This window comes from Pantoea alfalfae (genome assembly GCF_019880205.1).
In the GTDB taxonomy this organism is placed as follows: Bacteria; Pseudomonadota; Gammaproteobacteria; order Enterobacterales; family Enterobacteriaceae; genus Pantoea; species Pantoea alfalfae.
Genome location: NZ_CP082292.1, coordinates 1,320,611 through 1,551,296 on the forward strand (window position 1 = coordinate 1,320,611; position 230,686 = coordinate 1,551,296).

A 230,686-nucleotide genomic window follows, 5' to 3' on the forward strand; every position below is an offset into this window, starting at 1 on the left:
GATGAACAGCATGCGCTGTCAGATGCCTATCGTTTCGGCTTGTTTGATTCGATGACTACCGTGGCGGAAGATACGCTGCAGGCCTACCTTGAAGTCAAACGCTATCAGGCGCTGTCTGAAACGGCGCACACCAATATCGCCTCGCTGCAGCGGGTTCGGGATATTGCAAAACTGCGCGCCGATGCCGGACTCAACTCGCAGTCAGATGTTTTGCAGGCGGAAACCCGCATCGCCGCAATGCAGGCCACGCTTGAGCAATATCGTGCCCAGCACCGTTCCGCCACCGCGCAGCTGACTGTGCTGACCGGCGTGGTTCCCGCCACGCTGCCGGAACTGCCACAGGCGCTGCTTAAGCAGCAGATCACCCTCGACAAAATCGCCTATGAAAGCAGCGCGGCGGTGCGCAGCGCGCAGTCGAAACAGGAAGCCGCCCGTGAACGGGTGCGCCAGGCAGAGTCCGGTCACTGGCCGACGATTAAAGTGCAGGCGGGCCGGACCCGCTATGAAAACGATCGTGCGTCTTACTGGGATGATGAAGTGCAGCTGCAGGTGGAAGCGCCGCTTTATCAGGGCGGCATGGTCAATGCCAGAACCGCGTCAGCGGAGGGCGATCGTGAAGCGGCGCAGGCCGCAGTTCAGCAGGCCAAACTCGCCATTAATCAGAATGCCTCCACCGCCTATGCCGACATGATTGGCGCGCAGCAACGGCAGGCTGCCGGGGAAGTGCAGCTGGCCAGCGCCGACCATACCCGAAATGTCTACGCCGATGAATATCGCCTGAGCAAGCGCAGCCTGAACGATCTGCTGAGCGTGGAACAGGATGTGTTTCAGGCTGACAGCTCACGTATCACCGCGCTTTATGACGGCTGGGATGCCACCGTGCGCTATGCCGCCGCGGTAGACAATCTGCTCGATATCATGGGTATCGATCGCCAGCAAAGCAGCGGCGATCTCCTTCCTTCGCTGCAATAGCGATAAGGCATTAATAATGAGTACATCAACCCTGAATACCGATAACTGGATTGCCGCCATGCTGCGCGTCGCCGCGCGATTCGGTAAACCTGCCGATGGCAAAACCCTGCGTCAGCAGATGCGCTGGTTTGAACATCTGCCGGTGTCCCAGCAGCTGGAGCGGCTCTCCGGGCTGCTGGGATTGCATCTGACCATGGTGCCGCAGAACAAACTGCGCTGGCGTCAGGAGATCACTCCGGTAGTGCTGGTGCTGGAAAATGCCAGCGTGGCGGTGCTGGAGAGCATTGATGCCGACGGCAGCGCGCGCTACTGGCTCAGTGAAGGCGGCGATGTGGTGCGTGAAAGCGCCTTATCGGAACTGCTGGCACGTGCTCAGGGCGATGTCGGGGTGATAGGCGTAGCGGCGCGTGGCCGGGATGCGCGTATCGACGAATTCGTTCAGCCCTATGAGCCGCACTGGTTCTGGAAAAACTTTCGCGGCATGGGGCGCCGTATTACCGAGATCTCGCTGGCCTCAGTGATCAGCAACGTGCTGGCGCTGGCCGGTATTCTTTTTTCGATGCAGGTCTACGATCGGGTGATTCCGGCGCAGTCGCAATCCACGCTGTGGGTGCTGTTTGTCGGGGTGCTGATCGCCGCGGCCATTGAGTATGTGATCCGGCTGATGCGCACCCAGGTATCAGACCTGATGGGTAAACGCATCGACCTCAAAGTCTCGGCCATGCTGTTTGCCCGGGCGATGAGTATCCGAAATGAGGCGCGGCCAAAATCGACCGGCTCCTTTATCTCGCAGCTGCGTGAGATCGACCAGGTGCGCGAGTTGCTAACCTCAACCACGGTGGGTGCAGCAGCCGATCTGCCGTTTGTCATCCTGTTCCTGTTTATCATGTCATTTGTGGGGGGCTGGCTGGTGCTAATCCCGCTGGCGGCGATCCCGCTGATCGTCATTCCCGGCCTGCTGGTGCAGATTCCGATGGCGAAGCTGGCCAAAGAGGGGCTGCGCGAGGGCGCGCTGCGCAATGCGGTGCTGGTGGAGACCATCGAGGGGATTGAGGATATCAAGGCGCTACAGGCGGAACCCTATTTTCAGCGTCAATGGGAACAAACCCACGAAGTCAGCGCTTCAATCAGCAATCAGCAGCGGTTATGGGGCGCGCGTCTTACCGGCTGGGCGTCAACCGTGCAGCAGCTCACCTATGCCGGAATGCTGGTGTTTGGTGTCTATCTGGTGCTCGATTCTCAAATCACCACCGGTACGCTGGTCGCCTGTAGCCTGCTCTCATCCCGTACCATCGCCCCGTTAATGCAGCTGACGATGGTTTTCTCACGCTGGCAGCACGCCAAAATGGCGATGAAAGGGCTGGATGAGCTGCTGAAAAAGCCGCTCGACCAGCCTGAAGCCGCTACGCTGGCGCACTGTCCGACGCTTACCGGCCAGTACGATCTGCGCAATGTCCATTACAGCTATGACGAAGAGAATGAAAAGAATGTGCTCAACGTGCAGCAGCTGCAGATCAAGCCCGGCGAGAAGATTGCCATTCTGGGTAAAGTCGGGGCAGGGAAGTCGACGCTGCTGAAGATCCTGGCCGGTCAGGCGCAGGCCACTCAGGGCAAGGTGATTGTCGATGGCGTCGATATTGAGCGTATCGATCCTGTCGATTTACGCCGTCAACTCGGCTGGCTGTCGCATGACTCCCGTCTCTTCTTTGGCACGCTGCGGCAGAACCTGATGCTGGGTAATCCCCACGCCAGCGAACAGGAGATGCTGCAGGCGCTGCGCATCAGCGGCGCACTGTCGCTGGTCCAGCAGGATGCCGCCAGTCTGGATCGCATTATTAATGAAGGCGGACGCGGACTGTCAGGCGGGCAGCGTCAGATGGTGATGCTGAGTCGTATGATCCTGCGGCAGCCGCAGGTCGTCCTGCTGGATGAGCCGACTGCGGCCATGGATGAACAGCTGGAGGAGCATGTGATCCGTCAGCTACAGGGCTGGATCAGTGGCCGGACGCTGGTGCTGGTGACGCACCGGCCGGCGCTGCTGAAGATGGTCGACCGTATTGTGGTGATGGATAACGGCCGGATTGTGGCCGATGGTCCGCGTGACGAGATCCTGCGCCGTGCGACGACGCCAGCGACGCCAGGGAAAGGAGATGCTGCATGAGTCTGGTTATTGTTGATAAAGATCTTGCCCGTCATGAGCGCCGGACATCGGCGATTATCTGGCTCTGCACCGCCGCACTGGCAATTTTTCTCATCTGGGCGCACTTCGCCATTCTGGATGAGGTGACCGTCGGCATCGGCAAGGTAACACCTTCCAGCCGCGCGCAGGTGATCGACAGCCTGGACGGCGGCATCGTCAAACAGCTGAATGTGCATGAGGGCGATATTGTTGAGAAAGGGCAGGTGCTGGCCACGCTCGATCCGACGCGCTTCCAGTCCAACTTCGGCGAAGCACAGGCCAAAGTGCGCACGCTGCGTGCCTCATCCGAAAGGCTTGAGGCGGAGTTGTCAGGCACGCCGCTTACGTTCAGCGCCGAAACCCTGAAGGAGCCGAACCTGGTCACGCGCGAACGGCAGCTCTACGAGTCGCGTCGTCGTAATCTCACCGAAACCATCAGTAACCTGCAGCAGTCGCTGAGACTGGTACAGGATGAACTGCGGCTGACGGAACCGCTGGTGGCTAAGGGTGCGGCAGGGCAGGTCGAGGTGATTCGTTTGCGCCGTCAGGTCAGCGATCTGCGCGGTAAAATTGATGAGGCGCGTAACGACTATCTGGTGCGCGCCCATGAAGAGCAGGTGAAAAACAATGCCGAACTGGATGCACAACTGCAGGTTGCTGCGGGCAAAGAAGATCAGCTGACGCGTGCCACGCTCTACTCGCCGGTACGCGGCATCGTCAAAGATATTCAGGTCACCACGGTCGGAGGCGTACTGGAGCCGGGCGGTAAACTGATGGAGATCGTGCCGCTGGAGGATCAGCTGCTGATTGAGACGCGTATCAATCCACGTGATATCGCGTACATCCGCCCCGGCCTGGCCGCCACCGTAAAAGTGACCGCCTATGACTCTTCTATCTATGGTGATCTGCCCGGCGAAGTTGAAACGGTATCGCCCGATACCCTGCAGGATGAGGTAAAACGCGATCAATATTACTATCGTGTTTACGTTCGTACTCAGAAAGCAGAGCTGACCAACCGTGCCGGACGAAAATTTCCGATTGTGCCGGGTATGGTGGCTAACGTGGAGATTAAAACCGGTCAGAAATCGGTCATGGACTATCTGATTAAGCCGCTGAATAAAGTCAAAGAATCGCTGCGCGAGCGATGAAAATCAGCACCATAACCACTCTCCGCCTGCTTAATTACGGTGATAAATTAACATGGCGGATATTTCATCATTCAGGGCGCAAAGCGTGCGAAATTTAGCACTCTGTGCGGAACTGGGGCAGAGTTAATTTAATCAGCTTAAGAAAGTTTACGCAGATATAACGGAACGGCAAATTTCAGGCAAAAAAATGCCGGACAACGTGTCCGGCGGGAAATAATAAGTTGTACATCTCATTCGGGGAGAATGAAGGTAATAATGGAATAAATGATGATAGCGGGGACTATTCTATTACCAGATGCCGTAAAAGTTTTATCATTCAGTGCTTCATAAAGCTCTGATGCAACCTGTTGATAACAAACAATACGAATTGAGATTAACGATTCGTGCGCTGATTTTTATCGATCTGTGCTGGTTATTAGTTCCCCGATATTTACATTAAGAAATAACTGTTTCGATCTATGAAACAGTTTTGGAAATTTAGTAGCATTTTCCTGGTGGATTATTGCCCGTTATATAACAACAATGGCCTGCCGGCTGAATTTTTAATCATTCAGTTCGCAGTGGCAAATAATAAAGGCACATAACAGAGGGTAATAAAATGAAACGTCGCGTTCTCTCCCTGGTGATCCATGCATTGCTGGTTGCAGCAGGATCAGCAAACGCAGCTGAAATCTATAACAAAGACGGCAACAAATTAGACCTCTTCGGTAAAGTTGACGGTCTGCACTACTTCTCTGACAACGACAGCTCTGACGGCGACCAATCCTACGTGCGCTTCGGCTTCAAAGGCGAAACCGAAATCAGCGATCAACTGACCGGTTACGGTCAGTGGGAATATCAGGCTGCGCTGAACAACGCCGAGTCTGAAGGCACTGCTGATAGTTTCACGCGTGTCGGCTTTGCCGGGGTAAAATTTGGGGATGCGGGCTCGTTCGACTACGGTCGTAACTACGGCGTAGCTTACGATATCGGCGCATGGACCGACGTGCTGCCCGAGTTTGGTGGCGATACCTATGGCGCAGATAACTTTATGTATCAGCGTGGCAACGGCATGGCGACCTACCGCAATAATAACTTCTTTGGTCTGGTGGATGGCTGGAACTTCGCCGTGCAGTATCAGGGCAAGAATGGCAACAACACCGAATCTGCAAATGGCCGTGACGTACTGGGTCAGAATGGCGACGGCTGGGGTCTGAGCACCACGTATGATCTGGGTCAGGGCTTTGGCATTGGTGCCGCGGCTTTCCAGTCTGACCGTACCAACGATCAGAACAGCGCGACATCAGGTATTCTTGGCCGCGGCGATAAAGCGGAAGTGTACACGGGCGGTCTGAAATATGACGCAAACAATGTCTATCTGGCCGCGATGTACTCGCGTGCTTACAATGCGACCCGCTTTGGTGACAGCAGTGACGCCTCTTCAGCTTACGGCTATGCGGATAAAGCGGATAACTGGGAACTGGTTGCACAGTATCAGTTCGACTTCGGCCTGCGTCCATCCCTGGCCTATGTCACCTCACGCGGCACCGATGTTCAGAACTGGGGCAAACAGAATCTGAAAAAATATATCGATGTTGGCGCGACCTACTACTTCAACAAAAACATGTCTACCTATGTTGATTACCAGATCAACCTGCTGGACGACAACGCGTTCACCGACGCAGCCGGTATCAATACCGACGACGTGGTGGCACTGGGTCTGGTTTACCAGTTCTAAACGTTCTGAGTTGTCAGGGAGCGCAGTTACCGCTGCGCTCCTGCATCGCCTTCCGGGCTGAGCGCTTCAGCCTTTTGCCACTTCGTGGGTTCCGGTGCTGTCGTTACCGACGACACAACACTGCCGAATCGCGCACCTTCAAATGCGACACCTGCCAGCGTAAAGGCTGAAAAGCTCAGCCAGTGATGCCATGCCGACGGCCACTTCTGTGAATTTTTCATTCTGCACCTCTCAGAGATAAACACTGTTTCAACAGTGCAGAATTCATGCCAGCTTTACCGCTCTCACAGCCACAGATGGCGCGCCCGTTTTGATACACTTGCCGCACGCATCAGAGAGGCATTGCCCCAATCAGGTGCAGTCAGGCTTGTTAATGGCGCGGCCGTGAAGGTGTCATATGACGATGACGACGCTGTTCGACCACTTTATAACTTCCGTAAATAAACAGGCCCAGGGCCATAACGAGAATCGCATAAATCATCTGTAGCTCCTTACTTTGAAATAATGTTTATCGCCTGTCGGGAGGCGGGGTCAGGATAGATGACCAGTGAATGTTCTCGTGATTCAGAAAAATATTCAACGCTATTTAAGCTAATTTACCCGAAGTTTATGCTTTGTAGCAGAGACTAATAAAGTGTTACATGCGAGGAAGGATGCGTTCTCAGATTAATCTGCTGTTTATAGTGACGTTAGTACTGATGTTAGCAGCCTGCGATAAGCCAGCAGCAACAACCGCACTGGTACTGGAAGGAAAAACGATGGGAACCGTCTGGCGTGTGAGCCTGGCGGGTGTGGAGATCGAACGTAAAGCGGAGCTGCAGCAGCGCATCCAGCGGCAGCTGGATGCGGACGATGCTGAACTCTCAACCTGGAAAGCCGATTCCGTGTTATCACGCTTCAATCAGAGCCGGGATCTGTCACCGTGGGCAGTAAGTGAAAACATGGCGGATATTGTCACCACCTCACTGCGAATTGGCCGTAAAACCGGCGGGGCGATGGATATTACTGTCGGGCCACTGGTTAACTTATGGGGTTTTGGCCCGACCAGACAGCCAGCTCATACGCCGGATGCTGCACAGATCGCCACCGCCCGGGCGCAGACCGGGTTGCAGCATCTGCGGGTGGTGCAGGGTGCAGACGCGCAGTGGCTGCAGAAAGATCTGCCTGACCTTTATGTCGATCTCTCAACAGTGGGCGAGGGCTTCGCAACCGATCATCTGGCGCGCCTGATGGAGCAACTCGGCATCAACAACTATCTGGTGTCGGTCGGGGGCGCGGTGCTGAGTCGTGGTCTGAATGCGCAGCAGCAGCCGTGGCGCGTAGCGATTCAGAAACCGACCGATCGCGAAAATGCGGTTCAGGCGCGCGTTGATCTGCAGGGACACGGTATCAGCACATCCGGCAGCTATCGCAACTATTATGAACTGGATGGCAAGCGCATTTCTCATGTGATCGATCCCGTTACCGGACGGCCCATTGAGCATAAACTGGTTTCCGCCACGGTGATCGCCACTACGGCACTGGAAGCCGACGGCTGGGATACCGGATTGATGGTACTCGGTACCGAAAAAGCCAAAGCGCTGGCGATAAAAGAGCATCTGGCGGTCTATCTGATCAGTAAGCAGGGCGATAAATTTGTCAGCTGGATGTCGCCGCAGTTTGCTGCTTTCCTGATCCCCGAAAAATCCGGAGAACCCTGATGTTAGATCTTTTTAGTGAAGAGCACCCCTGGCAGGAGCCGCTGGCTGAAGGTGCCATGATCCTGCGGCGTCGCGCGCGCGAAGATGCAGAAGCGCTTTATCAACAGATCCTGACAATTGCGGAACAGAACCCGTTTGCCCATCGCATTACGCCCGGCGGTCATCGCATGTCGGTGGCGATGACCAATTGCGGCGATTTTGGCTGGTCGGTGGATTCACGTGGCTACAATTATCAGCAGCAGGACAACCTCAACGGACGTAAATGGCCACCAATGCCGCCGCTGTTTCGTACTCTGGCACAGCAGGCAGCATCAGAGGCAGGATTTGCTGATTTTAATCCGGATGCCTGCCTGCTTAATCGCTATGAACCGGGCGCGAAGCTGACACTGCATCAGGATAAAGATGAGAAAGATTTGCGCCAGCCTATCGTTTCGGTGTCGCTGGGCTTGCCTGCGGTTTTCCAGTTTGGTGGCTTCGAGCGTGGTGACACAACTCAGCGTGTGCTGCTGGAACACGGTGATATTGTGGTATGGGGCGGGCCGTCGCGCCTGCGCTACCACGGCATTCTGCCGCTGAAGCCAGGCGTTCATCCGCTGGCCGGTCCCTGGCGTTATAACCTGACGTTTCGCCGCGCCTTTTGACCCGTTACGCCGGTTACGGCGTGGTGAGAATAACTATTGCTATCATTTGGCATCCCATTACACTGCAGGCTATTTTTAGCTGATGGATTGCCTGCATGACGTTGTTAAGCGTTGTTTTTCGCCAGTTCCGCTGGCCTTTTATCGGGGTGATTGCGCTGACGTTGTTAAGCGCCGTGCTGGGTATCGGCATGATCGCCTTTATCAACCGCGAAATGATTGTCGCCATTAACACCTCTTTTGCGGTGTTGCCGCAGTTTCTGTTGCAGCTGGTGGTGCTGATGGCGGTGACGCTGGCCTCGCAGCTGGCGCTGACGATGCTCGGCCATCAGTTTGTCTGGCGACTGCGCGGCGAATTTATTAAGCGTATCCTCGATTCCCGGGTTGAACGTATCGAGCAACTTGGCAGCGCGCAGTTGCTGGCAGGACTGACCAGCGATGTGCGGGCGATTACGCTGGCCTTTGTGCGCCTGCCGGAGCTGTTTCAGGGCGTCATCATTACGCTTGGCTCGGCACTTTATCTCGCCTGGCTGTCCCCGAAAATGTTGCTGGTGACCAGTCTCTGGCTGGGTGTCACGCTGGTGGGCGGCTGGATGCTGGTTTCACGCGTCTACCAGCACATGGCAAAGCTGCGGGAAATCGAAGACAACCTTTATCGCGATTACCAGACGGTGATTGAAGGGCGCAAAGAGCTGCAGCTTAACCGCTCCCGTGCACAGCAGGTCTATGACACCGTGTATCAGGAGGATGCCCGTGCCTGGCGTCACCATATTGTACGCGCAGATACATACCATCTCAGTGCGGTTAACTGGTCGAATATCATGACGTTAGGCGCTATCGGCATGGTCTTTTTTATGGCCAACAGCCTGGGCTGGGCTAATACCGCCGTCGCCGCTACCTTTTCCCTGACGCTGCTGTTCTTACGCACGCCGCTGCTCTCGGCGGTGGGTGCGTTACCGACGTTGCTCAGTGCCCAGGTCGCATTCCGTAAGCTCAACGCCTTTGACCTCGCCCCCTATCAGCCCGGGTTTCACGCGCCATCTCCCGTCTCTGACTGGCAGACACTGGAGTTGCGCGACGTCTCTTTCCATTATGGTGATAACGGTTTTCAGGTCGGGCCGATTAACCTGACGTTGCGCCGGGGGGAACTGGTGTTCCTGATTGGCGGCAACGGCAGCGGTAAATCGACGCTGGCGATGTTGCTGACCGGGCTGTATCAGCCGCAGTCCGGCACGCTGCTGCTGGATGGTAAAGCGATCACGGCAGAGGAGCTGGATGTGTGGCGCAGTCAGTTTTCGGCGGTCTTCACCGACCTGCATCTGTTTGACCGGTTGATCGGGCGGGAAGGCGTGGCAGCCAATCCGGCGCTGGTGCAGCAGTGGCTGGAGCGGCTGAAGATGCAGGACAAACTGAAGATTGAAGGCAACAAAGTGCTGAACCTGCGGCTATCTAAAGGGCAGAGTAAACGACTGGCACTGCTGCTGGCGGTGGCGGAAGAGCGCGATGTGCTGTTACTGGATGAATGGGCGGCAGATCAGGATCCCCATTTTCGCCGCATCTTTTATCGTGAGCTGCTGCCGTGGTTGCAGCAGGCGGGTAAAACGGTGTTTGCCATCAGTCATGACGATCACTACTTCATTCATGCCGATCGGCTGCTGGAGATGCGCGAAGGTCAGTTAACGGAGCTGACCGGTAATGAGCGCGATCTCGCCACACTCGACTCGGTAAAGCGCACCGACACCGGACTTTGACGGCAACTGGCAAAACTTAGCAGAAAAGCGCACTGGCGTGCTGCGCGTCAGACAGGCTACTTTAGCAATCATCAGAAACGTCAGTTTCTGCCATCCTGAAACGTCTTCTTTCGTCTGTGTTTACCCCGGCTAAATACCCTTGTTTAGCCGGTTTTTTTAAAGCCGATGCGAGACCAGGGTGATCACCTGATTTTCCTGCCACATAAAGTCCGCTTCCAGTAACGTACCCCTCACAAAACGCTCGCCGAAGTGCTGAGTCAGGCGCAGCGTGGCACTTTGCTGCGCGAAATCTACGGACACCAGTGCCGCATCCAGAAAGTCCATCGGCTGATGCAGTTGTGGCCATAGTGCTTTATATACGCTCTCTTTGAGTGAGAAGAGCAGGGTAGCGGCCGCACTGAAGGAGACGGGCAGTGTCTGCAACAGCTGCTGTTCCTGCTCATTCATCAGCAGACTGGCCGTTTCCTGCGCGGTGGTCACCGACATGAGCTGCTCGACGTCGACCCCGATAGCGCAGGGCTGACGCGTAGCCGCCACCACGACGACACCACTACTGTGAGACAGTGAGGCCTGAATGCCAGCGGGCCAGCAGGGAGATCGGTCAGGCGCGTTGGTCAGAATGAAATCATCAATGCCCAGTTCTGCCATTACTGACCGGGCAAGTAATCGGCTGGCGAGATATTCCGCACGTCTTTTATTGACCGCCTGCTGCAGTCGGGCAGGCAGCGGAATACGCCATTCGACAGCCAGCGCGTCATGATATTTTTGTGGGTCAAAGTGACTCACCGCCAGCAAAGGATCGCTGTGGTTAAGATGACAGGAAAGGATAAAGCCGCCTGCAACAGGCGGCAGCGGCAGGTCGGGATAGCGCATGCGAAACCATCATCAGAACCTAAAAAGGCATTTAATCAGGCGCGATGGTCCAGGGCAAGCAGCCCGCCGCAATCAGTCGTTGGGAGGAATGGCAAAACTCTTGAGAGAAACAACGAAATGGTGGTGACCCCTGCTGATGCGTGCACCCCGGTCGCACCAGTGGCTCGCCAGACGAAAGAAATCGTCGCTGCCAATGTCATACGCCAGTTCCACTTTGCTAATGCCTGAATGAAGTAACGCTTCTGCATCTTTCAGGCTTTTCGCTTTGATCGCCATAAAAATTATCCGTCAATTTCTGGGAAGTTCAGGGTAGTTATTTTCTGTGACATTTTTGTTTCAGTTTGATGAAAAAGCGCAGCGGGCGACTACTTTTGTGAAGCGGGTCAGGCTTTTTTGCAAGCGATAACCTGATGATTTCATGAAGAATGCTAACCCCGTTCGGGATTAATCTGAATGTTAAGCCATGGGAAGTCGTGACAGAGAAAGGCCGCGTCAGACGCGGCCTCGTGGGTTACTTTTCGTCTGGCGGAGAAGGTTGCTTATCGCCAGACTCGGGTGCTTCTGTTGGATCGTCTTTTTCGATGAATGTCATGAACTCTCCTCTTGTTACCCACATGCTTTTAAGTATAGATCGGATTGCGGAAGGTGCGAGGAAAGTGAAGGTCTGATGACAGAAACGCAAAAAGCAGCCTTTTGGGCTGCTTTTCGGGGAATTTGGTCGGCACGAGAGGATTTGAACCTCCGACCCCGGACACCCCATGACCGTGCGCTACCAGGCTGCGCTACGTGCCGAACTCTGGAGGATTAGTCTACTGGTTATCACCATTAATGCAAGATACCTGCAAACTATTTGCCTGATAATTAATCAGTTAGCGATAAACCGCTTCTCCTCGGTGAGTACCTGCAACAGCAGCGCCAGTTCTGGCTTGTGATCTTTCAGCGCGTTGCCCTGCGCATCATAAGCGCGATAGCTGCCGTTGTTGTTGAGTACCAGCGTCACCTGCGGCGTGGTAATGACCAGTTTATTCTCTTCACTGCTGGCGACCCAGTCATGGCGACGACGCGCTGCAAACAGATCTTCACCCTGCGAGTAATTCACCGGATTGGTGCGCACATGCAGCAGGCGCTGCATCAGCGTCGCCATCACATCCTGATGATCAGAAAGGCGATCAACAGTCTGCGCGGGGGTATCAGGCCAGTGAATCACTAACGGCACCTGCAATGTCTGGCGGTTTCCGGCACTGTCAGGATTGCCGTCCAGCGCCAGACCACGCTGCGCGGTGATCACCACGACGGTGTTCTTCAGTAAATCACGCGCCTGCAGGCTGTTAAGTACCGCCTGAATCTGTTCATCAACAGCCGGAGCCTGACGCAGGTAGCTGCGCTGACGGGCTTTAGCACTGTCGCCGGTCACATCAGGGCCGTTCAGGGCAATCCATGAGAACCAGGGTGCCTGTGAACCGTTCTGTTTCTCCAGCCAGTTCTGCCATTGCGCCACCGTGCTGGCGTTGGGCTGACTGTTGGTCGCAGGCAGTGAATAATCGGTCAGTAGTGCCTGCCGGTAGAGCGGCGGATTAAAGCCTTCGGAGGAGAACAGGCCAAACTGATAACCCTGGGTACTCAATGCACCCAGCAGCGCAGACGGCGTCCGGGAGGCCAGAATTCCGTTCATATAGCTGGAGGAGATACCGTAGAACAGGCCAAATAAGCCTTTCTCCGGCGTATCACCCGCGCTGTAGTGCTGCGTGAAACGCACGTTTTCGCTGGCGAACTGATTGAGTTGCGGTAGCGCTTTGGCCAGCGTAGCGTTGTTCAGACCATCAACCGTCAGCACCAGCAGATTGTTACGCGTGCCGGCATCACGGAACGTAATATCGCTCAGCGGATACTCCACCGCCACCGCTTCCGGGTCGCCTTGCTGAATCAGCCGACGCTGATACTCCTGCGCATCGAGCAAGCCGTGACGTTCCAGGAAGCGGCGGGCGGTCATCGGATAGGAGAGGGGCAGATTGGCACGCTGCATGGTAATCGGGCGATAGAAGTTGGCATCAGCCCAGATATACATCAGGTGGCTGGCAAAGAAGGCGCTGATAAACAGGGCGGCGACAGGCTTGCCAAATGAACGGCGATTCAGGCTGCGTAGCTTTTGCCAGCTCCAGGTCGCAAACAGCATCTCGACCAGGAAAATCAGCGGCACGCTGATAAACATCAGCTGCCAGTCGCGCGCCATCTCGCTCTGATCGGGGTTAATGACCAGCTCCCACACCACCGGATTCAGGTGCAGGTGGAAACGGCTGAATACCGCACTGTCGACCATCACCAGCGTCAGCCCGGCGGTAGCGACCACCGCGGACAACACCCGCATCAGCCGTTGCGACATCACTACAAAGGTCAGCGGGAAGATAATCAGCAGATAGGCGGCAAACACGACAAAACTGAAATGACCAACCCAGCTGGTATAGGCGTAGATACGCCCCGCCAGTGAAGAAGGCCAGTCGGCGACCAACAGGTAGCGACTGCCTAAAATCAGCGCGAATAAGATATTAAACAGAGCAAACCAGTGCCCCCAACTGATCATCTGGGAGACTTTTTCGCGGTAGCGCTGCCGGTTGGTTACCATATTATGAAGTCAAATCAGCCAATTAATGGGCGTTGTCGTCGCGCACAGATGCCTGAAGGGCATCGGCGAAAGATCGTGCCAGTGAACGACGTTGCGCCGGAGCGACATCGCTGTTAATTAAGTTGGTCACCATATTTCCCAGTACCATCAGGGAGAGATCGGTGGGGGCTTTGTCCTTGTGCAGGATTTGGGCCATTTCCGCGAGGAGTTGTTCCACGCGTTCGTCACTGTAGCGTGATGATTGTGCCATATCGTCGTCTAAGCTCATTTCAAAAGGCGATATATTACCGGAAGAGCGCACTTTTTACCGCAATTTTATCGAAAGCACCGCGTTCGCTTTCAGCATGGAGTTGAAAGCCGATGCTGGCGGTGTTTGAATACGCGCCTGTGCTAAAAGGAGAGTCTACCATGAGTCTGGATATCGACCAGATTGCCCTGCATCAGTTAATTAAACGCGATGAAAACCAGCTTGAACTGGCGCTGCGCGATTCGCTGCTGCCTGCCACCAACACGGTCAACGCGATGGTGGAGGAGTTACACCGGGTTTATAGCGCAAAAAGCAAAGCCTATGGCCTGTTCAACACTGAGAGTGAACTGGCAGAAGCGCTGCGTAATTGCCGTAAGGGCAACGATGATTTTCTCGCTTTTAGCCGTGCCGCGACCGGTCGTCTGCGCGACGAGCTGGCAAAATATCCGTTTGCGGAAGGCGGCGTGGTGCTGTTTATTCACTATCGCTATCTGGCGGTGGAGTACCTGCTGATTGCGGTGCTGAACAGCCAGTCCAGCATGCGCGTCAATGAGCAGCTGGATATCAGCAGCACGCATTATCTCGATATTAATCATGCGGACATCGTGGCGCGTATCGACTTAACCGAATGGGAAACCAACCCGGAATCGACCCGTTACCTGACTTTCCTGCGCGGCCGCGTTGGTCGTAAGGTCGCTGACTTCTTTATGGACTTCCTCGGTGCCGAAGTGGGATTAGACACTAAGGCGCAGAACCGCGGTCTGTTGCAGGCGGTCGATGACTACTGCAATGAATCGGAACTGGATAAGCAGGAGCGGCAGAACTATCGCCAGCAGGTCTACAGCTACTGCAATGAGCAGTTACAGGCGGGCGAGGAGATTGCGCTGGAAGATCTGTCGAGCGAACTGCCTCCGCTGGGCGAAAAAACCTTCCAGGCCTTTACCCAGGAGCAGGGCTATGAGCTGGAAGAGAGTTTTCCTGCGGATCGCAGCACGCTGCGCCAGCTGACAAAGTTTGCCGGAAGCGGCGGGGGACTGACCCTGAATTTCGATGCGATGTTGCTGGGCGAACGCATTTTCTGGGATCCGGCCACGGACACCCTGACGATTAAGGGCACACCGCCTAATCTGCGCGATCAGCTTCAGCGCCGTACCAGCAGCAAATAAAAAAGCCGGGCTTAGCCCGGCTTTCATTTCCTGCCCGCAACGATAATCTTCACCTGGCAGCGACAAAATAAAAGGGCCGGTTTTTCAACCGGCCCTTCTACTTTTCAACATAATTCGCGATTAAGCGCGAACGAAGTCGATGTGGAACAGTTTTGGCTTGAACGGGTGACGCTGAACAGCCTGAACTTTCACTTTAGTTTCTTTGCCGTCAACTGACAGGGTCAGCACTTCGTCGTAGAAACCTGGCTTAGCTTGCAGGTTCATTACGGAGTCGTGATCCAGGTCGATGGCAACAGCCGCTTCAGAACCACCGTAGATGATGGCCGGGAAACGGTTTGCTGTACGCAGGCGGCGGCTCGCACCCTTACCCTGCTCTTTACGTTCTACTGCATTGATAGTGAGCATTAATATCTCTCTTTATTTAATCCTGCTACAGGCGACCCAGTAACAGGCAGGTTATTCAATCCCGCTGATGCACATGCAAAAGCGGGCGGCAGTATAGCCGTTATGCCGGGTGGTAGCAAACGATATACCCGCCCGCCGGGTTCCGGATTGCCTGTGTCGTCCATTAACGCAGCTCATTGGCGCGGCGATAACGACCCTGATAATCGAACATTTTCTCGCGGATTTGCCAGAACTGGCCTTTGGCGCGCGCCACGACAAAGTCAGGATGACGCAGCAATGGCTGCAACGCCAGCACGTCAGCGGCGGTCTGCCAGCCCAGCGGTACGCCGGGCGCGCGCTGATGCGGGCGCATAAAGAGCTGTTCAAACGCCTTACGCTGGGCGGGTGTCTGCAGACGAAACCGTTCGCTGACGCTGGTACCTTCCTCATCAAAATAGGTTGCCTTCAGCCATTCACCTTTGGCGTCGCGGCCCTGTTCCAGCGTCATGCCGCCACAGCGCAGCACCAGCGCATCCTTCAGTTTCAGGGCAGCTTTAAGCATATCGTCCGGGTCGACCAGAATTTTGTCGCACTGATGACAGCGCCGGGCGGCAATATCATTCTCTGCGCCGCAGTCGGGGCAACTTTTAAAGCGGAAGCGGAAATCACACTGTTCGCGCTCGCCCTCATCATCTTCCAGCACGCCCTGACAGCGTCGGCCAAAATGCTCAATCACCATGCCATCAGCGGTCGCCTTGCCCCAGAAGGTATTGGCGAAACCGCAGGCGGGACAGAAAACCTGAACCGGCTGATTGTCGCTGGCCCCTTTAGGCGCGCCGACTTCGGGCGTAAAGAGGTCATGCGGATTACCGGCGTAATCGAGGATCAGACAGTCGGTTTTACCGGGCGAGAGCCGCAGCCCGCGGCCGACGATCTGCTGATAGAGGCTGACCGACTCTGTCGGGCGCAGGATCGCAATCAGATCCACGTGCGGGGCATCAAACCCGGTGGTCAGCACCGCCACGTTCACCAGGAATTTCAGCTGCTGCGCTTTAAACGCCAGAATCAGGGCATCACGCTCTCGGGGGGGCGTCTCAGCGGAGACCAGCGCGCTGTTTTCAGGCAGCAGCTGCAGAATTTCACGCGCATGTTCCACCGTTGAGGCGAAAATCATCACCCCTAGCCGATCTTGGGCGAACGCCTCAATCTGACGGATGATATGAGGCGTCACGCGCTGCTGCTGTTTCAGTTCGCGATTCAGATCGGCTTCGCTGAACAGGCCATTAGACTGTGCTGTCAGGCGGCTGAAATCATACTGCACTACTGGCATATCCAGCCGCTCCGGCGGCACCAGAAACTGATGCTTGATCATATAGCGCAGCGGCAGTTCATAGATACAGTCGCGGAACAGCGACTTTTCGTCGCCACGCACCAAGCCGTGATAGTGGAACTGATAAATCCAGCCTTTACCCAGACGGAAGGGCGTGGCGGTCAGGCCGAGTAAACGGAGCTGAGGATTGTGCTGACGCAGATGATTGAAGATCTGCTGATACTGGCTCTCTTTGTCATCGCCGATGCGGTGACACTCGTCGACGATCACCAGCGAGAAGGCGCTGTCGAACAGGTCGAGGTTGCGCGCCACCGACTGTACGCTGCCAAACACCACTTTGCGCTGGCTCTCTTTGCGCTGCAGTCCGGCGGCAAAGATATCCGCCTCCAGCCCGTAGGCCTGATATTTACTGTGGTTCTGCGCCACCAGCTCTTTGACGTGCGCCAGCACCAGCACCCGGCCACGCGCCAGCCGTGCCAGCTCGGCAATCACCAGACTTTTTCCGGCACCGGTTGGCAGCACAATGACGGCAGGCTCCTGATGGCGACGGAAATGCGCCACGGTGGCATTCACCGCATCCTGTTGATAGGGACGTAAGGTAAAAGACATGTTGCTCACTTTTATAAAACTGGTGGTAATTATGCCATGAAAGGGCGGTAAACGCGCTGTCAGGCTGGCGCGGATCACGTTATACTTCCCGCACATTTTCAACGGTTAACCAGGCCGTTTCAGATTCCCTCCGCAGTAACAGGCAAAACGAATTCATGCGACTCGACAAATTCATCTCTCAGCAACTGGAAATCAGCCGCGCTATCGCTCATCGCGAGATCCGTGGCCAGCGTGTCACCGTCAACGGTGAAGTGGTGCGCGATACCGCGTTTAAACTGCTGCCCGATCACGAAGTCGCCTACGACGGCAACGTGCTGCAGATGCTCACCGGCCCACGCTACTTTATGCTGAACAAACCGCAGGGCTACGTCTGCTCAACCGACGATCCCGATCATCCGACTATCCTCTATTTCATCGAAGAGCCAATGTCATTCAAACTGCACGCGGCAGGGCGTCTTGATATTGACACCACCGGGCTGGTGCTGCTGACAGATGATGGCCAGTGGTCACACCGCATTACTTCGCCACGTCATCACTGCGAGAAAACCTATCGCGTCACCCTGGAATCGCCGCTCGGTGACGACACGGCCGCGCAGTTTACCGCGGGCGTGCAGCTCCACAATGAGAAGAGCCTGACGAAACCGGCACAGCTGGAGGTGATTACCCCCACAGACGTGCGGCTGACCCTGAGCGAAGGCCGTTATCACCAGGTGAAACGGATGTTTGCCGCCGTCGGTAACCGGGTCATTGAGCTGCATCGCGAACGTATCGGTGACATTGCGCTGGACGACGATCTGGAGCCGGGCGAATACCGGGCGCTGACGGAAGACGAGATCGCCAGCATCGGTCTGCCAAAAGAGCTGAAGGCAAAATAACCGGGCGGGCCAGGCGGCTCGTACCTGATTCATTCGTGCAGGAGAGGGTGTGCGTAAGGAAAAGAATTCACCAACAGGACTGGTGGTTATCCTTGGTTTGTTAGCCATGCTGATGCCATTGTCGATCGACATGTATCTGCCTGCGATGCCCCAGATAGCAAGAGAATTTGGCGTTTCAGCCGGTAGCGTGCAGATGTCGCTCAACCTCTATATTCTTGGCTTCGCGATTGGCCAGCTTATTTATGGGCCACTGGCAGACAGCTATGGGCGCAAGCCAGTGATTGCACTCGGGACTCTGATCTTTGCCTGTGCCGCCGCGGCCTGTGCGCTGTCGCAGAGTATCGACCAGCTGATTCTGATGCGCTTCCTTCACGGGCTGTCGGCTGCCGCAGCCAGTGTGGTGATCAATGCCTTGATGCGTGACAGTTACTCGAAAGAGGACTTCTCCCGCATGATGTCCTTTGTGATGCTGATTACCACCATTGCGCCGCTGCTGGCTCCGATCATCGGCGGCTGGCTGCTGGTGCTCTGGAGCTGGCACGCTATCTTTTGGGCGCTCGCGGGTGCGGCACTGGTGACGACCGTGTTGGTGACCACGCAGATCCGCGAAACCCTGAAGCCGGAGCAGCGACAGCGGTTTCACCTGCGCACTACGCTGGGTAATTTCGTGACGCTGTTCCGCCACAAGCGGGCGTTCAGTTACATGCTGGCGAGCGGCTTCTCCTTTGCCGGACTCTTTACCTTTCTCAATGCCGGTCCCTTTGTCTACATCGAGCTTAATCACGTCTCACCGCAAAACTTTGGCTACTATTTTGGCCTCAACGTGGTGTTTCTGTTTCTGCTGACGCTGATTAACAGCCGCGCCGTACGCCGCTTTGGTCCGGTGGCGATGTTCCGTCTGGGCCTGCTGATACAATTCTGCATGGGGATCTGGCTGCTGATTGTCAGCGCCTTCAGCCTCGGCTTCCTGCCGCTGGTGATGGGGATCGCGCTGTTTATCGGTTGCGTGTCGATGGTCTCATCGAATGCGATGGCGGTGATTCTGGATGAGTTTCCCCACATGGCGGGTACGGCCTCGTCCCTGGCGGGTACGCTGCGTTTTGGCGTTGGTGCTTTTGTGGGGGCGTTGCTGTCGCTGGTAAGTTTTAACAGCGCCTGGCCGATGGTCGGTACTATCGCGCTCTGCGCAACAATCTCTCTGCTGCTCTTTTTCTACGCTTCACGTTCCCGCCCTGCGGCCCGTTAATCGGGCGCAGTGGTTTTCCCGCCTTTATCCGCAGTGATGCACATCTCGCCGGTTTTGTTTCTTTATTGTGAAAACTTTTAGTTAAAAAAGTAACCACAATGCAGCTAAAATGATTGTTAACGTCGTGTGAACGCGGTACATATAGGCTGAAGTGCGATGTAAGTCGCAAAAATGCGCTTCTGCAATCCGCCTAGACGGGCCTGCCATCCCTGTCCTGACTCTGCGGGGATCAACCCGTTTTCAGCCGGGAAGGTCGGTGTTGCGACATAAACTCATCCGGGAGAGTAACCTATGCTGCAACTTTCAATTGTGCATCGTCTGCCACAGCGTTTTCGCTGGGCCAGCGATCACCATAGTGCCATTGAATCCGATGACACGACGCTGGATGAGCAGGAGTTCGTGGCGCTGCGACTGATCAGCCATGACGGCATTCCGGCATGGGAGATTCTGCAGCAGCTGAAAGAGGTGCTGGCGGATATTCAGGTCGACTGCAAAGTGGCCGAATGTGAAGGGCAGCCCTGCCTGTTTATTCAGCGTCGCGACGAAAGCGCCACTAACTGCTGCCTGAAAAATCAGGGCGTGGCGATTGCGGAAACCTTTATCGCAGGCTGAGTTGCGCCGACTGCAGCAGCTCGCGAGTATAAACAGTTGTCGGTGACGCAAACAACGTTTCACACTCTCCCTGTTCAACCACCTCCCCCTGACGCAGCACGATAAGCTGATGACACAGGGCGCGAACCACATCCAGGTCGTGACTGATAAACAGATAGCTGAGCTGACGCTGCTGCTGTAAGCGGCGTAATAGTGTCAGAATCTGCTTCTGCACCGTGCGATCCAGCGATGAGGTGGGTTCATCCAGTATCAGCAGCTCTGGCTCCAGAATCAGTGCCCGCGCGATAGCAATCCGCTGTCGCTGACCGCCAGAGAATTCGGCCGGATAACGATGGCGACTTTCTGCTTCAAGCCCGACTTCCTCCATCACCGCAATCACGCGCTGCGCCTGCTGCGCACTGTTGAGTTCAGGCTGATGCACCGCCAGACCTTCAGCAATAATCTGCTGCACCGTCATACGCGGATTGAGAGAAGAATTCGGGTCCTGAAACACTACCTGAATGCGCTGACGCAGTGGCAGAAGTTGCCGGCGCGACAGCTGATGCAGCGGCTGGCCGTCAAACCAGATTTCGCCACGTGAGGCAATCAGCCGCAACAGCGCCAGGCCGGTGGTGCTTTTACCCGACCCGGACTCGCCCACCAGACCCAGACTTTCGCCACGCCGCAGGCTGAAACTTAGTCCGGACAGTACCTGCTTTTCACTGGCCTGCCGCCGGAACAGTCCGCGCCGCTGCGCAAAACTGACCTGAAGCTGCCCGACCCGAAGAATGACAGGCGCATCTGCAGGGAGCGGTAGCGCTTTTCCTTCCGGCTCGGCAGCCAGCAACTGCTGGCTGTAAGGATGTTGCGGCTGGTTCAGCAGAATCTGGCAGCGATTCTGTTCCACGATGTGACCCTGACGCATCACGCTGACGTTATCCGCCAGCTGACGCACGATATTCAGGTTATGGGTGATAAACAGCATGCCCATATTCAGCTCCCGCTGCAGTTCACGCAGCAGCGCCAGAATCTGCGCCTGCACCGTCACATCCAGTGCAGTGGTCGGCTCATCGGCAATCAGCAACTGCGGCTCGGTCAGCAGCGCCATAGCGATCATCACTCGCTGGCGTTCCCCGCCGGAAAGCTGGTGGGGGAAATCGTTGAGCCGGGCGGCAGGCTGACGGATACCGACCCGATCGAGCACGCTGATAATCTCACCGCGTGCTGCCTGACGACGCAGCCCGCGATGCAGCGACAGCACTTCATACAGCTGCTTCTCTACGGTGTGTAGCGGATTCAACGATACCATCGGCTCCTGAAAAATCATCGCAATCTGGTTGCCACGAATAGCACGCAGACGCTGTTCGCGGGCACGCAGCAGATCTTCACCGTTAAACAGAATCTCTCCGCGGGGATAAACCACCGCTGCCTCATGCAGCAGTCGCATTACCGACAGCGCCGTGACGCTTTTGCCGGAACCCGACTCGCCCACCAGCGCCAGCGTTTCGCCCGCGTCGATGTGCAGTGAAACGTCATCCACGACCTGACGAAGCTGCTCGCCCTGACGAAAGGCGACCGAGAGATGATTGATGGCAAGCAGTGGCGTCGTCATTCAGGCTCCTTTGCCCGGATCAAAGGCGTCGCGCACCGCTTCGCCAATAAAAATCAACAGCGAAAGCAGGATCGCCAGGGTGAAAAAGCCCGCCAGGCCCAGCCAGGGTGCCTGCAGATTATTTTTGCCCTGCAGCAGCAACTCACCCAGCGAGGGTGAACCCAGCGGCAGACCGAAACCGAGAAAGTCGAGGGAGGTGAGCGTGGTGATCGAACCGCACAAAATAAATGGCAGAAAGGTCAGGGTAGCCACCATCGCGTTAGGCAGCATGTGACGCAGCATGATCCGGGCATCGCTGACCCCCAGCGCCTGTGCTGCGCGGATGTAGTCAAAGTTTCGGGTACGCAAAAACTCGGCCCGGACCACGCTTACCAGGCTCATCCAGCCGAATGCGACGGTGACCAGCAGCAGCCACCAGAAACCGGGCTGAATGACGCTGGAAAGGAGGATCAGCAGAAACAACGACGGCATACCAGACCAGACTTCAATCATCCGCTGCCCAATCAGATCAATTCTGCCGCCGAAATAACCCTGCACCGCGCCAACCACAATTCCGATGACGCTGGAGATAAGTGTCAGCAGCACGCCGAACAGCAGGGAGATGCGCGTGCCATAGAGCAGCCGTGCCAGTACGTCGCCACCGTTGGCGTCTGTGCCGAGCCAGTTCTGCGCCGAGGGCGGAGAGGGGAACGGCACCTCGGTGGCAAAATTGATGGTGCTGTCGCTGAAGTGAAACGGAGCCCATAAGGCCCAGCCGTTCTGTGCGATGCGCTGCCGCAGCCAGGGATCCTGATAATCCGCCGCTGTCGCCAGTACGCCGCCATAGTCGGTTTCGCTGTAGTCAAACAGCAGCGGCACCATCCAGCGCTGCTGATAATGCACCAGCAGTGGCTTGTCATTGGCGATCAGTTCGGCACAGAGTGACAGCAGAAAAATAACCAGAAAGATCCACAGCGACCAGTAGCCGCGCCGGTTATGGCGAAAGCGCTGCCAGCGCTGTTGATTGAGTGGAGAGCGCGTCATGAGCGGCTCCCGAAATCGATGCGCGGATCGACCAGCGTATAAGTCAGATCGCTGAGAATATTCATCAGCAAACCGATCAGCGTGAAAATATAGAGCGTGCCAAACATCACCGGATAGTCACGTTGCAGCGTCGCGTCATAGCCGAGCAGGCCGAGTCCGTTGAGCGAGAACATCACTTCGATCAGCACCGAACTGGTAAAAAACATGCTGATAAACGTAGCGGGGAAGCTGGCGATGACCAGCAGCATCGCATTGCGAAACACATGGTGATAAAGAATTCGGCGTTCCGGCACCCCTTTGGCGCGCGCGGTGACGACATAGAGCTTGCGGATCTCATCCAGAAAGGTGTTTTTCGTCAGCATGGTCAGTGTGGCAAAGCCGCCAATCACCGTTGCCAGTACCGGCAGGGCGATATGCCAGAAGTAATCCAGTACTTTGCCATACCAGGGCAGCGTGTCGTGCTGCGCCGAGGTGAGCCCGCGCAGCGGGAACCAGTCAAGGTAGCTGCCACCGGCAAACAGTACGATCAGCATGATGCCGAACAGAAAAGCCGGAATGGAGTAGCCAATGATAATAAACGCGCTGCTCCAGACATCAAAGGCGCTGCCGTTGCGCACCGCTTTGCGGATCCCCAGTGGGATCGACACCAGATAGATGATCAGCGTGCTCCATAATCCCAGACTGATCGAGACCGGCAGGCTCTCCTTAATCAACCCGATTACCGAGGCGCTACGAAACAGGCTGTCTCCAAAGTCAAAACGCAGGTAGTTCCACAGCATCTCGCCGTAGCGCTGCCATAGCGGTTTATCGAAGCCGTAACGCTTTTTAATCTCCGCAATCACTTCGGGATCCAGCCCGCGCGCGCCACGGTACTGATTATCAGCAGGATTAATATGACTGATGCTGGCGCGTGAACTGGCGCTCTCCGCGCCGCTGCCGGGCAGGCCAGTTGTCTGACCAAACTCAATATTTGCCAGCGCCTGGTCGACAGGTCCGCCGGGCGCGATTTGCACAATAAAGAAGTTGAGCGTGATGATCGCCCATAAGGTCGGGATAATCAGCAGCAATCTGCGCAGAAAGTATGCGGCCAACGGTCATCTCCTTAGCGTTTGCTGGCCGGCAGGCGTCCGGCTTTGTTAGTGTCGTACCACCAGTTTTCCAGCCCGGTGCTGTAGGCAGGCTTGCGGACAGGGTGAGAAAACTTATCCCAGTACGCCAGCCGCTGTTCAGCGTTGTACCACATCGGGATCATATACGCATTCCACAGCAGTACCCGATCCAGCGCCTGTGCCAGCGGCCGCAACGCGGCAGGGTCGCCCTGATGCGCGACAATCTGTTTCACAAAGTGATCGACGATAGGATCGTTGACCCGTGCGGTATTCCACGACGAGGTGATGTAGTCGGACTGCCAGAGGATCTGCAGACTGGAGGTCGGGATCGGCATCGCCCCGTAAACGGTGGCAATCATGTCATAGTCGCCTTCACGCCAGCGCCGCAGGTACTGTGAGCTGTCGATCTGCCGCAGGTTCAGCGTAATGCCAAGCCGCGCAAGGTTGTGCTGCAACGGTAATGCCCATTCGGTACTGGTGCCACCGCGCAGCAGCAGTTCGACCGTAAACGGCTGACCGGTTTTATTGTTAACCAGTCGGCGATTTTTGATCTGCCAGCCCGCCTGTTTCAGGAGCTCAAACGCGTTTAACAGACTGGCGCGATCATAGCCGCTGCCATCGGTTTTGTGTGGCAGGTAAGGCTGGCTGAACAGCGCAGGAGGCAGCTGCGCGCGCCAGGGTTCGAGCAGCGCCCGTTGCTGTGCATCCGGCACCCCGTGGGCAGCATACTCTGTATTCTGGAAATAGCTGCTGGCACGCAGCCAGGCACCGTAATAGAGCGCTTTATTCATCCACTCGAAATCGAACATTAGTGATAACGCCTGGCGCACCCGGCGATCGTGGAACAGCGGTTTTTCGTTGTTGAATGCCAGCCAGCGGGTATCGATAGCGGCTTCATTGGGCGTGGTTTCTTTTACAATGCTGCCATCGTCGAAATTGCGGCCACGATACTGGGTCGCCCATTTCTTCGCCGATGTCTCTTCACGCAGATCGTAGCCACCCGCTTTAAAGGCTTCGAACGCAACATTGTCATCCAGATAGTAGTCATAGCGCATGCGATCAAAATTAAAGCGTCCACGATTCACCGGCAGATCGGCAGCCCAGTAATCTTTTACCCGGCTGAACTCAATAAACTGGCCCAGCTTCCAGCGCGTGATGCGATAAGGCCCACTGGAAAGCGGCGGTGCGCTTAACGGCTCGTTAAACTTCTTATCGCGCCAGAACGACTCGGGGATAACCGGTAGCGTCAGTAATCCAAGCAGCAGATCTTTATCCGGTTTCTGTGCCTCCATGCGGACCGTGATATCGTCCAGCGTCCTGACGGTCACGCCACGATAGGCGACGCGGAACTGAGGCACGCCCTCGGTCATAAACTTCTGAAAGGTGAACGCTACGTCGCGGGCGGTGACTGGCGTGCCGTCATGAAACCGGGCGCGGGGATTCAGGCGGATCTCAATCCAGGTAAAATCGCTGGCGTAGCGTGCTGATTCAGCAATCAGCGGATAATAACTGCCCGGTTCATCGTCTGAGCTGGTGTAAAGCCCGTCATAAAGCGTGCCGGTGTTAATGCCCGGATTGCCGCGCGAGGCGTAACGGTTAAAGTTGTCATAAGTGCCCACTACCGCCATAGTGATGCTACCGCCTTTAGGCGCGCGGGGATCGGCGTAATCGTAATGGCTGAAGCCGGGCGGATATTTCGCTTCGCCCGCCTGGGTGAAGGCGAACGTTTGCAGGACCGTGGCCGCCAGCAGTGGGGCGCTGAACAGGCCGCACAGCAGCAGAAATCCTAAGCGAAAAAGCATGCTCTCTCCTGTTAAATATCCGGCGCGATTTGGGCCAGAGAGTCTCAGGCGTTATGACGCCGGAAATAGTCTATCAGTGTTTCTGGTCGCAGCGGACGGCTGAAGATATAACCCTGCAGATGGGTTACACCTCGATGGATCAGCCAGGCGGCCTGTTCGCCGGTTTCTACCCCTTCCGCCACACTTTTCAGATTCAGCTTCTTCGCCAGTTGCAGCACGGTGTCCAGCACCGGCGAGGTCAGGGTTTCTGTGCCGATGCGCTGGACAAAGCCACGATCGATTTTCAGGTAATCAAACGCATAACGTTCCAGATAGATCAGCGCACTGTGGCCGGTACCAAAATCATCAATAGCAATGTTGATATGCTGCTGATGCAGCCAGTCAAACAGTTCTCCGACGTTTTCATCTCGCACCATGGCGCGCTCGGTAATCTCAAACACGTAATTAAAGTGAGCCGCAGGCATGGTATCAAGCCAGCGCAGCACATCCTGCCGGAAACCGCTGTCAGCCAGATGCAACGCAGAGATGTTAAGGCTGAGGCAGGCATGACGGGGAATGGTATGACACAGTTGGTGAGCATCACGTGAAACCAGCTGAAACAGATGCCGGGTCAGAGGAATAATAAGGTTCTGCGACTCGGCATACTGAATAAACACATCGGGCGGGATCGGGCCTTCGGTCGGATGGGTCCAGCGCAGTAACGCTTCCATACCATAAGGCTGACCATCATGGGAAGTAACCAGCGGCTGATATTCAACATGAAACTCGCCGCGCTTCATGCCCCGAATCAGCTCTTTCCCCGGACGCTGATAAACAGATAACAGCAGCCAGCAGCCGCCGGAAACCAGCAGTGACAGCAGCAGGCTGCACAGCAGGATATTCTGATAATCACTGAACGCCAGAACCGAACCGAACAACACAAACTCCAGCGGATAGCCTGTCAGCGCCTGCTGATACAGCGGCGGCGGCAGACTTTTATTTTTCATCACGCCAGGCTGCCAGCTGGTTAAGGCACTCTTTTGCGCCATCAGCGCCATACCAGTAATTTCCGGATGCCCGGAGATCTGCAGCTGGTAGGGAGCCAGGCTGATATTCAGCGTCGCGAAGACACCTGACTGCTGACGGCCAGGATTTTTAATCCACAATCCCAGCGCCGGTTTATTTGGCTGAAGCGGCGTGCCTGACATGAGCTGCAGATCAATATCGCGTGAGGTATCACTATTGGGTGCGATAACATTAAGCGGCAGACTAAAACTGCCGGTGGCCGACGAGCAAAAGGCATTGCCATTGTTAACCAGCAGGATGGCGCGGAGATTACCGGCAAACGCGGCGCGCGAGGTCAGTTCACGATTAATGGTATGACAGGCAGTGTGGGTGAACGGAAGCAGAGGACTGAGGGTGCTGATGAGCAGACTGGAGAGTGTTTGCTGTAGTGCTGTTCGGCTGTTCTCCAGCAGTTGCTGGTGCTGTCGTTCGCGCTTCTGCCAGGTCTGGTGAAATGACAGGGCGGCAAACAGAAGAAAGAATACGCCACCGACCATCGCGCTACTCCATGCGATTCGGCGAGGATAGGTGGCATGGCGCCTTAGCGCCCCCGACAGTGGCATGAGGAACTTCCCCTGATCAAATTATTATTATGTTATTGCACACGACTGCTTCGGTTTAAGCGACCGAGAATATAACGAGAGTGTCCGAAATGTCTCGTTATTAATCTGAAATACAATGCTTTTATCTTATATAGCGGCTGGTGCTAAGAATAAGGCACGAAAAAAAACGCTGCGTAAGCAGCGTTTCACGTTCTCTGGCTGAGAGAAGATCGAAAGTGATAATCAGGTCGGGTTACGACTTAATACACGGCGTCCTTCACGGTAACGCTTTTTCCAGTAGTCATCATTGAGGCTGGAGATCATGACGCCACTGCTGGTGGAGGCATGAACAAAATTGTCGTTACCCAGATAAATACCCACATGACGGCCTGTTGAGCCGGCACGGAACATTACCAGATCGCCAGGACGCAGTTTACTGCGGGTAATCTCTTTACCGGTGTCCTGCTGCTCAGAGGTCGAGCGCGGTAATTCTAAGCCAAACTGATCGCGGAAGGTGCGTTGTACAAAGGCGGAACAATCGATTCCGCGTTTGGTATCGCCACCGAGGCGATAGCGCACACCTTTCCAGACGGCGTATTGTTCCATGATGCGCGACTTAACGTCGACGTTACGCACCATTTCTTCAAACTCATCCTGAGACGCCTGAAGTAAAAAACCATTGTGGTTGTTAACTTCATGATTCTCGTTATTCGCGTTTTGACTGCTATGGGTACTGCTACAAGCTGAGAGGAGTGTGGCCAGCGCCAGTGCGGGCACGATCCGCAAAATATATCTCAGTATTGGTTGAGACTTGACCATTATTCGGGTTTTCCTTCGATTTCCTTACGACAAAATTGTCGCCAGCCAGATGACAAAACAGGGAGATTAATAAGCGAAACAGCCTAAGACAAATCCTTAATTACTAAAATGTGTTAATGGACACATTTTTACGGTAAAAAATCCGAATTTTCTGCCGCTGTAGCCTCACTGCGACTGAGGTTAACTGATTACAGACGCCGTGGCGAGTGCTTTTAATCAATTTTATATAGGTTTTTTTGATGTGAAATCAAACCGTAACACCCTGACTACTTTAGCAACAATTGTGGTGAAATGATGATGAGAACAGGCAGCGAAAGGGGCGTCAATTCAGGGCATAGCTTCTGTTTTTAGCGTTTTCTTTATTGACAGAGAATATTGGTGACTGTTTAACCAGTCAGCAGGGTCATAACCTTTTCTTTTCGTCAATTTAATTAGCAGGCTAATAGTGGTGGGCTGTTTTTTATAAGCGCGGACGGTCAGGACCATGCCGATTAAATCGTCCGCGCTTAACATTTACGTCACGGGCTTATATTTCCCCGGTAATTTGCGATAAAACCAGTTTACCAGCACGTCACTGGCTGGCGTTAATAGCCACCAGCTCAGACCCACTAATATCACTGACATTGAACCGACGGCAATATCGGTAAACCAGTGTGCACCCGCCATGACGCGCGGCAGTGAAAATATCACCACAATAGCCGTGGCAATTAAGAAGCGGCTAAAACCAAAATAACGCCAGATAAAGCAGGCGAAAATAATCAGCATCATACCGTGGTCGCCAGGGAAGCTGTCTTTCGAGGCATCTTTAGCGGGAATACCGGTGAGTTCGCTGACGCGATGCACATTCTCGAAGAACAGCGTCGGACTGGAGTGCTTCACCGGCAACAGGTGGCCCAGCTGATTAAGTACTACAGCGGTAAGCAGCATAGTGATACCGATAGCCAGCATCCGCCGCCGCGCGTGTGGCGTTTCACGTCGCCAGATCGACAGATAAAGCAGGCCCATTGCCAGCAATGACACCGCATCAAATCCACGAAAATTGGTGATAGCGACGATCAGTGCGAACAGCGGATGGCTCACCATCTGATTGTTGAAGCCATAGAATATAGATTTATCGACGCCGAACCAGAAGCCATGTTCTGGCGGCAGATACCATGACAGAAATAGCATCACGCCCAGTGCATTAAGCAGCAGGATAGTAATAAGGCGAGTTACGCGCATAGTTAAACTCATTATTATTAAAAATAACCGCCGACAATACCTCTGTCAGCGTAAACGGCACTTCAACAATGCCGATTGTAGTCGATTCCAGTCAGCCTGTTGAAAATGAATGATCTCAATGCGGCTATCGGATGGCGGTGAGGGGAGTGTTTCACTCTGCAGCTCATTTGCCTGACGATTGATACGCAGAGTGCCTTCTTTCGTGCGCATCACACCTTTAATGCGATCAACCGGTGCCTGGCGTACCCATTCCAGCAGCGCACTGCTGTCAAACCGCGTATCAGCATCAAAAATCCAGCCGCAGGCGCTGTAACCCTGACCGTGGTTCAGCGCCCGACGCCAGCGCGCTTCGCCGTCCAGTCGTAACGCCGCGAGGCCGCTGGTCGGGTTAGACGGATGATGATGATGCGGCAGGGGAAGATCGCGTGGCTGATAAGGCGTATCAAGCAGGGAAAGGGGGATCTGACCAAATTCTGTCTGTATTAATGGACGCTGAGGCTGCATCTGCTGCTGCCAGTCAGCCAGGCGCTGACGGTCCTCCTCACCCCAGCAATCGCGCTTGTTGGCGATAATCATATCGGCAGCAGCGAGCTGATCGCGGAAGTTTTCATTGGCAAGGATGCGAGGATCGGACAGCTGACGGGCATCCAGCAGCGTCAGGGTCGCATTAAGTTGCAGCCACGCCTGATAAACCGGCGCACTTAACATCTGCAACACCTGACGCGGATGACCCAGGCCGGTTGGCTCAATCAGCAGCCGATCCGGTTTGCTCTTCAGCAAAATATTCAGCCCGACCTGCATCGGCAGGCCATTAACGCAACAGAGACAGCCGCCGGGGATCTCTTTCAGGGTGGCACCGCGATCGGCCAGCAGTGCACCGTCGATCCCAATCTCGCCAAACTCATTGACCAGCACCGCCCACTTCTCTTCGGGCGGTCTGGCTGCCAGCAGATGGCAGAGCAGCGTAGTTTTGCCGCTGCCCAGAAAACCGGTAATCAGATTAACGCGCGTCATGGGGCCTGCTCCTGCCTGAGAATAGCGTGGTAATGTAATACTATAACACTATCACGACTGGCAGCAGTTGAGTGGTTAGTCTGCACGGCCCATGTAGCGGCGTTCAGCAATATGAATGCGGATGCGATCACCGTTGCTGAGGTATTCCGGCACCTGGATAGAGAGGCCCGTGCTCATACCGGCCGGTTTCGTTCGGGCGCTGGCGGAAGCGCCTTTAATGCCGGGTGAGGTATCCACGATTTCCATGTCTACGGTTTGTGGCAGTTCCAGCGCCAGCACCTGACCTTCCATCGTCAGTACGTGAATGCCTGGGATGCCGCCTTCAGGGATAAACAGGAGCTCTTCTTCAATCTGCTCCTGTTTAAAGGAGTAAGGGGTGTAATCCTCATCATCCATAAAGATGTATTCGTCACCATCTATATAAGAGAAGGTCACGCTGCGGCGGCTGAGCGAAATCGCATCAATAATCTCGTCGCCCTTGAAGCGCTCTTCGACTTTTAAACCGGTGCGGACATCGGTAAAGCGCATTTTATACAGGGTGGCGGCACCGCGTGCGCTGGGGCTCTGGACATCAATATCCTTAACCAGCAGCAGTTTACCGTTGTGCGTGACGGCCATCCCTTTTTTAATTTCGTTGGCTTTTGGCATTGCTGTTCTCGCTATCTTGAGAGTGAAGTGCGCGCAACGTTACTCGCGCCGGTGAAAACTGGCAATATCGTGGATGCGAAATTTTGTGTCAGACCGCGGCTTTCATGGCAATTAGTGTGGTGGACTGCTATTGTCGCCGCGACTTTCTCTGCCGGAGCACAGCATGCAATGCCGTAGCCAGTGCGGTGCCTGTTGCACAGCACCTTCGATCTCCTCGCCGATTCCTGGCATGCCTGACGGCAAGCCCGCCAACACGCCCTGTGTTCAGCTTGATGACACACTTCGCTGCAAACTGTTTGGCTCACCACTGCGTCCAGCCGTCTGCGCAGGTCTGCAACCTGCACACAGCATGTGCGGCGATTCGCGCCATCAGGCGATGACCTATCTGCTGCAACTCGAAGCAGATACCGCGCCCTGAGGCGCTGACGCTGCTGAACTTTCTGGTCCACTCATCTCTGGTTTACAGCATCTGCGTCAGCCTGTTCACTTTTTATTCCCCTTAACCACCCCGAAATGTGCGTAACGTCAAAAATCTGTTACGCCATTTGCGCATTTTCTTGCCTCGGGAAAGTTGCTGTACCACAATCCCTGAAACGTTTCAGCGGTGACTGCGCCACCTGTTTTCAACAGCATGGCGTAAAAAAATCCCCACTGGCTGAAACGATTCAATCTCAGCAAGCGAGGAGAATTATGTTCCAGCTCGAATTGCAGGCCATCCATACCGGAGCCAGCGCCCAGAACAAAGAAGAGGCCATTCGTCAGGTTGCTGCCGCGTTAACCGCGGCTGGCAATGTGACGGAAGGCTACGTCAACGGCATGCTGGCGCGCGAACAGCAGACCTCCACCTTCCTTGGCAACGGCATCGCTATCCCGCATGGCACCACCGATACCCGCGATCTGGTGCTGAAAACCGGTGTTCAGGTGTTCCAGTTCCCGCAGGGCATTGCCTGGGGCGACGATCAGACCGCCTATGTCGCTATCGGTATTGCTGCTAAGTCAGATGAACATCTGGCGCTGCTGCGTCAGCTGACGCACGTTCTGAGCGATGACTCCATTGCCGAACAGCTTAAAACTGCCTCTGCTGAAGACCTTCGTGCGTTGCTGATGGGCGAGAAACAAGCCGCTGAATTCAGCTTCGACACTTCATTAATTACGCTCAACGTCGCCGCCAGCGATCTGATCACCCTCCAGGCGATGAACGCCGGTCGGCTGCAGTCCGCGGGCGTAGTGGATGCCAGCTACGTCGCAGACGTGGTCTCAACGACGCCGCTGAACCTGGGACAGGGCATCTGGCTCAGCGACAGCAGCCTCGGCAACCTGCGCAGTGGCGTGGCCATCAGCCGCGCTGAACATGCCTTCGAGCATCAGGGCGAACAGGCTGCGCTGCTAATCAGCGTGTCGGCAACCGATGAGCGTCCTCTGGAAGTGCTGGGTTACCTCAGCGCATTACTACAGCAGGGCAAAGCCGATCGTCTGCTGAAAGCCGATGCGGCAGGCGTCTACGCGCTGCTGACCAGCGAAGTCGATGAGCAGGCTGAGGTACTGACCGCCGAATACACCATCCGTAACGAACATGGCCTGCATGCCCGTCCGGGTACCGCACTGGTTAGCGTAATCAAGCAGTTCAACAGCGACATCACTGTGACCAACCTCGACGGCAGCGGTAAACCTGCCAATGGCCGCAGCCTGATGAAAGTGGTTGCGCTGGGCGTGAAAAAAGGCCATCGCCTGCGCTTCACCGCCAGCGGTGACGATGCACAGCAGGCGCTGAACGCGATTGAAGAAGCGATCACCAGCGGTCTGGGTGAGGGGGCATCATGAGCAGACGCGTCGCCACCATCACGCTGAATCCGGCATATGATCTGGTGGGATATACCCCTGAAATTGAACGCGGCGAAGTCAACCTGGTGAAAACCACCGGGCTGCATGCTGCGGGCAAGGGCATCAACGTTGCGAAGGTCCTGAAAGATCTGGGTATCGATGTCACCGTGGGTGGCTTCCTGGGTAAAGAGAATCAGGATGGCTTCCAGCAACTGTTCAGCGAGCTGGGCATTGCTAACCGTTTCCAGGTGGTGCCAGGCCGTACCCGTATCAACGTTAAACTCACTGAACAGACCGGCGACGTGACCGATCTGAATTTCTCCGGTTTTCAGGTCACCGCTCAGGACTGGGATCGTTTTACGAGCGACTCGCTGACCTGGCTGGGCCAGTTCGATATGGTCTGCGTCAGCGGCAGCCTGCCGGAAGGTGTCGATCACGATGCCTTTACCCGCTGGATGACCGAACTGCGCACCCACTGCCCATGCATCATCTTTGACAGCAGCCGCGAGGCGCTGGTGGCAGGCCTGAAAGCCGCACCGTGGCTGGTTAAACCTAACCGTCGTGAGCTGGAAATCTGGGCTGGTCGCAAACTGCCAACGCTGCAGGATGTGATTGGTGCGGCGCACGAACTGCGCGAGCAGGGCATCGCCCATGTGGTGATTTCGCTGGGCGCAGAAGGTGCGCTGTGGGTCAACGCCTCTGGTGAATGGATTGCTAAACCGCCGGTGTGTGAAGTCGTCAGCACCGTGGGTGCAGGTGATTCCATGGTTGGCGGCCTGATTTATGGCCTGCTGATGCGCGAATCCAGCGAACACACGCTGCGTCTTGCGACGGCCGTGGCGGCGATGGCCGTCAGCCAGAGCAATGTTGGCGTTTCCGATCGTACTCAGTTGGCCGCAATGATGGCGCGCGTCGACTTACAACCCGTTAACTGACAGCAGGAGAGCGATAATGAAAACGCTGCTGATTAAAGACCCTGTACTGGGACTGGCTTCCGCTTATATGGCGCAACAACGTCTGGCTGCTGCCGCACCTGCTGCGGGCCTGACTCTGACTGATAACCCTGCCGACGCGGAACTGGCGATCGTGCTGGGCAAAAACGTGCCGGACGATGCGGCGCTGAACGGCAAAGCGGTCTGGCTGGGCGATATCCAGCTGGCAGTTGGCGAGCCGGAAACTTTCCTGAACCGGGCGAAAGCCGAAGCCAAAACCTGGCAGGCAACCGCTGCGGTGGCCACACCGGCTGGCGTATCGGCTGCGGCACCGGCTCAGAATGGCGCGCCGAAACGCGTGGTTGCCGTTACCGCCTGTCCGACCGGCGTGGCACACACCTTTATGGCTGCCGAAGCCATTCAGGCTGAAGCGACCCGTCGCGGCTGGTGGGTGAAAGTTGAAACGCGCGGTTCCGTGGGTGCCGGTAATGCGATTACCCCGGAAGAAGTGGCAGCTGCCGATCTGGTGATCGTCGCTGCTGATATCGAAGTCGATCTGGCGAAATTTGCTGGTAAGCCAATGTACCGCACCTCAACCGGTCTGGCGCTGAAGAAAACCGCGCAGGAACTGGATAAAGCAGTAGCAGAAGCGAAGCCGTACAAAGCGGCAGCGGCCGGGCAGAGCAATAGCAGTGAAGAAGAGAAGAAAGGCGGCGCAGGGGCTTATCGTCACCTGCTGACCGGTGTTTCTTACATGCTGCCGATGGTGGTCGCGGGTGGTCTGAGCATCGCCCTGTCGTTCGCTTTTGGTATCACAGCCTTTAAAGAGCAGGGCACCCTGGCCGCTGCACTGATGCAAATCGGTGGTGGCAGCGCCTTCGCCCTGATGGTTCCGGTGCTGGCCGGCTTTATCGCCTTCTCCATCGCTGACCGTCCGGGTCTGACGCCTGGTCTGATTGGCGGTATGATCGCCACCAGCATCAATGCGGGCTTCTTAGGCGGTATCATCGCGGGCTTCATTGCAGGTTATGCGGCGAAGCTGATCAGCGGCAAAGTTAAACTGCCGCAGAGTATGGAAGCGCTGAAACCGATACTGATTATTCCGCTGTTCGCCAGCCTGATCACCGGCCTGCTGATGATCTACGTAGTGGGCAAACCGGTTGCGGGCATCATGAATGGCCTGACGCACTGGCTGGCCAACATGGGTACGGCGAATGCAGTCCTGCTGGGTGCCATTCTGGGCGGCATGATGTGTACCGATATGGGTGGGCCGGTGAACAAGGTGGCTTACGCATTTGGTGTCGGCTTACTGAGTTCGCAGACGTATGCACCGATGGCCGCCATCATGGCCGCCGGTATGGTGCCACCGCTGGCGATGGGTCTGGCTACGCTGGTTGCCCGTCGTAAATTCAACAAAGGTCAGCAGGAAGGCGGTAAAGCGGCACTGGTTCTGGGTCTCTGCTTTATCTCTGAAGGTGCGATTCCGTTCGCTGCCCGTGACCCGATGCGCGTACTGCCTTGCTGCATCGTCGGCGGCGCGGTTACCGGCGCGATCTCCATGGCGATTGGCGCAAAACTGATGGCACCGCACGGTGGACTGTTCGTCCTGCTGATCCCTGGCGCAATTACGCCGGTTATCGGTTATCTGATGGCGATTATCATCGGCACCGCGATTGCAGGTCTGAGCTATGCGGTTCTGAAACGTCCGGAAGAGCAGCTGGCGAAAGCCTGATGTGCTGAAGTGCATAATCTGCTGAAGTAAAAACAAACAGGGAGCCGGATGGCTCCCTGTTTGTTTTTACAGACGGTTCCCGAAATTAAAGCGACGGGAGCATACGACTGGAGTAAAGCATCGCGGGCCAGGGAGCCAGCTGGCTTCCTCAGACTACTCACAAATTCTTATCAGGGTGCATCTGGCAGCGATGAATTAGCTAAAACTCAGGGAACACGGTCAGAGGAGGAAAGCGTCCCGCCGCCCGGATAAAAACGCCGGGAGCGTTTTTGAACAACGCAACGCGTTGGCCCGGCAACGGGCGCACCTCAGGGATGAGGTGCGTAATCGCGCGGGCCGAGCGTGTCATGGATGACGGATTTTGCGTCTTTCCGGTCTGACCGTGTTCCCTGTGCAAGCTCAGTCTTACAGCAACCAGGCCAGACTTTGTCAAAAATCTCAGGGAGCCAGCTGGCTCCCTTTTTCTATCCCTGCTGTTCGGCTTTCAGCCAGGCAATCTCATCTTTCCAGATATCAGGATTAATAGTTTCAAGAATCAACGGGATACCATCAAACCGCGGATCTTTCATCAGCCAGCTAAACGCCGTTTTACCGATATTCCCTTCACCCAGACTGTGATGGCGGTCAACGCGACTGTCAAAGGCGCTTTTGGCATCGTTCAGGTGCATGCCGCGCAGATAGTTAAAGCCGACAATACGCTCAAACTCTGCAAAGGTCGCTTCGCAGTCCGCTTCGGTGCGCAGGTCATAACCGCCGGCAAACGCATGGCAGGTATCAATGCAGACGCCAACGCGCGACTTATCTTCGACATGCTCAATAATGGTGGCGAGATGCTCGAAGCGGAACCCCAGGTTACTGCCCTGACCCGCGGTATTTTCAATGACGGCAGTCACGTTCTGCGTCTGATTGAGCGCGATGTTGATCGACTCCGCAATCCGCTTCAGGCACGCTTCTTCATCAATCTGATGCAGATGGCTGCCGGGATGGAAGTTCAGCAGTGTCAGGCCGAGCTGGTCACAACGTTGCAGTTCATCAATAAAGGCCGCGCGGGATTTCTCCAGCGCCTCTTCGACCGGGTGACCGAGGTTAATCAGAAAACTGTCGTGCGGCAGGATTTGCTGCGAACTGAATTTGTACGTCTCGCAGGCGGCGCGAAAAGCATCAATCACCTCTGTGGAGAGCGGGGCGGCCTTCCACTGACGCTGATTTTTAGTAAAGAGGGCGAAGGCGGTGGCTTCTATTTCATGGGCGCGGATCACGGCCTGATCCACACCACCTGCCGCACTCACGTGTGCGCCAATATATTTCATGCCTTTCTCCTGGGGCTATGCACGGGTGAAACGGCATGATACCCGATGCCGCTAGCCCATGAAATGTTGCACCAGCAGATTGATGGTGCCGCCGCCCGCAATCAACCAGACAAACACCAGCGCGCCCAGCAACAGCGGTTTAACGCCCGCCTCACGCAATGCCCCGAAACGGGTGGTTAAGCCCAGCGCGGCCATCGCCATCGCCAGCAGCAGACCCGCCAGCTCATTCAGCGTGGCCACCAACGCCGCAGGCAACAGTTGCAGCGAGTTAAACAGCGCGACCGCGATAAACAGCAGGGCGAACCAGGGAAAGGTCACCGGCTGACGCGCCTGGCTCGCGTTGCGTTTGCCGCGGATTACCGCGCTCAGGCAGAGCAGGAACGGCGCCAGCATCATTACCCGCAGCATTTTGGCAATCACGGCGCTGTTCTCAGCCTCCGGGCTGATGCTGTGCCCGGCGGCCACGACCTGCGCCACTTCATGGATGGTTGAGCCGGTGAAGACCCCAAACTGCGCGGCACTCAGCCCCGGAAACAGGTGATGCGCCAGCGGCCACATCAGCGGATAGATAAAGATGGCCAGGGTGCCGAACAGCACCACGGTCGCGATAGCCACGGCAACTTTTGACGACGCGGCTTTTACCACCGGCTCGGTCGCCAGTACGGCCGCAGCCCCACAGATACTGCTGCCTGCGCCAATCAGCCAGACGGTATCGCGATCCAGCTTCAGCAGCCGGATGCCCAGCAGGCAGGTAACAAAGAAGGTGCTGCTCAGCGTCAGCGCATCAATCAGGATGCCGCTTAAACCGACCTCAGCAATCTGTTGTAAGGTAATGCGGAAGCCAAACAGGATGATCCCCAGTCGCAGCAGCTTCTGTTTAGCCAGCACCACGCCACTGTCGCAGCGCGACGCCAGCGGTGTATAGACGCTGTTGCCAACCAGAATCCCCAGCATAATCGCCAGGGTCAGTGAACCCAGCCCTGCTGCTGCAATCGCCGGTTGCTGCGCCAGCCAGCTGGCTGCCCCGGCAATCGCAGCCGTCAGCAGCAGACCAGGGAACCAGAGCGTAACGGGATGATGCGTTTTAGGGATGCTCAGTTCGGTCATGATGGTCACTCCTCGTCGTTGAGTCATGATCATGAGGGCGACTGGCTTAAAAGTGAAATTGATAATATATTTATAATTGACCAGAATAAACGATAAGGCAGTGATCATGATAGTTTCGCGTCTGCGCCGCTGGGCGACGCTGATCAAAAGAGATGTGTTCGTGCTGTGGTTTGCCTTTCGCGATCCGCGCACACCCTGGTGGAACAAGCTGGGCATGCTGGGACTGGTTGCTTATGGGGTCAGCCCGATCGATCTCATCCCGGATGTGATCCCGTTTGTTGGTCTGCTGGATGACGCGGTGATTATTCCCACGGGCATCATGATTCTGTTGCGGCTGCTGCCACAAGAGGTGCGCATCAGCAGCAGCGAACGCGCACAGTCTCAGCGTTCGCGCGGCAAAAAGATTGCAGGCTGGCTGGTCGTGGTTGGGCTGATCTGGCTGGCGTTAATTATTTACCTTGTCAGGCATTCACTGAGTTAAGAGGCGACGATGCACATTACGCTGCGGCAAATCGAAGTGTTTACCGAAGTGCTGAAAAGCGGTTCCACTACTCAGGCGTCGCAACTGCTGGCGCTGTCACAGTCGGCGGTCAGCGCGGCGCTGGCCGATCTGGAAAGTCAGCTCGGGGTGCAGTTGTTTGATCGGGTCGGCAAACGGCTGGTGCTGAATGAGCATGGGCGACTGCTCTATCCGCGTGCGGTCGGTCTGCTGGAGCAGGCGGGCGAAATTGAGCAGCTATTCAAAGAGGATAACGGCGCGATCCGCATCTTCGCCAGCAGCACTATTGGTAACTATCTGCTGCCGGGCATGATGGCGGCCTATCGTCGTGACTTTCCTGGTCTGCCGCTGGAGCTGAGCGTCGGTAACAGTCAGGATGTGATTCAGGCGGTTTCCGATTTCCGCGTGGATGTCGGCCTGATTGAAGGGCCGTGCCATATGACCGAACTGGTCAGCGAACCCTGGCTGGAAGATGAGCTAGTGGTATTTGCCGCGCCCGATGCCGCGATTCTGCAACAGTCGGTGACGCTGAAAACCCTGGCAGAAGCGCCGTGGATTCTGCGTGAACGTGGCTCCGGCACCCGGGAAATCGTCGATTATCTGCTGCTGTCACACCTGCCGAGTTTTCAGCTGGGTATGGAGCTCGGCAACTCAGAAGCGATCAAGCATGCAGTGCGGCACGGCATGGGGATCAGCTGCCTGTCGCGCCGGGTAATTGCCGATCTGCTGGAGGCGGGCACGCTGACAGAACTGACGATTCCGTTGCCGCGTCTGACCCGGACGCTCTATCGCATCCATCACCGGCAGAAGCATATTTCAAAGGCACTGACGCGCTTTTTGTCCTATTGCCGTGAGTGATTGCTAATAATTCGGGCGCGATCATGAACTTAACTTATAACAGCATGGCATCAGCTATACAGAGGCGGTCTGGCTGCTACAATCGCGCCTCATTTTTACCCAGCGTAGCGTTAACACATGCATAATGACTCAAAAACAACACAACAACCTGCATTACGACGTGCGTTAAAAGCCCGTCATCTGACGATGATCGCCATCGGCGGCTCCATCGGTACCGGCCTGTTTGTCGCTTCCGGCGCAACGATTGCTCAGGCTGGTCCTGGCGGGGCACTGCTCTCCTACATGCTGATCGGCCTGATGGTCTACTTCCTGATGACCAGTCTCGGTGAGCTGGCAGCCTTCATGCCCGTATCCGGTTCTTTCGCCACCTACGGCGCAAAATATGTCGAGGAGGGCTTTGGTTTCGCACTCGGCTGGAACTACTGGTACAACTGGGCGGTGACCATCGCGGTTGACCTGGTGGCGTCGCAGCTGGTGATGACCTACTGGTTCCCCGACACGCCGGGCTGGATCTGGAGCGCGCTGTTCCTGGGACTGATATTCCTGCTCAACTACATCTCAGTAAAAGGCTTTGGCGAGGCGGAGTACTGGTTCTCGCTGATCAAAGTGGCCACCGTCATTATCTTTATCATCGTGGGTGTGCTGATGATCACGGGCATCATGCGCGGTGCAGAGCATGCGGGCTGGCAGAACTGGCAGGTGGGCGATGCGCCGTTTGCGGGCGGCTTTGCGGCGATGATCGGCGTGGCGATGATTGTGGGATTCTCCTTCCAGGGCACCGAGCTGATCGGTATCGCGGCGGGCGAATCTGAAGACCCGGCAAAAAATATCCCGCGCGCCGTGCGGCAGATTTTCTGGCGTATCCTGCTGTTCTATGTGTTCGCCATTCTCATTATCAGTCTGATCCTGCCGTACACCGATCCGCAATTACTGCATAACGACATTGATGATATCAGCGTCAGCCCGTTCACCCTGGTGTTCCGCAACGCCGGTCTGCTCTCTGCGGCAGCAGTGATGAATGCGGTTATCCTGACGGCGGTGCTGTCAGCCGGTAACTCCGGTATGTATGCCTCAACGCGCATGCTGTATAACCTGGCCTCCGAAGGCAAGGCACCGCGCATTTTCGCGAAGCTCTCTAAGGGCGGCGTGCCGCGCAATGCCTTATGGGCGACGACCGTCGTGGCCGGGCTGTGCTTCCTGACCTCAAAATTTGGCAACCAGGAGGTTTATCTGTGGCTGCTGAACACCTCAGGCATGACCGGTTTTATCGCCTGGCTAGGTATTGCCATCAGTCACTATCGCTTCCGTCGCGGCTATGTCGCCCAGGGACGTGATCTGAACGATCTGCCATACCGTTCCGGCTTCTTCCCGCTGGGACCGATTTTTGCTTTCGTGCTCTGCCTGATCATTACGCTGGGTCAGAACTATCAGGCCTTCCTCAACGACAGCATCGACTGGTATGGCGTAGCGGCAACCTATATTGGTCTTCCGCTGTTCCTGATTATCTGGTTCGGCTACAAACTGACGCGCGGCAGCCGTTTCGTGAAGTACAGCGAGATGGAGTTCCCGGTTCATAAAGATTAGTTCTGTGCGCTTGCTCTGTTGAGTCAGGTGCCTGACACAGCGCGTTGAGGCTGCAGATGGGGCACATGCTCAGGGAGCATACGTCTTTCGCAAAGACGCAAAAACGCCATCCCTGGCAAGCTCAGCGCGGGCCATCCCTGGCCCGCGATGCTTTGCTCCAGACGTATGCTCCCATCGCTTTAAGTCCGGGAACAGCCTCAACGCGCTGTGTCTGCCGGTATCCTGCCCATAACAACACCGTTTTTTACCCTTTTTTCACGTCTCGCTTATCTTCACGAATTGATAATTATTATCACCTGCACTATTGTGGCTGCGTTTTCTGACGTGATAGCCACACAGGGTTCAAACATGACTACTGAAACTTCGCTGCTGGCGGGGGAAGAGACGCTTCACCACACCATGCAAAACTACCATCAGGTGCTGCGCCGCCGCCTGATCTGGATTGGCGTATTACTGGTGGCTATTGTCGCCTCGCTGATCCTCGACTTCACGCTGGGTCCGGCCGGACTCTCACTTGATACGCTGTGGAATACGCTGCTCAGCCCCGACAGCGTCGATGCCGGCACCCGCGTGATTGTCTGGGACATTCGTCTGCCCTATGCGCTGATGGCGCTGGTGGTAGGGCTGTCGCTGGGTCTGGCAGGTGCAGAGATGCAGACCATCCTGAATAACCCGCTGGCCAGCCCGTTTACACTCGGTGTCTCCTCGGCGGCAGCGTTTGGTGCCGCGCTGGCGATCATTCTCGGCATCGGTATTCCCGGCATTCCTGATCAGTGGTTAATCTCTGCCAATGCCTTTGTCTTTGCGCTGTTTGCCGCGCTGATGCTGGATGCCGTGACCCGCTGGACGCAGGTTTCGTCGGCGGGCGTGGTGCTGTTCGGTATTGCACTGGTCTTCACCTTTAACGCGTTAGTTTCAATGATGCAGTTCATCGCCAGTGAAGACACCCTGCAGGGTCTGGTGTTCTGGACCATGGGCAGCCTGGCGCGTGCTTCCTGGGAAAAGCTGGGTGTACTGACCGTAGCGCTGGCCATTCTGGTGCCGTTCTCAATGATGAGCAGCTGGAAGCTGACGGCGCTGCGTCTGGGTGAAGATCGCGCGGTGAGCTTTGGTATTGATGTACGTCGTCTGCGCCTGACCACCCTGCTGCGTATCAGTATTCTCTCGGCGCTGGCGGTGGCGTTTGTTGGCCCGATCGGCTTCATCGGGCTGGTCGCGCCGCATATTGCCCGCATGATGTTTGGTGAAGATCACCGCTTCTATCTGCCCGCCAGTGCGCTGGTTGGCGCGCTGGTGCTGTCGCTGGCATCAGTCGCCTCGAAAAACCTGCTCCCCGGCGTGATCATCCCTGTCGGCATCGTCACCTCACTGATTGGCGTGCCGTTCTTCCTGAGTATTATTCTGCGTCATCGGGGGACGGTATGATGGAACAGGGTCTGACGTTACGCGGCTTCAGTGCCGGTTATCCCAAACATAAAGTCATTGAAAATCTCAACGTGGCACCGCTGCCACGCGGTGAGATCACCGTGCTGCTCGGGCCGAATGGCTGTGGTAAATCGACGCTGCTGCGTGCACTGGCCGGGCTGAATAAAGGTCAGGGTGAGATGTGGCTCAACGGTGAAGATCTGATGACTCAGCCGTTTGCCCGCCGCGCGAAGAACGTGGTCTATCTGCCGCAGTCGTTGCCTGCGGGCGTGCATCTGCACGTGCTGGAGTCGATCATTGTGGCGCAGCGTGCCTCTGGTGGACTGCACAGCGCCAGCAGCGAAGCCGAAATCATGCATCTGCTTGAACAACTGGGGATAGCGCATCTCGCGATGCGTTACCTCGATCAGCTCTCCGGCGGTCAGAAGCAGCTGGTCGGGCTGGCGCAGTCCCTGATCCGTCGCCCTAAGCTGCTGCTGCTGGATGAACCGCTGAGCGCGCTCGATCTCAACTATCAGTTCCACGTGATGGATCTGGTACGCCGCGAAACAGCCCAGCGCAACATCGTGACGGTGGTGGTGGTGCATGACATCAATATCGCGCTGCGTCATGCGCAACACGCGCTGATGCTGAAGCAGGGCGCACTGGTAGCGGAAGGGCAACCGGATAAGGTGATTACGCCGACTACGCTGGCAAAAGTGTATGGCGTGAATGGCCGTATCGAACACTGCTCACGCGGCATTCCGCAGGTAATGATCGACGGGCTGACCGGACCGGCACTGGTCTGAAAGTCGGGCAGGCCTGGCCTTGAGCCAGCGTTTGCGGCAGTAGCAGTACAGGATGCAGAAAAGTTCAGGGCCGCAATTGCGGCCCTGATGTTTTACGTTAGCAGATGTTGTGCATGGAAGCGCAGATGATCTTCCACAAAGCTGGCTATAAAGAAGTAGCTATGGTCATAACCCGGCTGAATACGCAGCGTCAGCGGGAAACCGACTGCTTTAGCAATCTCTTCTAACCGCTCCGGTTGCAGCTGATCGGCCAGGAACTGATCGCTGTCGCCCTGATCGATCAGGACTGGCAGACGATGCGACACCTCTGCCATCAGCTGGCAGCTGTCATATTCCCGCCACGCCGCCTGGTCGTCGCCCAGATAGGCCTTAAACGCTTTCTGGCCCCACGGCACCTGCATAGGGTTTACAATCGGCGCAAACGCAGACGCTGAGGCAAAGCGGTTACCCAGACGCAGCGCCAGCATCAGCGCGCCGTGTCCGCCCATGGAGTGACCCATAATCGACTGACGTTCACTGACTTTGAAGTTATCCGCAATCAGGGCGGGCAGCTCGCTGCTCAGATAGTCGAACATGCGGAAATGAGTGGCCCAGGGGTGCTGAGTGGCATTGAGATAAAATCCCGCGCCCTGACCCAGATCGTAGCCCTCATCGTTGGCAACGCCTTCACCGCGCGGGCTGGTATCCGGCATAATCATTACCAGACCCAGTTCCGCCGCCACGCGCTGCGCGCCCGCTTTGGTGGTGAAGTTCTCATCGTTGCAGGTCAGCCCGGCCAGAAACCAGACCACTGGCGGCGGCGCATCACCGTGCGGTTCAGGCAGGTAGATGCTGAAGGTCATCGGGCAGTTCAGCACGGCCGACTGATGACGCCAGCGCTGCTGCCAGCCGCCAAAAATGCGGTGTTCTTCCAGTAGCTCCAGAGTGGATGCCATAACGCCTCCTGATTACTTGTTAAAGTGCACGACCGAGCGAATCGATTTTCCTTCGTGCATCAAATCAAAGGCGTCGTTGATCTCTTCCAGCGGCATGGTGTGGGTGATGAAGTCGTTCAGGGCAAACTTACCATCAAGGTAATCCTGCACAATGCCCGGCAGCTGTGAGCGGCCTTTCACGCCACCAAAGGCGGAACCGCGCCAGACGCGACCAGTTACCAGCTGGAACGGACGGGTAGAGATCTCTTCACCGGCACCGGCGACGCCGATAATCACAGACTCACCCCAGCCTTTGTGGCAGCACTCCAGCGCGGAACGCATCACGTTGACGTTACCGATACACTCAAATGAGAAGTCCACGCCGCCGTCGGTCAGCTCGACAATCACATCCTGAATCGGCTTATCGTAATCTTTCGGATTAATCAGATCGGTGGCACCCAGTTTGCGCGCCAGATCGAATTTGCTGGTGTTGAGGTCGATTGCGATGATGCGGCCAGCCTTCGCCATTTTTGCGCCGATAACCGCAGAAAGACCGATGCCGCCGAGACCGAAAATCGCGACGGTGTCGCCTTCTTTTACTTTAGCGGTGTTCATTACCGCGCCCATGCCGGTAGTCACGCCACAACCCAGCAGACAAACTTCTTCCAGCGGCGCTTCTTTACTGATTTTCGCCAGCGAGATTTCCGGGATCACGGTGTATTCAGAGAAGGTCGACGTGCCCATATAGTGGAAAATCGGTTTGCCATCTTTAAAGAAGCGCGTGGTGCCGTCCGGCATCAGGCCTTTGCCCTGAGTGGCACGGATCGCCTGGCAGAGGTTAGTTTTGCCCGACAGGCAGAACTTACATTTGCCACACTCCGGAGTGTAAAGCGGAATGACATGGTCACCTACTTCCACACTGGTCACGCCTTCGCCCACGGCTTCTACGATTCCGCCGCCTTCATGGCCGAGAATCGCCGGGAAAACGCCTTCCGGATCGGTGCCGGAGAGGGTGTAGGCGTCGGTATGACAGACGCCAGTCGCGACGATGCGCACCAGCACTTCGCCTTTCTGCGGTGGCATCAAATCCACTTCTTCGATTTTCAGCGGTTCGCCAGCGGCCCAGGCAACAGCGGCACGGGTTTTGATCATGTTCATGCAATCCCTCTTCCAGTCAGATTGTGACGCACGATGGCGTCGTGTGGTTATGGTTTAAACATAGCGTGGAACGCTTATTGCGCCGCCTGTAATGGATAGATCAACTCATCGTTGAGCGGACGATCGTCAAACTGTTCAATAATCAGATACTTCAGCGCTTCAACATTCGGAGTAAAAGCATCGCGTCGCCACATTAGCCAGGTGGCGGTATCGCGATAAGCCGCAGGTAAGGTATGCGCCTGCACCCGCGACCGATCCGCCATCTGCTTCAGCACCGAAGCCGGGATCATCGCGACACCCGCACCGCCCGCCACGCAGGCCAGCATGGCGTGATAGGACTGAATCTCCATCACATTGTCGGGCGCGGTCTGGCTGTCGCGATACCAGCTCTCCAGCTTCACCCGGTAAGAGCAGCTATTGCGGAAGGCAAACAGGGTGTCGTCCTGCACATCGCGCGCTGTGGTGATAGGCGCGTGATCCAGCCCGGTGATCAGCACCATCTCCTCACGAAAGGCGATGCAGCCATTCAGATCGTCATGGGAAACCGGGCCATCCACCAGCGCGGCGGCCAGAGTGCCTTCGCGAACCCGATCGATGATTTCGCCCGAGGTGCCGGTAATCAGCGACAGCGCCACTTTAGGGAAGCGCTGGTGATAGGCGGCGAGCAGACCAGGCAGGCGGGTCGCTGCGGTACTCTCCATTGAGCCCAGCGCAAAGTTGCCTGCCGGTTCACCAGTGCGGGTCATGCTCATCGCTTCTTCACTTAATGCCAGAATACGCTGCGCATAATTCAGGAAATTATGGCCCATCGGTGACAGGCGAATGCGCTGCTTCTCACGAATAAAGAGATCCACACCTAATTCTTCTTCCAGCTGACGCAGCCGCGTGGTGAGATTAGAGGGAACGCGATGCAGCTGTTCGGCTGCGCGCGTCAGGGAACCCGTTTCGGCAACGGAACAGAACATACGCAGCTGAACTAAATCCATATCTTCTTTTCCCGTAAACAAGTTGGTTAATATTATTCACTTTCCGTGAGTTTAATCATCCTGCATGCTGTTAGCAAGTCAGAAGAGATCGCAAGGTAGAACAACAGGAGTTCAGCAATGGCGTTACGCGTCGCGCTCAGCGCGTTTTTAACCTTATTTGTGGCGATGGGCATTGGGCGATTCGCCTTTACGCCGCAGGTGCCGCTGATGATTCAGGCGCACCAGCTGACGCTCACCAGTGCCAGCCTGGTCGCTGCGCTCAACTATCTTGGCTATCTGTGTGGCTCATTCGATGCCATGCGCGCGCACCGGCGGGTGGAGCTGCGTTTGCAGGCGGGCGTATGGGGTGCAGTGATCCTGACGCTGCTCTCTGCACTGGCAACCGGACCGTGGCTGCACGGTGCGATCCGCTTTCTGATTGGCTGGGCCAGTGGATGGGCGATGGTGCTGGTGGCGGCCTGGAGCAACGAACAACTGCATCGCCACGGCCGGGCAGGGCTGTCGGCGGCCGTGTTTGCCGGGCCGGGCTGCGGTATTTTTGTCAGCGGTCTGCTGGGGGTGGCGCTGCATACTCTACAGGTCTCTGCCGGTCTGGCCTGGGCCGCTTACGGTACGCTGGCACTGCTGCTGATTGCGCTGATTACCCGTAATCTGCCGCGTCGGGGCGAACTGCATCGCCCGGATCAGGCACCTGAGCCGCTGGTGCTGGATCGCAACCTGAAACGTCTGGTGCTGAGTTACAGTCTGGCGGGCTTTGGTTATATCCTGCCCGCCACCTTTTTATCGCAGATGGCCGCTACGCGTTTTCCTGACGGCATCTTCGCGCAGTTTGTCTGGCCGATATTTGGCGGTGCGGCGATGGTCGGCATCCTGCTGGGCATCCTGACGCGGCGCTGGGGGCATAGTCACGTCCGCCTGGCGGTAGTGCTCTGGGCTCAGGCGCTGGGCGTTTTTGCTGCGGCACTGCTGCCCGGCTTTAGTGGCCTGCTGGCCGGGGCGCTGCTGGTGGGCGGCGGCTTCCTCAGCGTGGTACAGCTGTCGCTGCTTTGCGCCCGTGAACTGGCACCCCATCATCTGCGTTACATGGCCGGCCTCCTGACCACCGGCTATGCGGTCGGACAGCTGGTTGGTCCGCTGCTCTCTTTTCTCTCAACGGCTCTGTTACATCGGCTGGAGCCTGCCCTGTGGGTGGCCGGGATCAGCCTGGTGTGGGCGGGCCTGCTGGTCTGGCGAAAAATTGAATGAAAAGCTTTCATCACCAATCTGATTGATTGCTGGATTCCCCGCAAAGAAAGTTTCACAATACGCGCCTGATTACAGGGCCTGCAGGCAAAAGCTTGCGGGCGCAACACCAGCCGGAGAAGAGTAAATGAGCACCCTAAGTCAGGAAGCTGCCCTGGTTCACGAAGCGCTGCTGGCGCGTGGACTGGAAACGCCGTTACGTGCACCGACGCGCGACATTGATGACGAAACGCGTAAGAGCCTGATTGCCGGGCACATGACCGAGATTATGCAGCTGCTGAATCTGGATCTTGAAGATGACAGCCTGATGGAAACGCCGCATCGCATCGCCAAAATGTATGTGGATGAGGTCTTTTCCGGTCTCGATTATGCCAACTTCCCGAAAATCACCGTCATTGAGAATAAAATGAAGGTCGATGAGATGGTGACCGTGCGTGATATCACCCTGACCAGCACCTGTGAACATCACTTTGTGATCATTGATGGCAAAGCCACGGTTGCCTATATTCCCAAGGAAAAGGTGATTGGCCTGTCGAAAATCAACCGCATCGTGCAGTTCTTCGCCCAGCGCCCGCAGGTGCAGGAGCGCCTGACACAGCAGGTTCTGGTGGCCTTGCAGACGCTGCTGGGCACCAACAACGTTGCTGTCTCGATTGATGCGGTACATTACTGTGTGAAAGCGCGTGGCGTCAAAGATGCGACCAGCGCCACCACCACGACCTCTCTGGGCGGCCTGTTCAAGTCCAGTCAGAATACCCGCCAGGAATTCTTGCGCGCGGTACGCCATAGTTGAGTTAACGGCGGGCGCATAATGCTGCCCGCCTCAATGGGGCAGGGTGCCGCATGCAACGCTATCACGTGCTGGATTTCATTCGAGGCTGTGCCATTCTCGGCATCCTGCTGCTCAATATTGTGGGCTTCGGCCTGCCTTCTGCTGCTTACCTGAATCCGGCCTGGCAGGGCAGTGTCAGTCTCTCCGACGTCTGGACCTGGGCACTCTCTGACGCCTTTGCTCAGCTCAAATTCCTCACCCTGTTTGCACTGCTGTTTGGCGCAGGTCTGCAAATGCAGCTGCCGCGCGGCAGTCGCTGGCTGACTGCCCGGCTTTCCATTCTGGTACTCATCGGTTTTCTGCATGGTGTCTTTCTCTGGGAAGGCGATATCCTGCTGGATTACGGCATCATCGGGCTGGTGGTCTGGCGGGTGCTGCGTGACGTCCCGTCAACCCGCAGCCTGATGAATACCGGCATTCTGCTTTATCTGGTGGGCTGCGGCGTGCTGCTGGTGTTTGGGTCGATCTCCGATCCCGAACCGACGCGATCCTGGCTGCCGGGTGCTGCCGATCTGCAATATGAGCAGTACTGGAAACTGAGCGGCGGCTGGGAAGCGATACAGAACCGGCTGGATCATCTCTCATCAGGGCTGATGGCGCTGGCGGCTCAATATGGCTGGCAGCTGGCGGGCTTAATGATGATGGGTGGCGCAATGCTGCGCAGCGGCTGGCTGACTGGAGAATTTTCCCTCCGCCACTATCGTCAGGCGGCGGCCCTGCTGCTGACAATGGGCTTCTCCATTGCGGTAGCCGGTGTAGCCGCGCAATGGCTGTTACATTGGGAATTCCGCTGGGCGGCTTTTTACCTGCAGGCCCCGCGCGATCTTGCCAGCCCGCTGATTAGCCTGGGCTATGCCGCGCTCTGTCTGGCCTACTGGCCACAAATTTCTCACTGGCATATCAGCCACGCCATCCAGTGCGTGGGCCGTATGGCGCTGACCAACTACCTGCTGCAAACGCTCATCTGCACCACGCTGTTCTATCGCTTTGGCTTCTACATGCATTTCACCCGGCTGGAACTGGTGCTGATGGTGCCTGCGATATGGCTCATCAATATCCTGTTTTCACTCATCTGGTTACATTTCTTCGCACAGGGTCCGCTGGAATGGCTGTGGCGGCGGTTTACGCTGCTCTCAGCCGGCAAATCACGCATTACCGACAACGCCAGATAATGACCGCCATCACAAAGGTTACAGAATTGTATGTAACCGTTTTCATTGATGTGACGCAATTCACGCTGCACGCCTCCCGCCCCTGACAGAATAGCGCCGGTGTATAACCCGGCGTGAAGCCCTATTTTTCCCTTCTGGAACTGCTGCATGATAACTATTCGTGATGTTGCCCGTCAGGCTGGCGTGTCAGTGGCGACCGTGTCGCGTGTTCTCAATCAGAGCAACGCCGTGACCTCTGACACCCGCGACGCCGTGTTACAGGCGGTTGAAGCGCTGGGGTATCGCCCTAACGCCAACGCCCAGGCGCTGGCGACGCAGGTCAGCGATACGATCGGGGTAGTGGTGATGGATGTCTCTGATCCCTTCTTCGGGGCGCTGGTTAAAGCAGTGGATACCGTGGCGCAGCGCGTGCACAAGCATGTGTTAATCAGCAACTCCTGGCATCAGGAAGAGAAAGAGCGTCATGCTATCGAGGTGCTGATCAGGCAGCGCTGCAGCGCCCTGGTGGTCCACGCAAAAACGCTGCCGGACGCGGAGCTGGCGGACTTTATGCAGCACGTGCCCGGCATGGTAGTGATTAACCGCATCGTCCCTGGATTCGAACACCGCAGCGTCAGTCTGGATAACGTCACGGGTGCACTGATGGCCTCAAGAACCCTGCTGCAACAGGGGCATAGCCGCATTGGCTATCTTTGCTCCAGTCATCCCATTGAGGATGTGGCGCAGCGCCGTGAAGGGTGGATGCAGGCGATGGCCGAACAGGGCATCCGGCCGCAGGAGAGCTGGATCGCCAGCGCAGAGCCAGATATGCAGGGGGGCGAAGCGGCGATGGTGGAGCTGCTGGGGCGCAATCTCAACCTTACAGCAGTGTTTGCTTATAACGACGGCATGGCGGCTGGCGCACTTACTGCGCTGAAAGACAACGGCATTCAGGTGCCACAGCATTTTTCTGTCATTGGCTTTGATGATATCCCGATTTCCCGTTATACCGATCCGCAGTTGACCACTGTGCGCTATCCCATTGTATCTATGGCAAAAATTGCCACTGAGCTGGCACTGCAGGGCGCAGCCGGACTGCTTGATGACACGGCAACGCATATCTTTATGCCAACCCTGGTGCGGCGTCATTCTGTGGCGCAGCGGCAAAATGTGGAGTCCGTCACTAATTCAGGCGATTCAGGCATGTAACCGTTTTCAATCTGTGATTGTATTCACAGTTAATTAACATTGCCCTCACTATGATGGCAGCGTCTTACCGGACTGAAACATTATGTAACGCCAGTGTAACGGCATCAGTTGTGGTCTCAGTAGCCGGTTAAAGGGTTCATACCCTCTTCATGGAAGCGTTCTGGCACAGGGAAGTCAGGTTTTAGACGGCGTCTGATGGCTTAACAGCCTCATTACGTTAACCAACGCGCCGATCTGTTTTACCAATTGCTCTTCCGCACATTTTGCGGCAGCGCTAAAAAGACCCTGCATAATAAAACCGGAGATACCATGAATAAGAAGGTTTTCACGCTTACAGCACTGGTTGCCAGCATGATGTTTGGTGCAACCGCTCACGCAGCTGACACCCGTATCGGCGTGACCATTTACAAATATGATGACAACTTCATGTCAATGGTGCGCAAAGACATCGAGAAAGAAGCGAAAACGATCGGTGGCGTACAGCTGCTGATGAATGACTCGCAGAACGACCAGTCCAAACAGAACGATCAGGTGGACGTGCTGATGGCAAAAGGCGTGAAAGCGCTGGCGATTAACCTGGTTGACCCGGCTGCCGCTGCCGTCATCGTAGACAAAGCACGTGCCAACGACGTGCCGGTTGTCTTCTTTAACAAAGAACCGAACGCTAAAGTCCTGGCCGGCTATGACAAAGCTTACTATGTGGGTACCGACTCCAAAGAGTCCGGCATCATCCAGGGTCAGCTGATTGAGAAGCACTGGAAAGCGACCCCAGCCTGGGATCTGAACAAAGATGGCACCATTCAGTTCGTCCTGCTGAAAGGCGAGCCAGGCCATCCAGATGCTGAAGCCCGTACTAAATATGTTATCGACACCCTGAACAAAGATGGTCTGAAGACGCAGCAGTTAGCGATGGATACGGCGATGTGGGACACCGCACAGGCCAAAGATAAGATGGATGCGTGGCTGTCAGGCCCGAACGCGAAGAAAATTGAAGTTGTGATTGCCAATAACGATGCGATGGCGATGGGTGCCGTTGAAGCGCTGAAAGCGCACAACATGACTTCTATCCCGGTCTTCGGCGTCGATGCCCTGCCAGAAGCGATGGCACTGGTGAAATCCGGTGCGCTGGCCGGTACTGTGCTGAACGATGCGGAAAACCAGGCGAAAGCGACGCTGGATATTGCCAACAACCTGGCGAACGGCAAAGCGGCAACCGATGGAACAAACTTCAAGATGGTCGATAAGATCGTCCGTGTTCCTTACGTTCCGGTTGATAAAGAAAATCTGTCTCAGTTCTCGAAATAAGATTGATTACGGGCGCGACAGCTGTCGCGCCTTTTTTATGTCACCACCGTTTTTTAGCCAGGTAAAATATGGCCAGTGATAACACGACCGCGCAGCGAGAATATTTGCTGGAAATGACGAATGTTTCAAAATCATTTCCCGGCGTTAAAGCGTTAGATAATGTGAATTTGAAAGTGCGGCCTCACTCTGTTCATGCATTAATGGGCGAGAACGGTGCCGGGAAATCCACCTTATTAAAATGCCTGTTTGGTATTTATAAAAAAGATACCGGCAGTATCCTGTTTCAGGGTAAAGAGATCGACTATAAAAGCTCCAAAGAAGCGCTGGAAAATGGCGTGTCGATGGTGCATCAGGAATTAAACCTGGTTCTTCAGCGTACCGTGATGGATAACATGTGGCTGGGGCGTTATCCGCGCAAAGGCTTCTTTGTCGATCAGGATAAGATGTACCAGGACACTAAGGCGATTTTTGACGAGCTGGATATCGATATCGATCCACGCGACAAAGTTGCCAATCTTTCTGTGTCACAGATGCAGATGATTGAAATTGCTAAAGCGTTCTCCTACGACGCGAAAATAGTGATTATGGATGAGCCGACTTCCTCGTTAACCGAGAAAGAGGTGAATCACCTGTTCACGATTATTCGTAAGCTGAAAGATCGCGGCTGTGGCATTGTTTATATTTCGCACAAGATGGAAGAGATTTTCCAGTTGTGTGATGAGATCACGATTCTGCGTGATGGTCAGTGGATCACCTCTCAGCCGCTGGACGGGCTGGATATGGATAAGATCATCGCCATGATGGTCGGCCGTTCACTGAACCAGCGTTTCCCTGACCGTACCAACGTGCCAGGCGAGACAATTCTTGAAGTTCGCAACCTGACGTCACTGCGTCAGCCGTCTATTCGCGATATCTCATTTGATTTGCGTAAAGGGGAGATACTCGGCATTGCCGGGCTGGTGGGCGCCAAACGTACCGATATCGTCGAAACGCTGTTTGGCATTCGCGAAAAATCGGGCGGCACCATTAAACTGCATGGCAAACCGATTAATAATCACAGCGCCAATGAAGCCATTAACCACGGTTTCGCGCTGGTGACTGAAGAGCGTCGTTCGACTGGTATTTATGCTTACCTGGATATTGGTTTTAACTCGCTTATTTCCAATATTAAAAAATATAAAAACAGTATGGGACTGCTGGATAATAAACGCATGAAGAGTGATACCCAATGGGTTATCGATTCAATGCGTGTTAAAACCCCAGGGCATCATACACAAATTGGTTCGCTTTCGGGCGGTAACCAGCAAAAAGTGATTATTGGCCGCTGGTTATTGACCCAGCCTGAAATCCTGATGCTTGATGAACCAACACGCGGTATTGATGTTGGTGCGAAATTCGAAATTTACCAGCTGATTGCTGAACTGGCGAAAAGAGAAAAGGGCATCATTATTATCTCATCCGAAATGCCGGAGCTGTTAGGCATTACCGATCGTATTCTGGTAATGAGTAATGGTCTGGTAGCAGGCATAGTTGATACCAAAACGACCACGCAGAACGAAATATTGCGTTTAGCGTCATTACACCTTTAATGAAGCAAGGGCTGTTAACATGAAAGCGACTACAAAAAAGAATGCGCTAACCTGGTTAAAAGAGGGCGGCATTTATGTCGTTCTGCTGGTATTGCTGGCTATTATTATTTTCCAGGATCCGACATTTTTAAGTTTGATGAACCTGAGTAATATTCTGACCCAATCTTCGGTGCGCATTATTATTGCACTGGGTGTGGCGGGTCTGATTGTGACCCAGGGTACTGACCTGTCAGCCGGACGTCAGGTTGGCTTAGCGGCGGTCGTTGCCGCAACGCTGTTGCAGGCGATGGATAACGCGAACAAAGTCTTCCCGACGCTGGATACCGTGCCGATTCCACTGGTTATCCTGACGGTGTGCATCATTGGCGGTGTAATTGGTCTGGTGAATGGTGTGATTATTGCTTACCTGAAGGTAACGCCATTTATCACCACGCTGGGCACCATGATTATCGTTTACGGTATCAACTCACTCTATTACGACTTTGTGGGTGCCTCACCGATTGCTGGCTTTGACGCAGGGTTCTCGAAATTTGCTCAGGGTTTCTTACGCTTTGGTGATTTTAAACTCTCGTTCATCACGTTCTACGCTGTGATTGCCATTATTTTCGTCTGGATTCTGTGGAACAAAACCCGCTTCGGCAAAAACATTTTTGCTATCGGCGGTAACCCGGAAGCGGCGAAAGTGTCAGGCGTGAACGTGCCTTTGAACCTGATCATGATTTATGCTCTGTCAGGTGTGTTCTACGCCTTTGGCGGGATGCTGGAGGCGGGTCGTATCGGTTCTGCCACCAACAACCTTGGCTTTATGTATGAGCTGGATGCGATTGCGGCCTGTGTGGTCGGCGGCGTTTCCTTCGCCGGTGGTGTGGGTAGTGTGGCGGGTGTCGTCACCGGTGTGCTGATCTTCACCGTTATCAACTACGGTCTGACCTATATCGGCGTGAACCCTTACTGGCAGTACATCATTAAGGGCGGCATCATTATCTTCGCCGTGGCGCTGGATTCCCTGAAATATTCTCGTAAGAAGTAAGTCTTATTCAACGCTAAAAAAGCGACCTTCGGGTCGCTTTTTTATTATGGGAGCGCAGGCATTGTTGCTGGAGTACGGGCATTGTCGCTGGAGTGCAGGCATTGTGGGTGGAGTGCAGGCATTGTCGCTGTGAGATCGAGTCTGCGAAGGGAACACGGTCAGATCGGAAAGACGCTAAGGCCAGTAAATGATCTGCCCGTGTCATTCCTCCGCAGAACGCTTTTTATAGGGGAGAGTGCTGGGGTCGTTGCTGTGAGATCGAGTATGCGTAGGGAACACGGTCAGATCGGAAAGTCGCAAAAGCCGTCATCCATGACATGCTCGGCCCACGCCATCCCTGGCGTGGGACGCTTTCCTCTTCTGACCGTGTTCCCTGCGCGTTGAGCTTATTCATTGTTATAAGATTCACCCTCTTCAGATTTCTCAGCAGTCTAAGTCGGCTTTCAGAGGGGAAGTAGCACTGAATTATCTACCGTAGTCATGTAATTAATCAGCTTAATGATCGCTGCATAGTAACAGATGGCGACTAAACGTATGCTCCCTGAGCCAGCATATTACCGTCAGCTCCCTGAGCCCTGCACGTTACTGCCAGACCTCGGCACAGCAATAACCAGCATAAAGAAGTCGCAGCGCGTGAGCTATTTCCGCAGTTTCTGTTCCAGCTCCAGCAGCTGCTCCGGCGTCACCGCCGGATAACTCTGCGCGTCTTCAGGAACATCGTGTACGGCAGGAATCGGCACCAGCGGGCCTAAGAAACGGGGTTCACGCTTAAGCAGGAAGAGGTCCGCCAGTGCACCCAGCCGGGCACCGACCTCACGGAAGCGCACGCTCAGCATGTTTTTCGGTGAGGGCACCGCATAGCACTGGGCCTGAATGCCCAGCTGCAGGGCGATAAACAGCGCGCGCTCACAGTGGAAGCGCTGCGTGATAATAATGAAATCATTGGTATCAAACACTTTGCGGGTGCGCACAATCGAATCCAGCGTCCGGAACCCGGCATAATCGAGCACGATATCAGCCGGATCGACACCGGCTTTGATAAGATCGCGGCGCATCGTCATCGGCTCATTATAGCTTTGCAGCGCGTTGTCACCGCTCAGCAGCAGATAATTCACTTTGCCACTGTTATAGGCATTAAGTGCGCCCTGCATACGATAGAGGTAATACTGATTGATCACGCCTGTACGATAATATTTCGCTGTCCCCAGGACCACACCTACCTGACGATGCGGCAATGAAGCGACATTTTCGTATATAAAAGGCGCAGTTTTCCAGCTGATCCAGCGATCAAGGCCGAGCGCCGTTGCCACCATCAGTAAGATGATGAAAAGCAGACCAATGAGAACGCGTTTCAGCATGCGCCTGGAGACTCGATGTCAAAATAGTGAGATGGGACAAGGCTACTTGAGCAGCCGCAGCGAAGCAAGTGACTGCCGGCTGGCTGTACGTTTTTTGAACACTGCCGGACCAGAGGCGATCCGGCAGTGGGAAGGTTAAATCGAGGTACGACGATAGTGACGATACTGCGGCAGCCAGAAGTTGTTGGCGATAGCCTGTGACAACACATCTTCAGAGGTCACCACGGCGACACCCGCCAGTTGAGCAGCTTTACCCACTTCCATCGCTATGATTTTCGACACGCCCTGGATATCTTTAATCTCAGGCAGTACCGGGCCTTCACCTTCATTCACCAGCGGAGAACAGTCAGCGAGCGCGCGGCTGGCGGTCATCAGCATGGTATCGGTAACGCGGCTGGCACCCGAAGCAATCACACCCAGACCAATGCCCGGGAAGATGTAGGAGTTGTTGCACTGCGCAATCGGATAGGTTTTACCGTTCCAGCTCACCGGCGAGAACGGGCTGCCGGTTGCGACCAGCGCGGCACCGTCAGTCCAGGCGATGATATCGGCTGGCGTCGCTTCCACGCGTGATGTCGGGTTCGACAGTGGCATCACAATAGGGCGCTTACAGTGCTTGTGCATCTCGCGGATGATCTCTTCGGTGAACAGGCCCGGCTGGCCAGAGACACCAATCAGAATATCGGGCTGCGCATTGCGCACCACGTCCAGCAGCGAGATGGAATCATTGGTGACATCCCACTGCTGCAGGTTTTCGCTCTTCTGCACCAGCTTGCTCTGGAAATCGAGCAGGTTAGGCAGCTTGTCCGTCAGCAGACCAAAGCGATCGACCATCATCACCCGGCCACGTGCTTCCTCGTCGCTCAGGCCTTCTGATTTCATCTGCGCGATGATCTGTTCAGCGATACCACAACCCGCGGAACCGGCACCCAGGAACACCACTTTCTGCTCGCACAGGCGGCTACCGGCTGCGCGGCTGGCGGCAATCAACGTACCTACCGTAACGGCTGCAGTGCCCTGAATATCGTCGTTAAAGCAGCAGACCTCATCGCGATAGCGGTTCAGCAGCGGCATGGCGTTCTTCTGGGCGAAATCTTCAAACTGCAGCAGAACTTTCGGCCAGCGGCGTTTAACGGCCTGGATAAATTCATTGACGAACTCGTCGTACTCTTCGCCGGTAATGCGCGGATGACGCCAGCCCATATAGAGCGGATCGTTCAGCAACTGCTGGTTATTGGTGCCGACATCCAGTACCACCGGCAAGGTGTAAGCCGGACTGATGCCACCACAGGCGGTATAGAGTGAAAGCTTACCAATCGGGATACCCATGCCGCCGATGCCCTGATCGCCGAGGCCCAGGATGCGCTCGCCATCGGTCACTACAATCACCTTCACATTCTGCTTGGTGGCGTTTTGCAGCATATCTTCGATGCGGTCACGGTTAGGGTAGGAGATGAACACGCCACGCGCACGACGGTAGATCTCAGAGAAGTGTTCGCAGGCTGCGCCCACAGTCGGGGTGTAGATAATCGGCATCATCTCTTCAAGATGATTATCCAGCAGGCGATAGAACAGCGTTTCGTTGGTGTCCTGGATATTACGCAGGTAGACATGCTTATCGTTATTATTTTTGAAGTCCTGGAACTGACGCCAGGCACGCTGCGCCTGCTCTTCAATCGATTCCACTGCTTCTGGCAGCAAACCGTTGAGGTTGAATTCATTACGTTCTTCGATGCTAAAGGCGCTGCCTTTATTCAGCAGGGGAAATTCCAGCAAAATCGGGCCAGCATAAGGGATATACAGCGGGCGTTTACTTTCGTAGTCGAGTTCCATGCGGTAATGCTCCGGTTGCAGTGTTGTCTGGCGTCACGCCGGAAAGGTAGCGCCAGTTTTCTCACCCGTTATAGCTCAGACTGCAGGTCAGGCAGCGGCAGGGTAACCGCTGCGGAAACATTCACGACCGTGCTGCTATCCTGCAACCTGAATTATTCAGAGTAATTTGTAATTGCGTGAATTCTGGCGCCAGATCCTATGAAATTTCCCGCAGAAGTACAGCGTTTGTTCACAAAAGCTCACAAAACTGTGGCTTCTCTGACAGCGGGTTATGCTTTGTACAGCGTTACCTGCAGCAGCTCACCGCAACCAAATGTCTCAAGCGTCGCCTGCGTGGCGGCAAACTGGCTTAACGTGGCATTTTCCACTTCGGCCAGTACCGCTTTTTTTATCTGACGAACATCGCCGCCCTGCATGTTCAGCAAGACCAGTGCCGCCTGAAGCGGCGGGAAGCTCGGGTTAAACGCGGCATTTTCGGCATAGCGACCGGCGACAATCGCGCCATCCGTGGTCAGCAGCGCAACACCCGCGTGGGACTGGCTGTAAGGCGCGTGGCTGGCATTGGCAGCGGCAACCGCAGCCTGCACCAGTTCATCGCCTTCGGCCACATAGCCGTGGTCCACCTCGTCCATCAGGAAGGTCGTAATGTCCAGATCGCGCGGGCCAAAGGCATCCGGCAGATAATCGGCCAGGGTGCTGATTGCGCGTTGTGGCAGGCTGATGCGAATGTTGGTGCCGCTGTTCAGCTCGTTCATGAACTGACGGCAGTGACCGCACGGCGTGTAGTTAACGGTGATGGTCTCAAGCTGGCGCTCGCCGCGCAGCCACGCATGGGTAATAGCGCTCTGCTCAGCATGGACGGTCTGCTGCATGGGCGTGCCGACAAATTCCATGTTAGCCCCGAAGTACCAGTTGCCGCTGACGCCGCGGGCTATCGCCCCAACGTTAAAATGCGACACGGTAGCAACGGCACAGGAGGCCGCGAGGGGCAGCAGCGCCAGCGCCAGCGCATCGGCCTCCATTTGTGTCTGTTGTTGCAGTGAGGTGACCTGGTCGGCGCTGATCACCGCATGAAAGTCAGGATCGTTCAACAGGGGAGCAAGTGCAGTTTGCAGCGTTGACGGCAATGCCTCAAAAGCAGAGAGGAAACGGGAATGCATGTGAGCCTCATTAAATTCAGCAGGGCGATGTGCCAGTCACCGGTTTATATGTGATCCACATCGCTCTGACAATGTAACATGTGTTGCATGTTTCAACTTTGCGAGATCTCTCGCAAACTTTCAGCCAAACCAGTGCATCAGCAGCGGAAAAATAAACGGTGCCAGCAGAGAGGTGATGATGCCGCAGATCACCAGCGCCAGTGAGCTGAATGCTCCTTCCTGATAGTCCAGTTCCGCGGCACGCGCCGTGCCCAGCGCATGCGATGCATTGCCAATTGCCAGTCCGCGCGCCGCTTTCGATTTTACGCCCAGCAGATTCAGCAGCGTGTGTCCGAATACCGCACCCAGTACTCCGGCAATCAGCACGCAGATGGCGCTGATGGCGGGAATGCCGTGCAGCGAACCGGAGACGGCCATCGCGATGGGCGTGGTCACGGATTTAGGTACGATGGTGGCGGCAATTTCAGGTGTGGCACCCATCCACAGGGCAATAGCGGTGCCTGAGATCATGGCGGTCAGGCTGCCGATAAAGCAGACGCCAATAATCGATTTCCAGCGGGCACGAATCTGATGCATCTGCTCATACAGCGGCAGTGCCAGCGCGACCACAGCCGGTTGCAGCAGCTGATTAAGAATCTGGCTGCCGGCGAAATAGCGCGAGTAAGGAAGCTGCAACAGCAGCAGTATCGGGATAATCATCCCCATGGCGACCAGTAGCGGATTAAGCAGCGAGATTTTCAGTCGTATCGCCAGCTTGCGCGCCAGAAAAAAGGCTGCCAGCGTCAGTGGCAGTGACCACCACATGTCACTCATCGGCTGACTCTCCGGCAGGACGGCGGCTGTGAAGCCGGTGGGCGCTGACGCCGACAATGGAGAGTACCAGGAAGGTACTGACAACACAGGAAACAACAATCGGGCCAAACTGGGCGGTGAGTATATCGGTGTAACTCATCACTCCGACGCTGATTGGCACAAACAGCAGCGCCATGTAGCGAATCAGCAGATGGCAGCCCGGTTTTACCCAGCTGACCGGCAGGATCTGCGACGCCAGCAGGCCGAACAGAATTAACATTCCCAGGATGCTGCCTGGCAGTTTAATGGGCAGCAGCGAAGCGATGCCGATGCCAGCGTATAAGCAGAGATAAATGATGATAAAGGCGCGAAGATAACGTCCGCAGACAGACAGCACGGTGAGCATGGCAGGCTCCTGTTTTCACTGAGCTTCATCATACGCATTAACCGCTTAGCGTGCTAGCGATCACATTTATGCCGCAGAGTAGCAGCAACGGGCAAAGCGTTTCAGCAGAAGGAAGCGGGGTAGTAGCGGTGAGAATGCAAAGGGGGAAAAATAACCCTTCGCGCCAGTGATACGGCGCGAAGGGTTGAGGACGGCACTTCGCTTAACCTGTTAAGCGTCGGCAGGCGATTACTTAACCGGCATACCCGGCACAGCACCGCTGTCGACGGAGAGCACGAACAGATCTTTGCCGCCCGGGCCCGCTGACAACACCATGCCTTCAGAGATACCAAAACGCATTTTACGCGGGGCGAGGTTAGCCACAATAATGGTCATTTTACCGACCAGCACGGCGGGATCAGGATAGGCGGCACGAATACCTGAGAAGATCTGACGCTTCTCACCGCCCAGGTCGAGTTGCAGACGCAGCAGCTTGTCCGAACCTTCCACCAGTTCCGCCTGCTCAATCAGCGCGACGCGCATATCCACTTTGGCGAAATCATCAATGGTAATGGTTTCACCGATCGGTGCATCGGCCAGCGGGCCCGTGGCGGGCGATGCACTGGCCGCAGCGGCATCCTCTTTCGAAGCCTCAATCAGTCCTTCGACTTTCGCCATTTCAATGCGGCTGTAGAGCGCTTTGAACGGTGCGACCTGATGATCCAGCAGCGGCTGCGCGATGGCATCCCAGCTCAGTTCACAGTTCAGGAAGCCTTCTGCGCGGGCGCTCAGTGACGGCAGTACCGGCTTCAGCCAGGTCATCAGAATGCGGAACAGGTTAATGCCCATGGAGCAGATTGCCTGCAGATCGGCATCACGGCCTTCCTGCTTCGCCACCACCCACGGAGCCTGCTCATCGACATAACGGTTCGCCAGGTCAGCCAGCGCCATGATTTCACGGATAGCACGGCTGTATTCACGACCCGCCCAGGCGTCACCAATCTTCTCTGACGCATCCACGAAGGTCTGATAGAGCGCCGGATCGGCCAGGTCTGCCGCCAGTTTGCCGTCAAAGCGTTTGGTAATGAAGCCCGCGTTACGTGACGCCAGGTTAACCACTTTGTTAACGATGTCAGCATTCACGCGCTGGACGAAATCTTCCAGATTCAGGTCGATATCGTCAATGCGTGAAGAGAGTTTCGCCGCGTAGTAGTAACGAAGGCTGTCGGCATCCAGATGCTGCAGCCAGGTGCTGGCTTTAATAAATGTGCCGCGCGACTTCGACATCTTGGCACCGTTGACGGTGACATAGCCGTGTACAAACAGGTTGTTTGGCTTGCGGAAGTGACTGCCTTCCAGCATCGCTGGCCAGAACAGGCTGTGGAAGTAGACGATATCTTTACCGATGAAGTGATACAGCTCGGTCGTCGAGTCTTTACGCCAGAATTCGTCGAAGTCGATGTCGCCACGCTTGTCGCACAGGTTCTTGAACGAGCCCATGTAACCGATAGGCGCATCCAGCCAGACGTAGAAATATTTGCCTGGCGCGTCCGGGATTTCAAAGCCGAAATAAGGCGCATCGCGGGAGATATCCCACTGCTGCAGGCCCGATTCAAACCACTCCTGCATTTTGTTCGCCACCTGATCCTGCAGCGCACCGGAGCGGGTCCAGGCCTGCAGCATGGCGCTGAAGGACGGCAGATCAAAGAAGAAGTGCTCGGAGTCGCGCAGGACTGGCGTCGCACCGGATACCACCGATTTCGGATCGATCAGCTCGGTCGGGCTGTAGGTCGCGCTGCAGACTTCACAGTTGTCGCCATACTGATCAGGTGATTTACATTTCGGGCAGGTGCCTTTCACAAAACGGTCCGGCAGGAACATCCCTTTTTCCGGATCGTAGAGCTGGGAGATGGTGCGGTTTTTAATAAAACCGTTCTCTTTCAGACGGCCGTAAATCAGCGCTGAAAGCTCACGGTTCTCGTCGCCGTGGGTCGAATGATAGTTGTCATAGCTGACATTAAAACCGGCAAAGTCGGCTTCATGCTCGCTTTTCATCTCTGCAATCATCTGCTCCGGTGCAATGCCCAACTGCTGAGCTTTCAGCATGATCGGCGTGCCGTGCGCATCATCGGCGCAGATGAAATAAACCTGATTGCCACGCATTCGCTGATAACGCACCCAAATGTCTGCCTGGATATGCTCGAGCATGTGGCCGAGATGGATTGATCCGTTCGCGTAAGGCAGTGCGCACGTTACCAGAATTTTTTTAGCGACTTGAGTCATAGTTTGCGTAGCTTTCTGTTGATTGAAAAAACGGGCTTAGATGGTAACTGAAGGCTTCACCTGCGTAAACACAAGGGATTCACCCTGCCAGTCGCCGCAGATCCACGAGCATCTGATATCATTGACAATACATCGCTGAAACACAGCGTAAGCACAGCAGAAATAAGGAGCAGGGGATGACAGTACAATCCCGGGAACCGCATACGCCAGAAGGCCTGCGCGCCATCGTGGCAGGCGTATTGAGAAGCTTTGAGCATCCGACCCTTAAGCAGAATCTCACCGCCCTGAAGGCATTGCACCATGTGGCGCAGCTGGATGGAACGCTGCATGTGGAACTGGTGATGCCGTTTGCCTGGGCCAGCGGATTCGACGACCTGAAAGAGCAGGTCAGCGCCGAACTGCTGCGCCAGACCGGCGCACGCGCCATCGACTGGCGGCTCAGCCATGATATTGCCACCCTGAAGCGGGTAAAAAACCAGCCGGGCGTTAACGGCGTCAAAAACATTATTGCGGTCAGCTCCGGCAAAGGCGGCGTGGGAAAATCCAGCACCGCCGTAAACATGGCGCTTGCGCTGGCAGCAGAAGGCGCGCGGGTCGGGATTCTGGACGCCGATATCTACGGCCCGTCTGTGCCGAACATGCTCGGCACTCAGGATCAACGGCCAACCTCGCCGGATGGCACCCATATGGCACCGATCATGGCGCACGGGCTGGCCACCAACTCCATTGGTTATCTGGTCACGGATGACAATGCGATGGTGTGGCGCGGGCCGATGGCCAGCAAAGCGCTGATGCAACTGCTCAACGAAACGCTGTGGCCGGAGCTGGATTATCTGGTGCTGGATATGCCGCCCGGCACCGGCGACATTCAGCTGACGCTGGCGCAGAACGTGCCGGTCACCGGTGCGCTGGTGGTGACGACACCGCAGGACATCGCCCTGATTGATGCCCGCAAAGGGCTGGTGATGTTTGAAAAGGTCAATGTGCCGGTGCTCGGCGTGGTGGAAAACATGAGCCTGCATATCTGCAGTCAGTGTGGCTTCCACGAGCCCATCTTTGGCACCGGCGGCGCGCAGAAACTGGTGGAGGATTACCAGACACAGCTGCTGGCCCAGCTGCCGCTGCACATTGACCTGCGCGAAGATCTTGATGAAGGTGAACCGACGGTGATTCGTCGTCCCGACAGCGAATTTACCGCGCTCTATCGCCAGCTGGCCGGACGCGTTGCGGCTCAGCTTTACTGGCAGGGCGAAGTCATCCCCGGCGACATCGCCTTCCGCGCGCTTTAAGCCCGACCCGACCCGCTGGCATAGTGTGAGGCCAGCGGGTAATGCATCAACACGTAGCCGCCGTGCTCACCTTCGCCCTGTGAAATCATTTTCCAGCCGTGTTTCAGGTAAAACGCCTGTGCCGCTTTGTTCTTCTGCAGGCACTTCAGCGCGCCGGTTGAGGTAAAGCGCGCTTCGACTGCTTCCAGTAAAGCGCTGCCCACGCCGCGTCCCTGCCAGTCAGGATCGACATAAAGACTGTGCAGGAAGTTGTCGTTCTCCAGCAGCCCGGCAAATCCGACACGCTGCCCCTCTGCTTCCGCGACCAGCACGGTTTCGCCCAGAATCACGCCATCAAAATCTTCCAGCTGCCACTCGCTGCCGTCAAGCCAGCGCCAGTTGTGTCGTCGCGCCGCCAGAAACAGCGTGCGCAGGAAAGGACGATCGGCTTCCGTAAACGGACGAATCTCCACAGGTCAGCTCCCTTATAATCCGGTCTTACAAAGCTAGCAGTGATTCGCGAAGACAGGCGAAAAGATAAAGCGGGTTAAATGTCACGAAAATCGCTGTACACTGCCTGCCGGGCCAGAGAGCATCAGGCTTTCAGCGTTTGATAGCTTTCGTTTATCAGATTGATAACGACCGCGTATTAGATGTTGGCCCGAAAATTATGTAACCTGCATCACATATTTTAACGGAGGCCACAGATGTCTATTATCAATACCAAAATCAAGCCGTTCAAAAACGCAGCATTCAAAAACGGCGAATTCATCGACGTAACCGAGAAAGACGTTGAAGGTAAATGGAGTGTGTTCTTCTTCTATCCAGCTGACTTCACCTTCGTCTGCCCGACCGAACTGGGCGACGTGGCTGACCACTACGAAGAATTCCAGAAACTGGGCGTAGATATCTACTCCGTTTCTACCGACACCCACTTTACCCACAAAGCCTGGCACGGTTCTTCAGACACCATCGCGAAAATTCAGTACGCGATGATTGGTGACCCGACTGGCGCGCTGACCCGTAACTTCGAAATCATGCGTGAAGACGAAGGTCTGGCTGACCGCGGTACGTTCATCGTTGACCCGGAAGGCGTTATCCAGGCCATCGAAATCACTGCTGAAGGCATTGGCCGTGACGCCTCTGACCTGCTGCGCAAAGTGAAAGCGGCTCAGTACGTGGCTTCTCACCCAGGTGAAGTGTGCCCGGCTAAATGGAAAGAAGGTGATGCAACTCTGGCTCCGTCTCTGGACCTGGTTGGCAAAATCTAATTCCGCTTCGCCCTTTCGACCATTCTCCAATCGGGTGCTGCGGCACCCGATTTTTTGACCAGGATATCACTATGCTCGACACAAATTTGAAGACGCAGCTCAAGGCTTACCTTGAGAAATTAACCAAACCTGTTGAGTTGATCGCCACCCTGGATGAGGGTGCAAAATCAACCGAGATTCGTGAACTGTTGGTTGATATCGCCGGCCTGTCTGACAAAGTCAGCTTCCGCGAAGAGAACGATCGTCAGGTGCGTAAGCCCTCATTTCTGATCACTAACCCAGGTTCGAACAGCGGCCCGCGTTTTGCCGGTTCCCCACTGGGTCACGAATTTACCTCACTGGTGCTGGCGCTGTTACAGACCGGTGGGCATCCGTCGAAAGAAGCACAGAGCCTGCTGGATCAGATCGCGGCGCTGGACAGTGACTTCCATTTCGAAACTTACTATTCACTCTCATGCCATAACTGCCCTGACGTCGTACAGGCGCTGAACCTTATGGCGGTGATTAATCCGCGCATCAGCCACACCGCTATCGACGGTGGCCTGTTCCAGAACGAGATTCAGGAACGTAACGTGATGGGCGTGCCAGCGGTTTACCTCAATGGTAAAGAGTTTGGTCAGGGTCGCATGAGCCTGGCGGAAATCGTCAGCAAAGTGGATACCAATGCGGATAAACGTGCGGCAGAAGAGCTGAACAAGCGTGACGCGTATGAAGTCCTGATTATCGGCAGTGGTCCGGCGGGCGCAGCGGCAGCCATCTACTCAGCACGTAAAGGCATCCGTACCGGCCTGCTGGGTGAGCGTTTTGGCGGCCAGGTGCTTGACACGGTCGATATCGAAAACTATATCTCCGTACCGAAAACCGAAGGGGCAAAACTGGCCGGTTCACTGCGCGCACACGTGGATGATTACAACGTGGACGTCATTGAAAGCCAGAGCGCCATCAAACTGATCCCGGCAGCGAAAGAGGGCGGAATGCACGCCATCGAAACCGCCTCCGGCGCAGTATTGAAATCCCGCAGCATCATCCTGGCGACCGGCGCACGCTGGCGTAACATGGGCGTGCCGGGTGAAGAAGAGTATCGCACCAAAGGCGTGACCTACTGCCCACACTGCGATGGTCCGCTGTTCAAAGGCAAACGCACAGCGGTGATCGGCGGCGGTAACTCCGGCGTGGAAGCGGCCATCGATCTGGCCGGTATCGTTGAACACGTTACGCTGCTGGAGTTTGCCGGTGAGATGCGCGCCGATCAGGTGCTGCAGGATAAGCTGCGCAGCCTGAAGAACGTTGATGTGATCCTGAACGCGCAGACCACTGAAGTGAAAGGCGACGGCACCAAAGTGACCGGCCTGCACTATATCGACCGTACGACGCAGACCACCCACGAGCTGCCGCTCTCCGGTATCTTCGTTCAGATCGGTCTGCTGCCGAACACCCCGTGGCTGGAAGGCGCGGTTGAGCGCAACAAAATGGGTGAGATCATCATCGATGGTAAATGCGAAACCAGCCTGAAGGGCGTGTTTGCTGCGGGCGACTGCACCACCGTGCCGTACAAACAGATCATCATCGCCAGTGGTGAAGGTGCTAAAGCCTCACTGAGCGCGTTTGACTATCTGATTCGTACCAAATCGGCTGAATAACATTTAGTTAACCAGACAATAGCCCTTCAGCACGCCTGCTGAGGGGCTTTTTTTTAGCCTGTTAATAGCCCGCCAGTGTCATCAGCATCATCCATATCGGCGTCGTCACCGCCGCAAATACCGTTGAAAACAGCATACTCGCCGCCGCCGGGCCGGTAATGACATTGAACTTCTGCGACATCAGATAGACGTTAACCCCGACTGCCATCGATCCCAGCAGTACCACCACTTTACTCTCCAGCGGTGGCAAATCGGTCAGCCACGCGATAGCCCATACCGTCATCGGCTGCAGCACCAGCTTCAGCAGGCAGAGGGTATAGCTCTCTTTAAGTCCTTCCCGCACCCGATAATGCGCCAGGCTCATGCCCAGCGTCACCAGCGACAGGGGCGCGGCCAGTGAAGCCAGCATCTTTAACGGTTCTGCGGCCAGCATCGGCAAAGGACGCTGCAGAAAACTCCAGGCCGTCCCGCTGAGAATGCCGATGATGAGTGGATTCTTTACTACCCCAATCAGGGTGCGCCACACGCCTTCCAGCGAGAAGCTGCCCTGTTTCGCCCATTCGACCGAAACGGTGAGTAAGGTCCAGAGGATCAGGCTGTTAAATACCAGAACCAGCGCCACCGGGGGCAGGGCTTCTGGCCCCAGCAGTACTGTGGCCACCGGGATCCCCAGCATCACGTTATTGGAAAAGATGCCGCCCAGCGCAAAAACCGACGCCGCTACGCCATCCAGATTGAACAGCCTTGTTGCCAGCAGTCGCCCCACGATAAACACCAGCAGGCAACTGCCGAAGAAGGCCAGCAACAGGCGCGCATCCACCGGCGGACTTTGCGAGAAGGTGCTCATCACCCGAAACAGCATGCAGGGCAGTGCGACGTTAAATACAAAGCGGTTCATCCCTTCGCTGATGCTGGCGGGCCATTTTCCGAGGCGCGTCAGACAGTATCCCAGCAGGATCAGGATAAACAGCGGGGCTGACAGATAAATTTGATGGCTTAAGCTTTCAAACAGCAGTGGCATAGAGAGAGTCTGGTCAGGCGATCATTAGTTACCAGACTAACAAATTACTAACTAACTGTTAACTTGAACTGTGTCTGGAATGACCGTTGCCCGGACACTAACCTAACCAGCGGCGTGCCTGTCTGTCACTGATATCCCGATAATAGACCCGGTGAATAATTTCGCCACAGCCTGTGCAGCGGGCGGAAAGATAGGTGGAGAGGTACTGTCTGCCATTGGGTGCCACGGCACCCTTGCGTTCAATATTAATCTCCTGCCATCGATGACGGTGTGGAATAAGCGCTAAAAATCGCATCATACGTCCTGAATAGTATGAAGTTCCGCTTCAGAAGTTTTTTAACTCCATGAAATAACGTGTTTTTTACGATAATGCTGCGAGCAGGTTAGTTATTATGGGGTCACCAGATTCACTGCGGGAAATATTACTCATCAGGGTAATAAACACTTCTACTTATAAAGAGGTATTCCGATAGCCCGCAGCATTAAGCCTTTTTTTGTACTGCTGAGAGTTGATCGGGATCATGTGAATTGTTTCAGTTCCGATTATTTTCCAGGCTTGCTTTAACAGTACGGCTTGCCTATGCTGCAAGCCGTAACACGACTCGGGGTGCCCTTCTTAAATGAAGGCTGAGAAATACCCGTATTACCTGATCTGGATAATGCCAGCGTAGGGAAGTCTGATGCCTGACCGCATTCGCCTTCTTGTTCGCCGGTTGGGAGCTACGATGACACATCAATCTCAACACCTTTCTGCTGCGCACTTCGCGCCCGTTCTGCACACTTTCCGCCGTCAGTCACCGCTGGTGCACTGCATGACCAATGACGTGGTCCAGAACTTCACTGCCAATGTGTTACTCGCGCTCAATGCCTCACCGGCAATGGTGATCGATGCTGACGAAGCGGCACAGTTCGGCCGCTTTGCCGATGCGTTGCTGATTAACGTGGGCACGTTAACCCGCGAGCGCCAGCAGGCGATGCAGGCTGCCGTTATCGCGGCTAATCAGGCGGGCACCCCCTGGACACTCGATCCGGTTGCCGTCGGCGCGCTGACGCTGCGCAGCGACTTCTGTCAGCAACTGCTCAGCCAGCAACCGGCGGTGATTCGGGGAAATGCGTCAGAGATTCTGGCGCTGGCACAACAGGCCGGCGGCGGGCGCGGTGTCGACACGCTGCATCAGGCGGATGCAGCACTCAATGCGGCCCAACAGCTCGCGGAAACCTGGAGCACGCTTGTGGTCGTCACCGGTGAAGTGGACTACGCCACCGACGGCCGGCGACTCCTTGCCATAACCGGTGGAAGCCCGTTAATGACGCGCGTGGTCGGAACCGGCTGCGCACTTTCTGCTGTAGTGGCGGGATTCACTGCTCTGCCAGGCGATCGGCTGATGAACGTGGCGGCGGCCTGTCAGATAATGGCCCTGTCGGGTGAAAAGGCAGCGGCGCAGGCAGCCGGACCCGGCAGCTTTGTCACGGCGTTTATTGATGCACTCTGGACGCTGGAGGTAGAGCATGAAGCGCATTAATGCTCTGACGATTGCCGGTACCGATCCCAGTGGCGGCGCGGGCATCCAGGCCGATCTGAAAACCTTCTCAGCTCTGGGTGCCTACGGCACCAGTGTGATTACCGCGCTGGTGGCACAAAACACCCAGGGCGTGCAGTCGGTTTATCGCATTGCGCCTGACTTTGTTGCCGCCCAGCTCGATTCGGTACTGGATGATGTGCGTATCGACAGCGCAAAAATCGGCATGCTGTCTGAAACGGCCATTGTGGAACAGGTTGCAGCCCGGCTGAGGCGTGCTGAGATCCCGTTTGTCGTGCTGGATACGGTCATGGTCGCGAAAAGTGGTGATGCGCTGCTTTCGCCAGACGCCGTGGCCAGCGTACGGGAGCAGTTATTACCGCAGGTGTCGCTGATCACGCCAAATCTGCCGGAAGCGGCGGCGTTGCTGGATTGCGCTATCGCCACCAATGAGGCAGAGATGCGCGAGCAGGGGCGGGCCTTGCTGGCACTCGGCTGTCAGGCCGTGCTGATGAAGGGCGGTCATCTGGCGGCGTCGGAGAGTCCGGACTGGCTGATTACTCACTCAGCGGAACAGCGATTCAGCACGCCACGCGTGCATACCCGTCATACCCATGGCACCGGCTGCACGCTGTCGGCCGCCTTAGCCGCGTTACGTCCGCGCCATACTGACTGGGCAGAGACGATTGAGGAAGCGAAAAACTGGTTGCAGCAGGCGCTGTTACAGGCGGATTCGCTGGAGGTCGGGAACGGCATCGGACCGGTGCACCATTTTCATCAGTGGTGGTGACGGCGAAGGTCCGCATCGACCTGGTAATCAGGCGGTGCGGGCAGTTTCCGTTTCAGGGCGCTTCAAACCAGGCGCTGTTACGCTCGGCAATCGGGGTGATTGAGAAGATCATCTCCTGCAGGTGACGACGCATCGCCGCTTCGGCGGCATCGGCGTCATGGCGCTTCAGCGCGGCAAAAATCTCTTCATGCTGCTCAATCAGCCTCTCCGGTGGTGAGACTTCACTCAGCGTCAGAAACCGCACCCTGTCCATAGCCGCTTTTATGTTTTCCACCGTCTCCCAGGCGAGCTTGCAGTCAATGCTTTCAGCGATCAGGCGATGAAACTCATCGTCCAGAGTGAGGAAAGCCTGGCTGTCATGCCGCTCAGCGGCCATGCGCTGCAGCTGCAGATTATGTTCCAGTGCCATCAGGGCGGGATCGTCAATCTCCACCGCTGCCCGCCGCACTACCGACACTTCCACCGCCTCACGGATAAACCGGCCATCCGCGACACGTTTAGCGGAGATTTTGCGCACGAAGGTGCCGCGCTGCGGCAATACCTGTACCAGTCCGGCTTCAGCCAGCTTTATGAACGCTTCACGCACCGGCTGGCGTGAGACGTTGAAGCGTGCTGAGACCTCTTTTTCAGAGAGCAGCGAACCTGGCTGAATTGCGCAGGTAACAATATCTTTGCGCAGATAACGGTAAATCTGCTGATTTACCGGTTCGCTGGTAGTAATGGTATAGGCGATCGACATGCAGCAATATCCATATTACGGCTGGCCGGGGCCAGCGCGATGGGAAAGTGTCAGTCTAATCAGCGCACTGCGTCTGCGCCAGCGCTTTTAGCCGCGGTTGAGACACTGATGCACTGTGGCACGCGCGCCCTGGGTGGTGAGTTGCTGATACCAGACAGTCAGTCGGGCAACCACGTCGCTATTCTGCGCCAGATCCTCGCCGAATACTTCGCGGATGGCGAGCAATGCCCGCACGCGAGACTCACCTTCTTCACTGGTGGCAACGCACTCTGCGAGCTGCGCTTCCAGCGGATCGCGGATGTCGATCGGCTGACCCTGTTCATCGACGCCGCCGACATAGCGCATCCAGCCCGCTACGCCCAGCAGCAGCAGGTCGCAGTCACTACCGCGCTGCAGGTGCCAGCGCAGGCTATCGAGCATACGCTGTGGCAGTTTCTGTGTGCCGTCAGTGGCAATCTGTCCGGTGCGATGTTTAATGGCGCGATTTTCATAACGCGCAATCAGTGAATCGGCATAGGCGTTGAGATCCACGCCCTGAGTGCGCAAAGTAGGAGCCTGCTCATCGATCATCAGTGAACGGGCGGCGGCGCGGAAATGGTGATCGGCCATGCAGTCGCTGATGTATTCATAACCGGCAAGGAAGCCGAGATAGGCCAGGAAAGAGTGGCTGCCATTCAGCATGCGCAGTTTCATCTCTTCATAGGGCAGAACGTCACTGACCAGTTCTGCGCCCGCGTTTTCCCACGCCGGACGACCATTGACGAAGTTATCTTCAATCACCCACTGGAAGAAGGGTTCCGCTTCAACCGCAACCGGGTCGCTGGAACCCAGGCGCGCGCTCAGGGCCGCAAACGCCGCATCGGTCATCGCCGGAACGATGCGATCGACCATGGTTGAGGGGAAGGTAATGTGCTGCTGAATGTACTCTGCCAGCGCCGGATCCTGCTGCCGCGCCAGTTGCACAATCACGTTGCGGGTGACATGACCATTTTCCGGCATGTTGTCACAGGACATCACGCTGAAGGCAGGTAGCCCCTGGTCACGGCGGCGGCGGATCGCGGCCAGAATCAGACCTGGCAGCGAGCGCGGCGCATCCGGATGCTGCAGGTCATGGACGATATCGGGATGATCGGGATTTAAATTGCCACTGGCGGGCTGATGACAGTAGCCTTTTTCAGTGACGGTCATGGAGACAATCGCCACTTCAGGCTGACTCATGGCGTTAATCACCGCCTCAATACCGTCACTTTTACCGTGCAGCGCCTGGGTAATAACGCCAATTACCCGGGTATGCAGGGAATCATCAGCCATCTCGGTGAGGGTATAGAGCAGATGCTGCTCACGCAGAGCCTGAATCAGCGCGCCGCTGTTGAGGTTCACTTCGCAGTATCCCCAGTCGCTACCCTGTTCAGCCAGCCTGTCGCTGCAAAGTGCCTGATGAGCGCGATGAAAAGCACCAAAACCGATATGCACCATGCGGGTTTTTAACTGGCTGCGGTCATAAGCGGGGCGCCGGACCTCAGCGGGGAGGCAATCAATCTGTAACATAGTCCGTCCTTATGGCAAACGGGGCGCAAAGCGCCCCAAAACATCGTTCTGTTAGCGGAACAACACTCAGACCGAAACCGGTTTATCCTCAGGTTTCGGACTGCGAATCACAAACAGCACCAGGAAAGCCCCCAGCGCGGCGACACAACCCGCCAGCACAAAGGCGCTATCGAATTTACCGGTATGCTGAACAATAAAGCCGGTGACGATCGGCCCGATGATGCCGGAAAGGCTCCCCACCAGATGGATAAAGCCGCTGATGCTGCCGATACGACTTTTGTGCACCACATCCTGAATAATCGCCCAGTAGATCGCGCCGGTGATGTAGAGGAAGAAAATCGACACAGACATCATAATTACCGCAGGCACCACATCTTTTATCGTACCCGCCAGCGCCACACAAATTGCGGCGGCCAGCAGTGAGACCACCAGCACAATTTTGCGGGACAACAACAGCTTGCCGGTGATGTTAAAGATCTTATCGGAGATCCACCCACCCAGTGCCAGGCCAACGAAACCGACGATCCACGGGATCATGGTGGTGATGCTCATTGATTTGATATCCAGGCCGTGCGCCTGCACAAGGTAGGCCGGGAACCAGCTCAGGAAGAAGAACAGGATGTAGTTATAGCAGAAGAAGGCAAATGCCGTGACCAGGATAATCGGCTGGCGCAGGTAGTAGCCAAACGGATGTGACGTTTCTGACAGGTCAACCTCATCATTCGGGCTGGTGGCTTTCAGGCGATCGATCAGCTGACGCTCTTTTTCGGTGACCAGTTTGCTCTTCGCCGGATTATCAGCGGCAAAGAAGAGCCAGAACGCCATCCATACCAGACCGATACAGCAGACGATCACAAAGGCCGGACGCCAGCCATAGGCCAGGGCCAGATAACCAATGATCGGGCCGGCGACTGCGCCACCTAAAGGTGACCCGGCACTGAGTAAACCCATCGCCGTGGCGGCCTGTTTCTTCGGGAACCAGCCATTAATTGCTTTGTTAGCCGAAGAGCAGATCGGGCCTTCAGCCATGCCGAACAGCACACGCAGGATCAGCAGAGACCAGAAGCCAGTGGCCAGCGCGGTCATGCCGCAGAAAATGGACCAGGCACCCACTGCCACGGCCAGTACGATTTTTGGACCATAGCGGTCAGTGGCAAGCCCGCCAAGGAAGTTAAACAGGGCATAGCCAAAGAAAAAGCTGCCGAAGATCATGCCAAACTGCTCAGCATTAATCGCCAGATCTTTCTCTACCAGCGGTACGGTCAGCGACAGGGCGACACGATCGAGGTAGTTAATCATGTAAACCAGGAACAGCAGCAAAACGAGGGTCCAGCGCAGATTCTTGAACATACAAACTCCGTGATCTGTTTTATCTTTATAGTCATGCCGGCGGGTACGCACCGGCTGAGGAGACCTGGTGTTCAGCGGATAATTAACCCATCTGAAGTATGACTTTGCAGCAGGTGCGCGGATCTTTTTCGAACAGGGTCATCGCGCGTTCAATTTCATGCAGCGGAAAGTAGTGAGTGACCAGCTTCTCTGGCTGGATTAACCCTTTTTCCATCCATTCGATCACCTGTGGGAAACGATTGCTGTTAAGACGTGAGGTAAACAGCGACAGCTCCTTACTGGTCAGGCTCTGCTGAGTAATGCTGCACGGCTCGCCGGAGAAGCCCAGCAGACCGATGCGCGCGGCGGGTGAGGCGAGGGCAGCTGCTTCAGCCAGAATGGTGGGATGGCACGCCGCGTCGATAATCAGCGTAGGCTGCACGCCCTCAAGTTGTGCCGCCAGCGGGATTTCGCTGTTATCGAACAGTTGATCGGCACCGCTCTGTTCTGCAAGTGCCAGCCTTTCCGGCAGGCGATCCACCACCATCACCTTTTTAACCTTATAGACGCCCTTCAGCACCTGAATCGCAGTAAGCCCCATCGGACCGGCGCCGTAAATCAGCGCCACATCGTCTGGCTGTGGCTTGAGAAACGCGGTGATATTGGCGGCAATAGTGAAAGGCTCAATCAGACTGGCGAGCCGATCGGGGATGCTGTCCGGCAGGGAAAAGGCATTTTTCGCCGGAGCCAGCGCAAACTCGCTGAAGCCGCCATCACGGTGCACGCCAATCACCTGCAGTGTGGTGCAGACATTGGGACGGCCTACCGAGCAGGGATAACAGCTGCCGCAGCTCACCACCGGATCCACCGCCACGCGGTCGCCCAGCCGGGCCGGATCAACACCGTCGCCCACCGCGTCAATCACGCCAAAAAACTCGTGACCAATCACTCGCGGATATTTGGCGAACGGGTTATGACCGTGCCAGATATGCACGTCCGATCCGCAGATGCTGGCATAGGCCACTTTAATACGGACTTCGCCCGCCGCGGGTTGTGGCCGTGGACGTTCAGCCACCACCAGTTCACCCGGCTGTTCAATAACAACGCTTTTCATCAGCTTCTCCTCACCAGTTCCACAGGGTGCCATCTTCAAGACGGGCAACCGGGAGATAGGCAGGTTCATAGGGATATTTCGACGCCAGTTTCTCGTTGAATTCAATGCCGAGACCGGGTTTGTCGCCTGGATGCATGTAGCCCTGGTCAAAGGTCCAGTTAGCCTCAAACAGCTCCATCATCTGTTCGGAGAAGCCCATGTACTCCTGCACACCGAAGTTCGGCACCCAGAGGTCAAAGTGCAGTGCAGCCGCCATGCAGATAGGGGAGAGATCAGAAGGACCGTGCGAGCCGGTGCGTACCTGATAGAGCGAGGCAAAATCAGCGATACGCCGCATACCGGTAATGCCGCCCGCATGCGTAATGGTGGTGCGGATGTAGTCGATCAGCTGTTCTTCAATCAGCTGCTTACAATCCCAGATGCTGTTGAACACTTCCCCCACGGCAATCGGCGTGACGGTATGCTGGCGGATCAGGCGGAAGCACTCCTGATTCTCAGCAGGCGTCGGATCTTCCATCCAGAACAGGCGATAATCTTCCACGCTCTTGCCAAAACGCGCCGCTTCGATTGGCGTCAGGCGATGATGCATGTCATGCAGCAAGTGCTCATCGAAACCAAACTTGTCACGGATGGCGGCGAACAGTTTCGGGGTGAAATCGAGGTATTTCTCGGTTGACCAGAGCTGCTCTTCGGGCCAGTTACCTTTAGTTGCAGGCTCATAGGCCAGACCTTTGCCTTTCGCCATGCCGTAGGTGGTTTTCATGCCCGGGACGCCGCACTGCGCGCGGATCGCTTTAAAGCCCAGCTCTTTGTGCTTCGCGTAGTCATCCATCACTTCATCAATGGAGTGGCCGGTGGTGTGGCAATAGACCATCACGCCGGTGCGTGATGCGCCACCCAGCAACTGATACACCGGCATATTGGCGGCTTTGCCTTTGATATCCCACAGTGCCATATCGACGGCCGAGATAGCGGACATGGTGACCGGGCCACGACGCCAGTAAGCGCCCTTGTAGAAATATTGCCAGATGTCTTCGATCTGATGCGCATCGCGGCCAATCAGCTGCGGGCAGACATGATCTTTCAGGTAGGAGGCGACCGGCAGCTCGCGGCCATTCAGCGTGGCATCACCCACGCCGGTCAGACCCTCATCGGTGGTGATTTTGAGCGTGACAAAGTTTCTGCCTGCGCAGGTTACAAATACTTCCGCCTTAACAATTTTCATCCTGGTTGCCTTTCAGTCAGCGTTCAATGACGAAAAAGTACGCGCTTTAATACTACCATACAAGTTAGTCTGGCAGAGTTGTGAAGCCAGTCACAGACTGTTTTCTGGGACGAAATGGGGTAATGAACTGGCGTATTATTTGGCGACAAAAAGGGCGGCGTGGTAGTAAAACGACGGGCGGCCAGCGTGAAAAAGGGGCTTTCGCCCTCTTAAGGTTATTGACAGCGTCTGCCCCTGCTGGCTGTAAGACCCAGCCGACGAAGGGAACACAGTCAGATCGGAAAGTCGCAAAAGCCGCCATCCCTGGCATGCTCGTCCCGCGTCGTCCCTGACGCGGGACGCTTTCCTCCTCTGCCCGTGTTCCCTACGCTTTAAGCTAATGCGTTGCTGCTAAATTCGTACAGCTGTGAGTTTGTCAGTAATCTGAAGGGGCTTTCGCCCCCTGACCCATGCTCAGGAAAGGAGTTCACACTGTGGTGGCAGGCGACAGCTCAGCGCGCCCGCCATCACCTGAATCACGAATTCGCGCCCGGAGAGCGGTTCGCCATCAAGGTTAAAGGTCATCTCGTGCGGAGAGCGAATCGTAAGCGACTCCAGCTGCGTGGTGACGATGCCGGGATTGTCATCGTCGCCGGTCAGGGAGTGCAGCAGCGTCGGCAGCAGCTCCTGCGCGGTGACAACACTGACGTCCAGTCGGCCATCATTGATCAGGGCAGAAGGGCATAACCGCTGACCGCCGCCCGCCTGACGACCATTACCAATACCGATCACCAGCGCATCACCCTGCCAGGCGAAATCGGGGCCGCTGATCTCGCAGGTATCGGGTTTCAGGGTATCCATGCGCATCAGGCCGTGAATAAAGTAGGAGACGCCACCCAGCGCCGACTTCAGCTTTTCCGGCGTTTCAGTCGTGATACGGGTGCCAAACCCGCCGGTCGCCATATTGATGAAGTAGTGGCTCTGATTTACCCTGGCCAGATCGATGGCACTAGCTTTGCCCTGAATTGCCAGTCGCAGTGCCGGTTCCATCTCTTCCGGGATGCCGACGCTGGTGGCAAAATCGTTGGCGGTACCCAGCGGCAGGATGCCCAGCACCGGGCGATGATCCGCTTCAGAAGAAGCCAGCGCTGTCGCAATTTCATTGATGGTGCCATCGCCACCACCGGCCACCACGGTCGCGGCCTGCAGCGCAATGGCCTCTTTAACGTACCTGTCGCCGTCACCTTTTTCAAACGTGACACGCACCGCAATGTCGAAGCCTTCTTCACGCAGAGTCGTAATAGCTTCGCGCAGATCATCATTACCCGCGCCTTTCCCATTCAGGATGAGCAGCGTAAGCGGTTTATTATCCATTTTGCGTTCCTTGAAGATCTACAGAGTAAGAAGGGATTTATAACACAGCTGCCAGCAGTAAATTATTGGCGAAAGAGAGAAAAAAGAAAACCCGCACGGGGGAGCCGGGCGGGTAAATGAGGTGGTTCCTGGTAAATCTGCCGTTTGTTGTTACTCGTTAGCAGCAGGCGGGACTATAAAGCAGCGCTGCGCAGGGGTCTGTGATCCTGTTCTGATTTCCTCAAAATGTTTCCGTTGGTAAACGATTATGAGGGTCCCGGGTATCTTCACCGTGATCAAAATTGCGCAGCAGCAGTGCAAAACGCAGATCCACCTCCTCGGGCACCCGCAGCCAGACGCGATGGCCATCGCCCGGCGCAACTTCAGTGGGTTCGCCGCGTGCATTCTGCAGCGCGTCCAGCTGGCAATTCAGATTCCCTTGAGGCGTCATGATCTCCACGCTGTCGTGCAGCATAAACTTATTCTTCACCGCTACTTCAGCCCATTCGCCCCGGCGTTCGCCGGTGAATTCGCCGACAAACTGCTGGCGGTCGGACACCGAAAAGCCCTGCTGATAATTCTGGTAACTGTCGTGAGTGTGGCGGCGCAGGAAACCTTCGGTGTAGCCACGATGGGCCAGGCCTTCCAGCGTTAACAGCAGTGAGGGATCAAACGGCTTACCGGCCGCGGCATCATCAATCGCCCGGCGATAAACCTGGGCAGTGCGGGCGCAGTAGTAGTAGGACTTGGTGCGTCCCTCAATCTTCAGTGAATGTACGCCCATCTCGCTGAGCCGCTCCACGTGCGCCACTGCGCGCAGATCCCGCGAGTTCATGATGTAGGTGCCGTGTTCATCTTCGAACGCACTCATCACCTCGCCGGGCTTCATCTTCTCTTCCAGCAGAAATACCTTGTCGGTGGGCTGACCGATGCCCAGCGTGGGCGTCACATCCTGTACCGGAATAGGCTCATGACTACCGACGATATTCCCCACTTCATCCTGCTGGCCTTCCGCCACTTTATACTCCCAGCGGCAGGCGTTGGTGCAGGTGCCCTGATTCGGATCGCGTTTGTTCATATAGCCCGACAGCAGACAGCGACCGGAATAGGCCATACAGAGCGCACCATGAACAAAGACTTCCAGCTCCATCTCCGGCACCTGCTGGCGGATCTCAGCGATCTCCTCCAGTGACAGCTCGCGTGACAGAATCACCCGGCTCAGCCCCATCTGCTGCCAGAATTTTACCGTGGCCCAGTTGACCGCATTGGCCTGCACCGACAGGTGAATCGGCATCGTCGGGAAAGCCTCACGTACCAGCATGATCAGGCCGGGATCGGACATGATCAGCGCGTCGGGCTGCATCGCCACCACCGGCGTTAAGTCACGAATAAAGGTTTTCAGCTTGGCGTTGTGGGGCGCAATGTTCACCACCACGTAGAATTTTTTACCCAGCGCGTGCGCTTCATTAATGCCCAGTGCGAGATTCTCGTGGGTAAATTCGTTGTTGCGCACGCGCAGGCTGTAGCGTGGCTGGCCGGCATAGACGGCATCGGCACCATAAGCAAAGGCGTAACGCATGTTCTTCAGCGTGCCGGCGGGGGAAAGCAGTTCGGGTTTCATGATGTTCTCACTGATGTCAGGTCAGTATGCCGCCTTAAGCGGCAGAAGCAGAGCCGTTAAGCCCTGCAAAAGGTGCGGAATTGTAGGCAGTGAGAAAAGGGAAGTAAATTGATCGGGATCAAACTAGATCAAATGACAGGCATCGGCTTCCCAGCGATAGCCCATGCCGTAAACGGCACGGATAAAGGGTTGCTCGCTGTCGAGATTCTCCAGCTTGCGCCGCAGATTCTTGATATGGCTGTCGATGGTGCGATCCGTGACCACGCGATAGTCATCATAGAGATGGTTGAGCAGCTGTTCGCGTGAAAAGACCTTGCCCGGCTCCAGCGACAGGGTTTTCAGCAGCCGGAACTCCGCCGGGGTAAGATCCAGCGGCTTTTCACGCCAGCTGGCGAAGAATCGGCTCTCATCAACCCGCAGTAACGAGGCGCTCTGCGGCTCCTCCGTCGACCGTTTTATCCGGCGCAGGATTGTTTTGACCCGCGCCACCACTTCACGCGGGCTGAAGGGTTTACAGATGTAGTCATCCGCGCCCAGCTCCAGCCCCAGCAGCCGATCAATCTCCTCGGTGCGGGCGGTGACCATAATAATCGGCAGCTCGGAATGGCGACGGATTTCACGGCACAGCGTTAAACCGTCGGTGCCTGGCAGCATTAAATCCAGCAGCATCAGGTCGGGTGGCGTCTGGCGCACGTAATCCAGTACCGCGTTGCCGTCGGCGATGTGATGGGTACGGTAGTTCGAAGCGTGCAGATAATCGATCATCAGCTGCGCCAGTTTCGGCTCATCTTCGACCACCAGAATCAGCGGGTCATGGTTTTCCTGGCTCATAAGCGTTTACACAGGGGGAACATAGCGCAAGTGTAGCGCGATTTTCAGTCCACCTAAATCAGAGTGCGTCGCATGAATATCGCCGCCGTGGGCGTCTGCGATATTTTTACAGATGGCCAGGCCCAGGCCCGAACCGCCGCTGGCGCGATTGCGCGAGCCTTCGGTGCGGAAAAAGCGCTCAAAAATCTGCACCTGATGTTCTCTGTCAACGCCGGGTGCGCTGTCATCAAACTCAATATGCCAGTGAGGGGCTTCATACTTCAGCGTCACTTCAACCCGGCCACCGCTGTCAGTGTAGCGCAGGCTGTTCTCCAGCAGATTCGTGAACAACTGCATCAGGCGGTCGGGATCGCCAAAGAAGGGAGCGTTGTCGGGTAAATTCAGCTTCAGCGTCAGGCCATGCGCGCGGTAGCGCTCGGCAAAGCTGCCCGCCGTTACTTCCAGCAGTTGCACCAGATCGGTCGCCTGCTTGCGGTAGGCGAGGGCACCCACGTCCGACAGCGACAGCTGATGCAGGTCTTCGACCAGCTTGGTCAGCACCACCACTTCACTCTGGAGTGAGGCGATCGCGTCTGGCGTCAGTTTGCGTACGCCATCCTGCATCGCTTCCAGTTCACCGCGCAGGATTGCCAGGGGCGTGCGCAGCTCGTGGGAGATATCGGCCATAAAGGCGCGGCGCATGCTTTCGTTTTTCTCCAGCGAACTGGCCAGCAGGTTAAAGTCACCGGCCAGCTGGCCAAGCTCATCCCGGCTGCTGACCTCAACGCGGGTGGCAAAATTACCAGCCGCCAGATGATGCGTGCCATCGACCAGCCGCTTGACCGGCGCCAGCAGGCCACGCGCCATCAGCCAGGTCGCCAGCGCCGCCAGCAGCGTTGACAGCCCCACGATAATCCAGCTGGTGCGCCGCTGCTGTTGATCAAAATTAATGTCGGTACTGCGCGTCAGCCGCTCCGGCGGCGAGCCGATGACCCAGCCGACTACTTTGCCGGTGCTGGTGGTAATGTTGCGGCGCGTCCCCTCCGGCGGCACCGGCGCACGCGGCCCGACCATCACTTTATATTGTTGATCGAGGATCCAGAACTGGGTGCGCCAGCCGTGTGGCGGCAGCTGGCTGTTGCTGTCGGGATTCTGCTCCAGTGAGCGCAGCATGGTGAAGACCAGCCGATCGTTGTGGCGTAAAAAATCCCAGTTCCCATGCTGCTCATACTGATCGGCCAGCGCATCGCTGAGCAGATTTAACCGCTGCTCATTGCCGCGCTTAATGTAGTCGACAAAGCCGTGTTCGAAACTGAGGCGAACGCCCCAGTGCATAGTGATCAGCACCAGCATGCAGGTGGCGAAAATCGCCATAAACAGTTTGGCCCCGATTCCCAGGCGCAGGTTAACACTCATTTTTTTCTCCGGCGTCGCAGATCAACGTTGGTACTCACCTGTGGCGGAACGCGCCAGAACACCAGCGCGGGCAGGATGATAATCAGCGACATGCAAAGGTAGGTATAAATAAACATCTGGTGTTCCGCTGGGCTGTTTGCCGTACTCTGCTGGGCAAACGCGCCCAGCAGCAGCCCGGCCACGGTGACGCCAATACTCATCGACAGCTGCATAATCATCGACAGCAGGCTGTTACCGCTGGAGGCCAGCTCATCGGGCAACTCCTTCAGCGTCAGGGTATTCATCGAAGAGAAGCGGATGGCGTTGACCATACCCTGCAGAAACAGCACCAGCGGCAGCAGCCAGACCCAACCCATGAGCGCCACCAGCGGGAACAACAGGACCACCAGCGCCAGCGCTACGGTCGACATCACCAGCACATTACGGTAGCCATAGAGATTGACGATGCGCACCACAATGCGCTTCATCCCCATATTCCCCAGCACCATCGGAATCATCATCAGACCGGCGTGAAACGGGCTGTAGCCCATGCCGAGCTGCAGAAAAATGGGCGTCATAAAGGGCAGCATGCCGCTGCCGATGCGGCCGGTAAAACTGCCGAGCAGGCCAATAGAGTAAACGCGATGATCAAACAACTTCAGGCTGAACAGGGCGTTATCATTTCCGCGCGCATGCATCAGGTAAAACAGCAGAGAGAAAATGCCAGTGAGGATCATGGCCCCCAGCAGCAACGGCGAACCGCCGCTGCTGCGCTGACCATCCAGCGCCAGTGTCAGGGTAGCCATACCGGCGGCCAGCAGAATAAAACCACCGAAATCAAAGCGGCGCGTCTGCATGCTGTAGTTGGGCATCAGCATCAGGGTGGCGATAGCGCCTGCGATACCGACCGGAATATTAATCAGAAAGATCCAGTGCCAGCTGGCGTACTCGACCAGCACACCGCCCAACGCCGGACCCAGCAGCGGACCAATCTGGCCAGGCAGGGTCACAAAGGTCATGGCGGACATATACTGTTCTCGCGGCACGATTTTCATCACCGTCAGGCGACCCACCGGCACCATCATGGCCCCGCCAATCCCCTGAACCACGCGCGACAGCACCAGCTGATCCAGCGTGCCGGACAGGGCGCACAGTAGCGAACCCAGGCTGAACAGCACAATCGCGCAGAAGAAGATGTTGCGCACGCCAAAGCGATCCGCCAGCCAGCCGCTGACCGGCAGCATCACGGCCACCGTCAGCACGTAATAGACGATCACCGAGTGCATGTGCAGCGGGCTGACGCCCAGGTCGTGTGCCATCGACGGGATCGCGGTATTGACGATGGTGGTATCCAGCGTCTGCATAAAGAAACCGATGGCAACAATCCACAGTTGCCAGCGGACGTTAGTGCTTTGCGTAGTCATCAATCCCCCCGATTAAGGCGTCACATTCCCCGTCTGTCGCCGCCAGACCCATTACGGCTGCTGCGCAGCGGCCAGCGGGCGTTTTCTGCGCCGCAGCTTATCCATCATTAAATAGACGACCGGCGTCGTGAAGAGCGTCAGCAGCTGACTCATCACCAGTCCGCCCGCGATGGTAATCCCCAGCGGCTGGCGCAGTTCAGCACCGTCGCCGCTGCTCAGCACCAGCGGTAGCGCGCCAAACAGCGCCGCCAGCGTGGTCATCAAAATGGGCCGGAAGCGTAACAGGCAGGCTTGGAATATCGCCTCGCGCGCGCTGAGCTGGCCGTTTCGCTCTGCCTCCAGTGCAAAGTCGACCATCATGATGGCGTTCTTTTTCACAATGCCGATGAGCAGCAGAATCCCGATCAGCGCAATCAGGCTGAAGGGCGTATCAAACAGTTCCAGTGCCAGCAGCGCGCCGACACCCGCCGAAGGCAGGGTAGAGAGGATCGTCAGCGGATGGACATAGCTCTCATAGAGGATCCCCAGCACGATATAGACCGCCGCTATCGCCGCCAGCATCAGCCAGAGCTGGCTGCTCTGCGACTGCTGAAACACCTGCGCGGTTCCGGCAAAGCTGCCGCGCACGCTGGAGGGCACGCCAATCGCGGTCATGGTGCGTTCAATTGCCTCCGATGCCTGCGACAGCGACACACCTTCCGGCAGGTTGAATGAGATGGTCGAGGCGGCAGACAGCCCTTCATGATTGACCGAGAGTGGCGCATTCGCGGGCTGCCAGTGGGCGAACCACGACAGCGGAATCGCTTTACCTTCGCTGTTTATCACGAACATCTGCGACAGGGCGCTGATATCCTGGGTGTAGCGTGGATCGACCTCCATCACCACTTTGTACTGGTTAAGCGGCTGGTAGATGGTGGAGATCTGACGCTGACCAAAGGCGTTATTCAGCAGGGCATTGGCCTGAGAGACATCGATGCCGAGCCGCGCCATGCTTTCCCGGTCATAGGTCAGCGCCATCTCGCTGCCTTTATCCTGCTGATCGGAGTTCACATCCGCCAGCTGCGGCAGGGCAGAGAACGCCTCGCGAATTTTCGGCTCCCACGTCCGCAGCGCGGCGAGATCGTCCGATAGCAGCGAATACTGATAACCGGCATTCGACTCCCGGCCACCTGCGCGCAGATCCTGCACCGCATTCAGGTAGAGGCTGGCGCCCGGCTCTTTCGCCAGCTTTGTACGCAACCGGGCGATGATCTCCACGGCACTCTCTTTGCGCTCTGACAGCGGCTTCAGTGAGATAAACATGGAGCCACTGTTGGTGCGCATGCCACCGGTAAAGCCCACCACGCTGTCTACAGCGGGATCGGCACCGACGATCTCCATAAAATCCTGCAGTTTACTGCGCATCGCCTGAAACGAAATGCTCTGGTCAGCAGAGATAAAGCCGGAGAGTCGCCCGGTATCCTGTTCCGGCATAAAGGTTTTCGGGATATGAACAAACAGCCAGCCGGTCAGGAAAATGGTGGCGAAAAACAGCAGCATGACCCAGCGTGCATGGTTCAATACCACGTTAAGCGAGCGACCATAACCCTGCTGAAGCGCCATCAGCAGCCGGCCTGCGCTGCGGCGACGGGGCTGGCTGCGCGGCCCGTGGGGCTTCAGCAGATACGCGCACATCATCGGTGTCAGGGTGATGGAGATAAACAGCGAGATGATGATAGACACCGACAGCGTAATGGCAAACTCAGAGAAGAAACGGCCAATCAGGCCGCCGATCATCAGCAGCGGCAGGAACACGGCAACCAGCGATAGGCTCATCGACAGCACGGTAAAGCCGACTTCCCGTACCCCTTTCAGCGCGGCGGCCAGCGGTTTCATGCCCGCTTCGACATGGCGGGCAATGTTCTCCAGCACTACGATTGCATCATCCACCACAAAGCCGGTGGCGATAGTGAGCGCCATCAGCGACAGGTTATTCAGGCTGAAGCCGCACAGGTACATCGCGGCAAAGGTGCCGATCAGCGAAACCGGCACGGCGACGGCGGGGATCAGCGTGGCACGCCCCGAGCGCAGGAAAACAAACACCACCAGGATCACCAGCGCCACGGCGATTAACAGAGACTGCTCCACTTCATGCAGCGAGGCGCGAATGGTGGGCGAGCGATCCTGAGCAATCTGCAGATCGATGGCGGCCGGGATCACCTCATGCAGCAGCGGCATTTCGGCACGGATCCGGTCAACCGTATCGATGACGTTGGCTTCAGGCGTTTTGCGGATCAGCAGCAGCACCGCGGGTTTACCGCGCGACATCCCGGCGTTACGCACGTCCTGCACCGAATCCTCGACGGTCGCCACATCGGACAGCTTCACCGCTGCACCGTTTTTGTAATGCACCACCAGCGGCTGATACTCACGGGCGGTCTGCAGCGCGTCATTGGTACGCAACTGCCAGCGCTGCTGCGCGTCATCCAGTGCGCCCTGCGGCCGACGCTGGTTGGCGTTCGAGATCGCGGTGCGCACCGCATCCAGCGACACGCCCTGATTAAACAGCGCCTGCGGATTGAGCGCCACACGCACCGCAGGCAACGAACTGCCGCCCACGGTGACGTCGCCCACGCCCTCGATCTGCGACAGCTTTTGTGCCAGCTGGGTCGAGGCGTAATCATAGAGCTGACCAGGATTGTAGGTATCCGAGGTCAGCGTCATGATCATAATTGGCGCATCAGAAGGGTTTACTTTGCGATAGGTGGGACGCGTCGGCATGCCTGTGGGCAGCAGGCTCTGCGCCGCATTGATCGCGGCCTGCACATCGCGCGCCGCGCCATTGATATCGCGATCAAAATCGAACACCAGAATGATGCGGGTGCTGCCCAGCGAACTGGTGGAGGTCATTTCACTGACGCCCGCGATGCGTCCCAGCGAGCGCTCCAGCGGCGTGGCCACCGACGACGCCATAATCTCCGGTGAGGCACCCGGCAGTGATGCCGAGATGACAATCACCGGGAAATCGACCTGCGGCAGCGGTGCTACCGGTAGCAGCCGGAAACCCAGCATGCCCGCCAGGGCGATGGCCAGCGTCAGCAGGGTCGTCGCGACGGGCCGGTTGATGAACAGGGCAAAGAACTTCACTCTGCGGCCTCCGTGCTGCCAAAGCGGCGACGGGTAGCGTGCGCCAGACGATCAAACAGCAGGTAGATCACCGGCGTAGTGAACAGCGTCAGCACCTGGCTCAGAATCAGCCCGCCGACCATGGCAATGCCCAGCGGATGGCGCAGCTCAGCACCGACGCCGGTGCTGAGCATCAGCGGCAGCGCGCCGAGCAGGGCGGCCAGCGTGGTCATCAGAATCGGGCGAAAGCGCAGCAGGCAGGCCTGATAGATGGCATCAACAGGCTTCATACCCTGTTCACGCTCCGCCGCCAGCGCAAAGTCGATCATCATGATGGCGTTCTTTTTCACGATGCCGATTAGCAGGATGATGCCGATAATCGCCACAATATCCAGTTCATTGCCGCTGAGCATCAGCGCCAGCAGCGCGCCAACACCCGCGGTAGGCAGCGTCGAGAGAATGGTGATCGGGTGAATAAAGCTCTCATAAAGCACGCCCAGCACGATGTACATCGCCACAATGGCCGCCACCATCAGCCAGACCGTGCTGCCGAGCGCCGCCTCAAAGGCCAGCGTGCTGCCCTGGAACTGGGTCATCAGTTCGGCAGGCATGCCAAGCTGCGCTTCTGCCTGTGAGACGGCTTTTACCGCATCTTCCAGCGAATAGCCGTCAGCCACGTTGAACGAGAAGGTCGCCGACGGGAACTGGTCGAGATGGTTAATACTCAGCGGCGTGTGGCGCTGCTCGATACGGGCAATGGCACTTAGCGGCACGCTGCCGCCGTCGCTGCTGTTCAGGCGAATAGCATCCAGACTCGCCAGCCCTGGCGTGGCGTTATTATCCTGCTCCAGCACTACACGATACTGATTCGCCTGCGTATAGATGGTTGAGATGAGCCGCTGCCCAAAGGCGTTATAGAGCGCGTTATCGACGTCCGCCATGCTGATGCCAAGCCGGCTGGCACTGTCGCGGTCCACGTTGACATAGGCTTCCAGCCCCTGATCCTGCCAGTCACTGCTGACATCGCGCAGCTGTGGCAGGGTGCTGAGCCGGGTCAGCAGGGCCGGAACCCAGGTGCTGAGCGACGATAGTGAACCCGATTGCAGCGTGAACTGATAAGGCGTGCGGCTCGCCTGGGTATCAATGGTGAGATCCTGCACCGCCTGCAGCCACAGCTGCACGCCCGGTACCTCACTGACCTGCTGTTGCAGGCGCTGCTGAATGGCAGGAATGCGGTCGTCGCGTTGATCCAGCGGTTTGAGGTTGATCTGCAGCCGCGCGCTGTTCAGCGAGGCATTGGTGCCATCTACGCCGACAAACGAGGTCATGCTCTCAACCGCCGGATCTTTCATGATAATGGAGGCAACATCGCGGGTGCGCTGCGCCATACTGGCGTAGGAGACCGACTGCGGAGCCTGGAGCGTACCCTGAATAATGCTGTTGTCCTGCTGCGGGAAGAAGCCTTTCGGGATCACCATCCACAGCAGCAACGTCAGGACCAGCATGCCCAGCGCCACCGACAGCGTCAGCCAGGGGTGATTCAGCACCCGGCTCAGGCCACGACCGTAGGTGGCGACGATACGATCAAACATCGCTTCACTGGCCCGCGAAAAGCGGTTCTGTTTGCGCAGCGACTCCGCGCTCAGCATCCTGGCGCACATCATCGGCGTCAGGGTCAGTGACACCACCGCTGAAATCAGAATCGCCACCGCCAGCGTGACGGCAAATTCACGGAACAGGCGGCCAATTACGTCGCCCATAAACAGCAGCGGAATCAGCACCGCAATCAGTGAGAAGGTGAGGGAGATAATGGTAAAGCCAATTTCCCCGGCCCCTTTCAGTGCGGCGGTCAGCGGTTTTTCCCCTTTCTCGATATAGCGTGAGATGTTCTCAATCACCACGATGGCATCATCGACCACAAAGCCGGTGGCGATGGTCAGCGCCATCAGCGTCAGGTTGTTAATGGAAAAGCCAAGGAAATACATCGCTGCAAAGGTACCGATCAGCGAAAGCGGTACGGCCACCGCCGGGATCAGCGTGGCGGGTACGTTGCGCAGAAACAGATAAATGATCATCACGACCAGCGCCATCGCCAGCATCAGCTCAAACTGTGTGTCGTTGACCGAAGCGCGAATATTGGTGGTGCGGTCGGTGAGCAGTTTAACGTCTACCGACTTTGGCAGGGCGGCGGTCAGGGCGGGCAACATGGCACGGATATTATCTGCCGTGGCGATGATATTGGCACCAGGCTGACGCTGAACGTTGAGCACAATCGCCGCATCGCGGTTGGCCCAGGCACCGAGCCAGCTGTTTTCTGCTCCCTGCTCAATGGTTGCCACATCCCCCAGTCGTACCGGCGCACCATTTTTATAGCTGATGATAAGCTGGCGATAGTCTTCCGCCGACTTCATCTGGTCATTGGCTGACAGAGTGACGGAGCGGGTCGGGCCATCCAGGCTCCCTTTAGCCGAATTGACGTTGGCATTGCTGATCGCGGTCCGCACCGTTTCGCTGGTCAGACCCAGCGCCGCCAGCGCCTGCGCATTCATCTTCACCCGCACCGCCGGACGCTGACCGCCCGACAGCGTCACCAGTCCGACGCCGCTGACCTGAGAGATTTTCTGTGCGACGCGCGTTTCCACCATGTCCTGCACCTGCGTCAGCGGCATGCTGCGGGTGGTAACGGCCAGCGTCATGATCGGCGGATCGGCAGGGTTCACTTTGCTGTAGACCGGCGGATTAGGCAGATCGTTGGGCAGCAGATTGGTAGCTGAGTTAATGGCTGCCTGCACCTCCTGTTCTGCCACATCCAGCGGCAGCGTCAGCTGGAACTGCAGTGTCACTACCGAGGCACCGCCGGAGCTTTGCGACGCCATCTGTTTCAGGCCAGACATCTGACCAAACTGACGCTCAAGCGGGGCAGTAATCGATGAGGTGACCACATCCGGGCTGGCACCCGGATAGAGCGTGACGACCTGGATGGTCGGATAGTCGACTTCGGGCAGCGCCGAGACCGGCAGGAAGCGGTAGCCCAGTATCCCGGCCAGCAAAATCGCAATCATCAACAGCGTGGTGGCAACCGGGCGCAGAATAAACTGGCGTGACGGCCCGCCACTGTGATCGGGAGGCATGACCTGCATTACTCACGCTCTCCTTTTGACGGCAGGGTCGCGCGGGTGGCGCGCGGAGCATTGCTCTGCGGCGCGACCACCTCAACTTTCGCGCCTTCGGTCAGGCGATCCAGCCCGTCTGTCACTACGCGTTCACCCGCCTCCAGACCGGCGCTGATCACCACTTTCTCACTGTCCTGCAGACCAGCAATTACGCTTTTTTTGCTGACCTTATTGTCACTGTTCACCACCCAGACAAAGTGGCCTTCGTTGCCCATCTGCAATGCGGCAGGCGGAATGACCACTGCATCCTGCAGGGTGTTGACCTTCAGCCGCACATTGACGAACTGGTTAGGGAACAGCGTATCGTCCTGATTATCAAAACGCGCTTTGATTTTGATGGTGCCGGTGGTGACATCAATCTGGTTATCCAGGCTCAGCAGTTTGCCGCTGGCGATCAGATTCTGATTACTGCGATCCCAGGCCTCAACCAATAGCGGCAGGCCGCTTTTCTGCGCCTGCAGAATGGAACTGATGCTGTTTTCTGCCAGGGTAAAAACCACATCAATCGGGTGCGTCTGGGTGATCACCACGATACCGGAGGTGTCGCCGCTGGTGACATAGTTGCCAACATCCACCTGTTTCAGCCCGACCCGGCCAGCAATCGGCGCGGTGATCCGGCTGTAGGTCAGGTTGAGCTGCGCAATGGCAACGCCGCCCTCATCCGCTTTCAGGGTGCCGAGTGTTTCACTCACCAGTGAGCGCTGAGTGTCCAGCTCCTGTTGTGACACCAGCGAGGTTTTTGCCAGCTTCTCGAAGCGCGCCAGGTCACGACGGGCATTCGCCAGCGTCGCCTGATCTTTCGCCAGCTGGCCCTGAGCCTGGGTTAACGCCACCTGATAAGGCCGCGGGTCGACTTCTGCCAGGAGATCGCCTGCGTTCACCTGCTGGCCTTCGGTGAAGTGGATCGCCAGCAGGTCGCCATTGACCCGACTGCGCACCGTGGCGGTGTTAGCGGCGGTCACCGTTCCCAGTCCGCTGAGAAATTGCGGCACGCTCTGGCGAGTGGCGGTTGCGGCCTGAACCGGTGCGAGGGGACGACGCGCGCCATCACCGCCGCCTTTACCGCCACGTGGCGCTGGCGAATCCGTCTGGCTGCTGCTCTGCGGCTGGGCATTGCGTTGCCAGGCATAGTAGCCGCCAGCGGCCACGGCGATCAGGGCCAGCACGATCAGGGTTTTTTTCATAACAGGATGTCGGGTGCTCATGATTGTTGATGCTCTCCAGCAGTGACGTAGTCCCAGGCGCAGGCATGAAAGGGGTAGCCTGCAAACGACAGAGTGTAGTCGCCTCTGACGGGCAAAAGTTGAAGGAAATAAGGATATCTGTCAGGGCGGGGTAATTATGCCTGTTCCTTCATTAATCGCAGCACAATCGTCATAAAGGCGTGAAATGACTTTGCTATGCTGAAAAACAGACCGTTTGCAGGCAAATCAGGAGCAGATAATGAGTCAGAATCAAACCCGGCAGTTGGGTGACAGTGGTATTACGGTGCCGTTACTGACGTTTGGCGGCAATGTGTTTGGCTGGACGGTGGATCAATCCACCTCCTTTTCTCTGCTGGATGCGCTGGTGGATCGAGGGCTGTGGTTTATCGACACCGCGGATGTCTATTCCCGCTGGGCGCCGGGCAATAAAGGCGGTGAATCGGAAACCATTATTGGTGAGTGGCTGAAAAAAAGCGGCAAGCGCGATCGGGTCGTGCTGGCAACCAAAGTCGGTATGGAGCTGTCCCCGGAGAAAACCGGGCTGAAGCCGCAATATATCCGTCAGGCGGTCGAAGATTCACTGCGCCGGTTGCAGACCGACTACATCGACCTCTATCAGGCGCACCGTGACGATCAGGACACGCCACTGGCAGACACGCTGAGCACCTTTGACAGTCTGATCCGCGAGGGGAAAGTGCGGGCGATTGGTGCCTCGAATTACAGCGCGGCGCGGCTTGAGGAAGCATTAAAGATCAGTGAAACGGAGGGGCTGGCGCGTTACGAAACCCTGCAACCGGAATACAACCTTTATGACCGCCAGCCCTATGAGTCGGCGCTGGAGCCGGTGGTCAGGGCGCACGGTTTAGGTGTGATCAACTACTACTCACTCGCCAGCGGTTTTCTCAGTGGTAAATACCGTGATGCAGCGGATGCCAGTAAAAGCGCGCGGGGGCAGGGCGTGGTAGACAAATACCTCAACCCGCGCGGTTTGCGGATCCTGGACGCGCTGGATGCGATCAGCGATGCGCATCAGGTGACACCGGCGCAGGTGGCGCTGGCCTGGCAGATTGCCCGGCCCGGTATTACCGCACCGATTGTCAGTGCTACCTCACTTAAACAGCTCGACGATCTGACTGGCGCCATGCAGCTGACGCTGACCCCGGCACAGATTGATCAACTGGATCAGGCCAGCCAGTAAACACAAGGGGCGATAGCGCCCCTTTTTACGCTGTATCTGTCAAAAAATACGCACCTCGCTCAGAGAATAACCAATCAGAGATCCCGATCACAAATGCGTTAATAAACGGATGTTACGGGTAATTATGCGCACGTATTTACAAAAAACAGAGGTTATCCAGCACTATCCTCTGCGCGTCATTTTCCGTAACTTACATAAGAATAAGCAAGATGAAAAACAGAAAAGCAGAGCAGCGTTTCCCGCTGCGCCGTGTGGCAACCGGCACCCTGATCCTGGCCATGTTTTCCGCGCAGGCGTTGGCCGCTGATGCTTTCAGCCCGGACTCCGAATGGATGTTTGGTGACTGGGGCGGGTACCGAACGCAGCTGCAGGACGACGGCATTAAGTTTGACGTTAACTACACCATGGAAAGCGCCGCGAATTTAGGCGGCGGAGCCGATACCAATACCACCATGCGCTACAGCGACCAGTGGACGTTCGGCACCAATTTCGATCTGCAGAAGCTGCTGGACTGGCAGGATGCCGAGTTTCAGATGACCGTCACCAGTCGTAACGGGCAGAATCTTTCCGATCAGGTCGCGGATCAACGCACCGGTATGCTCTCCTCAGTCCAGGAAGTTTATGGTCGCGGTCAGACCTGGCGTCTGACGCAGTTCTGGTTGCGCAAAGGGCTGTTCAACGATGTGGTTGATATTAAAGCCGGACGGGTAACGGTAGGTGAAGATTTCGATAATTTCGATGGCAATTTGTTCCAGAATCTGGCGCTGGGCAGCGGGCAGGCGGGTAACTGGCGTGGCGATCGCTGGTTCAACTGGCCGGTGTCGCAGTGGGGCGGCCGGGTTAAGTTCAATATCACGCCGGATGTCTTCTTCCAGGTCGGTTTCTATAATCAGAACCGTGCTAACTACGATCGCGGCGATGGCTTCCGTCTGGATACCAGCAATTCAGAAGGCAATCTGGTGCCGGTCGAACTGGGCTGGAAACCGACCTTCGGGCCGGAGAAATTACCGGGTAACTACCGCATCGGTTATTACTATTCGTCAGTGGATGGCGATGTCTATGGCAGCTGGCGCAACGGTGGTTATCAGGATCAGGCGCATTCCTACGGCGGCTATCTGTTATTGCAGCAACAGCTGACCGCGCAGGATGGCGATGTGAATCGCGGTCTGGGCGTGCGGGTTCAGGCGGTGATGAACGATCACAAGACCTCGAAGACCGATAACTACCAGTCTATCGCCTTTACCTGGACTGGACCGTTCGATGCCCGTCCGCAGGATGAGATCGGTGTGGGCGCATCGCGTATTCACGTGAACAGCGACTATACCCGCTCATTGCGTCAACAAAATCAGGCCAATGGCGAGAGCCGCTTTGACAGCCCGACTTATCTGCCGATTCAGGAAGGTTCAGAGTACAACTATGAGGTTTACTACAACGCCAAAGTGACGAACTGGATGTCACTGCGACCTAACCTGCAGTATGTGGTGGCACCAGGCGGGGTGAGCGAAGTGAAGGATGCGTTTATCGGCGGTATCAGCGCCAATATTGCATTCTGATTTACAATAAAAACGGCACCTAAACAGACGACTCCCAGACTTAAAGCGATGGGTGTATACGCCAGTAGCAAAGCATAGCGGGCCTGGGATGGCCCGCGCTGAGCCCGCCAGGGATGGCGGGTTTTGCGTCTTTGCGAAAGGCGTATGCTCCCTGAGCCTGCTCTCAGTGATCCGCAAACAAAAACAGCACCTTCAGGTGCCGTTTTTTTATTGCAGCGCAGCGTAGAGCAGAATTAACGGAACATCACTTCCGCCCAGCGGGCCAGCCCTGCGGTGACGGAGGCGAAATCATCGCCTCCCGCAATCGGCGTGTCCGGCAGCGTCTTCTGCAGCGCTGCGCGCAGCAACGGTGAGCGCGCACTGCCGCCGGTCAGATAAATCACATCGGGCTTAATCTGGCTGGTGGCCAGCGCGAGCTGCACCTGCTCCAGAATTTTCTCCAGCGGCTGACTGATGGCATCCTGCAGCTGATCCACGCCAATCTCTGTCTCTAATGCCGCGGCAATAAAGTCGAGAGAGGCGGTCTGCGCCGGGCTGGATGACAGCGCAATCTTGCTCTCTTCCGCGGCGCGCACCAGGCGATAACTGAGCTTCTGCTGCCACACTTTCAGCAGACGAGCCACAACATCACCCTGTTCCGCATCACGTACTAAATCCCGCAGCCACTTGCCGCAGGCGGGGCTATAAAAGTCGCTTTGCGCCGGAACATCATTAATCGCGATGGCGTTCCACCACGGCAGGGCAGGCAACGCGGTGCCTTTCAGGGTGTTACCGCCCAGGCCCAGTAACGGCATCAGAGTCTTAAACGTCAGCATAATATCCAGATCGTTACCGCCCACGCGGCAACCGCTGTGGCCCAGCAGGCTTTCCCGCCGGTCCGCCTTATCACGCCATTCTGGTCCCATCAGCAACATCGAGCAGTCGGTCGTACCGCCGCCGATATCCACCACCAGAACCGTCTTCTCCTGCTTCAGCGTCGCTTCGAAATCGAGCCCGGCGGCGACCGGCTCAAACTGAAACTCCACGTCGCGGAAACCGGCGCGGTGGGCGGCGCGCAGCAGAATGCCTTCCGCCTGCTGGTTAGACTCTTTGCTGCCTAAGCCCTGGAAGTTGACCGGCCGCCCGATCACCGCCTGATCGATGGGCTGATCAAGCTGGCTTTCACCCTGCTGGCGGATGTGCAGCATCATGGCGCAGACCAGATCTTCAAACAGGGCGATCTGCTGCGGCTTCAGGCCACTGGCACCGAGGAACGATTTGGGTGATTTAACGAACCAGACATCTTCGGGGTCGACCATGTAATGCTGCAGCGCGGTGAGGCCGAACTGCACGCTGTTGGGCTGGACCTCGATATCCTCTTCGCGGTTATAACGCATCGCACGCTGCAGCAGCGCCGTGGTTTCGCTGTCTGGTGTCGCCACCTGATGATGACGATAGAGCCATTCGCTGATCGACTCGCGGGTCGGCGCACAGATCATTGACGGCAGTAGGCGCTGATCATTTTCCAGCGTTAACAGACGTGGCGTGCCATTTTCGCTGACTGCAATGGCGCAGTTAGCCGTGCCGTAATCGAATCCTATGAACATTTTCGCCCCCATGCCGGAAAAAAGGGGGCGACTTTAGCGCAGCTTCAGCAGGGTGGCAAGCAGGCAGCGCGGGAATTAACGGATAGCGAAGATGCGATCTTCAGCCAGAGAACGCAACGGCTGACGCTCGGCTACGGCACTGCCCCAGACGCCATCCACATCAAGGGTCGCCAGCGTGCTGAGTACGGCGGGTACTGAAATTGGCCCGGCCAGGACCGAGATATTGCGCTGTTTTGCCTGGCCCTGAATGATGGTCAGCAGCATCTCATCCATCAGATTATTATGAACGTTAGCAACCAGTTCAGGCGCCAGCACCAGATAATCAACTACTTCGTCGCTCAGCAGATTGAAGGCATCCAGATTACGGCCAAAATGCTGCAACACGACACGACAGCCACACTGCCGCAGTTGCATTAGTGCGGCATAGAGCTGATCGCCTTTGCTGAGCACACTGGCTGCAGGGAAAGCGAAACCACAGCGGCTGTCGGAGAGACCCTCGGCAACAAAGCGCTGACAGAGTTGCTGCACACAGGCGGCATCGCTCAGAACCTGTGCATTGAGTGGCAGGATCACCGGAATGCCTTTGTTATTCAGCCTCTGCACATCGTGACGGAAAAAAGCATCCAGAATAGTGTTATCCAGCTGCCGCCGCAGCGTATCGTCAGACAGGTTATTGCGCAGCAACGTTTCATCCACCAGCAGCCCGTCAGCCGTTAACAGCTGAACCTCAAGCAGCCAGATAAAGGCTGCCTGCGGTGTTTTGGGCGGCGCAACGGCCCAGGCAGGCAGTTCGATCTGCAGCGCATCAATCATTGCTGCATCCATGCCCTGATGATTACCTGGCAGCGGTAACCGATGCTGTTCATAGATGACCAGCCGTCCGCGCCCGCTGCGTTTGGCGTTGTAACAGGCGATATCCGCCTGCGAAAGCACGTCGCCGCTCTGGCAGTTATCCGCTGAAATCTGCGTAACGCCCGCGCTGGCACCCACATGATAAAGGCGGCCCAGCCACTGAAACCGGTAATGATTGACCGCGGCGACGATGCGCTGCACCACGTCATGCGCCTGAGCGACTTCGCAATCTGGCATCAGCAGCGCAAACTCGTCACCGCCCAGCCGGGCCAGGAAATCGCTGCTTCGCAGATGTTGCTGCATTAAATCAGAGAGCTCACGCAATAACGCATCGCCTGCGGCGTGTCCGGCGCTGTCATTGACCGCTTTAAACTTATCCAGGTCGATAAACACCAGCACATGCTGATGCTGATGTTCAGCGGCATCAAACAGCAGACGTTTAAGCTGAAGCTCGAAACTGGCACGATTCGGCAGGCGGGTCAGGGTGTCATGCAGCGCGCTATAGCTCAGCCGCTTCATCAGTTTGCGGGATTCGCTGACATCCTGAATAACCATGACGGCACCCTGTTCCAGGCCCGCTTCGGAGCGCAGCGGTGTGATGCTGTAGTGAATATCGATATGGCCGCCTTCGGGCGTATGCAGCACCAGATCTTCCGCGAGCCCAGGGGTGATTTTTTCCGCCGGCAGCTGGCATAACAGCAGATTTTCGACTTCCGGGCCGTTACGCCCCTGAGTGATATGCAGCAGTTCACTCAGCGGCTGACCGGCTGCCTGTTCCTGCGAGAGGCCACTCATCTTTTCTGCTACCGGGTTCATAAAGGCGACGCGCATCTCTTTATCGGTGCTGATCACCGCTTCGCCGATGGAATCCAGGGTGATCGCCATGCGCTCTTTCTCCTGAAACAGTGCTTCATTCAGGTTGCGGAGTGGCGTGATGTCCTGGCAGATACCCAGCATGCGCTCAATGCGCCCCTCTTTGCTCAGTTGCCGGTTAGCCTGGGTACGTACCCAGCGCTGTCCTTCAGCATTGACTACGCGATACTCCATGTGGAACGCGCTGCGCAGTTCAATTGCCTGCTGTACCGTCATCGCGGCATATTCCCGATCGGCGGTGTGCAGCAGATGGATCCAGAGGTCATAGCTGGGCGACTCATGCGGCGCAAGGCCAAACAGGGCGTACATGCGCTTATCCCACAACATCTCGCCGGTCAGCAGGTTCCACTCCCACACGCCGATGCCGCCCGCCTCGTTGGCCAGCGTAATACGCTCCATCAGCCGGCGGTTCACCTGCTCACTCTGCTTCAGCTCTGAGATATCGATAATCTGCGCAATAAAGTAGAGCGGGGCATGACTGCTGTCGCGCACCAGCGAGACCGTCAGCCGCGCCCAGACAATTTCGCCATCCTTACGGAAATAGCGCTTTTCGAAGGTATAAGTATCAATCTCGCCTTCCAGCAGCCGGCTCACATGCTGCAAATCGAGTGAGAGATCGTCGGGATGGGTAATCTGCTGAAAGGTCAGACGCTTCAGCTCTTCTGCCGGATAACCCAGAGTCTGACACAGAGATCGATTCACCTGCAGCCAGTTGCCCTCAGGTGCGACGAGCGCCATACCGATGGCGGAGTACTCCATAGCATGCCGGAAGCGGGTTTCGCTGTCAGTAATATGAAGTTTTTCACGCCGGGACGCATCCATCACCAGCGACATAATATGGCTGGGGATTAACACCAGCAGAAATGGCAGCCAGCTGGAGACCGGGCCAAGGGCGCTGTTGTTATTGACCACGTTGACCAAATCAAAAGCCAGCAGCATTGAGATAAAACTGGCGTTCAGGAAGAACAGGACAAACGCCTGCAGCTTGGGCAGGCGAACTGCACACCAGAACAGGATTACCACAATAAAGGTAAAGGGCCACGGCAGGAAACGCAGTGCCAGATAACTGGCCCCGAGGGTAAGCAGCAGCGTCAGCAGCGATTCGGCCAGGCGCAGATCGCTGAACTGCGCGCGCCGCAGCGGCCAGGGCAGCAGAAGCAGCATCGGGCCTAACACCAGCATGCCGATGATCTCGGAGATTACCCAGGTATAGAAGAAGGGAAACGAGGCATGACCGCTGACCTGTAGCGTCCAGATCGCGAGCAGGCCGCCAAGTACCGGCGTCACGATGCCGACTGACAACACCATCCTGGCCCAGTCGTTGAGCGAATTCAGCGGCGCGCGCCGATTTAGCAGGGCGCGCAGCAGCATGCCACCTATGCCGGCCTGAATAAGATTAAGCAGCGCGAATTTAATATTAGAGAGAGCAGGTCCGATGATGATGGCATTAGCCCCCGCGGTGCCCAGCACACAAGCGGTCAACAGCAGCGGCAACTGTCGTGACGGGCAGCGGAAAACCACGACGGTCATTAAGGTGGTCGGGAACCAGAGCGGGGAAATCTTCCCACTGACAACAATCAGTTCAAGACAGAACAGGGTCAGGACAAACACCACGCAGCCAAGCACCAGGGCCGAGAGCCAGCGGTTTGGCATGTTATTTTGCGGGGACAGGATCTCTATCGTCATGCGGACTTCCGGCAGGGTGCAGGGCTCCGCAACGGCGAATCAGGCACCAGTCATTCTCTGACTGCATGCTAGCACATTCGGCAAAGAAAAAAGGGGTGAAATCAATATTGCCCGTTATTCGGCGAATTGACGGGCACGGTATAATTGATTGCCAGCGTGTTGATTACTGGCGGAAAAGATCGGCGCGGGTATAGGGTTTTTCCAGGCCCGCGAGGCTGGCAGAGAAGCGCTCCAGAAACTGCTGCGTCGTCGCGACGCGACCGTGACCCATCAATACAAACGGCACTAACAGCGCGGCACCCACCTGCGGCCAGCTGAAGCCTTTTAATGAGGTACGGCGCTGCGAAATCAGAAACGCGGTGCTCAGCGTAAAGCCCAGCAGCAGACCGGTAGCGACCTCACTTTTAGAGTGGGCGTGGATCACCAGGCGGGAGAAACCGACCATCAGGGGGATCAGGTAACCGACGCCTATCGCCGTAATGCGCCACAGGGCTTTCCAGCGCCCGGAAATCAGCCATAACATGACCGGCCACAGCGTGGCGGACATGGCGCTGTGACCGCTGAAACCAGTGAAATTAAAGCGGGCGCTGCCAATGCCAAATCCCAGAAACAGGATTTTCGAGAGGCTGACAGTCAGCCCAGCCAGGCCAAAGGCCACAATCCAGTAAAAGACCGTAAGACGATTGTCACTCTTCCACGGCAAAATCAGCGCAATAATCACCGCTGTCGGAATCAACAGCATGCTGTCGCCAAAATAGGTCAAAGTCTTCCAGTGCATACCACTCCTGATGCATCATTCGGTCGGAACGTTTGCGACACGCGTCGTCAGAACAGCGTGCCGCACAGGCCATTTTATTTATAGTATGGTGTGACGTTAGTTTATCGGTGAAATGAGTGGCGTCCAAAGGAGAAAGTCTGAAAAGTCGCCGACGCCATTTTTGTGGCATCAAAAGGCCGAAATCCCTATACTTAGCGCGAACACACCCTCTCCATTTCGGCCCGTCCACTGCCCGCGTAATGTGTGACCAGTGGCAGGCTCCAGTTATCAGGTCTCAAAAAAGTATGACTGACAAGTCTCATCAGTGCGTGATTGTAGGCATTGCCGGCGCTTCCGCATCCGGTAAAAGTTTAATTGCCAGCACGCTCTATCGTGAAATCCGTGATCAGGTAGGTGACGAGCACATCGGGGTTATCCCGGAAGATGCTTATTACAAAGATCAAAGTCACCTCACCATGGAAGAGAGGGTTAAAACCAATTATGACCATCCGAGTGCGATGGATCATGATTTGCTGTTGCAGCATCTGCAGGCGGTGAAAGCCGGTCAGGATATTGAGCTGCCGGTTTACAGCTATGTTGAACACACCCGCACCCAGCAAACGCAACACCTGAAGGCCAAAAAGGTCATTATCCTTGAAGGTATTCTGCTGTTAACCGATGCCCGTCTGCGCCAGGAACTCAACTTCTCTATCTTCGTGGACACACCGCTCGACATCTGTCTGATGCGCCGCATGAAACGTGACGTCAATGAGCGTGGCCGTTCAATGGATTCGGTAATGAGTCAGTATCAGAAGACCGTGCGTCCGATGTTCCTGCAGTTTATCGAGCCATCAAAACAGTACGCCGATATTATTGTGCCGCGCGGCGGAAAAAACCGTATCGCCATCGATATCCTCAAGGCGAAAATCAACCAGTTTTTTGAATAACGCACGTCCGTCCGGACGTGGTGCAGACCGGCGGCAGCCACGCATGCCGGTTTGCTACACTTATGTCATGGAGTTACCGCAATGAGATTATGCGATCGCGATATCGAAGCCTGGCTGGACAATGGAAAACTGGCCATTGAGCCGCGCCCGCCGGTCGAGCGCATTAATGGTGCCACGGTCGATGTGCGTCTGGGTAACCAGTTCCGTACCTTCAGCGGTCATACCGCGGCCTTTATCGATCTGAGCGGCCCGAAACAGGAAGTGAGCGCGGCACTGGACCGGGTAATGAGCGATGAGATCGTGCTGCCTGATGGCGAAGCCTTTTTCCTTCATCCGGGTGAACTGGCGCTGGCGGTGACGCTGGAGTCCGTGACGCTGCCCGACGATCTGGTCGGCTGGCTGGATGGCCGCTCTTCGCTGGCGCGTCTTGGACTGATGGTTCATGTGACGGCTCACCGCATTGATCCAGGCTGGCAGGGCCGTATCGTGCTGGAGTTCTACAATTCAGGTAAACTGCCGCTGGCGCTGCGTCCCGGTATGTTAATTGGCGCGCTAAGTTTTGAACCGCTTTCAGGCCCGGCTGCGCGTCCCTACAACCGACGTGAAGATGCGAAATATCGCGGTCAGCAGGGCGCTGATGCCAGCCGTATCGATAAAGACTGATTTGAGGATGTAATGAAAAGAGTGATAACCACGCTGGCCATCCTGTTAGTGGTGGTCGTAACGGGAATGAGCGCGCTGGTGCTGCTGGTCAATCCCAACGACTTTCGTGCCTATATGGTGCAACAGGTCGAACAACGCAGTGGTTATCGCCTTGAAGTCAGCAGCGATCTGCGCTGGCACGTCTGGCCTCAGCTCAGTATCCTGGCAGGCCGGATGAGTCTCACCGCGCCGGGTGCCAGCCAGCCGCTGGTTTCGGCAGAAAACATGCGGCTTGATGTCGATCTCTGGCCACTCTTATCCCATCAGCTCAGCGTCAGTCAGGTACTGCTGAAAAATGCGATCGTGCGGGTCACGCCAGAGAGCAGTGCGCAGCGTGCTAAAAATGCGCCGCAGGGGCCGCGCGATGCGGAGCCAGCCGCGGCGTCCAGCGGCTGGTCATTTGATATTGCTAAGCTGCAGGTAGCCGACAGTCTGCTTATCTGGCAGCAGCCGGGCGGCGACGAATATAATTTTCGCGACCTCAATATTAATATGGAACAGGACGCGAATAAGCTGGCGACCCTGTCGCTGAGCACCAGTCTGATGCGCAATCAGCGCAACGCGACCCTGAATCTCAAAGGTCAGCTTGATGCCGCACAATATCCCCATCGTCTCAGCGGCCAGTTGCAGCAGCTTGATTACACCCTCTCCGGTGCCGATATTCCGGTTCAGGGAATCAAAGGCTCTCTGAGCCTGCAGGGCGAATGGAATGGTGACCGCCAGCAGTTCTCCTTCAGCAATCTGCAGCTCACCGCCAACGACAGTACACTGACCGGGCAGGGCAACGGACAGATTACTCCGCCACAGCAGCTGGCGCTGGATCTGAAAGCCAGCACGCTGAATCTTGATAATTTGCTCACCAGCACGCCGGTCTCTGAAACATCTGGCGTGCAGCATGCCACTGTGGCTCGTTCCCCGGTGATTGCTGCCCCACGGGAGCGCAGCAATGCCGACTCTCCGCTGAATGACCTGAACCTGGCGCTGAAATTACAGGCGGATAGTGTGATATGGCGCGGCCTCTCCCTGACCGGACTGGCGGTAAACGCCAGCAACCAGCAGGGACTGATGACACTGAACACGCTTAGCGGCAAACTGGGCAATGGCAGTTTCTCGGTTCCCGGCAGCATCGATATTCGTCAGCCGGAAACGCAGGCCAGCCTGAAACCGCAACTCCGGTTGATTGCCATTCAGCCACTGCTTAAAGCGTTTGACCTGCCGGAAAGCCTGCAGGGAAATCTGAGCCTTGATGGCGAGCTGTGGGGCAATACGCTGACGGTTGAGGCGGCAAAACGACGCTGGCAGGGCAGGGCGACCATCAGCGCCAGTAACCTGAAGCTGGCACAGCTTAATCTGCAGCAGATGGTGCAGCGTGCCGTGGCACGGGTCAGTGATAAAGTCAGCAGTCAGGAAGCCGCCGATGAAGGCATTGAGTCGATCAGTGGTCAGGTCGCGCTGAATAAAGGCGTTCTCAGCTTCAGCGATATCAATGGCAATGGTCAGAATCTGGGCCTGCAGGGCGCGGGTAAAGTCGACATGGTGCAGCAACAGTTGGACCTCACCCTGGGGCTGAAAATCAGCGGCTGGCATGGCGACGAGGCGCTGGTGAAGACGCTCTCCAGTCAGCCGGTTCCGCTGCGTATGTATGGTGACTGGAACAGCCTGCAATATTCTCTGCCGGTGGATGCCGTGCTGCGTGACCGTCTTCAGAGTGAAGCGAAGTCACGACTGAATCAGTGGATCGATCGTCAGAAAGAGGGCGAGAACAAAGAGAACCTGAAGAAAATCATGCGCCCATAGCGGGCGCATGCTGTCAAACCGGGTGAATGCTTACACCTCGTAATCGCTATCGGGCTGCAGCAGAATGTCGACTTTCTGAACCCGATGATTTTCCACCTGCAGGGTTCGCAGCAGATAATCCCCCAGCTGCAACACTTCCCCTTCCTGAGGGATATGTTGCAGCTTATCCATCAGTAATCCTGCCAGCGTATGATAATCACGCTGCTCGTCCAGCGGCAATTTCACATAGAGCGCCAGGTCTTCCAGCGGCATGTGGCCGTTGGCAATCCAGTGTCCCTCTCCCTGAATCTGAATATCGTAGCGGGCATCAATCTCTCCCGCCTCATTCGGCAGATTGCCCGCGATGGTTTCCATCACATCACTCAGGGTCACCACGCCCTCCACTGAACCAAACTCATCCACCACAAAAGCAAAGTGAGTATGGGCCTGCCGGAACTGTTCCAGCGCCTGCAGCAGCGTCAGACGTTCAGGAAAGACCAGCGGCTGCCGAATCAGGGCGCGCAGATCGAGTGAATTATGGTGCAGCGACTGGTGCAGCAAATCGATGACATGCACCACGCCCAGCGGTTCGCTGGAATTGTCCGTTATCAGAATGCGTGTGTGCTGGTTGCGGTCGAGGCGTGACATGATCTCTGTCGGGTCATCACTGAGATCGATATGTTCGACATCATGGCGTGAGGTCATGATGCTGTTAACGTGGCGCTGACCCATGCCCAGCACCCGGGCAATCATCACCCGCTCCTGGCGGTTGAACAGCATGCTGGCGTCGCTGTCAGCAATCAGCGACGAGGTTTTTGCATCCAGTTCCGCCGGTTCCGCTGCACCGCGCAGCATCCGTAACACCGCTTCCGCCGTGCGCTGGCGCAACGGGCGACCCGCCGACAGCACACGCCGACGGTTAAAGTGGGCCAGCTGGTTGAGTGCCTCAATGATTACCGAGAAGCCGATAGCCGCGTAGAGATAGCCTTTGGGAATGACAAAGCCAAAGCCCTCCGCCACCAGGCTGAAGCCAATCATCAGCAGGAAGCTTAAGCAGAGGATGACAATCGTAGGATGGTTATTCACAAAGCGGGTCAGCGGCTTGCTGGCGAGCAGCATCAGCAGAATGGCGATGGTGACCGCAATCATCATGACCGGTAATTCATTCACCATGCCGACGGCGGTAATTACCGCATCCAGCGAAAAGATGGCATCCAGCACCACAATTTGCGCCACCACCGGCCAGAATTTAGCGCCGCCTTTTTGTTGACCAGCATCGTCATCATGGCCTTCAAGGCGCGCGTTCAGCTCTGTTGTGGCTTTAAATAACAGGAAAATCCCGCCGGACAACAGCAGTAAGTCGCGCGCACTAAAGGGGTGACCGGCCAGCGTAACCCAGGGTTCTTTCAGCGTAACCAGCCAGGAAAGCGAAGCCAGCAGCAATAAGCGGCACACTAATGCCAGCAGCAGTCCGATTACGCGCGCGCGGTCGCGAAGGGGGCCGGGAAGCTTCTCAACCAGGATGGCAATGAAGATCAGATTGTCGATGCCTAAAACCAGTTCCAGAACGATTAGCGTTACTAATCCCGCCCAAAGCGAGGGATCTGCAATTACCTCCAGCATGTGTTGTTCACCTGAATGTCTTAAATTGGGTTTTCTCTGATGATAGTGGAGTGCGAAGCCGCGTACAAATGGCAGGGCAGGGAGGGATAACCAGCACAGCGCGATATATCGTGCAAAATATGAACATAACAGTGTGACGCTTTGATTAAATTCACAGGGTGTAGAGAAGACTATTCTGAGTCATTTTGTCACGGGAAAGTGATATTCACCTGCCGGGCTTATGAGATTTATCTCACCGGGAGTATGGCATTAATCCGAATTGTACAGAAAGGATTGCACTGCCTGTCAGGCATCAATACTAATTGCTGGTAGTCTTTTTCCTAAAATAGTCCAGGGATGGCGGGACCTGCTTGTAAACAAGCCAGTAATAACTAGTATAGCAACAAGTTAGCAAACCCTGTCCCAGAGTCGTAATTTGCGTGCCTATTCGACATTAATCGAAATGTGACGAATGAGTTATTCGCTAAAAAACGTCTGTATGATGCGCTGCGGTAACGTAAACGCATTACGGGGAGCAATATGAATGATGACAGCGATATTGGCAGCGACAGCCAAGGGCGGTAGCGTGCCTGAATCGCGTTTTTCGTTGATAAAATGAGCAGTGCTGGCGGTGCGTAAAGTCAGAGTAATCTGTTGGTATTCATCACAATATTATTGGTGTCATGGTTAAGATCACTGGCGTAAACGCCGCAGGAGCTCCCCTTAGAAACGGCTCAGTCTGGAAAGGTTTCATCGCTTAACGATTAAACAGGCGATAGCCGTTGCGGGTTTAAGGAAATAAAATAAAGAGTTAAATATGCGCGATACTGAATTTACGTTTAAAAGTCTTATTACCAAATTAATGCTGGCATGTTCAGATTTAATTTGTTTCAACGCAGCGTTATTTGTGGCGATGATGCTAATTAATGCTCAGTCAGGTTCGCCGCTGGCAGATATTTCTGAAAAAGAAATGAATTTAAAAATTGCCACACACATTTGCCTGTCGGTAATTTGTATTGGCTGGTTCTGGGTAAGGCTGCGTCACTACACTTACCGCAAACCTTTCTGGTTCGAATTAAAAGAAGTTTTTCGTACCATTCTTATATTTTCTGTTATCGACCTGTCGATTACCGCGCTGTCACAGTGGCAGATGTCGCGTTTCGTCTGGTTACTGACCTGGATTCTGGCGCTGATTTTAATTCCGACCTGTCGCGCGCTGGCTAAGCGTCTGCTGAATAAAAATGGCTTGTGGAAAAAACAGACCATTATTATCGGCAGCAGCAAAAATGCGCACGAAGCCTGGCAGGCGCTGCAAAGTGAAGAGGTCATGGGATTTGACGTCATCGCCTTCTATGACGTTGACGGAACCTGTCCTCAGGAGATCATGAACGGCGTACCGGTTCTGCGCGACGAGCAAGAGCTGTGGAGCCTGACTAACAGCGAAACCCAGTTTATCGTGGCAGTAGAATATGAGCAGAGTCAGTATCGCGATGTGTGGCTGAAATCGCTGGCGATGCACAACTGTCGTTCAGTTTCTGTCATCCCGACGCTACGCGGTGTACCGCTTTACGGTACTGATATGGCCTATATCTTCAGCCACGAAGTGATGATCCTGCGGGTTCAGAATAACCTGGCAAAACGCACTTCGCGTTTCCTGAAGCGAGCCTTTGATATCGTCGGTGCACTGTCGATTATTCTGATGCTGATGCCGGCACTGCTGGTCCTGGGCTTCCTGGTTGGCCGTGATGGCGGACCACCGATTTATGGTCACGAACGTGTCGGCATGAATGGCCGTAAATTCAAATGTCTGAAATTCCGTTCAATGGTGATTAATTCAAAAGAAGTGCTGGAAGAAGTGCTTCGTACTGATCCGATTGCGCGTGCGGAATGGGATAAAGATTTCAAACTCAAAAATGATCCACGTATTACTAAAGTGGGCCACTTCATCCGTAAAACAAGCCTCGATGAGTTGCCTCAGCTCTGGAACGTGGTGCGCGGTGATATGAGTCTGGTCGGGCCTCGTCCGGTCATTGAAGATGAACTCTGTCGTTATGCTGGTGATGTTGATTATTACCTGATGGCTAAACCAGGCATGACGGGATTGTGGCAGGTCAGCGGTCGTAATGATGTTGACTATGAAACCCGCGTCTATTTCGACTCGTGGTACGTGAAAAACTGGTCACTGTGGAATGACATCGCCATTCTGTTTAAAACAGTGGGCGTGGTGTTGAAACGCGACGGTGCCTATTAATCGTGAGTCGGAATGAGCGTGCTCACGCGCGCTCCGAGGTGTTATGCCGTTGTCAGGCGTGTCGTTAATAGCGGCCATCATCAGGGATATCGCAGTGCATCTATAGTCCGCTATGATGCAAGGCGTTTCGGGTACACCCTGGTTGATGGCCACTACTTATAACAAGTGGAGCAAGGATAATGAACGACAGGTTCAGAGCTTAAGGCTTAAGTCAGCCAGGATTTACTTTTTGTTGGACGCTTACACAGCGGCGGTTTCGCCTCTATCAATAAATAACTGATAGCGAAGATCTAAATGATTACAATCAAAATGAAATTGATACCCTTGCTGGTATCCGCCACATTCCTTGTCGGGTGTACTGTCGAACCCGGTTCTCGTCTTTCTACATCAGGAAAAGATGTTATTGAGCAACAGGATAGCAACTTTGACATCGATAAATATGTCAACGTCTTCCCGTTAACGCCTTCACTGGTTGAGAAAATGCGTCCTAAGCCTCTGGTGGCTCAGGCGAACCCTTCACTGCAGAACGAAATTCAGAACTATGAATACCGTATCGGTGTGGGCGATGTCCTGACCGTGACGGTCTGGGATCACCCGGAACTGACGACACCTGCGGGCCAGTACCGTAGCGCCAGCGACACCGGCAACTGGGTACATTCTGACGGCACTATCTTCTATCCCTACATTGGCCGTGTGCGTGTAGCGGGCCGTACTGTTGGCGAAGTGCGTAACGAAGTAGCACGCCGCCTGGCACAGTACATTGAAAGCCCACAGGTTGATGTGAGCATCGCCTCGTTCAAATCACAGAAAACCTATGTCACCGGTTCGGTCACGACTTCAGGTCAGCAGCCGATCACTAACGTGCCATTGACGATTCTGGACGCGATTAACGCTGCTGGCGGCCTGGCCCCTGATGCTGACTGGCGTAACGTCGTGCTGACGCACAACGGTCGTGAACAGCGCGTCTCTCTGCAGGCACTGATGCAGAATGGCGACCTGAGCCAGAACCACCTCCTCTATCCGGGCGATATCCTTTACGTTCCGCGTAACGATGATCTGAAAATCTTCGTGATGGGTGAAGTGAAGCAGCAGGCGACCCTGAAAATGGACCGTAGCGGCATGACGCTGGCGGAAGCACTGGGCAACGCGGCCGGGATGGATCAAACCACCTCTGACGCCACCGGCGTCTTCGTTATCCGTCCACTGCGCGGCACCGATCGCAATAAGATTGCCAACATCTATCAGTTGAACACCAAAGATGCGGCATCCATGGTGATGGGAACCGAATTCCAGCTTCAGCCATATGACATCGTGTATGTCACCTCAACGCCGCTGACGCGCTGGAACCGTGTGATCTCGCAATTACTGCCAACCATTGCGGGTATCAACGATGTGAGCGAGAGCGCACTGCGTATCCGCAACTGGTCGAACTAAGGTCTGACCATGATTACGTCCGTGTTAGTCGTTTGCGTTGGCAACATCTGCCGCTCTCCGACCGGAGAGCGCCTGTTTAAACGTGCGCTGCCCGATTTAGATGTTCGCTCTGCCGGCCTGGGGGCGCTTGTCGGCCACCCGGCCGACAAAATGGCATCCTCTGTTGCCGAAGCGCAGGGTCTGTCGCTGGAAGGCCATCAGGCACAACAGTTAACAGCCGAAATGTGCCGCAACACTGACCTGATTCTGGTCATGGAGAAGCGACATATTGAACAGGTGAATCGCATCGACCCCGCCGCACGTGGCAAAACCATGTTGCTTGGGCACTGGCTCAATCAGAAAGAAATTGCGGATCCGTACCGAAAAAGCCGTGAGGCCTTTGAAGAGATTTACGGATTACTGGAAAACGCTACCCAGAAATGGGTCAACGTATTAAGCCGATAGTTGGGATTATCCATGAATATAAAAAATAAGGTCAGAACCGCGCCGGGCGAGGAGTCGAATGGATGGGATCTGGCACATCTTGTGGGACAGCTCATTGACCATCGCTGGATCATTGTTGCCGTTACTGCATTTTTCATGCTGGCGGGAACACTCTACACACTGTTTGCGACACCGATTTATAGCGCTGATGCATTAGTTCAGGTTGAGCAGAAGAATGCCAGCACCGTTCTGAACGAGATTGACAGCATTCTGCCACCGACACCTGCCTCTGATACGGAAATCGAGATTCTGGAATCCCGTATGGTCATCGGCAAAACCGTTGACGATCTGGGTCTGGATACCGTGGTTGAGCAGAACTACTTACCGGTCATCGGCAAGGGTCTGTCGCGCCTGATGGGCAACAAACCCGCCAGTATCGCGATTTCGCGTCTGGAAATCCCACGCACTATCGACAAACGTAACGTTGAACTGGAAGTGACCGGTCCGGATAGCTACACCGTCTCTAAAGATGGCGATGAGCTGTTCAAAGGTAAAGTCGGCCAGCTGGAGTCGCACGGCGACATCAGCATGCTGGTAAGCGAGATTCATGCCGATGAAGGCACCAGCTTCACCGTGACCAAGCTGAATGACCTGCAGGCGATCCGTTCTGTGCTCTCTAACCTGACCGTGGCAGACAAAGGTAAAGATACCGGCGTACTGGGTCTGGAGTATCTGGGTGAAGATCCGGAGCAGATCAGCAAAGTGCTGAACCAGATTGTGAACAACTATCTGTTACAGAACGTTGAACGCAAGTCAGAGCAGGCCGAGAAAAGCCTGGAGTTCTTACGCACGCAGCTGCCTGCCGTTCGCAGCAAGCTGGATGAAGCAGAGAACAAGCTGAATACCTTCCGTCGTCAGAACGAATCTGTTGACCTGTCACTGGAAGCGAAATCTGCCCTGGACTCCTCTGTCAGCGTGCAGAGTCAGTTGAACGAACTGACCTTCCGTGAAGCAGAAGTCTCCCAGCTGTTCACCAAAGATCACCCGACTTACCGCGCGCTGCTGGAAAAACGCAAAACGCTGGAAGGTGAGCAGGCTCAGCTGAACAAGAAAATTTCTGGCATGCCACAGACTCAGCAGGAAATCCTGCGTCTGACCCGTGACGTTCAGTCTGGTCAGGAGATCTACATGCAGTTGCTGAACCGTCAGCAGGAGCTGGGCATTAGCAAGGCGAGCACCGTGGGTGATGTCCGCATCATTGACAGCGCGCAGACCGCTAACTCACCGGTTGCACCGAAGAAGCTGCTGATCATTGCTGCGAGCCTGATTCTGGGTCTGTTCGTATCAGTAGGTCTGGTTCTGCTCAAAGCACTGCTGCATCACGGCATTGAGAATCCGGATCAGCTGGAAGAGCTGGGTATGAATGTCTATGCCAGCGTTCCACTGTCTGACTGGCAGCGTAAGAAGGATACCGAAGCACTGGCGCGCCGTGGCAGTAAGGTGAAAACCGATCCGCACGAAACGCTGCTGGCATTGGGTAATCCGACTGACCTCTCCATTGAAGCGATTCGTAGTCTGCGTACCAGCCTGCACTTCGCCATGATGGAAGCGAAAAACAACATCCTGATGATCACCGGTGCCAGCCCGGGTATCGGTAAAACCTTTATCTGTGCCAACCTGGCGACTCTGGTCGCGAAAGCAGGTCAGCGTGTTCTGTTTATCGATGGCGACATGCGTCGTGGTTATACCCACGAACTGCTGGGCGCGGATAACAAATCTGGCCTGTCAAACGTGCTGTCTGGCAAAACTGAGTTCAGTCCGGCGCTGATTCAGCAGGGCGTGTACGGTTTCGACTTCCTGCCACGTGGTCAGGTTCCGCCAAACCCGTCTGAGCTGCTGATGCATCGTCGCATGGGTGAGCTGCTGGAATGGGCGAGCAAGAACTACGACCTGGTGTTAATCGATACGCCACCCATCCTGGCCGTCACCGATGCCTCCATTATCGGTAAGCTGGCCGGCACCTCACTGATGGTGGCGCGTTTCGAAGCCAACACCACCAAAGAAGTGGACGTCAGCTTCAAGCGCTTTGCCCAGAACGGTATTGAGATTAAAGGTGTGATCCTCAACGCCGTGGTGCGTAAAGCTGCTAATTCATATGGCCATGGTTATGACTACTATGCCTATGACTACAGCAAGCCCGAAAAAAGCTGATCATTGAGTAATAAACAGGGGGCGGTCTGACCGCCCCTTTTTATCGTCCCTTTGAATGACGACACGCATCAATTTACACAGGTTATTCTGTCCAAACCCACGAAAGCGATACCTCTATAAATCGCATGGCGAGCGTCACTCAACAGAATTCATCACCAGCATGGCATCGCCTGCACGCAACTTGTGACCGTGCTATCAGACCCGGAAAAGCAAGCCGGGAAGGCGAAGCGTGATTATTGCTGGCATGAGAACTTGTGGAATTAAGGAATCACACCATGGCTCCATATTGGTATGTATCAGGCTTTTTACTGCTGCTTTCGCTGTTTGAAATATTGCTAAAAAAAGACGAACGCACCTCCCATATTCTGACTTATCTGCTCTGCATCGCGACCGTGACGCTGATTGTGTTCGGCGGTATCCGCGGACTTGGCACCGGCATGGATGATTATCAGTACCGCAGCTTCTTTGAAGATTTCGTCCGGCGCATCGAGGTCAACGGCTTCTTCAATACCGTAGCATTTTTCCGCTATGAACCGCTGATCTTTGCCATTGCTTGGCTGACCAGCCTGGTTTCCCATAATGCCAGCGCCTTTCTGTTTGTCTTCTCGATCCTCGCGGTGGGGACGAACGCCATCTTCTTTAAAAAGATGTCACCTTATCCGGTGCTGGCACTGGCGCTCTATTCGGCCCATATCTTTATTAACAAAGATGTTAACCAGATCCGTTTTGGTCTGAGCTCGGCCTTTTTCCTGGGAGTAATCTGGACGCTTTATCTGAAGCGTTACTGGCTGGCGTTTGGCTTCTTTGTTCTCTCATTTATCAGCCACAATACTGCGGTCATGGTGGTCACGCTGATCCCCTTCCTGTTCCTGCGTGAACGTCGCTGGTTCCCGATTGCGATTATTGTGTTGAGTATTCCGGCTTCGAAAGTGGGTGGGATGGGCTTCGTTACAGCCATTGCCGGCCATCTGGGGGGATTAGGGGAGAGGGCCGCTGGCTACAACAATGACAACGCAGCGACAGCCAGTACCGGCAGTGTTTTCTCGGTTTCGAACCTGAAAAACGTGGCGCTGGTCTTTATTTTTGTCTACTTCATGCTGTCGAACCGCCTGAAGCGTGACAATTATGATGTCTGGCGACTGAATTACCTGCTGATTATTACCTTCGCAATCGGGGGGGGTATCAGGATCTTTTTCTACAACTACTCATCGGGCGCTCGTCTCTCAAACTACCTGCTGCAGGTAGAGCCAATAGTGCTGACGCTGTTGATCTACCAGTCTAAGAGAGCCTGGAAGCCCGCGATGTTTGCGATGTTTGTCTTCTTCCAGATGTACTACCTCTACTACAACACCATCTCGCTTAAACAGGCGGTTGTGGGGTATGAAGTGGCGCGTGAATTCAAGTTAGTTCACTAAGACGAGAGCTGAAAATGATTCGATTCCTCCCCCTGTTAGTGATTGCTGCGCCGTTAATGGTGCAGGCAGCCGATGCTCCGGCTGCGGTTGTTATCGCAGCCTATGGCGACTCGACGACCGCCGGTGTGACCTCTTCTGGCGGACGTAATGTCATCAGCAAAGAGAATGAAATGACTTATCTGCAGCAGATGCTGCAGGAAAAATATGGCCCGGACATCCGTATTGAGAATCATGGTTCGCCAGGCGCACAGGTTTCAGAACTGATTAACGCGAAAGAGAGCTGGGAACAGCGTATGGCGCAATCCGATGCCAGCATCATTCTCATCAACTATGGCATCAATGATGCGCGCGTCTTTTCAGGTAAAAACCACTCTCATGGCGCAGAAAGCCCGCAGGATTTTAACCGTATCCTGACGGGCCTGGTGAAAACGGCGAAAGCGCATGGCAAACAGGTGGTGCTGCAGCAGCCTAATCCGCTGTGTGGCCGTGCAGAGCAATGGAATGTCTGGCCTTATGTCTATCAGATAAATGCGGTGGCCCGCGAACAGCAGGTCCCGGTAGTAAGACAGTATGAACTGATTAAGCAGCAGAAAACGTGGAACAGTCAGATGTCTCCTGACTGTATTCACCCGACGAAAGATCTTTATCTGTTAAAAGCGCAGCAGACGTTCGCGCTGCTGAGCCACGATTTTGATGCCGTTTTTAAATCGACTCACTAATTAAGTTATTTAAAAACAGAAGGAGCAGGGCGGTATGTACGTACTCATGATGGTGCTGTCATTAGTCATGGCACTGATGGTATTACGGTTATTTTCATTCCATCGCGGCGTTTATAACGGCAGCGGTATTAAAAGTATCTCGGGATTGCGTGCGCTGCTGGCCAGCATCGTCGCCTTTTCACACTTTGCGCATTACGTCTATTCACTCGACCATGAGTGGATCTTTGATAAAGACTATTTTGCATGGGTGTCGCAGGGAAACTTTTTTGCCAACTCCGGTAAATTCGGTGTCGCCCTGTTTTTCATGATCTCAGCTTTTCTGTTCTATCGCTGGCTGGACAACGACAAGCTGACCACCGCTGAACTGACACGCAAATTGCTGAAGTCACGCGTGCGGCGCATTGTGCCGATGTTCTGGTTCTCTGCACTGCTGATCGTGGTCATTGGCTGGTTCAGTGGGGATGTGGTGGCGAGCGGCGCAATGCTGGTGGACGGTCTGCGCTGGTTCCTGTTTATCGGCAATTACCATATCGGTTCAATTCCGACGGCTAATATCAACGCGGGTGTCGAGTGGACGTTGCGACTGGAATGGCTGCTCTATCTGTCAATTCCGTTCATCTACCTGCTGAATCGTGCCACCGGTGGCCGCTTTAAGATGCTGCTGATCATGGGATCGATTGGCGGAATTCTGGCCGTCGCTATCGCGCTGCGTCTCTGGGGCACCGCCTATACCGATCCCCGTCCGGTGCTGGGCTTTGCAACCGGGTATCTGGCATGGCATTACCGAGACCGCTTTATGGCTTTCCGCTCTTCAGGTCTGGCGACGGCAATGGCCATTGCTCTGGCCGTTATCGCGCTGTTCTTTACCAGTAGTACGTTCTACTACCTGATTTTCCTCTGCCTGCTGGCCGTGGTGTTTTTCATTATCAGCAGCGGCAATTCGCTGTTCGGCCTGCTGGAAAGTAAAACCCTGATGTCGGTCGGTGAGGTCAGCTACAGCCTCTATCTGATCCACGGCATCGTGCTCTATTTTATCAAGATGATTCCAGAATCATTGATTCAGCATAACTTTGTCTTCTACACCTTGCTTTCCACGCTGTTCTTTGTGGCCTCCTTCTATGTCGCCAGACTGACCTATCTCTGCGTTGAGAAGCCCTTTATCACCAGCAGTCAGAAGAAAAAAGAGGCGGCCAACGCTTCGGCAACAATTTAGGACATCACCGGTTACCCTGCCACGTCCAAACGTTATATATTTGAATTGTAAATGTTTTTAATGAGGTGCTGGCAATGAAGGACATTCGCTTCTCTATCGTGATCCCCGCTTACAATGCGTCAGAATCGATTGTAACTACGCTGGATTGCGTTAAGGCGCAGACGTATCGCAATTTTGAAGTCATCATCGTGGATGATAAATCGGCGGATGCCGCCGCGCTGGCGGAGGTGGTTCGCAGCGAACGCTACCAGGATCTCGACATCAATCTTGTGCTCTCTGAGGTTAAGCTCAACGGAGCCGGTGCGCGTAATAAAGGTATAGAGCTGGCGACCGGTGATTATGTCAGCTTCCTTGACGCCGATGATGAGTGGGCCGCGGACAAACTGCAGCAGGTGAGCGAAAAAATTGCGCAGCTGGAAGCCCAGGGCAAAAAGAACGTCGTCATTTTCAGCCAGGTGAATATCTACCAGGATGGGACCTTCCTGAAAGTGATGCCGATGCAGCCACCGGGTAAAAATGAAACCGTTGCGGAATATCTGTTCGGCTGTTACGGCTTTATCCAGACCAGCACGATTGTGCTGAAGCGCGAAGACGCGACGAAGATTCAGTTCGATACCCGCTACATCCGTCATCAGGATTATGATTTCTGCATTCGTGCCGACCGCATGGGCTATGACTTTGTCATGATCGCCGCACCGCTGGCGAACTACCACCTGGTCACGAAATTTGGCTCGAAACACAAAGGCGAATCGGTGAACTACTCGATGTTCTGGCTTGATAGCATGAAGCCGCATCTTACCCCGCGTGATATCCACACCTACAAAGCCTTTAAGCTGCCGCTGCGCTACAAAATGGATGGCAAGTCGCTGATGGCGAGCCTGAGCTTTGCGCGTTACTTCTTCCTCACCAATAAAGACAACCGTGCTTATTTTATGAACCGGGTTAAAGACAAGGTCAAAGCACGTTTCGGCGGTGAGAAAGCACACTCCTGACGCACGCCGCGCCTCGTTCTGCTCCTGACGCCAGGAGCACCTCTCTTTTCGTTTAATTCAGGGTTGAAGATGAATACTTCTGTTGGAACCGTTGGCATTGTCATGCCTATGTATAATGCACGTCAGACGGTATTACGCGCTGTGCAATCGGTTATCAATCAGCGCTATACTGACTGGCACCTCTATCTGGTCAATGATAAGTCCACCGATGACTCGCTGGAATTTGTGCGCGAGCATTGTCAGGACCCGCGCATTACTATTCTGGATAACGCCGTCAACATGGGTGCAGCAGAGACCCGCAACGTCGGGCTGCGCGCGGCGACTGAAGAGATTATCGCGTTTCTCGACAGCGACGATGAGTGGCACGCCGATAAACTGACCCAGCAGGTTGCGGCCATCGCGGCGGGTGATGATTTTGTGATTACCGAATATCACTATAAAACCCGCAAAGCTGAGCACGACATCACCTACAGCAAACCTTACCTGCAGCAGGAAAACTTTGTGAAGAAGCAGTATCGCGTCTGTTTCTCTTCTGTCTGTTTCCGCCGTCCACCGCAGGGTCTGTTCTTCCAGCGAAAAGGACACGAAGATTTCCTGTTTTTGTATGAATTATTCACCCGCTATAAGCAGGCACGCGTAATTCAGACGATTCTGGTCAACTATTACGAGTTAGGCGATTCCCTTTCGCGTAATAAGAACAAAGCGGCCCAGTGGCACCTTGAACTATTAAGAATTATCTATAAAAACAATCCGTTAAAAATCTATTACTATTACGCCTGGTATATGGTGAATGGTGTGCTATTTACCCTTAAGCATCGTTAAGCCTGTCGGCAGGATTGTCTTTAAAATTTGAGGTGGATAGCGTTTCATGAAAAAAATTGTCCTGGTGATCAAAGATGCTTATTCGTATGCGGGCACCGAGAACATCTGTAACTTTATGTCAGAGTGTCTTGGCGAAACGCATGACGTCACCATCTACTCGCTGGAAGGTAGCGGTAAAACCTTTTATCCGTTTGAGCATGTCAGAGAAATCGTCAGCTTCGAAGGGCAGAGCAACCCGATTAAAAGCGCGGTAGCGCGAATTAACGAAGAGGGTTTCGATACCGTCTTCCTGATCAGCATGGGTCGCCTGAGCGTGATGTTCGCCTTCTGGAATCTGCTGGCCATGAAGAAGAAGCGAGGCAAAGCCTACGCCTGCGAACATATCGCCATTAACTCCTTCAGCAAACCGATTAAGTTCCTCAAGTTTCTGCTGCTGCGCTACTACGATCGCGTGATTGTTCTGACCGAAAAAGATCATCAGGTGTTCAGCCGCTGGCGCATTCCCAGCAAGCCAATCCCCAACCCGGTGGTATACAAAGGCTATCAGCGTCAGACCCGTCATCGCCAGGCGCTGGCGGTGGGCCGTCTGGATAATCAGAAGGGCTTTGATCTGCTGCTGGATATCTGGCGCGACTTCTCCCGCACTCATGCCGACTGGACGCTGGTGATTGCTGGTGACGGCGAACTGCGTCAGCAACTGCATGACCAGGCGGCCGTGCTGGGCATTACCGACAGCGTGAAGTTTGTCGGCAAGGTCAGCAATATCAATGACTATTATCGCGACAGCGACATGGCGCTGATGACGTCGCGCTATGAAGGTTTGCCACTGGTGCTGCTGGAAGCGAAATCCTGGTCACTGCCGGTCGTCGCGTATGACTGCCCGACCGGGCCGCAGGAGATCATCAACCACGGTGAAGATGGATTCCTGGTCCCGATGAATGACAAAGCCACGTTTCTGGCCCGAATGGAGCAGCTTGCCACCGATGACGCGCTGTTCTATGCCATGAGCAAAAAAACCAGACAAACCGCGCTGAAATTTGACGGTAACCAGATTAAGCAAAGCTGGCTGTCATTGGTTTAACAGAAGCTGGAAAAGCTCACTTGCGACGTGCCTCAGGGACACCGCCATGGCCAATGGCCTTATTGACTACGGGAATTGATGCATGAAAAGAAGAGAAGTTTTACAGACCGCCGCCTCCGCTCTGGTGGGGGCTCTCTCCGTGAGCACCTTTTCCAGCTACGCTGCAAAAAGTAACGGCATTGCCCTGAAGCCGGTTGATGCGGCTGCTATCCCTAAAGGCGACGTGCCTATCCTGACGCCAGAGAATGTCTACGCCATGCCACCACAGTTCTGGCAGGGCTTTGAGGGCAAACTCTGGATTGGTAAAGCGGGTGTGGATGCCAGCAAACCGGGTAACCAGATTCCGGTCTTCCTGCGCGATGCCAGCGGTAAAGTGTCTGAGATTGCTCAGCCTATCGCGCTGAACAAGGGCAATTTTACCCAGTTTATTCAGGACAACGCTGCACTGATTGCCGATCCTTCTCATTCGATGACGGTCGAGGACAACAACGGTCAGACCCTGTTTAATATCGCCGATGTCAGCCGTCCGGGCGCCGCTGATTTCAGTCAGCGTCTGGCGCAGCCGGCGGGTTATCAGCTGATTGGCGAGATCGCGTCTGTCGCGGAGTTACGCAAAACCCGTCCGCTGTTTGAAGGGGCCAAGGTTAAGCTCAAAAGCTGGCATGAAGGACGGGAAGTCGGCGGCGGTGAGTTTGTCGGTAGCTTCCAGTCCACTCAGAATGATGGCGGCGTAAACATTGCCGGTGAGGGCTTCTCATGGCGTCGTGTGGTAGACGATTTCAACCGTCTGACGCTGTTTGATTTCGGTGCGATTGCCGATGGCCAGACCGATACAGCCCCTGCCATTATGGCAATGTTCAATTGGTCACAGCAGGCTAACCAGCAGATCTGCGTCCAGTTCCCGGCCGGGACCTTTATGGTTTCCGCCTGTAATCTGGGCGAGAAGAATCTCAATCTATTCCGCATCTCAGGGGCGATGGTTAACTTCGGCTACTTCCCGGCGACCACGATTGTCTCTGATGGTAAGTCAGATTTTGTTTTTGAGATGAATGCCCGTCGGGTCGAGCTTTCTAACCTGATTTTTAACGGTAATAGCGATAAAAACCCGAATCAGCAGGGCTTTTTCCATAACACGTGTCATGGCGGACAATTTTTCCGTGGGGCCTGCCTGCGCTTTACCGCAGTAGGCGGCACGGCCATCAGTCTGCAGGATACGCTCGATTGCAAAATCGATCAGTGGTACGCCTCACGCTGCAGCGGTGATGTGATCAAAGCAGGCTGGTCTGGTCAGAAGCAGGGCAACTGGGATCACAGTACCGCAATCGAGCTGTCAAACTTCAATGCGCAGCACTGTCGCGGCGGCAAGGTTCTTAACCTGGCGCGCTGCGCCCAGTCGATTATTCACAATGGCTGGATTGAGCACTGTGATAATCCAGGCGATATCTCCAACGGCCAGTGGATTATCGATGCATTAAGCCTGGAAGATTGTAAGAATCCGCTTATCGCCCATAACAGCCGCCTGAATATGCGTCAGACCAGCCTGCAGTCGGGCAGCTGGATAGATAACTCCATGCAGGGCGATCGTCTGCTCAGTATCTGGGAAATGGGCTCGACCCGTGTGGAGTCTTACGGCGTCGCGCTGGATGGCAGCCTGAATTATAACTACATCACCTCGCGCTGGCGTTTAGAGAACAATACGAACCAGGAGACCTGGTTTGACCTTGGCAGCCTCTACTCACCGACGGTGGGTGATTCGTGGGAGATCGAAATCTTCGGTCAGTCGCAGTTCAGTAATGGCAGTGGCGATAAGCCGCTGATGAACCTGATTGGCGACAAGACCACCGGCGGCCGCGCAGTGATCCACGTGCAGCGCAAGAAAGACCTGTCGGAAGCGAGCTGGTCGGCCGAAGGCAGCAGCCCGATTGTGGATGTGCGCTACGTGGCTGAGCATGACACCGATATCCGTATCTTCGTCAAACTGGCGGGCTGGACGCCGTCGGCGGCCGTGCTGGTGAAAACCACCGGTAAAGATCGTTTTGTGACCGGTCGCTGTGCGCGGGTCAATGCAAAGATGGAGAAGGGCAATCCGCCATCGGGTGACGCGGCCAAACGCGCGCCGCAGCGTTTCAGCCTGCACAACGGCAAAGCGGGCGTGGGTGCCAACGAGCAGGGCGATCTGCTGATGGCTTCCCGTCCGCTCTCCGCCGGGCAGGTCGATACCAGTAAGCCGGAAGGCTTTGTTTCCGTGGTGATCAACGGTAAACAGGTTGCGTTGCCTTACTTCGCGATTAAGTCATAACCCCTTGTATCAGGGCCGCCAGAATGGAGGCGGCCGGTTTAACAGGAGCAGTACCTTTGGGTGCGTTATCCCGTAAAGCATGACTTTAAACAGCGTTCATTTTGCCCATTTCGGATCTGGGCGGCTTACAGAATTAAAAAAATTTATTCGGAGTTGTTATGAAAATTTTATTGGTGGGTAACCATACGTGTGGGAATCGCGGGGATGGCGCGATTCTTCGTGGACTAATCGATTCAATGAAGTCTGCACGCAGTGATTTAGACATTGATGTTATTAGCCGTTATCCAACCAGCTCCGGTTATCTGCTCCAGCAGGATATTCAACAGGATGCGCTGTATCTGCACAACAGCAAATCAGGTAAAGGTCTGGTCGGTTCGTTTAAGCGTAAAGTGGCGAATCGTCTGATGCCCGATATCATGATGGCGCATCTGGGCAAGGGCGGGATCTTTAAGTCGTTCTCTGTGCCGCCTCACCTGAAGGCCTTTACCGAAAGCCTGGGAAAATATGATGCGATTATTCAGGTTGGCGGATCCTTCTTCGTCGATCTCTATGGCGTGACCCAGTTTGACCATGCGCTCTGTGCGCTGATGGCGAAAAAACCGATCTATCTGATCGGCCACTCAGTGGGACCTTTCCAGAACCCGCGCGTCAATGCGCTGGCAAATTTTGTTTTTGATCGGGTCGACAGCCTGGTGCTGCGTGAATCGGTCAGCCTTGATCTGATGAAACGCGATGGCGTGACCAGCTCTAAAGTGGCATCGGGTGTGGATACCGCTTTCCTGGTGCGTGCGCGTGAAGTCGAAAACCCGAGCCATAACCTGCTTTACTGGCAGGGCATTATCGATGGCCGTAAAACCATCGCGATTACCGTGCGTGAACTGGCGCCGTTTGATAAACGTCTGGGTGTCACACAGAAAGAGTATGAAGCGGCGTTTGGCCGGGTGATTAATGCCATGATTGCTGAAGGCTATCAGGTTGTGGCGTTCTCCACCTGTACCGGCATCGACAGCTATGCCAAAGATGACCGCATGGTGGCACTGACGCTGCGTGACCACGTGGCGCAGCCGGAACATTACCATGTCATCATGGACGAGTTTAATGACCTGGAGCTGGGCATTCTGCTGAGTCACTGCCATCTGACCATCGGTACCCGCCTGCACTCGGCGATTATCTCCATGAACTTTGGCACCCCGGCTGTGGCAATCAACTATGAGCACAAGTCGATGGGTGTAATGAACCAGTTGGGTCTGCCGCAGATGGCAACCGATGTGAAAAGCCTGATGGACGGCTCGCTGATCGACAAGGTGAAAACGGTTCTTGCCGATTACGACAACATTAAGCTTAAGGTCAATACGGCCGTTGCGAATGAAAGGGAAATTGGCAACCGGATCACTGAAGAGATTCTCAAAGTATTAGGGTAATGTGATGAAACTGACTTTTTTCACCATGCGTTTCCCGGTTGCCTCTGAGACATTCGTTCTAAATCAGGTGACCCATTTTATTGATGCCGGTTACGAGGTGGAGATTATTTCAGTCTTTCCCGGCGATTTAGTGAACCGGCATGCGGCGTTTGATGAGTATGGTCTGGCGGCGAAGACGCACTATCTGCTGCCGGAAGAGAAAGTCTCGATTGTTGATAAGCTGAACCAGCGTATCAAACTGGTGCTGCCAAAAGTAACGAAGCCGTCGCTGCTGCGTTCGCTGAATGTACGCCGTTATGGCGCGCAGTCCAGCAAACTGCTGCTGCCGTCGATTGTAGCGAATGCTAAGCAGACCTTTACCGCAGATGTGTTTCTGGTGCATTTCGGCTATGCCGGCGCACTGGCAAACAAACTGCGTGAACTGGGCGTGCTTAAGGGTAAACAGGCGACCGTGTTTCATGGCGCTGATATTTCCCGCCGTCACATTCTGGAAGAGCACAAACTCGACTACGTGAATCTGTTCCGCCAGAGTGAGCTGATGCTGCCCATCAGCCATCTGTGGGAGAACAAGCTGATTGAGATGGGGTGCCCGCCGGATAAAATTCACGTGACGCGTATGGGCATTGAGCCGGAGAAGTTTAACTTCCAGCCGCGCCAGGCGTTCCATACGCCGCTCCGTATCGTTTCGGTGGCGCGTCTGACCGAGAAAAAAGGCCTGGATGTGGCGGTGAAAGCCAGCGCCATCCTGAAGCAGCGTGGCGGTCAGTTTCAGTACACCATTATCGGCAACGGCGATCAGGATGAGATGATGCGTGATTTCATCGCCCGTGAGGAGATGGAAGATTGTGTCAGCATGCCGGGCTTTAAGCCGCAGGAGGAGATCCGTCGTGCGCTAAGCGAGGCTGACATCTTCCTGCTGCCGTCCAAAACCGCCGCAGATGGCGATATGGAGGGTATTCCGGTCGCACTGATGGAAGCGATGGCGGTTGGCCTGCCTGTGGTCTCTACCTTCCACAGCGGCATTCCGGAGCTGATTGAGAACAACGTTTCTGGCTGGCTGGTGGAAGAGGACGACCCCGAGGCGCTGGCGGAAACGCTGCTGAAGTTGTCTCAGGGCGAAGTCGATGTGGCGCCCGTGGTCGCGGCCGCCCGTCACAAAGTTGAGACTGAATTTAATCAGCATATCGCCTACGGCGAACTGGCACAGATTCTGGAGCGACTGGTGTGAGTGGATTTAAGTCACAGGCGATTTGGCTGTTCGGCAGTACCTGCTTTTCTGCGGTGCTGCAGGTTGCACAGCTGAGCTTTCTCGCCCGCAAACTGGAAACCCACGAGCTGGGCCTGTTAGCCATCATCAACGCCATCCTGGCGGTGGCGGGTGTGTTGCAGGATATGGGGATGAGCAGTTATCTGGTGCATCGCCAGAACATTACCCGTCGTGAGCAGAGCACCATCTACTGGGTGAACGTCTCGCTCAGCCTGTGTACCGGGTTAATCATGTTGCTGATCGCCTTCCCGGTCTCCTGGTTCTATCACCTGCCGGAGCTGACCGGGCTGATCATGCTGACCAGCCTGAACTTCCTGGTGCTGGGGCACCTGTCGCAATATCAGGCGCACTACATCAAAACCAAGCGGATGGTCTCGCTGGCGAAGATTGAGATGGGCACCAAACTGTTTGCCTTCCTCTGTGTCGTGGCGATGCTGGAGTTCACCTCGCTGACGGTGGCGGCGGCAATTCTGGGTCTGTTCATCAACGCCTTTACGCGCATCCTTTGCATGATTGCACTGGGTGAGAAGTCGTGGCGTCCGACCTGGGAGTTCGACAAAGCGACCTTCTTCGGCGCGATTCGCTACGGCAGCTATCAGCTCGGTTCGCAGACCATTAACCAGTTACGTACCCAGGCGGATGCGCTGGTGGTCGGTAAAGTCATGGGTGCTGAGATGCTGGGCGTTTACTCGCTGGCGAAAGAGCTGGTGCTGCAACCGCTGAAGCTTGTCACGCCGGTGATTAATCGTCTGGCACTGCCGCGCTTTGCTGAGAAACAGCACGATGCCGAGCAGCTGAAAAAGCTGTTCCTGAAAGGTACGCTGGGGATCATGCTGTTCAGCAGCGCCATGTATCTGGCCATTGGTATCTTCTCGCCGGTTATTGTGCGTGTGCTCTATGGCGCATCACATGAGCAGGTCTATCACCTGATCCCGCTGATGCTGCTGTTTGGTATGCTGCGGCCGATGGGGGGGCTGACCGGGGCAATTTCCCAGGCCAACGGACGGACCAACGTTGAGTTCTACTGGAACATCGTGGCGAGCATTGTGGTCCTGGCGGTACTGGCGACCACCTTTATCTGGCCAAACGTGCTCTACGTCGCGCTGACGCTCTCCATCTCGCAGATTCTGATCTCGGCACTGGCGCATCCATTCTTTATCAAGCCGGTGATTGGCATTCGGTTTATTCCTTATGCCCGGCAGTGGGTGGCCGTGTCGGTGGTATTTGTTGGCGTGATGCTGCTGGTAAATCACTTTAATCTGTTTGTGATGCCAGAGTGGTTTGAAGGCTGGCTCTGATTACAAAGCGTTATATCAACGGGCGGCCTCAGGGTCGCCCGTTTTCATTTATGGCTGGCCTCAGCCATGCAGCGAATAGTGCGCCGGATCACAGTGGCAATATTCGATTACTGATTGTCTTTGTTCAGTTTATGGTGTCGCTGGCAATGGGAAAAATGCCGAATTTCCAAGTTATGACAGAGAGTTACTGTCCGCTTTTCAGATAAAGATTATACTTGCTCTTCCGGCCGATCCTGCATAATCGACCCACATCTTCATTTTATTAAACGGAATAAATATGACCAAGCTTAAAGCAGTAATCCCGGTTGCGGGCCTCGGTATGCATATGCTCCCTGCGACTAAAGCCATTCCGAAAGAGATGCTGCCTGTCGTCGACAAACCGATGATCCAGTACATCATTGACGAGTGTGTTGCCGCAGGTATTAAAGAGATTGTGCTGGTCACGCATGCATCGAAAAATGCCGTAGAAAACCACTTCGACACCACCTATGAGCTGGAAGCGCTGCTTGAAGCGCGCGTGAAGCGTCAGCTGCTGAGCGAAGTGCAGTCTATCTGCCCGCCAGGCGTCACCATCATGAACGTGCGCCAGGCGCAGCCACTGGGTCTGGGTCACTCCATTCTCTGTGCCCGTCCGATGATCGGTGATAACCCGTTCGTGGTGGTGCTGCCGGACGTCCTGCTGGATGACTCCACCGCTGACCACATGCGTTATAACCTCGCAGCGATGGTTGCCCGTTTTGAAGAGACCGGCCACAGCCAGGTCCTGGCGCAACATATGCCCGCGTCCAATCTCACTGAGTACTCGGTAATCACCACTGCAGAGCCGATTGATCATCCTGGCGACATCAGCACCATTACCGATTTCGTTGAGAAGCCTGAAGATACCACCGGACTGAACTCTGACCTGGCCGCGGTTGGCCGCTATGTCCTTTCTGCTGATATCTGGGCAGAACTGGAACGCACGGAGCCAGGCGCCTGGGGCCGTATCCAGCTGACCGATGCGATCGCCAGCCTGAGTAAGCACAAAACGGTTGATGTCTCTCTGCTGACCGGTCACAGTTTCGACTGCGGTCGTAAACTGGGTTACATGCAGGCGTTCGTCTCTTACGGACTGCGCAACAACGCGCAGGGTCGCGATTTCCGCGAAGCTATCCAGACGATTCTCGCAAAACAAAAGTAATTAAATCGCCGCGTCATGCGCGGCAGATTGAAAGGAGCTCACATGGCAATTTTAGTAACGGGTGGAGCAGGCTATATCGGCTCCCATACGGTACTGGCGCTGTTGCAGCGCGGTGATGATGTTGTGGTTCTGGATAACCTCTGCAACGCCTCACGCGAAGCCATTAACCGCGTGGAGAAACTGGCGGGTAAGAAAGCGACCTTCGTCGAGGGCGATATCCGTGACCGCGCCTGTCTGCGTGACCTGTTTGCATCCAACAGCATTTCAGCCGTAATCCACTTCGCTGCGCTTAAAGCAGTCGGTGAATCTACGCGTATGCCGCTGGAGTACTACGAGAACAACGTCGCGGGCACAGTGGTACTGCTGGAAGAGATGCGTAATGCCGGCGTCTGGAACTTTATCTTCAGCTCATCAGCGACCGTCTATGGCGCAGATGCACCGGTTCCTTACGTTGAGACTACGCCAATTGGCGGCACCACCAGTCCGTACGGTACCTCAAAGCTGATGACCGAATTCGTCATGCGCGACTTCGCTAAAGCAGAACCGAAGTTCAAAGCGATTGCCCTGCGTTACTTCAACCCGGTTGGCGCGCACGAGTCTGGCGAAATCGGTGAAGACCCGACCGGCATCCCGAATAACCTGCTGCCCTACATCGCGCAGGTCGCGATTGGTCGTCTGGAGAAGCTGGGCGTGTTTGGTGGCGATTACGATACGCCAGACGGAACCTGCCTGCGTGACTACATCCACGTGGTTGACCTGGCGGAAGGGCACCTGAAAGCGCTGGATCACCTGAGCAAAGTGGAAGGCTACACCGCCTTCAACCTGGGCGGCGGCAAAGGCTTCTCCGTGCTGGAGATGATTAAGGCATTCGAGAAGGCGTCCGGTAAAGCGATCCCGTTTGAGATCAAGCCACGCCGTGACGGTGACCTGCCTGCGTTCTGGGCCGATGCATCACTGGCGAACAGCGAGCTCGACTGGCGCGTGACGCGCGGAATCGATGAGATGATGCGCGATACGTGGAACTGGCAGAGTAAGAACCCGGATGGGTTCAGGTAGTTGAAAAAGGCGAACTCCGGTTCGCCTTTCTTATATTTGATTTGAAATATCTTATCAGACCTTTCTCATAATTCTGATTGCATCATCCTGAGGCATCAGCAACCATCCCCTACGCCAGAAAAGTGCTCATTAGTTGAACTAACACCTGCGGCATAAACGCATTTTATTCGTAATAGCTATACCTCAGTGATAGAATTTACGATTGTTGAATGATAAACCCACTTAAACAATTTCATTAATAAAGTGATATCAATCAACTGAATGCTGAACATCTGGCGGATTCTTGTTGTCAGCATACTCATTCGGTCAAAGATAATCAGCATCGTGGGAGCTGTAACCCAGGGGCGGTAGCGTGCTCTTAAAACGCCTATGATTGTCTGCTTTTTATTCGGGCGCCCATGCCTCAGATAGCTTGTCAGGAATAAACACGTTATGAAGATACTTATCACTGGTGGTGCAGGTTTTATCGGTTCAGCGGTTGTGCGTCATGTTATCAACAATACAAATGATGAAGTCATAAACGTTGATAAACTTACCTATGCAGGCAATCTTGAATCATTGAAAGAGGTGAGCGGCAATCCTCGCTACACTTTTAAGCAGATCGATATCTGCGATGGTCAGGCTATCACTGAAGCGTTAAATGAATTTCAGCCTGATGCTATCATGCATCTGGCCGCTGAAAGTCATGTAGACCGCTCGATCACCGGTCCGGCTGAGTTTGTTCAGACTAACGTGGTAGGCACCTATGCTCTGTTAGAGGCGAGCCGCCAGTACTGGAGCGCATTGCCTGAAGAACGTAAAGCGGCATTTCGTTTCCACCATATTTCTACTGACGAAGTGTATGGTGATCTACCGCATCCGGATGAGATGGACGGCGATTTACCGCTGTTTACCGAAGAGACCCCTTATGCCCCGAGCAGTCCCTACTCCTCAACAAAAGCAGCCAGCGATCATCTGGTTCGCGCCTGGGGCCGCACCTATAAATTGCCGGTTATTGTAACCAACTGCTCAAACAACTACGGTCCTTATCATTTCCCGGAAAAACTCATTCCACTGATCATCAGCAATGCGCTGGAAGGTAAACCACTGCCAATCTATGGCAAGGGCGACCAGATACGTGACTGGCTCTATGTTGAAGATCACGCGCGCGCGCTCTATACCGTGGTTAAAAATGCAGAGACGGGCACTACCTATAACATCGGTGGTCATAACGAAAAGAAAAATATCGATGTTGTGTTGAAAGTCTGCGAACTGCTGGATCAGCTGCGTCCCAAAGCAACCTCGTACAGCGATCAAATCACCTATGTTCAGGACCGTCCGGGACATGATCGCCGCTACGCGATTGATGCCGCTAAGATTGAGAAAGATCTTGGCTGGAAACCGGAAGAGACCTTTGAAACGGGTCTGAAGAAAACCGTTGAATGGTACCTCAATAATTCTCAGTGGGTTGAGCATGTGAAGAGCGGTGCCTATCAGAACTGGATCGAACAGAACTACGAGAAGCGTAGCTAATGGATATTTTGCTGTTTGGTAAAAACGGACAGGTCGGCTGGGAATTGCAGCGTGCGCTTGCGCCGTTAGGCAATTTAATCGTGGTCGATCGTCATTCCCGTGACTACTGCGGTGATTTTGAAAATCCTGAAGGCGTTGCTGAAACGGTTCGCAAAATTAAGCCAGCGGTTATCGTTAATGCCACCGCTTACACTGCGGTGGATAAAGCGGAATCAGAGCAGAATAAAGCTCAGCTGATTAACGCTACTTCTATTGAAGCTTTGGCTGCAGTCGCCGAAGAGACAGGGGCATGGTTAATCCATTACTCTACCGACTATGTTTTTGACGGCTCTGGTAATCAACCATGGCGCGAAGACGATGCTACTGCGCCGCTTAACACCTACGGTCAGACCAAGCTGGAAGGAGAGCAGGCTATTGTCAGCAATATGACGAAATACCTGATTTTTCGCACCAGTTGGGTCTATGCCGCGAAGGGTAACAACTTTGCCAAAACAATGCTGAAACTGGCAAAAGACCGGGAATCCCTGTCAGTAATAAACGATCAGTTTGGTGCACCTACCGGCGCTGAGCTTATTGCTGACTGCACGGCTCATGCAATCAGAGTGGCTCTGGAAAATAGCAATGTCGCAGGCCTGTATCACCTCATTGCAGCAGGTGAGACGACCTGGCATGCCTATGCCACTAAAGTCATAGAGTTTGCGAAAGCACAGGGTGTCGAACTGCAGGTGCAGACGATCAATGCTGTGCCAACCAGTGCATTCCCTACACCGGCTAAACGTCCTGCAAACTCAAGACTCAATACAGACAAATTTCAGCAGACCTTTGGTCTGAACCTGCCCGACTGGACGGTCGGCGTTGAACGTATGCTGCTCGAAACGCTTATTTAATCGAAACAGGCCGCAATAGCGGCCTGACCATTTAAGGTGAAATTGTGAAAAAGAATAAAGGCATTATTCTCGCTGGTGGCTCAGAACACGCCTCTATCCGGTAACGATGGCAGTCAGCAAGCAGTTGCTGCCGGTTTACGACAAGCCAATGATTTACTATCCGCTCAGTACGCTAATGCTGGCAGGAATCAACGATATCCTGATCATTAGTACACCGCAGGACACACCGCGCTTTGAGAGCCTGTTAGGTGATGGTTCCCAATGGGGCATCTCAATTCAGTATAAAGTACAACCAAGCCCGGATGGCCTGGCGCAGGCGTTTATCATTGGTGAAGAGTTTATAGGTGACGACTCAGTCGCGCTCATCCTTGGCGACAATATTTTCTATGGTCACGACCTCTACAAGCAACTTGAAGCCGCATCGATGAAAGATGATGGGGCAACCGTATTTGCTTATCATGTTACCGATCCTGAGCGTTATGGCGTTGTGGAATTCGACAGCGAAGGCAAAGCAATTTCATTGGTAGAAAAACCTGAACATCCACGCAGCAACTATGCGGTGACCGGTCTTTATTTCTATGACAACAGTGTTGTAGAAATGGCTAAAAATCTTGCGCCATCACCACGTGGTGAACTTGAAATTACCGACATCAACCGTATTTACATGGAGCAGGGTAAACTTTCTGTTTCCATTATGGGACGTGGACATGCGTGGCTTGATACCGGAACGCACCAGAGCCTGATGGAAGCGAACAATTTTATCCAGACGATTGAATCACGTCAGGGTTTAAAAGTTGCCTGCCCGGAAGAGATCGCATTCAGAATGGGTTTCATTAATAAAGAGCAATTGCAGGAACTCGCTAAGCCATATCTTAAAAATGAATACGGCAAATATCTGATGGCTTTGGTTGAAGGACGTTTATAATGAAGATTATTGATACTAAAATTCCTGATGTAAAAATCATTGAGCCAAAAGTGTTTGGTGATGAGCGTGGTTTTTTCCTGGAAAGCTTCAATCAGTCAATTTTTGATAATGCCGTTGGTCGACATGTCGACTTTGTTCAGGACAATCACTCAATGTCCAAAAAAGGCGTGTTGAGAGGCCTTCATTACCAACTTGCCCCTCATGCCCAGGGTAAACTTGTGCGCTGCGTTGAAGGGGAAGTATTTGATGTAGCTGTAGATATCAGACGTTCATCAGAAACATTTGGACAATGGGTCGGCGTACATTTAAGCGCTGAAAACAACCGTCAGCTCTGGATTCCAGAAGGCTTTGCTCATGGTTTCATCACACTTTCGGATCGTGTACAGTTTATTTATAAAACCACAAATTATTATGCGCCACAGTCAGAAAGAAGCATTTTGTGGAATGATCCGCAGATAAATATTGAATGGCCTGAAGTTGAAGAAATGACTTTGTCTGGCAAAGATAAAGATGGCGTATTGCTCAATAACGCAGAAACTTTCAATTGAGATGGATAAAAAACGCGTACCGCAGTCCTTTTATGCTCTTACAATGGCAGTCAATATATAAGACAGCAAATTGATTCAATTATAAATCAGACTGAAACCGAATGGACGGTATTTGTTTCGGATGATGGATCAACTGACGGAACTCTTGATATATTGAAATATTATCAGGAGAAGTTAGGCCGTGAGCGTTTTGTCATAATCGATGGTCCAGGCAAAGGATTTGCCTGGAATTTTATATCGTTGCTGGAAAAATGTGGTGATGCTTTTGATTATTATGCATTCAGCGATCAAGATGATGAATGGATGCCAGACAAATTATCAAGGAGCATATCAGTTTTATCTGGTTATAAACATAATGTTCCTTCAGTTTATTGTGGACGAACTTCATTGGTCGATGAGAATGGTCATCATTTGGGTGAGTCTCCCCTATTCAGTAAGCCGCCATCGTTCAAAAATGCCCTTATCCAAAGTATAGCTGGCGGCAATACGATGATCTTAAATCGGGCAGGTAGAAATATTATTAATAAAACCCCCATAGATGTAAGAATTATATCTCACGATTGGTGGATATATATAGTTATTACAGCAATAGGTGGTAATATTTTCTACGATCCGAAACCATCAATTAATTATCGGCAACATACTAATAATATTGTTGGCTCGAATCTAGGCTGGCTGGCCAGATTTAAACGCATTTCGGGTCTTATGGACGGGCATTTTAAGATGTGGATAGATTCCAATATCTACGCTTTGAATAAAGCAGACGTAAATATCACCCCGGAGAATAGATTTATTCTTGAAAGCTTTAATGAGGCCAGGAATAGTAATTTATTTAAAAGACTGTATTTATTCAGAAAGTTAGGCATGTACCGTCAGACTTTATTAGGTACGTTAGGTCTATATGTTGCCATTGTCCTGAAGAAATTATAATCGATAGATAAATTTATTCGTAAAAAGGTGAAATTTTGCAGCAGAATACTAAACACGATACTTCGCTGTGGTCGTTATGCAAGAATACCTATATTAATAGACATATTATTTTCGAAATGACCAAGCGCGATGTGATAAGCAGATATAAAGGCTCAGTAATGGGCATTTTCTGGTCTTTCATAAACCCTGTTTTTATGTTGGCTGTTTATACGCTTGTTTTTTCCGAAGTATTTAATGCTCGCTGGGGAAACGCTGCCGCAAATGAGTCAAAAGCACAGTTTGCTATTATTCTTTTCGCGGGACTTATTGTGCATGGGATATTTGGTGAAGTGTTGACTAAATCACCCACATTAATACTTAATAATGCTAATTATGTCAAAAAAGTGGTTTTCCCACTTGATTCTTTTCCGGTAATAGCATTGTTGTCCGCTTGCTTTCAGGCGTTAATCAATATTTTTGTGCTATTACTTGCATTTACTTTTGCGAATGGTTATATCCACTGGACTGTGGTGCTGCTTCCTGTTGTATTTATTCCCGTATTGATTTTAGTACTGGCTTTGAGTTTTTTGATTTCTTCGCTGGGCGTATTTATTCGGGATCTAGGACAGTTTATAACGTTGTTAATTACGGTAATACTTTTCCTTTCCCCTGTGTTTTATCCACTGTCTTCTGTACCTCAGAAATATCAGGTCATCATATTATCTAATCCATTGACATTCATAATTGAGCAAACTCGGGAAGTTGTTATCTGGGGTAGAATGCCAGATTTTAACGGATTGCTAATATATGGTTGTGTTTCAACAGTAATATTATGGCTAAGCTACTTCTGGTTCCAGAAAACACGTAAGGGATTTGCTGATGTTATCTAAAGACAATGCATTAGAAATAATCGATGTTAGCAAATGCTATCAGGTCTTCGATAGTCCTGTCAGAAGACTTAAGCAATTTATCGTACCTAATATTGAACGTAAACTAGGCAAAGTACCTCGTGTATACCATGAAGAATTTTGGGCACTTCAGGATATAAGTTTTAATTTACCTAAAGGCGAAACGCTGGGTGTGGTCGGACGGAATGGCTCTGGTAAATCAACCTTATTGCAGATTATTGCAGGTACATTATCCCCTACCCAGGGATCAGTCAATATTCAAGGTCGCGTTGCTGCCTTACTTGAACTAGGTGCTGGTTTTAATGGTGACTTTACCGGACGTGAAAATGTTTATCTGAACGGCGCGCTTTTAGGTCTGACTAAAGAAGAGATCGATAGTAAGTTAGATGATATCTTGTCTTTTGCCGATATTGGTCACTTTATTAATAATCCGGTGAAGACTTATTCAAGCGGAATGATGGTTCGTCTTGCATTTGCTGTACAGGCGCAAATAGATCCTGAGATATTAATCGTTGATGAGGCATTAGCTGTTGGAGATGCTAAATTTCAGGCAAAATGTTTTGCCAGATTGAAACAACTTAAAAATGATGGTACATCCATTCTTTTTGTATCCCATGCTACTGAACAGATTATTACGCATTGTGATAAAGCTATACTACTTAATGATGGTTCGATTGTAGGCAACGGTGCCCCAAAAGATATTGTTAATAAATATCTGGATCTACTCTTTGGAAAGTCATCCTCAGCAAATGCGAAGCGAATTAAAGAGGATAACCATCTTAAATCAGCTAGTAAAATTGAAAAAGACCAGACTGAAAGGTTTAACGTAAGTCAGGAGATTGAGCCTGTCGTTACTCTAGAAGAAAACGGATTCGAAAATCGCAATAACTATAATCCTAATGAATTTCGCTGGGGCGACAGAGCTGCCGAGATTCAGGACTTTTCACTTGTTCAGGGTGAGAATCTTTATCCCTTCAGCGTATCGGGCAATGGAAATATCAAGCTTAAGTTTCTTATTAAGTTCAACTCAACTATTTTCAGGCCTATTTTTGGTTTTGCTGTAAAAACTAAAGATGGGGTAACAATTTATAACACTAATACCAATATATTAGAAGCGCCTTTCATTGAAGCTGGAGAGGAAGGAAAGTCATATACCGTTAATACTGAAATGCCAATGCGTCTTTTCCAGGGTGACTATTTTATTTCGATTGGCCTTGCCAGTTATGATACATCAGGAGAGGTAGTTCCGCACGATCGGAGATATGATTCAATTCATATTACAGTAGAACCTACCCCAGAGTTTTTAGGTCTGGTAAATTTAGAGGCTTCGATTAACTGTGAATAAAGAAAAACTTTCAACAGTATTGTTATCATCTGATTTCGTTTATGACTCTGAAATCAATATCTGGGCCGAAAAAGATCAGCAGGAATTCAATTATAATGACGGCGATTATCATGAAAACTATATTCTGGACGTTGTCACAAAGTCTCAGGACTGTTCCGTACTTTCGCAGGAACTTGCTGGATATATAAAAGACTGGCCTTCACAGTATCATTTAACTTCAAAAAGATCTAACTTACTGAGGCCATTTGGGAAAAAGTTCAAAGGCAAACGTGTTCTGGAGATTGGATGTGGTTGTGGTGCGATAACGCGTTTCATAGCTGAAGCTGGCGCAGAAGTTATTGCCATAGAAGGTAGTAAAAGAAGAGCATCTATAACACGCAACCGTTGCAAGGATCTATCAAATGTTACTGTAATCAATTGTCCTAGCGATAAAATTCCGGATATAGGTGAATTTGATTACGTATTATTGATTGGCGTTCTCGAATATGCCCAGTGTTTCCTGGGCCATGAAGGACAATTATCACTTTTGTCGTTCTGCAAGAAAAGATTGAAATCCGATGGTTCTTTATTTGTAGCAATCGAAAACCAACTCGGCATGAAATATTTAGCTGGAGCCAAGGAAGATCATTTGGGAATACCAATGGTAGGTATTAATAATGCTTACCATAATAATGGTGTACGCACCTTTGGTAGAGTTGAACTTATCCAAATGATGAAAAAAGTAGGATTCAGCAATATTGAGGAATTTCTTCCTTTTCCTGACTACAAACTGCCAACTTTAGTTATTACTCCATATGGTCATCAAGAGCGCAGTTCAATAATTTATCCTTTGGTGAGTGAAGTACATCATAAAGATGCACAGGCACCAGATTCGTATACATTCTCATTAGAAGAGTCAACAAAAACAATCTGGAATAATAAGCTTGCTTCAGATTTGTCAAATTCATTTCTTATGATTGCTTCGGCATCAGAGTTAAGTCACGAAAGCGATAATACGTTGGCTTGGTATTATTCTGATGCCAGAATTAATGACAGCCAAAAGAAAATTAAGTTTCTTGAGGTTAATGGTAATTATAAGATTGAAAGTTACAAAATATCAGGTGAATTTATTAATGAAGAGCCATTCTATCAAGGCGAAAGTCTGTGGCTAAGCTTGGTAAATATTATTAATAAACATGGGTGGCAATTAAGCAGCGTGACTGAATGGGCAAGGCTGTGGATCAGTAAAGCACTCGTCACTGGAAAGGATGCGGATTCCTGGAAATGGAACACTGAGCTTCCACCAGAATACCTGGACGCAACTCCATTTAATATTATTAAAACTGAGCAAGGCTACGAGATTTTCGATTTAGAACTAAGCTCTGATAAGCCATTAATGCTTTCCTATCTGGTTTTCAGAGGCGTATTCAACTCTCTATTGCGAGTAACCTCCATTGCTCCTACAAAAGAGCTATCAGATTCTAATATATTTACCACTACTAAAATTATAGTAACAGAAATCTTCCCAGAACTGACTGAAGAGCATTTTAACGAATACTTAAAACAAGAGGTTGCTCTAGTTTCGCAAGTAGTAAACGTTGACACTAACGATCTTTTTGAACGCTATAAAAATTCGTTTTTCGTTGTTCGTGACTTCTTAAATGATTATAAAAGTGAACTTGCCAGAGTTTATCATACAAATCAGGATCTCTCCTCAACTGTGACCAATGTTGAAAATCAAATTAAAGATGTTGAAAAGCAGATCAAGGAGAAAGGTGAGGAGATATTTGGTAAAAATACTTTATTAGATATTAAAGAGAAAGAGTTGATCGATGCGCAAGAATCCTGTTCGAGGTTGCAGGAGCAAATCGACGACCTTCTTAGCGTTGCCGCTGAACAAAAATTCAGAGAAGAAAAACTTACGGAAGAGGTTAAAGTCAAAACGGATAAATTACAGAAAATTACTTCATCAAGAGCATGGAAATTAGCTTCATTTTTCAGTCGGTCTGCTAAATCGCTGAATAAATACTAAACTGGCAATCTGAAATCAGATAAGGGTATTGACGTTGAAAATCTATCGTTTTGCAAAAAAGATGTTATCTTCCGGAGATCGCGATCTTTTGAAATATCGTATTAAACTGGTCTCCAGGCTTTATAAAGAAGAGGGAGTTAAAGCTGTCTATAGCAGATTACAGTCAGCCTATAAGAATAATAACCCTGGCATTTATGCTCATAATCCTGCTTCAACAGATACCTTTAATGAAACATCTATCAATGATAGGTCTTCGCTGATTGAGGCTTGGCTAAAAACTGATTTTAAAAAAGCTTCACTGAAAGTTAACGAACAAAGTCATTATGTACCTAAGGCGCTCGATAGTCTTGAAGGCGTTGATTTACCGGTAAAAGTCATCGCCTACTATCTCCCGCAATTTCATCCATTTAAAGAGAATAATGAGTGGTGGGGTGAAGGTTTCACTGAATGGACAAACGTGACTAAAGCAAGGCCGCAATATCTTGGGCATCAACAGCCACGCTTACCCGGCGAACTCGGTTTTTATGATTTACGTTTACCTCAGGTCATGCGCCAGCAAATTGATCTAGCAAAACAGTATGGGGTCAATGGTTTTTGCTTCCACCATTACTGGTTTGGTGGCAAACGTCTGATGGAAACGCCTGTACAAAATTTCCTTAAAGATAAATCGCTCGATATTGATTTTTGTTTATGCTGGGCTAATGAGAACTGGACGCGTCGCTGGGACGGTCTGGAAAATGATGTTTTGATTTCTCAAAAGCATTCTCCAGAAGATGATATTGCCTTTTTAGATGACATCATGCCTGCACTTAAGGATGAGCGCTATATCAGAGTAGATGGTAAGCCACTGCTTATTCTTTATCGTGCAAGTTCACTTCCAGATGCTAAAGAGACGGGTAAACGCTGGCGTGAGCATGCCATTAAAAATGGATTACCAGGTCTTTACCTTGTTGTCGTTAATGCATTCGATGTTTCAAGTCCGCAGCCTTATGACTTTGACGCTATTGTTGAGTTCCCACCGCATCAGATTGGTGCTAAAGATATTACTGACAGTATTACGCCGTTAAATAAAAACTTTACAGGGCGGGTTTATGATTATGAAGAGCTGGCGTTGAGAGCAGGTAAAATTGATAACGACAATTTTACCTGTTTCAAAGCAGTCATGCCATCATGGGATAATGAAGCCCGAAAACCTACTCAGGGTTTCTCTTTCTATAATGCAAAACCTGAGCTCTATGCTAAATGGCTTGATAGCGCAATTAAAACGACAATGAATCGCAGACCTGAAGAGCGTCTTGTCTTTGTCAATGCCTGGAACGAATGGGCTGAAGGTGCGCATCTTGAGCCGGACCGTCACAATGGCTATGCCTATTTACATGCTACAGCTAATATTCTTCGTAATTCACTTTTGAAATATGATTGTGATAACCAGCTTATTTCAGATATGAATCAAGAATTTAAACCCAGATTTAAGTCTGCAGTTATTTTACATGCCTATTATGAAGACCTGGCTTGCGAATTAGTCGAAAAATATATCGCTCAATATCAGGATAAGCTTGACCTAATCATTACTATGCGCAGCGATGTTAAACTGAGCACGCTTGAGAAAATAAAAGCTTCCTTTAAAAATGTTTTCTTTGTGATGGTAGATAATAGGGGGAGAGATATTCGGCCTTTCATTAAGGCGCTCAAAGTTGCTGATGGCTTTGGTTATAAATATATCTGTAAGGTTCATACTAAAAAGTCACCGCATCGTGTTGATGGTCAACAATGGCGTGAAAGCCTTTTCGCGGATCTTCTTGGAGCACGCGAACATGTTGCAAAAATCATCAACTATTTTGAGCTACATGAAGATGTCGGAATAATTGCACCGAGAAATTCAATCACGGATCTTTCAATTCCTGAAATAAATCTGGGTAACAGATACTGGCTTGAAAAACTCTTTGCACGGATGGATTCTCCCGAATTGTTCAAGACATTCAAAACCAGTTTCCCGGCTGGTTCCATGTTCTGGTTTAGAAAAGATGCCCTCGATCCATTGGCCAGCAACTTGCTAGACGAAGAAGAGTTCGAACTTGAGGCGGGTCAACTGGACGGCACTCTTGCTCACAGTGTCGAAAGGGTCACTGGAGCAGTAGCTAATTCACAAGGTTTTAAAGTAGTCGATATCACATCACTTTAACTCTCAGTCAGGTATCAATGCTCACAAAGGTTGATGCCAGGTTATCGATTGTGTTTATTAAATTCATGTGTATTTCAGTCTGGGAAGCATTATTTAGCAAAACAACCTATCTGGTTGATTTTTATTAACATAATTTAATGGTGCTACCGCACCATTCATTACCTTTAATCCGCTATCCTGAGTTAACATAGTGATCACTTACGAAGTGGTGTTACGGGTAACACCATGCGAGACCACAGACAGGAGTATGTAATGTCCAAGCAACAGATCGGCGTTGTAGGTATGGCAGTGATGGGCCGCAATCTGGCTCTTAACATTGAGAGCCGCGGTTACACTGTTTCAATCTTCAACCGTTCACGCGAAAAGACTGATGAAGTCATCGCCGAGAACCAGGGCAAGAAGCTTGCTCCTTTTTACACCGTTGAAGAGTTTGTTGAATCGCTGGAAAAACCTCGTCGTATCCTGCTGATGGTTCAGGCGGGTGAAGCGACTGACAAGACTATCGCCTCACTGACTCCACACCTGGATAAAGGCGACATCCTGATTGATGGCGGTAACACCTTCTACAAAGACACCATCCGTCGTAACAAAGAACTGTCTGACCAGGGCTTCAACTTCATCGGTACCGGCGTTTCCGGCGGTGAAGAGGGCGCACTGAAAGGTCCATCCATCATGCCTGGTGGCCAGAAAGAAGCCTACGAGCTGGTTGCGCCGATTCTGGATAAGATCGCGGCGCGTGCGGAAGATGGCGAAGCCTGTGTGGCCTATATCGGTCCGGACGGCGCGGGCCACTACGTGAAGATGGTTCACAACGGCATCGAATATGGCGACATGCAGCTGATCGCAGAAGCCTATGCGCTGCTGAAAGGCGCACTGGGCCTGAACAACGAAGAGCTGGCTGAGACCTTCACCGACTGGAACAACGGCGAGCTGAGCAGCTACCTGATTGACATCACCAAAGATATCTTCACCAAGAAAGACGAAGACGGTAAATACCTGGTTGATGTGATTCTGGATGAAGCAGCAAACAAAGGCACCGGTAAATGGACCAGCCAGAGTTCACTGGATCTCGGTGAGCCTCTGTCACTGATCACCGAGTCTGTCTTTGCCCGTTATCTCTCCTCGCTGAAAACGCAGCGTGTTGCGGCCTCTAAAGTACTGAGCGGTCCACAGGCAAAAGCCTTCACTGGCGACAAAGCGGAGTTCATCGAGAAAGTTCGTCGCGCGCTGTACCTCGGTAAAATCGTCTCTTATGCGCAGGGCTTCTCACAGCTGCGTGCCGCGTCAGAAGAGAACAACTGGGATCTGCACTACGGGGAAATCGCGAAGATCTTCCGCGCTGGCTGCATCATCCGTGCCCAGTTCCTGCAGAAGATCACTGATGCTTATGAAGCCGATGCAGGCATCGCTAACCTGTTGCTGGCTCCGTACTTCAAAGATATCGCGGATCAGTATCAGCAGGCGCTGCGTGATGTCGTTTCTTATGCGATTCAGAACGGTATCCCGACGCCAACCTTCTCTGCGGCGATCGCTTACTATGACAGCTATCGTTCAGAAGTGCTGCCTGCTAACCTGATTCAGGCGCAGCGTGACTACTTTGGTGCGCATACCTACAAGCGCATTGATAAAGACGGTGTGTTCCACACCGAGTGGTTAGACTAATCACTAAAAAGGGCTTCCCTCGGGAAGCCCTTTTTTTATCCTACCAGCAAATCCCCGCTCCGAATCTCTCGCTCACCCGCCAGCCGCACCACCAGCATGCCCGCTGTCGCAAACCTTACCCAGTGCCTTGCATAGAGAATACCGCCATACTCTGCGACCAGCGGCGTAATATGGTCGGTCAGCGGATCAACAATCTCAGCCACCACTTCTCCCGGACGAATCAGTGCGCCCAGCGGTTTGCGATGCAAAATCAACCCTGAAACCGGCGAATGAATATATTCACAGCCCGCTAACGGCGTTGGCGGATTTTTCAGGGAAGGGGAGGCCGCCGACGATCCTTCGCTGTGACGTTCTTTAATCACGCTCGCCTCTCCCGGTGCTTCAGCAACGTCAGGTACGTTCAAACCAATCGGCCCGTCATTGATTGCTACCACATCATCGCCGCCCGCGCTCGCCGGGACCAGTTCATCGCCACCAATGACGGGCGCGGCCACCTCTACGGAAATTGAAGGTTCGCTGTAGCCGATATAGCCGCGTTCCTGCAGCGCTGAAATAATCGCCTCCGCGTCTTTCTCGGCCTGTTCAGGCGAAACATCACGCATGCCTCGCAACTCCAGTGTCACTGGCAGCAGTCCGCGTGGCATCGGGTAATCCTTACCAAATCGCTCTGCCAGCGTCAGCCAGGGTTCGCAGCAGGCTTCATCAAACGGCTCTCCACCGGAGATCTGCGCCAGCAGCTGTACTTCACTGCCTAACCAGCGCGCCAGCGGCTCAATGTCCGGCCAGGCGTGCGGTGTCGTGTAGAGGTGCGGCACGGCTTCCCAGTCACAGTGCAGGTCAATCATCAGATCGGCCTGACTGGCCATCCGCATCAGCGTAAAGCGCTGCGCATCCAGCTCGGTTTTTGGCACGGTATCGCGATAGTGGCGATCAATTGCCTCGCGGATCAGACTCTTATTCTGCGTTTCACTCTGGGTCAGACTTTCAGCCAGCCCGGCCGCCAGGGTTGCGCCCAGTGACGGGAAACGGCGGTTGAAGTCCTGGCCAGAGAGCGTATGGAATCGGCCCAGATGGGTGCCATGCCAGTGCTGTCCCAGCGCCAGTGGATTGGCAACTGGCACCAGTGTAAAGGCGGCTTTAAGTTGACCGGCGGACTCCAGCGCCTGTAGTCGCTGCTTTAAAAACCACGCCACCGCCATACCGGGCAGTTCGTCGCCATGCAGGGCAGCCTGGATATAAACCTGACGCTGGTAATCTTCACCGAAATGGAAACTGATGATTTCACGCTGGGTGCCTAAAGAGGCGCTTAACAGTGGATGATGTTGTTGATGCATACCGTGTTAATGTCCTTTAATCGGCAAAGGACGACAGCGCGCCGTCCCGAAAAAGTTAGAGTATAGTGCCGGATCGCGGTGAGGACGAAAAAGGATGACCGCGAGGTTACTGCTGGATAGAGATATCCGTGGCGAAGTAGCGCTTCTGAATCTGGTCAAAGGTGCCGTTCTTTTTGATTTCGGCAAAGGCATTATCCAGTGCGGTTTTCAGTTCGGTATCGCCTTTGCGCAGGCCAATAGCCGTGCCGGGGCCGATAATCGGATCCTGAATAATCGGTCCAGCCAGTTCAAAATCTTTGCCCTGCGGATGCTTCAGGAAGCCGATGGCCGCCTGTGCCGCATCGGTGAATACCGCATCCAGTCGGCCTGAAACCAGATCGCTTTCAACCTGTGCCTGATCGCCATAAGGCACTACGGTCACACCGTGAGGCTGCCATTTTGCCAGCGCATAGCGCTCCTGAACCGTTCCCTGTTCTACGCCGACCGTTTTTCCTTTCAGGGATTCAACGGTGGGCAGGATGCCAGCGCCTTTACGGGCAATCAGCTGGGTGTGGGTGTCATAGAGTGGAACAGTGAAATCGATCTGCTTCAGGCGCTCTTCGGTAATGCCCATGTCAGACAGAATGGCATCAAATTTACGCGCTTTAAGGGCCGGGATCATGCCGTCAAACTGGCTTTCAACCCAGACACATTTTGCCTGCATCTGAGTACAGAGCGCATTGCCCAGATCAATATCAAAGCCGACCAGCTTGCCCTGTGGCGTTTTCGATTCGAAGGGCGGATAGGTCGGATCGACCGCGAAACGCACCTGTTCGATTTTTGCCTGCGCGCTAAAAGCGCAGCCTGCCATAACCGCCACAGCCAGCGTCTGACGCAGGCGTTGAGTGAAAATGTTCATGATTTTGCTCTTATTCTGTCGTGATGAGTGATTATGCAGAGTATCGCCGGGCTGCCGGGATGGCAATTACTGCGTAATCGCCACCACGTCAGCCGCGCATAACGCGCGATAATCTTCGGTATTCAGGATCACTGAGCGTTCCAGCAGACCGGCGTTAAACGCGATCGCCGGATAACGTTCAAACAGCGCGGGGTCCACAATCAGCCTGAGGTCAGGATGAAAGCTGAACGGTGGTATCGCCCCGAATACGCAGCCGGTCAGCAGAGCGGTCTCCGCCGGGCTGGCGAGTGAAGCGCGTCGACCGCCTACTGCTGCCGCGACTTTGCCCAGATCGGCCTGCCGGTCGGCCGGTAATACCGCCAGCACATGCTGCTTAATGCCATTGCCTTTCACATGACAGACCAGCGCTTTCGCGCCCTGACCGATTTCGGTGCCGCGTATCGCCGCAACCGCTTCACATTTGCCGGTCGCCTCATGTTCCATCAGGCGATAACGCGCCTGGTGTTGCTCGAGCAGAGCGATTAACTTTTCATGGGTGGTCACGGTGCTCTCCTGCGGTCAGTTGCAGCATCAGTGTCTGCAGCATATGCGGCTGACGTGGCAATATGCCGGTTTTCAGACCCAGCGGTTTAAGCGCCCGGTTGAGGGTGCTCAGCGTGGTATTGTCCCTGTCCTGTTCAATATCTGACAATGTGCGGCGGCTAATCCCGGCCAGCGCGGCATAACGTTCCTGAGAGAATCCCAGCACGTTTTTGCGAAGCTGCATCAGGAGCTCGCCCTGTGACAGTTTCTCTTCAGGAAACTGTTGAGTAAGGTTCAGCAGCATCGCTTCGCGTTCCAAAGGTGACAGCGTTTTTTTCATAGTTGCCAGCCTTTAATACGCTGATCAAGATAATCGTACGCAAGTAAGGCGGCGCTTTCACGGCCCTGGAGGGGATGCTAAATATTGAGTTGGGCGGCATCATACCAGCGGCCCTTAATAAATAGCTGGAGTGTGCGCATGGCAACACCTGTTGAGCAATATGATGCTCAACAATAGCGTTTAATTTTTGAGAAGGATTCTGCTCAGAATCCGCCTGTAAAACGAAATTCTGAGCAGCATATTGCACAATTACTTATGGCGGTTGCGCAGGTTGTTAATCACCGCGCTGAAGTCGAGATTCTGATCCTGTAACAACACCATCAGGTGATAGACAAGGTCTGAAGCTTCATTGGTCAGTTCATCCCGATCGTTGACGGTCGCCGCCAGCGCGGTCTCAACGCCTTCTTCACCCACTTTCTGCGCGATGCGCTTCGTGCCGCTGGCGTAGAGCCGTGCAGTGTAAGAGCTTTCAGGGTCAGCCGTTTTGCGCGACGCCAGCAGCTCTTCCAGCTGATAGAGGAAGGTCCATTCAGGCACAGCCGGAGAGAAGCAGCTGGTGGTGCCGAGATGGCAGGTCGGGCCAATCGGGTTCGCCAGTACCAGCAGTGTGTCGTTGTCGCAGTCAGGCGTGATGCTTACCACCTGCAGAAAGTTGCCGGAGGTCTCGCCTTTGGTCCACAAGCGGTTTTTGGTGCGGGAGAAAAAGGTGACATTGCCTTCTGCCAGGGTTTTTTCCAGCGCTGCCGGGTTCATGTAGCCATGCATCAGCACTTCGCCTGAGACGTTGTGCTGAACGATGACCGGCATCATGCCCTGTGTTTTATCCCAGTCGAGAAGGGCCTGTTGTTGTTGAGTTAGCACGCGCGAATCTCCACTCCGTTGTCGATCAGAAAGCTCTTCAGCTCACCAATATCAATAATCTGCTTATGGAATACCGAGGCGGCTAAAGCACCATCGACATTCGCCTCGGTAAACGCCTCCAGGAAGTGCTGCATGGTGCCTGCGCCGCCAGAGGCGATCAGGGGCACGTTGCAGACTTCACGCATTTTCTTCAGCTGCACCAGGTCATAGCCGTTACGCACGCCATCCTGATTCATCATGTTCAGCACGATCTCGCCTGCGCCCAGTTTCTGCACTTCCTGCACCCACTCCAGCGTTTCCCACTGCGTCACGCGGGTGCGTGCTTCGTCACCGGTATACTGATTCACCTGATACTTGCCGCTGGCCTCGTCAAACCAGGTATCGATGCCGACCACGATACACTGCACGCCAAACCGGTCTGCGAGGCGGGTGATGAGCGTGGGATCGGCAAGCGCCGGGGAGTTAATCGAGATCTTATCCGCACCAAACTCCAGAATACGTGCCGCGTCTTCAGGGGTTTTGATGCCGCCCGCGACGCAGAATGGAATATCGATCACTTCCGCAACGCGTGATACCCAGCTTTTGTCGACGACGCGGCCATCAGATGAGGCGGTGATGTCATAGAAGACCAGTTCGTCTGCTCCTTCAGCAGCGTAGCGCTGCGCCAGCGGCACAATGTCGCCAATGATTTCGTGATTGCGAAACTGTACGCCTTTGACCACCTGACCGTCACGTACGTCCAGACAGGGAATTATCCGTTTTGCCAGCATGCGATCGCCTCCGAAACTGTGAATTTATTTTCCAGCAGCGCACGTCCGACAATCACGCCCTGAACGCCGCTGCCGCGCAGGGCGGCGATATCATTGAGGTCGCCAATGCCACCCGAGGACTGGAAAGCGATCGTCGGGAAGCGCGCCGTGACTTCCTGATAGAGCGCAACATTGGAACCGCTCAGGGTGCCGTCGCGGGAAATATCGGTGCACAGCACATGCTTCAGGCCCACCTGCTGAAAGTCGGTAACCACCTCTTCCAGGGTAACACCCGCCGCTTCCTGCCAGCCACTGATCGCCACTTCTTTGCGGTTACTGGCGTCAATGCGCACATCTAACGCCAGCACAATCGCCTCTGCGCCAAACTCCGCGAACCACCGTTTGACCTCTTCAGGCTCTTTCACAGCAGTGGAACCGACCACCACACGACTCGCACCCGCTTCCAGCAGCGCGTGCACATCGTCACGGCTGCGAATGCCGCCGCCCACCTGCACCGTCACATCAACGCCGTCCAGCAGGGATTTCAGCAGCGTAATCTGGCGTTTCGCCGGATCTTTCGCGCCGGTTAAATCCACCAGATGCAGCACAGTCGCGCCCTGGCTTACGTAATCCTTCAGACGTGGCAGCGGCTCACTGCCGTAATCACGCTGCTGACCATAATCGCCCTGATGCAGACGAACCACTTTGCCGTCAATTAAATCTAACGCGGGGATAATCATTACATCTCCAGGAAGTTTTTCAGCAACTGCGCGCCCGCTTTGCCCGAGCGTTCCGGATGGAACTGGACGCCGAAGAAGTTATCTTTCTGCACCGCGGCGGTGAACGCTTCACCGTAGTGACACTGGGCGATGGTGCTGGCGTTGACCGGCATGGCATAGCTGTGGACGAAGTAGAAATAGGATCCTTCATCAATGCCGCGGAACAGATGATTGCCCGCCTGCGCGGTAATCTGGTTCCAGCCCATGTGCGGCAGCGGCAGGCCGTGGGTGTCCATGAGTGACACCGGCTCATCGATAATGCCCAGCGTCGGCACGCCGCCGTTTTCATCGCTGCCGCGTCCCAGCAGCTGCATACCCAGACAGATCCCCAGCACCGGCTGGGTACAGGCTTTTACCAGATCGATCAGGTCACGCTCTTCCAGTTGCTTCATTGCCGCCTGCGCGGTGCCTACGCCTGGCAGAAACAGTTTGTCGGCGCGCAGCACCACATCGGAATCGCGGCTCACTTCCGGGGTATAGCCCAGACGTTCAATTGCCCATTTCACCGACGAGAGATTGGCGCAACCGGTATCCATGATCACCACGTTCATCACAGCACTCCCTTCGAACTCGGCAGGGTATTACCCTCAACGCGGATCGCCTGGCGCAGCGTACGACCAAAGGCTTTAAACAGGCTCTCGACGCGATGATGGTCATTCTTGCCTTTGGTTTTCAGATGCAGGGTGCTCATCATGGCGTAAGAGAGCGAGCTGAAGAAGTGCTCGACCATCTCAGTGCTGAGGTCGCCCACGCGTTGATAGTTGAACTCTGCTTTGAACTCGATGTGCGGACGGCCGGAGATATCCAGCGCGCAGCGCGCCAGGCATTCATCCATCGGCAGCACAAAGCCGAAACGGCCAATGCCACGCTTGTCGCCCAGCGCCTTCAGCAGCGCTTCGCCCAGTGCCAGACCGGTATCTTCCACCGTGTGGTGATCGTCAATATAGAGATCGCCTTTCACTTCAATGTTCATGCGGAAGCCGCCGTGCACCGCAATCTGGTCCAGCATGTGGTCGAAGAAACCCACGCCGGTATTAATCTTGCTGCCGCCTTCGCGATCCAGCCAGAGTTCGACCCGAACCTGCGTCTCTTTCGTGTTGCGCTGCACCAGCGCATGGCGGTCACGCTGGGTCAGACGCTGCTGAATGGTCTGCCAGTTCTCGCCGTCAGCGCCGTAGCGGATAGGCTGAATGCCCATGTTCTCCGCCAGCTGCACGTCGGTCAGACGATCGCCAATCACATAACTGTTGGCGGTATCCAGCGCGCCTTCTGCCAGCCAGGCTTCTACCATTTTCGTTTTCGGCTTGCGGCAGTCGCAGTGATCGTCCGGCATGTGCGGGCAGATCAGCACATCGTCAAACGCGATGCCCTGCGAGGTCAGGACCTGCATCATCAGATTGTGCGGCCCATCAAAATCCGCCTGCGGGAAACTGGCGGTGCCAAGACCATCCTGGTTGGTAATCATCACCAGGCGATAACCGGCGGCCTGCAGCGCCAGCAGCGCCGGGATAACGTCTGGCTCAAATGCCAGTTTATCCATACGGTCGACCTGATAATCCTCAAGCGGCTCAGAGATTAACGTCCCGTCGCGGTCAATAAAAAGGGTCTTCTGACTCATGCTTGCTCCAGAGAAAAGGCTTGCAGCGCGGCGATCGCTCGTTCGCACTCTTCACGCGTGCCGATGGAGATGCGCAGGCATCCCGACAGGCCCGGATTTTTGTTCTGATCACGCAGGATAATGCCCTGATCCCATAAGGTTTTGAAGACTTTTGGGGAATCGGTAAAGCGCGCCAGCACATAGTTGGTTTCGCTGGGAAAAACCTGCTCAACGCAGGCCAGCTGCGCCAGTTCAGCCAGCAGCCAGCTGCGATTGTCGTTCAGCTGGACCACATGCTCACGCATCAGCGCAATGCCTTGCTCGCTCAGTGCCTGACCCGCCACGTCCGCTACCGGCGTCGCCAGCGGGTAGGGCGCAATCACCTTCATCAGCAGGTCGATCACCGGCTTATTCGCCAGCGCAAACCCACAACGCAGGCCCGCCAGCGCAAAGGCTTTTGAAAGGGTACGCAGAATGACCAGATGCGGATAATCCTTCAGCCAGCCGGTCAGCGTCGCCTGCCGGCAGAATTCAATATAGGCTTCATCGGCTACCACCAGCGCTTTACCGGCGGTCATCGCCAGTAACTGGCGGATGTCGTCCTGATTAATCAGGTTGCCGGTCGGGTTGTTCGGGCTGCAAAGGTAAACGACTTTGACGCCATCAAGCTGTTCCGCGATAGCGGGCAGGTTGAGCTGCCAGTCGCTAAGCGCCGGAACGGTGCGATATTCAATGCCGATGGTTTCGGCGCTGACGCTGTACATGCCATAGGTCGGCGGACAGAACAGAATCGCATCCTGTCCCGGCTCACAAAAGGCGCGCATGATTAGTTCGATGGCTTCATCCGCGCCACGGCTGACCAGCACCTGCTCCGGCGTTAAACCTGCGTAAGCCGCATAGCGCTCAATAACCAGCTTTGGCTGACATTCGGGATAGCGGTTCAGCGTCTGTTGCGACAGCTCAAACGGCACCGGCAGCGGGAATTCGTTGGCATTGAGCCAGACATCACCGTTGCCACCCAGACGACGCGCCGACATATAAGGCGTCAGAGCGCGCACATTGGCGCGCGCCAGCTGCTCAATATCCTGACTCATGCTTGCTCCTTCAGTGCGGCAACGCGCAGGGTGACGGCATTCTTGTGGGCATCCAGCTGCTCAGCGGCGGCCAGGGTTTCAATCGTGGCGGCCAGATTCAGGAAGCCCTGCGGCGTCAGCTCCTGCACCGTCATGCGTTTCTGGAAGTCGGCCAGGCCCAGGCTGGAACAGGTCGACGTATAACCGTAGGTCGGTAACACGTGATTCGTGCCCGAGGCATAATCGCCCGCGGACTCCGGCGACCAGTCGCCTAAGAAGACTGAACCGGCGCTGGTGATCGACTCCACCAGATCGCGCGGCTGACGGGTCTGCAGAATCAGGTGCTCAGGGCCGTAGAGATTGGAAATCTCAACGCATTGCTCAAGGTCGCGCGCCACGATCAGGCGGCTGCTCTCCAGCGCCTGACGCGCCGTGGCCGCACGCGGCAACTGTGCCAGCTGCTGCTCAACCGCGACCGCGACCGCCTCGGCCAGCTTTAATGAAGGCGTCAGCAGAATAACCTGCGAGTCGGGCCCATGCTCTGCCTGTGAGAGTAAATCAGACGCGACAAACGCGGGCGTGGCGCCTTCATCGGCAATCACCAGCACTTCTGACGGCCCGGCAGGCATATCAATCGCCGCGCCATCGAGTCGCTGACTTACCTGACGTTTCGCTTCGGTCACCCAGGCGTTGCCCGGGCCAAAAATCTTGTCCACGCGCGGCACGGTTTCAGTGCCGAAGGCCAGCGCGGCGATAGCCTGCGCGCCGCCCACCTGGAACACCTCTTCTACGCCGCACAGCTGCGCGGCATAGAGGATCTCATCGGCAATCGGCGGCGGTGAACAGAGCACCACGCGGCCACAACCGGCGATACGGGCCGGAGTCGCCAGCATCAGCACGGTGGAGAAGAGTGGGGCGGAACCACCAGGAATATAAAGTCCGACCGATTTCACCGGGCGGGTGATCTGCTGGCAGCGCACGCCGGGCTGGGTTTCCACATCCACTGGCGGCAAAATCTGCGCGTTGTGGAAGGTTTCGATATTGCCCACCGCGACGGCCATCGCCTGCTTCAGCTCGGCACTCAGTTGGGCGCTGGCGTCTGCGATTTGCTGCGGCGTCACACGCAGATTTTCAACCTGCGCCTTGTCGAAGCGGGCGCTGAACTCGCGCAGCGCGTCATCACCGTTCAGCTTTACCTGCTCCAGCACGTTACGCACTGTCAGCGTGACGTTTTCAGAGGCGGCGATGGCAGGACGCAACAGCAGCGCCTGCTGCTGTTCGGAGGTGCACTGCTGCCACTCAATCGGGGTAGAAAAGGCCATGGCTTACTCCATCATCTTCTCAATAGGCAGCACCAGAATTGAACTGGCACCCAACGCTTTCAGTTTTTCCATGGTTTCCCAGAACAGGGTTTCGCTGCTGACCATATGCATTGCCACGCGGCTGACATCGCCTGCCAGCGGCAGAACTGTCGGACGCTCCGCGCCAGGCAGCAGGCTGATTACTTCTTCCAGCCGCTCACTCGGCGCGTGCAGCATGATGTACTTCGATTCACGCGCTTTAATCACGCCCTGAATACGGGTCATCATCTTGTCGATCAGCTCCTGCTTGGCGGCTGGCATCTCGCCGTCGCGCTGGATCAGGACGGCTTTTGAGCGATAGATGACTTCCACTTCACGCAGGCCATTCGCTTCCAGCGTGGCACCGGTGGAGACCAGATCGCAGATGGCATCCGCCAGACCGGCGCGGGTCGCCACTTCAACAGAGCCATTCAGCATACAGGTTTTAAAGCTGACGCCTTTTTTGTCGAGGTACTGTTTGAGCAGGTGCGGATAAGAGGTAGCGATGCGGGATTTATCGAGGCATTCCGGGCCGGTGTACTCGGCGTCAGTCGCCATCGCCAGTGACAGACGGCAACCGCCGAAATCCAGGCGACGCAGCGTAAAATAGCGCGGGTCTTCGCCCTGGGCACGGCGCGAGAGTAATTCCTCTTCCAGCACGTTTTCACCGATGATGCCGAGATCGACCACACCGTCCATCACCAGGCCAGGGATATCGTCATCGCGCACGCGCAGGATGTCGATCGGCATGTTCTCCGCAAACGCAATCAGGCGCTGTTGCTGAAGGTTGATTTTAACGCCGCAGCGCGCCAGCAGTTCGCGTGAATCATCACTTAAACGGCCAGATTTCTGCATAGCTATGCGTAAACGGGTGTTATCTAACATGGTTCCTGTCCTCTTAATCCTGTCCTGAAAGTGTGGTTGCGCCAGCCCATAAAAAAACCCCCGGAAGACGATCTTCCGGGGGTTCTCTTGCGTTCACACCACTGGAAGATCTTGAAAGTCTTCCAGCACCAATCGCCTGAAAGACTAGTCAGGATGATGGTGGTGATGATGGTTGAACTGAACGCGTGTCATAATAATCTCGTCGATGAATGAGTATTCATTTGTGGGGTTTAACCTAGCGAAGATGGCAGCACTTGGCAACACTTTTTTAAACAGGCGCTTCGGAAAGCGCTGAAACAGGTTGTTCTTGTTTGCAATCCGGGGGCAAACTACGGTGAAGTCAGGGTTGATGTTTCACGTCAGGAGTCAAAATGAAGAAGGTCGCGATTGTGGGACTGGGCTGGCTGGGTATGCCGCTGGCCACGGCGTTAACGGCGCGAGGCTGGCAGGTCACCGGCAGCAAAACCACGCCAGACGGAGTTGAAGCCGCACGCCGCTGCGGCATTGAGGCGTTCCAGCTGGAACTGACGCCGGAACTGCTGTGTGATGCTGCCGATATCGAGCCGCTCTTTAACGTCGATGCATTGATTGTCACGTTACCTGCCAGCCGTACAGCGGAAGGCGGTGAAGCTTATCTGCAGGCGGTGCAGAATGTGGTCGATACCGCGCTGGTGTATAAAGTGCCGCGCATCATCTTTACCAGCTCAACGTCAGTCTATGGTGGCAGCTCTGGCATTAAACGGGAAAACAGCCCGCTGACCGCCGAAACGGTAGCCGGTAAAACCCTGGTTAAGCTGGAGAGCTGGCTGCACGATCTGCCAGGAACCAGCGTGGATATTGTGCGTTTGTCCGGTCTGGTCGGGCCAAAGCGTCATCCGGGACGCTTCCTCGCCGGTAAGCAGGATGTGGCAAATGGCTCGCAGGGCGTCAATCTGGTGCATCTGGATGACGTGGTTGAGGCGATTACGCTGCTGCTGCAGTCGCCAAAAGGGGGCCGGGTTTATAACCTTAGTGCGCCGAAACATCCGACGCGCGACACCTTCTATCCCGCCGTTACGCGCCAGCTTGGTCTGCAGCCGCCGCAGTTCGCGCCAGAGGCCGTAAAAGACAGCGGCAAGCTGATTGATGGGTCACGCATCTGTAGTGAACTCGGGTTTGAGTACCGCTATGACGACCCGGTGAAGATGCCGCTGGAGTGATACGCGGCTGGCGCTGTTGCGGGGGCTGAGTGCTCCCGCTCTGATATGTGAGGAGTCTGCTCTTCCTATAGTTACAACATACCAAAGCATTTTAAACAACAGAGCAGAATGTGCCCTGCTGCAGGACCTGTTTTCATCAGGCCAGGCAGCCAGGTCTGGCCCTCAGCCTCACACCCCCAGCCGATCCCTCAACGCATACCACACCGCCCCCATCGCCGTCAGCGGCACCTTAAACCGCCGCCCGCCGGGAAACGGCAGGTGAGGCAGACGAGCAAAGGCGTCGAACCGCTCCGCATCGCCGCGTAACACTTCGCTAATCAGCTTGCCGGAGAGATGGGTACTGGTGACGCCATGGCCGCTGTCGCCCTGCATAAAATAGACATTCTTCTCCATCCGGCCAAACTGCGGCATACGCGACAGCGTTAGCAGGAAATTGCCGCTCCAGCTGAAGTCCAGCTTCACGTTCTGCAATTGCGGGAAAGTACGGCGCAGCTTGGGCCGGATCAGCGCTTCAATATCGGCTGGTTCCCGCGCGCCGTAGACCACGCCGCCGCCATAGAGCAGCCGGTTGTCGGCGGTCAGACGGAAGTAATCCAGCAGATAGTTACAATCCTCCACACAGTAATTGTTCGGCATCAGCGACAGTGCCTGGTCGGGTGTCAGCGGTTCGGTTGCCACAATCTGCGAGCCGCATGGCATGCTTTTCCTGCTCAGGCGTGGCTCCAGCTGGGGTGACAGATAGGCATTACCGGCGAAGATCACAAATGTCGCACTGACTTCGCCCTGAGCGGTCTTCACCCGGTTAGGTGTGCCATAAACCACATCTGTCGCCGCGGACTGCTCATAAATGCGTCCACCATGTCGACGAATGGCTTCCGCTTCTCCCAGCGCCAGATTCAGCGGATGCAGATGGCCGCCACGTCGATCCAGTAGCCCGCCGACATAACGTTCGGTGGCAACTTCGCGGCGAATACCCCGTTCGTCCAGCAACTCCAGATCGTAATTGCCGTACTGCTGCCATAGCGTTTTCTGTTTTTGCAGATGTGCCATCTGACGTGCATTCAGCGCTGCAAAAATGCCGCCGGGCCGGTAGTCACAGTCAATTGCATACCGCTTAATGCGATCGCGGATAATCTCAGCGCCTTCAAACATCATGCTGCCCAGCATGCGGGCGCTCTCTTTACCGTAGCGCTGCTCAATCACATCCACGTCGCGGCTGTAGGAGTTCACCACCTGACCGCCGTTTCGCCCGCTGGCACCGAAGCCGACCCGCGCCGCTTCCAGCACGACCACGTCATAGCCGACCTCGGTCAGATGCAGCGCCGCTGAAAGACCGGTGAAACCGCCACCAATTATGCAGACGTCACACTGAATGCTCTCCTGCAGGGTCGGCCAGGGCGCATGCGGATTGGCGGTCGCTGCGTAATAACTCTCCACATAATTCATAACAACCTCCGGGAAGCGCCTAAAAGTTGGCTGGCGTGTGGGCACTGACAATGCGGCAGGGGATTTCAGCCCTGTTGGTGAAGCTGTGCGGTAAACCGGTGTCAATCACATAGCTCTCGCCAGCGGAGAGATGAAACTGCTGTCCGTTGATGATCAGCGTAATTTCGCCTTCCAGCAGCGTACCGGTCTCTTCGCCTGGATGACGGAGCTTCTCGCCAGTGCTGGCACCGGGTTGATAGGTTTCCAGCAGCATGCCCAGCGTGCGCTGCGCACGGCCATTGTCGATCAGCTTCAGCGACACACCCTGGCTGCCAATCTCCAGCAGATCGCTGGGTCGGACAATCACTTTCGGCTCCGCATCCGGTTTGGGGTCGGAGAAGAATTCCGACAGCGACAGCCCATAGACCTTTAGCAGCTTCTGCAGGGTGCTGACCGCCGGGCTGACCTTATCCTGCTCAATGGTGCTGATAGCGCTGTGGGTCAGTCCGGCCAGTTCAGCAACGCGACGTTGCGACAATCCCATCGTCTGCCGGATCTGCGCCAGCCGTCGTCCCGGTGCCAGCGTGGCATCACTCATCTGCTTTTCCCCTGTGGTAACGACTCGCGGCCTGAATAAAGCCGCTGAACAGCGCCTGCGATCCCGCCGTGTTTTCCGGTTGCCATTCGGGATGCCACTGTACCGCCAGGGCGAAGGGATGATGACGCAGGCTCACCGCCTCAATCAGGCCATCCGGCGCGCGTGCCTCAACGCGCAGCTGCGGCCCCGGTTCGCGCACGCCCTGATGATGCAGTGAATTGACCGCAAGCGGCATATTGCTGTCCAGCAGCGTTGCCAGCAGGCCATCCGGTTCGATAGTGATGGTATGCGCTGGCGCATACTGGTCATCAAATGGCAGTGTCTCATCTTCATGATGACGCTGAAATTTTGCCTGCTCACTGAGATTCCGCCACAGCGCGCCACCATTGGCCACCACCAGCTCCTGCAGTCCACGGCAGATGCCAAACATCGGCATTTTGTGGCTGGTGGCCCAGGTGATCAGCTGAAAGGCGAGACGGTCGCGGCCCGGATCGGCATGCGGCTCTTCACCGGCTTCGCCATAATGCCAGGGTTCGATGTTGCTGGGACTGCCGGTGAGGAGCAGGCCATCCAGCACAGCCATAGCGTTTTCTGATAGATGAGGCGCATTAGTAAGACTTTGGGGCAGGGCGAGAGGCACGCCACCCGCCAGGACGACCGCATCAATATACTTGTTATGCACCGTCTGAGTCGGATGGCCGCCCAGATCCTTCTGGCACATCACTACGCCAATCAACGGCTTGTCAAAAATAATGCCCATCTTACGTCCTCGCATTACTGGTCGAAATATCTACCGAAAGGGCACGTCTGGCGGTTAAGTGTGCAATATTTTTTCAATCTAGCAATGTGCTGTTTGTTCTTCAAACAGATTTGTTACATTTGCACACTTTTTATGTTGGCGCTATGTTAGTGGTGTGGCTGTTATTTTGAGCATTACGCAAACCTAATAGGGGCGGGTGAGATCATGACTAACCTGGTAGAAGTGGAAGACTTCACGCTTCACAGTGAAGAGAAACGAACCAGCGCGTTCCAGCTTGAGGTGAAAACCTGGCTGGAGCGCCATCCTGAAACGCAGTATGTCGACATCCTGTTAAATGATTTAAATGGTGTGTTCCGCGGTAAGCGTATTCCGGTCTCTGCGCTACCTAAGCTGGAAAAAGGATGTTATTTCCCCGCCTCAGTGTTTGCCATGGATATCCTCGGCAACACGGTGGAAGAAGCGGGACTCGGCCAGTCTCTTGGTGAACCCGATAATCTCTGTCTGCCCGTTAGCGGCACGTTAGTTCCCTCCGCCTCTGACCCTCAACACATTGCACAGCTGCTGTTAACCATGTGCAACCAAGATGGCACTCCCTTTGACGTTGAACCCCGAAATGTCCTCAACCGACTGTGGCAACAGTTGCGCAACCGAGGTCTGTTTCCGGTGGTAGCGGTAGAGCTGGAGTTCTATCTGGTGGACAAAAAGCGCGATGCTGAAGGCTTTATCCAGCCGCCCTGTTCGCCTGGCAGCGATGAACGCAATATGCAGAGCCAGGTCTACTCGGTCGATAATCTCGATCATTTCGCTGATGTCCTGCGCGATATTGACGATTTGGCCCGTCAGCAGGGCATACCGGCCGATGGCGCGCTGGCGGAAGCCTCGCCCGGACAGTTTGAGATCAACCTGCATCATACCCGTGACGTGCTGCGCGCCTGCGACCATGCGGTGCAGCTGAAGCGCCTGATTCGTCAGGTGGCAGAAAACCACGGTATGACCGCGACGTTTATGGCGAAGCCCTATGAGGAGTACGCGGGCAGCGGCATGCATGTGCATATCAGCATGCTGGATGCCGCCGATCACAACGCCTTTGCCTGCGATGACGGCAGCGATTCTCCGCTGATGAAACGGGCGCTGGCCGGGATGATCGATCTGATGCCCGCCTCAATGGCGCTGCTGGCACCCAATGTGAATGCCTATCGCCGCTTTGTCCCTGAAGCCTATGTGCCGTTACAGGCTTCGTGGGGTCATAACAACCGTACCGTTGCGCTGCGCGTGCCGTGCGGCGATATCGACAACCACCGTATTGAGTATCGGGTGGCAGGCGCTGATGCTAATCCCTATCTGGTCGTCTCGGCTATCCTGGCCGGGATGCTGCATGGGCTGGATAAGCAGCTGCCATTGCCGCATCCGGTCACCGGCAACGGACACCATGCCGAGGGGCTGGCACTGCCGATCCGGCAGAGTGATGCGCTGTATGAGTTTGACAGCAGCTATCCGCTGCAGAAGTTACTGGGCGAACGCTTTGCCAGTGTCTGGCACAGCTGCAAGCATCATGAACTGATGCAGTTTGAACGACTGATTACGTCTACGGAAATAGACTGGATGCTGAAAAACGCCTGATGAGCTTTTCAGCGTTACTCTGTCGCGCTTTTTTTTGCATAAGGTGCCCCGACGGCTTGTAATACTGCCACGGGTTAGGGCAGAATACGCGGCCTGCAAAATCAGATGATAACCGACGCTTAACGCGCCGGTTATTTTTTTGCATCCAGTTTTAACAGAGCGTTTTTGCTGACTTAACCGAGGCCGGGCACGCACCCGGATAGATAAACACTGAAAACACGCGTAAGCGTGAGATTGAGGATTACAAAGATGGGGATGTTTTTCACTCTGCCAGCCAACGCTGGTACGCGTTTTCGTGATGACTACGGCGCCGCGTCAACCGCTAACCTTACTCCCTGTCGCTTAATGCGCAGTTGCCCTGTGACCCAGCCCAGCCAGGTTGTCGCACAGGGGGGACTGAAGCATGTCGCTTAATACCTCCGCCGCACCGCAGCGTGCGCAACTCAAAAAGACGCTTACGTTACTTCCGGTCGTCATGATGGGCTTAGCCTACATGCAGCCTATGACCCTGTTCGATACCTTTGGCATCGTTTCCGGTCTGACCGATGGTCACGTCGCCACCGCTTATGCTTTCGCACTGATTGCGATTCTGTTCACTGCCGTGAGTTACGGTAAGCTGGTACGCCGCTTCCCCTCTGCGGGCTCCGCTTATACCTACGCTCAGAAGGCGATCAGTCCGCACGTCGGCTTTATGGTCGGCTGGTCATCACTGCTGGACTACCTGTTCATGCCGATGATCAACATCCTGCTGGCTAAAAACTATTTCGAATCGCTGGTGCCGGGCATCCCGTCGTGGATCTTCGTGGTGTTGCTGGTCGGCTTTATGACGCTATCTAACCTCAAGGGCATCAAAACCGTCGCCAACTTCAATAGTGTCATTGTGGTGCTGCAGGTCATTGTCATGGTCGGGATCACCGGCATGGTGATCTACGGTGTGGCAAGCGGCGTCGGTTCCGGTACCCTGGTGAGCAGCCGTCCGTTCTGGTCTGAGAATGCGCACGTGGTGCCGATGATTACCGGTGCGACCATACTCTGCTTCTCGTTCCTCGGCTTTGATGGCATCAGTTCGCTGTCGGAAGAGACCAAAGATGCAGAACGCACCATTCCACGCGCTATTTTCCTGACGGCGCTGATTGGCGGTGTGATCTTTATCGCGGCATCTTACTTCCTGCAGCTCTACTTCCCGGACATCACCCGTTTCCAGGATCCGGACTCCTCACAGCCTGAGATTATGCTGTTCGTAGCCGGTAAAGCGCTGCAGGTCGGTATCCTGATCTTCTCGGTGGTCACGGTACTGGCATCCGGTATGGCGGCGCACGCAGGCGTATCGCGTCTGATGTATGTGATGGGCCGTGATGGTGTATTCCCGGAGCGTTTCTTCGGTTACATCCATCCAAAATGGCGTACCCCGTCGCTCAACGTGCTGCTGGTCGGTGCGATTGCGCTGATGGCGATTAACTTTGACCTGGTCACCGCGACCGCGCTGATTAACTTCGGTGCGCTGGTGGCGTTTACCTTCGTGAACCTGTCGGTGATCGCACAGTTCTGGATCCGTGAGAAGCGTAACCGCACGCTGAAAGATCACGTTCAGTATCTGCTGCTGCCGCTGCTCGGCGCGATAACGGTCGGTGCGTTGTGGGTGAATCTGGAAGAGAGCTCTATGGTTCTGGGCCTGATCTGGGCCGCCATCGGGATTATCTACCTGGCATTCGTGACCCGCAGCTTCCGTAATCCGGTGCCGCAGTTCAGCGAAGAAGTTTAATCGTGCTCACGTTGCCGCCTTCCGGGCTTTATCGGGAAGGCGGCAACTGTTAACCGGCCAGCACCAGTTCCAGGTTGCCCGCACTTAACAGATCCCGCCCCGCATCACTCAGTTTGTTGTCCGTCACCACCTGATCAAACCTCTCCAGCGGTAACGCCAGAAACGTCGCTATTCTGTTGTACTTCGAACTGTCACTCAGTAAAACCCGTTTGCTGCTTACTTCGCTTACTGCCTGCTTCACCATCACTTTATCTTCATCCGGTGTAAACAAGCCACGTGGTCCCCAGCAGGAGGCGGAGATAAAGGCGATATCAATCGCCAGATTGCGCAGGCTGCGTGCTGCCGAGTCGCCGACGCAGGAGCGGTTCTCCCGGCATACGGTGCCGCCCGTGTGGATCACCCGGCACTGACTCGCCTCCATCAGCAGATTCGCCACCATGAAATCATTGGTCACCACCAGTAAATCATCACGATCAACCACTTCCTGTGCCAGTGCTAACGTCGTGGTCCCGGCATCCAGATAGATGCAGCTGTTACGGGGAATGTGACGGGCAGCAGTGCGGCCAATAGCGCGCTTTTCATCGTTGTACAGGGTGCTTTTCGTCAGATGTGACGGTTCAGCTGCCAGTCGATCGGCAGAACGCACGCCGCCGGAAACCGACAGCACAGCACCTTGTTCCTCCAGTTTTTGCACATCCCGGCGGATGGTCATGTGTGACACGCCAAGCCGCTCAGTTAACTCAGCAATGCTCACCACGCCACGATCGGCCACCAGTGCCAGAATCTGTTGATGACGTTCAACCGGAATCATATCTGCTCCCTGACAATTACCATTTTTTCACATTATAAAGTATCTCCCAGTCAACCAGAACAAAAAATAACAGCTGATACAGGGCGGAGAACGGGAGTTACCGGGCTGATACAAGGCGCAGACAGTAAAATGCGTGATGTTAAAAATTGTTCACGTTCACATGATGGATGTTTTTTTGTGAGGAGTGGCACATTTTTACCGACCGGAAGCTGGCAGGATTAACAGTAACAAACAAATAATCACTTAATTTAACAGTGGAGGCGTAACGTGCCAGCTGAAAACATCTGCGTTATCGGGTTAGGTTCCATGGGTATGGGTGCGGCAAAGTCCTGTCTGCGCGCCGGACTCAACACCTGGGGGGTCGATTTGAATTCTGCAGCCCTGGAGAGCTTACGTCAGGCCGGCGCACGTGATGCGCAGACTTCCGCCTCTGCCTTTGCAGACCAGCTCGATGCCGTTTTGCTGCTGGTGGTCAATGCAAAGCAGGTTAACGCCATCCTGTTCGGTGAAGAGGGCCTGGCCGCAAAACTGCGTCCGGGCACGGTGGTGATGGTCTCATCCACACTCTCAGCGCAGGATGCACAGCTGATTGAACAGCGGCTGGCTGAACATCAGTTGCTGATGCTGGATGCCCCGGTGTCGGGCGGCGCGGCCAAAGCGGCCAGCGGTGAAATGACGGTGATGGCATCCGGCAGTGATGCAGTCTTTGCACAACTGCAGCCGGTGCTGGATGCGGTCGCCGCCAAAGTCTATCGCGTGGGCAAGGAAATTGGCCTCGGGTCAACCGTCAAAATTATCCATCAGCTGCTGGCGGGCGTTCACATCGCGGTGGGTGCAGAAGCGATGGCGCTGGCGGCGCGAGCCGGTATTCCGCTGGAAACCATGTATGAAGTGGTCACCAATGCTGCGGGTAACTCGTGGATGTTCGAGAACCGTATGAAGCATGTGGTAGACGGCGACTACAGCCCGAAATCAGCCGTCGATATCTTTGTGAAAGATCTCAACCTGGTGGCCGATACCGCGAAGTCACTGCACTTCCCGCTGCCGCTGGCCTCGACCGCCCTCAACATGTTTACCGAAGCCAGCAACGCCGGTTATGGCCGGGAAGATGACAGTGCGGTGATTAAGATCTTCAGCGGCATCACGCTGCCGCAGGCAGGGGAGAGCAGCTGATGCGTCTTGGTGTCATAGCGGACGATTTTACCGGCGCAACGGATATCGCCAGTTTTCTGGTGCAGAACGGCCTGACGACCATTCAGTTCAACGGCATTCCCGCCAGCGAAGAGATGACAGAGGCGCAGGCGATTGTGATCAGCCTGAAAAGCCGTTCCTGCCCGGCAGATCAGGCGGTTTCGCAGTCGCTGGCCGCGCTGGCGTGGCTGCAAAAGCAGGGCTGCGAGCGCTTCTACTTCAAATATTGCTCCACTTTCGACAGTACCGCACAGGGCAATATCGGTCCGGTGACCGATGCGCTGCTGAATGCGCTTGGTGAGACGCAGACGGTCATCTGCCCGGCGTTGCCGGTGAACGGGCGCACCGTCTATCAGGGCTATCTGTTTGTCGGCGATCAACTGCTGTCCGATTCCGGCATGCGGCACCATCCGGTTACACCGATGCAGGACAGCAACCTGATGCGTCTGATGACCTCGCAGGCAACCGGCAAAGCCGGGCTAATCGCCGCAGCACAGATCGATCAGGGCGCGGAGTCAGTACGTCAGGCGCTGGACCAGCTGGCGGAGCAGGGCATCAGCTACGTCGTTACTGACACCCTGCATCAGGGGCATCTGTTGACCCTGGGTGAAGCACTCAGTGACAGGCGGCTGGTGACCGGCGGTTCCGGGCTGGCTATCGGTCTGGCACGACAGTGGACGACGGCCGGGACGGATGCAGAGGCGGAGCGGGCAGGCCGTCCGCACGGCGATCGCGCTGTAGTGCTCTCCGGTTCCTGTTCGCAGATGACCAATCGTCAGGTTGCCGCGTACCGCCAGCTGGCACCGGCCTGCGAAGTAGAGATTGAGCATTGTCTGGAAGATGCAGAAGGGTATGCCCGGCAGCTGTGCGACTGGGTGGAAGCCAACAGCCATCAGACGATGGCCCCGCTGCTTTTTGCCACCGCTGACGCGCAGCAACTGCAGGTGATTCAGCAGCGCTATGGTGCGCAGCGCAGCAGCGAAGCCGTTGAGCAGCTGTTCGCCGCCGTCACCCGTGAGCTGAAACAGCGTGGCTGGCAACGTTTTATTGTGGCGGGAGGGGAAACCTCCGGCGTGGTGGCGCAGAGCCTGGGCGTAACTGCCTTTCACATCGGCCCGACCATCTCGCCCGGCGTGCCCTGGGTGCGCGACATTCATCAGCCGCTCTCCCTGGCTCTGAAATCGGGCAATTTTGGCGACGAAGATTTCTTCCGCCGCGCGCAAACGGAGTTTACCGATGTCTGAATCTTTACTTTTAGCGGAGCAGCAGGCGCGTGGCGAAATGGTACGTCTCGGTGCCTCGTTCTTTCAGCGCGGCTATGCCACCGGCTCAGCGGGCAACCTCTCAATGTTGCTGGCGGATGGCAATCTGCTGGCGACCCCTACCGGCTCCTGCCTCGGGGAATTACAGGGTAACCGGCTGTCGAAAGTGACGCCGGAGGGGGAATGGCTCTCCGGCGATAAACCCTCCAAAGAGATTGCGTTTCACCGCGCGCTCTACCTGAATAACCCCGACTGCCGCGCAGTGGTGCATTTGCATAGCCACTACCTGACGGCGCTCTCCTGTTTACAGGGGCTGGATACGGACAACTGCATCCGTCCGTTTACCCCCTATGTGGTAATGCGCGTCGGTGATGTGCCTGTTGTGCCTTACTACAAGCCGGGCGATGGGCGTCTGGCCGAAGATCTGGCGGCGCTGGCGCCGCGCTACCGCGCCTTCCTGCTGGCGAATCACGGCCCGGTGGTGGTGGGGAAATCCTTACAGGAAGCGGCAGACAACACCGAAGAGCTGGAAGAGACTGCTCGTCTGATCTTTACCCTGGGCGACCGCCCGATCCGTTATCTCAGCGATGCCGAAGTGGCAGAACTCAGGAGCCGATAATGCCGAAGTTTGCTGCTAACCTCTCGACGCAGTTTACAGAATATCCCTTTGCTGAACGCTTTGCTGCAGCGGCGAAAGCCGGTTTCACGGCGGTCGAATTTCTGTTTCCTTATGACTATCCCGCCACGCAGATAAAACAGTGGCTCGATATAAACCTGCTGCAACTGGTGCTGTTCAATACCGCGCCGGGCAATGTCGCCGCGGGTGAGTGGGGTGTTTCCGCCATCCCCGGACGGGAAGCGGAAGCAAAGGCGGATATCGACCGCGCCCTGAGTTATGCGCTGGCGCTGAACTGCCCGCAGGTTCACATCATGGCGGCGACGGTGCCGCCCGGTGCCGATCGTCAGCGTTACGTTGAGACCTTTATCAGCAACATGCGCTATGCGGCTGAGCGCTTTGCGCCGCACGGCATCAACCTGCTGATAGAAGCGCTTAACCCTGTAACCAAGCCCAACTATCTCTACGCCAGTCAGTATCAGACGCTGGAGATGGTTGAACAGATCGACCGGCCGAACGTGTTCACTCAGCTCGACCTGTTTCATGCACAGCGGGTAGACGGCAACCTCAGCCATCTGATTCGACACTATGCGGGACGTTATCGACACGTACAGATTGCGTCAGCGCCGGATCGCCATGAGCCGGATGAGGGGGAAGTTAACTATCCCTGGCTCTTCTCACTACTGGATGAGGTTGGCTATTCCGGCTGGGTCGGCTGCGAATATATCCCGCGTGGTGACACCAACGCGGGCCTGGGCTGGTTTGCTCCCTGGAAATTAAAAGCCTGATTTAACGTGCTCTTAAACCGGTGTTTCAGCACCGGTTGGGTCAGGCTCGCCCTTTATCTGGCCCTGCACCTGCTGACCCTGTACGCCGATAACCCAAAAAATATAACAATTTCTGAGGTTTACTATGTCCACCGCACTGCTGTTAGCCATAGCGACCGCCAGCATCGTGATCCTGCTGCTGCTGGTCATCAAAGCCAAAGTTCATCCGTTTGTCGCCCTGCTGATTGTCAGCCTGCTGGTGGCTATCGCGACCGGCATTCCGGCTGAGAAAATCATGGAGACGATTATCACCGGAATGGGCGGGTTGCTCGGTCATATCACCATCATCATCGTGCTGGGTGCTATGCTCGGGGCAATTATTGAAGCCTCAGGGGGCGCTGAATCGCTGGCGCAACGCTTCAGTAAAACGCTGGGTCTGAAGCGGACCGTCGCCGCTTTAACCATGGCGGCTTTTATCCTGGGTATTCCGGTGTTTTTCGAAGTGGGCTTTATCATCGTCATCCCGCTGATTTATGGCTTCACTAAGGTAGCGCGTGTCTCACCGCTGAAGTTTGGCCTGCCGATGGCGGGCGTCATGCTGACGGTGCACGTGGCGCTGCCAACCCATCCGGGGGCCGCGGCCGCCGCCGGGATCCTGCACACGGACATGGGCTGGCTGATGATGCTGGGTATCGCGATTTCCGTGCCGGTCGGGATCATTGGCTACTACGTGGCGAAAGTGATGAACCGTCGCCATTATCATCTGTCGGTCGAGGTGCTGGAGCAGTTGCAGATGGCGAAGCCAGAGGGGCAGGAAAAGAAGCATGAACCTGCCCCACCGGGCGCGCTGACCATCAGCGGTCTGATTGTGGTCCCGATTGTATTGATCGTGCTGGGAACGCTGTCCCACACCCTGCTGGCTGAAGGCAGTCTGCTGCGTAACGTCATGACTGTGATTGGCACGCCGCCGATTGCCCTGCTGATTGCCTTAGGACTGGCGGCCTGGCTGCTGGGCGTCCGTCGTGGCTGGAGCAAAGACAAGCTGGAAGATCTGACCGGCCGGGCAATTCCCACCTCCGCCAGTGTGATTCTGGTGGCCGGTGCGGGTGGGGCATTTGGCAAAGTCCTGGTGGAATCAGGGGTCGGCAAAGCGCTGGCGGTGACGCTGGAAACGCTGCATCTGCCGCTGGTGCCTGCTGCGTTTATCCTGTCACTGGCGCTGAGGGCGTCACAGGGTTCCGCCACGGTAGCCATTCTGACCACCAGCGGACTGCTGACGCAGGCGGTAACCGGCGTGACGGATATGCAACGGGTACTGGTTACCCTGGCAGCCTGTTTTGGCGGCCTGGGGCTTTCACATGTCAATGATGCGGGCTTCTGGGTGGTCACCCGTTATCTCGGACTTTCCGTGGCCGACGGTTTACGCACCTGGACAGTGCTGACGACGATAATGGGATTAAGCGGTTTTGTGCTGACCTGGCTGGCGTGGACGGTGCTCTGATTGAGCAAGACAGGAAAGCCTGACCCGGCAGGGGATGCCGGGTCAGGCTTTCTCATGGGTTCAGGAAACCAGCTCCTGCGCATAAAGATAGAGCGCTTTGAGCTGCCCAACCTTTTCTGCATCAGCTTCATGCAGATTAGCCAGTCCTTCCAGTTCCTGCATAAACGCCTGCACCCGATCACCGTTCAGTACGTCACGGCGATGCTCCAGCCAGCGCTGTTGCTCGGCATCATCCAGCGTGCCGGGGAAATTACGCGCCCGATAGCGGAACAGCAGTTTCGCCACCCGCGCACTCTCAAAGCTCAGGTCAAGCGCAGGCAGATTGGCCGGCGCGGTCTGACGAATAATGTTCATCCCGGCGCGATCGGCATCGCTGAAGAATCCATCGTAGAGCTGCGTGTCCACATCCTCTGACGGTGTAAACGGCTCGGCTTCGGCAAACAGCGTAACCAGTTTTTCCCGCACGTCAGGCTGCTGACGCAACAGCGCCAGATTCGTCAGACAGTGCTGACGATCAATACCAAGACGGGCCGCATCTTCCGGACGCAGCGTACTGGCAGGTGCCAGCACCGGACACTTGTTGATATGCACCAGTTTAACCGGTACCGCAGGCAGATCGCCGAGGTCGTTTTTCGGCGTGTAAAGACGTTCACGCAGCGTGTCAGCATCCAGTTGCAGCAGCGGTGACATATCGCCTGCCAGATCCACCACGATCAGCGCATTCCGGTTATCGGGATGCCAGGCCAGCGGCACGATCCAGCTGGTGTTGCCGCGCGCGGCGCCGAACATGCCAGAGACATGGACCAGCGGTTTCATCTGCGGGATGTCGATCAGGTTCATCAGCTTGTTTTTGTTGCGATGGGTAAACAAAAACTCAAACAGTTTCGGCTGCTTCTCTTTTACCAGCTTTGCCATCGCCAGCGTGGCGTAAACATCGGACATTGCATCGTGCGCATTTTCATGGGCCACGCCGTTGGCTTTGGTCAGATGCTCCAGCCGGAAGCTGGGAAAGCCTTCTTCATTTTCCGGCCAGTTGATCCCGTCAGGCCGCAGCGCATAGCAGGCACGCATCACGTCGAGCAGGTCCCAGCGTGAGTTGCCGTTTTGCCAGGCCCAGCCATAAGGGTCATAAAAGTTGCGATAGAAGATATTACGCGTCACTTCATCATCGAAACGTACGTTGTTGTAGCCCACCACGCAGGTTTGTTCGGTGGTGAACAGCTTATGAATGCGTTCGGCAAACTCTGCTTCGATGACGCCGCGGCTCATCGCTATCTGCGGGGTGATGCCGGTAATCATTACCGCTTCGGGCTGTGGCAGATAGTCATCAGGCGGACGGCAGTAGAACACTTCAGGCTCGCCGACCGGATTAAACTCACTGTCGGTGCGCAGGCCGGCAAACTGGGCGGGCCGGTCACGAGAGGGGCTGGTACCGAAGGTCTCATAATCGTGAAACAGAAAAGTGGGCTGTACGCGGTCGTTATTCAAATTTCATATCCGTTCATTGCGTTTACTGGCGTAGAGAACAGAAAGCGTAAAGACCGCTCTCTGTCCGCTCTGAATTTTTGCGCCACAGAGGAGGGTAATCGTTGCGTCTGGTGCGCGCTGACTGTGCGTTCTGCCACAGAGCTATTATAGCGGATCAGGGGATCGTCTGACGCTCTCCCATATGGTAAACCATATTCCGGTACGTCTGAAGTTAAGGGTTCAGTCGGCCTGATGCTTCTCTTCAACCGTCAGACCTCTGCAATCACTGCAGCAGGCGTGCGAGCCTGTATCAGCGGACGCCATTTGGAATCCGCTACGCATTTTCGCAGCCTATGTATGCCGCTCTCAGCGCAGCGTATGAAATGACGCCTGCGCTTCCTCTGTTCTGCCCTGGCGGGCGAACCGCGTTACTTCGTCAGACGCGCACCCGCCTGGCGCCCGGTTCATACTTTTTTTCAATTTATTCAAACCTTCACAACGCTTTTGCCGTACAACGTGCGGCTGTTTCCGTTTCGTTTTTAGAAATTTTCTCTCCCGTGCAATTAAGGATGAAGTGTTGAAAAGGCGTCTGTTGTTCACCGTTACCGCTACTGTTTTTTGGGCCTCGCTGGCACAGGCTGATGCGATTCCCTTTCCTGTGACGCCTCCGGCGATTGATGCGGCTTCCTGGGTATTGATGGATGCCACTACCGGGCAGGTGCTGACCGCGGGCAATCCCGATGAACGCCGCAATCCCGCCAGCCTGACCAAACTGATGACCGGCTACGTGGTCGATCGCGCTATCGACCAGAAGAAAATCAGCCGGGACGACATGGTCACAGTTGGAAAAGATGCCTGGGGTGCAGGGAATCCGGTGTTTAAAGGGTCCTCCCTGATGTTCCTGAAGCCAGGTGATAAGCTGAGCGTCCGGGATTTAAGCCGCGGCGTGATCATCGACTCCGGCAATGACGCCTGCGTTGCGCTGGCGGATTACGTGGCGGGCAGCGAAGCGAACTTCGTCGGTATGATGAATCATTATGTTGAGAAGCTCGGCCTGCAGAATACGCATTTTGAAACGGTTCATGGTCTGGATGCGCCAGGTCAGTACTCCAGCGCGCTGGATATGGCGAAGCTGTCACGCGCCATCATCGATGGCGAGCCTGATTTTTATGCCATGTACAGTGAAAAGACCCTGACCTGGAATGGCATTACCCAGAACAACCGTAATGGTCTGCTATGGGATAATAATCTCCACGTTGATGGGCTGAAAACCGGTCACACTGAAACCGCGGGCTTTAATATCATCGCGTCAAATGTGGTGGGCAAACATCGCCTGATCGCTGTCGTCATGGGGGGGAAAAGTTCGAAAGGCCGGGAAGAGCAGGCGCGTAAACTGCTGGTCTGGGGCCAGAACACCTTCGATACCGTTCAGCTGTTCCATGCGGGTAAGAAGATTGGCAGCGAAAATGTCTGGTACGGCAATCCGCATCAGGTAGAGGTGGGAACGGCAGAAGATGTTTATCTGTCGCTGCCGCGCAGTGAAGTGCAGAACGTGAAGGCGAAATACGTCATCGATCGTAAAGATCTGGAAGCACCGCTGAAAGCCAATGAAGTGATCGGCGAGATTCAGGTGATGGATAAAGATCAGCAGATTGCTCACTATCCGCTGGTGGCACTGAGTGCGGTCGAGCCAGCAGGCGTGATTACTCGCCTGACGGACTATCTTAAACAGAAGTTCTGATTGTCGCCGGGCAGTACAGAAACGGGTAGCCTGCGGGCTGCCCGTTTTCACATTTATACCCTGAGCCTGTTACCGATACCTGATAAAGGTTAAAAAGCCGTATTAAGTTGTTCATGACTTCCGGTCAGGTATGTGAGGCGGATGTTGATAATTGTAAGCGAACGTCAAAACTGTTTTGAAATATCCGGCCCGCGCTAAGTCCAGGCCGCGTTCAGGGTTAAGATAGCCCCATCATGTTCCCGTAACCGGAAAGTCACTTTGCGTCCTGACAAGCCCATCTCGAAACTGGAGTTCTGGTTTTATCGCCATTACCGATACGTCCACGGCGTGCGCATTGCCATCGCCTTTTTGCTCTGCTTTATTTTTGTCCGGGCAACCGGTATTCCGGAAGGCACCTGGCCGCTGATCACGCTGGTGGTGGTGATGGGGCCGATTTCCACCTGGGGAAATGTCTTTCCACGCGCCCTGCAGCGCATCTGCGGCACGGTGGCGGGCTCGATTTCCGGGCTGATTGCCCTGAAGCTGGAGCTTATTTCCATGCCGGTGATGCTGGCCTGGTGCGGCATCATCATGGTGATCAGCGGCTACCTGACGCTGGGCAAACATCCCTACATGGCGCTGCTGATCGGGATTACGCTGAGCGTGGTGGTGGGTGCGCCAACCGGCGATTTCACCGTGGCACTGTGGCGCGGTGGTGATGTCATTCTGGGATCGCTGATGGCGCTGCTGTTTACCGCTATCTGGGCGCAGCGCGCCTACACACACTGGCGCATTCAGCTCTCCGACACGCTGGCGGGCATGGCAAAAATCTATCACGCCGGCTTCTCGCCTAACCTGGTTGAAAAGCCGCGTCTCAATAAGCCGCTGGGCAAATTGCTGACCAGCGTGATCAAAATGCGGGCGCTGCTGGAGCCGTCGAGCAAAGAGACGCGCATTCCGAAGTCGGTGCTTGAAGCGATTCAGACCATAAACCGTAATATGGTTTACACCATTGAGATGCAGATTAATGCCTGGTGGGCCTCGCGTGAGAGCCACCTGATTATGCTTAACGCGCCTGCACTCCGCCGCACGCAGCAGATGACCGAGAATACGCTACGGGCGCTGTCGGTGATGGCGATTGAGGGTGAAACAGAAGAGGTGATTGCCAACAGCCATGAGCTGACCGAAATCAGTGGCGAACTGCGCAGACTGATCGCCGAAGCGGGCAGCGACGGGCTGGAAGAGACGCCAATCTACGGCTACGTCTGGCTGACGCTGGAACTGGCGAAACAGCTGGAGCGGATGACCGATCTGATGCGGATGGCGCTGCGCAAATAATCACCTCAGACAAGGACTTAATGTGAAACCGGGTTTCTTTGCGCTAAGATAAGAGCCAGTCTGAATTTAGCTGTGAAAATTGCTTACCTGGCGGGCTAGCCGCTAAGCTGATCGTTTTGACTCTCTCCCTGCGTCAGCAGGCTTAAAGAAAGGTGCCATCATGGAAAATGCCAAGCAGTCATTTCAGGACGTACTGGAGTTCGTGCGTATGTTCCGCCGCAAAAACAAACTGCAGCGTGAAATTGTCGATAATGAGAAGAAAATCCGCGATAACCAGAAGCGCGTACTGCTGCTCGACAACCTGAGCGAATATATCAAACCCGGCATGAGCGTTGAGGCCATTCAGGAAATCATCGCCAGCATGCGTGTGGATTATGAAGACCGCGTGGATGAGTACATCATCAAAAACGCCGACCTGTCTAAAGAGCGTCGCGAGCTGTCGAAAAAAATCAAAGCGATGGGCGTGGGCGAACACCCGAAAGCCTAAGAACAGAGCGCTTATGCGTTCTGTGTTCCCTGTGAACCCGCATTCACTCCGGTGGTGCGGGTTTTTTATTATCTGTCTCAGCGCAGAATTATTTACCCGCCAGCCTGCGGGCAATCTCCTGTAGCTGACGAGAGAGCGCCACTACATCGACCCGCTTATCCGCGGGCGGGGCGGTGGTCTCACGAATTACCAGCGTGGTTTTCAGCGCGTTGGCTGGTGCCTCTTCACCCTGAAGCCGCGCCAGCATCCGCTCAACGCTCTGTGCGCCAAGATAGTGTAAATCCTGCCGCACCGTGGTCAGCGGCGGCTGATACCACGCGCTCTCGGCGGTATCGTCATAACCAATCACGGAGATCCCGGCAGGAATAGCGACGCCATACTGATGCAGCGCCCGCATTGCACCCAGCGCCATCTGATCGTTGGCGACCAGCAGCGCCTGCGGCAGGTCATCGGGCAACTGCGTCAGCAGCGCCTGATAACCCGACTGCGCGCTCCAGTCACCACGCAGCGCGCAATGCGGCGTTAGCTGATGATCGGCCAGCGCCTGACGCCATGCGTTTTCGCGCTGACGGGCTGACACCGAGCGCAGCGGCCCGCTTAACAGGCCAATCTGACGATGCCCCAGCGCCACCAGATGTTCAACGGCGGCACGTGCGCCGGACTCATTGGGATACTGACACTGCGCCACCGCCGCCTGCGGTTCGACATCCAGAAACAGCACCGGCTTGCCGCCGCACAGCAGCTGGATCTGCTGCGCTTCATCGGCATCCAGCGGCAGGTTAATCAGCAGCCCATCGACCCGCTGAGCCAGCAGTTCATTCACGGTGGCGGCCGCATCGTGGCCGCTGTCCATCGCAATCACCAGATGATAACCCGCCCGCGCAGCACGCTGCTGAATCGCCGAGGCGATCTGCGCCGGTGCCATCAGGGCCAGGTCGCTGGTCGCGAGACCTAACGTGCGCGTCGCCTTGCCCGCCAGCTGCTGCGCCACCCGATTAGGCACATAATTGAGCTGCTGCATCGCCGCCTCAACCCTTTCCCGCGTGCGGGCTGACACCTGTTCAGAACGATTTAAAACACGTGAAACGGTTTGATATGAGACGCCGGCCAGTTGAGCGACATCATCAAGGGTCACGGAGCGGGAAGTCATTGAACTCTCCAATAGATGAAGCGACGAGTGTAACAAATTTTCATGCTGTGCTGCTGCCGGCCACCTGTTCACCACCATGCCAGCGGGGGAAAATGGCGGTACCCGACCCGCGGACGTTGCCGGTTGTTAACGCTGCTGCAGATAGACCTGCAGGTTCACATCCACCGCGTTCAGCAGCGGCGTGGCAAGCCCGTTTCGTTTCGCCCGCAGCAGCAGGTCACCGATGATCTGATCGGCTTCAATATCATAACCTTGAGTGAGATCGCGGTACATTGAGGAGGTCATCGGGGTCGCGGGATTGTTTAACAGCTCAAAAATGCGGGCCGTCACCGCCGGGCGCGGCTGATAGCCTTCGGCAGTAATGACAGACAGAATCTCCGTAAAGATCCCCTGTAGCAGCGCTTCGCCGCCGCGCGAGGTGAGGATCTGCCGGGTATCGCCGCGTGCCAGGCAGCAGACCGCGCCGAGCGTGCTGAGCAGCAGCCACTTCTCCCACAGCTCATCCATGATGTTATCGCTGAACAGGGTATCAACCTGACAGTCGCGCAGCGCGGCATCAACCCGTTGCAGCCGTTCATCATTATTGCCGTCCAGCGCGCCGTAAAAGATCTGATGCAGCGGTGTCATCTGGATGATTTCGCCCTGTTCGCCCAGCGTAGCGTTGATCTTGCACAGGCCGCCAATCACCTTATCTTCGCCGAAGCGCTGTTGCAGCGTCGCGATGTGCCGCATTCCGTTAAGAATCGGCATAATCAGCGTGTCCGGGCCGACCGCAGGTGCAATGTCCTCCATCACCTGTTCAAGGGCAAAGCTCTTCACCGTCACAATAATCAGATCATAGTGGCCCGTCAGGGTGCTGACCTGCGTCAGCTGCGGCTGTAACGTTTCGGTACCCTGCGGCGTCTGCAGCACCAGCCCGTTGTTTTGCAGCTGCTGATAACGGCGTTCACGCACCAGAAAAGTCACGTCCTGACCTGCCTGAGCCAGTCGTGCACCAAAGTATCCACCGGTCGCGCCGGCGCCTGCCATCAGAATCCGCATTCCACTCTCCCTTTGCTGAAAACCTTTACCTTAGAACGCCGCGAGCGTGCTTACCAGCGTTAGCCTCCGGCGTAGCGTTTCGGGGTGCGTGAAAAAACAGGCAGGGAAAGCATGAGCAGTGAGGCGAGAATGCAGAAAAATCAGATTTTCCCGGTCAGCAGGGCGAATTAGCGTGCGGCGTTAAAGCCGGGTGACGCCCAGCTCGGCAGCCTGCTGTTCCCACGCCAGCACGTCCTGATAATCGTCTCGCTGCACCGGGCTGAATCCACTGATGAGATTGTCGTCGCAGACGCTGCGAAAGGCGGGATCGTTTACCAGCTGATGCAGCGCTGTACGCAACGTCTCCAGCCGGGCGGCTGACGTTGAGGCGGCCGTAATCAGCGGCAATCCGGGTGCGGCGGGTGTCTCACCGATGATATGCAGGCCGCGCAGTTCATCCGGCGCATAGCGCGCCAGCAGCGCCCAACTCACACAGTCGATAGCAGCGATATCTGCCTGCGAATCACGCAGCGCTGCCAGCGACTGACGGTGTCCGCCGCTCAGCAGCAGCTGTGAAAAGGTCACGCCCTGACGCGCCGCCACAAACCGCAGCGCGTTATAGCCGGATTGCGAGTCCGGGCTGTTAGCCACGGCCCGCTGACCGTTGAAATCGGCCAGCGTCGCCTGTTTATCCCGCGCCACCAGCCAGCTGCGATAATCGCGCCCGCTGCAGCCCGCAGCCTGATAGTGAAAGGTGCCGACCAACTGAACCGCCGGTAACTGGCTGACCAGCGGATAGCCGCAGGTCTGACTCAGCAGCAACCGGTCATCCCGCCAGTGGACCAGCAGATCGTCAGGCCAGACCGGCTGTGCCTCTGTGTCATGCTGCGCCAGCAGCGTAACCACAGCCTGCATCAATGCCCGCGTGGCAGGCGGATGGAGCGCATACATGGGCAAAGCGAGCAGATTATTCATGGGTTTTCTCCCCTGAGCGGCCCGGATGGGCATTGACCCCGACCGGTCTGGCCCAGAACTGACGCAGCCAGACCCGGTAGCCCGCCACCCGAAAACCGTGGTTGCGCTGATAGTATTGCTCGCGGTCGCGCAGATAGAGCGGGCGCAGGCCATACCACGGAACGCCAGGCAGATCGTGATGCACTGAATGGTAGTTCAGATTCAGAAACAGTATGCGCCAGGGCCAGGCCGCTTCATTATTCACCGAACGTGCCAGCGGGTCTTCCGCTGCACGATGTTCATAAAAGGATCGTATTTTGGTCAGCGCCAGCGCCGGATAACTTACCGCCAGCAGATACCACAGCGGCGAAAACCCGAGCTCCGCCATCCAGTAAAACAGCAGAGCCAGCAGCGCGCCATGCAGCAGCCACATGCCCGTCGCAGAGCGATCGCCACGTCGCAACGCCTGCCACATCCCGCCAACGGTCGACGCGATATCCAGTAGCGGGCCGAGCAGCAACCGTCCCGGAAACGTGTTTCGCAGATGAATCAGCCGCTGCTGCCAGCGCGGCAACTGCGCCCAGCGTGCAGCGGAGAAATAGTAGGTTTCCGGGTCCTCATCTGGCTCGGTCAGGGTGTGATTGCGATGATGGGCCAGATGAGAGTCGCGATACAGACCATAGGGATACCAGACCGCCAGCGGCAGGGTGCCGAACAGCTGGTTCATTCTCGGCCAGCGCGTGGGATGGCCATGGATCAGCTCGTGCTGCAGTGACATATACCAGGTGGTAAAGACGATCAGCAGCAGGGTAGCGGGCAGTCGTCCCAGCGTCTGCCAGTTAAGCATCACCGGGAACCAGCCGCCGTAAATCACGCCCATCAGCAGCCAGGTCGGCAGTTCGCTGCGCCAGAGCCAGCTGCGCGCGCGTTGTTTCAGCCAGGCGCGCTGCTGTAAAGAGAGATAGCCGTTGTGCATCATTCACCTGACAGCGGAAGCAAGAGTCTGGAGAGTGAAAGAAAGGACGAACAAAGACAAAGTGGATAATCTGCTTAGCTATGTCGAAATTCCTGAATATGGCGCTTAAAGATATTCACTATCAGTCGCCGCGTGGAGGGCGTAACCTTTCCTTATCAAAAATCGCCTATAGCCCACAGGCGCTTACCGCCTGTCAGGAGAAATACAGATGAAAAATATCGGCTTCTTATCCTTTGGTCACTGGACGCCTTCGTCGCAGTCCGCCACCCGCACCGCGCAGGATGTGTTACTGCAATCGATCGACTTAGCGGTCGCTGCTGAGGAGCTGGGCGCAGATGGCGCTTACTTCCGTGTCCACCATTTTGCCCGTCAGCTCAGCTCGCCGTTTCCGCTGCTGGCTGCCGTGGCAGCGCGGACCCGCAAAATTGAGATCGGTACCGGTGTTATTGACATGCGTTACGAAAACCCGCTTTACATGGTGGAAGATGCCAGCGCGGCAGACCTCATCTCCAACGGGCGTCTGCAGCTGGGCCTGAGCCGCGGTTCACCTGAGCAGGTGATCGATGGCTGGCGCTACTTTGGTTTTGAACCGAAAGCGGGTGAAAGCGATGCGGATATGGGCCGTCGTCACACCGAAGAGTTCCTGGACGTGCTGCGCGGCGAAGGCTTTGCAAAGCCGAATCCACAGCCAATGTTCCCGAACCCGCCGGGCCTGCTGCGACCAGAGCCGCTTTCGGAAGGGCTGCGTGATCGCATCTGGTGGGGCTCCGGTTCCAATGCCACCGCAGAATGGGCAGCAAAAATGGGCATGAACCTGCAAAGTTCAACCCTGAAAGATGATGAAACCGGCGAGCCATTCCACATTCAGCAGGCGAAACAGATCCGCGCCTACCGCGAGGCCTGGAAAGCGGCGGGGCATCAGCATGCGCCACGCGTTTCCGTCAGTCGCAGCATCTTTGCGCTGGTGAATGATATGGACCGCGCCTACTTTGGCCGCAGCGGTAACGCTCAGGATTCCGTTGGTTTCCTGGATGAGAAAACCCGTGCCATCTTTGGCCGCAGCTACGCCGCAGAGCCTGAAGTACTGATTAAGCAGCTGGCGCAGGATGAGGCGATTGCTGAAGCGGATACGCTGCTGTTGACCGTGCCTAACCAGCTTGGTGTCGCCTACAACGCCCATGTGATTGAGGCAATTCTGAAGTATGTTGCCCCGGAACTCGGCTGGCGTTAAGTCACTACCCGAGCGCCCGCGCAAGCGGGCGCTCAGTTGTTTCTCCATAAACCTGTATTACCTGTCATTCACCTCTGCGATCGTTAACGTTTTTTAATCATTTTCTCTTTTCGTCTTTCTGCCGCTCTTGTCTGGCGTGTGTTCCGTCCATTCCATCAACTACACCGGTTTAGCCAGCGACCGCGGCTAAATCTGGTCAGGCCGTTGTTCTGCCAGCATTGAATAAGACGGTTGTGCAACCGGTTGTGTCGGAATAGTCTGATGCAGGTCGGTGCCGCTTCGTTGATGATTCCGGGTAGTAACATCCGTTGCGACATTGCTGGAAGCTGTTGAAATAAACCTTATTCAAAGGGATAAGCTATCAATCTTATAGGATGAGACAGGTGTGAGTTCCTGAAGATCCTCTATAGAGTAGCGATGAAAATACAAAAAGAGGTGTGACCATGAGCAATTCCATTGATGAAGATGCAAAAGATGCAAAGCCTATTGTTGAAGCCGATCGCGAAGCGCCTGAAAGCAAATGCCCTTTTCATGCAGGCAAGCCAGCGCAGCCAAATCAGGCGCCGGGTGGCGGAACAACTAACCGTGACTGGTGGCCTAACCAGCTCCGCGTTGACCTGCTGAACCAGCACTCATCCCGTTCGAATCCGCTTGATGCATCCTTCGACTACCGTAAAGAATTTGCCAGATTAGATTACTCTGCGCTGAAAGCTGACATTAAAGGGCTGCTCACCGAGTCACAGGCCTGGTGGCCCGCTGACTGGGGCAGCTATATCGGCCTGTTTATTCGCATGGCCTGGCACAGCGCCGGAACCTATCGCTCCGTAGACGGACGCGGTGGTTCAGGCCGTGGTCAGCAACGTTTCGCCCCCTTAAACTCCTGGCCGGACAACGTCAGTCTGGATAAAGCGCGCCGCCTGCTGTGGCCGATTAAACAGAAATATGGCCAGAAAATCTCCTGGGCTGACCTCTACATCCTGGCGGGTAACGTTGCGCTGGAAAACTCCGGCTTCCGTACCTTCGGCTTTGGTGCCGGACGCGAAGATGTCTGGGAACCGGATATGGATGTGAACTGGGGCGAAGAAGCCGCCTGGCTGGAACACCGTCACCCGGAATCCCTGGCACAGTCGCCTCTGGGTGCCACCGAAATGGGTCTGATCTACGTCAACCCGGAAGGTCCGGAACACAGCGGCGATCCTGCCTCTGCGGCCCCGGCGATTCGCGCCACCTTTGGCAACATGGGCATGAACGACGAAGAGATCGTGGCACTGATTGCCGGTGGCCATACCCTGGGTAAAACCCACGGTGCCGCACCGGCCAGCCACGTGGGCGTCGATCCGGAAACCGCACCGATTGAAGCGCAGGGTCTGGGCTGGGTCAACAGCCACGGTACGGGCGTCGGCGCAGATGCGATTACCTCTGGCCTGGAAGTGATCTGGTCGCAGACACCGACCCAGTGGAGCAACTACTTCTTCGAGAACCTGTTCAAATATGAGTGGGTTCAGACGCGCAGCCCCGCGGGAGCCATCCAGTTTGTAGCGGCTGATGCGCCAGATATCATCCCGGATGCGTTTGATTCTACTAAGAAACACAAACCGACCATGCTGGTCACTGACCTGACGCTGCGTTTTGACCCGGAGTTTGAAAAAATTTCGCGTCGTTTCCACAACGATCCGCAGGCGTTCAACGAAGCCTTTGCCCGTGCGTGGTTTAAGCTGACCCACCGTGATATGGGGCCAAAAGCGCGCTACATCGGACCTGAAGTGCCACAGGAAGATCTGATCTGGCAGGATCCGCTGCCTGCACCGGTTTATCACCCAACTGTGGCCGATATCGCCCAGCTGAAAGAGAAGATTGCCGCATCCGGCCTCAGCGTCAGCGAGCTGGTTTCCGTTGCCTGGGCTTCGGCATCGACGTTCCGTGGTGGCGACAAGCGCGGTGGTGCCAACGGTGCCCGACTGGCGTTGCTGCCGCAGCGTGAGTGGGACGTCAATGCCGTCGCAGCACGTGTTCTGCCTGCGCTGGAAGCGATTCAGCGCGAAGCCCACAAGGCTTCACTGGCGGATGTCATCGTTCTGGCGGGTGTGGTTGGTGTTGAGCAGGCGGCGAAAGCGGCTGGCGTCTCGATCGACGTGCCCTTTACCCCGGGCCGTGTCGATGCGCGTCAGGATCAGACCGACATCGAGTCATTCGATCTGCTTAAACCGCGTGCGGATGGTTTCCGTAACTTCGGCACCGGCTTCGGCAAAACCACCACCGAAAGCCTGCTGATCGACAAGGCACAGCAGCTGACCCTGACCGTGCCAGAGTTGACGGTGCTGGTGGGCGGGATGCGTGCGCTTGGCACTAACTTCGATGGCAGCCAGCACGGTATCTTCACGCACCATGTAGGATCGCTGAATACAGACTTCTTCGTGAATCTGCTGGATATGCGTACCGAGTGGAAAGCGACTGATGGCAGCAATGAGAAATTCATCGGACGCGATCGCGTCAGTGGTGAAACCCGTTTCACCGCTACCCGCGCCGATCTGGTGTTTGGTTCCAACGCGGTGTTACGCGCCTCGGCAGAAGTCTATGCCAGCAGCGATGCCCGTGAAAAATTCGTCAAAGATTTTGTCGCCGCCTGGACAAAAGTGATGAATCTGGATCGGTTTGATATCTGATTGCTGTTGACGTTGTAAAAACCAGAAACCCGCTGATGTCAGCGGGTTTTTTTTGCGTGTCTGAAAGCCTCAGGGGAGTAAAGGCATGTTCAGAAAATCTGTTCCTGTCGGGTATTAAAGCTCAATTACCTCTTCAGCGATGACGCTTAAAACATAAATGTTATTGCTTAATTGGCATTTCGGATGCGCTCTGTCACCAGATAAAGTCATTTTATTATTCTGACTGACGGACTGGCTATGATGATCAGATTCTCTTTTTTATGGCCCCTTTTTACGCTCGATTTCATCTTACATTTCAGCAGAGCACTCACTTTCACGTTCTTTCCCATCTACCTTTCACAGACACTGCAGTTTAATCCGCTGATGACAGGCTATGCGCTGGGAGGCAGTCTGGTGATAGCGACGGTGGCGGGTGTCTGGTGTGGCGTGTTAATTGATCGCTTCACCCCTCTGCGGTCCCTTTTTCTGGCGATTCTCCTCTCGGTTGTTGTCTATGACTTATTAACACACGTCCAACACTTCATTCAGGTTTTTATTTTATTGATCATGATTGAGGTCGCTTTTACCACCATGCACCTCGCAGTAAAATCGCTTCTGTCAGGCTTGTTGCCTGCTGACCAACGAGGTGCTGCCTTTTCGGTTACCTATACCCTGATTAATATCGCTTTTTGCAGTGCGCCGATTCTCGGTATTCTCGCCAGTCACTATGCCGTACATGCGCCGATGTGGTTGTCCGCAGGATTAAGTTTTATTTCACTCTGCATACTCAGCCTGTACTACCGACGTTACGATGCTCATCTGCAGGTAAACTCTCCCGTTAACGGGCCGAAAACCAGCCTGAAGCAGACGTTCAGCGTATTAATCAGCGATTATCGGTTGCAGCTTTTTACCCTTGGGGGGTTGTTCAGCGCGCTGGTCTATGGCCGTTTTGCGACGTATTTATCGCAGTATCTGGGATATGTGGTCAGCGAGTCAGAAGCACTGAGGTTGATTACGTTGATTGTCAGTATCAACGCAGCAACGGTCATTCTGTTGCAGTACGTTATTGGCAAAAGGATCACCCAGAAAAATAGGGTGCTCAGTGTGATGGCCGGAACCGGATTACTGGTGATGGGATTATATTTCTACCATGTCTCTGAACTGACCCTGTTCTGGATTATCGCCACCATACTCTTCTCGTTAGGCGAGGTCATTCTTGTTCCGTCGGAGTTTCTTTTTATCGATTCTATTGCCCGTGATGATATGAAAGGGGCCTACTTCGGTGTGCAGAATATTGCGATGTCAGGCGGCGGAGCCAACGCTATTCTTTTCGGCTACCTGCTCAACAGCCATCTTATCCCGCCATCCGCCATCTTCTATTTACTGATTCTGTTTGCCCTGCTGGGATGTGCTTTATACCTTATTGGCATTCGCCAGAAAAACAGGGTGGTGCCAGCCAGAGAGTCCTGAGCGCTGCCCGGACGGGATAAGAGAAGTGAAATAATACCCAACAAAAAACCCGCTCAGGTTTCCCTGAGCGGGTTTACGAATCTGGCTCATCTGACCGGGCACGTCTTTGCCAGTAACTGACTACTCATCACGCTAAACCTGAATGATATCTCTGTCAGGACCGCCCTGATGACCACTAATAGTTGCGGGTTTCACAAATCTGGTTGCTCTGTCTGGTGAAACTCCCACTCTGTTTTGCTGGACCAAATGACACGCTACATGGTGCCCTGGCGACGCTTCACGTAATTCCGGTACTGCCTCGCGGCACTGCGTTTCCGCCAGCGGGCAGCGTGACGAGAAGCGGCAGCCGGATGGCGGGTGTGACGGATCCGGAATCTCCCCCTTAATCACCGCGATGGGTTCATGTTGTGGGTCGAGCGTCGGTACGGCGGCCAGTAGCGCCTGCGTGTAAGGATGCAGCGGCTGACTGAACAGGGTGTCGCGGCTGGCGGTCTCCACCAGTTGCCCGAGATACATTACCGCCACGTCATCGCAAAGATGTTCCACCACGCCGAGGTCATGCGAAATAAACAGGAAGGTGACGCCGAGGTCATCGCGCAGATCGGAAAACAGGTTGATGATCTGTGCCTGAATGGAGACATCCAGCGCTGAAATGGGCTCATCGGCGATAATAAAGTCCGGATTGAGAATCAGTGCCCGGGCAATGCCAATGCGCTGGCGTTGTCCCCCCGAGAATTCATGCGGGAAACGCGGATAATGCTGCGGAGCCAGCCCGCAAATCTTCATTACCGCGATTACCCTGTCGTACAACTCCGCTCGGGTGCAGAGTTTGTGTGCCAGTAACGCCTCACCAATCGCATCGCCGATACGCATACGCGGATTGAGAGAGCTGTAGGGATCCTGAAACACCAGCTGGATTTTGGGACGCAGCGCCTGCATTTCCCGCGCCGTCAGCGTCGACAGGTCCTGTCCCCGATACTTAATCGTGCCAGCGGTTTTATCATATAAGCCCAGCAGTGTGCGGCCTACGGTGGTTTTGCCGCTACCGGATTCGCCCACCAGACCGAAGATGGTGCCCGGACGGATGCGAAAGCTGACACCGTCAACGGCACGAAGCTGCCCGGTTTCCTGACCAAACAGGCCGTCGCGTATCGGGAAGTGCTTCTTCAGCGCGTCCACTTCAATGATGTATTCAGAACTCATGCGAAAGATTCCACTTTTTCACTGTGAAAACAGGCGGCCTGCCGCGTTGTACCCACCAGCGGCGGTATGCCTGTCCGGCAAATTTCGCTGGCGCGTTCGCAGCGGTCAAAAAAAGCGCAGAATGCGGGCAGCGCGGCAAGGTCCGGCACCTGGCCGGGGATGGAGTAGAGCCGACGTCGCCGCTCGCCGGGAACCGGTCGGGAGGCGATCAAGCCCTGGGTATAGGGATGCAGCGGATTACGCAGTACCTCTGCGGTGGGGCCGTATTCAACAACCCGCCCGGCATACATCACGACTACCTGCTCCGCCATCCGGGCAATGACGCCCAAATCGTGGGTGATCAGCATCAGCGCCATCTGGCTGGCACGGGCCTGATCGCGCAGCAGACGCAGAATCTGGGCCTGAACGGTGACGTCCAGCGCCGTGGTTGGCTCGTCGGCAATCAGCAGTTTCGGCTGGCAGCTGAGTGCCATCGCAATCATGATGCGTTGTAGCATGCCGCCGGAAAGCTGGTGCGGGTAGCTGGTCATCAGACTCTCCGCGCGCGCCAGTCCGACGCGGCTAATCAGCGCGATCGCCTGCTGCCAGGCGGCTTTAGGTGATTCCCCCCGATGGCGAATCAATGGCTCACACAGCTGCTCGCCAATGGTCAGCACCGGATTCAGGGCGCTCATCGGTTCCTGAAAAATCATCGCCAGCTGGTTGCCTCGCAGGTCGGCCATCCTGGCGGGATTGAGTGTAAGCAGATCCTGCCCCTGGAAGCGGATGGCTCCGCCGTCAATACGCGCGGCCTGAGGCGGCAACAGTCCCATCAACGACATGGCGGTAACGCTTTTGCCACAGCCGGATTCGCCGACAATACCCAGGGTCTGTCCGGCATGAATAGTAAAGGAGACCTCCTGCACGGCCTGCACACGCCCCTGTTCGACGGCAAAGGAGACGGATAACTGTTCGAAGGTGATCAGTGGCTGGCTCATTTCTGGCTCCGTTTCATGCGGGGATCGAGCGCATCACGCAAGCCGTCGCCCAGTACGTTAATGGCAACCACGGTGATAAAGATGGCGATGCCTGGTGGCATCCACAGCCACGGGCGACGTTGAAAGTCGATCAGGCTATTGGCGGCATCCATCATATTGCCCCAGGAGGGGGTCGGCGGGACGACGCCAAGACCGAGATAGCTCAGCGCCGACTCGCTCAGAATGGCGTTCGCCACAGCCATCGTCGCCATGACCACCAGAATCGGGATGGTATTGGGCAGCAGATGACCAAACAGGCGGCGACGTGATGACAGGCCCAGTACCTGCGTTGCCAGCATAAAATCACGCTCGCGCAGCGAAAGGATTTGCCCGCGCACCAGCCGCGCCAGTTTAGGCCACTCCAGCAGGCTCAGCATGATGACCACCATATAGATGCGCGCATCCGCTGAGAAATCGAGTTCCGACAGCATGGCGCCGGCGACAATCAGCAGCGGCAGGCTGGGAATGGTCATGACCAGATCGGCCAGACGCATAATCAGCTTGTCGGTCAGGCCACCCGCGTAGCCCGACACGGCACCGAGCAGATAACCCAGCGCCACCGACAGCAACATCGTCAGCAGGCCAATGGTCAGCGAAATGCGCCCGGCAAGGAGCAAACGGGTGTAGACGTCCCGCCCCAGAAAATCGGTTCCCAGCCAGTGCTGTGCCCCTGGCGGTTTATTGATCATCAGGGCATCCGTGGCGTCATCCTGCCACGGCGACCAGATCGGCCCCAGCACGCACCAGATCGCCATGACAATCAGTAAAACCAGGCACACCATCGCCAGCGGATTGCGCCGTAATGCCTGCCACGCCTGACGCCACGGTGAGGGCGTGGCCTGGGCAAGCGCCGGGATCACCGCTTTGCGCAGGCGGCGTTGCGTAGAAAAAAGTGAACTGATCATCATGAACTCACCCGAATACGCGGGTCAGCCCACGCGTAAAGCACGTCGGCCAGCAGATTGCCGAGGATAGTTAATACCGCCAGGAACAGCGTGAAACCCATCAGCACCGGATAGTCACGGGCAGCGAGCGAATCGATGTGGATATGTCCTGCACCCGGCCAGTTGAAGACTTTTTCGGTGATGAGAGCACCCGAGAACAGGCCCGGCAGCTCAAAGCCGAGCAGGGTAATGATCGGCAGCAGCGCATTGCGCAATGCATGTTTCATGATCACCGTGCGTTCGCGTAAACCTTTTGCCCGGGCAGTGCGGATGAAATCCATTTTGATGACGTCGAGCATGCTGGCGCGAAAATAGCGCGTCAGGCTGCCCGCCTGCAACATTACCAGTGCCAGCACTGGCAGCATCAGGTGGGCCGCCACCTGGACAATATAGGCCCAGCCGCTGTCATCACTGCCGGTGTTGGTCATGCCGCCGACCGGCAACCAGTGCAGATCTACCGCAAACCATTTGATTAACAGCAGGCAGAGAAAAAAGGTTGGAAAAGACATTGCGGCAAACACCAGCACGCTGACCAGATGATCGAACCACGAGTTGGGTTTGATTGCCGACGCGATACCGGCGGCCAGGCCAATTCCCCAGTAAAATACCAGTGCGACACTGGCGAGCAGGAAGGAATTCCAGACGTATTGATTGAGCAACTGAGTGACAGGAATCTGGTATTGCAGTGAGAAACCCAAATCACCCCGCACCAGCTGGCCGAGCCAGTGCAGATAGCGGGTGAGCAGCGGCTGATCAAGGCCGTAAATCGCCTTCAGCTCAGCCGCGCGCGCGGCGGTCAGCGTCACGTTGCCATCAATAAAGTCACCGGGTGTCTTTGCAAACAACATAAAGATGATAAAAGAGGCAAACAGCAGCATGGGCAGGGTGTTCAGCAGCCGCCTCAGGATAAAATTTCTCATGGTCTTCTCATATCAGCCGTCAGGAAGTCCCGACGGCTGAACAGTGGGCAAGGTTACTTAACGATTTTGACGTCCGGCAGACTGCCGGTCAGGCCGTTATAGATATCCGGTTTAAAGCCGGTCACGCGGGCGCTGCTGGCGGAGAGGATCTGGCGATAGCCGAGCAGGATCACCGGTGGGTCATCTGCCAGCACTTTGTACAGCTGGTGATAAATCGGTTTGCGCTGTGCCACATCCAGCACGGCATTGCCTTCATTAATCAGCTTATCCACCTGAGGATTGTTATAGCCGGACTCCTTAGCCTCGGTGCTGTAGTAATCCCATACCCCGTCATGCGGATCGTTTAACGTGCTGGTACTAAAGGACGCCAGGTCGTAATTGCCCGCTTTGCGCTGCGCCATCAGCGCATTGAAGTCCACCACCTGAGGTTTCAGCAGCACACCAATTTGCTGCCAGTCCTCTTTGGCGATCGGGATAAGCGCGTCGTTCAGCACTTTTTTGCTCGCCAGTAAGGTCAGTTCAAGACGTTTGCCGTCCTTTACGCGAATACCATCGGCTCCGGGTTTCCAGCCCGCCTCATCAAGCAATTTTTTCGCCTGTGCCGGATCGTATTTGTAGGGATTCACGCCATCCGGGTTATATGCCCAGGAGATAGGCGCGATAGGTTCGACAGCAACCTTGCCATACCCCTGGTACACCACATCGATTAGCTTCTGACGATCCAGCCCGTAAATCAGCGCCTGACGCACTTTCGCATCCTGCAACGCCGGGCGGCGAACGTTGAACTCGACTTTGCTGTAATCACTGGACCCGTAGAGGTTGATATTGGCAAAGCCGAGCAGTTTCAGCTGTTCAATATCATCCGGTCGTGAAGTGAAGGCGTCGTAATCCGTTTCACCGGTCTGGAACAACTGGAAATTGGTTGAGGGGTTAGTGACGCGATAAATAAAACGAGGCGTTGGCGGTGTGCCACGATAAAAGTGGCTATTGGCATGAAAACGAATTTCCTGCCCGGGGATGTATTTGTCATAGACATAGGGGCCATTGCCCAGCGGTTTGCCATGCAGGGTGCGCAGATAGTCAAGATTGCCACGCTGATAGCCTTTGCCGTAATAAGCTTCCGACAGCACCGGCCCGCCAATTTTTGCCAGTGTGGTTGCGCCAGGTTGTGTGGTGGTGATCTGGAGCGTGAGGGGATCGATCACTTTCAGGCCACTGACGCTGTCGGCTTTACCTGTTTTATATTCCGCGCCCCCGGCAATATTCGCGAGCGTGATGTCGGTGTCGCCATCATATTTCGGGTCGTACAGGACGGTAAGGGTAAAGGCGACGTCTTTGGCGGTGAGTGGGGAGCCGTCGCTGAACGTCAGATTGGGGCGCAGCTTAATGGTATAGACTTTGTTATCCGGGCTTACCGTCCAGCTTTCCGCCAGACCCGGCACCAGATTGCCGTGGCTGTCCCAGTCAATCAGGCGTGAAAAAATGACGTTGGTGACATTTTCATCCCAGCCGTTGACAAAAAAGTAAGGGTTAAAAATTCCCTGAGGTTCAGAAATGCCCGCCACCACCGTATCTTTGCGCAATTTCGCCGCTGCCGGAATCTGGCTGGAATCGGTGGCCGGGGTGATACCTTCTTTAAGGGCATCGTCGGCAAACGTCATAGAGCTGAAGGCTGCCAGGCTGCTGAAGAGTGCTATTTTAAGTCTGAACTGCATGCTTTGTTTGTTTATTAAACTGACCAAAAGAGATCCCTCAAAAATATAATGACAATGTTCATTTACAAAAACTGAAAATTAATCGTCCCCTGATCCGGTGTCTAACAATCAAACGCTATAACAAATAACGAAATGTCCTTATGTTATTTATGGATAAGCTTGGGAATAATTGTCTTTATTATAAGAATGCGACTCAGATCAACGTTACGGCACATTAAAAAGATCGGTTACGAATCCGGACGTCTGCGCTATTTTTAACGCGTTAAGACGGAATGCCGCGGTAAGGACATTTGCCGCTGACTGTCATTGTGGATTTCATTCGGGCCCAACGTGTGAGACATGCGGCAGTGCTGTCCAGCCCAACTCCGGCGCAATCAGCGTCGCAAAATCGCTGATAATCTGGCTGTACTCCGCATAATGCAATTCATAAGGCAGTTCAATTCTCAGCTCATTCACCAGACGTAAGACGGGATCGTGAAACAGCCGTTCGAGAATCTGCTCCGCACTGCCCACGATATCCTGAGAGAACAGGGTGCGTCGGGAGCCCTGGGGTGCCAGAGTGCGCGAGTGGCGGCTGGCGGCAAACTGCTGATAATGTCTGCGGGTGGTGGCATCCGCACTGTCGGTGGGAATGATGATGCGTCCCAGGGCGATGCGCGCCGCACGCCGACCGACAGCCGCGAGATTTTCACGATACAGCTGGATTTGTGTCCGCTGTGCCTGGTAAAAATCATCCGTTTCTTCACCGGAGGTGAGATTGCCCGCGAGCAGATTAAACCCGTGGCTGCCTGCCCAGCGCGCCGAGCGAAGTGATCCTCCGCCGTACCACAATCTGTCGACCAGACCGGCTGCAAAGGGCTGAACACGCGGGCGTTGCGTATTGCCGGGTGAGATAATGACCGTATTGTCATCACCGAAGAAGCGGCCACTCAGGTTATCGCGCAGAGTCAGGACGCGCTGGTAAGAAAAATCCTGCTGCTGCCAGGCATCACCCCAGACAGAATGACCGATTAACTCAAGATGATTAGGCGCGCCTGCGCTCAGGCCGACATTCAACCGTCCTCTGGCGAGAATATCCACTGTCGCCAGGTCTTCAGCCAGACGAAATGGACTCTCATAACCCATCTGAATTACGGCGCTGCCCAGTTCTATCTGGCGGGTACGTTGCGTGGCGGCCGCGAGAAAGGTGCTGGCTGACGATACGCCATGTTCCAGATGTCGCTGGCGTACCCAGGCACCATTAAAACCCAGCTGTTCACCGCGTTCGAACAGCTGTAACGTCTGTTCAAGCCCCTGAAGCGGAGCGTCATCAGGATAATTCCCCGGTGTCAGAAACGAGATATGCGAGATAGCCGGTTGCGTCATTCTGTTTTACTCATACCGGGGCTTAAGGCGTCAGCGTGACGACATGCTGGCGAGTGTCCGGATGGCTGGCGATCAGACCCTGTTGCTGATACCAGTCGGCTATATGCCCGATATGGGTTATTGCGGCGTCATCGACCGGCGTAACAGGAACGGTGTTGACCTTGCCCAGCAGTGCCGCCAGTGTGCTTCCCTGCTGCCCCATCTGTGAAGCCCAGATCTTACCTGCCTCAAGCGGATGGACTTTGGCCCAGTGGTTCTCTTGCTGCAATACGTCATAAACCCAGTTAAGCACTTCAGGGTGCGCCTTATAAAACGCCTCGCTGACGAAATAACCTGCTGCATTTTCCGAACCAATCTGCTGACCCGTACTCAGCTGGCGGGCGTCATAACTCTGCCTGGCCAGAGAGAGGAAGGGATCCCAGGTCGCCCAGGCATCGACATGTCCCCCTACAAATGCCGTACCGGTGTCGGAAGGGCTGAGATAAACTTTGGCCACCTCCTGCTCCGGAATTCCGGCACGATCCAGCGCGCGTGAGAGCAGATACTCGCCGGTCCCGCCTTTGTTCACCGCCACCTTTTTGCCGCGCAGATCCTGCAATGAATGGATATCGCTGCTATTGCGCACCACAATCCCTTCACCTTCAGCGGGCATGGCCTGATAAGCGAAGAAACGCAACGGCAAACCCGCAGCGATGGCGGTAACAAACGCTGTGGAGCTGCCGGTGGTCATGTCAATTGAACCGGCATTTAACGCTTCATAAGCCGGGGCGGCAGCCGCAAAAGGGCCCGACCAGACGACGTTCACCTGATGCGCGGCCAGCGCTTTTTCCAGCGTTCCTTTCTCTTTAGCCAGTGCTAAGTCCGTGGGGCCACGCAGAAAACCAATGCGCAGCGTGAGCGGTTCAGTCGCCATGGCCATCCCGGCACACAGTATCAGTGCAGCAACAGCGGTACGGGGTATCCAGCGGGTCATATCTGTCTCCTGGCGTTCAGGGATAAAGCCATCGGGATGAACCCCACGGCAAAAAGATCGTCAGCCTGCTGCTGCTGTTCGGCTAACAGAGCGTCATTGGCAGGGGTGATCCCCCAGGGACGCCCGCGTATTGTTTCCAGCCACTCATCGGGCAGGGTGGTTGGGTTGAGCTTGTCGGCAAGGATCTGCGCGGCGGCTACCGGATGCTGCTCAATCCAGGCATCATTTACGCGCAACTGTTTCACGATCCAGGCTGCGACTTCGGGGTAACGTTGCTGCCACGCGGCACGCGTCCAGAACAGTGAACGGTTAATGATTTCATCGCCGACGGTGGAGCGCGCAACGACATCCTTTATCTGTAACGCGCGAGTCAGCCAGGGATCGATTGCCAGCCAGCCATCAATGTCGCCATTGCGTAACGCAGTCATGGCATCCTGCCCCTGCAGGTCCAGCAGGGTGACATCGGTGCGGCGCAGGTTTTGTTTTTGCAGCAGACGCGCCAGAAAATGATCGGTGAAAGAACCGGGCATGCCCGTCAGTCGTTTACCACGCAGCGAGGAGATAGTGTTGCTTTGCAATGTCAGCAACGCGCAGTTGTTATTACGTGGCGGCGAGCTGGCGAGATAAGCGACGTCCAGCCCGGTGGCCTGCGCACTTATCGGCGGGGTTGACCCGGTGCCAACCACATCGACCTGTTCATCAGCCAGCCACTCGCCGCTGCGTGCGCCCAGGGTATAGTCGAACCATTCCAGCTGCCAGCCCCGGTCTCTGGCGGCAGGTTCGATGACTCCGCGATGGCGCAGAATAAACAGCGAGAGATTACTGGGATGGCTTCCCAGACGGATTTTCATTGTGCTGGATCTCCACTTCCGACCGGACGATCCCATAGATTTCCCCAGGTAAAGGTATTCTTTGCCGCGTCATCCGGCGGGGTGAGTGACAGTCGTGGCATCACCAGTTCGCTAAAGCGATAGGCTTCCTCCAGCAAGGGGAAACCGGACAGGATAAACACCTCAACCCCCGCCTGCTGATAGGCTCGCAGGGTCCGTTCGACCGTTTCCGGACTGCCGACGATAGCGGTGCCAGGTCCGGGACGCACCAGGCCTATGCCTGCCCACAGTCCAGGGTAGATCTCCAGCTCGCGCGGATCGGCGGGTTTCTGGTCATTGTGCAGTGCACTCATACGGGACTGACCTACGGAGTCTGAACCGCGGGCCAGGTGCTGCCGGGCGGCAATGGCGCTGTCGTCCATCGAGGCATAAAGCGCGTCTACCGCCTGTCACGCAAGTTCATCGGTTTCGCGCACGATCACATAAAGACGAATGCCGTAGCGTAACTGGCGATGGTATTTATCGGCTCTGGCTTTCACCCGGGCGATTTTCTCTGCGGCCTGCGGCGGTGTTTCCCCCCAGGAGAGATAGGTGTCGATGTGCTTTGCCGCGACTTCCTGTGCCGCTTCAGAGGAGCCACCAAACCACAGCGGTGGCGGGGGATATCCGCCGTTGCTCAATGCCAGCCTGGCGTTCTCAATATCCAGGTGTTCCCCTTTGAAGCTGACATTTTCTTCATTAAGCAGGGGACGTAATACCTGCAAAAATTCGTCACTGAGATCATATCGGGCATCGTGATCCAGATGCATGCCGTAAGCGCCCAGCGTATTTTTATCACCGCTGACCACGTTGAGCAGCACCCGGCCTTTCGAAAACTGGTTAAACGTCACGGCCATTTTGGCAAGCAGGGTGGGTGAGATCAGACCCGGCTGGATTGCAATCAGGAACTTCATGCGTTCGGTATAGGGAATAAGTGCCGCCCCCAGAATCCAGGGATCATGTGCACCGGTCGCCAGCAGCGCGCCGGTAAAACCCAGATGATCTACCGCTCGAGCGACCTGCTGGAAATAGGCGTAGTTGACCTGCCGGCTGCCGGAGGCGGTCCAGGGTTGATGACCGTCTGGCGCGGTCAGATACCAGTAAATTTCCACGGTGGTTCTCAAAGTAATACAAACAGGAACCAAAGGAATAACAAAGGGTTATTGCGAGGGGAAATACTAATTATGGCAAAGTTTATCTATATCCAGGCTTAAGGTTATTTATCAAGCCGGGTCAGGAAGGTTGTTAAAATAAACGCGACCCTGCTGGGCCGTTATTTATCCGTTACTAACAGTGATTCGCTTTCACGTCATATTTTGACGCTTTAAGGCGTCAAATAACGCATCAACAGGTGGATATCATTGGCAGGAGATAGTGATGGCGCTTTTTTTGTCAGGCTATGTGGTCCGGGGTTGGTATGAGTTACCCGCTTGCCCATTTCAGGCTGGCATCATCACAATCAGAGTTTATTAAACAGAAACAGGCTTCGCCTGATAAGGGAATGATGACGCGTCGCGGATTGTTTTCCCTGCGCGTTATTCTCTGTGGCGTTGTCTGTCATTGAATATTTGTTGTGGAACATTTGAACGAACATCAGAAAAGCAAAAAGCCCGCTCAGTTTCCTGAGCAGGCTTCTCGAATTTGGCTCCTCTGACTGGACTCGAACCAGTGACATACGGATTAACAGTCCGCCGTTCTACCGACTGAACTACAGAGGAATCGTTTGAACGGGGCGCATAGTAACGGCCACGCCGGATCATGTCAAAGCTCTTTTTCATAAATTCGTGCGACTGCTGAAATAGTCGCCACAATGGCGATTTACGCTATAGAAGAAGGGTCTGCACTACGGCTTCACGCGGCAAAAAGCGGCACGTAAATCTGAGGTGTTTATGAGGTGTTCTGACGCGGTAAAGCGCTTGTCAGAAGGCATTGTACGTGATTTAACCGGATAGTTTTTTATGGCCGTCACAAAGTTCCGATTCTGACTTTGTCAGCAACAAATATGAAACGTAGATTCCATTTCAACCCTGAACTGAATATCCGGAGTTGAAATGAACAAAGTCAGAATCGGCATGATTGGCAGCGGCTATATCGGGCGCTGCCACGCCATTGCCTATGCCCAGGCCCCCACTGTATTCGCGCTGAAAGGCGAAATCGTGCGGGAGATGCTGGCCGAAGTGAATCCTGAGCTGGCGGCGCGTCAGGCGGCGACCTTTGGTTTTGCGCGCTCCACCGGCGACTGGCGCGCGTTGGTCAGCGATCCGGCGATTGATGTGGTAGATATCTGCGCGCCTAACTTCCTGCACAAAGAGATGGCGCTGGAGGCGATACGCCACGGCAAGCACGTCTATTCAGAAAAGCCGCTGTCGCTGAGCGTGGCGGATGCGCAGGAGATGGTGGCGGCCGCCGAAGCGGCAGGGGTGAAAACCCTCGTCGGCTTCAACTATATGAAAAACCCGACCAGCCAGCTGGCAAAAGAGATCATTGCCAGAGGCGAGATTGGTGACGTGGTGCATTTCTACGGCACCCATAACGAAGATTATCTCGCCAGACCGGAAACGCCGCTCGACTGGCACTGCCAGAAAGCGCTGGCAGGGCTCGGCGCGCTGGGCGATCTGGCGGCGCACATCGTGAATATGGCGCACTACCTGGTCGGGGATATTACCGAGGTCAGCGGCGACATGATGACGGTCATCACCTCACGGCCCGACCCGAAAGAACCTGCGCGACTGTTACCGGTAGAAAACGAAGATCAGGCCAGCGCGCTGCTGCGCTTCCGCAATGGCGCACACGGCGTGATTGAAACCTCACGCATTGCCTGTGGCGCAAAAATGGGCCTGACCTATATTGTCACCGGCACCAAAGGCACGCTCCGTTACACCCAGGAGCGCATGGCGGAACTGGAGCTTTATCTGCATGACGAACCTGCCGGGCGACAGGGATTTAAAACCATCCTGACCGGACCGGCCCATCCTGACTACGCGAACTTCTGCGTTTCAGCCGGACACGGCATCGGGTTTAACGATCAGAAAACGGTGGAGATCCGCGACCTGATCAACGGTATCGCGGCGGGCGATCGCATGTGGCCCGATTTTGCCGAGGGATTACAGGTGCAGAGAGTGCTGGAAGCGATTGCCCTCTCCGCAGAGCAGCGCCGCTGGGTCGAGGTGTAAGGCAGAATCTGAGAAAGAGAAGATATAGCGAGTGGCAGACTACGGAGTTGAGTGAACAGGCGCGAAGGGCGGGAGTGTCCCGCCCGTATCCAATCAGATCAGGCCGCTTTTTTCCCACCACAGTTTATCCAGCGCATAGAAGCGGTCGCGCTGGCTCTCGGGCTGGCTCAGGTCGCGCTTCCAGGGCTTCGCAAGAATGTAGTGCAGGTTCTTCACCTCATCCCCCTGCCACAGACCGCTGTGCTGGAATGGCAGCGTTTTTAACGCATTGTAGATATACGAGAGCGGTTTCCAGCGATCGACAAAGACTTCATTCAGCAGATCCTGCTCGGAGAAGGGATAAGCGCTGAGATCGTCAATCGCCGCAATCCGTTTTTCCAGTACATCGAACATCGCACTGTCGGGCTTAAGCACCAGAAAACCGCCGTTCAGGTAGTAGTCAACGCTGTCCGGAGCCTGCTCACCGCGTGCCTGCCAGGTGTAGTGGCACTGCTCGGGCTGCCATTCTGGCGGATAAGAGGCAATCTGGTTCGGATTACAGCGGCAGGCGTGACAGGCGGCCAGCGGGTTATCGCCCAGATCCAGGGTAAACAGCTCATCCATGTTCTGCAGTACCAGCATATCGGCATCCAGGAACACCACACGCTCATAATCGGTGAGCTGCCAGGCGCGCAGCTTGGTCCAGACTTCGCCGAACTGCGCCGAGGCGTAATGCTGATCGAGATCGTCGCGCGGATAGAGTGGTTCAACCGGTTTAATCACACAGCCCTCATCCTGCAGACTCTGACAGTCAGCGTCTGAAATGGCTGGCGTGGTCATCACCACCAGTGGCCACTGGCTCTGGCTCTCCTGCAGCGAACGGTGCAGCGCTTTGACGCCCACCAGATAGTCGGGTTGTGTTAACAGCGTTACCCAGGCAAACATAGCTTTCCTCAATCAGTCAAAAAGTGGCGTGATGTAGTCGTTCCCCAGTCGGCCCTGCGGGTCGAGCTGGCTGCGCAGGGTGCGGAAGGCGTCCCACTGCGGATAGATCTCACGCCAGTTGTAGCGTTCTTCGTCGTAATACTTGCCCCAGTGCGGGCGTCCGCCCTCTTCGGCGAGCAGTTTTTCCACTTCGGTCAGGAAGTGCAGCCCTTCCTGGGACAGCGAGCCATCGTCGGCGTAATAGACCACAAAGCCGAAAAAGCAGGTCGGCTGGCCAGCAGCCGGGCTGAGCCAGGCTGAGGACGCGCCGGTGCAGCGCAGGATAATCGGGTAGTGCATATGCGGACGGTTCTCCGCATACCACGCCTTAATCCGGCGGATGATGGCCGGGGTTTTTGCCAGCGGCACGCCGATTTCCACATTGATCTGGGGGACCGCGATGCCGCGGCAGAACAGCTGATAAATGTCACCGGTAACATCGGTGAAGTCGCGAAAACGGGTGACGGTACGGAATTGTTTTCCGCCTTTGCCCTGAATCTGCGTGTCGCGGTGCATATGCGCCAGCGTCTGGTCGATGGTGTCGTTGAGGCTGTCATCAACGTCACCCTCATGCTCGACCACCTGGCGACCCTGCGCTTCATAGCGCTGACGCTCTTCATCGCTCGCCTCATGGGCGTTCCAGACGTGCATCAGGTTGTCGTCAACAAACCACCAGGCCTTGCTCAGCGGATAGTCGTTGTTCCACTGCAGCAGATCCTCTTCCAGCGTATCGGCAGAGACAGCATTTTTGTGGCAGGTAAAGATCTTAAACGGCTGGGTGCGCAGGGTAACGGCAGTGACAATGCCCAGCGCCCCCAGCGAGACCTGCGCCGCCGGAAAGTCAGCGTCGCCGCGGACAAATTCCCGCACGCTGCCATCGGCCAGCACCATCCGTATGGCCAGCGCTTCATCGGCAATGGAACTCTGCTGCAAACCCTGACCGTGCGTACCGGTCGCCATCGCGCCTGCCAGCGTCTGAATCGCAATCACACCCGGCGATGACGCCAGCATCCGGTTCATGTCGGTCAGGCTGCGATAAACCTGCTCAAGCGGGGTGGCACCACCAAAGGTCACGCTCTGCTCATCACTGGCGAGCTGACCGCTCAGTGCGCTGAGATCGAGCAGTACATCGTTATCGGCGACATGCAGCATCCGGCCGGGCGACAGCTTGCTGCCGATCACCCGGATTTTGCCGTGTGATTCGCTGATCAGTTTCTGTAGTTCTGCTTCGCTGGCGGGACGCTGAACCTGATGATGAGTGCCAATTTGCGCATTCTGCGCCCAGTTCCACAGCGCATCATCATTGGGTTCAACATGGGTCTGGCGAAGCGGATAGAGGCGTGCGTCTCTGCTCACAACAGCATTCCTTATAATCGCATTTTAATGACAAGTTTAACTAAGCGTAGACTATTGCTAAGCGGAGCCGGGGCGGCGGACATTTATTTGCGGACATAGCGTAACGTTGCAGTGACAGCGAGCTGACGATTGCGGCGGATACTCTCGGCTTCGCTGTTGTCAGGACTGAACAGGGCGTTGAAGGTGTAGCGGTTTGAGACGTGATGCACGCAGATACTGCTGATCAGGCGATGGACATCGATGGTCTGCACATCACCAGTAAATACCCCCTGTTGCTGACCGCGCGCCAGGATGTCATCCAGCAGATCCAGTGCGCTGCGGTTCAGCGCTTTAATCTGCGGCGACTGGGTGATGTAGCGACCGCGCAGCAGGTTTTCACTGCAGACCAGCCGGATAAAATCGGGATGCTCGACGTGATAGTCAAAACTGGCTTCCACCAGTCGGGTCATGGCCAGTTCCGGCGCCATCGCCGCCAGATTCAGGCCGGTTTCATGCTGACGTATCTGCTGATAAACCTGCTCAAGTACGGCGATATAAAGCTGTTCTTTACTGCCAAAGTGATAGACCACCATCCGTTTCGTGGTTTGCGCATGCTCAGCAATCTGCTCCAGCCTGGCACCCTGCATACCAAATTCAGCGAAGGTTTTCAGTGCGCCTGCAATAATGCGTTTCTTCAGCCCTTCAGGGTCATTTTTACGTTTTGTGAGTTCTGACATGGTGCTCAATAAGGTGATTCTGACCGGGGAATGTTAGCACAGTGTTGAGAGGCTGCGCGCAACCACGGGCGCGGCAAATGCGGCAACCTGGCACACTCCGGACGATTGCAGGTATAATCCCGGGCATTATTTCACAGGTTCAGAGACGACAATGACAAAACTCACCTTGCAAGAGCAGATGCTGAAAGCGGGATTAGTATCCAGCAAGAAGATGGACAAGGTTCAGCGGACCGCCAAGAAATCCCGGGTTCAGGCGCGCGAAGCCAGAGCAGCAGTGGAAGATAACAAAAAAGCGCAGCTTGAGCGGGATAAGCAGCTGAACGAGCAGCAGAAGCTGGCTGTGCTGTCGAAAGAGTATAAAGCGCAGGTCAAGCAGCTGATCGAAATGAACAAAATTGCCGTGGAGAGGGGCAATATCAGCTTCAACTTCACCGACAATAATCTGATCAAAAAGATTATGGTGGATAAGCCGACGCAGGCTCAGCTGATCAATGGCCGTCTCGCCATTGCCCGCCTGGCGGCTGACGCGAATGGTGAAAGCCAGTACGCCATCATCCCGGCCAGCGTGGCGGATAAAATTGCCCAGCGTGATGCCAGCGCCATCGTCTTAAACAGCGCATTAAGCGAAGAAGCTCAGGACGAAGATGATCCTTATGCTGATTTCAAAGTGCCAGATGATCTGATGTGGTAATGGCGCGTTGATGCAGTCAGAAGGGGCTGGCGGCAGAGAGCTGCACTGTCTCGCCGCTGACAGGATGCAAAAACGTTAATCCACTGGCGTGCAACATCAGCCTCTCTGCCTGCTCAGCACCCGGCAGTAACAACCCGCCGTAAAGATCACAGCCCAGAATCGGATGCCCCAGATGCTGACAGTGAATGCGCAGCTGGTGGGTGCGTCCGGTTTCTGGTGTCAGCTCAACCCGCGTAACCGGCAACGCCTTTCCCTCTTTACCCTGATAATCAATGCGTTCGATGACCCGATAGCGTGAGCGCGCCGGCTTGCCCTGAATAGCGCATATCACCATGCGGGGAAACAGCGCCGGATCTTTGGCTATTGCGGCATCAATCACACCTTCATCATCGGCAAGGTGTCCGCACAGCAGTGCCTGATAGGTTTTGCTCACCGTGCGCTGGCTGAACTGCTGACAGAGGGCGGCATTAATCGCTTTGGTTCGTGCCACCACCATCAGCCCGGAGGTGCCAAAATCGAGCCGATGAACCAGCGTGCAGCCGGGAAAACGCGTTACCAGCCGATGATGCACGGAGTCGAGATTTTGCAGATTTTTGCCTGACAGGCTCAGCAGCCCGCTGGGTTTGTTGATCACCAGCAGATGATCGTCCTGAAACAGGAGAGTAATCTCATCAAAGCAGGGTGGGGCGATAAACGTATCGATAATGGCAGACATCGGGCAACCGGCAGCAGAATGGCAGGGGATCATAACCGATTGCCGGTTCACTGACGACGCCGGACTTCACCCTTATTCTTCCGTAACCGTTTCGCCACTTTGTGTGGGAAGCGAATGGCTGGCCTGATGCGTGCCGAATCCACCATGGGCAGCAAAAACTGAGCAAACCGTTGCGGCTAACAACGTGAGAAGAACAGAGAGTTTCATAGGTGCATCCGTCGCTGATAAGGCCAGCCAGTCTGGCAGGATGGACGGCAGAGACAAACAGAACAATCCGGAAAAAAACATTAAGTGTATTCTATCAGAAGGTTGCGAGATTCTTAGTGATTTATTCGGGCAGGTCCTGCTTTTACGACTACAGTCTCTGGTGAGGTTGTCATCAATTCGTACTAATGGAGGATTTTCTGTGTTAATTCAAATCGACGAGAAAGGCCACGTCATTATTGGCGAAGCGGCACTAAGCCTTGCCCTGGGTGAGAAAGAAATCAGTATCGCATCACTCTTTACTCAGTTGGGTTTTATGGCGAAATCTGAAAGCAACCCCGATCGGCTGACGCAAATCTCCGAAGCCAGGCGCTGGCTGAGTAGTTTTAAGTCACCGTCGGTTGCCCAACAGCAGGTGCCGTACCTGCAGACCCTTGCAGCCCTGAACGAAGAACTGAAGCAGCATTAACTGAACTGACGCCAGTGGACGTAGTCCGGCTCCGGCCGGAAAACGACGAAGCGGACGACCTCATCGGTTGCGCGAAGCGTATACCGGCCGGAGAAACTGTCATGGACGATACTTCTCCTGCCACCGCGATTTGATACCCATCTTTAAGAAGGCTTTCCTGAAGCCACAACCCTGCCGGCCCTGAAACAATAACTGACCCGGACGAATACGCTCCCGCGCCGGCTTTTTTCTGTGATTACTGTGATGCCTTGTCTGTGGCCAATTCATACTTCAGCCAGCCTCATTAAATCAGGCTGGCTGTATTAGCATGACGCTTAAGTCAAAGCGGCGCTGTGTATCAGAAGCTTTCCCAGCTGGATTCGGCTGATGCTTTAACCGGCATCGCGGGCACTAAACGCGGCGCCAGGGCATGTGCAGTCCGGCTGGGGGCACTTTGCCCGTCTGATAAGCGGAATACCGCCACCGTTTTTTCCAGCTCGTCTGCCTGCGCTTCCAGGGAACTGGCTGCGGCAGAAGACTCTTCAACCAGCGCGGCGTTCTGCTGCGTGGTGGTATCCATTTCGGACATTGCTGTCGCAATCTGGGAAATACCGCGATTCTGCTCGTCGGATGCGGCAGCAATCTCGCCCATGATGTCTTTGACCTGGCTGACCGAGCGGACGATATCATCCATCGTGCTTCCGGCGCGTTCCACAAACTCCGAACCATCATGAACCCGGTCAAGTGACTCGCGAATCAGCGTTTCAATCTCTTTGGCAGCCAGCGAACTGCGCTGGGCCAGATTTCTGACTTCACCGGCCACCACCGCAAACCCACGACCCTGTTCACCGGCGCGAGCCGCTTCAACCGCGGCATTTAATGCCAGTATATTGGTCTGGAAGGAGATGCTGTTGATGACGTGAATGATTTCACCAATTTTGCCTGAACTCTGGCTGATGTTGTTCATGGTGACGATAACATCACGGATAATCTCGCCACCGCGTCCGGCATTCACCGACGCATCTGTCGCCAGCTGGCTCGCATGGTGAGCATTTTCCGCATTCTGTTTCACCGTGGATGAGAGCTCTTCCATACTGGCCGCCGTCTGAACCACTGCCGCAGACTGTTGTTCGGTGCGGGATGACAGATCGGTATTACCTGCTGCAATCTCTGCCGAGGCACGCGCTACGCTGCTGACGCCATCGCGCACATTGGTAATGATGTTCTGCAGGCTGAGGTTCATCGCATCGACGGCCTGCATCAGTTGGCCCAGCTCATCACCCCGGGTGGTGTTCAGTGAGGTCGTTAAATCACCGCTGGCAATACGCTGCGCTGCATTCAGGGTCTCTTTCAATGGCAGCGTAATGTTGCGTGTAATCCGCCAGGCAATCAGCAGGCTCAGGACGACACAAATCAGCGCAGCAAAGGCGATGCGCCACTCTGCCTGTTTGATAAATTCAGCAGACAGCCGGGACTGGAAGGCAAAAGTATCAGAAACTGCCGCATTGAGCCGCTCTGCAGCTGTGGTCAGGTCCGCAGATTCGCTTTTTTCTTTCTCTGAAGCATCAACATAACGCGTCAATGCCTGACGTTGCTGCGTAAGGATAGTGATGACATTTTGCGTGACGGCATTGATCGCTGGCTGATTAAAACTGTCCAGTCGTTCACTCAGCGTATTGATGGCGGTGTACTCCTCAATAACCGCATCTCTGCTGGCCGCTGTTGGCTTATCAAGAAACGCTTTTTCGATATTTGCGGCATCAAACAGCGCAGCGGCCAGTTTCATGACCGGCAGCGCGGCGTCGGGTGCCATAGCCATATCAAGTAATTCAGACTGATGAGCAAGACTGATTAGCATGTCCGGTTTAATGGCAGCAAAGGCGACAGATGTTACCTCCGCAGATGCCACGAACTTCTGGCGCTGATTTTGATAATCATTAAGTAACTGGCCCATCAGCGTAATTTTTTGCTGACCTTCATCATCCCACTTAAATCCACTCAGTCGTTGATAAAGGGTATCCAGCTCCTTCAGTGCCTGAACGTTCTTCGCGGCAAATTCAGGATTTTTGGTGTACTGGTAAAGCGTGCGATTAAGACGTGCTTTGCTTAACGTATTCACCATTTCCACGGTTGTCGTGCGGCGTGCAGAGTTGTCTTTAATACTGCGGAAACAGTCAAAAGCGATAAAGGTTATGGCGAGAGACGCCGCGATGACGACGATAAAACCGACGCCAAGTTTTTTCCCGATTTTAATACTGGAAATGCGTTGAGCAAGGCCCATGAGGTTCACCTTTATTGAGGTTCAAAAGCAGACGAAAGAAATTCAAATAATTCAATCCTGATCTTTTTATCGTCAGCTTCTGATAATCCTTTAAAGGTATTTATCATTTATTCAGTAATCTTATTAATTAGAGCTCCATTGTTTTACGATGTAATTATTTTCATGCTAACTGATGGGTTTTTGTTTAAGTTAATGATTAATATAATTAATTTAGGTTGATAGTTTTCATTCAAGGGTGTTTGCACTAACTCAATCATTATTTATTGATCTTGATCAATTAAATGACTGTTAAAAATTCGCCTGAAAAGATTTCAGCGATTTTAAAAATAAACTTATCAATAAAATGACGCTTTCAGAGGTTCTGCGGCCGCTAACAAACTACTACGGAAACTATTACTCTTTCACCAGCGCCTGCAGACCTGCCCCCTGTTCTTGCCCTGCAACATCTCATTTCCTGATCAAAAAGCGGAGAAACCTCTTCATTGCCATATTCCGGTTAAATAATCCCGGTTTTAGCATTTGTGATCGCCGTCGGTCTTCACTGAGAATGACAACAGAACGTGACGAGGATGATAAAAGCACTGAAGCCCGCAGCTTCGCTGGCTTCCGGTGCGGACAACAGATCGCGATAACTTTTCCCTCTGGGGGGAACATTTTAATTATCAGGAGAAAGGTTCCAGTGAAATATATAAAAGGAATGACCCTTTTTGCCCTCGCGCTCAGTGCGCACGCCAGTTTTGCAGCCGAACCGTCAGTGCCTGCTGAAAGCAGCTTACATGTCAAAGCCGATCCGGCGCTGAAAAGCCTGATACCCGCGGATATCCTTAAGCGTGGCTATATTGTGGCGGGTACTAACCCGAATACGCCGCCCACCACCTTCTATAAAGAAGACAACAAAACGCTGGCGGGTCGTGAAATCGACATCATGAATGCGGTCGGTGAGCGTCTGGGCATCACCGTTCAGTGGCGCGACACCGGCGGCTTCGACAATATTATTCCTGGCCTGAAGACCGCACGTTACGACGTGGCGCTGTCAAACATCAATGCCACGCCGACCCGCCTGAAACAGATCGACTTTGTCGGTTACTACAATGCCAGCCTGCTGGGCATTATTTCCCGCAAAGACGCTGATATCGCTCCCTTTAAATCCCTCAGCGATGTGTGTGGCAAAGAGGTGGGCGCTGGCTCCGGTACGACTCAGGTGACGCGGCTGGAAGAGGCCAGCAAAGCCTGTGAAGCCGCCGGTAAGCAACCGATCAAGGTAGCGATATTCCCGGATCGTCCGGCGGGCGTGCAGGCTGTAGTCAGCGGTCGCGTTCCCTTGTTCCTCGGCCCTTACGAGGGGCTCCTGTGGCAGACCAAAGTGATCAAACCGCTGACCATGAGCGGTGAAATCACCGTGAATGATGCACCGGTCTCGGTCGCGTTCCCGAAAGACTCGCCGCTGGAGCCAGCCGTGCAGGCAGCACTGAATTCGTTAATCAAAGATGGCAGCTACCGGAAAATCCTCGATAACTGGGGAATCGGTTTTGGTGCCGTGACCGAAGCCCGACGCAATGAAGAGATCTTTAAATGAGAGAAACACCGGACCACACCGACGACCTGAAAATCGTCGGTAAACGCTACTACGGACGCTGGCTGAGTGCGCTGGTGGTGCTGTTATGCGTGGTGGCGATGGCGCATTCGATGATTAACAATCCGCGCTTTGAATGGCAGGTGATTGCAGAGAACTTCACTGCGCCCTCTATTCTGCAGGGTGTGTTAATGACGCTGCAACTCACGGCCATCTCGGTGGTGCTGGGATTCGCTTTTGGCACGGTGCTGGCGCTGATGCGCCTCTCTTCTAACCCGGTGCTGGTGGCGGTGAGCTGGGCTTACACCTGGTTTTTCCGTGGTGTGCCGATGCTGGTGCAGCTGTTTCTCTGGTACAACATCGCCGCGCTCTATCCCCGCATCGCGCTGTCGATCCCGGGATTAGGCGAACTCTGGAGCGCGCAGTCTAATGCGCTGGTGAGTCCATTTAGTGCGGCGGTGATCGCGCTGGTGATGCATCAGTCTGCCTATGCTGCAGAAATTGTACGCGCTGGTATCCAGAGCGTGGGCAATGGACAGATTGAAGCGGCCCGCGCCCTGGGATATCGCCCGGCGCAGATTTTCCGTCACACCGTTTTACCGCAGGCGATGCGCGCCATTATGCCGCCAGCGGGCAATGAGATTATCGGCCAGCTGAAAACCACCGCAGTGGTGTCGGTGATCTCTCTGCAGGATGTGCTGTTTTCGGCGCAGATTATCTATCAGCGCACCTATGAAGTGATCCCGCTGCTGCTGGTCGCAACCTTATGGTATCTGCTGATGACCTCCGTGCTCTCTGTCGGCCAGTACTATGTCGAGCGCTACTTTGGTCGCGGTGTGACGCGGCGAGAAAAGCGCAGCCTGCTGTCATCGTTACCGCGCTTTTCGCTGCCGAAAACGCAAAGGAGCGTGAGCAATGGCTGAAGCAATCGCGCTACGCAAAGTCACCAAGCGCTTCTCCGGCGTCACCATTCTCGACGAGGTTAATCTCGATATTCCTGCCGGATCGGTGACCGTAATTCTGGGGCCATCGGGTTCCGGTAAATCCACGCTGCTGCGCTGTATTAATCATCTTGAAAAACTGGATGGCGGCACGATCCGCATCGGCGGCCAGATGGTGGGATACCGGCAAAAAGGCCAGGCGCTGCACGAACTCAGCAGCAGTGCCATTGCCCGCCAGCGGGCGGAAATTGGCATGGTGTTTCAGCAGTTCAACCTGTTTCCGCACCGCACCGTGCTGCAGAACATTACGGATGCACCGATGCGGGTAAAAAAGCAGAGCCGTCATCAGGCCACGACCAAAGCGCTGGCGCTGCTGAAGCAGGTGGGGCTGTCTGGCCGCGAAGATGAGTGGCCGCAGAACCTCTCTGGTGGTCAGCAGCAGCGTGTGGCCATTGCCCGCGCGCTGGCGATGGATCCCGGCGTCATGCTGTTTGATGAACCGACCTCGGCACTTGACCCGGAGCTGGTAGGGGAAGTGCTGCAGGTGATTAAGCAACTGGCGCACTCCGGTATCACCATGGTGGTGGTCACGCATGAGATTGGCTTTGCCCGCGAAGTTGCCGACAACATCGTATTTATGGAGAGCGGCAGAATTGTCGCAGCGGGTCCGACGCAGCAGGTCCTCGACGATCCGGACAACGGACGTGTCAGAAACTTTATTGCAACGGTGCTTTGAGCACCGTTTCTTTTTTGGTAATCAGGAATCAGCATGACCCAGAAACCGGTAATGCACAGCGCCCACTGGGGCGCTTTTCACGTCCAGCACAGGGACGATCAACTGCTGATTGAGCCGTTCCACCGCGATCCCGATCCCAGCCCGCTATTGCAAAACTTCCGTCATGCACTCAATCATCCGGCGCGTGTCGCGCAGCCGATGATACGGCGTGGCTGGCTGGAAAACGGGCCAGGCCCGGATCAGCGTCGTGGTGCTGATGAGTATGTCGCGGTCAGCTGGGAAGAGGCCAGTCAGCGGGTGGCGCAGGAACTCAAGCGGGTTGGTGAAGCATACGGCCCGGAAGGCATCTTTGGCGGATCGTACGGCTGGTCAAGCGCAGGCCGTTTTCATCATGCGCAAAGCCAGGTGCACCGATTTCTGAACACCACGCTGGGCGGTTATGTCCGTTCGGTCAACAGCTACAGTTCCGGCGCGGCATCTGTCCTGCTGCCACACATTGTCGGTGACATGAACGAGATCGCCCGACGCGGCGTGAGCTGGGAGGAGATCGCCGCGCACAGCGAGGTGGTGCTGGCGTTTGGCGGCCTGGCGCTGAAAAATGCGCAGGTGGCCAGCGGCGGCCTGAGCGAACACACCGAGCGCGGTTTTATGCAGCGAGCGGCACAGCGCGGTACCCGGTTTATCTCAGTGAGCCCGCTGAAAAGCGATCTGCCTGAAGAGGCGCAGGGCGAGTGGCTGGCGCTGCGGCCCGGCACGGATGCGGCGTTTATGCTGGGTCTGCTGGCGGTGCTGATTGCGGAAGCGTTAACCGACGAGGCGTTTCTGGCGCGCTACTGTGTCGGCTGGCCGCAGATGGTCGCTTACATTCGCGGTGAAGAGGATGGCGTAGTCCGTGACGCGCACTGGGCGGCCGCGATCTGCGGCGTCAGCAGTGACATCATCAGCCAGTTTGCACGGCAGTTGCACGGTAAGCGCGTACTGGTGACCGTGGCTCATGCTTTGCAGCGTGCCGAGCATGGCGAACAGCCAGTGTGGCTCGGCCTGGTGCTGGCGGCGGCGCTCGGACAGCCAGGGCTGCCCGGCGGTGGATATACGTATGCACTGGGCGCGCTGGGCCATTATGGCAAGCATCATAATCTGGTCAGCTTTCCGGCCCTGCCGCAGGGTAAAAATGGCATTGACCGCTTTATTCCGGTGGCGCGTATCGCCGACATGCTGCTCAATCCCGGCACAAAGTTTGACTATAATGGCCGCCAGCTGACCTATCCCCATATTCGTCTGGCTTACTGGGCGGGAGGCAATCCGTTTCACCATCATCAGGATCTGGCGCGGCTGCGTCAGGCTTTCTGCCAGCTGGATACGCTGATCGTGCATGAAAGCGCCTGGACCGCCACGGCGCGTCATGCGGATATTGTCCTGCCTGCCACCATGACGCTGGAACGTGAGGATATCGGCGGTTCGCCGACCGATCGCCATTTAATCGCCATGCAGCCGGTGGCTGCGCCTTACGCCGAAGCCCGGGATGATTATACGATTTTTCGTGACCTGGCCCGGCGGCTGGGCAGGGAAGTGGCATTCAGCGAAGGTCGTGATGCGCGTGGCTGGTTGCAGCATCTTTACGGCCAGCTGCAGGAAAAACTGGCCGCTCATCAGGTGCAGACACCCGATTTCAGTCAGTTCTGGCAGGAGGGCGTGCTGGAGCTGCCGCAGTTAAAGGATGGTGGGCGGATGATCAATGCGTTTCGCGCCGACCCCGACGCCGCGCCACTGCCGACGCCAGGCGGAAAAATTGAGATTTTCTCCGCTACTATCGCCAGCTTTGGCTATGAAAATTGTCCCGGCCATCCGGTATGGCGTGAACCGCAGCAAAAACCCAGCGCTGACTATCCGTTCTGGCTGATTGCCAATCAGCCCGCGACGCGTCTGCACAGCCAGCTCGATTTTGGTGATTACAGCCAGCGCAGCAAGCGGGACGGACGCGAAGTCTGTAGCCTGAACCGGGACGATGCGGCAGCACAGGCGATCGCGGATGGCGACATCATCGAACTCTTTAACGCGCGCGGCCATGTGCTCGCCAGCGCGCGTCTCACGGATACCATCATGCCTGGCGTAGTTCAGCTGCCAACCGGTGCCTGGTACGATCCGGTCGAGCCCACTGCCGCCCGTCCGTTATGCCGCCACGGTAATCCCAATGTGCTGACCATGGATATCGGCACGTCGTCGCTGACGCAGGGCTGCAGCGGCCAGATTACGGTAGTGCAGGTGCGGAAATTTGCCGGTGAGGTTACGCCGGTTCAGGCTTTCGTTCCCCCGCGCTAAGCCACTATCGGGTCAGCGCCCCGGTCAGCCTCTGCAACTCTGCCGTGGAATGCAGCGCAGTGGCAGCAAGCAGTTCTGGCGACGCGTCACCCAGCGCCTGACGAAGCTTACTGCTGACATTCACGCCCTCCGCCAGCGATTGCTGGCGCGTACGGCGCTGATGCAGCGTTGTGCCATCCGCGAGCGTCAGCGTGACGACGTGAAAGCGCAGCGCGGGATTGATCGCATCGGGCGGCGCACTCTCATCCGGTGTCCGTCGCACACGGGCGGCCAGCGGCATAACCTGATGATTGAGATCGCCTTCCGCAAAATCCTGCAGGCGCAAATCGCCATAAATCAGCATGGCGGCAATCACATATTCCAGGCTGAAGCGCGCTTCAATACCGTTAACCGGCACCCGTATCGAGGCGGCGATGTCACCGCCTGGCGGGAAGCCGACGGTGATATCAACAATCTGGCTCAGCAGCGCATCCAGCGGTTTACCCGCAGCCAGCCACTGCTGGCGCAGGCTGCGGGCCGCTTCTGCCGCACTGTGAGTGCCGGCGCAGGTCGGGAAGGGTTTGAATTCCAGTCCCGGCGTGCTGATCCGCCACGGGCTGCCCCAGTTTTCCAGCACTTTCTCCGGCTGAGCCTGGTCCGCGCTGCTGGCGGCAACAAAGGCTTCAATGACCCCTTGCTGGCGGCCATCGATTCCGGCCAGGGTCAGCTGAGCCGCTGTCACGGCCCGTTCGGCGGCAAAGCCTGCGTGCAGCGGTTTTACCGCCGAACCAAACTGAGCGCGTAAACCGCTGGCCTGGGTCGCCGCAATACCCAGCAGGGTGGCCGTGGCATCACTCTTCATCCCCAGCAGACGCGCCAGCGCCCCTGCCGCCGCAAGGGTCCCCAGCGTCGCCGTGTTGTGATAGCCCAGAGCGTAATGTTGCTGGCTGACCGCCAGCCCCAGACGACCGGCCATCTCTACCCCCGTGACGTAAGCATCCAGAAACGGCACCAGGCTTCTGGGCTGAACCCGTTGCCAGGCGAAAAGTGCAGGCAGGATCACGACGCTGGGATGACCGCGAAAATCGGCATGAAAGTCGTCGTAGTCCAGCGCATGTCCCGCATAGCCCAGCAGCAGCGCCTGTGAACGCACGCTGCCGTCGCTGTAAAGGGTGCGCAGAGCCGGTAAACCGCTATCCGGTACGGTGCCCTGCAGCACCGGCCAGCTCACCGCCAGAAAATCCCGGATGCCTTCGCGCGCATGCTCACGTGCCGGAGCATCCGGCTGGCTGTACAGGATCGCATCAGCCAGCGCGGCAGTCAGGCTCATTATGGCTGCTCCGGAGAAAGAAGTGCCGCCCGTGCCAGGCCGGCCAGATAGTGCGCCGTTGGCAGCAGCACCTCATCATTGATGCGAAAAGCAGGGTGGTGCAGCGCATAGGGTTCACCGGTGCCCACCATCATAAAGGCACCGGGCAACTGTTGCTGATAGAAGGCAAAATCTTCACCAATCGGACTCGCCTCGACCACGCGTGCTTCCAGTCCGCTGTTCTCAGCCTGCTGCAAAGCAAAGTCCGCCCAGTGCGCATTATTTACTACCGAGGGTGGCCCGGCGTGCCAGGTAAAGCTCACCTGCGCATCAAAGGCTGACGCGATGCCCGCCACAATTGCCCGGAAGCGCTGCTCAAGACGCTGGCGGGTGGATGATGAAAACGAGCGCACCGTGCCCTCCAGCCAGGCGCTGTCCGGAATGACGTTCCAGGTGCTGCCGCTGTGGATCTGGGTGACAGAGACCACCGCGTTATCGGCGGACGGGGCATTGCGGCTGATCAGCGTCTGCGCCGCCGAGACAATCTGTGCCGCGATGACAATCGGATCGTTGCCCTGATCGGGTCTGGCGGCATGGCTGCCGATACCGGTAATCGCAATTTCAAAACGGTCGACGGCGGCAGTGAGCGGCCCGGCTCTGGAACCGATGACGCCAGCAGGCAGTGAAGGATCGTTGTGAATACCGAAAATCGCCAGCGCGTCAGTTAATGCGCCGCTGGCCATCACCTCGGGCGCGCCCTGGCCGGTCTCCTCTGCCGCCTGAAACAGAATCCGCACCCGGCCCGGCAGGTTCGCTTCCTGCTGCTTTAACAGGATCGCCGCGCCCATTGCCGCGGCGCTGTGAAAATCATGACCGCAGGCGTGCATCACGCCCGGACGCTGCGAGCGATAGCTGACGCCAGACTGCTCTTCAATCGGCAGCGCGTCGATATCGGCCCGCAGTACAATCAGCGGCCCCGCTGACGCCCCAATCTCCGCCACCAGGCCGGTTTTCAGCGGCAGATCGAGAATACGGATCTGATGCTGTTCCAGCTGCTCGCGCAGTCGGTGCGTAGTCTCAAACTCCTGATTCGACAGCTCCGGGAACTGATGCAGTTCGTGACGGAAGGCGATCAGCGGTTCGCCTAATGTCGAGGGGATAGTGATGCTCATTGTGGGTTTCCTTGTGCTGCTGTCTGGCGGCTCAGCCAGGCATCGTGTGCCACCGGGTCCAGTACTTTCTTCATATAGAGGGTGATATGACCCTTGCCGAGGTCGCGGGTATGCATTGGCTGGAAGCCGCGCTTCAGGTACATCGCCTGCAGCCAGGGGTGACGGGTGGCCGTTCCCAGCGAGACCGCAGGAGCACGCAGCTGACCGATCAGAATCGCCTGTTCGACCCTTTCCAGCACCTGACGACCAAACTGCTGGCCGGGATAGTCAGGGTGCGCGCCGAACCAGCCAATATGCGGCAGACCAAACGGGCCGGGCAGCGGCCCCCAGGGATAGCGGACGGTCACTGACGAGACCATCTTCTCGTCAGCATAGAGCGCATACACCCCGTGGCTCTGCAGATGGCGCAGAGCCATAGCGCGGTCTGCGGTAGCGGCATCAAACTTAATGCCCAGCGCTTTCACCGGCGCATAGGCCGCATGCATCAGCGCCAGATAAACATCTGTTTCATCTTCTCTGACCTGACGAAAATCGAGTTGCATATTCTTTCCCGGAACACTGCCTGATAAGCAGTTAATTAATTCAGCCAGAGGGGCAGGTTAACAGTAAAAAGCCGGGTCGCTATATGTGAAAAATAACTATCCTCATGCAGATTTGTGAATAAAGAATGGCCGGTTTTCAATTGCTTAAATTGCTGGTTGTCGTAGTATTTAAAAAAGAAATAACGCTGCTCTTTCGTTAATAAATAAATGTAATTAAAGCCTTTTTGGCCTAATTCTTATAATCAGGATGCCGCTGTGTTAGCGATTACTTCTCCGCGAGCCTATGCACATGAGGCGGGCCTGCGTGCACGCGTCGGTGAGTTTATTAAACCCTACGCCAGCCATATCCGGATATTGACCTCGCCGCACGCGTGGCAGGCGGTTAATCCGGAATTAAGCCAGAGTCTTGAGGCATCGGGCATTCACTGGCAGCTGGATTATTTAGCGGGTGAATGTACTGAAGAGGCGATTGCCCGCGTAGAACAGCAAACCGAACAGCAGGGCGCAGAGTTACTGCTGGCGATTGGCGGTGGACGGGTGCTGGATGCCGCCAAAGCCGCCGCCAGCCAGTTACCGGCACTTACGCTGGTTAACTTTGCTACTCAGGCAGCGACCTGTGCCGCCTGGTCACCGATTGCCATCATCTATAACGAAGCGGGCGGGCATCTGCGCAGCCAGCCTCTGGGCAAAATGCCGGAACTGTTGCTGGTAGACAGTGAGGTCATTGCCCGGAGCGACGTGCGCTTTCTGAAAGCGGGCATTGTGGATGCGCTGGCAAAATATTACGAATTCCACCCTTACCAGCGGCATAACCCCAACGATCTGGCGCTGGATTTAAAGGTGATGACCGCGCGGCAGGCGGCAGATGTGTTTCAGCAATATGGTGAGGCCGCGATAGCCGCCTGCCAGCAGCAGCGGGTCACAACCGAACTGGTCAAAGTCATTGATGCCAGTATCGTGCTGGCTGGGCTGGCGAACAGCGTGCGCGACGTGCTGCCGACGCCGGGGCTGGCGCATGCCATCCATAATCGTCTGACCCACCAGCCGGAACTCCATCACTGGCTGCACGGCGAAAAAGTGGGCTTCAGTCTGCTGGTGCAGTCGCTGATTGAGCATGGCGGGGAGCCGGATGCAGAACTGCTGGCGCTGCTGCGCTATTACGGCATGCCACTAAAGCTTCCCGCGTTGCCGGGCAATCGTGACACCGCGCTGCGTCACATCGCACAGCAGATTACATTTCCCAAAGCCTGCGCAGAACGCCTGCCGTTTACCGTCTCTGCCAGCACGCTGGAACAGGCCCTGCTGGCGACCGACACCCTTCTTTAAGCGCGCTGCGGCTCGCTTTTTCATCTTTCAGACCAGGAATCGTTTATGAACTCTGCAACTTCACCACGTCGCCTGCGGCTCGGCCTGTTTGTTCAACCTGTGGGTCAGCACGTCAGTGGCTGGCGTCTGACCGAACAACTGGGCGATCCCACCGATATTGACTGGCTGATCGCCCTGGCAAAAAAAGCCGAAGCGGGTAAGTTCGACCTCTTTTTTGTGGGTGATGCCCTGGCAACCAGCATGTATCGTCTGCCGTCCACCATGGCCCGTCTTGAACCTCTGACGATGCTGGCGGCGCTGGCAGTCAATACCCGGCGCATTGGCCTTGCCGCGACCGCCTCCACCACCTTCAGCGATCCCTTTACGCTGGCGCGCAGCTTCTCATCGCTGGATCACATCAGCCGTGGCCGTGCCGCGTGGAACGTCGTGACCTCGTTTTCCACAGACGTTGCGCGTAACTTCAGCCGCAGCGATATGCCCGATCATGCTTCACGCTACGCCCGTGCGCGTGAGTTCCTCGAGGTGGCCTGTAAACTGTGGGCGGGCTGGGAAGAGGGTGCCGTGCAGCCGGATAAAGCAACCGGAAACTATTTTGTTGATGAGAAGATCCAGCCGATTAATCATCAGGGCGAACATTTTCAGGTGCAGGGTCCACTGAATATCACCCGTTCGCCGCAGGGCCGTCCGGTGATTATCGAAGCGGGTTCATCGGCGGATGGTCAGAAGCTGGCGGCGGAGACGGCGGAAGTGATCTTTACCGCCTCTGCCAGTCTGGAGGAAGCGCAATCCTTCTATCGCGCGCAGAAGGCGCAGGTGGTGGCTGCCGGACGTAACCCGGATCAGGTGGTGATCATGCCTGGCGTCATGCCGATTATCGGCCGCACGCGCGAAGACGCTAAGGCGCTGTGGAAAGAGCTGAATACGCTGGTGGATATTGAGAATGGGCTGCGTCAGCTCTCACTGCGGTTCAGCATGGATCTCAGTCAGTATCCGCTGGATGGCCCGGTGCCGGAGGTGCCGCTGGGCGAAGGGAACCAGAGCCGCGTTAAGCTGATGACCGATATGGCAAAACGCGAAAACCTGACGCTGCGCGAACTGGCCGCCGTCGCCGCCGGTTCACGCGGGCACCGCGTGATTGTCGGTACGGCTGAAGATATCGCCGATGATTTCCAGCTGTGGCTGGAGCAGGGCGGTGCGGATGGCTTCAACATCATGCCCGCCATCATGCCGGAACAGCTCGATCTGTTTGTGGAACTGGTGATTCCGGAACTGCGCCGTCGCGGGCTGTTTCGTGAGGAGTATGAGTTTGCCACGCTGCGTGAAAATCTGGGGCTGGACGTGATCTAAGAGCCTGGTTCACTCTCATCGCGTGGAATGTTGTCGCCTGTACCGCACGGAGTCTGCCAGAAGATGACGTGCGGTTAGTTTAACCAGCACGAAATCTTTATCGTGCCTCACGCTTTACTAAAACCATTTTGCAAATCACTGCCTGCCCGATATAACAGACATTCACTCTACTGACCGCGAGCTCACTGAATGTCAGACTACAGATTCTATTCCAGAGGCAAACACACCGTTGCATTGAAAAGATCAGACGTAAACCGGGCTTCAGATCTGACAGAGCAGGGGTATAAAAAAGAGTTTGAGGAAGTGCGTGCATCAGATGAAACAGAGGCGCTGGCACGCTTCGCGGATATCCGCAGGAACCAGCGTATCGACCAGCACAACTTTCTGGCGGGCGCAGCGACCATGCCGCTGATTGGTGTGTTAACCGCGGTGGTTGCTTTTGTTTTCTGGCGTAATAAATCGATAAAATAAGCCAGCTACAATTCAGACATATTCACGTATGACTCTTTTCATTAACCCTTTTAAAAGGATAGTCAGCTGCACAGGAGTCACCGCCCTCGTTGCTGAAAAACAAAAAAGCCCGCGATATTCATCGCGGGCTTTTTGATATCTCTGGCAGGCCATTCAGAACTGATACGAAACGCTGACGTTCACATTACGTGGCTCAGCGTATACGTAACTGTTCATATAGCTGTAATACTCGCGGTCGAAGAGGTTATCGACGTTGGCCTGCACCGCGACCTGCTTATTCACCTGATAGCGGGCAAACAACGACGCCAGGGGATAACTGCCCTGATAAACCCGTACGCTGTCGCCGCTGGCATTAGTGACATCTTTAAATACCCGGTTCTGCCAGTTGATGCCGCCGCCGACAGTCAGGTCGGGGATTGCGGCCAGTTGATAACGGGTAAAAAGCTTAAATGAGGTTTGTGGCTGATAGCTGTTAAAGCGGCCACTCTGGTCACGTGCCACATAGCGGGTTGCGCCAAAGGTAAGTTGCAGATTATCAGTCAGCGCACCATTCAGTTCGAACTCAGCACCTTTACTCACAGCACCTTTGGCTGCAACATAGGCCTGCTCACTGCCGCTCAGGTAGACACCATCAAGCGCCTGACCGACGTTATCCTGCTCAATGCGGAAAATCGCCACGCTGGCCGTCAGCAGTCCGTCGTTCCAGGCCGATTTCAGACCGGTTTCGTAGTTTTTTCCGGTGACAGGCGAGAGATAACTGCCATGAGTATCACGATAGGTCTGCGGCAGGAAAATGGCGGTGTAACTGCCATAGGCGGACCAGGTGTCATCGATGTCATAGACCAGCCCGGCGTAAGGCGTGGTGTTGTTTTTGGTCATCTCTCCGCTGCTGCCGCTCGTGCTCCACTGGGTATAGCGTGCGCCAACGATCAGTGACAGCGGATCGGCCAGCGAAAGACGTGCAGCACTGTACACCGATTTCTGACGAACCGTGTCATCATCGTTGAGATACCAGCCCTGCCACTCAGGCTCCGCGACGTTACCGCTCCAGTGATTATTGAAAATACCCATATCAGCAGTGGCGATCTCACGAGCCTCTGCATCGCTGAAACCATCCTGACTGTAAGCGGCATTATGCTGCCGACTGTAGTTCGCACCCGCCATTAACAGGTGCTGACGGCCCAGTAAGTCAAACGGGCCGCTGGCGAAACCATCAATGGAATCCATTTTACGCTTGCCGCGATCCATGCTGCCGTAGCCGGTGGTGCCTTCACCGCTCTCTTGGTCGGGATTGCCCATCACATAGAGAAGCTTATCGCTGAAGGTGTTTTCGGCGTGCGTGCCGTTGACATGAATATTCCAGCCGTTGTCAAAGTTATGCTCGATGTCCGCAAAGACTTTGCGCGAGTTAGTGTTGTAACGTGTCCAGTTGGCTGACGAATTCAGGCTGCGATCGTAATGTGTGGTGGCGTTGTTGCTGTAAAACATCGGCAGGCCACCCCAGGTCGGATTGCCGGTATTGTTATCTTCATAGTCGTAACCCAGTGACAGCGTGGTCTTCTCAGAGAGATCGGCATCCATCACACCGTAGATAAACTTTTGGGTTTTCTGATAGCGGTCCAGCCAGCTCTGCTGATCGGTATAGCCGGTTACCACGCGGCCACGCAGGCTGCCGTCGCCGTTCAGCGGAGAGGAGAGATCCGCCACATACCGCTGTTTATTCCAGCTGCCATAGCTGGCGCTCAGCGTACCGGTGGCGGTTTTGCTGTCGGCATGTTTACGCACCATGTTGATAGAGGCTGACGGGCTGCCCGCGCCGGTCATCAGCCCGGTTGCCCCACGCACGATCTCAATGCGGTCATAGATGGCAGTGTCAGACGCCGCATCGCCGTAATTCCAGTTATCGTTGACCGACGTCGGAATGCCATCGAAGGTGAAGTTACTGACCTTAAAGCCGCGTGAATAGTACTCGGAGCGTTCACTGTCGATCAGATTGGTGGAGATACCGGTGGCATTGGTCAGCACATCGCTAACGGATTGCAGATCCTGATCCTGCATCCGCTGCTGCGTCACCACGCTAAGGGATTGCGGCACATCGCGTGGTGTCAGCATTAGTTTAGTGCCCGCGCGGGTGGTCTGGACTGCGTAATTCTGCTTATCACTTTCACTGTTATCGGCGGGGGCCGCGCTGACTACCATATCCTGCGATGTTTCCGCAGCCGCCAGAGCGGGGTTGAGAAGGGCATGCACCGTCAGTGCCAGTAATGAAACGCTGAAAACGTTTTTGAAATCTGATTCCCTGCCACTACGAGCCATAAATTTTCCATTAAATGTTGGTATTGCGTTAAGTCATTACGCTTTGATCGTTATATTTCTCAGCCCATCACAGAAAGAGAGAAGCTGAATTAGTTGTGAGAATGCCAATGATAATCATTTGCTTTATAAATTCCCTTTGAGATTCAATTGAAGATGTAACATTATATTAATTTCAAATAAATCAGATAAATAAGCGCGATAAAAGCCTCATACTTGCTGGCGTTTACATTATTCTGGTGCTGAAAAAGGGCGAATTGACCCTAATAAAAAACGGAAGTTGAAGGTTTATGTCGTGAGAACGCACTGGAGCGCTACAGGAATCTGAGCCGTAGTTTGCTTAGCGACTGTTAATGAGTATGATTCGCATTCTTTATTCTGGCCGATCAGAATGGCCCGGCACCCTTTATTCCCTGATGGAGTTCTGCATGAAATCGTTAAGCCCGCGCAAAGCCGCTGTTGCCATGGCTGCCGCCGCTGCCATTAGCCTGACAGCGTGTCAGGCACCTGCTAAAAAAGTTGATGCGCCTGCTGCAGAAGCCTCTAAACCAGTCGACAGCGCGGTAACTCAGCGCGCCCTGGGGGATGGTCTGTATGAAATGGCTTATTCTCCTGCAGCAAAAGCGTTATTTGTTGCCAGTGCGCAGGCGTTTAAGGATGTGAACGGCGGCATGATCTACCGTCTTGATCCCGCCACACTAACTACTCAGGGTGAAACACATACCGACATGAAAAATTTCGGCACCGCTATCGATGAAGCGGGTGAGGTCTTCTACACCACCAACTCGCTGGATGGCGCAATCTCCAGAGTGGATGCGAAGAGTGGCAAAGTGCTGCAGCGTCTGGTCTTCCCGGGCAAAATCAGTAAAGAGGGCTATCCGGCAGGTGCACGTGAAGTGTTATGGCATGGCAACGAACTCTATGTGGGCCGCGTGGCTGAACCAGGCTATATCTCGGTAGTCGACACCAAAACCTTTACGCTTAAAACCGAAATTAAGAATGCCGGTAAATGGGTGACGGGTATCATCTACTCACCGCTGACTGATCGCATCTATGCTGCTAATGGCTCGGGTGAAATTCTGGTGATTAATCCGCGCAGCCATAAAATCGAGAAGCGCTGGACGCCAGGCGATGGCAAAGCATATCTGTTCCTGAACATGGCAGAAGATCCTGAAACCGGTCGCCTGTTCGTGACCGACGATTCCAAAGGCAAAGCCACGCTGATCTTTGATGAGCGCACCGGCAAGGTAATCAAACGCATTGAAGGTGATGCGATGGGCATTAAGTTCAACGCTAAGCGCAATGAGCTTTACATCAGCCAGCGCGAATCGAAGAGAGTACTGCAACTGGATGCCACCACCTATGCGGTGAAAAACAGCTGGTCGTTCGAAAAAAATCCCAACAGCCTGCTGATAGGTCCGGATAACAATACCCTGTTTGTCACCCTTAAAGCGGAATTTAACAAAGATTCCTCCACTAAAGGCACTGACGAGATTGCTCGTATCGTGTTGCCATAAGCACGCGCCAGGCGTTACCTCTTAGCGTTTAGCCGCTAACCTTCTTAAAGCCCACTCAGTGAAGCCTGAGTGGGCTTTCGTCTGACCGCCATGAGATCACCACAACCCGCAGCAAATCAGATACAGCTCGCGAATGTGTGCAGATCTTGTGCGGTTTTCACTGACATAACTGAATACTTCTCTCGCATTTCATTTAAGACCCATGATTTTGACATGCCGCGACATCACACTCGGTTATCGCTTTACACCTATATAGCATCTGACCTATATTGATAAGGAGATCTCGTGTGGATGATTAAAACGACAGAGCGGTTTGATCGCTGGTTTACGTTGCTTAATGACAGCGATCGCGCCTGCGTGCTGGCTGCATTGATGGTGCTGCGGGAAAAGGGGCCGGGATTAAGCCGACCCTATGCGGATACGATTAAAGGTTCCGCTTATATCAACATGAAAGAGTTACGTATCCAGAGCCGCGGCGACCCAATAAGGGCTTTCTATGCTTTTGACCCGAACCGCACGGCAATTGTGCTGTGTGCCGGTAATAAGGCGGGCAATGAAAAGCGATTTTATCGGGAGATGCTTCCGGTTGCCGATCGGGAATTCACACACTGGCTAAAAAGCTTTAACCATAAGGAGTAACGTGATGGGCAGAACGCTGGAACAGCTTATTGCGGATGAAAAACCGGAAGTCGTTGCCGACGCACAGGCTATGGCGACCGAAATCCTGCTCAACATTCACCTTGCCGAGCTGCGTGAGAAAGTGCAGAAAACGCAAGTGGAAATGGCGCAGGCGCTGGGCATCACACAGCCGACCGTGGCGGGCATGGAAAAGCCGGGGCGTGACCTGAAGCTTTCCACGCTCAAACGCTACGTCGATGCGGCAGGGGGGAAACTGCGGCTGGTGGTGGAACTGCCGGATGGTTCCCACTACGGGTTCGTGGTGTAAGCCTCTGGCGTGAAAACCACGTCGCCGTGATTAAAAACATCAATGCAAAAAGCCCGCTCAGGTTTCCCTGAGCGGGCTTTTCTAATTCTGGCTCCTCTGACTGGACTCGAACCAGTGACATACGGATTAACAGTCCGCCGTTCTACCGACTGAACTACAGAGGAATCGCTTGAACGGGGCGAATATTAACGGCGCTGATCCCGCTTGTCAAAGCCCTGTTTACTGAATTGCGTTCAGATGCTCGTAAAAGCAGCGGATTGGCGGTTTTTACGTAAATCTGCTGGCTTTTCAAACTGCCAACAGGATCTCACTTTGCGGGCATTTCTCGGCAGATGTTAGAGGCATGTCAAAGTTTTGTTGTTTGCCGATGTTAAAACAACCGTTTCAGTGCTTTTATGATAAAAATTTCAAAACGAAACTATATGGAACAAATAAACTGCTTATCATCACGGTCGTGATTATCATCCGGAAATGAAACGGCATTTTTACACTAACTGTTTGCAGATCAAGTGATTGTGAAAAGGAGTGGTCGATCACAAAAATAGCCATAACCTGAAGTCTTACCTCAAATTTCCCGAAACAGACGCCAGACAGGCTGGGTGAATGTAAAAGATATTTTTCATTCGCGGCTTCAGCCCCTGAGCAAGTTAACAAATAAGAAGGGTCCCTATGAACATTAAAAAAACGATTGTCGCCTCACTGTTAGCCTGCATGTTACCTGCCGCGGTTATGGCAAAAGATGTCTCGGTGGGCGTCTCAATGGCGCTGTTTGATGACAACTTCCTGACGATTCTGCGTACGTCAATGCAGAAGGAGATGCAGAAGGATGGCGTTAAAGGCCAGGTTGAGGATGCAAAAGGTGACGTTTCACAGCAGCTTCAGCAGGTTCAGAACTTTATCGGTCAGGGTGTGGATGCCCTGATCGTCAACCCGGTCGACACCAATGCGGTGAAACCGATTATGGATCAGGCGAGCAAAGCGGGTATCCCGTTGATCTTTGTCAACCGCCGTCCACAGGCGGAACTGACCGGCAAAATGGCCTATGTGGGTTCCGATTCAGAACTGGCCGGGCGCTTACAGATGGAAGCGCTGGCTAAAGCGATGAACGGCAAAGGCAATGTCGCCATCCTGATGGGTGATTTGGCGAACGAAGCGACCCGCGACCGTACCAAAGGTGTGGAAGAAGTTGCCGCTAAATTCCCTGGTATCAAAATCGTTCAGAAACAGACCGCCAAATTTACCCGAAACGACGCGGTGGATGTGGTCAGTAACTGGATGACGGCGGGTGATGAAATCAATGCCATCGCGTCGAACAACGATGAAATGGCGATCGGTGCGCTGCAGGCGCTGGGTAAAAACCCGGACAAAATCCTGATCGCTGGCGTCGATGGCACTCCCGATGCGCTGCAGATGCTGAAGCAGGGCAAAATGGTCGCCACGGTATTCCAGGATGCGCAGGGCCAGGGGGAAGGCGCGGTACAGACAGCAATCAAGCTGGTGAAAGGCGAAAAAGTCCAGAAAGTCATCAACATCCCTTACCAGCTGATTACCAAAGAAAACATGGAACAGTTTACCAAGCGTAACCTGAAATAATCGTTCCCGACCCAGCTGTACGGAGGTGATGTATGAACGCGTTTGCGCTTGAAGCCGAAGGCATCAGCAAGTTCTTCCCCGGTGTCAAAGCCCTCGACAACGTATCGTTGCGGGTGCGTCCGGGAACGGTACATGCCTTGATGGGCGAAAATGGCGCGGGCAAATCCACTTTAATGAAGTGCCTTATCGGGATGTATCGTCCCGATAAGGGCACCATCAAAATTAAAGGGGAGCCGGTGCAGTTTCAGGACACCATGGACGCGTTGCGTTCCGGCATTTCAATGATCCACCAGGAACTCAATCTGGTGCCTTACATGACCGTCGCCGAGAATATCTGGCTTGGCCGCGAACCGATGAAGTTTGGCTTTGTCGATCATGCCAGACTTAATCAGAAGACGCAGGAACTGCTCAACCGCCTCAACATCCGCCTGAAAGCCGATCGGATGGTTGGCGAGCTGAGCATTGCGTCGCAGCAGATGGTCGAGATTGCCAAAGCGGTCTCCTGGGATTCAGACATCGTCATTATGGATGAACCGACCTCCGCGCTCACGGAAACCGAAGTCGCGCATCTGTTTACCATCATTCGCGATCTGCGGGAGCAGGGCAAAGCAATCATCTACATCAGCCACAAGATGGATGAGATCTTTAACATCACCGATGAGGTCAGTATCTTCCGCGACGGCAGCTGGATCGCCAGCGATCAGACGGCTAAATACACCCGTCAGTCGCTGATCACACAGATGGTAGGGCGCGAGCTGACGCAGTTGTTCCCGAAATTCAACAGCGCCATTGGCGAAGAGGTGCTGACGGTGCGTAACCTCACCTGCAAAGATCGTTTCACCGACGTCAGTTTCAGCGTGCGCCGGGGTGAAATCCTCGGCGTCGCCGGGCTGGTGGGGGCCGGTCGCAGTGAAGTGATGGAAAGCCTGTTCGGCATGGAGAGTTTCGACAGCGGTGAGATCCTGATTGATGGCGTGCCGGTGACGATCGACTCGCCCTCAACCGCGATTGAAAAGGGCATGGCGTTCCTGACCGAGGACCGTAAAAAGTCCGGGCTGTTTCTGGTGCTGTCGGTGATGGAGAACATGAGCATCGTCAACATGCCGGAGTACAGCGGCAAAAGCGGTTTTGTCAGCCATGTGAAGATGGCGCAGGACTGCATGGACCAGATCCGTCGGCTCAATATCAAAACGCCGACCATGGATCAAATCATCAATAACCTCAGCGGCGGTAATCAGCAGAAGGTTCTTATTGCCCGCTGGTTGCTGGCGCAACCGAAGATTCTGATTCTGGACGAACCGACGCGCGGCATTGACGTCGGTGCAAAAGCGGAGATTTACCGCTTAATCAGTGAACTCGCCAACCGTGGCGTGGCTATCATCATGGTCTCCTCTGAACTGCCGGAAATCCTTGGCATGAGCGACCGGGTGATGGTGATGCACGGCGGGCGTATAACCGGCATCCTCGATAAAGAAGAAGCCGATCAGGAAACCATTCTGTCGTTGGCATCCGAGTGAGGCGCGAGACCACTATGAGCAATATGAAAGCTACTGCTACCCCGGCAGCCCCGCAGCAACCCTCTTTTTTTGCCAGCCTGCGCCATAAACTGCCGAAAGATACCGGCATTTTTGTGGTGATGGTGGGGATTGCGTTGATTTTTGAAATGTTCGGCTGGTACGTGCGTGACCAGTCTTTCCTGCTCAACACCAACCGTCTGATCCTGATTGTCCTGCAGGTGGCGATTATCGGGATTATCGCCGTTGGCGTGACCCAGGTCATCATCACCACCGGTATCGATCTCTCGTCCGGTTCCGTCATCGCCCTGGCGGCGGTGGTAGCGGCCAGTCTGGCGCAGACCTCTGACAGCCTGTCGCCGATGTATCCGTCGCTGGTCAATATGCCTGCGGTGATCCCTATCGCGGCCGGTATCGGTGTGGGTCTGCTGGCGGGTGCGGTCAATGGTGTACTGATTACCCGCACCGGCATTCCGCCCTTCATTGCCACGCTGGGCATGATGGTGTCGGCACGTGGTCTGGCGCAGTATTACACCCAGGGTAATCCGATCAGCTTCCTGTCTGACGGCTTTACCTCAATCGGTCAGGGTGCCATGCCGGTCGTGATTTTCCTGGTGGTGGCACTGCTGTTCCATATCGCCCTGAAACATACCCGTTACGGTAAATATGTTTACGCCATCGGCGGCAACATGACCTCGGCGAAAGTCTCCGGTATCAACGTTAATAAGTATCTGATCATCGTCTACACCATTGCCGGTGCGCTCTCTGGCCTGGCGGGTGTGGTACTGGCGGCGCGTGTCAGCAGCGGCCAGTCGAGCATGGGAATGTCCTACGAGCTGGATGCGATTGCCGCAGCTGTTATCGGCGGCAGCAGCCTGATGGGTGGTGTAGGTCGTATCACCGGCACATTAATCGGCGCGGTTATCCTCGGTCTGATCAAAAGCGGCTTCACCTTCGTGGGTGTTGACGCCTACATTCAGGACATTATTAAAGGGATAATCATCGTGGCCGCGGTTTCTATCGACATGCACCGTAACCGCAAAAAACGTTAATCAACAGGCGTTGCCTTCTTCCGTAACGGGAGAGGGCAACGGTTGCTTTTAGCCTCAGTGATTCGCCAGAGATAAGACTTCCTGCTGATACCGGTTACATTCTTATGGTGTTCGTTAATGCTTTCCTGTAAGCCCGGCAAGCTTTAATCAGGTGCAATGCGTTTCCACTGCACTTAAACTGTACAGCCCGCCATCACTTTTCTGCACGTCTGACTCGCAGCGTCTGCACTGCCACAGTGCGCCCACCCCTCTCCTTCATTGCAATTACACATTCCTGATCCTTATTAACCCTTAAGAGGTAATCAGAAACGCTTATTTTCCGGGCCGTTAGGAAAAATCTGGCCGACGGGTGAGGTGTACAATTTAAACCTGGCCTGCATCTTGCAAAATCTCTGTTATCAGGGCGATAGGATCAGACCTATTTCGCTATTCGGGGTAAGTGACGGAGGCAAGATGAATTTAAGACGACTGAAGTACTTTGTGAAAATCGTCGATATCGGCAGTCTGACGCAGGCAGCCGAAGTGCTGCACATCGCACAGCCTGCACTCAGTCAGCAGGTGGCAACGCTGGAGAATGAGCTGGATCAGCAACTGCTGATCCGCACCAAGCGCGGCGTCACGCCAACGGAAGCCGGAAAGATTCTCTATGGCCATGCGCGTACTATTCTGCGCCAGTGCGAGCAGGCCCAGACGGCGGTGATCAATGCTGGTCAGGTGCTGAGCGGCCAGGTGTCGATTGGACTGGCACCGGGCACGGCAGCCTCTTCACTGACCATGCCGCTGCTGCAGACCGTCCGCGATCAGTTTCCTGAAATCCTGGTCTACCTGCACGAAAACAGCGGCAGCGTACTGAATGAGAAGGTGATGAACGGTCAACTGGATATGGCAGTGCTGTACGATCGCGCACCGACTGCCGGAATCAACAGCGTGCCGCTGATGAAAGAAGATCTCTTCCTGGTCGGTGCATCCGATTACCCAGGTGCCAGCGTCGATCTGGCCGATGTGTCGCAGATGAGCCTGTTTTTACCACGCGACTACAGCGCAGTGCGCAAACGGGTTGATGAGGCATTTTCACTGCGTCGCCTGAGTGCGCGCATCATTGGTGAGATCGAATCGATTTCAACCCTGACCGCAGCGATTTCCAGCGGCATGGGCGTCACCGTATTACCTGAATCCGCTGCCCGGGCGCTGGTGGGTTCGACGGATGCCTGGATGTCACGCATCAACAGCCCGTCACTGAGTCTGCCTTTGTCGCTGAACATCTCCGCCCGGTTGCCGCTATCGCCTTCTGCACAGGCCGTGAAAAATATCCTGCTGTCACTGCTGAATAAGCCGCTGAATGAGGAGCGGGAGTTGATGTTAGTGGGGTAGGGGCGCTTGCAGCGGGCTGAGGTTAAGCTTTGCAGCGCGTTCACCTGAGAAGGTGACGCCCGCCAGGCGTATGGGAGTTTCAGGTTGCCCGAGCAGGCGGACGCGTCAAGGGGCGGACGCCCGCCCCTTAACAATCCCGGCGTCCGGCAGCCTGCGCGCCCCGCTTCGCGGGGTACCTTCGTCACGCCCTGCGGCCAGCGGACCGTCCTTTCGCCGACGTCCTGTCGGCTCATCTTCGCCTCCGGTTGTTCCTCAGCGCTCCGGATGCCTCTCCAAAACCCCCGCCTGTAAAATTTTTGTTTTTCCTGAATGAGGAGTTGTCTGCTCGCATGAGAGCCAAAGACCATCATTGAAACTAACCGCAGTTAAGTACTTAACGTTGAGAGAAGAGATAACAGCTACCGTGTTGAGTTCCGAGCCTGTAGCTGAAAGTTATGATTAACACCCCCTAAGCGTCAGCAGCAAGCTGCTGCCGCCAAGGCCCCTGAAATCACGCCCTTTACGTCGCAGGCGCCGTAAAGCCTGCTCACCGGGGTTAAAAGGGGTTACATAAACTTCTTCATTGCTGAAAGCGGGGCTTGACTAATCAGGGAAGGGGATGGACTGGCAGTCTTTATGGGTCATCAACCGGCTACGCCGGGCGTACGGCGCCGTTTACCATCGGAGTTATATACCACGTCATCTGGCGCCTACATGACGCCAGGGCGTCATTCAGAAGGCCGGCTGCGCACTGCTCGCCCGCCGTAATTGCTTTAAACCGGAATTACGATGAAACATAACGTCCGCTGTGTGCCAAAAGCGGACGTCTTTTCGTGTGGCTTAAGGGGATCTGAATGGGGATCTCAGAGTATTTATTGATTCAATTGCGCAATATGCGTCTAGATATTTAGCATGAATTTTTTGTAAAACTATGGCTTTCAACATCAGCCATCTACCGTTCTGCTGTAGACAATATGAATTCCAAAAAATGCCAGCCTGTTTGCCGCTTAGGTTAAAGGCTGGCATGAGTTATTCTCCGGCGGGAAGATTCCGACGTGGCGAGACCCGGAACGCCTGCCCGACATTCCATACGCTTTCCTTTTTCCCAACAGCCAGAGCAAATAATATTCCGCCAACTATGGAGAATAGCCCCAATACGCCCCACGCCAGCGTCATGTCCATTCCACCACCCAGATGTTTGAGATAACCTGCGACAAGCGGCCCGCCAAATTGTCCGATAAAATTACTACACGCGCCGACAAAGGCTACGGCAGGCACTGCTTTCTTCGTAGGCAGGATCTCCGTTAGCCTCACATAAACCAGCGGAACAAGCATTTTCATAGTCAGACCGACAAACATAAACAGGACAATTTGCAACCAGTAATATGACAGTGGTACAAAAGCAGCCGCCGATAGCGCAATGCCGCACAGCACTGTTGGGATGGCCGCGTGCAGACGTCGCTCCTGGTTGTACTTATCTGAGCGTCTGGTTATGTACCAAATACCTATCATGGTCATAAGGAAAGGCATGCCGCTAATAAGACCGATCATAAATTCACTTAACGTGCCATACCCTTTGAGCGCAGTCGGCAGCCACAACGTGAATCCGTAAGCGAGCATGCTGTGCAATGAGTAGCCGATAAGCATCAGCCAGAGCGCAGGGATTCTCAGAATGGTCCACCACGGGTCAGATTTCTCTTTCACATAGTTCGACTGTTCGGCAGCCAATTCTTTCTGGATGTGATTGCGGTCATCGGCACTGAGCCAGCTTGCAGCCTGAATGCTTTTTGGAACCAGATAAAACCAGATGATGCAAAACAGCCACGCCGGAGCGCCTTCAATGACCATCATCAAGCGCCAGTCGTGATGGGCCAGAATCCAGCCGGAAATCGGGCCTGCCAGAAATGCGCCAGCTCCAAGGCTCAGGTTCCAGATACCAAAAGCACGGCCGCGTTCTGGTTTCATGAACCACTGCGCTAAAAACATAGCCGTAGCCGCCTGAATGGGCCCTTCTGCCAGGCCCAGAAAGAAGCGAATAGCAATGAGTTCGCTGAAGTTACGCGTCAGGCCGGTCAACATGGCACAGGCGCCAAACAGAAACAGGCTGATGCCGATGATCCTTCTTGAACCAAAGCGGAGCGCCAGCCATCCCGCAGTAAACTGCGTAGCCACATAGCCCCATGCAAATGCGCCACCAAGCCAGCCAGCTTCAACCGGGCTTAGCCCCATTTCAGCAGTAATATGCGGCAGCGCCATACCGATATTGACGCGGTCAAAGAAAGATATGGTATACATTATAAAGACGGCGGGTAATATTATCGTCCAGCGCTTTTTCCCGATAATATTATTACCGCTGAGAGCATTTTCACTCATGATAACTTCCTCATTTGGTGCATATGTAGGGGAGGAATTGCTGATTTAAGCTCCTTTTAAATGTCAGCTAGCTTAAATTTTAATTTTTATTTTGATGCTGATACGACATGGTTAGTCAGTCGACCTATAGACTCTATTTCCACCTCGATAATATCGCCTTCATTAAGAAAACGCTGTGGATTACGAGATCGACCAACGCCTCCTGGTGATCCCGTCAGAATGACATCCCCAGGTGAAAGTTGAGTGAATGTACTCATATAGCTGATGATTTTATTTATCTTATGAACCATATTTTCAGTGTTGTCCTGCTGAACGATCTCGCCATTTAGCCAGGTTTTAAGCTTTAGCTTTTGTGGATCGTTCACATCATCACTGGTGACCAGCCAGGGGCCAAATCCGCCGGTCTTACTCCAGTTTTTACCTGCGGTGAACCAGGTATGTTGCCAGTCGCGAACAGAACCATCCATGTAGCAGGAATAGCCGGCAATATAGTCCGCTGCTTCTGCTTCAGAAATATTCAGACCTGACTTCCCGATGATAATGACCAGTTCACCTTCGTAATCAAGTTGGTCGCTCTGGGCTGGCTTAACGATTTCTCCAAGATGGGCAGTCTGTGAATCTGAAAAACGAATGAATATTGTCGGTGCGTCCGATGTAATACTGAATTCCGTGCGCTTATCCTGATAATTCATTCCTACGCAAAGTATTTTTCCTGGATTTTCAATTGGCGGTAAGAAAGTGATTTCAGATAGCTGATAATCAATTTCAGCATTGATATACTTATCTGCTTCTGACACTCCCTTCTCCCGGATAAAACCTTTCAGATCAGGAGTGTCAATATCTGTCCTACTTCTCAGGTCTATAATTCCTTCAGCATTAAGTATGCCGTAACTTTTATATCCATCTGGAGTCAGATAACTTAAAAGTTTCATAGGTGATTTCCGCTATGCCACCGGCACAATACCGGGGGCATAATAAGCAACTAAGGAAGCCGATAAATCCGGCTGAAGTTATTCAGCCAGAGCACGCATTTCTTTAATGAGATCAGATTTGCCTTCAAAACCTATGCCCGGCAGCTCAGGCATGATGATATGGCCATCTTCCACTCTTACTGAGTCGGGGAAGCCGCCATATGGCTGAAACAGGTCCGGATAACTTTCGTTGCCGCCCAGACCTAGACCTGCAGCAATATTCAATGACATCTGGTGCCCGCCGTGAGGCACACAGCGTGAAGGTGACCAGCCGAACTGTTCCAGCACGTCCAGCGTGCGAAGATACTCAACAAGTCCATAAGAGAGCGCGCAATCAAACTGCAGGTAGTCACGGTCCGGACGCATGCCGCCATAACGCAGAAGATTTCGCGCATCCTGATGTGAAAAAAGGTTTTCACCTGTTGCCATTGAGCCGGGATAAAACTCTGACAGCGCGGCTTGAAGAGAGTAATCAAGGGGATCGCCAACCTCTTCGTACCAGAAGAGTGGGTACTCGCGCAGCATTTTTGCGTATGCAATGCCCGTTTCAAGATCGAAGCGGCCATTAGCATCAACTGCGAGGCGGGCCTCGCTACCAATTTCGTCAAGAACGGCCTCAATACGGCGGCGATCTTCTTCAAGAGATGCCCCACCAATCTTCATTTTTACGACGTTATAACCACGGTTCAGATAACCGCGCATTTCCTGACGCAGAGCGCTCAGGTCTTTTCCCGGATAATAATAACCGCCAGCCGCGTAGACGAATACTCGAGGATTTGCTTCAACGCCTTTCATTTCTGCAAGCAGGCGAAACAGCGGTTTATTTGCGATTTTTGCCGTGGCATCCCAGATGGCCATATCCAGTGTTCCCACGGCAACTGAGCGTTCACCGTGACCACCTGGTTTTTCATTGCTCATCATCACATCCCAGATTTTGTGCGGATCCAGGTTGTCACCTCTGGTATTCAGCAGACTTTCGGGTTCGGCCTGCAGAATACGATCGCGAAAGCGTTCACGTATAAGGCCGCCCTGACCATAACGACCGTTAGAGTTAAATCCGTATCCCACAACGCGTCTCCCATCAACTTCAACGTCGGTCACAACGGCTACCAGGCTAGCCGTCATTTTACTGAAATCGATGTAAGCGTTACGGATGGGGGAAGCAATCGGTTTGGTTATTTCTACAACGTCAAGGATACGCATGTTCTCTCCGGATGTTTTCAGTCAGACTCAATTTGATATTTGCCTGCGAAGTATTTGTCTAATGCCATATATTTATAGACATAATGCATTTTCGTAGTGCCTTAGGACCTTTAGTCCTCTCTGAAACCCATCCTAAGCATTTAACACATGCTGTTCTAATGCCAAAGAGGAAGGCTGTAATGCAAAATCGGCATCACTTAGAGTTAACATGGCTTGAAGACTGTGTTGCGCTTGCACAGTCTCTTAATTTTTCACGTGCAGCAGCTTCTCGATATGTGACGCAGCCTGCATTCAGCAGAAGAATTATTTCGCTTGAAGAGTGGTTGGGAACGCCATTGTTTGAAAGAAACCGACGCGGGGTAAGTTTGACGAGGGCGGGGGAAATATTCGTTACGCAAATACCGGATCTTATTCGCGCGCTATATACCCTGAGAAGTGAAGCCATCGAAGCTGCAGGAGAAACCAGACCAGACGTTGTTTTTTCCGCAACGCACTCTCTCTCGTTCTCATTTTTTCCTGCGCTTATGCGCAACAACGAGAAAATTGCGCGCTTCGGCTCATTTCGTCTTCTTTCTGATACGCTCAGCGCGTGTGAGCGTATGATTGAAAAAGGTGACGCGCAATTTTTGCTCTGCTATTTCCACCCTCACATGCACATTAACCTGGATCAGTCCAAATACCTCAGCGTCAGGCTTGGTCAGGAAACATTACTGCCTTATTCCCGGTGTGACACCGCGACCCGTCTACCTATCTGGCAGGCTAAAGCGGGAAGAAAATTCCCGTTTCTTTCGTTTTCCGCTGAGTCCGGACTTGGCAGAATCCTTTCAAATACTTCGCAAGTTAATCGTGCCAGACGTGGGATGGATATCGCCTTCACAGCCGATCTTGCTGCCACGCTTCTGGCTATGGTCAAAGCAGGAGACGGCATTGCATGGCTGCCAGAGACGCTAGCTTCAGCGGATGTTGAAACTGGCGAAATTGCCGTTGCTGCCGGTAAAGACAGTGGGCTATGGGTGCCTATTGATATTCGGCTTTTCCGCCCAGCGGCAAGAATGTCTCGCGCAGTGGAAGAACTATGGGGAATTTTTGTGGACGGTCAAATCTAGCCAGGGAGGGGCATCCCTCAATATGCAGTGCAATGAATATCATTTTTTCTACTTCAGCTACAAATGTCCGCTTCACGCTAAGTACCAGAAACTGACCTTTAACAGCCTAGAAAGGATTTAGTCTGATTTGTTGCCTATGTCATAACGCACGAATTACTTATTAATCTCTCTTTAGCTGACGAAAATTTTGATATAAGCTTTTATCTAGTTCGCTAGATAATCAACAGCTATATAATAGGTTGGCATATGAAAATGCAGTCACGACAGGAAATTGGAACACAGCTTTCTTTTGCGCTGTATGGTGCAGCAAGCCGAATGAACCGGTTACACAAGCCGTTCTTGGACCCGCTGGGACTTACCTTCCCACAGTATCTGGTCATGCTAGAGTTGTTTAATGGCACCCCGCGCACCGTGGGGGATATCGGGAATAAGCTTGGCATGGATACCGGCACCATTACGCCCGTTCTCAAACGCCTTGAGGCTTCCGGACGCATAATCCGCACACGTGACCGCGCAGACGAAAGACGAGTTCTCATTACCCTTACGGATGAGGGGCTCGCTTTGCAAAGTGAGCTGTGGCTCGTAACCGAAAGAATCAAATCAGCCTGTCAGCTATCGGATGGAAAGCTTGAGGAGTTACGGGATACCCTGAATGGCTTTGCCCATCCCGCTGATAACTGATCATCCTCCACTTATACAAAAGGTACTGCTATGAAAATAGGAATTATTGGCGCCGGAAATATTGGTGCAACGCTGGCAAACAAGCTCTCTGTGCAGGGCCATGAAGTCAAACTGGCGAACTCAAGAGGACCGGAAAGCATTGCAGAGCTGGCGCGAAAAGTGGGGGCACTGGCGGTTGATCGCCAGGAGGCCGTACGAGAAGTAGACGTCATCATCCTCTCTATACCCTTTGATAAGCACACCGTACTTGCTGAGTTAATGCGCGACGTCCCTGAAAGCGTGATCGTCGTTGATACGTCTAATTATTATCCTTTCCGTGACGGGGACATTATTGAGATCCGTGAAGGTAAGCCTGAAAGCGTTTACGCCAGTGAAGCAGTTCAGCGCCATCTCATCAAAGCCTGGAATGCTGTTCTTGCCGAGACGCTTAAAGAGAAAGGGCAGGATGCAGGTTCTCCATCCCGTATTGCTATTCCTGTTGCGGGGGACGACTCCGCAGCAAAGTCTGTTGTGATGGAGCTGGTCAGTCAGAGTGGTTTCGATGCATTTGACGCCGGTATGCTTAGCGAATCATGGCGGCAACAGCCCGGTACCCCAGCCTACTGCACTGAGCTTAACGCCGCAGAGCTTAGAGCGGCCCTTCAGGCGGCGGATAAAACCCGCGCACCACTGAACAGAGATGCGTTGATTAGGGAATTCATGTCCGCAGGCGATCATCTAACACATGATGTGATCGTCAAACGTAACCGTGCAGTAACGGCCTGAGTTAAAGAGGAGTGCTTATGACACATAGAGACAAGTACAAGATTGCAGTCCTGGGAACCGGTCATATCGGTAAAACACTTGCCCGCAGTCTTGCAGCTGCGGGTCATTTCGTAAAAGTCGCAAATTCACGCGGACCAGAAACGATAGACCCCGATGTGCTTGAAACGGGCGCTGAAGCATCTGATACAGCTAGTGCCGTGCAGGATGCGCAGGTAGTTATCCTGTCCATACCTATGGCGAAGCTTGCTGATATTGCGCCTCTGATACGCAATCTGCCTCAGGATGTTATCGTTGCTGATACCTCCAACTACTATCCACATCGTGATGGCATCATTGACACTTTCTCAGATGGTGAGGTTGAAAGTCAGTGGGTGGCACATCTCTTGAACCGTCCCCTGATCAAGGCATGGAATGCCATAGGTTCAGATTCTCTCGCCAGGAAAGGTTCAACAGCGGGATCGCCAGTGCGTATTGCAATTCCGGTGGCAGGGAATATCGAAGAGCACAAGATAGTAATCATGGATTTTGTCAATGATACGGGATTCGATGCCTTTGATGCGGGTAACCTTGATGAGTCCTGGCGGCAACAGCCCGGTGCTCCGTGCTACTGCACGGACCTCACATATGGACAAATGAAATCCGCGCTGGCTTCAGCGGAAAAGGTACGATTACCTGTGCGCCGAGATATTGCAGTTCAGGCAATACAGGAGCGTATGGGTGATAAACGCACAAACCCTAATGCCGATTATATTGTTCGTTTATACAGGGCGCTTTTCATGTAATTAGAAAGTCGTGTTACTCCCTCCTCAAAAGACTGCTCTGTTTTATCGATATTTTCGCTCAAACCATTTTCATTTGCTGATGTATGAGCGAAAAGCAACTTCCGCTTTTCGCTCACAGCGGACATGTAACTCGCTTGCCTATAGTTCATATCTGCATTTTTGAGGCATGAGCTGGGTACTACGGCTCAGAACTGCCGCAATTAGAAATTTACTGTTCACTTTAGTGCCATTGGGTATAAGGCACAGGCTGTTTTGTGAACAATGTTTCAGTAACAAATTTAAATTGTTAAGTAGCCGGCGTATTTTCAAAAGCTTTGCCGGAATGAAGCACGCCGTGGCACCAGTGGATCAGCTTTCGCATAACAGCCCCGATTGCCACCATTTTAGGTTTGCCACGCAGGCACAATTCTTCATAAAAGTTGCGCATTCGCGTATTACATCGTCTGGCACAGAGGGCGGACATGTACAGCTTCGCACGCAGCTGCGGCGATCCAATTTTAGACATCTTAGATTTACCGCGAACGGAAGTGCCCGATCGTTTTTCCACGGGTACCACGCCCAAAAATGCGGCTGCCTGACTGGCAGACTCAAAATCATGACTACGCAGTACAACCAGCATGTTCATGCCCAATTGTGGGCCGACTGCAGGTATAGACGTCAGAAGATCATAATCAAGTTGCAGCGCTGCATGTGCTTTTATGTGAGCCTTTATTAACTGCTCCGTGACTTTTACTTCCTCCCGGAGAATTTTCACCATGCGCAGGCAGGAGCTGATAACGTCAGAAGGCGTCTGCGTGCTCTGGTATTTTTCCAGCCGGTTTTCCTCACGTACGGCGTCGCTCAGCAATGCGTCACGCCTGCGGATAAGCGCACTGAGATGCCTGATTTCAGCAGAAGGCGGGAGCCAGCGGTGTGGCTTTTTCAATAGCGCGTAGCAGGCCAGCATGTAGGCATCTACCTTATCCGTTTTAGTCAGAATACCCATACCTCTTGCAAAATCGCGGCTGCGGTGGGGATTTGCGAGAGAAACGTATGCGCCAGCTTCATGCAGCGAAAGAGCCAAACGTTCGTGATAAACGCCGGTTGCTTCCATAATAAGGTGAACGTCCTCCAGGCCACAGTGCTGCATTCTAAGCCAGCGGATGATATTAGCTGCTGCACTGCTGTCATTTTTTATCTTTTTGGTCCGTATACGACCCTTTATGCCATCATAGAGGATGCAAAGGTCGAGCGAGTCTTTACTTACGTCTATACCTACAGGAAACATTTTCATTCTCCTCTCACATTGACCGTCACGCCTGTTCGCCTTGTACATTCGGAGTCATGCTCCCGGTAACCGTTCAACAAAATGTGCTGGCGTGAAAGGTGAAACGGAGGGCCGCAAGCTGTCAGGCAGGATCAGTAATTCAGACTGTCCTCAGGGAGGGGCCCGGCTCACTCCGCTTCGTGTGATGGTAGCTAATCACCACATAATGTCAGATACAAGCGAGGGGGTGGGGAGGCCGTCAGAACCGCTGAGCGGATAAGGGATTTCAGGACGAGTGACAGGGATGTCGCGAAGAGGCGGGTTCGCGCCAGGGATGGCGCGTCCTGCTGGTCCGTCAGAAATCCGGAAGAAGCGAAGGGACCGCGAAGCGGCGGTGAAGCAGGCCGGAGCCGGGGGGCAAGGGGGCGCGGCGACTGGCGGCCCCTTGTCGGTCGCCTGCAGAGGCGGGTCTGAAACTGCCCAACTTCTCAGGCGAACGAAACCCCTCTCATAGCCCGTTCGCGCAGCGAACAAACCGCAGCATCAGCTCTGCTGCCAGCCCGTTCGCGCAGCGAACACTCCAGCTTCAGCTCTGCAGCAGCCATTCGCGCAGCGAACACCTGTTAAGCCCGGGCTGCCAGGCCAATCATCTCAGCATGTTCGCACAACCTCAGCCCCACCCCGTTATTCCCTAAATTCATAAAGCCAAATTTTTTAGTATTTCCTGTTATCAATAATAGTTCTTAACATCGGGGAATCAGATTATGTAAAGGGAGGTAAATACCGTGAATTTCCAGCAGCTTAAAATCATCCGCGAGGCGGCCCGCTGTGAGTTTAACTTAACGGAAGTCGCTAATACGCTGTTTACCTCTCAGTCAGGTGTCAGTCGGCACATTCGTGACCTGGAAGATGAACTGGGTGTTGAGATCTTTATCCGTCGCGGTAAGCGCCTGCTGGGAATGACCGAACCGGGTAAAGCGCTGCTGACCATTGCCGAACGCATCCTCGATGAAGCGGGGAAGGTACGACGTCTGGCCGATGTTTTTACCAATGAAACCAGCGGCATTCTGACCATCGCCACTACCCACACTCAGGCGCGCTACAGCCTGCCGAAAATCATCAAAGCGTTTCGTCAGCTCTACCCCAACGTCCGGCTGGAACTCAATCAGGGATCGCCACAGGAAATTGTCACCATGCTGCTGGCGGGTGAAGCGGATATCGGCATCGCCAGTGAAATGCTGGTTAATAACAGCAGTCTGGCGGCATTCCCCTGGTTCAGCTGGCATCACGCATTGCTGGTGCCGAAAGATCATGAACTGGTGCAGAATCAACCGGTTTCACTGAGCACCCTCAGCCGTTATCCTCTCATTACTTACCGCCAGGGTATCACCGGCCGTTCGCGGGTTGACCGTGCCTTCCAGTCGGCGGGCTTAAAACCGGATATCGTGCTCAGCGCCCAGGACTCCGACGTGGTGAAAACCTACGTTAAACTTGGTCTGGGCGTCGGGATACTGGCTGATCAGGCGTGTGAAACCGAAGAGAGTGAAGAGCTGGTACGCATCGACGCCACACATCTGTTTGATGCCAGCACCGTCTGGCTCGGCCTCAAGCGGGGTCAGCTGCAGCGTAATTACGTCTGGCAGTTCCTGGAGCTCTGCAACGCTAACCTGTCGCTGGAGGAGATCAAACGGCAGGCGCTCTCCTACAGTAATGACGACGAACCGGTTATCGACTTCCAGATTTAAAGCGCGTGCGCATCCCGCCGGATGCGCGCCCATTTCCGCACAGCATAAAATTTCAAATCACCGCGAAAAACTCGCTTAGCGACCTTTCTGACCCCGCACAACAACATCCTGCGCTGACACGGCGCGATAAAGTGGAATCAGCTGACCACAAGGGGATGTTATGTCGCGATTACAACTTAAAGACAGCGATCTGCTGCGCCAGCAGGCGCTGTTTGCCGGACGCTGGCAGGATGCGCATCAGGGTGCCACGCTGCCGGTTACCGATCCCGCCACGGGCGAAACGCTGGCGACTATTCCGGCGCTGGGCCGTGCGGAAACAGAGCAGGCGATAGCCTATGCGGAAACGGTACGCATCAGCTGGGGCAAAACCCCTAACGCCAGCCGTGCCGCACTGCTGGAAAAATGGCATCAGCTGATTATTGAACATGCTGACGACCTGGCAATCATCATGACTGCCGAGCAGGGAAAACCGCTGGCGGAAGCCAGAGGTGAAGTGCTCTACGGGGCCAGTTTTGTGAAATGGTTCGCGGAAGAGGCGCGCCGTATCTATGGCGACACTATTCCCGCGCCCAGCGACGACCGGCGCATTCTGGTGCTGAAACAGCCGGTAGGCGTTGCCGCCGCCATCACACCCTGGAACTTCCCGATTGCGATGATCACCCGCAAGGTGGCTCCCGCACTGGCCGCCGGATGCCCGATTGTTGTCAAACCCTCTGAGTTAACGCCGCTCTCGGCACTGGCGCTGGCGGTACTGGCAGAGCGTGCCGGTTTTCCGTCAGGCGTATTGCAGGTGCTGACCGGCCTGCCCACGGAGATTGGCGCGGCACTGACCAGTAGCCGTACGGTGCGTAAAATCTCCTTTACCGGCTCGACCCGCATCGGGCAGTTATTAATGCAGCAGAGCGCTGACAGCATCAAACGTCTGAGCCTGGAACTGGGCGGCAACGCCCCGCTGATCGTGTTCGATGATGCCGACATTGAGATTGCGGTCGCGGGCGTCATGCTCAGCAAGTTCCGCAATGCCGGGCAGACCTGCGTCTGCGCCAACCGCATTCTGGTGCAGCGCAACATCTATCCACGCTTTACCGCAAGACTGCTGGAGGCGGTCGCCACCCTGAAAGTGGGCGATGGCTTTGCACCCGACAGTACCATTGGCCCGCTGATCAACAGCCGCGCGGTGGAGAAAGTGAACGGTCACATTGATGATGCGCTGAGTCAGGGAGCTACGCTGTTGACCGGCGGCATCAGCCAGGGCAACGGCACTTTTGTTCAGCCCACGGTGCTCGGCGAGGTCACGTCCAGCATGCGCATCGCCCATGAAGAGACGTTCGGCCCGGTCGCGCCGCTGTTTATTTTTGATGATGAAGAGCAGGCGATCGCGATGGCGAACGACACGCCATACGGCCTGGGCGCCTACTTCTTTACCGAAAATATCCGGCGCGCCTGGCGGGTGGCGGAAGCGCTGGAGTTTGGCATGGTCGGCTTCAATACCGGCGCGATTTCTCTTGAGGTTGCGCCATTTGGTGGCGTGAAACTTTCCGGTATTGGCCGGGAAGGATCCCGCTACGGAATGGATGAATATCTGGAACAGAAAACGTTTCACATTGGCAGTCTGTAATTAAATATGACCCCAACGCCAGCCGGAAAATCCGGCTGGCGTTTTTTTTCGCTTGGCGCACAGAATAAATTCTGCGGCGTCAAATAATCCTCTTTAAAAAGTAAAGAATTTATCAGGGATGTGAGGCGGGTCGGTAAATTGGCGGGGCATGATCGCAAATGTGGGCAGCCTGACCCGGAATATCCGCTTTGGTGCAATTTCCGTGCAGGTTGCACCAGCAGGGCGCATAAATTTTGTGAAGTAAATCATCTGTTTAATTGTTCGGCAAATCCACAAAAATTATCCCGGTAATACGGCAGAAAATTTTTTTGCGCTGTTTTAAACGCATTTTTATTTTTTGCCCGGCTGGCATACTTTCTGCATTAGCTTATTAACAGCGCAGAAAATGCCAGTTAAAAGCGCTAATAAGCCAGCAACTGATGGGTGTTACAAATAAGGAATTGTTCCATGTTAAGTTTCGACCCTGAAAAAGTTTCTCTTCCGGCTGGCCATTATATTGGCGGCCAGCATTGCCAGAGCCAGGGCGCAGCCTTCGAGGTTAAACGTCCCTCTGATGGCAGCGTCTATGCCACGCTGCAGGACGCCATGCCGCAGGATGTTGATCGTGCCGTCACCGTCGCGCATCAGGCGCTAAAAACCAGCGGCTGGTCAGGCTGTCCGCCGCGTGAACGTGGTCGCGTCTTACGCCGTTGGGCCGATTTGATCGAGCAGGATACGCTACTGGCTCAACTGGAAGCGCTGGGCTCAACGCGACCCATCAGCGACGTGGTGCTGCACGAAATTCCATTTACCGCCGAGGCGATTCGCTTCTATGCCGAATGCGCCGACAAATACAGTGGCGATCTCTTTCCCACCTGCGACAGCAGCCTCGGCATGCTGATTGCGGAACCCTATGGCGTCATCGCCGCGATTACCCCGTGGAATTTCCCGCTGTCAATGGCGTCGTGGAAATGCGGACCCGCGCTGGCAGCAGGCAATGCGGTCGTGCTGAAACCCTCTGAACTGACCCCGTTTTCAACGGTGCGCATGGCCGAACTGGCGATTCAGGCGGGCCTGCCAGCGGGCGTGCTGAACATTGTGCAGGGCAGTGGCGCGGTGACCGG

At 54.9% G+C, this 230,686-nt stretch carries 193 protein-coding genes, 3 tRNA genes, 1 pseudogene, 1 riboswitch and 1 other annotated feature (2 of these 199 cut by a window edge); of the genes and pseudogenes, 101 read left to right on the forward strand and 96 right to left on the reverse strand.

Annotated features, from left to right (window positions below):
- The 4 genes from K6R05_RS06200 to ompC form a co-directional block, all read left to right on the forward strand.
- Positions 1-972: the 3' portion of a TolC family outer membrane protein gene (locus K6R05_RS06200; protein ID WP_222925462.1), read on the forward strand. The gene continues 384 nt to the left of window position 1, outside the view; the window shows 972 of its 1,356 coding nt (coding positions 385-1,356); its start codon lies off the left edge, out of view; the stop codon is at positions 970-972.
- A 16-nt stretch (positions 973-988) separates the two neighbouring features.
- Positions 989-3,133, forward strand: a complete 2,145-nt coding sequence (locus K6R05_RS06205; RefSeq protein ID WP_222925200.1) for a type I secretion system permease/ATPase — start codon at positions 989-991, stop codon at positions 3,131-3,133.
- A complete protein-coding gene (locus K6R05_RS06210; RefSeq protein WP_161732172.1) occupies positions 3,130-4,299 on the forward strand; it encodes a beta-barrel domain-containing protein in 1,170 nt (389 codons plus the stop codon). Before K6R05_RS06205 ends, K6R05_RS06210 begins: the two co-directional genes overlap by 4 nt.
- A gap of 598 nt (positions 4,300-4,897) precedes the next feature.
- Entirely contained in the window at positions 4,898-6,016 is a 1,119-nt protein-coding gene (gene ompC / locus K6R05_RS06215) for a porin OmpC (protein ID WP_222925201.1), read from the forward strand.
- 26 nt (positions 6,017-6,042) lie between these two features.
- On the opposite strand, the gene K6R05_RS06220 is transcribed toward ompC, so the two are convergent.
- Positions 6,043-6,237: a hypothetical protein gene (locus tag K6R05_RS06220; RefSeq protein ID WP_150010500.1), complete on the reverse strand. Its 195-nt coding sequence runs from the start codon at positions 6,235-6,237 to the stop codon at positions 6,043-6,045.
- Positions 6,238-6,386: 149 nt separating this feature from the next.
- A complete protein-coding gene (locus K6R05_RS06225) occupies positions 6,387-6,497 on the reverse strand; it encodes a response regulator (protein WP_202604857.1) in 111 nt (36 codons plus the stop codon).
- 172 nt (positions 6,498-6,669) lie between these two features.
- Here K6R05_RS06225 and apbE point away from each other — a divergent pair, with 172 nt between their 5' ends.
- The 3 genes from apbE (at position 6,670) to K6R05_RS06240 (ending at position 10,105) form a co-directional block, all read left to right on the forward strand.
- Positions 6,670-7,716 (forward strand): FAD:protein FMN transferase ApbE, encoded by a 1,047-nt coding sequence (gene apbE, locus K6R05_RS06230; RefSeq protein WP_161732174.1) that lies wholly within the window; start codon positions 6,670-6,672, stop codon positions 7,714-7,716.
- Positions 7,716-8,357, forward strand: coding sequence for a DNA oxidative demethylase AlkB (alkB, locus tag K6R05_RS06235; protein ID WP_222925202.1), 642 nt, complete (start codon positions 7,716-7,718; stop codon positions 8,355-8,357). Before apbE ends, alkB begins: the two co-directional genes overlap by 1 nt.
- A 95-nt stretch (positions 8,358-8,452) precedes the next feature.
- Complete coding sequence (locus tag K6R05_RS06240; RefSeq protein WP_161732176.1) at positions 8,453-10,105, forward strand: multidrug ABC transporter permease/ATP-binding protein; 1,653 nt, start codon at positions 8,453-8,455, stop codon at positions 10,103-10,105.
- Positions 10,106-10,261: 156 nt separating this feature from the next.
- On the opposite strand, the gene K6R05_RS06245 is transcribed toward K6R05_RS06240, so the two are convergent.
- The 5 genes from K6R05_RS06245 to K6R05_RS06265 all read right to left on the reverse strand — a co-directional run bounded on the left by K6R05_RS06245 (position 10,262) and on the right by K6R05_RS06265 (position 13,848).
- Positions 10,262-10,978 (reverse strand): 4'-phosphopantetheinyl transferase family protein, encoded by a 717-nt coding sequence (locus K6R05_RS06245; RefSeq protein ID WP_161732177.1) that lies wholly within the window; start codon positions 10,976-10,978, stop codon positions 10,262-10,264.
- A gap of 72 nt (positions 10,979-11,050) precedes the next feature.
- Positions 11,051-11,254 carry a hypothetical protein gene (locus K6R05_RS06250; RefSeq protein ID WP_003854174.1) on the reverse strand — a complete coding sequence of 68 codons (204 nt, stop codon included), beginning with the start codon at positions 11,252-11,254 and terminating at the stop codon, positions 11,051-11,053.
- Between the two features lie 439 nt (positions 11,255-11,693).
- A tRNA-Pro gene (locus K6R05_RS06255) sits at positions 11,694-11,770 on the reverse strand.
- A gap of 73 nt (positions 11,771-11,843) precedes the next feature.
- Entirely contained in the window at positions 11,844-13,598 is a 1,755-nt protein-coding gene (yejM, locus tag K6R05_RS06260; protein ID WP_161732179.1) for an LPS biosynthesis-modulating metalloenzyme YejM, read from the reverse strand.
- A 22-nt stretch (positions 13,599-13,620) separates the two neighbouring features.
- Positions 13,621-13,848: a YejL family protein gene (locus tag K6R05_RS06265; protein WP_010248348.1), complete on the reverse strand. Its 228-nt coding sequence runs from the start codon at positions 13,846-13,848 to the stop codon at positions 13,621-13,623.
- Positions 13,849-14,006: 158 nt separating this feature from the next.
- Between K6R05_RS06265 and yejK the strand changes: the two genes are divergently transcribed.
- Positions 14,007-15,011 carry a nucleoid-associated protein YejK gene (gene yejK, locus K6R05_RS06270; RefSeq protein WP_161732180.1) on the forward strand — a complete coding sequence of 335 codons (1,005 nt, stop codon included), beginning with the start codon at positions 14,007-14,009 and terminating at the stop codon, positions 15,009-15,011.
- 120 nt (positions 15,012-15,131) lie between these two features.
- Here the strand turns inward: yejK and rplY are convergent, their stop codons facing one another.
- Entirely contained in the window at positions 15,132-15,416 is a 285-nt protein-coding gene (gene rplY / locus K6R05_RS06275; RefSeq protein WP_013358540.1) for a 50S ribosomal protein L25, read from the reverse strand.
- A gap of 163 nt (positions 15,417-15,579) precedes the next feature.
- Positions 15,580-17,334, reverse strand: a complete 1,755-nt coding sequence (radD, locus tag K6R05_RS06280; protein WP_222925203.1) for a DNA repair helicase RadD — start codon at positions 17,332-17,334, stop codon at positions 15,580-15,582.
- A 155-nt stretch (positions 17,335-17,489) separates the two neighbouring features.
- Here radD and rsuA point away from each other — a divergent pair, with 155 nt between their 5' ends.
- The 3 genes from rsuA (at position 17,490) to K6R05_RS06295 (ending at position 20,067) form a co-directional block, all read left to right on the forward strand.
- Positions 17,490-18,209, forward strand: a complete 720-nt coding sequence (gene rsuA, locus K6R05_RS06285; RefSeq protein ID WP_161732182.1) for a 16S rRNA pseudouridine(516) synthase RsuA — start codon at positions 17,490-17,492, stop codon at positions 18,207-18,209.
- Between the two features lie 49 nt (positions 18,210-18,258).
- Positions 18,259-19,455 carry a Bcr/CflA family multidrug efflux MFS transporter gene (locus tag K6R05_RS06290; protein WP_161732183.1) on the forward strand — a complete coding sequence of 399 codons (1,197 nt, stop codon included), beginning with the start codon at positions 18,259-18,261 and terminating at the stop codon, positions 19,453-19,455.
- A gap of 291 nt (positions 19,456-19,746) precedes the next feature.
- Positions 19,747-20,067, forward strand: coding sequence for a YejG family protein (locus K6R05_RS06295; RefSeq protein ID WP_098052788.1), 321 nt, complete (start codon positions 19,747-19,749; stop codon positions 20,065-20,067).
- On the opposite strand, the gene yejF is transcribed toward K6R05_RS06295, so the two are convergent.
- The 9 genes from yejF to yeiP form a co-directional block, all read right to left on the reverse strand.
- Positions 20,054-21,658: a microcin C ABC transporter ATP-binding protein YejF gene (yejF, locus tag K6R05_RS06300; RefSeq protein ID WP_222925204.1), complete on the reverse strand. Its 1,605-nt coding sequence runs from the start codon at positions 21,656-21,658 to the stop codon at positions 20,054-20,056. The genes K6R05_RS06295 and yejF overlap by 14 nt on opposite strands.
- The gene (locus K6R05_RS06305) at positions 21,659-22,681 is read right to left on the reverse strand and encodes an ABC transporter permease (RefSeq protein WP_222925205.1); all 1,023 of its coding nucleotides are present in this window, start codon (positions 22,679-22,681) and stop codon (positions 21,659-21,661) included.
- Complete coding sequence (locus K6R05_RS06310; protein WP_222925206.1) at positions 22,678-23,772, reverse strand: microcin C ABC transporter permease YejB; 1,095 nt, start codon at positions 23,770-23,772, stop codon at positions 22,678-22,680. Before K6R05_RS06310 ends, K6R05_RS06305 begins: the two co-directional genes overlap by 4 nt.
- A gap of 11 nt (positions 23,773-23,783) precedes the next feature.
- On the reverse strand, positions 23,784-25,592 hold the full coding sequence (locus K6R05_RS06315; RefSeq protein WP_222925207.1) for an extracellular solute-binding protein: 1,809 nt from the start codon (positions 25,590-25,592) through the stop codon (positions 23,784-23,786).
- Between the two features lie 44 nt (positions 25,593-25,636).
- The gene (gene pdeN / locus K6R05_RS06320) at positions 25,637-27,199 is read right to left on the reverse strand and encodes a cyclic di-3',5'-guanosine monophosphate phosphodiesterase PdeN (protein WP_222925208.1); all 1,563 of its coding nucleotides are present in this window, start codon (positions 27,197-27,199) and stop codon (positions 25,637-25,639) included.
- A gap of 222 nt (positions 27,200-27,421) precedes the next feature.
- Entirely contained in the window at positions 27,422-27,997 is a 576-nt protein-coding gene (gene mepS, locus K6R05_RS06325; protein WP_013358530.1) for a bifunctional murein DD-endopeptidase/murein LD-carboxypeptidase, read from the reverse strand.
- 513 nt (positions 27,998-28,510) lie between these two features.
- Positions 28,511-29,218 carry a phosphatase PAP2 family protein gene (locus K6R05_RS06330; protein WP_161732194.1) on the reverse strand — a complete coding sequence of 236 codons (708 nt, stop codon included), beginning with the start codon at positions 29,216-29,218 and terminating at the stop codon, positions 28,511-28,513.
- A 45-nt stretch (positions 29,219-29,263) separates the two neighbouring features.
- On the reverse strand, positions 29,264-30,232 hold the full coding sequence (locus tag K6R05_RS06335; protein ID WP_222925209.1) for a CobW family GTP-binding protein: 969 nt from the start codon (positions 30,230-30,232) through the stop codon (positions 29,264-29,266).
- Positions 30,233-30,307: 75 nt separating this feature from the next.
- Positions 30,308-30,880, reverse strand: coding sequence for an elongation factor P-like protein YeiP (yeiP, locus tag K6R05_RS06340; RefSeq protein ID WP_003854146.1), 573 nt, complete (start codon positions 30,878-30,880; stop codon positions 30,308-30,310).
- A gap of 163 nt (positions 30,881-31,043) precedes the next feature.
- On the opposite strand from yeiP, the gene K6R05_RS06345 reads away from it, so the two are divergent.
- From K6R05_RS06345 to fruA, 4 genes are all read left to right on the forward strand, one after another.
- Positions 31,044-31,298, forward strand: coding sequence for a YkgJ family cysteine cluster protein (locus tag K6R05_RS06345; RefSeq protein ID WP_090959387.1), 255 nt, complete (start codon positions 31,044-31,046; stop codon positions 31,296-31,298).
- A 272-nt stretch (positions 31,299-31,570) separates the two neighbouring features.
- Entirely contained in the window at positions 31,571-32,701 is a 1,131-nt protein-coding gene (gene fruB, locus K6R05_RS06350; protein ID WP_222925210.1) for a fused PTS fructose transporter subunit IIA/HPr protein, read from the forward strand.
- Complete coding sequence (gene fruK, locus K6R05_RS06355; RefSeq protein ID WP_161732200.1) at positions 32,698-33,636, forward strand: 1-phosphofructokinase; 939 nt, start codon at positions 32,698-32,700, stop codon at positions 33,634-33,636. Before fruB ends, fruK begins: the two co-directional genes overlap by 4 nt.
- 16 nt (positions 33,637-33,652) lie before the next feature.
- Positions 33,653-35,365, forward strand: coding sequence for a PTS fructose transporter subunit IIBC (gene fruA, locus K6R05_RS06360; protein ID WP_222925211.1), 1,713 nt, complete (start codon positions 33,653-33,655; stop codon positions 35,363-35,365).
- A gap of 464 nt (positions 35,366-35,829) precedes the next feature.
- Here fruA and nfo read toward each other — a convergent pair whose 3' ends face one another.
- Together nfo and K6R05_RS06370 are read right to left on the reverse strand one after the other, a co-directional pair.
- Positions 35,830-36,675: a deoxyribonuclease IV gene (gene nfo, locus K6R05_RS06365; protein WP_222925212.1), complete on the reverse strand. Its 846-nt coding sequence runs from the start codon at positions 36,673-36,675 to the stop codon at positions 35,830-35,832.
- A gap of 51 nt (positions 36,676-36,726) precedes the next feature.
- Positions 36,727-37,782, reverse strand: a complete 1,056-nt coding sequence (locus K6R05_RS06370) for a YeiH family protein (RefSeq protein ID WP_222925213.1) — start codon at positions 37,780-37,782, stop codon at positions 36,727-36,729.
- Positions 37,783-37,888: 106 nt separating this feature from the next.
- On the opposite strand from K6R05_RS06370, the gene K6R05_RS06375 reads away from it, so the two are divergent.
- The 5 genes from K6R05_RS06375 to K6R05_RS06395 all read left to right on the forward strand — a co-directional run bounded on the left by K6R05_RS06375 (position 37,889) and on the right by K6R05_RS06395 (position 42,936).
- On the forward strand, positions 37,889-38,263 hold the full coding sequence (locus tag K6R05_RS06375) for a YkvA family protein (protein WP_222925214.1): 375 nt from the start codon (positions 37,889-37,891) through the stop codon (positions 38,261-38,263).
- Between the two features lie 9 nt (positions 38,264-38,272).
- Complete coding sequence (gene yieE / locus K6R05_RS06380; protein ID WP_222925215.1) at positions 38,273-39,139, forward strand: DNA-binding transcriptional regulator YeiE; 867 nt, start codon at positions 38,273-38,275, stop codon at positions 39,137-39,139.
- 117 nt (positions 39,140-39,256) lie between these two features.
- Positions 39,257-40,723: an amino acid permease gene (locus K6R05_RS06385; protein WP_222925216.1), complete on the forward strand. Its 1,467-nt coding sequence runs from the start codon at positions 39,257-39,259 to the stop codon at positions 40,721-40,723.
- A 348-nt stretch (positions 40,724-41,071) separates the two neighbouring features.
- The gene (locus K6R05_RS06390; RefSeq protein WP_222925217.1) at positions 41,072-42,148 is read left to right on the forward strand and encodes a FecCD family ABC transporter permease; all 1,077 of its coding nucleotides are present in this window, start codon (positions 41,072-41,074) and stop codon (positions 42,146-42,148) included.
- A complete protein-coding gene (locus tag K6R05_RS06395; protein ID WP_161732321.1) occupies positions 42,148-42,936 on the forward strand; it encodes an ABC transporter ATP-binding protein in 789 nt (262 codons plus the stop codon). Before K6R05_RS06390 ends, K6R05_RS06395 begins: the two co-directional genes overlap by 1 nt.
- 92 nt (positions 42,937-43,028) lie before the next feature.
- On the opposite strand, the gene fghA is transcribed toward K6R05_RS06395, so the two are convergent.
- From fghA to ptrR, 3 genes are all read right to left on the reverse strand, one after another.
- The gene (gene fghA, locus K6R05_RS06400) at positions 43,029-43,871 is read right to left on the reverse strand and encodes an S-formylglutathione hydrolase (protein WP_161732212.1); all 843 of its coding nucleotides are present in this window, start codon (positions 43,869-43,871) and stop codon (positions 43,029-43,031) included.
- A 12-nt stretch (positions 43,872-43,883) separates the two neighbouring features.
- On the reverse strand, positions 43,884-45,008 hold the full coding sequence (locus K6R05_RS06405; protein ID WP_161732214.1) for an S-(hydroxymethyl)glutathione dehydrogenase/class III alcohol dehydrogenase: 1,125 nt from the start codon (positions 45,006-45,008) through the stop codon (positions 43,884-43,886).
- A gap of 74 nt (positions 45,009-45,082) precedes the next feature.
- Positions 45,083-45,994 (reverse strand): putrescine utilization regulator PtrR, encoded by a 912-nt coding sequence (gene ptrR / locus K6R05_RS06410; RefSeq protein WP_222925218.1) that lies wholly within the window; start codon positions 45,992-45,994, stop codon positions 45,083-45,085.
- A 117-nt stretch (positions 45,995-46,111) separates the two neighbouring features.
- On the opposite strand from ptrR, the gene K6R05_RS06415 reads away from it, so the two are divergent.
- From K6R05_RS06415 to mglC, 7 genes are all read left to right on the forward strand, one after another.
- Positions 46,112-47,239, forward strand: coding sequence for a YbfB/YjiJ family MFS transporter (locus K6R05_RS06415; RefSeq protein ID WP_222925219.1), 1,128 nt, complete (start codon positions 46,112-46,114; stop codon positions 47,237-47,239).
- 124 nt (positions 47,240-47,363) lie between these two features.
- A complete protein-coding gene (gene folE / locus K6R05_RS06420) occupies positions 47,364-48,029 on the forward strand; it encodes a GTP cyclohydrolase I FolE (protein ID WP_061062924.1) in 666 nt (221 codons plus the stop codon).
- Positions 48,030-48,079: 50 nt separating this feature from the next.
- The gene (gene yeiB / locus K6R05_RS06425; protein ID WP_161732220.1) at positions 48,080-49,240 is read left to right on the forward strand and encodes a DUF418 domain-containing protein YeiB; all 1,161 of its coding nucleotides are present in this window, start codon (positions 48,080-48,082) and stop codon (positions 49,238-49,240) included.
- 147 nt (positions 49,241-49,387) lie between these two features.
- Positions 49,388-50,428 (forward strand): HTH-type transcriptional regulator GalS, encoded by a 1,041-nt coding sequence (gene galS, locus K6R05_RS06430; RefSeq protein WP_013358509.1) that lies wholly within the window; start codon positions 49,388-49,390, stop codon positions 50,426-50,428.
- Between the two features lie 309 nt (positions 50,429-50,737).
- Positions 50,738-51,733 carry a galactose/glucose ABC transporter substrate-binding protein MglB gene (gene mglB, locus K6R05_RS06435; protein ID WP_222925220.1) on the forward strand — a complete coding sequence of 332 codons (996 nt, stop codon included), beginning with the start codon at positions 50,738-50,740 and terminating at the stop codon, positions 51,731-51,733.
- Between the two features lie 68 nt (positions 51,734-51,801).
- Entirely contained in the window at positions 51,802-53,322 is a 1,521-nt protein-coding gene (mglA, locus tag K6R05_RS06440) for a galactose/methyl galactoside ABC transporter ATP-binding protein MglA (protein WP_161732224.1), read from the forward strand.
- Between the two features lie 19 nt (positions 53,323-53,341).
- The gene (gene mglC / locus K6R05_RS06445; RefSeq protein ID WP_161732226.1) at positions 53,342-54,352 is read left to right on the forward strand and encodes a galactose/methyl galactoside ABC transporter permease MglC; all 1,011 of its coding nucleotides are present in this window, start codon (positions 53,342-53,344) and stop codon (positions 54,350-54,352) included.
- A 638-nt stretch (positions 54,353-54,990) separates the two neighbouring features.
- On the opposite strand, the gene sanA is transcribed toward mglC, so the two are convergent.
- The 6 genes from sanA to metG all read right to left on the reverse strand — a co-directional run bounded on the left by sanA (position 54,991) and on the right by metG (position 62,163).
- On the reverse strand, positions 54,991-55,710 hold the full coding sequence (gene sanA / locus K6R05_RS06450; RefSeq protein ID WP_013358504.1) for an outer membrane permeability protein SanA: 720 nt from the start codon (positions 55,708-55,710) through the stop codon (positions 54,991-54,993).
- Positions 55,711-55,845: 135 nt separating this feature from the next.
- Positions 55,846-57,543, reverse strand: a complete 1,698-nt coding sequence (locus K6R05_RS06455; protein WP_222925221.1) for an NAD-dependent malic enzyme — start codon at positions 57,541-57,543, stop codon at positions 55,846-55,848.
- 269 nt (positions 57,544-57,812) lie between these two features.
- On the reverse strand, positions 57,813-58,703 hold the full coding sequence (gene cdd / locus K6R05_RS06460; RefSeq protein ID WP_161732229.1) for a cytidine deaminase: 891 nt from the start codon (positions 58,701-58,703) through the stop codon (positions 57,813-57,815).
- Between the two features lie 120 nt (positions 58,704-58,823).
- Positions 58,824-59,516 (reverse strand): CidB/LrgB family autolysis modulator, encoded by a 693-nt coding sequence (locus tag K6R05_RS06465; protein ID WP_222925222.1) that lies wholly within the window; start codon positions 59,514-59,516, stop codon positions 58,824-58,826.
- Complete coding sequence (locus K6R05_RS06470) at positions 59,509-59,901, reverse strand: CidA/LrgA family protein (RefSeq protein ID WP_222925223.1); 393 nt, start codon at positions 59,899-59,901, stop codon at positions 59,509-59,511. The genes K6R05_RS06465 and K6R05_RS06470 overlap by 8 nt, the downstream gene beginning before the upstream one ends.
- A gap of 228 nt (positions 59,902-60,129) precedes the next feature.
- On the reverse strand, positions 60,130-62,163 hold the full coding sequence (metG, locus tag K6R05_RS06475; protein WP_222925224.1) for a methionine--tRNA ligase: 2,034 nt from the start codon (positions 62,161-62,163) through the stop codon (positions 60,130-60,132).
- 176 nt (positions 62,164-62,339) lie between these two features.
- Between metG and apbC the strand changes: the two genes are divergently transcribed.
- Positions 62,340-63,452 carry an iron-sulfur cluster carrier protein ApbC gene (gene apbC, locus K6R05_RS06480; RefSeq protein ID WP_161732237.1) on the forward strand — a complete coding sequence of 371 codons (1,113 nt, stop codon included), beginning with the start codon at positions 62,340-62,342 and terminating at the stop codon, positions 63,450-63,452.
- On the opposite strand, the gene K6R05_RS06485 is transcribed toward apbC, so the two are convergent.
- Positions 63,449-63,904, reverse strand: coding sequence for a GNAT family N-acetyltransferase (locus K6R05_RS06485; protein ID WP_161732239.1), 456 nt, complete (start codon positions 63,902-63,904; stop codon positions 63,449-63,451). The two genes, apbC and K6R05_RS06485, sit on opposite strands and share 4 nt — an antisense overlap.
- Before the next feature lie 234 nt (positions 63,905-64,138).
- On the opposite strand from K6R05_RS06485, the gene ahpC reads away from it, so the two are divergent.
- Both ahpC and ahpF read left to right on the forward strand, forming a co-directional pair.
- A complete protein-coding gene (ahpC, locus tag K6R05_RS06490; RefSeq protein WP_013358496.1) occupies positions 64,139-64,702 on the forward strand; it encodes an alkyl hydroperoxide reductase subunit C in 564 nt (187 codons plus the stop codon).
- A gap of 71 nt (positions 64,703-64,773) precedes the next feature.
- The gene (gene ahpF, locus K6R05_RS06495) at positions 64,774-66,342 is read left to right on the forward strand and encodes an alkyl hydroperoxide reductase subunit F (protein ID WP_010248223.1); all 1,569 of its coding nucleotides are present in this window, start codon (positions 64,774-64,776) and stop codon (positions 66,340-66,342) included.
- Between the two features lie 61 nt (positions 66,343-66,403).
- Here ahpF and K6R05_RS06500 read toward each other — a convergent pair whose 3' ends face one another.
- Positions 66,404-67,363 (reverse strand): AEC family transporter, encoded by a 960-nt coding sequence (locus K6R05_RS06500; RefSeq protein ID WP_222925225.1) that lies wholly within the window; start codon positions 67,361-67,363, stop codon positions 66,404-66,406.
- 97 nt (positions 67,364-67,460) lie between these two features.
- A complete protein-coding gene (locus K6R05_RS06505; RefSeq protein ID WP_222925463.1) occupies positions 67,461-67,658 on the reverse strand; it encodes a hypothetical protein in 198 nt (65 codons plus the stop codon).
- Between the two features lie 298 nt (positions 67,659-67,956).
- Positions 67,957-68,054, forward strand: a riboswitch (TPP riboswitch).
- A 34-nt stretch (positions 68,055-68,088) separates the two neighbouring features.
- On the opposite strand from K6R05_RS06505, the gene thiM reads away from it, so the two are divergent.
- The gene (gene thiM / locus K6R05_RS06510; protein WP_161732243.1) at positions 68,089-68,886 is read left to right on the forward strand and encodes a hydroxyethylthiazole kinase; all 798 of its coding nucleotides are present in this window, start codon (positions 68,089-68,091) and stop codon (positions 68,884-68,886) included.
- A complete protein-coding gene (thiD, locus tag K6R05_RS06515) occupies positions 68,873-69,673 on the forward strand; it encodes a bifunctional hydroxymethylpyrimidine kinase/phosphomethylpyrimidine kinase (RefSeq protein ID WP_222925226.1) in 801 nt (266 codons plus the stop codon). Before thiM ends, thiD begins: the two co-directional genes overlap by 14 nt.
- 52 nt (positions 69,674-69,725) lie before the next feature.
- Here the strand turns inward: thiD and K6R05_RS06520 are convergent, their stop codons facing one another.
- The 13 genes from K6R05_RS06520 to K6R05_RS06580 all read right to left on the reverse strand — a co-directional run bounded on the left by K6R05_RS06520 (position 69,726) and on the right by K6R05_RS06580 (position 89,693).
- Positions 69,726-70,412: a GntR family transcriptional regulator gene (locus K6R05_RS06520; RefSeq protein ID WP_161732247.1), complete on the reverse strand. Its 687-nt coding sequence runs from the start codon at positions 70,410-70,412 to the stop codon at positions 69,726-69,728.
- Positions 70,413-70,499: 87 nt separating this feature from the next.
- Positions 70,500-71,960 (reverse strand): mannitol dehydrogenase family protein, encoded by a 1,461-nt coding sequence (locus K6R05_RS06525; RefSeq protein WP_222925227.1) that lies wholly within the window; start codon positions 71,958-71,960, stop codon positions 70,500-70,502.
- Between the two features lie 66 nt (positions 71,961-72,026).
- Complete coding sequence (locus tag K6R05_RS06530) at positions 72,027-73,310, reverse strand: MFS transporter (RefSeq protein ID WP_222925228.1); 1,284 nt, start codon at positions 73,308-73,310, stop codon at positions 72,027-72,029.
- 82 nt (positions 73,311-73,392) lie between these two features.
- Positions 73,393-74,403, reverse strand: coding sequence for a Zn-dependent oxidoreductase (locus K6R05_RS06535; RefSeq protein ID WP_222925229.1), 1,011 nt, complete (start codon positions 74,401-74,403; stop codon positions 73,393-73,395).
- A gap of 10 nt (positions 74,404-74,413) precedes the next feature.
- Complete coding sequence (manD, locus tag K6R05_RS06540) at positions 74,414-75,628, reverse strand: D-mannonate dehydratase ManD (protein WP_161732254.1); 1,215 nt, start codon at positions 75,626-75,628, stop codon at positions 74,414-74,416.
- A gap of 453 nt (positions 75,629-76,081) precedes the next feature.
- Positions 76,082-76,981 carry a lipid kinase YegS gene (yegS, locus tag K6R05_RS06545; protein WP_161732256.1) on the reverse strand — a complete coding sequence of 300 codons (900 nt, stop codon included), beginning with the start codon at positions 76,979-76,981 and terminating at the stop codon, positions 76,082-76,084.
- Between the two features lie 220 nt (positions 76,982-77,201).
- Positions 77,202-78,584: a prephenate-dependent tRNA uridine(34) hydroxylase TrhP gene (trhP, locus tag K6R05_RS06550; protein ID WP_222925464.1), complete on the reverse strand. Its 1,383-nt coding sequence runs from the start codon at positions 78,582-78,584 to the stop codon at positions 77,202-77,204.
- Positions 78,585-78,704: 120 nt separating this feature from the next.
- Positions 78,705-79,412 (reverse strand): envelope stress response regulator BaeR, encoded by a 708-nt coding sequence (gene baeR / locus K6R05_RS06555; RefSeq protein ID WP_161732258.1) that lies wholly within the window; start codon positions 79,410-79,412, stop codon positions 78,705-78,707.
- A 6-nt stretch (positions 79,413-79,418) separates the two neighbouring features.
- Entirely contained in the window at positions 79,419-80,807 is a 1,389-nt protein-coding gene (gene baeS, locus K6R05_RS06560) for an envelope stress sensor histidine kinase BaeS (RefSeq protein ID WP_161732260.1), read from the reverse strand.
- On the reverse strand, positions 80,804-82,210 hold the full coding sequence (locus tag K6R05_RS06565) for an MFS transporter (RefSeq protein ID WP_222925230.1): 1,407 nt from the start codon (positions 82,208-82,210) through the stop codon (positions 80,804-80,806). Before K6R05_RS06565 ends, baeS begins: the two co-directional genes overlap by 4 nt.
- Positions 82,211-82,261: 51 nt before the next feature.
- A complete protein-coding gene (gene mdtC, locus K6R05_RS06570) occupies positions 82,262-85,336 on the reverse strand; it encodes a multidrug efflux RND transporter permease subunit MdtC (RefSeq protein WP_222925231.1) in 3,075 nt (1,024 codons plus the stop codon).
- Positions 85,333-88,455 carry an MdtB/MuxB family multidrug efflux RND transporter permease subunit gene (locus tag K6R05_RS06575; RefSeq protein ID WP_222925232.1) on the reverse strand — a complete coding sequence of 1,041 codons (3,123 nt, stop codon included), beginning with the start codon at positions 88,453-88,455 and terminating at the stop codon, positions 85,333-85,335. The genes mdtC and K6R05_RS06575 overlap by 4 nt, the downstream gene beginning before the upstream one ends.
- Entirely contained in the window at positions 88,455-89,693 is a 1,239-nt protein-coding gene (locus tag K6R05_RS06580; RefSeq protein WP_222925233.1) for an MdtA/MuxA family multidrug efflux RND transporter periplasmic adaptor subunit, read from the reverse strand. The genes K6R05_RS06575 and K6R05_RS06580 overlap by 1 nt, the downstream gene beginning before the upstream one ends.
- A gap of 238 nt (positions 89,694-89,931) precedes the next feature.
- Here K6R05_RS06580 and K6R05_RS06585 point away from each other — a divergent pair, with 238 nt between their 5' ends.
- Positions 89,932-90,891 carry an aldo/keto reductase gene (locus tag K6R05_RS06585; protein ID WP_222925234.1) on the forward strand — a complete coding sequence of 320 codons (960 nt, stop codon included), beginning with the start codon at positions 89,932-89,934 and terminating at the stop codon, positions 90,889-90,891.
- A 209-nt stretch (positions 90,892-91,100) separates the two neighbouring features.
- A complete protein-coding gene (locus K6R05_RS06590; protein ID WP_222925235.1) occupies positions 91,101-92,444 on the forward strand; it encodes a carbohydrate porin in 1,344 nt (447 codons plus the stop codon).
- 233 nt (positions 92,445-92,677) lie between these two features.
- Here K6R05_RS06590 and yegD read toward each other — a convergent pair whose 3' ends face one another.
- The 3 genes from yegD to K6R05_RS06605 form a co-directional block, all read right to left on the reverse strand.
- On the reverse strand, positions 92,678-94,030 hold the full coding sequence (gene yegD / locus K6R05_RS06595) for a molecular chaperone (RefSeq protein ID WP_222925236.1): 1,353 nt from the start codon (positions 94,028-94,030) through the stop codon (positions 92,678-92,680).
- A 75-nt stretch (positions 94,031-94,105) separates the two neighbouring features.
- The gene (locus K6R05_RS06600) at positions 94,106-97,441 is read right to left on the reverse strand and encodes a diguanylate cyclase (protein WP_222925237.1); all 3,336 of its coding nucleotides are present in this window, start codon (positions 97,439-97,441) and stop codon (positions 94,106-94,108) included.
- Positions 97,442-97,604: 163 nt separating this feature from the next.
- Entirely contained in the window at positions 97,605-98,219 is a 615-nt protein-coding gene (locus tag K6R05_RS06605) for a phosphatase PAP2 family protein (protein WP_222925238.1), read from the reverse strand.
- Positions 98,220-98,503: 284 nt separating this feature from the next.
- On the opposite strand from K6R05_RS06605, the gene udk reads away from it, so the two are divergent.
- The 3 genes from udk to asmA all read left to right on the forward strand — a co-directional run bounded on the left by udk (position 98,504) and on the right by asmA (position 101,644).
- A complete protein-coding gene (udk, locus tag K6R05_RS06610; protein WP_004571279.1) occupies positions 98,504-99,145 on the forward strand; it encodes a uridine kinase in 642 nt (213 codons plus the stop codon).
- Positions 99,146-99,226: 81 nt separating this feature from the next.
- Positions 99,227-99,808, forward strand: coding sequence for a dCTP deaminase (dcd, locus tag K6R05_RS06615; protein ID WP_004571280.1), 582 nt, complete (start codon positions 99,227-99,229; stop codon positions 99,806-99,808).
- A gap of 12 nt (positions 99,809-99,820) precedes the next feature.
- Complete coding sequence (gene asmA, locus K6R05_RS06620; protein WP_222925239.1) at positions 99,821-101,644, forward strand: outer membrane assembly protein AsmA; 1,824 nt, start codon at positions 99,821-99,823, stop codon at positions 101,642-101,644.
- A gap of 30 nt (positions 101,645-101,674) precedes the next feature.
- Here the strand turns inward: asmA and K6R05_RS06625 are convergent, their stop codons facing one another.
- A complete protein-coding gene (locus K6R05_RS06625) occupies positions 101,675-103,246 on the reverse strand; it encodes a TerC family protein (RefSeq protein WP_222925240.1) in 1,572 nt (523 codons plus the stop codon).
- Positions 103,247-104,042: 796 nt separating this feature from the next.
- Here K6R05_RS06625 and wbaP point away from each other — a divergent pair.
- The 26 genes and pseudogenes from wbaP (at position 104,043) to gnd (ending at position 137,196) form a co-directional block, all read left to right on the forward strand.
- Positions 104,043-105,476, forward strand: coding sequence for an undecaprenyl-phosphate galactose phosphotransferase WbaP (gene wbaP, locus K6R05_RS06630; protein WP_222925241.1), 1,434 nt, complete (start codon positions 104,043-104,045; stop codon positions 105,474-105,476).
- Positions 105,477-105,770: 294 nt separating this feature from the next.
- Positions 105,771-106,910: a polysaccharide export protein gene (locus K6R05_RS06635; RefSeq protein ID WP_033733244.1), complete on the forward strand. Its 1,140-nt coding sequence runs from the start codon at positions 105,771-105,773 to the stop codon at positions 106,908-106,910.
- Between the two features lie 9 nt (positions 106,911-106,919).
- Positions 106,920-107,354, forward strand: coding sequence for an arsenate reductase/protein-tyrosine-phosphatase family protein (locus tag K6R05_RS06640; RefSeq protein WP_013358465.1), 435 nt, complete (start codon positions 106,920-106,922; stop codon positions 107,352-107,354).
- A 12-nt stretch (positions 107,355-107,366) separates the two neighbouring features.
- On the forward strand, positions 107,367-109,544 hold the full coding sequence (gene wzc, locus K6R05_RS06645; protein ID WP_161732286.1) for a tyrosine-protein kinase Wzc: 2,178 nt from the start codon (positions 107,367-107,369) through the stop codon (positions 109,542-109,544).
- Between the two features lie 275 nt (positions 109,545-109,819).
- Positions 109,820-110,959: an EpsG family protein gene (locus tag K6R05_RS06650; RefSeq protein ID WP_222925242.1), complete on the forward strand. Its 1,140-nt coding sequence runs from the start codon at positions 109,820-109,822 to the stop codon at positions 110,957-110,959.
- A 14-nt stretch (positions 110,960-110,973) separates the two neighbouring features.
- Complete coding sequence (locus K6R05_RS06655) at positions 110,974-111,678, forward strand: SGNH/GDSL hydrolase family protein (protein ID WP_222925243.1); 705 nt, start codon at positions 110,974-110,976, stop codon at positions 111,676-111,678.
- 34 nt (positions 111,679-111,712) lie between these two features.
- Positions 111,713-112,891, forward strand: coding sequence for an acyltransferase family protein (locus K6R05_RS06660; protein ID WP_222925244.1), 1,179 nt, complete (start codon positions 111,713-111,715; stop codon positions 112,889-112,891).
- A 74-nt stretch (positions 112,892-112,965) separates the two neighbouring features.
- On the forward strand, positions 112,966-113,883 hold the full coding sequence (locus K6R05_RS06665) for a glycosyltransferase family 2 protein (RefSeq protein WP_222925245.1): 918 nt from the start codon (positions 112,966-112,968) through the stop codon (positions 113,881-113,883).
- 69 nt (positions 113,884-113,952) lie between these two features.
- On the forward strand, positions 113,953-114,705 hold the full coding sequence (locus K6R05_RS06670; RefSeq protein ID WP_150010351.1) for a glycosyltransferase family 2 protein: 753 nt from the start codon (positions 113,953-113,955) through the stop codon (positions 114,703-114,705).
- Between the two features lie 46 nt (positions 114,706-114,751).
- Positions 114,752-115,786 carry a glycosyltransferase gene (locus tag K6R05_RS06675; protein WP_222925246.1) on the forward strand — a complete coding sequence of 345 codons (1,035 nt, stop codon included), beginning with the start codon at positions 114,752-114,754 and terminating at the stop codon, positions 115,784-115,786.
- A gap of 82 nt (positions 115,787-115,868) precedes the next feature.
- Positions 115,869-118,085, forward strand: a complete 2,217-nt coding sequence (locus K6R05_RS06680; RefSeq protein ID WP_222925247.1) for a phage tailspike protein — start codon at positions 115,869-115,871, stop codon at positions 118,083-118,085.
- A gap of 158 nt (positions 118,086-118,243) precedes the next feature.
- Positions 118,244-119,506, forward strand: a complete 1,263-nt coding sequence (wcaK, locus tag K6R05_RS06685; RefSeq protein WP_161732300.1) for a colanic acid biosynthesis pyruvyl transferase WcaK — start codon at positions 118,244-118,246, stop codon at positions 119,504-119,506.
- Between the two features lie 4 nt (positions 119,507-119,510).
- Positions 119,511-120,734 carry a glycosyltransferase gene (locus tag K6R05_RS06690; RefSeq protein WP_222925248.1) on the forward strand — a complete coding sequence of 408 codons (1,224 nt, stop codon included), beginning with the start codon at positions 119,511-119,513 and terminating at the stop codon, positions 120,732-120,734.
- Positions 120,731-122,071 (forward strand): lipopolysaccharide biosynthesis protein, encoded by a 1,341-nt coding sequence (locus K6R05_RS06695; protein WP_033733234.1) that lies wholly within the window; start codon positions 120,731-120,733, stop codon positions 122,069-122,071. Before K6R05_RS06690 ends, K6R05_RS06695 begins: the two co-directional genes overlap by 4 nt.
- Positions 122,072-122,348: 277 nt before the next feature.
- The gene (gene galF / locus K6R05_RS06700) at positions 122,349-123,251 is read left to right on the forward strand and encodes a UTP--glucose-1-phosphate uridylyltransferase GalF (protein WP_161732304.1); all 903 of its coding nucleotides are present in this window, start codon (positions 122,349-122,351) and stop codon (positions 123,249-123,251) included.
- A 42-nt stretch (positions 123,252-123,293) separates the two neighbouring features.
- Positions 123,294-124,307, forward strand: coding sequence for a UDP-glucose 4-epimerase GalE (gene galE / locus K6R05_RS06705; protein ID WP_222925249.1), 1,014 nt, complete (start codon positions 123,294-123,296; stop codon positions 124,305-124,307).
- Between the two features lie 432 nt (positions 124,308-124,739).
- Positions 124,740-125,819, forward strand: coding sequence for a dTDP-glucose 4,6-dehydratase (rfbB, locus tag K6R05_RS06710; RefSeq protein ID WP_222925250.1), 1,080 nt, complete (start codon positions 124,740-124,742; stop codon positions 125,817-125,819).
- Positions 125,819-126,706, forward strand: a complete 888-nt coding sequence (gene rfbD, locus K6R05_RS06715; RefSeq protein WP_222925251.1) for a dTDP-4-dehydrorhamnose reductase — start codon at positions 125,819-125,821, stop codon at positions 126,704-126,706. Before rfbB ends, rfbD begins: the two co-directional genes overlap by 1 nt.
- A 44-nt stretch (positions 126,707-126,750) precedes the next feature.
- A pseudogene (gene rfbA, locus K6R05_RS06720) lies at positions 126,751-127,631 on the forward strand (glucose-1-phosphate thymidylyltransferase RfbA).
- Positions 127,631-128,179, forward strand: coding sequence for a dTDP-4-dehydrorhamnose 3,5-epimerase (rfbC, locus tag K6R05_RS06725; RefSeq protein WP_222925252.1), 549 nt, complete (start codon positions 127,631-127,633; stop codon positions 128,177-128,179). Before rfbA ends, rfbC begins: the two are co-directional and overlap by 1 nt.
- 81 nt (positions 128,180-128,260) lie before the next feature.
- Positions 128,261-129,109: a glycosyltransferase gene (locus tag K6R05_RS06730; RefSeq protein ID WP_374206937.1), complete on the forward strand. Its 849-nt coding sequence runs from the start codon at positions 128,261-128,263 to the stop codon at positions 129,107-129,109.
- A gap of 35 nt (positions 129,110-129,144) precedes the next feature.
- Positions 129,145-129,978, forward strand: a complete 834-nt coding sequence (locus tag K6R05_RS06735; protein WP_222925253.1) for an ABC transporter permease — start codon at positions 129,145-129,147, stop codon at positions 129,976-129,978.
- Entirely contained in the window at positions 129,968-131,341 is a 1,374-nt protein-coding gene (locus tag K6R05_RS06740; RefSeq protein WP_222925254.1) for an ABC transporter ATP-binding protein, read from the forward strand. Before K6R05_RS06735 ends, K6R05_RS06740 begins: the two co-directional genes overlap by 11 nt.
- A complete protein-coding gene (locus tag K6R05_RS06745; protein WP_222925255.1) occupies positions 131,334-133,352 on the forward strand; it encodes a class I SAM-dependent methyltransferase in 2,019 nt (672 codons plus the stop codon). Before K6R05_RS06740 ends, K6R05_RS06745 begins: the two co-directional genes overlap by 8 nt.
- Before the next feature lie 34 nt (positions 133,353-133,386).
- Positions 133,387-135,534 carry a glycoside hydrolase family 99-like domain-containing protein gene (locus tag K6R05_RS06750; RefSeq protein WP_222925256.1) on the forward strand — a complete coding sequence of 716 codons (2,148 nt, stop codon included), beginning with the start codon at positions 133,387-133,389 and terminating at the stop codon, positions 135,532-135,534.
- A gap of 252 nt (positions 135,535-135,786) precedes the next feature.
- Complete coding sequence (gnd, locus tag K6R05_RS06755) at positions 135,787-137,196, forward strand: NADP-dependent phosphogluconate dehydrogenase (RefSeq protein WP_033733220.1); 1,410 nt, start codon at positions 135,787-135,789, stop codon at positions 137,194-137,196.
- 35 nt (positions 137,197-137,231) lie between these two features.
- On the opposite strand, the gene K6R05_RS06760 is transcribed toward gnd, so the two are convergent.
- The 13 genes from K6R05_RS06760 to hisL all read right to left on the reverse strand — a co-directional run bounded on the left by K6R05_RS06760 (position 137,232) and on the right by hisL (position 147,766).
- On the reverse strand, positions 137,232-138,530 hold the full coding sequence (locus K6R05_RS06760) for a succinylglutamate desuccinylase/aspartoacylase family protein (RefSeq protein WP_222925257.1): 1,299 nt from the start codon (positions 138,528-138,530) through the stop codon (positions 137,232-137,234).
- Between the two features lie 106 nt (positions 138,531-138,636).
- Positions 138,637-139,428, reverse strand: coding sequence for an ABC transporter substrate-binding protein (locus tag K6R05_RS06765; RefSeq protein WP_161734453.1), 792 nt, complete (start codon positions 139,426-139,428; stop codon positions 138,637-138,639).
- 66 nt (positions 139,429-139,494) lie between these two features.
- The gene (locus K6R05_RS06770) at positions 139,495-139,971 is read right to left on the reverse strand and encodes a YbaK/prolyl-tRNA synthetase associated domain-containing protein (RefSeq protein WP_161734451.1); all 477 of its coding nucleotides are present in this window, start codon (positions 139,969-139,971) and stop codon (positions 139,495-139,497) included.
- A complete protein-coding gene (locus K6R05_RS06775) occupies positions 139,958-140,290 on the reverse strand; it encodes a helix-turn-helix domain-containing protein (protein WP_161734449.1) in 333 nt (110 codons plus the stop codon). The genes K6R05_RS06770 and K6R05_RS06775 overlap by 14 nt, the downstream gene beginning before the upstream one ends.
- Positions 140,291-140,539: 249 nt before the next feature.
- On the reverse strand, positions 140,540-141,151 hold the full coding sequence (hisIE, locus tag K6R05_RS06780) for a bifunctional phosphoribosyl-AMP cyclohydrolase/phosphoribosyl-ATP diphosphatase HisIE (protein ID WP_161734447.1): 612 nt from the start codon (positions 141,149-141,151) through the stop codon (positions 140,540-140,542).
- Positions 141,145-141,921, reverse strand: coding sequence for an imidazole glycerol phosphate synthase subunit HisF (gene hisF / locus K6R05_RS06785; RefSeq protein WP_222925258.1), 777 nt, complete (start codon positions 141,919-141,921; stop codon positions 141,145-141,147). The genes hisIE and hisF overlap by 7 nt, the downstream gene beginning before the upstream one ends.
- Positions 141,903-142,640, reverse strand: coding sequence for a 1-(5-phosphoribosyl)-5-[(5-phosphoribosylamino)methylideneamino]imidazole-4-carboxamide isomerase (hisA, locus tag K6R05_RS06790; protein ID WP_161734446.1), 738 nt, complete (start codon positions 142,638-142,640; stop codon positions 141,903-141,905). The genes hisF and hisA overlap by 19 nt, the downstream gene beginning before the upstream one ends.
- Positions 142,640-143,230, reverse strand: a complete 591-nt coding sequence (gene hisH, locus K6R05_RS06795) for an imidazole glycerol phosphate synthase subunit HisH (protein ID WP_161734444.1) — start codon at positions 143,228-143,230, stop codon at positions 142,640-142,642. The genes hisA and hisH overlap by 1 nt, the downstream gene beginning before the upstream one ends.
- On the reverse strand, positions 143,230-144,297 hold the full coding sequence (gene hisB / locus K6R05_RS06800; protein ID WP_222925259.1) for a bifunctional histidinol-phosphatase/imidazoleglycerol-phosphate dehydratase HisB: 1,068 nt from the start codon (positions 144,295-144,297) through the stop codon (positions 143,230-143,232). Before hisB ends, hisH begins: the two co-directional genes overlap by 1 nt.
- A complete protein-coding gene (hisC, locus tag K6R05_RS06805) occupies positions 144,294-145,370 on the reverse strand; it encodes a histidinol-phosphate transaminase (protein ID WP_222925260.1) in 1,077 nt (358 codons plus the stop codon). Before hisC ends, hisB begins: the two co-directional genes overlap by 4 nt.
- Positions 145,367-146,671: a histidinol dehydrogenase gene (gene hisD / locus K6R05_RS06810; protein WP_161734438.1), complete on the reverse strand. Its 1,305-nt coding sequence runs from the start codon at positions 146,669-146,671 to the stop codon at positions 145,367-145,369. The genes hisC and hisD overlap by 4 nt, the downstream gene beginning before the upstream one ends.
- Before the next feature lie 3 nt (positions 146,672-146,674).
- Positions 146,675-147,574, reverse strand: a complete 900-nt coding sequence (gene hisG / locus K6R05_RS06815; RefSeq protein ID WP_061062857.1) for an ATP phosphoribosyltransferase — start codon at positions 147,572-147,574, stop codon at positions 146,675-146,677.
- A gap of 48 nt (positions 147,575-147,622) precedes the next feature.
- Positions 147,623-147,743, reverse strand: a sequence feature (His leader region).
- Positions 147,719-147,766, reverse strand: a complete 48-nt coding sequence (gene hisL, locus K6R05_RS06820) for a his operon leader peptide (RefSeq protein ID WP_100396937.1) — start codon at positions 147,764-147,766, stop codon at positions 147,719-147,721. (Overlaps the previous feature by 25 nt.)
- A 179-nt stretch (positions 147,767-147,945) precedes the next feature.
- Between hisL and K6R05_RS06825 the strand changes: the two genes are divergently transcribed.
- Complete coding sequence (locus K6R05_RS06825) at positions 147,946-148,773, forward strand: SDR family oxidoreductase (RefSeq protein WP_033783626.1); 828 nt, start codon at positions 147,946-147,948, stop codon at positions 148,771-148,773.
- A gap of 168 nt (positions 148,774-148,941) precedes the next feature.
- On the opposite strand, the gene K6R05_RS06830 is transcribed toward K6R05_RS06825, so the two are convergent.
- The 3 genes from K6R05_RS06830 to puuD are packed head-to-tail and all read right to left on the reverse strand — an operon-like array spanning position 148,942 to position 151,556.
- Entirely contained in the window at positions 148,942-150,219 is a 1,278-nt protein-coding gene (locus K6R05_RS06830; RefSeq protein WP_161734434.1) for an NAD(P)/FAD-dependent oxidoreductase, read from the reverse strand.
- Positions 150,220-150,238: 19 nt separating this feature from the next.
- Positions 150,239-150,796, reverse strand: a complete 558-nt coding sequence (puuR, locus tag K6R05_RS06835; protein ID WP_161734432.1) for an HTH-type transcriptional regulator PuuR — start codon at positions 150,794-150,796, stop codon at positions 150,239-150,241.
- Positions 150,789-151,556, reverse strand: a complete 768-nt coding sequence (gene puuD / locus K6R05_RS06840; RefSeq protein ID WP_161734430.1) for a gamma-glutamyl-gamma-aminobutyrate hydrolase — start codon at positions 151,554-151,556, stop codon at positions 150,789-150,791. Before puuD ends, puuR begins: the two co-directional genes overlap by 8 nt.
- Before the next feature lie 201 nt (positions 151,557-151,757).
- On the opposite strand from puuD, the gene K6R05_RS06845 reads away from it, so the two are divergent.
- Both K6R05_RS06845 and K6R05_RS06850 read left to right on the forward strand, forming a co-directional pair.
- Positions 151,758-153,176: a glutamine synthetase family protein gene (locus tag K6R05_RS06845; protein ID WP_222925466.1), complete on the forward strand. Its 1,419-nt coding sequence runs from the start codon at positions 151,758-151,760 to the stop codon at positions 153,174-153,176.
- 403 nt (positions 153,177-153,579) lie between these two features.
- Positions 153,580-154,938, forward strand: coding sequence for an APC family permease (locus K6R05_RS06850; RefSeq protein WP_161734426.1), 1,359 nt, complete (start codon positions 153,580-153,582; stop codon positions 154,936-154,938).
- A 49-nt stretch (positions 154,939-154,987) separates the two neighbouring features.
- Here the strand turns inward: K6R05_RS06850 and ygbI are convergent, their stop codons facing one another.
- Entirely contained in the window at positions 154,988-155,749 is a 762-nt protein-coding gene (gene ygbI / locus K6R05_RS06855) for a DNA-binding transcriptional repressor YgbI (protein WP_222925261.1), read from the reverse strand.
- Positions 155,750-156,016: 267 nt separating this feature from the next.
- Between ygbI and ltnD the strand changes: the two genes are divergently transcribed.
- From ltnD to K6R05_RS06880, 5 genes are all read left to right on the forward strand, one after another.
- Complete coding sequence (gene ltnD / locus K6R05_RS06860) at positions 156,017-156,922, forward strand: L-threonate dehydrogenase (protein ID WP_222925262.1); 906 nt, start codon at positions 156,017-156,019, stop codon at positions 156,920-156,922.
- On the forward strand, positions 156,922-158,184 hold the full coding sequence (gene otnK / locus K6R05_RS06865) for a 3-oxo-tetronate kinase (RefSeq protein WP_222925263.1): 1,263 nt from the start codon (positions 156,922-156,924) through the stop codon (positions 158,182-158,184). Before ltnD ends, otnK begins: the two co-directional genes overlap by 1 nt.
- Complete coding sequence (otnC, locus tag K6R05_RS06870) at positions 158,177-158,821, forward strand: 3-oxo-tetronate 4-phosphate decarboxylase (protein ID WP_222925264.1); 645 nt, start codon at positions 158,177-158,179, stop codon at positions 158,819-158,821. The genes otnK and otnC overlap by 8 nt, the downstream gene beginning before the upstream one ends.
- Entirely contained in the window at positions 158,821-159,606 is a 786-nt protein-coding gene (locus K6R05_RS06875; RefSeq protein WP_222925265.1) for an HPr family phosphocarrier protein, read from the forward strand. Before otnC ends, K6R05_RS06875 begins: the two co-directional genes overlap by 1 nt.
- Before the next feature lie 124 nt (positions 159,607-159,730).
- Positions 159,731-161,086: a GntP family transporter gene (locus K6R05_RS06880; RefSeq protein WP_033733199.1), complete on the forward strand. Its 1,356-nt coding sequence runs from the start codon at positions 159,731-159,733 to the stop codon at positions 161,084-161,086.
- A 60-nt stretch (positions 161,087-161,146) separates the two neighbouring features.
- On the opposite strand, the gene sbcB is transcribed toward K6R05_RS06880, so the two are convergent.
- Positions 161,147-162,574, reverse strand: a complete 1,428-nt coding sequence (gene sbcB / locus K6R05_RS06885) for an exodeoxyribonuclease I (protein ID WP_161734413.1) — start codon at positions 162,572-162,574, stop codon at positions 161,147-161,149.
- A gap of 556 nt (positions 162,575-163,130) precedes the next feature.
- Between sbcB and dacD the strand changes: the two genes are divergently transcribed.
- The 3 genes from dacD (at position 163,131) to tmaR (ending at position 166,098) form a co-directional block, all read left to right on the forward strand.
- Entirely contained in the window at positions 163,131-164,294 is a 1,164-nt protein-coding gene (gene dacD, locus K6R05_RS06890; RefSeq protein WP_202604973.1) for a serine-type D-Ala-D-Ala carboxypeptidase DacD, read from the forward strand.
- Positions 164,295-164,552: 258 nt separating this feature from the next.
- Positions 164,553-165,611 (forward strand): FUSC family protein, encoded by a 1,059-nt coding sequence (locus tag K6R05_RS06895; protein WP_161734409.1) that lies wholly within the window; start codon positions 164,553-164,555, stop codon positions 165,609-165,611.
- 160 nt (positions 165,612-165,771) lie between these two features.
- The gene (gene tmaR / locus K6R05_RS06900) at positions 165,772-166,098 is read left to right on the forward strand and encodes a PTS system regulator TmaR (RefSeq protein ID WP_004571340.1); all 327 of its coding nucleotides are present in this window, start codon (positions 165,772-165,774) and stop codon (positions 166,096-166,098) included.
- A gap of 88 nt (positions 166,099-166,186) precedes the next feature.
- Here tmaR and K6R05_RS06905 read toward each other — a convergent pair whose 3' ends face one another.
- The 4 genes from K6R05_RS06905 to K6R05_RS06920 all read right to left on the reverse strand — a co-directional run bounded on the left by K6R05_RS06905 (position 166,187) and on the right by K6R05_RS06920 (position 170,198).
- Positions 166,187-167,248 (reverse strand): LacI family DNA-binding transcriptional regulator, encoded by a 1,062-nt coding sequence (locus K6R05_RS06905; protein ID WP_222925266.1) that lies wholly within the window; start codon positions 167,246-167,248, stop codon positions 166,187-166,189.
- Positions 167,249-167,374: 126 nt separating this feature from the next.
- Positions 167,375-168,289: a ketopantoate reductase family protein gene (locus K6R05_RS06910; protein ID WP_161734405.1), complete on the reverse strand. Its 915-nt coding sequence runs from the start codon at positions 168,287-168,289 to the stop codon at positions 167,375-167,377.
- A 180-nt stretch (positions 168,290-168,469) separates the two neighbouring features.
- Positions 168,470-169,243: a phosphate/phosphite/phosphonate ABC transporter substrate-binding protein gene (locus K6R05_RS06915; RefSeq protein WP_222925267.1), complete on the reverse strand. Its 774-nt coding sequence runs from the start codon at positions 169,241-169,243 to the stop codon at positions 168,470-168,472.
- The gene (locus K6R05_RS06920; RefSeq protein ID WP_222925467.1) at positions 169,236-170,198 is read right to left on the reverse strand and encodes a fatty acid desaturase; all 963 of its coding nucleotides are present in this window, start codon (positions 170,196-170,198) and stop codon (positions 169,236-169,238) included. The genes K6R05_RS06915 and K6R05_RS06920 overlap by 8 nt, the downstream gene beginning before the upstream one ends.
- Positions 170,199-170,406: 208 nt before the next feature.
- Here K6R05_RS06920 and K6R05_RS06925 point away from each other — a divergent pair, with 208 nt between their 5' ends.
- From K6R05_RS06925 to K6R05_RS06935, 3 genes are all read left to right on the forward strand, one after another.
- Positions 170,407-171,429: an LLM class flavin-dependent oxidoreductase gene (locus K6R05_RS06925; RefSeq protein WP_222925268.1), complete on the forward strand. Its 1,023-nt coding sequence runs from the start codon at positions 170,407-170,409 to the stop codon at positions 171,427-171,429.
- Positions 171,430-171,872: 443 nt separating this feature from the next.
- Positions 171,873-174,092: a catalase/peroxidase HPI gene (gene katG, locus K6R05_RS06930; protein WP_253419239.1), complete on the forward strand. Its 2,220-nt coding sequence runs from the start codon at positions 171,873-171,875 to the stop codon at positions 174,090-174,092.
- A 240-nt stretch (positions 174,093-174,332) separates the two neighbouring features.
- A complete protein-coding gene (locus tag K6R05_RS06935; protein ID WP_262390916.1) occupies positions 174,333-175,541 on the forward strand; it encodes an MFS transporter in 1,209 nt (402 codons plus the stop codon).
- 132 nt (positions 175,542-175,673) lie between these two features.
- On the opposite strand, the gene K6R05_RS06940 is transcribed toward K6R05_RS06935, so the two are convergent.
- The 11 genes from K6R05_RS06940 to K6R05_RS06985 all read right to left on the reverse strand — a co-directional run bounded on the left by K6R05_RS06940 (position 175,674) and on the right by K6R05_RS06985 (position 186,264).
- The gene (locus tag K6R05_RS06940) at positions 175,674-176,744 is read right to left on the reverse strand and encodes an ABC transporter ATP-binding protein (protein ID WP_222925270.1); all 1,071 of its coding nucleotides are present in this window, start codon (positions 176,742-176,744) and stop codon (positions 175,674-175,676) included.
- The gene (locus K6R05_RS06945; RefSeq protein WP_222925271.1) at positions 176,741-177,721 is read right to left on the reverse strand and encodes an ABC transporter ATP-binding protein; all 981 of its coding nucleotides are present in this window, start codon (positions 177,719-177,721) and stop codon (positions 176,741-176,743) included. The genes K6R05_RS06940 and K6R05_RS06945 overlap by 4 nt, the downstream gene beginning before the upstream one ends.
- Positions 177,718-178,665 carry an oligopeptide ABC transporter permease gene (gene opp4C, locus K6R05_RS06950; protein ID WP_167493445.1) on the reverse strand — a complete coding sequence of 316 codons (948 nt, stop codon included), beginning with the start codon at positions 178,663-178,665 and terminating at the stop codon, positions 177,718-177,720. Before opp4C ends, K6R05_RS06945 begins: the two co-directional genes overlap by 4 nt.
- Positions 178,665-179,624 carry an ABC transporter permease gene (locus K6R05_RS06955; RefSeq protein WP_161734393.1) on the reverse strand — a complete coding sequence of 320 codons (960 nt, stop codon included), beginning with the start codon at positions 179,622-179,624 and terminating at the stop codon, positions 178,665-178,667. Before K6R05_RS06955 ends, opp4C begins: the two co-directional genes overlap by 1 nt.
- Before the next feature lie 53 nt (positions 179,625-179,677).
- On the reverse strand, positions 179,678-181,339 hold the full coding sequence (locus K6R05_RS06960) for an ABC transporter substrate-binding protein (RefSeq protein ID WP_222925272.1): 1,662 nt from the start codon (positions 181,337-181,339) through the stop codon (positions 179,678-179,680).
- Positions 181,340-181,654: 315 nt separating this feature from the next.
- Entirely contained in the window at positions 181,655-182,704 is a 1,050-nt protein-coding gene (locus tag K6R05_RS06965) for an LLM class flavin-dependent oxidoreductase (protein WP_222925273.1), read from the reverse strand.
- Between the two features lie 22 nt (positions 182,705-182,726).
- Entirely contained in the window at positions 182,727-183,677 is a 951-nt protein-coding gene (locus tag K6R05_RS06970) for an aliphatic sulfonate ABC transporter substrate-binding protein (protein ID WP_222925274.1), read from the reverse strand.
- The gene (locus K6R05_RS06975; RefSeq protein ID WP_222925275.1) at positions 183,674-184,528 is read right to left on the reverse strand and encodes an ABC transporter substrate-binding protein; all 855 of its coding nucleotides are present in this window, start codon (positions 184,526-184,528) and stop codon (positions 183,674-183,676) included. Before K6R05_RS06975 ends, K6R05_RS06970 begins: the two co-directional genes overlap by 4 nt.
- On the reverse strand, positions 184,525-184,929 hold the full coding sequence (locus K6R05_RS22080) for an LLM class oxidoreductase (protein WP_262390900.1): 405 nt from the start codon (positions 184,927-184,929) through the stop codon (positions 184,525-184,527). Before K6R05_RS22080 ends, K6R05_RS06975 begins: the two co-directional genes overlap by 4 nt.
- 27 nt (positions 184,930-184,956) lie before the next feature.
- Positions 184,957-185,658, reverse strand: a complete 702-nt coding sequence (locus K6R05_RS22085; RefSeq protein ID WP_262390901.1) for an LLM class flavin-dependent oxidoreductase — start codon at positions 185,656-185,658, stop codon at positions 184,957-184,959.
- A 530-nt stretch (positions 185,659-186,188) separates the two neighbouring features.
- Positions 186,189-186,264, reverse strand: a tRNA-Asn gene (locus tag K6R05_RS06985).
- Positions 186,265-186,597: 333 nt separating this feature from the next.
- Between K6R05_RS06985 and K6R05_RS06990 the strand changes: the two genes are divergently transcribed.
- Entirely contained in the window at positions 186,598-187,719 is a 1,122-nt protein-coding gene (locus K6R05_RS06990; protein WP_222925276.1) for a Gfo/Idh/MocA family protein, read from the forward strand.
- Positions 187,720-187,812: 93 nt separating this feature from the next.
- Here the strand turns inward: K6R05_RS06990 and K6R05_RS06995 are convergent, their stop codons facing one another.
- The 3 genes from K6R05_RS06995 to K6R05_RS07005 form a co-directional block, all read right to left on the reverse strand.
- Positions 187,813-188,643, reverse strand: coding sequence for a glycosyltransferase family 8 protein (locus K6R05_RS06995; RefSeq protein WP_222925277.1), 831 nt, complete (start codon positions 188,641-188,643; stop codon positions 187,813-187,815).
- Between the two features lie 12 nt (positions 188,644-188,655).
- The gene (locus K6R05_RS07000) at positions 188,656-190,038 is read right to left on the reverse strand and encodes a D-arabinono-1,4-lactone oxidase (RefSeq protein ID WP_222925278.1); all 1,383 of its coding nucleotides are present in this window, start codon (positions 190,036-190,038) and stop codon (positions 188,656-188,658) included.
- Between the two features lie 83 nt (positions 190,039-190,121).
- Positions 190,122-190,754: a TetR/AcrR family transcriptional regulator gene (locus K6R05_RS07005; protein ID WP_222925279.1), complete on the reverse strand. Its 633-nt coding sequence runs from the start codon at positions 190,752-190,754 to the stop codon at positions 190,122-190,124.
- A gap of 151 nt (positions 190,755-190,905) precedes the next feature.
- Between K6R05_RS07005 and K6R05_RS07010 the strand changes: the two genes are divergently transcribed.
- Positions 190,906-191,445: a DUF2058 domain-containing protein gene (locus K6R05_RS07010; protein ID WP_161736850.1), complete on the forward strand. Its 540-nt coding sequence runs from the start codon at positions 190,906-190,908 to the stop codon at positions 191,443-191,445.
- Between the two features lie 16 nt (positions 191,446-191,461).
- On the opposite strand, the gene K6R05_RS07015 is transcribed toward K6R05_RS07010, so the two are convergent.
- Positions 191,462-192,160 (reverse strand): RluA family pseudouridine synthase, encoded by a 699-nt coding sequence (locus tag K6R05_RS07015; RefSeq protein WP_161736851.1) that lies wholly within the window; start codon positions 192,158-192,160, stop codon positions 191,462-191,464.
- Positions 192,161-192,566: 406 nt separating this feature from the next.
- Between K6R05_RS07015 and K6R05_RS07020 the strand changes: the two genes are divergently transcribed.
- On the forward strand, positions 192,567-192,833 hold the full coding sequence (locus K6R05_RS07020) for a hypothetical protein (protein WP_161736853.1): 267 nt from the start codon (positions 192,567-192,569) through the stop codon (positions 192,831-192,833).
- A 337-nt stretch (positions 192,834-193,170) separates the two neighbouring features.
- On the opposite strand, the gene K6R05_RS07025 is transcribed toward K6R05_RS07020, so the two are convergent.
- Positions 193,171-195,093, reverse strand: a complete 1,923-nt coding sequence (locus K6R05_RS07025) for a methyl-accepting chemotaxis protein (protein WP_222925280.1) — start codon at positions 195,091-195,093, stop codon at positions 193,171-193,173.
- A 679-nt stretch (positions 195,094-195,772) separates the two neighbouring features.
- Here K6R05_RS07025 and K6R05_RS07030 point away from each other — a divergent pair.
- Genes K6R05_RS07030 through K6R05_RS07045 form a run of 4 tightly spaced genes read left to right on the forward strand, consistent with a single transcriptional unit; the run spans position 195,773 to position 200,662 of the window.
- Positions 195,773-196,669 carry an ABC transporter substrate-binding protein gene (locus K6R05_RS07030; protein ID WP_222925281.1) on the forward strand — a complete coding sequence of 299 codons (897 nt, stop codon included), beginning with the start codon at positions 195,773-195,775 and terminating at the stop codon, positions 196,667-196,669.
- A complete protein-coding gene (locus K6R05_RS07035; RefSeq protein WP_013358396.1) occupies positions 196,666-197,589 on the forward strand; it encodes an amino acid ABC transporter permease in 924 nt (307 codons plus the stop codon). The genes K6R05_RS07030 and K6R05_RS07035 overlap by 4 nt, the downstream gene beginning before the upstream one ends.
- Positions 197,582-198,343 (forward strand): amino acid ABC transporter ATP-binding protein, encoded by a 762-nt coding sequence (locus K6R05_RS07040; RefSeq protein ID WP_013358395.1) that lies wholly within the window; start codon positions 197,582-197,584, stop codon positions 198,341-198,343. Before K6R05_RS07035 ends, K6R05_RS07040 begins: the two co-directional genes overlap by 8 nt.
- Positions 198,344-198,376: 33 nt before the next feature.
- Positions 198,377-200,662 carry a molybdopterin-dependent oxidoreductase gene (locus tag K6R05_RS07045; RefSeq protein WP_222925282.1) on the forward strand — a complete coding sequence of 762 codons (2,286 nt, stop codon included), beginning with the start codon at positions 198,377-198,379 and terminating at the stop codon, positions 200,660-200,662.
- A gap of 4 nt (positions 200,663-200,666) precedes the next feature.
- Here K6R05_RS07045 and K6R05_RS07050 read toward each other — a convergent pair whose 3' ends face one another.
- From K6R05_RS07050 to K6R05_RS07060, 3 genes are read right to left on the reverse strand one after another with little or no spacing between them, the layout of a single operon-like run.
- A complete protein-coding gene (locus tag K6R05_RS07050) occupies positions 200,667-201,971 on the reverse strand; it encodes an MmgE/PrpD family protein (protein ID WP_222925283.1) in 1,305 nt (434 codons plus the stop codon).
- Complete coding sequence (locus K6R05_RS07055) at positions 201,971-203,122, reverse strand: amidohydrolase (RefSeq protein WP_222925284.1); 1,152 nt, start codon at positions 203,120-203,122, stop codon at positions 201,971-201,973. Before K6R05_RS07055 ends, K6R05_RS07050 begins: the two co-directional genes overlap by 1 nt.
- Complete coding sequence (locus tag K6R05_RS07060) at positions 203,119-203,664, reverse strand: GNAT family N-acetyltransferase (protein WP_161736729.1); 546 nt, start codon at positions 203,662-203,664, stop codon at positions 203,119-203,121. The genes K6R05_RS07055 and K6R05_RS07060 overlap by 4 nt, the downstream gene beginning before the upstream one ends.
- Positions 203,665-203,919: 255 nt before the next feature.
- On the opposite strand from K6R05_RS07060, the gene K6R05_RS07065 reads away from it, so the two are divergent.
- The 3 genes from K6R05_RS07065 to K6R05_RS22385 all read left to right on the forward strand — a co-directional run bounded on the left by K6R05_RS07065 (position 203,920) and on the right by K6R05_RS22385 (position 206,808).
- Positions 203,920-204,990, forward strand: a complete 1,071-nt coding sequence (locus tag K6R05_RS07065) for an iron-containing alcohol dehydrogenase family protein (protein ID WP_222925285.1) — start codon at positions 203,920-203,922, stop codon at positions 204,988-204,990.
- A gap of 45 nt (positions 204,991-205,035) precedes the next feature.
- The gene (locus tag K6R05_RS07070) at positions 205,036-206,337 is read left to right on the forward strand and encodes an LLM class flavin-dependent oxidoreductase (protein ID WP_222925286.1); all 1,302 of its coding nucleotides are present in this window, start codon (positions 205,036-205,038) and stop codon (positions 206,335-206,337) included.
- A gap of 303 nt (positions 206,338-206,640) precedes the next feature.
- Positions 206,641-206,808 carry a hypothetical protein gene (locus K6R05_RS22385; protein WP_371876272.1) on the forward strand — a complete coding sequence of 56 codons (168 nt, stop codon included), beginning with the start codon at positions 206,641-206,643 and terminating at the stop codon, positions 206,806-206,808.
- A gap of 153 nt (positions 206,809-206,961) precedes the next feature.
- Here K6R05_RS22385 and fhuE read toward each other — a convergent pair whose 3' ends face one another.
- The gene (fhuE, locus tag K6R05_RS07080) at positions 206,962-209,124 is read right to left on the reverse strand and encodes a ferric-rhodotorulic acid/ferric-coprogen receptor FhuE (protein ID WP_222925287.1); all 2,163 of its coding nucleotides are present in this window, start codon (positions 209,122-209,124) and stop codon (positions 206,962-206,964) included.
- 425 nt (positions 209,125-209,549) lie between these two features.
- Here fhuE and K6R05_RS07085 point away from each other — a divergent pair, with 425 nt between their 5' ends.
- The 3 genes from K6R05_RS07085 to proR all read left to right on the forward strand — a co-directional run bounded on the left by K6R05_RS07085 (position 209,550) and on the right by proR (position 211,584).
- Positions 209,550-210,638 (forward strand): YncE family protein, encoded by a 1,089-nt coding sequence (locus tag K6R05_RS07085; RefSeq protein ID WP_161736888.1) that lies wholly within the window; start codon positions 209,550-209,552, stop codon positions 210,636-210,638.
- Positions 210,639-210,923: 285 nt separating this feature from the next.
- Positions 210,924-211,277: a type II toxin-antitoxin system RelE/ParE family toxin gene (locus K6R05_RS07090; RefSeq protein ID WP_222925288.1), complete on the forward strand. Its 354-nt coding sequence runs from the start codon at positions 210,924-210,926 to the stop codon at positions 211,275-211,277.
- 4 nt (positions 211,278-211,281) lie between these two features.
- The gene (gene proR, locus K6R05_RS07095; RefSeq protein WP_033733169.1) at positions 211,282-211,584 is read left to right on the forward strand and encodes a transcriptional regulator ProR; all 303 of its coding nucleotides are present in this window, start codon (positions 211,282-211,284) and stop codon (positions 211,582-211,584) included.
- A gap of 88 nt (positions 211,585-211,672) precedes the next feature.
- On the opposite strand, the gene K6R05_RS07100 is transcribed toward proR, so the two are convergent.
- Positions 211,673-211,748: transfer RNA gene (locus K6R05_RS07100), tRNA-Asn, on the reverse strand.
- 505 nt (positions 211,749-212,253) lie between these two features.
- Here K6R05_RS07100 and K6R05_RS07105 point away from each other — a divergent pair.
- The 4 genes from K6R05_RS07105 to nac all read left to right on the forward strand — a co-directional run bounded on the left by K6R05_RS07105 (position 212,254) and on the right by nac (position 217,114).
- The gene (locus tag K6R05_RS07105) at positions 212,254-213,177 is read left to right on the forward strand and encodes a sugar ABC transporter substrate-binding protein (RefSeq protein WP_033733168.1); all 924 of its coding nucleotides are present in this window, start codon (positions 212,254-212,256) and stop codon (positions 213,175-213,177) included.
- A 32-nt stretch (positions 213,178-213,209) separates the two neighbouring features.
- Positions 213,210-214,694 carry a sugar ABC transporter ATP-binding protein gene (locus K6R05_RS07110; RefSeq protein WP_098052921.1) on the forward strand — a complete coding sequence of 495 codons (1,485 nt, stop codon included), beginning with the start codon at positions 213,210-213,212 and terminating at the stop codon, positions 214,692-214,694.
- Between the two features lie 23 nt (positions 214,695-214,717).
- Complete coding sequence (locus K6R05_RS07115; protein ID WP_190285965.1) at positions 214,718-215,743, forward strand: ABC transporter permease; 1,026 nt, start codon at positions 214,718-214,720, stop codon at positions 215,741-215,743.
- Between the two features lie 453 nt (positions 215,744-216,196).
- A complete protein-coding gene (gene nac / locus K6R05_RS07120) occupies positions 216,197-217,114 on the forward strand; it encodes a nitrogen assimilation transcriptional regulator NAC (RefSeq protein WP_222925289.1) in 918 nt (305 codons plus the stop codon).
- A 1,008-nt stretch (positions 217,115-218,122) separates the two neighbouring features.
- On the opposite strand, the gene K6R05_RS07125 is transcribed toward nac, so the two are convergent.
- The 3 genes from K6R05_RS07125 to K6R05_RS07135 all read right to left on the reverse strand — a co-directional run bounded on the left by K6R05_RS07125 (position 218,123) and on the right by K6R05_RS07135 (position 221,640).
- A complete protein-coding gene (locus tag K6R05_RS07125) occupies positions 218,123-219,466 on the reverse strand; it encodes an MFS transporter (RefSeq protein ID WP_222925290.1) in 1,344 nt (447 codons plus the stop codon).
- 86 nt (positions 219,467-219,552) lie between these two features.
- On the reverse strand, positions 219,553-220,398 hold the full coding sequence (locus K6R05_RS07130) for a fumarylacetoacetate hydrolase family protein (protein WP_222925291.1): 846 nt from the start codon (positions 220,396-220,398) through the stop codon (positions 219,553-219,555).
- A gap of 78 nt (positions 220,399-220,476) precedes the next feature.
- The gene (locus tag K6R05_RS07135; RefSeq protein WP_222925292.1) at positions 220,477-221,640 is read right to left on the reverse strand and encodes a mandelate racemase/muconate lactonizing enzyme family protein; all 1,164 of its coding nucleotides are present in this window, start codon (positions 221,638-221,640) and stop codon (positions 220,477-220,479) included.
- Positions 221,641-221,819: 179 nt separating this feature from the next.
- Between K6R05_RS07135 and K6R05_RS07140 the strand changes: the two genes are divergently transcribed.
- The 4 genes from K6R05_RS07140 to K6R05_RS07155 all read left to right on the forward strand — a co-directional run bounded on the left by K6R05_RS07140 (position 221,820) and on the right by K6R05_RS07155 (position 224,974).
- Positions 221,820-222,746, forward strand: coding sequence for a LysR family transcriptional regulator (locus K6R05_RS07140; RefSeq protein WP_222925293.1), 927 nt, complete (start codon positions 221,820-221,822; stop codon positions 222,744-222,746).
- Between the two features lie 246 nt (positions 222,747-222,992).
- The gene (locus K6R05_RS07145; protein ID WP_260058796.1) at positions 222,993-223,427 is read left to right on the forward strand and encodes a MarR family winged helix-turn-helix transcriptional regulator; all 435 of its coding nucleotides are present in this window, start codon (positions 222,993-222,995) and stop codon (positions 223,425-223,427) included.
- A gap of 30 nt (positions 223,428-223,457) precedes the next feature.
- Positions 223,458-224,192, forward strand: coding sequence for an NADPH-dependent F420 reductase (locus K6R05_RS07150; RefSeq protein WP_222925294.1), 735 nt, complete (start codon positions 223,458-223,460; stop codon positions 224,190-224,192).
- Positions 224,193-224,209: 17 nt separating this feature from the next.
- Positions 224,210-224,974, forward strand: a complete 765-nt coding sequence (locus tag K6R05_RS07155; protein ID WP_222925295.1) for an NADPH-dependent F420 reductase — start codon at positions 224,210-224,212, stop codon at positions 224,972-224,974.
- Positions 224,975-225,260: 286 nt separating this feature from the next.
- Here the strand turns inward: K6R05_RS07155 and K6R05_RS07160 are convergent, their stop codons facing one another.
- Complete coding sequence (locus K6R05_RS07160; protein WP_222925296.1) at positions 225,261-226,241, reverse strand: IS110 family transposase; 981 nt, start codon at positions 226,239-226,241, stop codon at positions 225,261-225,263.
- Positions 226,242-227,005: 764 nt separating this feature from the next.
- Here K6R05_RS07160 and cbl point away from each other — a divergent pair.
- The 3 genes from cbl to K6R05_RS07175 form a co-directional block, all read left to right on the forward strand.
- Positions 227,006-227,965, forward strand: coding sequence for an HTH-type transcriptional regulator Cbl (cbl, locus tag K6R05_RS07165; protein ID WP_013358380.1), 960 nt, complete (start codon positions 227,006-227,008; stop codon positions 227,963-227,965).
- A gap of 160 nt (positions 227,966-228,125) precedes the next feature.
- Entirely contained in the window at positions 228,126-229,583 is a 1,458-nt protein-coding gene (locus K6R05_RS07170; protein ID WP_161735946.1) for an NAD-dependent succinate-semialdehyde dehydrogenase, read from the forward strand.
- Between the two features lie 447 nt (positions 229,584-230,030).
- Positions 230,031-230,686: the start of an aldehyde dehydrogenase family protein gene (locus K6R05_RS07175; protein WP_222925297.1), read on the forward strand. Its footprint extends 814 nt past the window's final position; 656 of the gene's 1,470 nt are visible here — the first part of the coding sequence; the start codon lies at positions 230,031-230,033; the stop codon falls past the right edge of the window.

Coding starts and splice junctions, on each gene's coding strand:
- K6R05_RS06205 (WP_222925200.1), top strand. CDS start 989: ATGAGTACATCAACCCTGAATACCGATAACTGGATTGCCGCCATGCTG.
- K6R05_RS06210 (WP_161732172.1), top strand. CDS start 3,130: ATGAGTCTGGTTATTGTTGATAAAGATCTTGCCCGTCATGAGCGCCGG.
- ompC (WP_222925201.1), top strand. CDS start 4,898: ATGAAACGTCGCGTTCTCTCCCTGGTGATCCATGCATTGCTGGTTGCA.
- K6R05_RS06220 (WP_150010500.1), bottom strand. CDS start 6,237: ATGAAAAATTCACAGAAGTGGCCGTCGGCATGGCATCACTGGCTGAGC.
- K6R05_RS06225 (WP_202604857.1), bottom strand. CDS start 6,497: ATGATTTATGCGATTCTCGTTATGGCCCTGGGCCTGTTTATTTACGGA.
- apbE (WP_161732174.1), top strand. CDS start 6,670: ATGCGTTCTCAGATTAATCTGCTGTTTATAGTGACGTTAGTACTGATG.
- alkB (WP_222925202.1), top strand. CDS start 7,716: ATGTTAGATCTTTTTAGTGAAGAGCACCCCTGGCAGGAGCCGCTGGCT.
- K6R05_RS06240 (WP_161732176.1), top strand. CDS start 8,453: ATGACGTTGTTAAGCGTTGTTTTTCGCCAGTTCCGCTGGCCTTTTATC.
- K6R05_RS06245 (WP_161732177.1), bottom strand. CDS start 10,978: ATGCGCTATCCCGACCTGCCGCTGCCGCCTGTTGCAGGCGGCTTTATC.
- K6R05_RS06250 (WP_003854174.1), bottom strand. CDS start 11,254: ATGGCGATCAAAGCGAAAAGCCTGAAAGATGCAGAAGCGTTACTTCAT.
- yejM (WP_161732179.1), bottom strand. CDS start 13,598: ATGGTAACCAACCGGCAGCGCTACCGCGAAAAAGTCTCCCAGATGATC.
- K6R05_RS06265 (WP_010248348.1), bottom strand. CDS start 13,848: ATGGCACAATCATCACGCTACAGTGACGAACGCGTGGAACAACTCCTC.
- yejK (WP_161732180.1), top strand. CDS start 14,007: ATGAGTCTGGATATCGACCAGATTGCCCTGCATCAGTTAATTAAACGC.
- rplY (WP_013358540.1), bottom strand. CDS start 15,416: ATGCTCACTATCAATGCAGTAGAACGTAAAGAGCAGGGTAAGGGTGCG.
- radD (WP_222925203.1), bottom strand. CDS start 17,334: ATGTCTTTTACCTTACGTCCCTATCAACAGGATGCGGTGAATGCCACC.
- rsuA (WP_161732182.1), top strand. CDS start 17,490: ATGCGACTCGACAAATTCATCTCTCAGCAACTGGAAATCAGCCGCGCT.
- K6R05_RS06295 (WP_098052788.1), top strand. CDS start 19,747: ATGCTGCAACTTTCAATTGTGCATCGTCTGCCACAGCGTTTTCGCTGG.
- yejF (WP_222925204.1), bottom strand. CDS start 21,658: ATGACGACGCCACTGCTTGCCATCAATCATCTCTCGGTCGCCTTTCGT.
- K6R05_RS06305 (WP_222925205.1), bottom strand. CDS start 22,681: ATGACGCGCTCTCCACTCAATCAACAGCGCTGGCAGCGCTTTCGCCAT.
- K6R05_RS06315 (WP_222925207.1), bottom strand. CDS start 25,592: ATGCTTTTTCGCTTAGGATTTCTGCTGCTGTGCGGCCTGTTCAGCGCC.
- pdeN (WP_222925208.1), bottom strand. CDS start 27,199: ATGCCACTGTCGGGGGCGCTAAGGCGCCATGCCACCTATCCTCGCCGA.
- mepS (WP_013358530.1), bottom strand. CDS start 27,997: ATGGTCAAGTCTCAACCAATACTGAGATATATTTTGCGGATCGTGCCC.
- K6R05_RS06330 (WP_161732194.1), bottom strand. CDS start 29,218: ATGCGCGTAACTCGCCTTATTACTATCCTGCTGCTTAATGCACTGGGC.
- K6R05_RS06335 (WP_222925209.1), bottom strand. CDS start 30,232: ATGACGCGCGTTAATCTGATTACCGGTTTTCTGGGCAGCGGCAAAACT.
- yeiP (WP_003854146.1), bottom strand. CDS start 30,880: ATGCCAAAAGCCAACGAAATTAAAAAAGGGATGGCCGTCACGCACAAC.
- K6R05_RS06345 (WP_090959387.1), top strand. CDS start 31,044: ATGCAATGCCGTAGCCAGTGCGGTGCCTGTTGCACAGCACCTTCGATC.
- fruB (WP_222925210.1), top strand. CDS start 31,571: ATGTTCCAGCTCGAATTGCAGGCCATCCATACCGGAGCCAGCGCCCAG.
- fruK (WP_161732200.1), top strand. CDS start 32,698: ATGAGCAGACGCGTCGCCACCATCACGCTGAATCCGGCATATGATCTG.
- fruA (WP_222925211.1), top strand. CDS start 33,653: ATGAAAACGCTGCTGATTAAAGACCCTGTACTGGGACTGGCTTCCGCT.
- nfo (WP_222925212.1), bottom strand. CDS start 36,675: ATGAAATATATTGGCGCACACGTGAGTGCGGCAGGTGGTGTGGATCAG.
- K6R05_RS06370 (WP_222925213.1), bottom strand. CDS start 37,782: ATGACCGAACTGAGCATCCCTAAAACGCATCATCCCGTTACGCTCTGG.
- K6R05_RS06375 (WP_222925214.1), top strand. CDS start 37,889: ATGATAGTTTCGCGTCTGCGCCGCTGGGCGACGCTGATCAAAAGAGAT.
- yieE (WP_222925215.1), top strand. CDS start 38,273: ATGCACATTACGCTGCGGCAAATCGAAGTGTTTACCGAAGTGCTGAAA.
- K6R05_RS06385 (WP_222925216.1), top strand. CDS start 39,257: ATGCATAATGACTCAAAAACAACACAACAACCTGCATTACGACGTGCG.
- K6R05_RS06390 (WP_222925217.1), top strand. CDS start 41,072: ATGACTACTGAAACTTCGCTGCTGGCGGGGGAAGAGACGCTTCACCAC.
- K6R05_RS06395 (WP_161732321.1), top strand. CDS start 42,148: ATGGAACAGGGTCTGACGTTACGCGGCTTCAGTGCCGGTTATCCCAAA.
- fghA (WP_161732212.1), bottom strand. CDS start 43,871: ATGGCATCCACTCTGGAGCTACTGGAAGAACACCGCATTTTTGGCGGC.
- K6R05_RS06405 (WP_161732214.1), bottom strand. CDS start 45,008: ATGAACATGATCAAAACCCGTGCCGCTGTTGCCTGGGCCGCTGGCGAA.
- ptrR (WP_222925218.1), bottom strand. CDS start 45,994: ATGGATTTAGTTCAGCTGCGTATGTTCTGTTCCGTTGCCGAAACGGGT.
- K6R05_RS06415 (WP_222925219.1), top strand. CDS start 46,112: ATGGCGTTACGCGTCGCGCTCAGCGCGTTTTTAACCTTATTTGTGGCG.
- folE (WP_061062924.1), top strand. CDS start 47,364: ATGAGCACCCTAAGTCAGGAAGCTGCCCTGGTTCACGAAGCGCTGCTG.
- yeiB (WP_161732220.1), top strand. CDS start 48,080: ATGCAACGCTATCACGTGCTGGATTTCATTCGAGGCTGTGCCATTCTC.
- galS (WP_013358509.1), top strand. CDS start 49,388: ATGATAACTATTCGTGATGTTGCCCGTCAGGCTGGCGTGTCAGTGGCG.
- mglB (WP_222925220.1), top strand. CDS start 50,738: ATGAATAAGAAGGTTTTCACGCTTACAGCACTGGTTGCCAGCATGATG.
- mglA (WP_161732224.1), top strand. CDS start 51,802: ATGGCCAGTGATAACACGACCGCGCAGCGAGAATATTTGCTGGAAATG.
- mglC (WP_161732226.1), top strand. CDS start 53,342: ATGAAAGCGACTACAAAAAAGAATGCGCTAACCTGGTTAAAAGAGGGC.
- sanA (WP_013358504.1), bottom strand. CDS start 55,710: ATGCTGAAACGCGTTCTCATTGGTCTGCTTTTCATCATCTTACTGATG.
- K6R05_RS06455 (WP_222925221.1), bottom strand. CDS start 57,543: ATGGAACTCGACTACGAAAGTAAACGCCCGCTGTATATCCCTTATGCT.
- cdd (WP_161732229.1), bottom strand. CDS start 58,703: ATGCATTCCCGTTTCCTCTCTGCTTTTGAGGCATTGCCGTCAACGCTG.
- K6R05_RS06465 (WP_222925222.1), bottom strand. CDS start 59,516: ATGAGTGACATGTGGTGGTCACTGCCACTGACGCTGGCAGCCTTTTTT.
- K6R05_RS06470 (WP_222925223.1), bottom strand. CDS start 59,901: ATGCTCACCGTGCTGTCTGTCTGCGGACGTTATCTTCGCGCCTTTATC.
- metG (WP_222925224.1), bottom strand. CDS start 62,163: ATGACTCAAGTCGCTAAAAAAATTCTGGTAACGTGCGCACTGCCTTAC.
- apbC (WP_161732237.1), top strand. CDS start 62,340: ATGACAGTACAATCCCGGGAACCGCATACGCCAGAAGGCCTGCGCGCC.
- ahpC (WP_013358496.1), top strand. CDS start 64,139: ATGTCTATTATCAATACCAAAATCAAGCCGTTCAAAAACGCAGCATTC.
- ahpF (WP_010248223.1), top strand. CDS start 64,774: ATGCTCGACACAAATTTGAAGACGCAGCTCAAGGCTTACCTTGAGAAA.
- K6R05_RS06500 (WP_222925225.1), bottom strand. CDS start 67,363: ATGCCACTGCTGTTTGAAAGCTTAAGCCATCAAATTTATCTGTCAGCC.
- K6R05_RS06505 (WP_222925463.1), bottom strand. CDS start 67,658: ATGCGATTTTTAGCGCTTATTCCACACCGTCATCGATGGCAGGAGATT.
- thiM (WP_161732243.1), top strand. CDS start 68,089: ATGACACATCAATCTCAACACCTTTCTGCTGCGCACTTCGCGCCCGTT.
- thiD (WP_222925226.1), top strand. CDS start 68,873: ATGAAGCGCATTAATGCTCTGACGATTGCCGGTACCGATCCCAGTGGC.
- K6R05_RS06520 (WP_161732247.1), bottom strand. CDS start 70,412: ATGTCGATCGCCTATACCATTACTACCAGCGAACCGGTAAATCAGCAG.
- K6R05_RS06525 (WP_222925227.1), bottom strand. CDS start 71,960: ATGTTACAGATTGATTGCCTCCCCGCTGAGGTCCGGCGCCCCGCTTAT.
- K6R05_RS06530 (WP_222925228.1), bottom strand. CDS start 73,310: ATGTTCAAGAATCTGCGCTGGACCCTCGTTTTGCTGCTGTTCCTGGTT.
- K6R05_RS06535 (WP_222925229.1), bottom strand. CDS start 74,403: ATGAAAAGCGTTGTTATTGAACAGCCGGGTGAACTGGTGGTGGCTGAA.
- manD (WP_161732254.1), bottom strand. CDS start 75,628: ATGAAAATTGTTAAGGCGGAAGTATTTGTAACCTGCGCAGGCAGAAAC.
- yegS (WP_161732256.1), bottom strand. CDS start 76,981: ATGGATAATAAACCGCTTACGCTGCTCATCCTGAATGGGAAAGGCGCG.
- baeR (WP_161732258.1), bottom strand. CDS start 79,412: ATGAGCCAGGAAAACCATGACCCGCTGATTCTGGTGGTCGAAGATGAG.
- baeS (WP_161732260.1), bottom strand. CDS start 80,807: ATGAGTGTTAACCTGCGCCTGGGAATCGGGGCCAAACTGTTTATGGCG.
- K6R05_RS06565 (WP_222925230.1), bottom strand. CDS start 82,210: ATGACTACGCAAAGCACTAACGTCCGCTGGCAACTGTGGATTGTTGCC.
- K6R05_RS06575 (WP_222925232.1), bottom strand. CDS start 88,455: ATGCAGGTCATGCCTCCCGATCACAGTGGCGGGCCGTCACGCCAGTTT.
- K6R05_RS06580 (WP_222925233.1), bottom strand. CDS start 89,693: ATGAGCACCCGACATCCTGTTATGAAAAAAACCCTGATCGTGCTGGCC.
- K6R05_RS06585 (WP_222925234.1), top strand. CDS start 89,932: ATGAGTCAGAATCAAACCCGGCAGTTGGGTGACAGTGGTATTACGGTG.
- K6R05_RS06590 (WP_222925235.1), top strand. CDS start 91,101: ATGAAAAACAGAAAAGCAGAGCAGCGTTTCCCGCTGCGCCGTGTGGCA.
- yegD (WP_222925236.1), bottom strand. CDS start 94,030: ATGTTCATAGGATTCGATTACGGCACGGCTAACTGCGCCATTGCAGTC.
- K6R05_RS06600 (WP_222925237.1), bottom strand. CDS start 97,441: ATGACGATAGAGATCCTGTCCCCGCAAAATAACATGCCAAACCGCTGG.
- K6R05_RS06605 (WP_222925238.1), bottom strand. CDS start 98,219: ATGCACTGGAAGACTTTGACCTATTTTGGCGACAGCATGCTGTTGATT.
- udk (WP_004571279.1), top strand. CDS start 98,504: ATGACTGACAAGTCTCATCAGTGCGTGATTGTAGGCATTGCCGGCGCT.
- dcd (WP_004571280.1), top strand. CDS start 99,227: ATGAGATTATGCGATCGCGATATCGAAGCCTGGCTGGACAATGGAAAA.
- asmA (WP_222925239.1), top strand. CDS start 99,821: ATGAAAAGAGTGATAACCACGCTGGCCATCCTGTTAGTGGTGGTCGTA.
- K6R05_RS06625 (WP_222925240.1), bottom strand. CDS start 103,246: ATGCTGGAGGTAATTGCAGATCCCTCGCTTTGGGCGGGATTAGTAACG.
- wbaP (WP_222925241.1), top strand. CDS start 104,043: ATGCGCGATACTGAATTTACGTTTAAAAGTCTTATTACCAAATTAATG.
- K6R05_RS06635 (WP_033733244.1), top strand. CDS start 105,771: ATGATTACAATCAAAATGAAATTGATACCCTTGCTGGTATCCGCCACA.
- K6R05_RS06640 (WP_013358465.1), top strand. CDS start 106,920: ATGATTACGTCCGTGTTAGTCGTTTGCGTTGGCAACATCTGCCGCTCT.
- wzc (WP_161732286.1), top strand. CDS start 107,367: ATGAATATAAAAAATAAGGTCAGAACCGCGCCGGGCGAGGAGTCGAAT.
- K6R05_RS06650 (WP_222925242.1), top strand. CDS start 109,820: ATGGCTCCATATTGGTATGTATCAGGCTTTTTACTGCTGCTTTCGCTG.
- K6R05_RS06655 (WP_222925243.1), top strand. CDS start 110,974: ATGATTCGATTCCTCCCCCTGTTAGTGATTGCTGCGCCGTTAATGGTG.
- K6R05_RS06660 (WP_222925244.1), top strand. CDS start 111,713: ATGTACGTACTCATGATGGTGCTGTCATTAGTCATGGCACTGATGGTA.
- K6R05_RS06665 (WP_222925245.1), top strand. CDS start 112,966: ATGAAGGACATTCGCTTCTCTATCGTGATCCCCGCTTACAATGCGTCA.
- K6R05_RS06670 (WP_150010351.1), top strand. CDS start 113,953: ATGAATACTTCTGTTGGAACCGTTGGCATTGTCATGCCTATGTATAAT.
- K6R05_RS06675 (WP_222925246.1), top strand. CDS start 114,752: ATGAAAAAAATTGTCCTGGTGATCAAAGATGCTTATTCGTATGCGGGC.
- K6R05_RS06680 (WP_222925247.1), top strand. CDS start 115,869: ATGAAAAGAAGAGAAGTTTTACAGACCGCCGCCTCCGCTCTGGTGGGG.
- wcaK (WP_161732300.1), top strand. CDS start 118,244: ATGAAAATTTTATTGGTGGGTAACCATACGTGTGGGAATCGCGGGGAT.
- K6R05_RS06690 (WP_222925248.1), top strand. CDS start 119,511: ATGAAACTGACTTTTTTCACCATGCGTTTCCCGGTTGCCTCTGAGACA.
- galF (WP_161732304.1), top strand. CDS start 122,349: ATGACCAAGCTTAAAGCAGTAATCCCGGTTGCGGGCCTCGGTATGCAT.
- galE (WP_222925249.1), top strand. CDS start 123,294: ATGGCAATTTTAGTAACGGGTGGAGCAGGCTATATCGGCTCCCATACG.
- rfbB (WP_222925250.1), top strand. CDS start 124,740: ATGAAGATACTTATCACTGGTGGTGCAGGTTTTATCGGTTCAGCGGTT.
- rfbD (WP_222925251.1), top strand. CDS start 125,819: ATGGATATTTTGCTGTTTGGTAAAAACGGACAGGTCGGCTGGGAATTG.
- rfbC (WP_222925252.1), top strand. CDS start 127,631: ATGAAGATTATTGATACTAAAATTCCTGATGTAAAAATCATTGAGCCA.
- K6R05_RS06740 (WP_222925254.1), top strand. CDS start 129,968: ATGTTATCTAAAGACAATGCATTAGAAATAATCGATGTTAGCAAATGC.
- gnd (WP_033733220.1), top strand. CDS start 135,787: ATGTCCAAGCAACAGATCGGCGTTGTAGGTATGGCAGTGATGGGCCGC.
- K6R05_RS06760 (WP_222925257.1), bottom strand. CDS start 138,530: ATGCATCAACAACATCATCCACTGTTAAGCGCCTCTTTAGGCACCCAG.
- K6R05_RS06765 (WP_161734453.1), bottom strand. CDS start 139,428: ATGAACATTTTCACTCAACGCCTGCGTCAGACGCTGGCTGTGGCGGTT.
- K6R05_RS06775 (WP_161734449.1), bottom strand. CDS start 140,290: ATGAAAAAAACGCTGTCACCTTTGGAACGCGAAGCGATGCTGCTGAAC.
- hisF (WP_222925258.1), bottom strand. CDS start 141,921: ATGCTGGCAAAACGGATAATTCCCTGTCTGGACGTACGTGACGGTCAG.
- hisA (WP_161734446.1), bottom strand. CDS start 142,640: ATGATTATCCCCGCGTTAGATTTAATTGACGGCAAAGTGGTTCGTCTG.
- hisH (WP_161734444.1), bottom strand. CDS start 143,230: ATGAACGTGGTGATCATGGATACCGGTTGCGCCAATCTCTCGTCGGTG.
- hisB (WP_222925259.1), bottom strand. CDS start 144,297: ATGAGTCAGAAGACCCTTTTTATTGACCGCGACGGGACGTTAATCTCT.
- hisC (WP_222925260.1), bottom strand. CDS start 145,370: ATGAGTCAGGATATTGAGCAGCTGGCGCGCGCCAATGTGCGCGCTCTG.
- hisD (WP_161734438.1), bottom strand. CDS start 146,671: ATGGCCTTTTCTACCCCGATTGAGTGGCAGCAGTGCACCTCCGAACAG.
- hisG (WP_061062857.1), bottom strand. CDS start 147,574: ATGTTAGATAACACCCGTTTACGCATAGCTATGCAGAAATCTGGCCGT.
- K6R05_RS06825 (WP_033783626.1), top strand. CDS start 147,946: ATGAAGAAGGTCGCGATTGTGGGACTGGGCTGGCTGGGTATGCCGCTG.
- K6R05_RS06830 (WP_161734434.1), bottom strand. CDS start 150,219: ATGAATTATGTGGAGAGTTATTACGCAGCGACCGCCAATCCGCATGCG.
- puuR (WP_161734432.1), bottom strand. CDS start 150,796: ATGAGTGATGCCACGCTGGCACCGGGACGACGGCTGGCGCAGATCCGG.
- puuD (WP_161734430.1), bottom strand. CDS start 151,556: ATGGGCATTATTTTTGACAAGCCGTTGATTGGCGTAGTGATGTGCCAG.
- K6R05_RS06850 (WP_161734426.1), top strand. CDS start 153,580: ATGTCGCTTAATACCTCCGCCGCACCGCAGCGTGCGCAACTCAAAAAG.
- ygbI (WP_222925261.1), bottom strand. CDS start 155,749: ATGATTCCGGTTGAACGTCATCAACAGATTCTGGCACTGGTGGCCGAT.
- otnK (WP_222925263.1), top strand. CDS start 156,922: ATGCGTCTTGGTGTCATAGCGGACGATTTTACCGGCGCAACGGATATC.
- otnC (WP_222925264.1), top strand. CDS start 158,177: ATGTCTGAATCTTTACTTTTAGCGGAGCAGCAGGCGCGTGGCGAAATG.
- K6R05_RS06875 (WP_222925265.1), top strand. CDS start 158,821: ATGCCGAAGTTTGCTGCTAACCTCTCGACGCAGTTTACAGAATATCCC.
- K6R05_RS06880 (WP_033733199.1), top strand. CDS start 159,731: ATGTCCACCGCACTGCTGTTAGCCATAGCGACCGCCAGCATCGTGATC.
- tmaR (WP_004571340.1), top strand. CDS start 165,772: ATGGAAAATGCCAAGCAGTCATTTCAGGACGTACTGGAGTTCGTGCGT.
- K6R05_RS06905 (WP_222925266.1), bottom strand. CDS start 167,248: ATGACTTCCCGCTCCGTGACCCTTGATGATGTCGCTCAACTGGCCGGC.
- K6R05_RS06910 (WP_161734405.1), bottom strand. CDS start 168,289: ATGCGGATTCTGATGGCAGGCGCCGGCGCGACCGGTGGATACTTTGGT.
- K6R05_RS06915 (WP_222925267.1), bottom strand. CDS start 169,243: ATGAATAATCTGCTCGCTTTGCCCATGTATGCGCTCCATCCGCCTGCC.
- K6R05_RS06920 (WP_222925467.1), bottom strand. CDS start 170,198: ATGCACAACGGCTATCTCTCTTTACAGCAGCGCGCCTGGCTGAAACAA.
- K6R05_RS06925 (WP_222925268.1), top strand. CDS start 170,407: ATGAAAAATATCGGCTTCTTATCCTTTGGTCACTGGACGCCTTCGTCG.
- katG (WP_253419239.1), top strand. CDS start 171,873: ATGAGCAATTCCATTGATGAAGATGCAAAAGATGCAAAGCCTATTGTT.
- K6R05_RS06935 (WP_262390916.1), top strand. CDS start 174,333: ATGATCAGATTCTCTTTTTTATGGCCCCTTTTTACGCTCGATTTCATC.
- K6R05_RS06940 (WP_222925270.1), bottom strand. CDS start 176,744: ATGAGTTCTGAATACATCATTGAAGTGGACGCGCTGAAGAAGCACTTC.
- K6R05_RS06945 (WP_222925271.1), bottom strand. CDS start 177,721: ATGAGCCAGCCACTGATCACCTTCGAACAGTTATCCGTCTCCTTTGCC.
- opp4C (WP_167493445.1), bottom strand. CDS start 178,665: ATGATCAGTTCACTTTTTTCTACGCAACGCCGCCTGCGCAAAGCGGTG.
- K6R05_RS06955 (WP_161734393.1), bottom strand. CDS start 179,624: ATGAGAAATTTTATCCTGAGGCGGCTGCTGAACACCCTGCCCATGCTG.
- K6R05_RS06960 (WP_222925272.1), bottom strand. CDS start 181,339: ATGCAGTTCAGACTTAAAATAGCACTCTTCAGCAGCCTGGCAGCCTTC.
- K6R05_RS06965 (WP_222925273.1), bottom strand. CDS start 182,704: ATGACGCAACCGGCTATCTCGCATATCTCGTTTCTGACACCGGGGAAT.
- K6R05_RS06970 (WP_222925274.1), bottom strand. CDS start 183,677: ATGACCCGCTGGATACCCCGTACCGCTGTTGCTGCACTGATACTGTGT.
- K6R05_RS06975 (WP_222925275.1), bottom strand. CDS start 184,528: ATGAAAATCCGTCTGGGAAGCCATCCCAGTAATCTCTCGCTGTTTATT.
- K6R05_RS22080 (WP_262390900.1), bottom strand. CDS start 184,929: ATGGACGACAGCGCCATTGCCGCCCGGCAGCACCTGGCCCGCGGTTCA.
- K6R05_RS06990 (WP_222925276.1), top strand. CDS start 186,598: ATGAACAAAGTCAGAATCGGCATGATTGGCAGCGGCTATATCGGGCGC.
- K6R05_RS06995 (WP_222925277.1), bottom strand. CDS start 188,643: ATGTTTGCCTGGGTAACGCTGTTAACACAACCCGACTATCTGGTGGGC.
- K6R05_RS07005 (WP_222925279.1), bottom strand. CDS start 190,754: ATGTCAGAACTCACAAAACGTAAAAATGACCCTGAAGGGCTGAAGAAA.
- K6R05_RS07010 (WP_161736850.1), top strand. CDS start 190,906: ATGACAAAACTCACCTTGCAAGAGCAGATGCTGAAAGCGGGATTAGTA.
- K6R05_RS07015 (WP_161736851.1), bottom strand. CDS start 192,160: ATGTCTGCCATTATCGATACGTTTATCGCCCCACCCTGCTTTGATGAG.
- K6R05_RS07025 (WP_222925280.1), bottom strand. CDS start 195,093: ATGGGCCTTGCTCAACGCATTTCCAGTATTAAAATCGGGAAAAAACTT.
- K6R05_RS07035 (WP_013358396.1), top strand. CDS start 196,666: ATGAGAGAAACACCGGACCACACCGACGACCTGAAAATCGTCGGTAAA.
- K6R05_RS07040 (WP_013358395.1), top strand. CDS start 197,582: ATGGCTGAAGCAATCGCGCTACGCAAAGTCACCAAGCGCTTCTCCGGC.
- K6R05_RS07045 (WP_222925282.1), top strand. CDS start 198,377: ATGACCCAGAAACCGGTAATGCACAGCGCCCACTGGGGCGCTTTTCAC.
- K6R05_RS07050 (WP_222925283.1), bottom strand. CDS start 201,971: ATGAGCCTGACTGCCGCGCTGGCTGATGCGATCCTGTACAGCCAGCCG.
- K6R05_RS07055 (WP_222925284.1), bottom strand. CDS start 203,122: ATGAGCATCACTATCCCCTCGACATTAGGCGAACCGCTGATCGCCTTC.
- K6R05_RS07060 (WP_161736729.1), bottom strand. CDS start 203,664: ATGCAACTCGATTTTCGTCAGGTCAGAGAAGATGAAACAGATGTTTAT.
- K6R05_RS07070 (WP_222925286.1), top strand. CDS start 205,036: ATGAACTCTGCAACTTCACCACGTCGCCTGCGGCTCGGCCTGTTTGTT.
- fhuE (WP_222925287.1), bottom strand. CDS start 209,124: ATGGCTCGTAGTGGCAGGGAATCAGATTTCAAAAACGTTTTCAGCGTT.
- K6R05_RS07085 (WP_161736888.1), top strand. CDS start 209,550: ATGAAATCGTTAAGCCCGCGCAAAGCCGCTGTTGCCATGGCTGCCGCC.
- proR (WP_033733169.1), top strand. CDS start 211,282: ATGGGCAGAACGCTGGAACAGCTTATTGCGGATGAAAAACCGGAAGTC.
- K6R05_RS07105 (WP_033733168.1), top strand. CDS start 212,254: ATGAACATTAAAAAAACGATTGTCGCCTCACTGTTAGCCTGCATGTTA.
- K6R05_RS07110 (WP_098052921.1), top strand. CDS start 213,210: ATGAACGCGTTTGCGCTTGAAGCCGAAGGCATCAGCAAGTTCTTCCCC.
- K6R05_RS07115 (WP_190285965.1), top strand. CDS start 214,718: ATGAAAGCTACTGCTACCCCGGCAGCCCCGCAGCAACCCTCTTTTTTT.
- nac (WP_222925289.1), top strand. CDS start 216,197: ATGAATTTAAGACGACTGAAGTACTTTGTGAAAATCGTCGATATCGGC.
- K6R05_RS07125 (WP_222925290.1), bottom strand. CDS start 219,466: ATGAGTGAAAATGCTCTCAGCGGTAATAATATTATCGGGAAAAAGCGC.
- K6R05_RS07130 (WP_222925291.1), bottom strand. CDS start 220,398: ATGAAACTTTTAAGTTATCTGACTCCAGATGGATATAAAAGTTACGGC.
- K6R05_RS07135 (WP_222925292.1), bottom strand. CDS start 221,640: ATGCGTATCCTTGACGTTGTAGAAATAACCAAACCGATTGCTTCCCCC.
- K6R05_RS07140 (WP_222925293.1), top strand. CDS start 221,820: ATGCAAAATCGGCATCACTTAGAGTTAACATGGCTTGAAGACTGTGTT.
- K6R05_RS07145 (WP_260058796.1), top strand. CDS start 222,993: ATGAAAATGCAGTCACGACAGGAAATTGGAACACAGCTTTCTTTTGCG.
- K6R05_RS07150 (WP_222925294.1), top strand. CDS start 223,458: ATGAAAATAGGAATTATTGGCGCCGGAAATATTGGTGCAACGCTGGCA.
- K6R05_RS07155 (WP_222925295.1), top strand. CDS start 224,210: ATGACACATAGAGACAAGTACAAGATTGCAGTCCTGGGAACCGGTCAT.
- K6R05_RS07160 (WP_222925296.1), bottom strand. CDS start 226,241: ATGTTTCCTGTAGGTATAGACGTAAGTAAAGACTCGCTCGACCTTTGC.
- K6R05_RS07170 (WP_161735946.1), top strand. CDS start 228,126: ATGTCGCGATTACAACTTAAAGACAGCGATCTGCTGCGCCAGCAGGCG.